This is a genomic window from Shewanella vaxholmensis (assembly GCF_031932135.1).
In the GTDB taxonomy this organism is placed as follows: Bacteria; Pseudomonadota; Gammaproteobacteria; order Enterobacterales; family Shewanellaceae; genus Shewanella; species Shewanella hafniensis.
Map to the genome: position 1 here is coordinate 1 of NZ_JAUOEV010000004.1, position 230,686 is coordinate 230,686.

Below are 230,686 nucleotides of genomic sequence, written 5' to 3' on the forward strand. Positions count from 1 at the left end.
GATAATACACCCCTTTCTTAACTGACTAAGATTACTTCAGGCTAGAAAGATACTTAGATAGTGCGTCGATATCGCTATCGCTTAGCTTTTTAGCCACATCTTGCATCATGCCGTTCAGGTCATTATGACGACCCGCTTCACGGAATTTTGTCAGTTGGATCTTGATGTAGTTGGCGTGTTGGCCAGCCAATGTTGGGAAGCCTGCAAGTTCAGCGCCTTTACCATCTGGGCCATGACATGCCATACAAGCGGTAATACCACGGGAAACATCACCACCTTTGTAAAGTTTAGCGCCTAACTCAGGGATATCTTTTGCTTCAGCCACTTGGATTGCTTGGCTAGAAAAATATGCAGTAATGTCGAGAATATCCTGATCGCTTAGAGGCATTGCCATGCCACTCATGATAGGATCCATACGACCGTCTTTACCGCCAGTTTGCGCTGCACTACGGAAATCATGTAGTTGCTTTTGGAGGTAAGTGGCGTGTTGGCCCGCAAGTTTAGGGTACATATCGATCATACTGTTACCGTCCATACCATGGCAGGCTGAACAGACAATGATTTTCGTTTTTCCCGCTTCAGCATTACCTTCAGCAATCGCAGGTGAAGATATGGCGGCAATTACAACAGACAGCGCAAGAGCTAGCTTTTTCATGGCGTTCCAACTTCTGGTTAAGATTATTATCCTGAGCTTACTAGGGTGACCCGCAAGCGTGGTAAAATATGATTAATGTGATCGGAGTAATATTTTACACGAAAACGTGGAAAAGTAAGTAATTCTTCATAAATTATGGTATTGCGTAGAAAAATTTCGGAGTAAATAGTGACTGAATCTCGTATAGATTTTCGTAGGGCAAAGTTTTTAATCAGTGCACCTGACATTGCACATTTGGATCAATATCTGCCCGGCGATGTTGGAGTTGAGATTGCATTTGCTGGCCGCTCTAATGCTGGAAAGTCTAGTGCACTCAATGCATTAACTGAGCAAAAAAGTTTAGCAAGAACCAGTAAAACCCCTGGCCGAACTCAATTAATTAACGTATTTGAGTTAGATGCTCAGCGTCGTTTAGTTGACTTACCTGGCTATGGTTTTGCACAAGTCCCGCTTGCGTTGAAAAATAAATGGCAGCAGGCATTAGGTGAATATTTGCAAAAACGCGCTTGTTTAAGTGGCGTGGTTGTCTTGATGGATATACGTCATCCACTAAAAGATCTCGATATGCAGATGATCGAGTGGGCGGTTGCCAGTGAAATCCCTGTGTTAGCTTTGCTGACGAAGTCAGACAAATTAGCTCAAAGCGCTAAGATGAAAACGGTAAATGAAGTGCGTCTGGCGTTGAGTGAGTTTGGTGACTGGGTACAAGTTGAGCCTTTCTCATCGCTTAAGGGAACCGGTAAGCCTAAAGTGTTGGCTATTCTAAATGAATGGTGTCATCCGCAATGGTTGACTGATGAGTTAGATGCGGCGAACAACGCCGAATAATATTGCCTGTTTTGGCATACATGGTCGAGTTTGACTGTGTATGCCACCCCTCTGTTTTTCCTGCAATGTTTACTTATCTTTCCCTCTTGTTAAGCTTTTATCCCTATTAACTTTTCGTCAATTTCAGGCAAAAAAATAGCCGATGACAGTGTCATCGGCCAAAAATATTAGCTCTTTTGGGGAGAAGCTAAATTCAACAAGACTCAAGCACCACCAAATTAGCTTCAATGGTTCTCAATGAAACTAGCATACAGCCAATTTACTTTTTATTAAAGTAAATACTCTAAAATTTACCTAAAGTCTGAAAAAAGAGCAAAAAAAAGCCTCAGCAAACAAGTTGCTGAGGCGCCAGAATTTGGCTCATCACTATAAGTGAAATAAAGGTCTGAAAGATAGAACATCTTAACCTCTGTACCCTACGCAGAGAATATTACTCCATTTATCTTTAAATGGAAAACAGTTTTTTCAAAAAAGAGGTAATTATGTGCGCTTGATCTCAGGTTGTGAGTGAAAAAGCATCTTAAATTGATCTTAAAATTTCATTAAAAATGCTTAATCGGCTGATTTAACGGGGTAATCCGAAATTTATATACAAAAGAGATCAATATTTGAGATTTAATGTTTTTACTCTAAATCCGGCTTAATGTTTTAGTGTACGCGTGAGAGAACAACCGTTATGACTACTTTTGAGCATATATAGCTGGCTTTAACGCCGTTTCGATTCGTGTAATCACACCCTTGAGTCTCCATCTGCTGCGGCAGTGTATCGATGAGCTCTACTGCTAAATGAATCAGGTAAAGATTGTTTGGTAGTGAGTTATGCATGTTGCTGCCGATGAAGTTGCATCGTACTTAATGCTCTAGTGTTTGTGGGGAAAGGAATGTTTAGTTGCGAGTCATGGTTTGTGTCGTCTGTTAAGTTGCGCTGCGCTTAACGAACTAGCGTGTTCGGAATACAAATTTTTTGGCTGTGAGTCATACATTATGCCGCCAGTTAAGTTGCGCCGAACTTGATGGTCTAATACGTGCGGAGTCGAGATTGCTTCGTTGAGAGTCATACATTGTGCTGTCTATGCAGTTTTTCTTAACTTAATGGTCTGATTTGTATTGTGAAAGGATAATTTGCGCACAGTAATAAAAGGACTCAGTTTTGATGTGCTTAGAGGTGATTAAGACGGGAGAGAGCTAACCCGAGCTCAAAATATTGAACTCAGGTTAGCTTTATTTACTTTAAATCATATTGATAGTGCTAGTTTTGATGTCACTAAGGTTAGTGGGCTTCATCCCAGTTATTACCAATGCCCGCTTCGGCAAGCAGCTCAACATCGAGATCGGCGGCTTGTGCCATCAAGGTGCAGATTGTCTTTTTAAGCGCTTCTGCTTTATCTGCATCGACTTCAAACACCAATTCATCGTGAACCTGCATGATCATAGTGATTTCGCCTTGGGTTTCTGTCTTGATCCACTGGGCAATATTGATCATTGCCTTTTTGATGATGTCGGCAGCCGTGCCTTGCATTGGCGCGTTAATCGCAGCACGTTCAGCACCTTGGCGGCGCATCGCATTACGATCACGGATTTCGGGCAAGTAGAGGCGACGACCAAACAGAGTCGATACATAACCTAAGTCGGCAGCTCCCGCACGTGTTTCTTCCATATAACGTAATACGCCAGGATAACGGGCAAAATAAGTGTCGATATAGGTTTGTGCTTCGTGGCGCGGGATATCGAGCTGACGTGCTAAGCCAAAGGCTGACATGCCGTAAATTAAGCCGAAGTTAACCGCTTTGGCGCGGCGACGCTGTTCTGTGGTCACGTCCTCAAAGTCAGTACCAAACACTTCGGCAGCCGTCGCTCTATGAATGTCTTTACCCTCGGCGAAAGCTTTGAGTAAGCCTGCATCTTGGGATAAATGCGCCATGATCCGCAGTTCGATTTGCGAGTAGTCGGCGGCTAAAATTTTACGACCTGCGGGGGCGATGAAGGCTTGGCGTATGCGACGGCCTTCCTCGGTGCGGATAGGAATATTTTGCAGGTTAGGCTCGCTCGATGATAAGCGCCCCGTTGCAGCATTAGCTTGATGATAGCTAGTGTGCACGCGACCCGTTTTAGCGTTGACCATTAGTGGCAGTTTATCTGTATAAGTGCTCTTTAATTTAGATAGGCTGCGATGTTCGAGGATCACCTTTGGCAGAGGGAAATCTAACGCCAATTCGACCAAGACTTCTTCCGCGGTTGATGGTGCACCCTTAGGGGTCTTTTTGGTGATCGGGTAACCGAGCTTTTCAAAAAACAATACTTGCAGTTGCTTAGGCGAACCAAGGTTAAATTTCTCACCGGCAATGTCGTAGGCTTTTTCTTCTAAGGTATCGATTTTACGCGCCAGCTCGTCGCTTTGCTGGCCGAGTAACATACTGTCGATTAATACCCCTTGGCGTTCAATATCTGACAATACTTGGATCAGCGGCAATTCGACTTCGGTAAACATAGCGGCAAGTTCGGCTTCTTTCTCAAGTCTTGGCCACAAATGTTGGTGTAAACGCAGTGTAATGTCGGCATCTTCGGCCGCATAAGGTGCCGCCGTCTCCAGTGGAATTTGGTTGAAGGTCAGATGTTTTGCACCTTTGCCAGCAATTTCTTCAAAACTGATATTTTTATGGCCTAAGTACTTGAGCGCTAAGCCATCCATATCATGGCGCGAAGCCACTGAGTTGAAGACATAGGATTCGAGCATAGTGTCGAAAGCGACGCCCTGCAGTTTGATGCCTGCATTGGCTAAGATACTGATGTCGTACTTAAGATTTTGACCGACTTTCTTAAGTTTTGGATCTTCAAGCAGTGGACGCAGTTTTTCTAGCGCGACGGTTTTATCGATTTGAGTCGGTGCGCCAACATAATCATGGGTCAAAGGCAGATAAGCGGCTTTTCCTGCCTCAACGGCGAAAGATATCCCGACTAATTCTGCCACCATGTAATCTAAGCTGGTGGTTTCAGTGTCTACCGCCATCAAGTCGGCTTGCTTAAGCTTAGCAATCCAAGCGTCTAATTCGGCTTCCGTGAGAATGCAGTCGTAGTGCGTTGCAATCGCTTCGACTGGAGTTGAGTCTTCCTGTGTCTCGGATGCCGCATCAATTGAAGTATTTGCAGTGATTTTATTATCTAAGACTTCGGCTAACCAACGCTTAAACTCCATCTCGCCGTAGCATTTGATCAGTTCATCTTTGTCCGCGGGCTTGATGGTGAGTTCGTGCCAGTCTTGCTCAAGTTCGACATCGGTTTTGATGGTGGCGAGTTCGTAAGAAAGCTTGAGCATGTCGGCATTTTCAATGATCTTCGCCGCCATGGTTTTAGAACCCCTAAAGCCGAGCTCGGCGACTTTTTCGGGTTCCGCTAATAAGTTACTCACGCTGCCGGCTCCTGTGAGCATAGCGAGCGCTGTTTTCTCACCAACGCCGGGCAAGCCGGGAATGTTATCGGCCTTGTCGCCCATCAGCGCGAGCAAATCTATGATACGGTCTGGACCAACACCAAATTTAATCGCGACTTCTTCTGGGCCCATTATGGTGTCAGTCATAGTGTTGATGAGCGTGACGTTCTCATCGACTAACTGCGCCATGTCTTTATCGCCAGTGCTGATAAGCACTGCACGGTTTTCTAAACTGGCTTGGCGAGCAATAGTGCCGATCACGTCATCGGCTTCGACGCCGGAAATCGAAATCAGTGGTAAACCCAGTGCGCGAATAATGCGGTGTAAAGGTTCGATTTGCGAACGTAGATCATCAGGCATTGGTGGGCGCTGTGCTTTGTACTCGCTGTACATGTCATTGCGGAAGGTTTTGCCCTTGGCATCGAACACGACTGCGATATGGCTTGGCTGATAGCGAGTCAGCAAGCTGCGTAACATATTCACTACGCCATAAACGGCACCGGTTGCTTCGCCCTTTGAGTTTGTCAGGTGAGGAGGCGCATAATAAGCGCGATATAAATAAGAAGATCCATCCACAAGCACAAGTGGGTTTTTAGCGACGGTTGGCATAAGTATTTTTCGTTTATCGATGACTTAGATGGCGCTAAGCATGCCACAGAAGCACTATTTCAGCCATGGCAAAATGACTCCCAGCCTGTGGATAAGTCTGTGAGTGAAAAAGTCAACTGAGAATAATGGCGATGACTACGGCTTAGTGCGATATTTTTAAGTTGTTGTTTTTTATATTTATAAAAGATTTGTGTGAGTTCAATACTGTTTCTTAAAAAATCTTCCAAATTTGTGGATTTTTTATTGACTCCGTAAAATACATCTAAGGATTGGCTTAATTTTCGGCACCCGTCAGATTCGACGAATTAAGTTAGCACGATTTTTAATCAGATCAACTAGTTTGTTTGTAGTTTGTTAAAACTTAATGACATAAGAAGGATATTTTTAATGAAAAAAGTCGCAGTGTTACTGAGTGGATGCGGTGTTTTCGATGGAACAGAGATCCATGAATCGGTTTTAACGCTTTTATGCTTATCCAAAGCGGGGGTTCACTACCAATGTTTTGCGCCTGATATCAAACAGATGCATGTGGTAGATCATTTCACTGGCGAGGTCGATGCTGCTGCAAGTCGTAATGTGCTGGTGGAGTCGGCGCGTATCGCCCGTGGCGAAGTTAAAGCGACCACAGAATTAGCTATCGCCGAATTTGATGCCTTGATCATTCCCGGTGGTTTTGGTGCGGCAAAAAATCTGTGTAATTTTGCGACGAACGGCAGCGAGTGTGAAGTGAACCCGCTGGTCACTGATTTTATTAATGAGTTCATCTTGGCGAAAAAGCCCGTTGGCTTTATCTGTATCGCCCCTATGATGATCCCGCGTTTATATCCCCATGGTGTAAAAGGCACTATCGGTAATGATAGCGATACTGCCGCGGCGTTTAATTTGATGGGTGGAGAGCATCAAGTCGCCACTGTGCATGAGATCGTCGTGGATGAAGCCAATCGGATTGTCAGCACTCCCGCTTATATGTTGGCTGGAAGTATTGCTGAAGCGCATTCAGGCATCGAGAAGCTGGTTGCTAAGGTACTGGAGATGACTGACGCGCGTTAGGTTTGTAGAAGTGTAAGAGCGCGTCATTGAACCAAGATAAATCCCATGCGTTCTTCTGGATTTATCTTGGTATAACGGGATTAGATTGAGCTTGAGGACTTGCGGCTATCGAATAAACCTTGGGCTAACCCTATGAGTAAGCCACCAATGTGGGCACCGTTCGCAACGGCAACCCCTAGAATATCCGTGAATCCCAATGCCAACCAAATCATCATAAAGGCCATATATGATGGCGGTAAGCCTATACCTGCCACAGGTTTACGTATCCCTATGATCCAAGTGTAGCCCACCACGGCATACACAACGCCGGATAGCCCGCCAAAGTTAGGTCCACCGACATAATATTGGATGACGTTTGGCAGTGTGCCCGCCACAAACAGCAAGATTAGCAATGGTGCTGTGCCGATTCGGGTTTCGATTTTACCGCCTAAATACCACCACCAGAGCAAGTTAAAGATGACGTGCATGGCTGAAAAATGCAGCAGGCTCGGAGTGAAAACGCGCCAGAATTGACTGAACTCTGAATTTGGTACCGCGCCAAAATAGGACAGTGCTGCGTAGGTTTGGTTGACGAACCCTAAGTTCATCGCCGCAAAAATGAGTACGCAAACCGCAAAAACGATCAACGTGACTGGGCCTGCGCCGGTAATGAATTGGGTAAACAACTGTAGCGAAGGGGCACCGTAATCTATCTTAGTTTGGGTATCGCCGTGTTCCCACGAGGCTTGCAGATATTTACTGTCGTAGGGATGAGCCATGAAATGGGCAAACTCTGTGCGCGCTTGCTCCAGATCTTTGTCATGGATGACGAGAATGGCGACACCTTGCTCCAGCGGCTCAATTTGGCAGTCAATGTGTTCACCTTTGAGGTAATCGACAAATGCCTGCGCGGCTCTACTGTTGGGGAGTCGGCCAATTTCTATCATGCATTTGCCTCATGCCAGGCGCTATAGCCGCCGTCTAGACTGTAAACGTCATCAAACCCTTGCTCGCATAAATACTGTGCCGCATTTTGGCTGCTCATACCGTGGTAACAAACCACCACTAGCGGGCTGTCCATATCGGCTTGGCTAATAAATTGCGCTAGGTTTTCGTTATTCAGGTTAGTTGCACCTGCAATATGGCCGTTGGTGAAGCTATTGCCATCGCGGATATCGACGATTTGCACTGGCTGTGCTTCGGTCATTTGCAGCAATTGATTAACGCTTAAGTGTTTAAAGGAAGACATAATAAAACCTGACAGAGCTAAGAGATGGAAATCAAGATGGGATAAGTGTGCAACAAGGGGCTGCGAGTGTACAGCCCCATCGATACCCAAGCTATCTGAAGATACGAATCCTGCATCTTCAGGTCGTTTGGGTATAAGTAATGCTCTGCAGGATTAATCCCAGCTGAGGATCACTTTACCCGATTGGCCCGAGCCCATAGCGTCGAAACCTTGTTGGAAATCATCAATCTTGAAGTGGTGAGTGATGATAGGCGAAATATCTAAGCCTGATTGGATAAGGCTCGCCATCTTGTACCAAGTTTCGAACATTTCGCGGCCGTAGATGCCTTTAATGACCAAACCTTTGAAGATCACTTTGCTCCAGTCAATCGCCATTTCGCCACCAGGAATACCCAGCATAGCGACTTTGCCGCCGTGGTTCATGGTATCTAACATGGCGTGGAAGGCTGATGGTACGCCAGACATTTCTAAACCGACGTCGAAACCTTCGGTCATGCCCAGTTCTTTCATCACGTCTTTCAGGCTTTCTTTAGACACGTTCACTGCGCGAGTCGCACCCATTTTTCGGGCCAGCTCTAAGCGGTATTCGTTAACGTCGGTGATCACCACATGGCGCGCACCTACGTGACGACATACTGCCGCAGCCATAATGCCGATTGGGCCTGCGCCTGTGATCAATACGTCTTCACCGACTAAATCGAAGGATAATGCTGTGTGTACAGCGTTACCAAATGGGTCGAAGATTGACGCTAAATCATCGCTGATGTCATCAGGGATTTTAAAGGCGTTAAAGGCGGGAATCACTAAATATTCCGCGAATGAACCTTCACGGTTTACACCGACACCTGAAGTGTTACGGCATAAATGGGTGCGGCCCGCGCGGCAGTTACGGCAGTGGCCGCAGGTGATATGGCCTTCGCCAGACACGCGGTCGCCAATCTTAAAACCACGCACTTCTTGGCCGATATCAACCACTTCGCCTACATATTCATGGCCAACAACCATAGGGACTGGAATGGTTTTTTGTGACCACTCGTCCCAGTTGTAGATGTGCATGTCGGTGCCACAAATCGCCGTTTTTTTAATTTTGATCAGCAGATCGTTGTGGCCCATTACTGGCTTAGGCGCATCGACTAACCAAATACCTTTTTCGGCTTTTAACTTGCTTAGTGCTTTCATTGTCTTAAGTCCTAAATAATGCCCATTTCTTTGGCAATACGGGTAAAGGCGGAGATCGCTTTGTCGAGTTGCTCACGGGTATGTGCCGCTGACATTTGCGTACGGATACGGGCTTGTCCCTTAGGAACTACTGGGAACGAGAAGCCAATAACATAAATATGTTCTGCTAATAAGCGGTTAGCAAAGTCGCCCGCCAGTTTCGCATCGCCAATCATCACAGGGATAATCGCGTGGTCGGCGCCGCCTAAGGTAAAGCCAGCTGCTGACATTTGCTCACGGAAATAACGGCTGTTTTCCCATACGGCTTCGCGCAGGGCTTGGCCTGATTTCAGCATTTCTAACACATGGATAGACGCAGTCACGATTGACGGCGCTAATGAGTTAGAGAACAGGTAAGGACGTGAACGCTGGCGTAACCAGTCGATGACTTCTTTTTTACCCGAAGTGAAACCGCCCGATGCGCCGCCTAGTGCTTTGCCTAAGGTGCCTGTGATGATGTCGACTCTGTCCATCACATTGCAATATTCGTGCGTGCCACGGCCGTTTGCGCCGATAAAGCCCACAGCGTGAGAGTCATCGACCATCACTAGTGCGCCGTATTTATCGGCTAAATCACATACGCCTTGCAGGTTAGCAATCACGCCGTCCATCGAGAATACGCCATCGGTGGCGATCAAGATGTTACGGGCGCCTGCTTCTTTCGCGGCGATCAGCTGAGTTTCTAAATCGGCCATGTCGTTGTTGGCATAGCGGAAACGCTTTGCTTTACATAAACGTACACCGTCGATGATAGAAGCATGGTTTAACGCATCAGAAATGATGGCGTCTTCTGCATCTAACAAGGTTTCGAATAGACCTGCGTTCGCATCAAAACATGAAGAGTACAGAATGGTGTCTTCAGTGCCGAGGAATTCGCTCAGGCTAGCTTCTAGCTTTTTATGTATGTCTTGGGTACCGCAAATAAAACGTACTGATGCCATACCAAAGCCGTGGCTGTCTAAACCCTGTTGGGCGGCTTTGATTAGCTCGGGGTGATTCGCTAGGCCTAGGTAATTATTCGCGCAAAAGTTAACAACTTCTTGGTGATTAACTTGAATGGCAGTCTGTTGTGGTGAGGCAATAACACGCTCGCTTTTATATAAGCCTTCGGCTTTGATGTCTGCAAGTTGTTGATTAATCTGTGCGTAGAATGAGGTAGAGGCCACCTGATATCTCCTTAGTTAACTTTATTCTGATTTTGGGAGTGGCGGCATTCTAACTCTAAACCTAATCGGCCTACAGCCTTTTTTTCATGCAGGTTCGCAAGATAAACGAGTTTAGGGCTAAAGTGGGTTTTACATTATAAAAACTAATGTGCAACATAAGTTTGCCACTGTTTGGCTGAGTCTTCTTTTAAGGGATGTAGAGCGAAAAACGGGCTCGCACTCAGTACTATAATTGCTTTGAGTTTAGCTCCGAATGCGAGTTCCCAACATAGGTGTTTGGGATGATGCTAGAGGGATTCTTGACTCGCTAGCGCGTGGTAATGTTGCTCTAGGCGAGTAAACGTTGCGACGGATGTCGGGGTTGCATAGGCTTTGAAAATCATCAGCACCCTTAATACGCCTTCATAAAGTGTCGCTTTAGTGATGGTCGATGTGCTGGATTGCGTGAGTTGGTAACCAATCCAAAAGCTGACGATCATCTTAATGGTATCCGCCAGTGGCGTGATTTTGTCAGCATCGACACACAGAAATCCATCTTGTGTGAGTTTATGCAGCACATGGCTTGAACGCGTTAAGACTTGCTGCTGTGCGTGCAAATAGCGTTTTTTTAGTTCTTCATCGCGGGCGAGAATATCCGCAAGATTGGCGTACATAAAACGGAATTGCCACAAGGTATAGAACATAGCATCGAAGTAGCCGATTAACAGTTCTACATCCACTTGCTTATCTTCATAGGGTTGGAAACCCGATTCGAGATGATTCTCATATAAGCTGAAAATACAGCGGATAATGTCTTCTTTATTGCGAAAATGGTAATAAAGATTCCCGGGACTCATATTTAAGTGAGCGGCAATGTGATTGGTGGTGATGTTTCTTTCGCCATGCTCGTTGAACAGTTCAAGACTGGCATAGATTATTTTGTCGCGGGTTTTCATAAGTTATCCAAATTGCTAGTGAACGCCACATCATAGATAGAGTTAACCAACGACCGCCATACTGCTGGTAAATTATCCCTAATTTGGTGCATATGCTAACATTGCCGCCATTCATCAGGCAAAACTCATAAGCACGTTTTTAATGAATCGTTTTCTCTATTCCACGATCTTATATTTATTATCCCCTTTGCTAATCGTCTATTTAGCATTTCGTGCTATCAAAAGTCCCGATTACCGTGGTCGTTGGGGGGAGCGTTTTGGATTAACCCAACTAAAATCGACGGATTTACTGATCCATTCTGTGTCTATGGGGGAAACGCTCGCGGCAATCCCCTTGATCCGTTTGATTATGCAATCACACCCTGAGCTAAGTATTACGGTTACCACAACCAGTCCAACAGGATCTGCGCAGGTGCGCAAAGCCTTTGGTGACTCAGTGCAACATTGTTATTTGCCCTTTGACTTACCTTGGTGCGTGCGGCGTTTCTTGCGCCAAGTCTCACCTAAATCTTGCATCATTATGGAAACCGAACTGTGGCCTAACTTGGTTGCTGTTGCTGCCAAACGCGGTGTGCGCTTGATGTTAGCGAATGCTCGCTTATCGGCCAAGTCGGCGGCGCAATATACTAAGCGCCCTAAACTCAGTCGACCTATGTTGCAACGACTCGATGTTATTGCGGTGCAGACTCAAGTAGAAGCGCAACGTTTTATCGAGTTAGGAGTATCGCCGGACAGAGTGACAGTATGCGGTAGCTTGAAATTTGATCTCAGTATTACGCCTGAGCGTTTAGCTAATGCCAAGCAGTTGCGTCAGGCTTGGGGGCGTGAAACCTCGCCGATTTGGGTTGCTGGCAGTGTGCATCCTGGAGAATTTGACGCCATGCTCGCCGCCCATAGGCAATTATTGGCTCTGTGGCCCGATGCCTTGCTGATTATTGCGCCGCGTCATCCTGAGCAGTTTTCTGCCATTGCTGAGGTTGTTGCCAGCCAAGGTTTTGAATTAATTCGTCGCAGCAGTAATCTTCCTGTGACGGCAACGACTCAAGTGCTGGTGGGCGATACCATGGGTGAACTTCTGACTTTTTACGGCGCGGCGGACCAAGCCTTTGTCGGTGGTACGCTGATCAATAATGGTGGCCATAATCCCTTGGAGCCAGTCGCTATGGGCGTGCCTGTTATGGTGGGGCCGAACCATTGGGACTTTGCCCAAATTACCCTGATGTTGGCGGATGCTGGTGGGTTAAGGGTTGTCACTTCGTCGGATGAACTGGCGGCTAACTTGATTGCCTATTTTGCGAAACCTGAATTGCGCCAGCTGGCAGCAAACGCGGGATTGGCAGTGGTTGAGGCAAATCGCGGTGCCTTGCAACGACAATTTCTTCTCGCGCAATCATTAATCAATTAATTCAACAAGATAATTTATTTAGTGGTTCAGGCGCTTTGCATCGCCGCTTGATAGCCCAGCAGCAGTGATGACCAGTTATCGGCAGTGAAGGCAAGACTTGGCAGTTTGCCTTGTTCTTTATTAAAGGAGCGTAACAGTCTGTCTAGATTCGATTGCTGCCATTGCGGGCTCGGTATTTTTAACTCACCGCGGTCGAAATCGATAAGATAAAAGCGCTCTGGCGTTATGGGTGCAGTTTGCGCAGGCTGAAACAGAATGTTTTTGGCATTGAGATCGGCGTGGTATACACCGCGCAGGTGGAATTGGGCGATAGTTGCTCCCAACGCCTGCCATTGCTCAGTGCTTATTATCCCTTTGCTGAGTTTAGCGACTAAATCTTCGGCGCCTTCGACCCGTTCGATAATGATATCGGCGCGGTAAAATAATCCATCGCGTACTATGTTGGCGGCAATCGGCTTAGGTACGGCAAAATTTTCGTGATACAAAATGTTTAATAAGCGTAACTCACCCATGGCGCGGGTATTTTCGAGGCCAGTATAAACGTAAGCGTCTTTGCTGAATTTCTCCATTAAGCCGCCACGCCAATAATGCCGCAATACCCAATGACTGTGCTCAAATGCCACAAACCAAGTGGTGTAGCGGCCTTTTGATGAACCGACGACAGCATTTTTAGCTCGCCAAAAATCCACCGAGAACCACGCGGGATCGATATCTGTTGGTGTATCTTGGCAAAGCGCCATGTGACCTTGGGCGGTTTTTATGAGCTGTATCTGAGCATTCATGGGAGATTTGTTGACTTAAGCGTGGCACCTAGGACCATTCTACATTAAGATCCTTAGCTTGCGCCAAATAACCTTAAGAGCTTTTAGCTTCAATCCCAATGAGTTTAAATCCCAATACCATGAATTCCCTTTGTTTGCTGCGCTTATCCGCTATCGGTGACGTCTGTCATGCCGTGGCTATGGTGCAGGCGATTCAGCGGCAATACCCCGAGCTCAAAATCACATGGGTGATCGGTAAACTCGAATATCAATTGTTGAAGCATTTACCTGGTATTGAGTTTGTTATTTTTGATAAATCTCAAGGATGGCGCAGCTATTTTAATTTGCGTAAGGCCTTAAAAGGCCGACGTTTTGACGTGCTGCTGCATATGCAGGTTGCGCTACGTGCAACCTTGGCTTCATTAGCCATTTCGGCAAAGGTGCGCATAGGTTTTGATCGTGCCCGCGCTAAAGAAGGCCAGTGGCTAGTGACGAATCGTAGGGTTGAGCCCTTGGCCAAGCCCCATGTGCTCGAAGGATTTATGGGCTTCGCTAAGGCGATTGGCGTCAAGGATCTCACTCCCCAATGGCATATTCCTGTACCCATTGCGGATACTGAATTTGCCCAGACGCAGATTAAAGATAATGAAAAAGTCTTTATCATTTGCGCTGCCGCGAGTAAGGCTGAACGTAACTGGTTGCCCGAGCGTTATGCTGCCGTCGCGAGTCATGCGATTGCTAAAGGGTTTAGAGTCATGCTGTGCGGTGGCCCAACTCAGCTTGAGAAGGATTTAGCCGAGCAAATCTTGCAGGCTTGCCCTTCTAAAATCGATAATTTAGTGGGCAAAACCAGTCTGACTCAACTCTTAGCGCTGCTAAAACGCGCCAGTTTAGTGTTAGCGCCAGATACCGGTCCTGCGCATATGGCGGTGACCCAAGGCACGCCAGTCATTGGTTTATATGCCCATTCCAATCCCGGGCGCACGGGTCCGTATTTATCGCAGCAATATGTGGCGAGCGCCTATGATGAGGCCATCAGGTTGCAGCATAGTGGACAAATTAAGTGGGGAACTCGCGCTAAAGGCGAGCATCTAATGTCATTGATTAGCGTTGAAGCCGTAATTGAGATGTTTGAGCTGGTGGTGAATGATAGTCATGTATCAAATGGAATTTGAGTGTATTAAAGGATATTTATGACAGTCAAAACGGCCACTAAATTTTTATTTATTCCCGTATCGTCGGCTGAGGGCATTGGCGAATACATGAGATCAATGATCATCGCCGATGAGGTTAAACGACTGTGGCCGAGCGCTGAGATTAAATTTATTTTGAGTCAACAGGCACCCTATGCGGCTCAATGCCCTTATCCGGCAGTGCTACTTGAAGATACGCCGACTAAACAAGTCAAAGCGGTGAATCAAATCATGTCTGATTACCTGCCCGATATAGTATTGTTCGATGCTTCTGGGCGTAAATCACAGTTAGTCCATGCCCATAAACTCGGCGCTAAGGTCATATTTCTCAGCCAGCACAAGCGTAAGCGTAGCCGTGGAATGAAAATTGGCCGCGCTTTAGTGACGGATTGTCATTGGGTCGTGCAACCAGAATTTGTGATCGGTCCTATTAGTTGGTTAGATCGCCTGAAGCTGAAACTCATTAATAAACCCGCGCCTTTGAATATAGGTCCAGTCTTTACCCAACCCGATGCAAGCACCCAAGCGGCATTATTAGCGCAATATCAGCTAACGCAAAATGAGTTTGTATTATTTAATGCGGGTTCTGGTGGACACAAGGTAAATGGCGAATTAGCCGCAGATATTTTTGCTCAGGCCGCTCATGAAAGCTATAAAGCATCTGGCATAACAAGTGTCATGGTTTTCGGCCCGAATTATCCTAAATTATTGCCTAATTTAGCTGGCATTATTTTGATCTCGCAACTTGATAATCAACAGTTTATAAATCTTCTCGCAGCCTCTATGGCTGCTGTATTGGGGGGGGGCGATACGCTTTTACAAGCGATTGCGCTGCACAAAGCAATATTAGCCGTACCCATTTCAAAAGATCAGTCCAATAGGATTGCTGCTTGCAAATTAAAACAGTTAGTTATGGCATGTACGGCTGAATCGAGCGAAATACAAGATGCGGTTAAAGCGCTAATAAAAAAAGTAGAAAACAATGATGGATATGAATTGCAATGTAAGGCCAGTGATTTAAATGGTTTAAATGTCGCAATTCGTGAGATTCACAATGTATATGATCGTTTAGGAGATAAATCATGCGGATAGCCATTGCCATTGATAGTTTAGCGGGTGGCGGAGCCGAAAAGGTCATGATTACCTTAGCCAAGCAATTTATTCGCTTAGGACATGAGCCGCATTTTTTAGTCATGGAAGATAATCGCTATTATGAAACCCCTGAGGACTTACCCGTTCATCAATGTTTTGCGCCTAAGGATAAAGATTTCGACCATTTTGGGCGATTGAATGCTTCGGTTCACAAACTCATCACAAAAATTGCGGAAATTGAATCTCAAGTGGGCAAGTTCGATTTGTTTTTATCTAACTTAGATAAAACCAATTTGATGATGACCAAAACAGGTGTTTCACCGCTTTATGTCATAGTCCATTCCTCTGTGGAAGAAGAGTTGAGCCGTCAGTTTAAACTCGGCCCCTTCGCCTATTTAAAAAAGCTGAGAGCCAAAAAAGCGCTCAATGGCCAGCATTTGATTACCGTCTCAAATGGCATAGCACAGGAGATTAAAGATCGAGGTCGTTTGCATCCAGCATCGATGCAGACTATCTATAATCCATTTGAGTTTAATGAAATCACATCTCAATCACAGCAAGACAATCCGCAAATTCCTCAGGGTGATTATCTTATTCATGTCGGTCGCTTTGCTAAGCAAAAACGCCATGATGTACTGTTTCAAGCCCTCAAGCTAACGCAAAATCAGCTTCCCGTGGTGCTCTTGTGCCACAACCACAAGAAAGCGATAAAAGCGGCGAAAAAGTTCGGTATTGAGAAACGCTTAATTATTCCCGGTTTTCAAAGCAATCCTTTCCCTTGGATTAAGCAGGCTAAGGCATTAGTGCTTAGTTCCGATTTTGAAGGTTTGCCGACAGTCTTGATTGAGTCATTAGCGTGTGGGACGCCTGTGGTGAGCACTGATTGCCCCCATGGACCTAGTGAGATTTTAACGGGGAATTTAGTGCCGTATCTTGTGCCGCGTCGTGATCCTGCTGCGCTAGCAAACATGATAGATGAGGTTGTTAGCCTGCCGCCATCTCTTGAACAGGTGGACATTTTGGCAAAAGTGGATGCTACGATAATAGCCGAGCAATATTTAGCGTTGGCAAAATAATTAAATTGTTTGAGTTGTTGGGGGAATACTTGTGGAAGAAGTCAAACAAGCCAAAAGACGTTACTTATTTTACATAGCGCAAAACTATTCCTATGCGATGTTAAGGCCGCTTCAACAAGCCATTTGGGCTAGAGGCGATGAGGTTTGCTGGTTTTTAGAGGGAAATGAAGTCGACGCTAAGTTTCTAAAGGCTGATGAGCCGCGTTTGTTGAGCGTTGATGCCGTTAAGGCGTGGAAACCCGATGCGGTATTTGTTCCTGGGAATGTTGTCCCTCGTTTTATTCCCGGGGTTAAAGTCGGGGTATTTCATGGCTTTAATGCGGGTAAAATGAACCATAAGGGTCGCGAAGATCACTTCGAAATCCGTGATTGCTTTGATTTGTATTGTACTCAAGGCCCGGCGACAACTTTACCTTTCCTTGAACTCGAGAAAAAGTTCGGCACTTTTACAGTGGCTGAGACGGGATGGCCTGCGCTCGACCCCCTGTTTATTGAGAATAAAGATAATCCCTATATCAAAGCGGATGACCCAAGACCTGTGGTACTCTTTTGCTCGACATTTTCACCTAGTTTGACCTGCGCACCTGTGGTATTTGAGCAGATCAAAATCCTGTCGCAAAAGGGCCAGTGGCGCTGGTTAGTACAATTCCATCCTAAGATGAAGCCAAGTATTGTTGAGCAATACAAGACTCTCGAAAATGAGAATCTCCAGTTTGTGGAAACCGATAACGTGATCCCGCTTCTGCAGGCGGGTGATGTGATGCTCTGCGATACTTCATCGATTTTATTGATGTTTTTAATGCAGCGTAAGCCAGTGGTGACCTTTAAAAATCAGTCACCTAAAGATCATTTAATCGATATCTGTCAGGTTGAGGATATTGAATCTGCATTAACGCGAGCACTGAGTCGTCCTGATGATTTGATGGCGCACATCCATGCTTATTGTAATCAAATTCACCCTACGGGGGATGGCCAATCTAGCCAGCGAGTTTTAGCCGCAACAGATGCTTTGATTGATAAAGGCACCGATTGGCTTAAGCCTAAACCATTGAACTTGCTACGCCATTTTAAGATGCGTCGCAAGCTAGGTTATTGGAAGTTTTTTAGTTAGCAGTCGTTACTTATGGGCCGATATTGAAATATCGGCCCATTTTGTTAGCCTTGCAGTTTCGTTTCTTCAACCAGTTTAAAGATGATTTCTTGCATATTTTTCTGGAAATCTTCAATACTGTGGTTTGCTTTGATGTAGTCAACTGCCTTAACCGCGAGTTCTTGTCTTAGTTGTTCGTTTTCCATCAGATGGCGTATACCATCGACAAATAAATCGACTTTATCAAAACCATCTCCGAGCACTGTACCTGTAAATACGCCAAATTGACTCGTCAGCTCGTCGGGGTCACGGCAACTGACGAGAAGGGTGCCATAAGATAACGCTTCTAAGAAAGAAATTGGTAGAGCTTCGTGAATTGAAGTGTTGACTAAAATTTTAGCATCTTTGATTAGCTGGTTTTTTCGATCGCCTTCTACATGCCCTACAAAATGTAGGTTGGGAATATTTAGGTAGTCATTCATGATGGACTGATTTTTCTTTGATTGCCTAAATGATTGACCTAGCATGAAAAATTCATATTCAGGCATCAGTTTAGCTATCTCGCAAAATAACCAACCACGTTTGACTGACTCAATTCGTCCCAGAAAGATAATGTGATTTTTCTTCGGGTGAGCTTCTACATCGAAACTGTGATCTATCTCAATAGGGTTGGGTAAATATTTGAGTTCAGTTTTATTATCGAGATTATAGAGATCTCTGGCTTTACGATCTAAAAAGCGTGCTTGAGAAATAAATGAGACTTTCCCTGCTGCCCAAAGGTCATGAACAAACTGATTAATATTACTGTCCCAATAACTTTTCTCTGGGAAAAGTTTGACGGTATTAATTTCATCCCATTCATAATCAGGTCTTGGATCTTGTACCCAAAATAGAATTTTTTTATCAATATTAGGGATAGTTTTAAGAATACGGTAGGAATGGGTTGTCATTTCTATTGACAAAAATATATCGTAATTTTTCTTTTTTAAAAATCTAATATTAATAAAATCCATAAACTTAGCTGCTAAACGATAAACTTTAATGCCATCGATCATATAGCGACGAGGTATTAATCTTTGCTTGCTGCAGTCTTTTTTTATGAGCACTTCTACTTCAATATTCTCATTGGGTAAGTGTTTGGCAATTAAGTAGCGCGCTAGAAAACCGTACCCACCGTACACTGTACCTGTACCCCCAAAGTACTCATCAACTAATAAAGCCACTTTAAACTTACTCATTACTACCCCAAAAAAATCATTTATTGCTAATTCTACTTAGGCAGAATTATTTGATGGGAGTATTTTGATATTTTTCAAATAGACTATCAATGAAATTATTTATTCATAAATACAGAATGGTTAACCTTATAATAAACTGTTTTATCGATGTTCAATAATAGTAATTATACAGGCTAAATGTATTGTATTTCTGTGTGTTATTACTCTTTGTTTGATGCATTTGTTAACGTCTTGTGTTTTTTAATCCAATTAAAACGAGCTTTCATGCTGTATCAGAGTGTAACAGGTGTTGGAGGTTAAGTAGAAACTCTACTTATATTCAATAGAGTTTCTACTTTTTACCGTATAAAGATATTTATTCGGCTAAGTTCAAATATTGCTTTGCAATATTTTGACTATCTACGGCTTTAAGAATCGCAAGGTCTTCAAGTGATGGGGGCGATGCTAGGCACTCTAGTGCCTTCTGTGCCAGCAGTGCTGGTTGACGAACTGGGACTAAGTATTTGGCTAAGTGCCCTGTAAGGATTTCATTTGGGCCGTGCGGGCAATCTGTGCTGACAACGGGCGTGCCGCAGGCTAATGATTCAATGACTACAGTGGGTAAGCCTTCAAAGTCGGAGCTCAGCAGCATCAATTCTGCGTTAGCAATCCAAGCATAGGGATTATGTTGAAAACCAGGTGTGATAATTCGGTGCTCTACGCCGTATTTTTTGGCTAATTTACGCGCCTTATTTGGCCGGTTACAGAGAAGAACTAGCTTAGGTGCTGTCGGCATATCCCTCAATGCTTTGAAGAGAATGTCATGGCGTTTTTGACGAGTCACTCTACCCACATGGATCATGTAAGGTTCGTTGGGAATTTCGGCAATGACTTCTTGAGTCTTATTTTTTATTTCGTCTAGGCGAAAAGGGTTGTAGATGGTTTGCACGCTCTGAGGTTTTAACCACGACGTGGCTCTTAGCTCGTCGGCAATACCATTTGAAACTGTGATGATTTTTTTGCCGATCAGAGCTTTGGCTTTTTTCCATCTGCGCCAGAAGTGCACTGGACCGCGTTTTAACTCCATCAATAATTCTTGCTTTAAGGCGCAATGACAGAAGTAGTAGCAAGGATCGAAATGACAGCCGGAAACAACAACGTCGCAGTCGGTTGAATTGCTTAAAAAGAGTGAAAATTTTCCCGTTTTTTCTGCTTCGTTCACTTTCGTTATGAGTTGTTGTCTTTGCTCCTGAAGCGAAGGTTTTTGGCCCGCTTCAAACAGATAATGAATGGTTACATTTTGTGGCGGCATAAAATCGCCTTCCTTGTGAAACACAAACAAATGCACATCTTGACCTGCTTCCTGTAACACTTCTGCCTGCGATAAGGCTATTTTTACCGTGCCGTTGGAGAAAAAATTATGGCAAAAAATCGCGATTTTCTTCATATATGCTCTTCTACGTGTCTTTAAACGTCGCGGTTGCAACCTAGCTTTGGCTCAGCGTAATAGCGTTGAATGGGTGAGCGACATCGTATTTGGTCGGTTTCAATTAAGTGAAACATTATATCAGTTTGCGCCTTTATAGGGGCTTACTCACTTGGATTCTTGCCTATTTCGATGCTTTTTGTGGCTATTTAAAGCCGATTTTGCTTCGATTATTCACTCGCTTGGCTAAAACGAGTAGACTGACGAGCAATGATTTTTGGTATCCATGTGAGTTGAGTCAGTAAAGTGCATACAAGAGCGATTTATCCAGGAACGTTTGATCCTATCACCAATGGTCATGCCGATTTAATCGAGCGTGCCGCTAAGTTATTCAAACATGTGATCATTGGCATTGCTGCTAATCCTTCTAAGCAGCCAAGATTCACCTTAGAAGAGCGGGTTGAACTGGTAAATCGTGTCACAGCTCATTTGGATAATGTTGAAGTGGTTGGATTTTCGGGTTTACTGGTGGATTTTGCCAAGGAGCAAAAGGCCAGTGTGCTGGTGCGTGGCTTGCGTGCGGTATCTGACTTTGAATATGAATTCCAGCTAGCGAATATGAATCGCCGATTGAGCCCAGATCTAGAAAGCGTGTTTTTAACGCCCGCTGAGGAAAACTCATTTATCTCTTCAACCTTAGTAAAGGAAGTCGCTTTGCATGGTGGCGATGTGAGTCAATTTGTTCACTCAGAAGTGGCTATGGCTCTTGCGGCTAAGCTCGTAAAAAACTAGATTTTGCCCACGGATCAATGGTTTTTACGTGGGGGTTTTGTGTTAACTTTGAGGCATTGTGGCCTCGCGATGATACTTAAAAGGATGTTATGAAGGCTTTTTTAATTCCCACTCTTGCCTCTGGGCTACTATTTTCTTCAATACTTACTGCCGCACCTTGGGTCGATGCCTCTGATATTTATCTTAGAACTGATATTCAAGCACTTGCCGATGCGGGTGTGATTACTGTGCCTGTGAATACCTATCCCTTAATGTGGGCCGGTATTGGTGCTGATCTAGCGAAGGTCGAGCCAGAAAAACTGAGCCCAAGTTTAGTTCAGTCTTTCGCAAGGGTTAATTTTTACTATAGTAGCGCAATTGGAAATCGTGGAAATACCAGCGTTAAAGTAACCGCCGGTACTGATGCCGCACGGTTTCAGCATTTTGGTTCAGACTACCGTGAGCAAGGTGAATTAAATATTTCCCATGAATACGTTGGAGAACGTTTTGCCTTTAAAGCTTCTGGAAGTGCCAATTATGATGCTACTGAAGACCAATTTCGTTTAGACGACTCTTATATATCAATGATTATTGATAACTGGATTATTACTGCAGGGACTCTTGAGCAGTGGTGGGGACCAGGGTTTGACTCTTCGTTGCATAAGTCGAATAACGCGAGGCCAATGCCTTCAGTGATGCTAAGTCGTAATAATGCGGCAGCGTTTGAAACGCCGTGGTTGTCTTGGATTGGCCCTTGGACCTTAACCGCCGGCTTTAGTCTATTTGAAAACAATCGGGCTGTTGCCAATGCAGCATTATGGAATTTTAGATCGAGTATTAGGCCAATAAAATCGGTTGAAATGGGTGTTTCTTGGACAACACAGTTCTGTGGTGAAGGACAGGATTGCGGTGTTAAAAGCTTTTTTAAAGCGATAACCGGTGGCACTGAATGTGCGGATGGAAGTGCAACATGCGATCCTGCGCTTAATACTAAAATTGGTAATCAATTGGCTGGGTTTGATATCCGATATGCGGATACTTGGTTTAAGGTGCCTGTCGGGCTTTATCTTGAACGAACCTGTGAGGATTCTAGCGGCTCTAACCCATGGGATTTAGCTGATTGTGCATACTTATTTGGCGCTGATACGCGTTTTGCATTTACAGATCAACAATATAAGTTGTTTTTTGAATATACAGATACTGTGGTTGCATGTGGTCTAGATCCTAATGAATTCAATTGTTTTTATGAGCATTCAACTTACTTGAGTGGTTCTCGATATTATAATCGAGCCCTAGGCTCAACTTATGATAGTGACGCTAAAGTATATGTCGTAGGTCTTGTGGGTCAGTTTAGTAACAGCCGTGGTTTTACTTCTTTATTGCGTTATGCCCAGCTGAATAAAGATGGCTCTAATAGAGTTAATAGTTGGGCGCCACAACCGCCGAAGGAAGATTTGTTGATGTTAGAGTTTTCTTACCGCATGCCACTGTGGCAAGGTATGTTAAATTTGGGCGGAACAGTATCGAGATCGGAATTTGATGTTCAAGAAAACGATACTAATGCCACGCTCTTTAGCAGTTTTGAGTATCGCTTCTAACATTCATGATTAAAGCAAAGGCCTGCATTCTTGCAGGCCTTTTTGTTTGGCTTTTGGACACAAAATTATTTGTTATAGAACTGGCGATACCAGTCCACAAATTGCATGACGCCAGTGTTGATATCCACCAGTGGCTTATAGCCAACGGCATCAAATAGGTCGTTTGTGTCGGCCCATGTCGAATGCACATCGCCCGGCTGCATCGGTAGCAGGTTCTTGTTCGCTTTAATGCCTAAGGCATCTTCTAGCGCTGTAATAAAGTCGAGTAACTGCACAGGGCTACCATTGCCAATATTAAAGACGCGATATGGCGCGCTGCTGGTGGCCGGCGTGCCAGCTTCTACTGTCCAGTCCGTATTTGGGCGAGGTGGTTTGGCTTGTACCCGAATGATTCCCTCAACAATATCATCAATATAGGTAAAGTCTCGACTGAGGTCGCCATGGTTATACACATCGATCACTTCACCTGCGAGTATGGCTTTGGTGAATTTAAATAAAGCCATATCGGGACGGCCCCAAGGGCCGTAGACGGTAAAAAAGCGCAGACCTGTCGTCGGTAATTGATATAAATGTGAGTAAGTGTGCGACATCAATTCATTGGCTTTCTTCGTGGCGGCATAGAGCGAAATGGGATGATCTATGCTGTCTTCAGTTGAGAAGGGCATTTTCTGATTTAACCCATATACAGACGAAGATGAAGCATACACGAGATGCTCAATCTTATGGCGACGGCAACCTTCTAAAATAGTGAGATGGCCAATTAAATTACTGTCGGCATAGGCTAATGGATTGTCGAGCGAGTAACGCACACCTGCTTGAGCCGCCAGATGGATAACACGTTGGAATGCATGCCGTGCAAAAAGCGCAGCAATACCTTCTCTGTCTGCAAGATCGAGTTGAATAAAATGGAAATTATCTAAAGTTTGTAAAAGGTCTAAACGTGCCAATTTGAGATTGACGTCGTAATAGTCATTGAGGTTATCAATGCCGATAACTTCATGGCTAAGCAAGCAAAGGCGTTCACTGACTTTGGCGCCGATAAAACCCGCAGCGCCTGTGACTAAGTATTTCATTTATGACCTTTATTTAAAGTGTATTAATCATGGTGAAATAGATCTCGGGTATAGACTTTATCCGCAACATTATTGAGTTCATCAACCATACGGTTGGAGACGATCACATCACACATTGACTTAAATTCAGTTAAGTCTCTCATCACGCGAGATTTGAAAAAGTAATCTTCTTTAAGTACAGGCTCAAACACGACGACTTCAATGCCTTTCGCTTTAATGCGCTTCATCACGCCTTGCACTGCTGAGGCGCGGAAATTGTCTGAATCGGCTTTCATGATCAAACGATAAATTCCTACACATTTTGGCTGCTTACGGATAATAGCGTCGGCGATAAAGTCTTTGCGTGTGGTGTTTGAGTCGACAATGGCACTGATTAAATTGTTTGGGACATCATTGTAGTTAGCCAGTAATTGCTTAGTGTCTTTCGGAAGACAGTACCCGCCATAGCCAAAAGAAGGATTGTTGTAATAATCACCAATACGCGGATCGAGGCTAACCCCCTCAATAATCTGGCGAGTATTTAATCCTCGACTCTCTGCATAGGTATCTAGCTCGTTAAAGTAGGCGACCCGCATGGCAAGAAATGTATTAGCAAATAACTTAATCGCTTCGGCTTCGGTGCTATCGGTCAGCAAAATAGGAATATCTTGCTTGATTGCCGCCTTAGCTAAAAGGTCAGCAAAGACTTGGGCACGCGCCGAGCGTTCACCGACTACAATCCGTGAGGGATAAAGGTTGTCATACAAGGCTTTACCTTCGCGTAAAAACTCTGGAGAAAAGAGTATGTTGTCGCTCTTAAACTTGTGCCTTAATGCTGCTGTATAACCGACGGGGACAGTCGATTTGATGATAATCGTCGTACCAGGATTAACAGCGAGTACATCACGAATGACGCTTTCAACCGAATGAGTATTAAAATAATTAGTCTGAGGATCGTAGTCTGTTGGAGTCGCAATAATCACAACGTCAGCCGATTGAAAGGCTACATTTTCCGTTGTCGCAGTTAAATTCAACGGTTTGTTTTGCAGATAGTCTTCGATTAATTCATCGACCACAGTGGATTTACGCTTGTTAACTTGCTTGACACGTTCAGGAACTAAATCAATTGCAGTGACTTGGTTTTGCTGCGCCAATAAGACGGCATTTGATAGGCCCACATAGCCCATCCCCACAACAACAATATCCATGGATTATTTTAAGGTTATGCGTTCTGCTTAATAAACTAACACTTATTTTATCGATAAATATGTCCATACTATGAAATCCACAGTTCCAAATTAAGTGCTGTTTCTTTATTGTTTGGCCAGTTTATAATTCTGAATTAGTGTTTTTTTGCCAATCATCCCTATTTTTCCAGATTTTAATTTTGCAATAATCATGTGATACCGTATTTGTGGTCATAAAGTTGTGGAGTGTTGAATTGATCTCTATTGTGATCCCCGCTAAAGATGAGGTGGGCAATATTGGCCCCCTGATCGAAGAGATATGCCAAGCCCTCCAAGGTTTGACTGAGTTTGAAATCCTTGTCGTCGATGATGGCAGTCAAGATGATACCTTTGGTGAAGTGATGCGTACCGCAGCTGAACAGCAATGTGATGCGAAAGCGATTCGCCATGAACGAAGCACGGGACAAAGTACTGCGATATCGACCGGCATTTTGCACGCACGCGGCAAATATATTGTGACCTTAGATGCCGATGGCCAGAATGATCCCGCCGATATTCCGGCCATGCTGGCCCAGTTGCCGCAGATCCATGCCGAGCATTTCTGTATTGCGGGGTACCGTAAAAATCGTAAAGACACCGCTTGGAAGCGATTCCAGTCCCGCTTTGCGAATAAGGTTCGCGATGCGTTTCTGCACGATGGCGTGCCTGATACGGGCTGTGGCCTAAAGTTATTTCCCCGTGAAACCTTCCTTCGTTTACCCTATTTCGACCATATGCACAGATACATTCCTGCCTTAGTGCGGCGTATGGGCGGGGAGATTTTTATTTCGATGGTGAATCATAGGGATCGTCAAGTGGGCATCTCTAAGTACACGGCTTGGAATCGTGTATGGGTTGGTATCGTCGACATCATGGGGGTGATCTGGCTTGGGCGGCGGGCGAAGATAGCCAAGGTTATTCGCAGTCAAGCAAGTTGGCGTGAGTGATAATGAAGCGATTCTATAATGCGGTGTTTATCGTTTTCATTCTGCTGGCGTTGATGTTTTCCGTCCAACAGGGGATGTTTGAGCATTTGACCGATAGCAACTGGGTCGCGCATTTTATTGCAGAACAAGGCTCGTTTGCACTCTTAGTATTGTTGGCTGTTGGTGCGCTATTTACCGCTGCTGGTGGCCCAAGACAAGTTATCGCTTTTGTCTTTGGTTTTGCCTTGGGTGGGATTTATGGGGGGCTATTTTCAACGCTAGCCGCCTTGGTCGGCTGCGTATTGGCTTTTTATGTAGCGAGATTAACTATCCGCAGCAGTTTACAGCGCCGCTTTGGTCGTAGGTTGCAAAAGTTTGAAGCTCTTATCAGCGACAAAACATGGTTGAAAGTGCTGATGATACGCTTACTGCCCGTCGGCAGTAATTTACTCACCAATCTGTTTGCTGGTGCAACTCATGTTCCTGCGCGTGGCTTTATGCTGGGCAGCGTATTAGGCTATTTACCGCAGATGTTGATTTTTAGCTTTGCGGGGGCGGGTATAGGTTTATCGGATCATCATCAGCTAGGGATCAGTATCGGATTATTTATCCTATCAAGCGTGATTGGCGCGTATTTGTACCGTTCCAGCCTGCGTAAACAGGTCGATGAATTGGAAACCGAAGCATAAGGATTCAGGATGGAAGCTCTTAGTCGCCGTTTCAATGGTCAGGATTACTACCAAGTACTCTGGCCTTTGCTCTTGATAAGCTTGCTGATTTTGCTGGTGGGGGTGGGATTTCGATCCCCTTGGCCTGCAGATGAGCCGCGGTTTGTGGAAGTTGCACGGGAAATGGTGTCTTCGGGACAATGGTTATTTCCTACCCGTGGTGGCGAGTACTACCCTGATAAACCGCCGGTATTCATGTGGGCTATCGCGCTATTTTACCAGATGACGGATTCTCTTAAGCTCGCTTTCCTCCTCCCTAACGCCTTGTGCGGACTTCTGACAGTGTTCCTGGTTTACGATCTTGGCGCCAGATTGTGGAATGTACGTGTTGGCCGCAATGCCGCCCTGTTACTGTTGATTGTGCCGCAGTTTTTAATGCAGGCTAAAAATGCCCAGATCGATGCTATGGTGATGTGTTGGATCACAGTGGGATGCTACGGCTTGATCCGCCACTTTTTGCTCGGTCCCCATTGGCGCTGGTATTTTGCTGGCTGGGCATTTATGGGGCTAGGGGTGATCACTAAGGGCGTCGGCTTTTTGCCTTTATTAATGCTGATCCCTATTGGTATTTATGCCGTTAAAGACAAAAGCCGTTTTCAAGGTCGTTTAACTTGGCTATGTCTTGCTGGGCCTTTGGCTATGCTTGCCGTGATTGCCTGCTGGTTGGTGCCCATGGTGCTGACAGTGCAAGCCCATGGCACGCCCGAACTTATTGCCTATCAAAATAATATCTTGTTTAAGCAAACTGGTGAGCGTTATGTCAACGCTTGGCATCATATTAAGCCTTGGTATTTCTTTGTCTTAAGTGTCATTCCGTGGATGTGGTTCCCTATTTCGCTGCTGGTGGTTGCTTACTGGAAACAATGGGTGCAGAAGGTGAGGGCCGATCCTACTATTGCAATTCTGTTGATTTGGGTGGCACTGGTAGTGCTGTTTTTCAGTATCAGTCCGGGTAAGCGTAATGTGTATATTCTGCCGGCTTTGCCTATGTTGGCGCTGGCGGCCTCAGCGGTGTTAACGGGTGTTGCGCCTAAAGTGTGGTTTGAAAAACTTGTCAGTGGATTACTGTGGTGTTTAGGTGGTGTGGTCTTGCTGGCGGGTGTGCTTGCGCTTATTCATCATCCCGCATTAGTCAAAGCCCTTGCCGACTATACCGATGATTTAACTGGTATTAGTTACCTATTTATCCTGCTTGGTCTGCTCTGGTTCCTGCTGCTTCGGCTCGCCAGTAAACAGTTTGCTCTCGTTAAGATGGGAATTGTCTCTGCCTTGGGCTGGGGGCTGATTAGTACTTGGGGGTATTCTATGCTCGATGAAATGCGCACTCCTAGAAGCTTGATGCTGCATACGGCAGAGGTAATTGGCGAGGACGCCGAGCTAGGCTTAGTGAACTTTAAAGAGCAGTTTATTTTGTTCTCTCCCATGAGTGTGACGCACTTTAGTTATCTTGCTTCAGTTGAGGAACAAGAGCGTAATGCATGGCAATGGATGCAGGAAAATAAACAGCGTTATTTATTAGTGCCGAGCGGGGCTGAGCTGAGCTGTTTCGATATCAAAGGCGGCAAGAGCATGGGAATGGCCCATCGTGATGAGTGGATTTTGTTATCGACCACTGAGCTTAAATCGCAGTGCGAAAAGCCCAAACGCGAATATCGTTACTTTACTGATCATCCGGGGCGCTGGTTAAAAGAGTAACCAATATAAAGAATAAAATGCCTGCAATTGCAGGCATTTTTACGGCAATTAGCGAGTGATAGTTAGCGTGTCTGGCAAATGCCACAGAATACTGTGGTGCGTTGGCCTAAACGGATTTCACTCAATAAGTTACCGCAGCTTGTGCAGGTTTCACCGCCGCGACCATAGACATGCAGTTTTTGGGCGAAGTAGCCCGGCTTGCCATCGGCATTGGTAAAGTCTTTCAACGTAGTGCCGCCTTGCTTAATGGCGTGGGCTAAGATTTGCTTCACTTCGGCAACTAAAACAGTCAAGCGCTCGATATCGATTTTACCTGCTTCGGCTTCTGGATGAATGCCCGCCGCAAACAGGGCTTCATTGGCGTAAATATTACCCACTCCCACCACGATATGATTATCCATCAGGCAGAGCTTGATGGCTTTTTTCTTGCCCGCTAAAGCTGCCGCTAATTGTGCGACATTAAAAGCCTGGGTCAGTGGCTCTGGTCCCAGTTTGGCGAGTAATGGATGGGCTTCTTCTGGGAGTTCACACCACAACCAAGCGCCGAAACGTCTGGGATCGTTAAAACGTAAAATGCGGCCGTTGGCGAGCACTAAGTCGATATGGTCATGCTTTTCCACTGTGGTATCGTGGGGCAAAATCCGTAAACTCCCCGACATGCCTAAATGCACTATGCTAGTGCCCGCATCAGTGTCGATTAACAGATACTTAGCACGGCGTCGCACTTGGCGTATGACTTGGCCGATAATTTGTTTGGCGATGTCAGGTACTGGCCAGCGCAGCGAACCATTGCGGATCACAAGATCAACCACGGTTTGCTCGACAAGGAAGGGTGCAATACCCTGACGGGTGACTTCAACTTCTGGTAATTCCGGCATGGATTCTTTCTTATCTTAAGTAAAATGGGGCGGCATTAAGCTGCGGGTTTCGCATCGAGGATCGGTTGCAGTTTAGCTCGTAAACTCGGAGGCACTAAATACCAATTGCCAGCGGGAGACTTTAAGGCACCTTCATTGGGGAAATAGATCCACAGCTGAGCATCGCGGATATCTGCAATCTGGATGACTAATTCTTGTGGATTATCTGTGGTTTCTGGTGCAGCCGTTAAGGGAGACACCCGTATGGTTTTCCACGCTTTAGCCCATTCATCACAGTTGAGGACTGTAGTGTCGCACTCCCATTGTGATGCTTGCTTGTGCAGCCACATCCCATTGAGTTGCAGCTGTGAAAGCGGCGCATTATCGTCAAATAGCAGCTGAGCATCACTCGGAACATTATTGGTCTTGTTATCCATAAAAGTCAGCACGGCGACCATAAAGACGCAGGCGACAATAATGACGTTATTCCATTGCTTACGAGTTAAGGCCATAGAAATGTGTGACGCTAAGTATGGGGTGATGCTTCGAGTTTATCACGGCAAAATTGAGATGCTAGCCCTTAAGCGATTGAGGGGTGATGCTTAACCGCCAGTGGCGTTCATAAAACGTAGGATTTGTACCTGATGATTGCCAAAGTCGTGCTGTTTAGGCTTGAGGTTAATGCCCGCGAGAATAGCGGCTTTAAGTCTCTCAATATCTGCGGGAAATTCCCTGACTATGCTTTTGAGATCAACGGCATGCTCATTGCCTAAACACAGCAATAATTGGCCTTCGACTGTGACGCGTACCCGATTGCATTCGTGGCAGAAGTTGTGACTGTGGGGTGAGATAAAACCGATATGGATTGGACTGTCGGCCATAGTGTAATACCGCGCTGGGCCACCAGTGCGTTTACTCGAGACCTGTAGCGGATAGCGATTTTCTATGATGGCTTTGACTTCATCACTGCTGCAATGACGGGCACGTTTACGCTCATCCATTTCGCCAAGTGGCATTTCTTCGATAAAGGCGATGTCTAAACGGCGACCACGGCAGAAATCAACTAAATCAATGACTTCATTATCGTTCTGCTGTTTTAAAATCACCGCGTTAATCTTGATACGTTCAAAGCCAGCCGCAATAGCCGCATCGATACCATCGATGACTCTGTCTAACTTGCCGTTACGGGTTAACTGGGTAAACAAGGTGGGGTTTAAGGTATCTAGGCTGATATTGAGGCGCTTTAATCCAGCTGTAAACATGGGCTTAGCGAATTTTGTCAGCCTTGAACCATTAGTGGTTATGGACAAATCCGTCAGCCCTGGTAGTTTACCAAGCAGGCTCACTAGCTGATCGCAATCGGTGCGAACTAAGGGCTCGCCGCCGGTCAGGCGAATTTTAGTCACACCAAGCTCGGTAAAAGCTTGGGCAATCCAAGCTAACTCTTCGAGGTGGAGTACGTGATCCTTTGGCAGAAAACAGGGATCTTCGGTCATGCAATAGACACAGCGAAAGTCGCAGCGGTCGGTGACCGAGAGCCGTAAATATTCGACCTTACGGCCAAAGGAATCCACCATTAGACTCATAAAAGCTCACTGGATCTTAAAGCAGATCCGCAAAGGGTTGAATAAACACAGTTTCGCCTGCATTCACGGCTTCTGCATCATCGCCTATGATGATGAGACAATTCCCTTTGACCATTGAACTTAACATCCCAGAACCTTGGTTGCCCGTGCTGCTCACGTGCAGGCGTCCATCTTTACCAAGCTGAAAAATTCCGCGAATAAATTCGGTGCGACCTTGGCGGCTTCGCAGTGTTTCATCACTAATTGCGGGGAATAGCTGTGCTTGCCAGTTCACTTCACCCGCCAATTTTCGCAAAGCGGGCTGCACAAATTGCAGGAAAGTAACCATTACCGCCACTGGGTTGCCCGGCAGCCCGAAGAATAAGCTATCACCGATTTTGCCAAAGGCGAGTGGTCGACCCGGACGCATGCTAATCCGCCAAAAATCGATTTTGCCTAAGCGGGCCAGTACGGTTTTAATGTAATCTGCATCACCGACTGACACGCCGCCAGAGCTAATGACGACATCGGCAAGGGTAGCGGCTTTAGCGAGCGTCGCTTCGAGCGCGGTTTCAGAATCTTCGATAATGCCTAAATCGATAACATCACAACCAAGACGTTTCGCCATCGCTTTGATGGTAAAGCGGTTTGAGTCATAGATGCAGTTGGCTTTGAGTGCTTCGCCAGGTTGGCTCACTTCATCGCCGGTGGAGAACACGGCAACGGTTGGGCGGCGATAAACATTCAAACGATTGAGCCCGAGTGAGGCCAGTAAACCTTGTTCGGCGGCGCTTAGGCGAGTGGCTTTGGCGAGGGCGACTTGGCCTTGGGCGATATCTTCCCCCGCGAGGCGAACGTGTTGACCCGCCAGAATACGGCCGTCGAAGTTAACATTGCCGTCGACTTCCTTGGCTAGTTCACGGGGCTGCACAGTATCGGCACCCACGGGCACAGTCGCGCCCGTCATGATTCGCACAGTTTCGCCGACGTTAAGCGTGCCCGAATATTGATGACCGGCAAGGACCTCACCCACCCGTTTTAAGGTAGTAGGCATGGGGTCTTGATAGACAAAGGCGTAGCCATCCATCGCCGAATTGGTTTGTTGCGGCACGTCGACGGGAGAAATACTGTCGCTGGCCAGTACGCGGTTATCTAAGGCGTCTAAGTCAATCTCTTCGACTTCTGCCACGGGGGATACATGGGATAAAATCTGCGCTAAACCTTGGCTGACGCTGAGGTTTTTGTTGTCGCCTATGGCGCAGGCATCTACGGCTGAAATCGGGTATTGGAGTGGTGCTTCCCAGTTTTGAGCATACTCAATGACAAAGTCGGCAATCTGGCTGACATTGTTGAGATCGAGTCGGCGCAGCTCATTTGGAAGTGCGTCGCTTGGCAACTGAGTATCATCGCAACAGGCGATGGCGAGGATATTTTCATCTTGGGTGTAGATAAAAGGTTTGCCGTGGGCGGCGCGGTGCAATTCAATTTTAGGTAAGGCGAGTTTTTTAAAGCCTTCGACGAGGACGATATCGACTTTGTCGGCTTCGATTTGCTTGAGCAAATGGACTAACTCAGGATCGCCATCGCGTGCATCTTCTGTCATCAGCGCCCAGCGCACATGGGAAGCGACCAGCATTTGCCGCGCACCGGCTTTACGCATTTCGTAACTGTCTTTGCCGGGAATATCCACGTCGAAATTGTGGTGCGCATGTTTGATCACGGCTAAGCGCAGGCCACGTTGATTTAATTCGGGGATCAATTGCTTGAGTAAGGTGGTTTTCCCCGTGCCACTGTAGGCACAAAATCCGAGAACGGGAATAGCGAGCGGATTGACGAAGGGGTTACTCATTTGCACCTCTAATTTGGGTTATTGGAGCCTTAGCTATTTGGTAATTTCCATGGCCAGTCGTTGTTTTTGTTCTGGCGTATTCACATTTACAAAGGCATTGGGCTGGTCGGCGAAAGACTCCACAACAAAGTGGTGCTTGGCATACCAAAAGTCCACTTTACGCTCACCCGCCTCAAGAAACGCTTTCATCGAGTCACGTAAGCTGGGCTTTAACAGTAAGACGACGGGTTGCTCATATTCACCGTCACTGGCGACGGCGATCTCTGCATCTTCAGCCTTAATAGCTGCCAGCATACGCGGCACAAGGTCGGTTGGCAGCAGTGGGCAGTCGCAGGGCACCACCAATAAGTAGTCTGCATCCGTTTGCCCCATTGCGGTGATCATTCCCGCCAAAGGGCCGAGGAAACCAGTATGTTCATCGCTTATCACTTTAAAACCGAACTCAGCATAACGTGTTTGGTTGCGATTTGCGTTGATCAGGATCTCCTTAACCTGAGGTTTTATTCTGTCTATTGTGTGCTTAATCATGGCTTCGCCGTTTAATTCGACGAGACCTTTATCGTCGCCGCCCATGCGACGCGCCATGCCACCGGCGAGAATAACGGCATCAATTTGCGATGACATATAAAGACTCCTGTGCTGGCAAAGATTCTGGGTGTTGATAAGAGGTCGTCACTCGTTCGCCTTCTATGTGCCACTGCTGTTCGCAGATGGAGGTTAACGCGCAATTCTGATGACTACTCAACAACATACCTGTGCCTTCGTGTTTGAGTTGTTGGATCATTTTTAATACTAGCTCTTGGGAATCCTTGTCCATATTGGAGGTTGGTTCGTCGAGCATTAACAGTTTAGGTTGTAGGATCCAAGCGCGCGCAATGGCGAGCCGCTGTCTTTCGCCGCCAGAGAGATTACTGGCTCTGGCGTGTAGCAGCGATCCTAGTTGTGCCATCTCAATCGCTTGGGTAATACGTTGTTTCGCCTTGGCTTTTGTTTCTGAACTGAAATTCAGCCCATAGGTGAGATTATATTCCACTGTGCCGTCGAACAAATAAGGATGTTGGTGCAAATAAACTGCTTTACCTAATAATGGATTGCGTCGCCACCAAGCATTTTGGGCAAAACCCACAGTCTCAATTTTGCCTTTCGTTGGCGCCATCAAGCCCGCAAGAATTTTCATCAAGGTCGATTTACCCGTGCCGTTGTCGCCTTGCAGATAAATCACATCCCCTTGGCAGAGCGCTAATGCGTCCGCTTTGAATAACAGGCGCGCACCAAAGGACATCTCTAAGTCACGGGCGATCAGTTTGACCTTAGTCATTGCTTAATGGCTCCTTGGCATGGCTTTGCCACGTAAACCACCGAGGGCAAAGTTGAGGATCAAGGCCAAGATTAGCAGCACTAGCCCGAGGGCGATAGCTTGGGCGAAGTCGCCTTTGCTGGTTTCGAGTGCGATAGCTGTGGGTATGTTACGGGTTACGTTTAAAATATTGCCGCCGACCATCATAGAACAACCCACTTCGGTCAGAATACGACTAAACGCCGCGACAATTGCCAGCAGTAAGGGCATACGTAGCTCGCGGCAGACTGTCCATACGGCGCGGCACCAAGAGGCACCTAAAGTGCGTGAGGTTTCCCATGCTCTACGGTCAACGCTAGTAAAGGCGGCTTGGCTCATCGCAATCAGTACGGGCGCGCAGATCAACATTTGCCCGAGGATCATGCCTTCTTGGGTGAATAACCATTTTAGATCGCCAAGAGGACCATTGCGGGTGAGCAGTAAATAGACCAGCAGACCGATAACCACAGTGGGGATAGATTGCAGAGTTTGCACTAAGTTCGTGACTATCCATTTACCGCGAAATGGCGCAAACGCTAGCACAAAGCCAAGTACCATAGATGGCACCAGCGTGATGAGCAGCGCCGCGAAAGAAACCGAAAACGAGATCGAAATGATGGACCAAACGTCTGGGTCTAAAGAAAACAGCAGGCTTAACGCCTGCTGTAACAGTGCTAGCCAGCCGTCGCTCATTCGCTATAAGTTGCCTTGAACAATTGCTCACCTTCAACTTTGAAGTTATTGATCATGCTTTGACCTTCTTTGCTGATCAACCAGTCGCTGAATGCTTTAGCGCCTTTGTGGTTTAGATCTGGGTACTTAGCAGAGTTGATCAGGATAACTTGGTATGGGTTGGCTAAGGTTTTGCCGCCATCGAAATCAACACCAAGATCTAGTTTAGTTTTGTAAGCTACAAAAGTACCACGGTCAGACAGAGTATAACCTTGCATTTCATTTGCCATTAGCAGGGTTTTGCCCATGCCTTGACCTACTGACGTGTAACCTTTGAAATCGGGTGTCACACTTGCCGCTTTCCATACTTCTAACTCTTTGATATGAGTGCCTGAATTGTCACCACGAGAGATAAAAGGTACGCCTGATTTGGCTATTTTAGCGAATGCTTCTTCGGCATTCTTGCTGTCACGGATTTTTGCTGGGTCATTTTTAGGGCCCAGTACCACGAAATCATTTTCCATGATGCCACGGGGCTCAACACCAAAACCGTCGGCGACGAATTTGGCTTCAGCACTTGGCGCATGAGTCATGACTAAATCCACGTCACCTTGTTCACCCAGTTTCAGGGCTTTACCTGTACCAGTGGCGATAACTTGAACCTTGTAGCCAGATTCACTTTCAAACTTAGGTAACAGTTCTTTTAATAGGCCTGAGTTTTCAGTGCTGGTGGTCGTGGCTAACTTGATAACTTCAGTCGAGTGAGCGGGTAAAACGGTGAACATACTGGCTGCAACAACCAGCCCTAGTAGTGACTTCATATGAGATTTCATGTTTAGCATGGGTACTCCTTGGCGAAAATAGGATTCCAACTCAAATGCCTACTGAGTGGAAGGTCTCGTAATGTAATACGTTCGGTTGAAAGCAAATTAGATGCCAAGCTGAGAATGCGGTCATTTTCTTCACAGCTTAACCTAATTTGTGAGCTTGATCCCAAGCTCAACAAATACTCTACAGACAAATTGTCTCAGCACCTACTTACTGTGGTTCATAGTGACCTATTCATCTATTTTCAGTGCTAGAATTGGTCGCAAATGAGTCAAAATGTCCAGAAGCAGACAATATGAGCCAGATAGATAATAACCTCAAGCCTCTTCCATCGGCAGTATCGGTACTGATTGTTGATGATGAACCCGGAATGCGCAGTTTTTTAAATAAGGCACTCTCGAAGAAATTCGCCTTAGTCGAAACAGCAGGCAGTATCGAAGATGCGGAGCAGCTACGTAGCCGCTGCCATTTCGATTTGCTGATCGTCGACATTCGACTGCCAGGCCGCTCAGGTATCGAATGGCATGAAGCGCTAGATGAGCAGGGTCGTCGTTCGGACATCATTTTTATGACCGGCTATGCTGACATGGAAGTGGCGATTACTGCGCTGCGCGCGGGTGCATCTGACTTCATCATGAAACCTTTCCACCTTGAGCAGATGATGACAGCGGTCGATCGTTGTATCGAACGCCGCCTGCTTAAACGTGAAAACTTGATGCTGCGCCGTGAGGTTTCAATCGGTTACTCATCGACCATTATTGGCAGCAGTGAGGCCATGAAGTCGGTGAAACATATTATCGAACGTGTGGCGCCGACCAATGCCGTGGTGTTGATCCAAGGTGAGTCGGGCACGGGTAAGGAATTAGTTGCACGGCAATTACATTTGCTCAGTGGACGTCAGGGACCTTTTGTCCCAGTCAACTGTGGCTCTATCGCTCCTGAATTGCTCGAAAGTGAACTGTTTGGTCATACCGCAGGTGCATTTACGGGTGCGAAAGGCAATCGTGAAGGTTTATTCAGTTTTGCCTCGGGCGGGACGATTTTCCTCGATGAAATTGGCGAAATGCCACTGAAAATGCAAACGGCATTGCTCAGAGTATTAGAGCAAAAAGCGATTCGCCCTGTGGGCAGCGAGAAAGAAGTGAACATAGATGTACGAGTGATCGCGGCCACCAACCGCACTTTGATTGATGAAGTGGATGCGGGTAATTTCCGCCGTGACTTATATTATCGACTGAACGTGCTCGATATTTTAATCCCGCCATTACGGGACAGACCCGAAGATGTGGTTGAGTTAACCCATCACTTTACCCGCCAACTCGCGGCTGAATTAGGGGTAAGAGAAGTCGTGTGGAGCCATGAGGACATGGTGAAGCTGCAACAACATGAGTGGCCGGGCAATATTCGTGAGCTGCGCAATATGATTGAGCGCTGTATTTTACTGGGCAAGCCACCTGCGGAATATTGGAAACAACAACTCAAGAGTGACTCTTCCTCGACATCGGGTTACCCATTGGATTGGCCATTAAAAGAAGTTGAAAAACACCATGTGACTAGCGTGGTGGATTTACATTCGGGCAATAAGTCTGCCGCGGCGAGGGATTTAGGTGTTTCGCGTAAGACCTTAGATCGCAAGTATAAAGAGTGGTTTGAGTTCAGCGGCGAACAGGAGTCATAGGGTGTCATTCTTCACTCACTTTTTTGGTGTCAGTTGGCAGCAAATGCAGGCCAAGGTGCGCTATCGCATATTAATCCTGACGTTATTGCCTATTCTACTGACACTGGTGAGTTTAGTGTTTATCACTATTTACTGGAATATCAGTTATACAGGTAAGCAGCTGTTTATGAAGGTTAAAGCTGACTTATCTGTTGCCGAGAATACCTTGCAGCAAGTGCAAGTACGCCAAGAAAAACAACTCGAACGTGTGGTGACGTCTTGGACGTTTCAAAATGATTTCAGGCCACTTTTCAGTGGTAAAGCATTAACTGGCGAAGTAGTACACAGAGCCAGTCTTGATGTATTTCTCCTCGAACAGAAAAAACAGCTTAACCTCGATTATTTGCGTCTCGTCACTGTTGCCGAAGCGGCCGCAGACCCAGATTTACGTCAGATCCTCCCAAAGATAAATGGTTTATTACCTTATTCCGGCTTGATGGTGCTACCGCCCGAGCGTTTAGCGCGCATAGACCCCGAATTGGCGATCACTGCGAGCATCCCGATTGTCGCGACCTTGCGGGCGCAGAGCCCGACTAAAACCGTTGAAGAACGCGGTTTATTAAGCCGTAGTCTGCTACCCGTGCCTGATATGCAAGGTAAAGTGGCTTGGTATCTGGATGGTGGCATTCTGTTTAATCGTGACACGCGGATTGTCGATCACATTCGTGATTTGGTGTATGACAAGGGCACCTTACCCGAGCGCTCCATCGGCACTGTGACCATCTTCTTAGACAACATACGTATTTCCACTAACGTGCCACTGCACTTTTATCCCACGGGCAGCGAGACGCAAGGTCGCGCGCTGGGCAGTTTAGTATCGGAGGAGGTTAAGGAAAAAGTGTTAACCCAAGGCGAGCAATGGGTCGACCGCGCTTTTGTGTTTAATGATTGGTTTATATCCGCTTACGCTCCCTTGGAAGATATTCGCGGCCAGCGTGTCGGCATGATCTATACGGGGTTTTCTGAATCGCCATTTATCCACAATTATTTACTCAATATCATAGAGCTGGGCACGATTCTCATGTTAGTGCTGTTAGTGTCAGGCTTGCTGGTTTATCGCGGCGCCTACAGCTTGTTGCAGCCGATTGAGCGTATCCACCACGTAGTGCAGGCGGTGCAGTCGGGACGTAATATTCGTATTGGCGCTTTAGGGTTAGATAGGGATAACGAGTTATCGAACTTGGCCGAGCAGTTCGACAGCATGCTCGATCTGCTGCAGCGCCGAAATGCCCAGATCCAAGCGGCGGCAGAGCAGCTTGAAATGAAGGTCGAAGAGCGTACCCGCAGCTTGCAGGACAAAACCTTAGAGTTGCAACGTAACGTGGCCTTACTGAATGAAACGCGCCAACAGCTCGTCACTAATGAGAAACTCACCGCACTCGGTGAATTAACCGCAGGTATTGCCCATGAAATCAATAATCCTACCGCCGTTATCCTCGGCAACATGGAGTTACTGCGCTATGAACTTGGCGATAATGCCGAAGTGGTAAAAGAAGAAATTGATCTCGTTATTCAGCAGGTTGGACGGATCAGTACTATTATCCGCAGTCTGCTGCAGTACAGTCGTCCGGGCGAATTTAACGCCCCGCTAGAAATGCATCCGATTACCCCCATTATTGAAGAAATGTTGGTGTTAGTGCGGCATTCGATTCAGAAACAAGAAGTGGTATTGATCACTGAGTTAAACGCCAGTTGTCCAGTGCAGGTCAATCGACCGCAGCTGCTGCAAGTCTTGATTAATCTGGTAGTAAACGCGGCGCATGCGATGGACGGTAAAGGACGTATCTGGGTGCGAACCTATGATTGGGTACAGCAAGATATGCCGATTGGCGTCAAAATCGAAGTGGAAGATGAAGGTTCTGGGATAGCACCAGAGCAGCTAGGGCGGATTTTCGACCCCTTTTACACCACGCGTAAGGATGGCACTGGTTTAGGGCTTTCGCTCAGTTACGGCATTATTAAGCGGATTGGTGGCACGATAGAAGTGAGCTCAACCTTAGGTAAAGGCACATTATTTACCATAGGCTTGTACCATGAGGCGAAGGAAGATCAGCAAAACAATCCCTACGAGGGCTTACATATTGCGGGCAACTACAGCGACATGTCTGCCGATTAGCTTACCGATGAGTTTTACCGAGTGAGATATGGCAGCTTCTTATATTCGATTGATTACCTGTCATTAAAATATGGCTGCAGTTGTTAGTTCTGCTTTATGTGGCTTTGCATCACCGAATTTTAGGCAAAAAAAAAGCCGGATGATGAATCCGGCCACAAAGAGTGTGTGTGAGCAATGTCGTGCTTGCAAACTCAGGAGCTCCGTAACAACGTCGATTACCAGTCATCGTTGTTAAAGATGAGTTTTGGAACGCACGCTAACGATAATCATTCTCAATCGTGTTTGCAAGCTATTTATTGAAAAAAGTGCACATCTTTACAAATATCGTTTCGCTCTTATCTATTAACTGTTTAGATCGACTTACGTAGATGCAGTTTATGATCGACTAAGCTTTTTGGATCGGCCTTGAGCTCGGTAATTAAATATTGATTACTGATCAACAAATTAAGCATCGCAGGGAAACGGTTCATCGTTTTCACCTGAATATGGTTATAGCCTTGACGGCGTGCCCAGGTTTCTTGATATTCGAGTAGACTCTGCGCTAAGCCTAAACGTCTAAAATCTGAGGCAACGCCACCTAACCAGCTATAAAAGATGGCATTTTCTTGCTCGTAACCCAGTTTAAACCCTGCCAATTCACCTTCCACATACGCGACTAAGATCAAACACTGCTTGCCCTGTAAGCGCTGATTTAACACTTCGCTGGTGAGGGGGCGATCGAGTTCAGGGATTTGTTGACTAAGTTGGATAAGCTGAGTGGTTAACTCGGGAGTCAAACCTGACTCTGCTTTTATTTCGATAGAATACATTGCTTGCTCTCATAAAAATCAGCCCCACTCGCGCGTTAACAGGAGCAGGGCTGAGCTATTAACTGGTCAAATTATAACAGGTCTGGCCAGTTGAGTTGATCAGGAAATTGATTCTTGCGGATTGGTGCGCAAAATCTTGTCTTGTAAGACTTTTAGCAAAACCCCGTAGGCAGGCAGGAAAAGACCTAAGCTCACGATCAGCTTAAAACCGTAATCGACAGTGGCGATTTCGGGCCAATTGGCCGCCATAAAACTATCGGAAGAGGCGTAAAAGGCGATGCTGAAAAACACTAAGGTATCGACCAAATTACCCACTAAGGTCGATGCCGCAGGCGCGACCCACCAAGAGCGGCTCATTCGCAGACGGGCAAAAACCTTAATATCCATTAACTGGCCAATCAAATAAGCGGCAAAGCTGGCGAAAGCGATTCGGAACACAAAGGTATTCCACTCTGCAAGTGAGTCAGCGCCTTGGAAGCTACCTTGATGGAACACAACTCCCATCACGTAGGAAATCATCAAAGCGGGAATCATAGCTTTGAGTATGATGCTTCGTGCGGCTTGTTGGCCAAAAATACGGACAGTGAGATCTGTGGCTAAGTACACGAATGGAAAGCTAAATGCGCCCCAAGTTGTGTGGTAACCAAATAGCTGAAATGGCAATTGTACTAAGTAGTTGCTGACGCAAATAATCAGTATGTGGAATCCTACTAATAGGAATAAGGCGCGGCGAAGCTGCGCTGTGGTTAACATTAACATATGTGGCCTTTTTAGTTGTGTAGGGCGGGGTGAGGGAACCCGCTAATTTTCAATTTATTATGTTTACGACAATATCACCGAACATTACCGATCGCAGCGAGGCGAAATCGGGTCGCCATTATAGTGGCCGAGTTTTAAGATGCAAGCCTGCTGTTTAAATGTACGCATAGAATGAAAACTCTTCTACACTTTGAGTACGTCGAAGGAGGATAACCATGAGACGATTCTTTGCTATTTTTTGCTTACTTTTAGCCATGTTACCTGTATCCATCTATGCCGCCCAGCCGATAGTTGTCAATGTGGCGACGGCTTCGTGGGAGGATTTTGCCAATCGTGATGAAACGGGTTACTACTTCGAGTTACTCCAACGGATTTTCCCCGAGCCAGAATGGCAACTCAAGGTGCAGTTTATGCCCTTTGCCCGCAGTTTATATCTTGTTGAGCACAATCGTACCGATATCACCCTCAGTGTTTATAAGGGAGATACTAAAAAGGCGCTGCTAACTGAGAATACGGTTGAAGTAGATTCTATCGATGTAGCGGTCACCCCCGAGTTAGCGGCGACTTGGACAGGACTTGAGAGTCTATCCCATAAGAGGGTTCAGGCCATGTTGGCCTATCGATACAACATGTTGACACCTGTACCTATGTACTACGAAGAAAGCAGCGATATGTTGACTATGCTCAATAGCTTAAACGCAGGACGCATAGATGCCGTGTTGGATTACAAGCCTAATTTGCTTATGTATGTGCCTAAGCTGAAGGCGCCACAAAATTTTGTGATTATTCAAGGTGTACTCAAGGCCGAAACCTATTTTGCCTTTGCAAACACTGAAAAAGGCCAGATGCTGAAACAACATTTTGACCTTGCACATAAGCGTTTAATCGATTCGGGAGAGCAGGACAGGCTTTACCTTGAAATACTTGAAAAAAGAAAGGCTGATGATGAATAGGCCTTAAATTTATTCGGTTTATTACATTTCGAACAGAATCGACATGATAGTCGCGAGTTTATTTTCAAGCTCTTGCCACTCAGCTTCGGGCTCTGAACCCGCAATAATTCCCGCCCCCGCAAATAGGTTAATCCGACCGGGTTCAATCAACGCACTGCGGATTGCCACTGAAAACTCACTCTCGTATTTATTGAAATAACCGCAGGCACCAGCGTACCAGCCACGAATATAACCTTCACGCTGACGAATAAAGTTCAATGCCGAATGCCGCGGTAAGCCACCCACTGCAGGGGTTGGATGCAGCGCTTGCAACAGTTGGAAATCATTCACGCCCGGTTTTAATTCGGCTCGAATTGCGCGATGTAAATGTTGAATATGATTCAGTTTAAAGATGGTCGCTAATTCATCGGCGCCAACATAATTACTCAGCGGTGTGAGCATGTTGACTATGTGGCTTCGAACGAGTTGGTTCTCAACGCTATTTTTATTGTCTTCTAGCAAGGCATTCGCCAGCGCAATATCTTCTTCTTGATTAAGGCCGCGTACTGTCGTACCTGCGAGTGCCTCAGTGAATAATTCCTGCTGACGGCGGCGGAATAAACGCTCTGGTGAGCAAGAGATAAAGGTGCGTTCTGGACTGAATTGGAAGCCAAATTGGAAGCTGTTGGGATTACGTCCCTGCCAGCATGCCAGTACCATCCAAGGATCGATAGGTTCGTTCACTTCAAGCTGAGTTAAACGGGATAACACCACTTTGGGCGTGTCTTGATTGAACTTAGGCTCGACTACTTGTTCAACTAAGGTTTTCCAGCGTTCAAAATTGGGCTTGTCACTGCGGCCAAGAGGAACGATTTTCTTCGGTGGTGAGAGTGGTTTAGCGGGCATCACAGCTTCGATGACGGCGATGGCCTTGTCGATTTCGCTATGGTGATCATTCTCGGCAAAATTAAGATTTACTAACAGACTAAACTTGCTACCGCTGCGTCTAAATTCAATGCGCGGCAGGATAAAACGACTATTACCGAACTCTGGCCAAGATTCTATGGTGCGATCGAAGGCAACGCCGCCGTAGTAACGAATATTTTGATTCGTCGATAAGGCTCGTTGTTCTTGGTAGGCCATGGCCAGTTGCTGATCGTTAACGCCGGTTTCAAATTTGAAGTCTTTACATACCCCAATCGCCGCGACTTCTTCGATTCTGTCACGCCCATGCCAGTAAATACGTGGAAATTGTGTCTGCGATGCCAACCATGAAATTAAAGGCATAGCGACAGTTGTAAGCGACAACTGCGCTATCGGTTCCGTCGGCGGAACTTGCTTTAATTGAATGAGTTTGTCGATGAGAGACTTAAGGTCTTCAGACAGGGCATGAGCGGGCAAATAGAACTCCAAAGTAAAGATAAGGGATAAAGGCGAAAGCTGAAGGTCACTCTGTCAGCATCAATGAATTCGACTCAGGTTAATGTACTCTTTTTCAAGTCATTTACCTTTAGTTGATTCAGGCTGTAAATAAGAATCTTTCGCTCAAATTAAAGGCCAAGGTCGAGAGTGTCAAGATGTAAGCCCCCAGCGTGTGACTTTCGCCATAGTCTCATTTTGCGCTGATAAAAAATGTGACTTGAGTGGGTCTTTTTGTCGGATAAGTCACCCTTGTTGGACATTTTGTCTCTTGGTTGCGATACGCGCTTTCCCTTTGTTTCAATTAGTCGATCTGGGTTGGTTTTTAAATGTTTTTCGGTTGAGACAGAATCATTGCGGTTCACAATAGCGGGCACATCTTACATTTTCGACGTGACAACAATAATATGATTACCACAAATACCCTCTTTAGAGTGTCCTCTTTAGCCTTAGCTATTGGTGTTAGTTTTACTGTTCAAGCTGATGATATCGCCCGTGATCCGCTACTCAATATCAATGAAGTGATCGTCGTGCATGGTGACGGCGGAGAAGCCAGTGAAATGGCGACGACCCATTGGAGCATCAGTGAGGAAGAGATCCGCGCAACCGGAGCGCAAACCCTAGACCAAGTCTTAAAGAATGTGCCGGGTGTGTACATTCGTGTTGGTGGCGACGGTACGCCAAGGGTTGATATTCGTGGTTTTAAAACTCGCCATGTGACCTTATTGGTCAATGGTGTGCCAATGAGCAGTGCCGATGATGGTCAGTTCGACCCGAGTATTATTCCCACAAGCCAAATTGCCTCGGTAGAAGTGTCTGTCGGCCCCACATCTGTGCTTTATGGCCCAAGTGGTGCGGGCGGCGTGATCAACATTATTACCATGCAGGGCAGCACGGCACCAGCTCTGGCTGGGCGTCTCGAAGCGGGTAAAGACAATACATTTAATGGTGATATCAGCGCCGCAGGTTCGGGTGAGGATTGGCAAGGCTTGGTCAGTATCAGTCGCCAGCAAACTGACGGCTTCCCTATGTCGAATGACTTTGAACCGACGCAATACCAAGACGGCGAATTGCGCGCGAATTCAGATAAAGAAGTCACTAACGTTTATGCCCAAGGCAGTTACTGGTTATCTGATAAAACGCAATTGATTGCCAATATGGCACTGCGCAGCGGAGAATGGGGAAAGCCCGCCCGTGAAGGCACTGGTAGCGGCAAGCTCAAATTTGAACGCACTGATGATTATGACGCCCATACTTTCCAACTGGGATTAGCACATCAGTTTGATGACACTTTCACCCTGCGTGGCTTTGGCTATCACAATCAAAGCGATACCTTAGAAGCCTCCTATGCCGATGAAACCTATCAGGCGGTGACGCTGTCGCAAGATGGACGTTCGGTTGTGCAAGGTGTCAATCTGCAGTTAATCACAGACTTGCATACCGCGGGTTTATTCACGACCTCAGTCATTGCCGAGAAACAAAGCTGGAAGTCAGTCGTTGATACTTATACGACTAATACAGGTAGCAATAATGGTGGCACTACCGGTTCTGGCGGCGGAACAGGCACAGGTGGTGGAACAGGCACAGGTGGTGGAACAGGTTCAGGCGGTGGAACAGGTTCAGGCGGTGGAACAGGTTCAGGCGGTGGAACAGGTTCAGGCGGTGGAACAGGTTCAGGCGGTGGAACAGGCACAGGCGGCGGAACAGGTTCAGGAGGTGGAACTGGCACAGGAGGTGGAACTGGTGGCGCCGAGAACTTAAATGATTCTGCCTGGTTATATACGGCCGCGGCTGAGTATCAGTATCAATCTGAGCTGCTGTACGGCTTTACCTTAGGTGGCGCTTATCATTCACTCGACACCACAGATAGCACCGATGGCAACTATTCGGCCATGGCCTCCAGTTATTGGCAGGCGGCACAGGATTCCCGCTTAAGCTTAAGTGTGGCACGTAAAGTGCGTTTCCCCTCAATGGTGAACCTGTATTCGCAACTCTCTGGCAATAGCGATTTAGAAGCCGAAGAGTCTAAACATGTGGAGTTAGGTTTAGAGCAGAATTTGCCGGCGAGTACCGATTTCGCACTTTATGGTTATTACACGGATGCAAAAAATTACATCGCCAAGGATGTCGATGGTTTTTACCAAAATATGGGGCGCTATAAGTTCAAAGGGGTGGATTTTCAAATCAATAACCATGCGATTGAGCACTTAGATCTGAGCTTCTCCTATAGCTTCCTCGATTCAGAGGAGATAGACGGCGACGATACCTTAGATGCCTTGCAATATCGTCCACGTCACCAGTTACGTTGGCAGATGAGTTACGAATTTCCCTTCGAGACTCAAGTTCACCTCAACGTGGAGCGTATTTTAGACCAAGTCTATGCGACACAGGTGAAGGTTGGCGGTCAGACCCAATATCAACAGCAGTCGTTAGACAACTACACCTTAGTGGACGTTAATCTGGTACAGCCATTAATTCGCGACAAGTTAGATGTTTACTTACGTGCGACTAACTTGCTGGATGAAAACTACTACCAGAGTGAAGCCCTGCCGCAGGCGGGACGACAGTTCTTCATCGGTGTGAACTGGCAGATCTAAGATGAAACTCCTAGCGCTCGAAGGCGTTAGCTTCAACTATGGTAGCCAGTTACCGACCGTATTGCAGGAGATAAACTTGGCCATTGGCACTGGCCAATGCCATTGCGTGAGCGGTCCTACGGGCTCAGGGAAATCGAGTCTGCTCAACCTGCTGGCGGGCGTATTAAATCGCCCGCATGAAGGCGACATCTGGCGTTACCCACAACTGGTTACGGGTCTGGTTATGCAAGACCCACAAACTCAACTCCTTCGGCAAACCGTTGGTGCTGAAGTGGCTTTCGCCTTAGAAAACCTCGGTATTCCCGCCGAAAAAATGTTGCCTAAAGTGCAATTGGCGCTACGGCGCGTGGGCTTGTATCTACGCCTCGATACTCAAGTCAGCACGCTTTCCCTCGGTCAAAAATATCGTTTAATGATTGCCGCCCAACTGGTGTGCGAGCCGCATTTACTGCTGCTCGATGAGCCTTGGGCGCAACTCGATGATCACGGCGTGAGTGAGCTGCTGGCCGTACTTCGCAATCTTATCCAAGATGGCATGGCGTTGGTGTTGGTTGAACATAACGCCTCGGCCTTTGCTGAGATCATTCAGCACTACTGGCAGCTAGAGGTCGGTAAGTTATCCGAAGGCATTTATACCGTGAACAATGCGCCGCAAGTTGAGGCGCCTGCGTGGCTAAATCAGCCTAAGTTTGAGCATTTGGGTAAAGTCTTAGTCAGCGCTGAAGCCTTTGAGTTTGGTTTCGATGCTTGTCCCACGTTATTTGCATGTCCGCACGGGTTCCAATTACAGGCGGGTGAGATAGTGACCTTAGTGGGGGATAACGGCTCAGGTAAAACGAGTCTGCTGAAAACCATAGCTGGCGTACTTAATTTTAGGCAGCGTATTCCGCTTAAAGTGCTCGGGAGAAGACCTAAGTTGGGGATTTATGGCGCTGAGTTGGGACTGCTGATGCAAAGGCCGAGTCGGCAATTATTCGAGACCAGCGTGCTCGCCGAAATGCAGTTTAGCCTTAGGCGTTTTGATCTCCCTAAAGAGCGTGCAGTACAGATGTTGGATGAATTGGATTTATTGAGCTTAGCTCAGTTGTCGCCCCACAAATTATCCTACGGCCAACAGCACTTGATTGCCTTAGCGTCACTCGCCTGTTTACGCCCTAAAGTGTTACTTTTGGACGATCCATTGGCGGGGATGGATAAGCATTACTACGGCAAAGTATGGTACTTGCTGAAGCGGTTAAGCTCGCAAGGTTGCGCTATTTTGCTCAGCAGTCACAGAAGCATTGAACACAGCGCTGTATCACGGCAATTGAGTTTGCGTAATGGTTTATTGGTGGAGGAATTGATTGAAACAGGAGAGCGTTATGTGGGCTAGTTGTCGGCGCCTACGCGCGCTGCGGCATTGGAGTTATGAGCGGCGGGAAACGGCACTTTGTGCGTTGTCGCTGCTATTGGTGTGCGTGCTCTCAGCCTGTGCTTTTGTATTGCCCGCTGCTTTACTCTTGCCATTAGCTGGGCTTAATGGGCTCCTTGTTATCCACGGTTTGCTGCGGCGCGGCAGTATTTGGGGCGTGCTAAAGCTAGGTTTAGTGCAATTGAGCATTACTTTGAGTCTGTATTTAATCCTCTATGGCGTTGAACATTTAGCCCAAGGCGCTGTGGTGGTTGCGCGTATTATTTTGGCGACCATTCCCGGTTGGTGGCTGTGTCTTACGGCTGCTCCCGAGCGGATTGGTGAAGTGTTAAGTGCGTTTTTACCGACCAAGTGGGCCTTTGTGGTCGCGGCATCCTTAAGTTTATTGCCCTATATGGCAGATGAGATCCGCGAGATATATCAGATCCAGTGTCTGCGCGGGGCACGCATTACACCTAAGGCGCTGCGTAACCCTAAAAATTGGTCCGAGTTGGTGTATTGCGTGTTGTTTCCCGTCTTAATCCAATTACTTAAATTATCTCGCCAGATGGCCGTTGCAGCGCAGAGCCGTCACTTTGGTTTAGCGCAACGGCCAACACATTGGCATTCACCGAGAGACAAAAATGACTAAAAAAATCCCGCTGAGTCTACAAGACTCCTTATTTGTCGGCTTTTGCGCCACCTTGCTGGTGGCATTAACGGGCATGTTAAGGCTGAAACTGGGCTTGTCTGGCCACAGCATGTTCCTGATGAGCTTCTTTTATTTGATCTGTTATGGCGTGTTAGGTCGTTTCGGCAGTATGACGGCATGCGGTGTTATCGCGGGCATAGTGGCTATGGCTTTAGGCGTAGGTAAAGGTGGGCCTATGATTTTACTGAAGTTTGCCTTGCCTGCCATAGCAATGGATCTCGTCGCCTTACTCTTGCCGCTCAGTATGAACTTGCATTGGCGCTGCGTGATATTAGGCATTGCAGGCTGTATCGCTTGGGCAGGTAAAGTAGCACTCACCAATGTGCTTGCGGGCATGGCGCTGGATGTCGTGTTGATTCAGTGGGGCTTGAGTGTATTAAAAGGTGGCTTTTTTGCCACTCTGGGCGCCTTGCTTGTACCGCCTGTGCTGACGCGATTAAAAGCCCACGACCTGTTACACCGTGACAAATTTTAAAAACCTTTTTAAAGCTTTAGGAAATGCAGATGAAAAATTGGCTGATTTGTATCGACGATACCGATGATATCGGCACTAAGGGCACGGGCGAAATTGCCGAGGAAATCGCCCATCTGCTCGCGAATATGTCGGGCGGCCATGCTTCCTTTGTGACGCGGCATCAATTGTTTGTGCACCCCGATATTCCTTATACCTCACATAACAGTGCCATGTGTTTTGCGCTACGCTCGCCACTGACGCAGGCTGAGATCCATCAACATGCCGTTGCGTATTTGGTCGCGGAATCGGCTCCTGCGGCAGACCCTGGCATCGCCATACTCGATGTTGACTCTCGCTATGATGCCGCATCTTTAATGGATTTTGGCCGCAGAGCCAAGGTTGAAGTGATCACTAAAGCGGCGGCCTATGCTTTGGCTGAACAACTTAACATTCAGCTGACCGAACATGGCGGCACAGGCCAAGGTGTGATTGGTGCGTTAGCGGGATTAGGGCTACGTTTGATGGGCAGCGACGGCCGGGTAAAAGGCCAGATTAAACTTGGCCAATTTGAGGATGTTTCACTCGAACTCAGCGTTGCCGATATCCTCGAACAAACTGGACTTGATGCAGTGATGAGCATGGACAAGTATCGACTTGCGCTTGATGAGCTAGTGCAACTGAAGGGCAAAGTGAAAGCTGTATATCTTGATCACCAGTTTGTATTGCTCGTTCACCAAGAGGCAGAGCAATGGCGCAATGCGGGCAAGCAAGCCCTGCAAGCCTACTAGAGCAAGTTTAGTTAAAGAGTTTAAAAGAGAGTGCTAAATGGATCTCAACTTGGTCGAACACGCATTTGAATTAAAGGATGACCGCTGGATTTTTAAGGCGGGAGTGGCTCAATATCCACAGGCGAGGCAAGTTGCCAAACTGTGCACGCGTTTTATCCCAGATGATGAAGACGAGCAGATCGACGATGAGCCCCGCTCCTGCTACAACTGCCAATATCGCCGCTGGATGGTCGCCGGTTTTGAATGCTTAGCCCTGAGGCATTTATTGAAAAAGTGAGAGTATGAAATGGGTCTTGCCTAAGCCTTGAGCCCTTATTCCATCGCATACTGTTTAAGGCATTTTGTTTACCAAGAAAGTCTATGGTGATTTTCTAATGCGCGGCTTAGAATGCCCCTCACGCCTGTTCTATAATAATCAAGAATAACAACAGAACATTTGAGCGTAGGTCGCTTTTATGTCGTATGGTTAAGTTGATATTTTATTCGGGCACATCATCCTTGGGGTTGTAGATATGAGTGAGTCGGCAGAATCAGTTGAGCTTATCAAATTACCTGTGTCGCAATTGACATTAGGTATGTTTGTCAGTGCCATAGACAAAAATGATAAAGGTCAACTTGCTATTGCAAATGCTGGACAAATTAAGCACAAGGATGCGATTTTAAAACTGGCCAAAAGCGGTATTAAATTTGTTTGGGTAGACGCCGAGCGTTCGGCAGAACATTGCGGTTTAAAGAAAAAAGCTACCAACGATAGTCAAACCGACAATCGAAAAGCGTCAGTGAGTCGTGATAAGCAACAAGCTCAAGCTAAGGTCATGCTGACCGAAGCGAAAGATCTTATTCGTAAAGTGTTATCCGAAACCTTCGAAGGCAAAGCCATCGAAGTTGCGCCCTTCGAAGCGTTAGCCGATACCATGATTGAGTCTGTCATGTTAGATGCTGATGCACTTAAATGTATGTCTGCTCTCCGTTCAAAAGATGCCTATCTACTCGAACATTCAGTGAATGTCGCCTTTCTGTTGGTAACCTTTGGCAAATACCTACAGCTGGATCGCGATATGCTGCGGCAAATGGCGGTCGGTGGGATTTTGCACGATATTGGCAAGATTAAAGTCGATAATAAAGTGCTGCACAAGCCGGGTAAACTGACACCAGAAGAGTTCGAACATATGAAGCTGCATCAAGTGTATGCGCTTGAAATTATGAACGAAACTACTGGTCTGTCGCAGATCAGTAAAGATATCTGCTTAATGCACCACGAGAAGTTAGATGGCCGTGGTTATCCAAGGGGTTTGAAAGGTGATGAAATCCCCCGCCATGGCCGTATGAGTTGTATCGTCGATATCTTCGATGCGTTAACCGCGACGCGCTGTTACAAAGAGGCCATGAGCCCTGCCGCAGCTTTTAAAATTTTACTCAGTCTGACGCCATTCCATTTGGATCAAGAATTGGTCTATGAGTTTATTCGTTGTATTGGTGTTTACCCTGTGGGTTCCTTAGTTGAATTATCGGACGGCCGAATTGGTATTGTTTGGGCCTCGAAGGACAGAGATGCACTGCATCCGATCGTAAAGTGCTTTTATTCTTTAAAAGTAAAACGTTACACAGATGTCGCTATGGTGGATTTATTAAAATCTGAGCTGTATATCGAGCGCGGCGTGTCACCGAGTTCATTGGATATCGATCCAACGCCTTTCTATTAATCCTCAAATCCTGTCTTTAATGCCGGTCATCTAAGTCGATGGCTGGTGCGAACGATTGCAGAGCCTGCGCTAAAAACCGTAAACTGAATGTCTTCTCCAGTCTGGCAATGCGATGAACAGTGCTATGAAATCTCTATTTCCTATTTTTATCATTCTCTTATCTCTGGCTTTATTAATCCCTGGGGTGACTCAACCTATTTTGAGTATTAGCGGCACTATCGATAAGGCCAAGCTGACCGAGCAGGGCATAGAGCAAGTTGCTCAACGTTTCGATGAAGACTCGGGGCGCGACAGCGCTCGCGGTATGCTGAGTATGGTTAGTGGTTTGCTGGGGCTCAATAGCCTTAAGGGCGAAGTCGAAGTGTTGCAGAAAACCCGCAGTATTTGGGGAACGGTAACCGAGCTTTATCACTCAGGAAATGGATTCGTCGCGGGATTAGTCATGTTATTCAGCGTGGTGGTGCCGGCCTTGAAGTTGAGTTTAATGCTGGTACAGCAATGTGTGAGTTCGATTGGTCTGAAACTGAGGATTAATGCCGTCGTCAATGCACTCGCTAAGTGGTCGATGGCCGATGTGTTTGTGGTGGCGCTGATCATCACCTTTATGGCGGGGAACGCCTCTGGTGGTATGGGGGAAATGCTAAAAACACAGGCGCAATTTGAAAATGGTTTTTACTTTTTTACCGCGTACTGCATTTTATCGATATTGAGTGGTTTTTTAGTGCGGCGTCCAACGCCAATTTTGTAGCGAGTTTATCAAGCATGCCGACCTTAGCGATAAGACCGGATGCCTAGATTTAACGCGGTTAATGGCGCAGCGAGTTAGGACAAAGTGCCATTTTGATAAATGGGCATAATCCAATAGCGACAGGGATTATGTTTGCAGACCAAAGCCAGTGCAGCGAGCAGCGCCGCTTGTTGCGCAGCGGGGTGCATGATTTCGAATTTACAAAACTCCCGATAACCTTCCACTTGTTCCTTGATATTAAAATGGCTGTGTTCACGGCTAAAACCACAAATATTCCCTAGGCTAAAACCCGACAGAAACTCCAACTCTATCAAGGTATCGACTATGTCGCCCTTAATATCATTTTGGGCGATCAGTACTAACAGTTGTTCTGTGCTCATTTACGTTTCTCCAGCCAAAAATACAGAATTGGCAGTAAATACAGTGTGGTAATGGTTGAAGTGAGCAGACCGCCAATCACCACAATCGCTAAAGGTTTTTGAATTTCAGCCCCAGGGCCCGAGGCAAACACTAGTGGCATAAGACCAAACATCGCCGTTGTCGCCGTCATCAAAATGGGACGTAAACGCCGCGCCGCACCTTGTTCCACCCGTTCGCGCAGGTTGCTGAACATGTGCTTGGTTTGTTCGTAATAGCTGACCATCACTACGCCATTGAGCACAGCGACGCCGAGCAGGGCGATAAAGCCAACCGAGGCGGGCACTGATAAATATTCCCCCGACAAATACAGGCTAACTATGCCGCCCATCATAGCGAAGGGAACGTTGGCGAGAATTAAGCCCGCTTTGGCAAGCGAGCCAAATGTGGTGAATAAAATCAGGGTGATCAGTGCGATAGCAATGGGGATCACTAGTAGTAAATTGCTGGTGGCCCGCTGTTGGTTTTCAAACTCGCCACCAAAACTCACGCTATAACCGCTCGGAAGTTTGATTTCCTGCGCGATTTTAGCGTTGAGCTCTTCTACAAAACTCACGATATCGCGACCTTGCACGTTGGTGGTTATCACTGAAAAGCGATTCCCTTGCTCACGCTCGATAAGGATGGGGCCTTGCTTATAGCTTAAGGTGGCGACATCACTTAGGCGTTTTAAGGAGTGATCTGGCATCACCAGTAACTGATTTTTAAGCTCATTAATGCTGCTTAAGTGGCTCTGATTGTTAGCAATCAGCACGGGTGTGCGCTTTTTACCCTGTAGCACTTCGGTCACGATTACGCCTTCGAGCTGGCTTTTCAGGTAGCGGGCAAACTCCATGGTGCTCATGCCAAAGCCTCGTGCTAGCTCGTTATCTAAGGTGAGGTTGATAAAAGGACTGCCTTCGAACATCGCCATTTTCACATCGACGCTGCCGCTGGTGGCATTTACCAGCTGTTGGATTTGGCTCGTGAGCTGACCTAAGGTGTCAATATCGTTACCAAAGACCTTGATCGCTACGTCGCCAATGCTGCCGGTGAGCATTTCCGATACACGCATTTGTATCGGTTGAGTGAAGTTAAAATTAACGCCGGGATAGTCCAATAACACAGTGCGGATCGCATCGATAAGCGCTTCTTTATTTGCAAAGCGCCATTCGCTGCGGGGCAGAAGTTCTAAGAATACATCGGTTTCATTGAGCCCCATGGGATCTAAGCCGATTTCATCCGCGCCAGTACGCGCCACCATTTGTTTGATTTCAGGAACTTTAGCCAGCAAGGTTTGCTGAATTTGCTTGTCGATGGCAATCGAAGCCTCGAGCGAAATCGACGGCGATTTCTCCAACTGCAGAATAATGTCGCCCTCATCTAAGGTCGGCATAAAGGTTTTTCCCACTAACCCGAACAGCCCTAGGCTGATGATAAGCAAGCTAAAGGCGATCACTATAAAGCGTTTTTGATGGCTAAACGTGCCCTTGAGACTGCCCAGATAAAGCTGTTTAAGCTTTTCAATCGCCTTAGGTTCCTTGGCGGCTTTTTCGTTGACGAGATAAGAAGCGATAACCGGAATAACAGTTAACGACAACACCAGCGCCGACAGCATGGCAAACACGATAGTGACCGCAACTGGGGTAAAGAGTTTACCTTCGAGCCCGCTCAAGGTCAGCAAGGGCGAGAACACTATCATGACGATCACTGTGCCCGACACCACGGGAATGGCAACGTCCTTGGTCGCGCGAAAAATCAAATGCAGCCGGGGTAATCTCTGCTTTGTGGCGATGAGATTCACCATGTTTTCGACTACGACCACAGATGAATCCACTAACATGCCGATGGCGATAACCAGCCCGCCTAGGCTCATTAAGTTCGCAGAAAGATTGAAGTAATCCATCATCAAAAACGTCATCAGCGCGGCGAGTGGCAGCGAGAGTGACACGACTAATGCGGCGCGCACGTTGCCTAAAAATAGCGCCAGCAAGATGATCACCAACACTACGGCTTCGAACAAGGCATTGGAGATGGTCTCAATCGCGGTATTGATCAGATTCGCGCGGTCATAAAAGGTGTTTATCTGGCTCCCTTCTGGCAAGGTTAGGCTGATTTGATCGAGTTTTTCTTTAATGTTTTTGACCACTTGTGCGGTATTGGCGTCTTTCAGGGCGATGATCAAGGCTTCGGCTGTTTCGTTGCCATCTTTAGTGACTGCGCCATAGCGGGCTAAGTGGCCAATTTGAATATCGGCTAAATCCTGCAGTCGATACACTCTGGCATCATCGGCCTTGATCACTAATTGTTTGAGTTCGTCGATATCATCGATGCGACCTTCGGCGCGCACTATGATGGTGTCTGTGCCAATGGTGAGCTTACCTGCACCTTCGTTGTGATTATTCTCAACGATCGCCTGTTGCAGTGCCGCAAAGCTCACGCCCGCAGCCGCCATGGCCGCAGGTTTAGGGGTCACACTAAAGCTTTTGGCATAACCACCGAGGATATTCACATCGGCGACACCCGCAACGGTGCGTAACAGTGGGCGGATTTCCCATTCGAGTAATTGACGTCTTTCCATCAGCGAAAGATTGGGATTTTCGAGTGAAAACATAAATATTTCGCTGAGCGGTGTACTCATTGGCGCTACGCCGCCCGTTACACCTTCAGGAAAACTGTCCCACACGGCGGCGATGCGCTCGCTCACCTGTTGGCGCGCCCAATAGATATCTGTGCCTTCGTCGAAATCGAGGGTTATATCGCTGATGGCGTATTTAGTTGTCGAGCGCAGAATCGATTGATGGGGAATGCCTAACAGTTCGGTTTCAATCGGCACGGTAATTTGCGCTTCGATTTCCTCCGGCGTCATGCCGGGTGCCTTGAGGATGATCTTCACTTGGGTGGGCGAAATATCGGGAAAGGCATCCAAGGGAATGGAAAACCAGGCTCGCGCTCCCGCTAACATAATAATCAGCGCCACAATCAGCACAAATAGGCGCTGCGTGAGCGAAAAGCGGATGACTGAGGTCAACATCTTATTCGCCTCCTAGGCCAAGCATTATGCCTTTAACTGCGGCAACCGACTGGGATAACACTTGGATTTGGCTCAGATCTTTATCGCTTTCAACGATATATTGCTCTGGGGTTGAACCGAGAATATCGATCGTAATCGAGGTGAGCGTGTCGGCGGTTTTAGTGAAGACTTGGCTGTCTTGCTCCCAACTAAAAACACTATTTTTAGGCAATAAATACACCGCCTTTTGATACTCGGGTATCACAGTGATTTGTTGTCCTAATAGTAAGTTACATTCCTGCGGCACGGGTGATGACCAAGCGGTCACGAAGGCACCTTCGGCGATGGCCGACATGGACTCAATGGCGATATGGCACTGATTGATGTTCACCGCCGAGAGCGAATGTGACTGACTCATAGGCACACTGACCTTGACGCGAATGCTGTCGCTGGGCACCAGTGAAAATAGCTGTGAACCCGCCATATAAGGTCCATTTACTTGGTTGAGTTTAACGATCCCCGCCACTGGCGTGCCCACCACTAGCGAGTCTGTGGTGGCATCTGTGCTTTTGACTATCTCCATAAAATGCTGCATGTGCTCGTATTCGAGGTGAGTGCTGAAGTAGTCTTGGCTGATCTCGCGCCACTTTTCGGCGCTGATACTGCCATTGTTTAATAAGGGTTTATTACGCTCATAACGGCTTTTTGCCAGTTGATATAAGCTGCCAGCGGCTTCGACTTGGGCAAGGTAGTGGAACACTTCTGGCCCTGTCAGTTTGACTATCGCTTGGCCTTTAGTGACGAGCTGGCCTTGGCCGACGAGGAAGCTGATCTGTTGGATATTCTCCGGCGTGCTGATCCAGTAATCATTACCGGGGAGGATTTCAACCTGTGCGGGCAACGGGCTGCCCTCATAACTGGCGACTTTCTGTGGTTGCACATAACTCAGGTCTAAATTACCGAGGGAACTAATTGTTAGGGATTCAGCCTGCGCTAACGTGGCTACACTGGCGGATAAACAGAAAAGGCATGCGCCGTACTTGGCCATCATAATGAAATTCCTAAGGCTTGCAGTTGTTGGGAGTGCAGTTGTTGCTGGGCGACTTGGTTCAGTGCCAAGCGGGATTCGGTATCGAGCGCATCCATATAGCGGCGCAGCCAGACTTCGTAGCTAACTTGATTTTGGTCTTTGACCTTGGCCAGCTCTTCAGTAATGGTGCGGCTAAGGTGTAAGGCTTGGGTTAGCAATGTCTGTTGGTCGAGTAAGTTTTGTTGCTGTTGCTCTAGCTTTTTAAGCTGAGTTTTTAGCTCGATATAAGTACGGTCGAGGTTGAGCGTGTGCTCGGTATTGGCTTGTTGCCATTGGGATAATTCGGTTTGCGATAGGGCAGAACCTAAAGTCAGTGGCACAGAAACGGCGATGCCAAGCTGTTGATCATCAACTTGGTTATCGGCGGTATTTTTAGCCGTGAGTGAGACTGTCCAAGGGTCTTTATCCCCCGCTTGCTGGCTCTGGATGATCAGTAGCTGTTGCTGCTTCTGTAGCCTCAATAATTGCCATAATGGATGCTGCGCGAGAATGTCATTGGGTTGGCTGCTGGCTGAAAGCGGCCGTGCCGTTTCGGCGATGTCCTGCGGTATTTGCTCTTGTCCTGTCAGCTGTTGATAGAGGGCAAGCGCCTCAGCCTGTTGCTGATTAAGATCGACCCGTTCCAGTGCAATATCCACCAGTTCGCGTTCTAACAAGAGTATGTGGGCAATCGGCAGTTCGCCCGCATCTGTGAGTTGCTTTTGCTGACTATGGAGTTTGTCGAGTAATTGGCTCTTGCGATCTAATTGGGCCAGTTTCACTGCAGCAAGACGATGTTCCCACAGGCTTTGTCGCAATAATCCCGATAAATACAGACCTTGCAGCGCGACTTGTTGCGCCTGAATGCCTTGGGTGAGTTGTTTAATCTGCTTGTCGCTGCTGTGCAAAGCAGGGGATTTTATTGGCAAATTGAGTGAGAGTTCCTGCTCGTAGCTGTTACCATTATCTAGGCTACCTAAGTGACTCAGGCTAATGCTCGGCAGGCCACTGAGCCAAGCTGAGCTGCTTAAGCTTATTTGTGATTGCGGTAACTGGCCGCCCGATTGAGATAGAGAATGTAATCTAGTTTGGCTGGTGGAGAGTGCTTGAGATAGCTCGGAATTCGCGGCGTGGCACAGAAAACTGCTGCTGACTAAGGTCGCCAACAGACATAACTTGATACAAGACGTACTGACAGACATAGGACGATTCTATGGTAATAAAGTGTGCTGTCAGTGTAGGGATTGGTGGGCGAAAGTCGTGGGGGACATGTATCATAAAACCGTCTATGGTACATATGTCCTATAAATTAATTGGTTGATTTTGCTTTTATTTAGGAGTTTTTCGATGAAGGATCTTGTCATTATTGGTCTGTTGGCCTTGATCATATGCTTTAAGCTTTTTGACATCTCATCCGACATTCAATTAGGCATTCCCCAATGGCATATTGCCCAGGAAGCCATGCTGTTAGTGCTCACTGTGATTGGTGCCATGTACTTAAGTTATGACCTTATTCGTCGCTCCCGCGAAGTGAAAGCGTTGGCTAAACGGTTGGAGCATGCGGATAAGAAAATCGACAATATGTCGACGCAAATGCGTTCTGCCAGACAAGAATACAGCCAAGCTGTATCGCAGCAATTCGAGACTTGGGGCTTTACTAAGAGTGAGCAGCAAGTGGCATTTTTATTACTTAAAGGCTTAAGTTTTAAAGAAATTGCCGAAGTTCGCCAGACTAAAGAAAAAACCGTCAGACAACAGGCATCGACCATTTATGGCAAAGCGGCTGTGGATGGACGCCACACTTTCTGTGCTTGGTTTATGGAAGACTTTATTCAAGAACATAATCAAGATCTTGCTGCGAATGAAGCGGCATCAAGTTCTAAGGCGGCTTAATCTGCGCTGGATTGGCTTAGCTGTTATAGCTATTTGTTATTGAAAATCGATATTTGCTGAGTTTTTAGTTCTAAACAATAATGAGCATCCCCTAAGTTTGCAGGAAGATGCAATTGAAAAACTGGCTGATTATCGTGTTTTGCCTGATTGCCTTGGTCGCTTCGACGCAAACCACAGGACTCGTGCGTTCACTTATCGAATTCTCCGCCTTTGTAGGCGTCCTCTGCTGGGCTTGGCGAATGAAGCCGACGGCAGAGTAGACAGGCTTTACGCAAAATCTTAGTTATTGAAAATAAAGAATATACACTAAAGATGTGATACCAATCGCTGCCCACAGCATGACCCCAAGCAACAAAGGTTTGGGGCCACTCGCCCGCATTTTCTGCACTGTAATTCCGGCACCAATCAAAAACAAACACAGGACTAATGCCCGTTTCGACATCATAAACAAGGTGTCATAAACAGCGTTAAACTGCGGTAACCAATGCGCCACAGCAATGGCTAAACAATAAAAACCGATAAAATACGGCAGGTTAAGTTTGCGCTTATCGCCACCAAACAGCATAGCGCTGACCAGTGCGATGGGGATAATCCACAGGGCGCGGGCGAGTTTTATGGTGGTGGCGGTTTTTAAGGCTTCATCGCCATAGGCAGAAGCCGCGCCGACAACCGATGAAGTATCGTGGATGGCGATGGCACTCCACACACCAAAATCGTATTGGCTCATATTGAGTAAGTGACCGAGTGCGGGGAATAAAAACAGCGCGACTGAATTGAGCACAAATACGCAGGCTAAAGCCGTGGCTGTTTGATCGTTACGCGCATTGATGGCCGGAGCCACAGCGGCAATGGCGCTGCCACCACAAATAGCAGTACCAGAAGCAATCAAATGACCCGTAACATGATCAAATTTCAGTGCGCGGGTGAGCACAAACCCTAAGCTGAGGGTGAAAAAGATTGAGCCAACTATCAAGCCGAAGTTGTGGGTGCTCGCCTCTATCGCCGCGTTTAAATTAATTCCAAACCCTAAGCCAATAATCGAATAAGACAGGAGTTTTTTGGTGAGCGCGGCAATATTCCATTGCACAGGTACCCAGCCAAGACTGGCTAAGGTAAAACCTAACACTAGCGCCATGGGCGACGAGATAAAAGGCGCGAGGCATAACAAGCCCGCACAGATGAAAACGATGCGATGAGTCTTATTATCTTGCTGTGATGTCGATGAAGAATTCATAACGCCTTAGGCTCGAGCGATTCGGTTTTATCGTTCCAACCATAGATCTTCACATTAAGCGACGGATACAAAATGGCGATCAATGGGGATTGATCATGGAGACAGATGCAAGGGGGCATTATAGCTGTGAGTATTATCCTCAATAAAATCAATTAAACTTAACTAGTTAATCAGTTTTATTGACTCTTAGAGGATTGTGCAAAGCAGGAGGGTAAATCGAAGAAGATGAACTGTGCTCTGTTCATCTTCTTAGCTGGATTATAAATGGCGAGGTTACAGAGCGTGAAATTATAAATTTACGATACTTTTCAAATTGTAATCGCTGCCATCCTTTGCGGTAAACAACTTATCTTGGGTATCGTTGGCGCTGGACATACCCGCATGTAACAGGCTGAGCCAATGACGCGATGCGGCTGAACGTGACTCTTGTGTTCCGACGACCATGTTTAATGACGTTTCGATTTGGATATCTTCCAGATTGGCAACGTCTCTCGCACCTATCATGCCATTGCGGTCGAAACTGAGTTCAACGTGGCAACCTAGGTCCTGCAACACTATGGCGCAAGGCGCATCTTTAGTGCCGTTAAAGGCCACAAACTGTTTTGGCTGACGTAAACCACTGTGGCTGCCGTCGGCAAAAAAGGCCAACAGGTGTTGATAGTAAACCACATAGCTGCTCACATCTTGGTGTGAACCAGAGTTGAGTGGAAAGAGGCGGTCGAGGAATTGTTTCGCATTGGCGATCTTCTCGTGCTCGGCGACATTCACTTGGGCCACGGCTAGCACTTCTTCTGCGATGAGGCTGTTTAGATTCGGTTGGATCTGGTTGCTCTTGATAATTGACATATTCATCGCTCGTTCCTCTCACTCTTTCAATTTAAAAATTCAGGGTTTTGATTTAACTTTTGGCTTATCAAAGTTTGTTTTCAACTTGGCTTGTCCGCTTTAAGTGCTTGCCCGCTTTAAGGGTTAGTGGTTAAGCATTTCTTGAATGGGCTGACTCCGCTGATTTGCTTGAGTCGTTTCTTGATTGCTTAATTTGTAGTCTAGTCTTTTTTTGACTACAATTTCACAATAAAAATTTTACACTGTGAATTTTACAAAATGCGCAATGACCAGAGCTTGATGAGAAAATCACACTTCCTAGGGACAAAAATACGTAACCTACGGAAACGTAATAACTTAACCATGGAAGATTTGTCGGCACGCTGCATTCGAGTCGACGCCGGAAGTGCGCCCTCTGTGTCATATTTGTCGATGATCGAGCGTGGAAAACGAGTGCCGAGTGCCGGAATGCTGGCTGTGATCGCCGCTGTTTTTCAAAAAGATGCCGACTGGTTCCTCGACGATGTGCCCGAAGAGAGCGCTATTACGCCAGATAAAGGCCGACGTGGTGGCATAAGCGGTATGGCGCTCGAACCCAGCTTTTTGTTTTCCAATGATATTTTGCAAATCGCGATACCAGAAATGCTGTCGCAGACGGGGATCTCAGGTCGGCAGTTTGCCCATTTATTGATCCGCGCCCATCAAGAACACCATCAAAATCATTTCCCCGATCTTGAACGTGCCGCCGAAGAAGTCGGTCTCAAGCGTATGCCCTTATCTCTGGACGATATGATGGATATTGCCAAGGGCATGGGATTAAAAATCAAATGGATAGATAGCACGCCGCAGGAAGTGATCGACGATATGGGCGTGAGTTCACGCCAGTTAGTCACCTCATTTTTCGAGCCGCCGAGCACGATTTATGTGAATAAAATTCTCAAAAATCGTCCTAATAGACTCAAATATGACTTAGCCGTGCACATAGGTCATTGTGTGCTGCACAACAAAGACGGCCTCAAGAGTGTGATGACCTCAGGCCGTAAAGAGGAAGTGGACGAAGAAGCCGGTATGCAGTCCAATACCTTGAACGCGCAGGATATTTTGCATGCGTGGCGTGACTTTGAATCGAGTTTTTTTGCCGGTGCGCTGCTGTGCCCTAAAGTGCCTTATCGCCAATTACTCGACCGCCACGGTTACGAGATTGAAGTACACAAGCAACTGCAAGTATCAGCCTCGGTTGCCATGCGGCGCATGACAGTGGTCTCTCCTTATCCCCATTGGCATTATTTCGACGCTTACGCACCGGGCAAGCTCAAGGCGGTTTATCGCGGTAACGGGATCCCACTGCCTTGGGGCAATATGCGGTTAGTGGAAGATCCCTGCCAGCATTGGGCCGTCTTTAGGATGATCAGCGAGCCAACGGTCGGTACTTCGGCACAGATTTCGATTTTAAACGTCGGCAATGAACCACGCATTTACTGCTGCGAGTCAATTAAAGTCGAAGATTCGGCGGGCAACCCGCATGTGCTCTGTGCCGGTATCGATTTAAATCCGGCGATTGAAGCACAAGGCAAAGATGCTCTCTCAATCGCCCACGATTTGAAAGATGCCTGTGTCGCCAGTGGCGGTTCAGTCACTATTCCAAAACACATTAAAAGTGATCTGGTCAGCGTCGCAAAAATCCTCAATATCAACTGGATAGAGCGTGGAATTAAAAACGACGCCCGCCTTATTTGCTCCCGCGGCGCCGTGTGTCCACGTCAACCGAGTTGCTATCAAGCGGGTAAATCACAGTGTGATGGAGTAGCGTAAAGGATGTCGCGGGAAGTTTTATAAAGGATTTAGTGAATGGTTGCTATTAAGCACTCTTATTTCACTGTTGCCATAAAAAAGCCCCAAAGTATTTTGCTTCAGGGCTTTCGATTTTTGTGTTCACGTATTGGGTCGTTAAGGTGGTAACTATTACGCCCGTACTTGGCCTGTACCTGAGACTAAATACTTCTCAGCGGTCAAGGATTCGAGTCCCATTGGGCCGTAAGCATGTAGCTTAGAGGTCGCGATGCCGATTTCGGCGCCAAGACCGAGTTCGCTGCCGTCGGAGAAGCGTGAAGAAGCATTGACCATCAGCACTGAGGCATCGACTGCACGTTGGAAGCGTGCGGCTGTGACTTCGTTTTCGGTGCAAATCACTTCGGTGTGCTGGCTACCAAAACGGGCAATGTGTTGGATTGCATGGTCGAAGTGATCGACTTGGCGAATGGCGATTTCGAGATCTAAATACTCTTGGCCGAAATCGTCTTCTTCCATATAAGTACAGTTTTCGAAGTAGCCACCGGATTGGGTACAAGCATTGATTTTAACCTTATGCTCGGCCAGCGCTTTGGCCACTTTAGGCAGGAATTGCGAAGCAATTTCTTGGTGCACTAATAGGGCTTCGAGGGCATTACAAACGCCTGTGCGCTGGGTTTTACCGTTAAGCAGTAAGTCCAAAGCAATATCCAGATCGGCATCTTTATCGACGTATAAATGACACACGCCTTTAAAATGCTGGATCACTGGGATTTTACTGTTGTCAGACACAAAGTTAATCAAGCCTTCGCCGCCACGGGGAATGATCACATCGATATAATCTCGTTGCTGCATCAGTTCCAACATCAGTGCACGGTCAGGATCGGGCACCACTGTGATTAACGCCTCGGGCAAGCCGTACTGTTTCAATACGCTTTGCAAAATGGTGGCGATAATTTTACTGGTGTGCAGCGCCTCTTTACCACCGCGCAAAATCACGGCATTGCCGGATTTAAAGCACAGGGCACCCGCATCGGCGGTAACATTCGGACGTGCTTCATAAATCATACAAACCACGCCTAATGGCACGCGCATCTTGCTGATGGATAAGCCGTTAGGTCGTTGACCAATATAGCGTTCGTTGCCAATCGGATCGGGCAAGGCAGCGATGGTTTCAATCCCTACTGCCATGGCTTCTACGCGTTCTGGTGTTAGCGTTAAGCGGTCGAGCATAGCAGGGGCAACGTTATCGGCTGTTGCTCTGTGTAGGTCAATCAAGTTAGCGCTTTGGATTTCGTAGGACTTTTCACGTAATGAACGCGCCATGTCGAGGAGTACAGTATTTTTAAGTTGTTCGTCAACTTGGGCGAGAATAAGAGCCGCTTTAGCAGCTTCTTGAGATAAGTTTTTGATTAAAGTCATATTTACTCCGCTTAGATGTTTACTCGCTCATATTTATTCGGCTGATGCTTATTCGAGAATGGCGATGTTTTTCTCGGAAATGATCGGTCCAGTCTTTTGCTGAAATTCACTGGCAAACTCGCGATCGTCTTGGTCCGTAATAAAGCTAAGTAAACAACTGCTGTAATTGGATTTGGCCTTGGCCAATTTAGTACCATCACCTTTGCGTACTAAAATGGTGTCACCGGCAGAAAAGTCCCCATTGATTGCAACGACATCGTCGCTGGTCAATTGCTCGCTATGGATATCGAGGGAGATATTAAAGTCATTTTCAACAATGACTTCGCCCTGAGCCTGCGAGGTATGTGTCATCCAGTGCAAGTGATCTTGCATTGGCTTTTCATCGGGGGTAAATAAGGTTCCTGGGTTTTGGCCCTTCAACAATTGGTTGAATGAGTCAGCATCAAAACCATTGATAATAAAGGTTTCGATCCCGTGGGAAATTGCCTTTTTGGCGGCTTGTATCTTAGTCCGCATACCACCAGTGCCTACGACACTGCTGGCGCCGCCTGCCATGGCGTAGATTTCGGCATTAATCTCGGTCACCTGCTTGATAAGCTGTGCATCGGGATTTTCATGGGGGTTTTGTGTGTAAAGCCCATTCACATCCGAACAGATAATCAGGGTATCGGCATCGGCCGCTGCGGCTACCATGGCCGAGAGATTATCGTTATCGCCAACTTTGAGCTTGTCGGCGGTCACGGCATCGTTCTCGTTGATGATAGGCAGTAGCCCATGTTCGAGTAGGCTGAAAATCGTATCTTTAATACTGATGTAACGATCTCGGTTGCGTAAATCACCGTGGGTTAACAGTAGCTGTGCGGTCGGGAAATCAAATAACTTGTTCCATGTGGCCATCATATCGGCCTGACCTGCTGCTGCCATGGCTTTCTTCACTGTGACGCTGGGTTTATCAACCTCGCCAAAGTGATGCCATCCTGCGGCGACTGAGCCCGAAGAGACCAAGACAACTTGGATCCCTTGGGCACGACAATAAGTAATAAATTGGGCAATGCCGAGTAAGTAGTGGCTGCTGCAACCTTGTTTGTGGGGTGCAATCAGGGCACTACCTACCTTAACGACAATGCGTTTCCAGGGTAAGTCAGTCATACCTGCGCGCCTCATCTGTCTTCGGCTAAAACACGGCCAGCCTTATGGAATAATTTAGTGGTTTTGGCACAGGGATCAGTATCGAGTAACGAGACTATCCAAATCACCACACTGCTCACGGCAAAGCCGGGGATCATTTCATACACCACTGTGGTTAAGGCTTGTCCATCTGCCAATACCGGGGCATAAATCCAAAACAACACTGTAGCAGCGCCTGACACTATGCCGGCAATCGCGGCTTTGTGGGTTAGGTTCGCTTTATACAAGCTAAACAAAACTAACGGACCAAATGCGGCACCGAACCCTGCCCATGCATTACTCACCAGTGATAGCACACTGCTAGAGCGGTCGAGCGCCAGTAGACTCGCGACAATTGCTACGCCTGCTACGCCAAAGCGTCCCATTTTCACCATGTCTTTCTCGGTAGATTCTTTTTTCGAAATAACGCGATAGATATCTTCCGTGAGTGAGCTTGATGACACTAATAGCTGCGATGAAATGGTGCTCATGATCGCGGCCAGAATGGCGGCCAGTAAGAAGCCACTAATGATCGGATGGAACAACAACTCAGAAAACACGATAAAGATGGTTTCAGGATCGGTCAGCTTCATACCAAATTTATTGGCGTAAGCGATACCGACAAGACCTGTTGCCAGTGCACCCACAATGGTCACTGTCATCCAGCCCATACCTATGTGTCTGGCGGTTTTAATGTCAGCTACTGAACGAATCGCCATAAAACGCACAATAATATGTGGTTGGCCAAAGTAACCGAGTCCCCAAGATAAGCTTGAGATAAGCCCTAACATAGTGACGTTTTGCATCGCATCGGTGAAGTGTGGAATCGACTGATACGCAAAGTTCAACATAGTGTCAGCACTGGTAAATTCTTGATATGCCACGACAGGAACTAAGACTAAGGCGACAAACATAATACAGCCTTGGACAAAGTCAGTGAGGCTCACTGCCAAGAATCCACCTAACAGGGTATAAGAAACCACAACCCCTAAAGTGACGACTAACCCTATGTCGTAGTTCAGGCCAAATGCTGACTCAAACAATTTACCGCCAGCCACTAAACCTGCTGAGGTATACAAGGTAAAGAAGATCACAATGATCACGGCCGAAATAATACGGATACTGCCGTTGGCATTGCCGAAGCGTTTAGCAAAAAACTCCGGGATAGTGAGGGCGTTGTCCGCCACCTCGGTATAAACCCTAAGTTTTGGTGCGACGACCAAGTAATTGATTAGAGCACCAATCAATAGCCCAAGTGCGATGTAAATGGTTTCGAAACCAACCAAAAACATTGCACCGGGAAGACCCATTAGCATCCAGCCACTCATGTCAGATGCACCCGCTGAAAGTGCGGTGACCTGTGGACTTACCTTACGGCCGCCAAGAATATAGCCTGACACATCGCTGGTGGATTTTTTGTAAGCGAATAAGCCAATGGCGAGCATAACGATAAAGTAGATAGCTAAGGAAATGTAAGCGAGGTAATTCATTGGTTATTTTTCTCCTAACGCTTTGTTATTTTGAATAATACTCGGTTTCAAAATGACAAAGAGATAGGTGCTTAATATTGCAAGTAAACACATAAACTGCATTGATTCCTTAGCGTGTAATCGGGTAAAGCTTGCTACTTGCGAGATGAGATTTTCCTCTGGTGGGTTCTCCGTAGACATAATTTCTCCTTGGTTGATAATTGAATTTATATCACCAATATAGTTAGTGATCTAACTATATTAAGGCATTTTATCGGCCAAATATCAAGCTTCTATTGGATTTAAATGGTTTTGGTGGCAGTAAAAGAGTGGCTTTTGGGGCGGAAAATAGTTTGAGAACTGACTATTTTTCTGAGGTGTTTTTCTGCTCGGCGATACTGTGGGCTGTGCGTTCGAAGGTTAAAGTTATGCGTTCAAACATCCCAGTAATCATAGTGAATTGTTCGTGGGGTAACGGACATTGGGCCAGCGCTTCTAATAATGCCTCGCTGCTGATTTTAAACTCTTCTGCGACTTGTCCGTGGGCGCAGGCGATAAATGCCTGACCTAAATTGTGTTGCCAGAGGTTGAGTGCATTTTCTAAGCCTAAGTTTAAGTGCGTATCTGAAATGCCCTGCAACATGCGCCGCATCCGAATCGACACATGGCCCAGATTAAGTGCAGTAAACACCAGATCGGTAAATACCCTCGAACTCTTGCCCGAGCCTTTTTCGTAACTGGCGATCCGCAGCAGTCGATCGCCCATGCGGGCGTTAAACCAAGGCTCAGGATCATCATGCTGCGCGATATGCACCAGATCTTTTTGGATGGATTGCAGCAGACGATATTGCATCAACCGCTGGCTGGGTTCGGTAATCAATTTAAACAACCAATACAGCACAGTAACGCCAACAAAAATCGCTAAGGCATTGCTGACGGTGTTTTCTATCGCAAATGAAATGGTGTTGCTGGGCTGCACTAACACAGCAAACGGCACGCAAATGCCGAGCCCATAGGGCAAGGTCGGTCGATTAGCCAAGGCGAGTAAGCCGATAAAAAACGGCCCAGCGAGCACTAAAACCAGGATTTCGAAATCGCCGCTACTCTGTGCCAGCAAAGGTAAAGCATAAAACACTGTGAGGGGTACCGCGATAGTGATGCCGACAAGAATGCGGCGCAAAATCGTGGTTAACATCGGCAGTGGTTGGCGTGCCATCATGATGGAAAAGACCACGGGCAGCAGGATCATCATGAGGACCGCGCTCGACCCTGTGCCAATCCACAATGAAGCCCCAATGACAAACACCGCCATGCTGCGCAGGCCCGTGGTAACGCCTATTAATGGATCTCGGTGAAACTCCATCGGCGGCGCGTTGAGCTGCACCGCAGAATGACTGGTTAGCACGTTGTAGCTCTTGAGCACCATGATCAGATCGGCGCTTAATTCCATCGCGACTTTGAGTAAGCGCGTCTCTAACGGCGCGCGGTCGCGGTATTGCATCAGATTTTGCTGGAGTTGATACCTCAAGGTGCGCGCCATTTTGTAGCATTCTTGGTAATCACTCGATTGCGCCATCAAGGTAAAACTACTGCGCATATTGGCTAAGGATTTAGCGAGTGGTTCGCTAACAAGATGGGAATGATTGCGTTGCAGCCGGCCAAATATTTGGATTGCCGCCAATAGCGAAAGGGTTTTATTGCAGAGAAAGTTCGCCGCATGGCTCTGCCCGCGTCCTTCGGGGCCTTCATAAATCACCGCACTGGAGTCGTCACTCAGCGCCGATACTGACTCCATAATCGTGTCGATATGTTCATGGCGACTCGCGTGTTTCCCCTGTAAATCGAGCTCTAATGCAAGATATTTAAGTGTATGATTAATGGTGTTTTTAGCATGCAATTGCAGACTATATTTTACCTTAGTCGGCCAAAGTAGCGAGCTGACCAAGACGGCGCAAATCGCCCCGACGACAATCTCGCTGATCCTCAACTGTGCCACATCGAATATTTTTGCACTATCGGCCGTGCTTGGGCTCGCCATCACAATGAGCACTATCAAGCAGGCGGTCATGCCCGCCATAGCAAAGGCATAGACAAAGTTTTGCTGGCGTACCATGGCGGACAACCCAGAATTTAGCCCTATCCAGCAGGCGAGTAATCCTAAGGCGAGTTCGGGATAGGGCGTAAACCAGTTGAGTATGGCAATCCCCGCGAGCGCGCCGACTAAGGTGCCGCCGATTTGGCATAAGCCCTTTTCGATCACGAGCCCGCTTTCAGGGCGGATTTGCAGAAATACCGCCGACACCAGCGCCCAATATGGCCGTTCTAGATTTAAGAACATGGCCACATATAAGGCGAGCGCCATCGAGATCACGCCTTTAATCGCGAAGATGAGGGTTCGTCGGTCTGGAAAGAATAAACTCTTAAGTAACAGCGTCATAATGACTATTTGTCAGTCTGTAGCTGGATGGAAACTGTCATGCCGACGCTCAGCTCTATGTCCTTAGGAATGCTATCTAGCTCAATATCGACCGGAATACGCTGCGACAACCTCACCCAATTAAAGGTTTGGCCGATTTGCGGCAATAACTGTCCATTAGTAGTGACATTAGTATTGGCGATTGCCTTGCCTATGCTGGTCACTTTGCCATGCAAGACATGGCCGCCACTCATCAGGCTGACATCGGCGTTTTGACCTATATGAACCAAGGGGATTTTGGTTTCTTCAAAATAGCCTGTGATATAGAGGGAATCTTGTTTGACCAGCGAAAATACTGAGTTGCCTTTGCTGACATAGTTGCCATTACGCAGGCTTAAATTGATCAGAGTGCCATTTTCGGGAGCGTGAATTTGCGTCCGCGCTAAGTCAATTTTGGCGGTATTTAACTGCGCCTGTGCGAGCTCATAACTGGTTCGTGCCAGTTCGGTATTGATAAAGGCTTCGTCGAAGGTTTCTTTGCTAACTAAGTTGTCATTGGTCAAACCGATACGACGTTTGTACTTATGTTTTGCCAGTTCCCATGCTAATTTTTGGCTTTCCGCTTTGGCATTCAATTCGGCAATCGTGGCCTTGTAGCGGGTATCGTCCACAGTGAACAACACCTCACCCTTATTGACGACTTGATTGTCTTTTACATTCAGTTGGTTCACCCAACCGGACACATCTGGCGCTATGGTAATGATTTCGGCGCGAACTCGGCCGTCGCGAGTCCAAGGAGAATAAAGGTAGTGTGACCATATCCAATGTCCCGCGATACCTGCAACCGCGACCACAATGAGGGTAAGGCTGATACGAAAGATTTTTCCCATGAACAATCAACTCCCAAGCAAGTAAATGACCAACGCCAGATAGCAGATAAACAGCCCAACTTCGAACCAAGCTTCGCGCCACAGCTTGTGATAGAGCCCAGTTTGATAGAGCACCAAGCGAGTGATGCAGGAAAGCAGAAAAGCTAAGGGGATAAAGATAATTAATGGACTAAATAACAAACCATCGAACGCGAGTTCTTTAAGCATTACGCTATTCATCCCGATTACAGTGGCGCAGCGATAACCGCGCTATGTGTTTAAAATGCAAAGTACTCAGTCGAGATTATAGGAAAGTCGCGTGAGAGTTAATGATTTTATGCTATCTGTGATCAATTAGGGCCAGCATTAGCTGGCCCTAAATATAATGAAATCAAAGCAAAAAATCGCTTTTACCTCATAGTAACACGATACTGCCACACGTTGAATCTGGAGGATTTCTGTAAAGCCTTTAATAACAAGGCGTGTGTGTATTTTCCAGAAAAATGAGTTTTGAATGTCATTTTTCCTAAAAATGTAGATATCAACATACCATTTTCCAGAGTGTTTATCATTAATCGAATCAGCGTTTAGTATCTTTATTCCACTCAACTTGCTTCCAACAACCGTTCTCTTTCCAAACTACTCCTTCGGCTCTTCGTCCGCAAAAATTATTATTGCTTCCATTAGGGTAAGCATTCCGTTCAGCAATCATCAGCCAAACTGGCTCAACTCCAAATTCTTCAGAATAATAGTTGAGAGCGCCTTCATCAATAATGACAGAAGTTTGTTCCTCGAAAGAACTAGTCGCTTGCACAACTATATTGCCAAGGTTATCTAACCATTGATGAGGGTTACTTTTAGACATAGAAATTTGAAGCTCATCAGCAAACCACTTTTGTGGCATATATAGGGAAAAACCATTAGGCAGAGATTTATCAAGGTGGCTCTCCCATAGGTAGTTAACTACAGGGATTGCAAATTCACATCCATCATCAAATGAGCGTTCTGTATATTTTTCAGATGACCAAGTCTCACGCCAATAAGCTTCACGTAAGTAAGGTCCATCAGTGAATTCTACAGGTCGGTAAGAGTAGCCATTTATGGACTGCTCTGACTCAATGAATTCTGAGAATTCTTTTACTTTTCCTTGCTTTATAAATATGCAGTAGAAGAATCTGAATTCTTCGCATCGCAACCCATGTTCACCAGAACAAGGCTCATCATACTTTTGTTTATCTAGGTTGAACTCATATAAAACCAGCCAGCTTTTACCTTCCTTATCTAACTTGACGAGCTTTTTCTCCATAAACAGAGTTGGATCTTCGTCAAAAGGCCACTGCTTCAACTGTTCTTCATTTACTTTTGAGAGTTTTATATTAGGCTCTGTCATCCAGTTATTAGAGTGAGTATTAGAAATTGTGGGTTGGTTCTCGCTTGGTAAAATTGTAGGTTCAATATTACGCCGAAAGTTCTGGTGGCTATAACGATAGATAGATGGTTTTTCTGGCCAATCTTGAAGATACCAGAAGTTATCAGACAAACGAGCTTGCAATTCATCCAGAGCAATACGTTGATATTTTTTGCCAATTCGTTCTAAGTTATTTTCATGTCTAGAATTACTCGAGCCATGTCCATCATTAGGAAACAGTTTAGAGCTCCAACCAAGTTCATATGCCCTCTTCGTGACCCAGAGTCGACACTGCTGTACATCAACTTTGTCAAATTCTTCATGGTTGTCATCACCAAAATACTCGTACTTTAACCTTGCTTGCTCCCCTTTGTTTAATAAGCTCTCTAAACGACAGAGGGTGTTATGTTTTTCGTCTTCAAACTTATTTTCTTCTTGTGAAATTTCAGCTTCGTTTTTATCTCTGATAGACGGCCAATAAGTTATCAGGTTAGCTGCTCTGGATGCTTTTTCGAACTCTTCTAGTGCTAGAACACGCTCGCTATAGGGGGTAATCACATCTTGAATAAAACGGTACTTAAGCTCTTTTTTTGATATTGGTACAGGCACATTAAGTGCTGTAGTTAAAAAGCTATCGACGCGATCTGGAATGCTATACTTCCCATAATCCCCGTACTCACTAGATGAGGAATAGAAGATTTCTTTCCCTCCGCACGCTTCAGCAAGGGCCTCGATTTTTTCCTCATTTAGGTCAAATTTAGGTACATCAGTTATAAATGGTATGTAGCAATTCTCTAAAATAATTTCATCCCATAGCACACCCTTTGCTGCGGCCAGTTCAATAATCCCCAATGAGTAGTCTCTGGTAAGCAAAGCTACAGGTGGCTTTTTCTCTGCAAAAATTTTTTTATAAGTGCTTTTTGAGAAGGCACTTAATCGTTCATTGCTCTGATCTATACAACACGTACCAAATGCAGCTGCATACAGCCGCTCAATAACATACGGATCGTTACAGTCATGTATTTTATCAAGTACAAAGTCATATGTTCCCAAATTTGATAGAAATAGTTTAGTTAATGCCTTTGTAGCTCGGTCTCGCAAAGTCATGTGTGACGATGACAACAACCACACCAATACAATAGATGCCAGCTCCATGTGCTTAACATCAGCAGTTTGCACAGATACTGATAATGCCCACGAAACTACTCGATCAATTTGGCTAAACTCTTCTCTTGAAGCCCAATTTATCCAGCGAGTCCAGTGATGATCTCTTTCTGGCATTGAGTACTGCACTAGATAAGCATGTAAATACAAAGCATTAAATGGATGCTCAATTGTCATTGAAACTTCCAGTAGAAGCCCCAGTGGTTCAACGTAATTATCGTCCAGCTTGTTAAATAGATCCCTTGTTGAATCTGAAAAAGCATCAGGGCTTCTCCATTTAAAACTCTCTTCAAACCCTTCTTGGAGTAGTTGTTCTTCTTGCCAGTGATGCTGCCAATTTGGCAATGTAGTAGCAAACTCGAGTTTTAATCTCTCTGGGTAGACTGTAGATAACGCGCTAACCAATCCAGCATATTCGTATCTAATACCATGCTCTAAGTTGCCACGGTCAAACAAAAAGTTAAGTGGACCATCATTATTGAAGGCTTTATTGGCTTGATCTTTAGTTAACTTTTCAACCAAAGCCGTTGCCATAAGGTGATCTTGAAATCTTTGAAACGCAAAGCGTATCAATTCAGGCTGGGTATTAAAGGGGTCTATTTCTTCTGAGTAAGGGGGGGGATCACGTCGAAACAAGCTTGCTTCTATCAGCACGTCCATCCATGTTTTGCCTTCTGGTGGAGTTCTCCCTTTAAAGCTTTTCTCTGCAAGTGTAGCAGCCTGTTCAAAGTCAACATAATCACATCCATCTGCAGCCATTTGATAAGCAATAAACCGAACACATTGCTTAATAGACGTTGAAGTTTCATTTGAACTCGGTATTGCATTTCCCATCCGCCAGCTTAGCGCATCTATGTAAAGAACCATTATTTTGGAGATACCTGCTAGGCCACGTGGGAACTCTTTTTCACCTTTCGCAAGCAAAGCTTCACTGGTACTTTTTAAAAAAAGAGGGTTACTAAACTCTGGCGACAGCCACGGTGTATTTGGTCGAGCTATTCCTTTGGTATCAAGGTATCTAATCGCCGCGAGCTCCAGTTCTTCAGATGTCGAAAATCCATCTATTCTAAATTTTGGTAACGTTGTCTTTAGAGATTCAGGGAGTGAGTATGGTAAATACTCTTCTCGGCATGAGAATACCGCTGCCAAATATGGATATTTTTTAATTTCATTAATAAACTCGGCTAGGTGCTGTCTCCAATATTGTGAACCTACACCTTCGTTAATTGCATCAAATAGTAGTAGAGTTCGTTCACTTATTCGCTCTCCTGCAGCGTTAAGCTGTCCAAGCACATCGTCAGCCGACCTTCCTTCTATCCCTAATATCGCTGCGAGTTGCGGCCAGAATACTGAATTTGAAAAGCTCTGACCTAGAACTAACACTGTTGGTAAGCCGTCTTTCACTCGCTGTTCCGCTATCTGTCCAAAAATATGAGATTTTCCAGCACCGGCTGGTCCATGAATCACGGCACATTGTTGTGCTTCAGCTTTAAGATTCGGATGGCGGAAAATGCCAATCAAGACGTTGCAAGCGGAAAAAACCTCACGGATGTTTCCTATAGTAGTTTCAAGTTTCTGACGATCGCTCTTATTCATTTCCTTTTGATCAATCGAACGATATAGGTTTCCAAGTGAAGAAGTACATGTAAGAAGAGAATTCAATGTCCTGACTATAGAGTTCGTCTCCCACTGTTGGCCAAAGCCACACTTAAATGTGCCATTAAGCTTTACCAGTTCACGCCATGATTTAGCTGCTTGCAACGTTAGCTCTGATTCTTGTGTAATTGATGAGAACACAATATTCGGAATGTTTGTTTTTTTGAGTTTATTAAAACCAAGTATTAACTGGTCAGTAATGCGAGGACCACGAGTAATAGTATCGAATAAGGCTTCAATCGTTACTTCAACGTGGTCATCAGGATTGTAACGATCGTCTAGTGTATGTTTAGCAATATCGACTTGATTTTGAAACCAAACATCGTTTAAAACAACTTGACCAAACCAATACTTGACCAAAGCAGCATTTTGTACTCTGAGTAACATGTCTATCAGATCGGTTTCTGACCAAAGTTTAAAACTAATTTCAATAGAACTTTCCGCTGCCCAGCCTTTCCATTTTTGCACTCGATCGTTCCATTTTTCCCATTGAGACTTTCCTTTTGTCCCTTTATCTGGAGTAAGATTTTTTGGTAATGCGAAAATATATTCTTGCAGTTCTGGATGTACTTTTAATGCTTGCTTTACAGATTCATCCATTTGCTGCCATTGGGCAGTATCTAGTGAAAGAAAAAACTTTGCCTGGTAACCTATTTTTTTCCCGTTATCGAGGAGCCATATTGCTTCGACTCCACCATCTCCGCCACAACCATCATTGGATTGATACTCTACCCCACCTTTTGGGCATTCACGTCTGGCGAGTACACAAACGAGATCTTCAAAAGACTCTCTTGGACCTTTGTTAAAGGCATTGATGGTAGAAAAATCGATCAAAGTTTTTGTTCCTATGGTTCAGTAGGGATGATCTCTAGTAGAGAGCTGATTTCCCTTGTTTACTGATTACGAAGCAGTAATTGTTGTAATTCATTGGCGATGAGGTCTATCGAAGCAATTACACCGTCCATCACAAAATCAAGTGCCTTTCCATATCCTATACTGAGGTTGGCGGTATCAAAACCAAGTTTTTGCAAGGTAGTTATACACTTCTCCATCGCATCGTGTGCATCTGCTATTCGAAGATCATTATTTAAAAATAGCGGTGCTAATTTAGCGTTTGACGCGTTCCAACCTTCGCTTTCTTGTTCGGAAGCGAAGTCATGAGCTGATTCAAGTTGGCTGTTTAAAGGTTCAAGTATGTTTAACAGAGATTGAATGAGCTTTAGGCTGCCAAGATCTTTTACTTTAGATTTAGGGCAGCCAGCTTTAACAAGGAGAGACTTAAGGTATCCATTTGGGATTTTCTGTAATAGTTCGTGCATGCTTTTACAGCGAGATAAAAACATTTGTTGAGTCATATCTAACGGTGCTACCTGGGCTAAACGGTTTAGCATTGGATATTTTAGCCATCCGTTTGCCTCAACTTCTCTACGACTAAATCCTGTTAATTCTTCTGCTGAATGAATCAATCCTATCGAATCTCCAAGTTGTGATAGGCCATCACCTAAATCTAGTAATGAATCCAGTAATCGTTGCACTTTGTTAGCGATATGTTCTTCATTAAAGTCAACGTGCTTTAAATCAGTAGGAGCAATTACATACGCGTGTGCATGAACAATTTCACGGTCTGGTTTAGGCTTATATAGTTCCCTCATTGGAATTCTTATTAGATTTCTGCCTACCCGTTGGCATTCAGTGAAGCTCCATTGTCCTTGATAAGAAGGGCTACAATCCCACTTTGCCCATACTTTTAAAGGAGTGGTATCGTAAAAGGTACTTTGTTCGTACTTTTCTAGAAATCGATCATCAAGATAAACAGGGTTATGTTGTACCAATGAGTTTGCTAGAGCATGAGTCATCGGTTGTTTTTCATCTGGCCAAACTAGGCCATCAGCATTTTGCTCTGCGCACAGTTCCGGCATTAACGCTTCTACTGATGCCCAAAGTTGTAAAAGAAGTCCATCGTTATGTTCGCTTATGTCCAGTTCATACCATTTTATACCTTCAGTTGGCTTGAGAACTATGTGTGATTCTCCATTCATTATTGCGCGAAGTTGATGAGTGTCATTTAGTTGTTTTTTATAATAAAAAACTCGAACTCCTCGAGCTCCTCGTAACCACAAATAGCGCCTTAGATATTCATTCGACATTCGCCAACATACGTTTTTTTTCAGTGAGTAGTAGTATTGAGTGGAAATTTCACCATCTGCCACATCAAATTCAGGCAGACCTAAGTCATCGTAAACTAAGCGTTGTTCATCATTGCCAACACAGCGTGGTGATAACCCAAGAGCCATCCAAACTTTTTCAGACAGACAGTATGAATAAAATGAGCTACTGCCCCACGCCGCAACAATGTAATCGTGACCTGATATTGAAGGAGTGAAATCTCTTATGCTGCCAACTTCTCCGTCGCATGGAACTGAATACTCAACAACACCGTGTCCTGCTTCCGTTAGAGTTTTTAACTGTTGATTATCAGTTACAACGGCCATTTGTAGATAAAGGTGCTCAGCATTTGGACCGTATTGATCGGTTTCTTGCATGGCGGCAACTTCTACTCTGATATTTGCAGATAATCCAACAGGAGTTAATAGTTCACGAAGCTTTGGAGGGAGTAACTCTTCAGGTACAGGAAATGCAGCGAGGTAATCAAATTTCATTTTATAAGCCTATTACTCATTTTTTACCTTATGGAATATAAACATCACGAGAAAATATTGTGATAGTTTTAGCTCCACGCGAGAGCGCCACATATAAATTATTTGCGTTCATTCCTGGAGCTTGCGCATCAAGAATCATGCAATGATCAGCTTCAAGGCCTTTGAGCAAAAGGGTTGAACCAATAGCTCTACTAGGTATTCGTTGATCTCCTTGCTGACGTAAGCGCTCTCTTACTGCTGACGCAGCTTCAAAGATACTTATTGTTGGAGAAGTTATTGAAAGAGATAAAGAGTCTTTTAAAGCGTTGTATGCGCCTTTACGGTAAACACAAGTACCAGGTTTTAACTCTAGATGCTGCAGTGCTGCTAAGATGTTTGAGCGAGAACTATCAATAACGACGTTGCAAAGTGCTTGCTCACTATTTGTTGCAGGAGTCCTATTTCGACCATTGAGAATACTGTCTACTCTTTGCGATGTGGTTGCCATTTCGACATTAGTCATCATAGTACTAGCAACTTGCAAAATAGAGTCTGAAAGAGCTACCCCTGTATTGTCATCAAATTGGCTTGCGGCACCAGTCACGCTTGCAAGTTGAACTGGCTCAACGACTTCAATTCGCGAATTACCTTGAGCATAACCATGCCTTGAACGTTCATCCATTGAGCTACCAATTACTAATAGAGAATCAGCTGGGTAGTGATTTAAAATAGAGTGTTGTGCATTATGTTGATTAGTTATGTCCGTTCGGACTACGTCTGTCAGTGGGTGCAATATTACATGAGCGGGACATGTTCTAAGGTCAACTCTTGCCCCTTGTTTTAGCGCCTCCCTTGTTTCAAGTAACCACCGTCCAAGCAATGGTGCTCCAGCATTGTTCCAACGCCATGGTGTATTTAATTCACCTATAAGTGGAAATTGCTGCAGAACTCCGCCGCCCCAATCAGGCATTGGACCTCCGAAGTTAAAAATACATTGCATAGGGTCGCCAAAAATAACTGTCGGGAGAACTTCTGAAAGTGAAGCAATTAGATTGTGTTGGTTAACGTCACAGTCTTGATATTCGTCAACAAGCAGCCGTGAATATGATGCTTGTATTATGTCACTAATACAGCCCATATTTAGCAATCTTAAAACAGCCTGCCTGATTTCTGGATAGAAAAAACGAGGTTTTTCCGGTGAAGAATGAACAGGACAGGTTATAGGAAAGCTATTCGCTATATGAAGGGCCCATCCATCAATGGTGGTAACAACATAGTGCGATGTCGGCACAGATAGCTTTCGAAGTTTTTTCTTTAGTGCAGAAACTCCTGCAGTGGTGTGTGTTAGCACCAATATAGGCTTGGTATTTTTCACGGATAATGTCTCCGTGATTAAATGGGTTTTTCCACAGCCAGCTGGAGCGACTATTGCACCTCGCTCGGTATCAAGAACTGCTTCTACTTTCATACATCAAGCGCCCATTGAAAAAGGCCATTTACAGGTGTTGTGAGAGCTTCAGTAAATTGTAGGTAATGAGGACAAATAATAAAACGCGCAATATTCTCAGCAGGTTCGATATCTTTATACCAACCTTTTTTATTTGCTGCCTTAGCGAGTACAATCCTATGTTCGTCTCTAAAACTGTCTCGACATAGTTCTAAAGTGAATCTGTTTTGTGAGTGAGCTTGAATGTGAGAGCGAACAGCATCTTCTCCTTTCCGTTCTATCGCTAAACTTAATAGAGCAGGTATAACTACTGCTGGGCATGCTAAAAAAATAGCATCTTCTGTGGCATTGTTATTACCCCACTCAAATATTGAAATCCCTAGAGCTTGGACTTCGCTTTGAGGAGCTACGTGTTGCACTGCCAAATCCGAGTCTTTAAATATTGAAGTTGGGTAGCCGAGTGATGCAAAAACTTTCGCTCTTGCGAACATACTTTCCCCACCACCATCCGCATAATGCACTCCATTTTCAACAATACTTCTATTGTTTGTATTTTGATTGAATAGTTCTATCCCTTTTACTAAACCAATTTCAGTCTTTCCTTCGCAAACGATTACAGCTTTACTTAAAAATGCCTCTGCGCAAACGCGAAGTGTAGCTTGTTGAGTAGGCTCACCTTCGAGGCTATAAATTTTGTGGAGTATATTATCGGGAGCAAATGCCTGCTCAGGAATAGAAGGTTTCCGAACAACATGCAACTGGTTAGCCTGTAATTCACGCAAGACGTACGGAGAATGAGTTGTAATAAAAACTTGCTGAGTTGGTTCCGTATCTTTAGAACCTAGCTCGTTAAGCAATCTAGTAATACGATATGGTTCAAGACCATATTCAGCTTCATCTACAATCAGAATACTAGAACAACTGGCAGCCTTTTGTAGACCGCTAATGAGAAGGCGTGAAGATCCAGTTCCTAATTGTCTTAGAGGTGTCCCATCACTATTGTGAAGGCTTATGGCACCATTGGACATGGATATTCCATTTACATCAAGAAGAGCACTAAGTTGCCCAACTGATACGCCAAGTCGATTGGCAATTTGCTGGACTTGAGTTAAAACCTCTGTGACCCCCTGTACTTGTTGTGCCGCAAAGGCTTCACGAGTTTGCCGTCCCAATTGAGCAAGAACTGAAGATACGTCTAACGTCTCTTCAGAAAGCTTGTTTAACACCGACCGATTTCCCCATGCAAGGTTTTGATGTGAGGTAGTGCCAAGTCGAACGGGCGACAATAGTTCTCTGTGCTTCCAAGGCAATCGACGTTCTAGACCATCAGCATCAGCACGATCAGAATATAATCGCCAATCAGGCGCTAAATTCGCATCTACATATAACATTATGGTAAGAACTGTTTCAGTTCCAACTGAGGGTTCGTCGGATATTTCCTTAGTTGTAGGATTGAATCCCCTAAAAAAAGAACCATAACGTTCAAAATTTTTTAACTCATCGTGAAGCTTACCAATGGTTACCGCGATAATTAATGGCGATGTTGTGTCTAGTTGATAGAAGTCGGCATCGTTGAATGAGTAAGAGCGTCTTGCACCTAGGGCCAAATCAATGGCATCTAAAATTGTCGACTTACCAGAATCCCCTGGTCCGATTAGGCAGTTAAGTCCAGGCTTTGGATTCCAAGATAGATTTTTAATTGATCTAAAGTTTTGTATCTCAATGTGACGTATAACCGACATGTCAAATCCCTTTGCTAGCAAGCATAAAATATTCGTTAAGATAGCACCTTAAGTTGGATGTCGGTATGCTTTGAGTCATATTTCAGTATCTATGTCGGAGAGTAACCATTACAACATTAATTGCTTGGATTGCTTGTGATGGAGCAAAGCAAACTGCGGTGTATTTGGCTAGTGATAGTCGCTTGAGTTGGGCTAAATTAGGATACTGGGATTTAGGCCGTAAAATTTTTCCGTCTGAAAAGTATGGCGATATTCTTGGTTTTTGCGGCGATGCGCTATTCTGTTCTCAGCAATTGAGCCAGATTATTACATACATTGACTCTTGCAGCTCTTTTGAGGAAATTACAGAACCAAATGAGCGTTCCGATCTGATTTTTGAATTAATTCAAAGTTCATTTGGACCCTATCCTAAAAGATTTGCTCTTAAAAGTTTCAGCATTGTGTATTTAACAAGGCGGAAAAAATATGATTTTTGTGCTTTTAATATCAAATGGTCATTAGCAAAAGGCTGGTCAAAAAGCGAGCTTTCAGTGGGGCATTCTTCATCGTTAATTGTATGGGATGGTACAGGCGGTAAGGGATACAAATCGCTACATGAAAATGAAGTACAACACTCAGATTTCGGAACAAATTCTCGGGGGTACTTTTATGCATTGCATCGTTTTATCAAAACCAATCAAGATCCTGCAACAGGTGGTCCACCGCAGCTTGCTTGTATTTATAATGTTGGATCAGCTGTTAAGTTAGGAACGATTTTTGATGAGGAAAGGTATATTTATGGCTTAAAAATACCAAATGGAGCTCATTTGAATAATGTTCGCTGGGTAAATGAGACATTGGAAAGTTGTGATGCTAACCAATTAAAAAGGCTTTATAACGCACAGCCACAACCTGTACCAAGAAAGCTCTCTGGTAAATAGCCTAAAAAAGCTACTTACCAGAGTAGGATTCGCACCTACGACCTCCCGCATTACGAAGCGGGCGCTCTAACTAACTGAGCTATCCGGGGACCATTACTGTAACCTAGACAACTTTTTATATGGTTATTCTATCCTTGTCAAAGGCTTATTAGTGAAATTTACTTTTCAGCTCTAAATTATTTCAGAATTAATCAGTGTGCTCTAGGTTTGCTAATTACTGATGAGCGTACATTTAGATAGTTCTAAAACACAAATTTTCAATATTTCGGTGACACCGTGACTTTAATATGTGTGGTTTTAGAATGGTGAGTTAAAAGTTGAGACAACTTTTTCTCTAAAACCACCTAAAAGCTCAAATGATAATGATGTTGGTGTACCTAAAAAATCCTGCGCTGAAAGCTCTACATAATACGATCGTGTCTGTTTATCGATAGACAGCCTGTCAATATTGAGAATATTGCTGTCAGTAGGTGGCTTCGTTTTCACTGTCACATCATGGTTTTCGAGTTGATCCTGCTTGAGCTTAATTTCTATTGGCTCGTTAAATAACACCGGTATGTCAGGTATTTCTTCTGCTATACGATTGGCAAATTCGACAAGTTTTTGCTCTGCAAAGGTGTATAGCCAAGCTTGCTGGTTAGCCGAATTATTTGTGCGTAAAATACGACCTAAAACCTGCCTAAAGTAAAGCTCGGTTTTAACTCTACTAAGGTGACAGCAGACCTGTAGACGAGGGATGTCAGTCCCCTCACTTATCATTCCTACACTGACGATCCAGTTAGTCGTACTATTTCTAAATTCATTTATCTTAAGTGAGGGGTCCTCTTCTTTGTAGGTAACTATCTGAGCTGTTTCACTAAACTCTGTTTTTAGCATATTAAAGATATATGCGGCGTGCGATATTGATGAAGCGACGATGAGTCCTGCAGCATTAGGATTGGACTGTTTTATCATTCCAAGTTTGTCCGTTGCTAGCGCTAAAGTATGTCGAATTGCTTCATGATTTTTGATGATCGACTGGTACGAAATCGATGAGCATTTAAATAAGTCATCTAAGCAACCGTATGTCTTTGTTTCGTTTTCTTCGTCAGTAACTAAAATTTTGTCATTATCAATAAGTACAATTTGGGGGCTACGACATACACCGTCGGCAACAGCTTCCTTCAGGCCATACACATAGTCACATTGAATTTGATTATCAGGGTCGGTATACCGAGATAAAACAATAGGTGCTTGGTCTGAACGCCAAGGCGTACCAGTTAATGCTAGCGTGTACTGCGCTTGATCTTGTATGTTGAGTAGAATCTCTTCCCCCCATGCGTTCGCATCTTCTAGAGAGCTCCCTGCGCAATGATGAATTTCATCAAAGATCACGAGCACTCGATTTCTTTTTAGCAGTTGCCAAAAGTCTTCTTTAAAGGCCAACATCCCTTGGTAAGTATAAGAGCAACCAACTGAACCTATCACACCATCAAACCGGCAGTTTAGACGACTTGAAAAGGTCTGTTTCATCCCTTGAGAAATATTCACTGACGGGGAAAAGCACAGTACAAAGTCGATTAAATCATCCTCAAATAGTTTCGCAGTAACTTCGGCTGCCATAATCGATTTTCCAGCCCCTGGTGTTGCTAAGCAAAGAAAGTGTCTATGTGCACAGTGAAAGTGTCTTAGAGCGCGTTTGACACACTCTGATTGCCATTGTCTAAGTTGCATTCGGTTACTTTTGCTGATGGGTGATAGCAGATTTAATCGCTTTGATTTGGCCAAGTAGTTTTGAGCTTGTTTCGCGAGCCTGCAAGTACTGGGATTCGAGGTGTGCTTTCATATCGGGAAAGGATTGATATAAGCGCATATACTCTTCGGACTCGCCGATGCTCGTAAATAAATCAATTTCGGATTGCTTGAGCCGCTCTTCTAATTGATGAATAGCATTACTTTTTTGCGTGTTTCTTGTTGGCGATTCTGTAATGGATGTAGATGCCTCTGATTTTTGCAGAATAAAATTTGTTTGAGAGAATTTTGCAGTCTTTTGGTAAGTTGTTTCCTTCGTCTGTTCATTCACATTTTTATCTAAGATACCCTTCTGCACGAGCCTGTGGACCTGACGATAAATGAAATTGTACGCATCACTAAGATTAGGAGCGCTAGTTGAAGCAGTGAGATAGGCGTCTCTCAGGCCCATTATTTGAAAATGGTTGAAGCTCTCGTCCTGGAGAATGTTATGCAATGTCGTGCATATTTTGATTGAAGCTTTAGGCATGACGTTCTCGCAGCAGGCTGTTTAGTGATTGCTCTAAGCGTTAGAAGAGCATTGTAAATGTATTGCGGATTATAATCCGTGGCTTTGTAGGCCGCAACTTTGGATAGTCTTTCTCTTTAACGAGATGAAAAATGAAAGACTTAGCGATCCAATTTGGGGCGAAACTGCGTGCAGAGCGTAAACGGCTTGGTATATCTCAAGATAAAATGGCGCTATTGGCCGAGATTGACCGCAGTTATGTGGGACGAATAGAGCGTGGCGAGGTAAACATCACGCTCGAAAAGGCTTATCAGTTGGCCGAAGTATTAGGGTGTGATATCAGAGTACTCTTGCCATAAGGGAAGCGCTAATTGATCTCAAATAGCATTTCTAGCGAGGTTTTTTGATTCTGCTCAGTTTACCCTTTGCAGTGTCCGCGAACTTCCGAGTTAGCACTCTAGGTTTATATTAGTCACCTTTTTTGTGCTTGTGTGGTTTTAGGTCGGAGTGTTCTTTCTTTTTTCCCTCGGTAACTCTTTGCCTTTTATCCGGCGTACCATCCTCGTTTGTTCTTTTAGGCCCTAGTTTGATTTGCATAGTTAACTCCTTGTAATTTAAAATTGTGCAAAATTTATTCGCCAATCTAAGTTAACAGTATGCATTTAACTGTCAAAGTCTTTAGGTGTTTGGTCATTACGATCGATCACAGAAAGTGACAGTTGAATTAACTCGTTTTTGCCCCATAACAAGTTTGAGATGCCAGACAACATACTTAGTTTTAGTAATGCTAAAGTGGGCAAAAATCAGTGGCGCTTCAGGCAGAGCTTATAGCAGCCAGATTGCCTGAAATATTACGGCCTAGTTGCGTTAAAGAGAGTTGATAGCCATCGAGTAATGACTTAGTCACAACCATCAGAGACATAAGAAGTTATTTGTGAATTGCGAACTAATAGATTGATGCAGTATGGTAATGTTACGCATGGTGTTGATCTAGTTTGTTCCTAGCGAAATTGATTAGATCAAACAGCACTATGCGTGTCTACATATTGATTGTATGAGAAATTATCTTGGGATTCCCTAGAGTTAAGTGTTAATTGTAAAGTAGGTCTTTTCGTAAGCTTTTGCTGGCGAACTTTTGCTCTTGTCTCAAATTAAGAATAACAGGGACGTTTAAATGAATGTAAGTGGTTTCATCGTTAATGAAGATTTGTGGCAAAGTCTGAGACACTGCCAGCAAGAAAGTATTCAAACGGCGTTAAGTTACTTAAAAAAGCCGTTAAATGAAAACGCAAACTCTTGCCTTATTAGCTTGCCAACGGGTGCAGGTAAATCGGGTGTAATTAGTATTGTCTCTCACAAAGCAACCCAAAAGCGGGTGCTGGTTTTATGTCATCGACGTGCTGTGTGTGATCAACTCTTTAAAGAAATAGATGGGAAGTTCTTTAGTGATCGTGTTGAAGGTGAGGTTATCAAGCGCAAAACTGTTTATAGTGATGTAAATGATACCTCTAAAAACGGCGTTTATGTTTCCACCTTCCAGAAACTACAAACTTTCGATAGTTCTCAGCTTGAGCGGTTAAAGCAAGATATTGATCTTATTATTATTGATGAGGGGCACGCTGAACCTTCTCCCGTATGGAGCACGTTGGTACGCGGTATTGATGCTCATAAAGTCGTTATAACTGCGACCCCGTACAGGAATGACTTGTATCAATTCGACGTTACCGAAGACGCTAGTTATATTTATACCTTTGAAAGAGCACTTGCAGATGGTGTTTTAAAAGAACCAACTTTTGAGTCAATTACGTTAGCTGAATTAAGCGGGAAAATCATAGACTTCTTAGAGGCTAATGATGGTACAAAGTGCATTATCAAATGTGAAAAGTTCGAAGATATTAAAAGCTATTACGATTTGCTAAACGATGACTTTTCAGTATTAGCAATACATGAACAATTTACTAAAGATGAACGAGATAATGTAAAAGTTTCCGTGCCAGCGAACCTTAAAGGTTCTGATTACCAAGTCATTATTCACCAGCGGAAACTAGATGAAGGGGTCGATATTCCAGAAGCGAAGTTATTGGTTTTAGCCTATGCAGTTAATAGTGGTCGGGAACTAGTTCAAACCATCGGAAGAGTAGTTCGTCTGTACGGTGATATTGAGCCTAAAATTTTGGAGATTGAAAACAATGCAAATAGCCAAATGTGGCAAAACTACAGAAAATTTGATCGTTCACTAGATAGTGCTGATTCAGTTAAAAGATTCATAGCATCACTAGACAGTAATAAGTTGATTGAGCGTTACTTAGACGCATTTCCTGATGTTAGTTATTACGGCAACCGCTTTGTTAGTAAGTTTGACCTTAATACGTTTGAACCTGAGCGCTCTCTTAATATCCCTACGGCATCAATTTGTTTTTTAAATCAGTCGCAGGGGTTCAGCATTCAGCTTTTATCAGACCATCTATACTGGTGGTGCAACAATGCTGGTGAACTCGCGAGAGTCTTTTCTACAGAATCTGGTATTCATGGTGTTATCTCAATCGCGTTCAATAAGTCTCGGTTTTTAACAGACCAGTTTTTCTTTGAGCCTTCATTAGAAATAACATTGTATAAACAGCTCTCGAATAACGTTGTTGCAATTTATGATAGCCGAGGACGCAGGTTTAATGGTGAGAAAGATTTGAAACTCGGCTCTGCTGTATCTCTCGATAAATTGCTTAAGGTAATGTCATTAGGTGAATCAGCCTCAACGAAAGAAGCGAGTAGTAAATCGATTAGTTCTGCTATAAAACGTCCTGAAAGCATTGCGGTAAAAGGACGAAACTTAGAACAAATGGCTGACATGCAAGCTAATGCTTCATATCGGTTAGCTACAATGCGTTGTGATACCTATGACCAACTCAATAAAAAGAATGGTAGTTATTATGTAGGTGCAGATTCTGGGCGAATCTCAGATCAAAAAGAGTCATCGTTTACTTTGGGTGATCTGAATGATTGGCTTACAAATATTGATAACGTCATATCTGCAAATATTAATATAAAGAACGCCTTAGTACATTCATATGCAAAGCCAATATCTGTTGATGAAAATTTTGAAGCTCACAGTTTGATTTTTGATTTAACAGAGTTTGAGTCTCCGATAAGTATTTTTATAGCAGGGGAACAATATACACTCGACAATTCGTTTTTGTATTTGATTTATGACAACGGCACTTTACTTGTTGATGGTGTTGAGGAAAGTAAAATCTTAGTCAACTTTAAGCAAGAAGAACCTTATCTAGAAATTTCACCAGAAGTGGAAATATTATATTCAATTGACGATGAGGAATGCCAAGACATAACTGACTTTCTTAACAAGCACCTACATAAAGCTCTGTTAGCCAATGGGATAAGTTATTCAAATTGTAAGTTCTATCAATTAACGCTTCCAGTGGCTGATAGTTTCGAATTAGGTGCTTCCAACCTTGCCAATGTTGTTATCGGGCTAGAGTCTCTTGTTGGCGCAAACTTAGATGAGAAAGGATATCAAAATGGTGCTCATCAGGTTGTCGATGGAGGCTTTAGCAGTGATTCGGTTTTCTATTTAGTGGATCAATTAAAAGCTAATGGCTTAGCCAACCCAACAAAAAGCGAACTAGGTCCATTTGCTCCCTACATACCTGATGCAGACTTGCTGATTAACACGGATATGGGGACCGAACCTGCTGACTTTATTGTATCGTCAAAAAACAAGTTAGCATTCGTTCATGTAAAATGTGGTAGTGCAATAAACCCGCGTTCATCAGCAGGAGCACTTGCTGAAGTAGGGTCTCAAGCCATAAAAAATATTGAAATGCTAATTAGTGGAAATATTGAACTGAAGCCTTCAAATTGGAATAGGCTTCATACGGCTTGGCCTGCTCCAGAGTCTGCTCAAAATATTGCTGAAAGAATTAGAGTTTTCCAAGGTGTTACTTTTACGGCTCAAAACAAGCAGGAAAGATTAGAAAAACTAAATGAGCTGTGGGATACCGTTGCAATGAGAAGACGCTCAACAGCAGTAAAAAAGGAAATTTGGATTGTTGCTGCCAATAGCTTTTCGGCTGCCCATTTTGAGCAACAATTAAAGTTAGGTTCAGGGGCAAATGGCGAAACCTTACAAGCTTTTCAATTATTAAATAGTTGGCTAGCGACTGCACATGATAATGATATTGAGCTGAAGGTTTTTGTTTCACCATAGTTTAAGGCAAGAGCTAAGGAATAAATGATGAGAGGTGGTCAAATTGCCTAGAGATTTTACAAAATATAATTTTAACGGGCAGACTCTTGGTAACGGGCGTTTGGTTTTAGCTGTAGTAAAAGAGTGAAATTGCACCCAAAGATAATCCACTTCACTCCCTGATTTGCATCGAGGACTGATCCGCATTTGGCGTTTTGAGATACGAGAAGTTATCTGAAACCTAGAAACAAGTCGGTGGTCGTAACTCACAATTGTCCCAACTCGTGTCAGGCCTATCAGTTCTGGCACGTTTATGCCCCGAAATGAGTTTGGGAAAGAGTTCGTCTTACCTAGTACTATCAAAATTTCCCATAGAAACCCTAATGTATAAGTAAAAGGCAAGACTACTAAAACAGATTTATTCACCAAATTACGGAAGACAGCAGCGTTTATACTTCTGACCACTACCACATGAACAAGGTTCATTTCTACCTATTTTTTTTAGTGTTATTTGTGGCTGTTTTCCAAAGGAAAGATTTTTTACGTCTCCTACATGATGCTCTGGGGAAATAGGTTTGAGATCCGCGACTAACTTTTCCATTTCATCGGATTGGCACCATTCACTTTCGTGGTAGGAAGAAAATCTGAACCTACCTTGAGTTGGACTAAAACAGCAACCGACCCAAGAATCGGCTTTGCAAGTGTATTTTCGTTTCTCGCAGTGCGTAACCAGTTTCTTGTAGGCGGTCTCATTGTCATCTTCATTACAATGGATAGTTAAACCAGTTTTTTCCTCTAACAAGGGAAGAGTTATATCGTGGTGACGATGATCCTTTTTGAATTGAACAATCATTTTTGAAATTGCTTCATTGAGTAGATTGATGCTATTACCACTCATTGATAGAAGGTGCAATCCCAGCTTCTGAAGCCCAAAATCTGTAGAATACTCAATATCATCGATTATTCTCCCTACATGAGTATTTTTATGAACGGTGAGAAAACCTTCTGGTGTCACCTCTCCCTCATAACCATCCCTTCTGGCTAACATGGCCAATTCAAGATCTGCCGAGATATCATCATCAAGCATAACTAGTGTCGGATTTTCCTCGAAATATAGGTTTTGCTTGATGTAGGTTGAAAGTATTACCAGCTCATGATTAGAAAGGATCGAATCACCATAGTCGCTTCGCTTAATAAGGTAGTCGAGAACCCAGAGAGAAGATGGCAACATCTCTGTAATCATATCTATTAGAAATACATCCATTACATAGGGATGTTTTATTACATCTGTTGTTTGATACTTTAGAAAGTGTCTGGCTTGAGCAGAAAGAGCGGGGAAGTGATCTGATACAATACAAACAGGAAATATCATCTTGAAGCTAGATCGAATATTAACTTCGATACCAGACTCATCTTTGAATACGTACCCATCTCCTTGCAACAGTTGGCTACACGAGTGTGCTTGGTCATAGGCATCTTGAATTGCTTTTTTAAAATCACCTTCAAGCTGCTTACTGTTCCCTCTACGAGCTTCAATAGTGAGCTTTTTAGACTTGGCTTGCACTACAATCGCGAAATCGCCAAATGTGACCAAAACGTCGATTTCACCAGCTTTGGCTTTACCATCGTATATGTCGATATTAGTTAAAACATTCTCTTCACCAAACACTAGTGCTAAACGCTCAGCGGTAAAATCCTCCGTAAAAGCGCCTCTATGTTTGCTTGCGGTAGCTTTGTAGGTATGATCTGCATTAAACCAAAAGAATGGGCTTTCATAGAGAGCTTCCCACAAGCTATATGCTTGAAAGCTTGCGAAGGTGTCTTCATCAATTTTAATTATTGGAAACGCATTTCTGTGGTTAAAATCATCGACGGATTTAAAGCAATCCATTCCTTCTTGAGGCTTAGCGGAGAAAGCAGCAATTACAGCCTCGACAATCTCTAGGCCTAAACCACTTCGCGTTACGACTTCGGATACATCGAAACAGAATATAGGTAGGTGGTATGGTAATGGCCAGCTTGTTGCTGTAGAAATAGATTGATTAGCTTTTTCTAATTGAATTTTCTCTATAGCGGAAATGACATCGGCTGCTTGTGAAACTTTAAAGCCCTTGTTTGCTTCAATCCAATCCTCATCAAGGGAATAACGACGCTTAGCTAAATCCCTATATTGATGCTTAAAAACTCCATCCCCACCGTAAAAGATAGCTTCTCGCATAAAGTGATTCTTATTGCCACTAGGGATTAGATCTCGCATGAATTTACCAAAGGTAGGCACATCACCATCTTTAGCATCAGATTGCGCAGACAAGGCAGCAACATCTAGTGGTGGATAAAAGCTATGGTGTAGTTCCTCAAGAAGCTGCCAAATATGTTCAGACCTTTCTTTTAATTCCTCTAGGCTCAATTGTTTATTGTTGAATCCGCTTTTACACGCAAGGCCTATGAGCGTCGAAAGTTCTGTTCTTGATAGTCGAGATCTTTCGAACTGCTGAGCAAGAGCTTCTTTGTCGAGCTTATCACCAGAAAAGTGTATAAAAGTGTCTTTCCAGCAAAAAAAAGCAACAACCTCCCAAAAACCATCATGGGTACTAAGCACCTCCAGTTCATCAAAAATTTCTTTTTCACTTCTCATTATATTCAGTGGTTTATGATAATTTAGATTCGAAATAACATAGTGATTATATTGCACACGATCAAGTGTTTATTATGTTTATGATAGTAAAGTTACTAGCTATTTACATGAATGGAGGAATGAATATGGGTCACAATTTTGAAGGTCAATATATTGATAGAAAATCAGGTAAAATTTATGAGGTTGAAGCTGATAAGAAAGAAGGGAGCGGCGTTATTGGAATTAGGTTTCATACATCGTGTGGACTAAGGGTTTCAGCTATTACTATGGAGGATGGCAGTGGTGGTATGATTTTAGAAGATCAAACACCATTAGTCCGGTTAATCTAAAGGATGCGCGTCAGAACTTTAGCACCAGACAGAGCTAAACTTACAAACAGAGCAACGCACTAACTACTAAGAAGTTATATTTAAAGGAGTTTTAAATGAATTTAGTTATACTCAAAAAAGAATTAAAAAAATGGATGCAGATCGATACATGGAATTCAGGCCACCCTCTGGATGAAGAGCGCTTTCATAAAAGCTTGAACCGAATTTTTCAGTCTTTAGGTACGTCAATTGACGGTTATCAATTTGAGGAAGTTATGACTGAATTAATCAATGAGCTTTACCCTAACTGGGACGAATCATTTAAAGATGAACTAGTTAACACTTATGCTTGTAAAGCAGACAGTATTTCCAGCTATTTACATGATATAAAATAAATGTAATTGATTAGCGCGGGTATCTAGTCTTTTGCTTCACACCACGCTGCTGTCTAAATTTGTTCAAAAAAGTGTTCAAGTGGTACTCAAAGAGTACCGCTTGTTTCATTTGAATTCATATTTGTGTGATTTGCAGTCGATTTGAATTGAGAGGTAATTTGAAGCTAACAAGAAATGATATACATGAGTATGTAGCATCTTTTGAAGCAAGGCATGATCCTTATGCTAGGTATGCTTCTTTTGATTATTGTTATAACTATTTTCATCCGAAAACAGGAAGTAACCTTCTAGCGGATATGGAGAAGAGCTGTCTTTCTCTTGGCTTTTACCTTTCAAGCTGGGGCATGTTTCGAGGTTCGAGTTTTATGCTCGCAAAAAGCTCGAAAAACTTTGAAGGTTTAATCGAGTATATTGCTTCACTAAAAGTTGATGCTTGGTCAATTGATGTTAGCAATTATACGAGTGAAAACTTAGATTTTTTGGTAGAGCAATATAATGAGATCCGTAGTCTAATAATCCCTGAAAACACGAGTCATTTAGTTCTAGTCACCAAGATTATGCTTGGAGTATTTGGTTCAGTTCCTGCCTATGACCGTTTTTTCAAAACAACATTTAGTGATATTTTTAAAGGTGAGTGCGGCTTTACTAGGTTTAACCATAGATCTTTAAGCTGCATAGGTCAGTTTTACCAACAAAACCAAAGTATTATCGACCAAATCTCTGAAAGTAGAGCGACTATCGACTTTTACACTGGGAATAGAACTGACAAGACATATACCAAAGCAAAGGTTGTTGATATGTATGGCTTTACTAAAGCACTACAGAGCACTTAACAAGCGTTTAAGACAGATTCTCAACGCTTCGTATTCTCGGGGGGCAATGGTTCAGGTTAGGTGGTAGCGTTGCTCATTACTCAACGTGGCGTTACCGTATATCCACTTTCCATACTTTCCCTAATGAGACTCATCACTTTAAGAGCTTTGACTCTAACCAATTTATGTCCCGTTTTTAGTTATGTTACCCAAAAGGCTATGTATGATTTAGTTCCGGCTAACCTTAGATGAGCAAGATCGTTTATGGTTTGTTTAACAAATTTTCGCAGATTTTCCCACTTATGGGGTATTTATATAAAGACGCTTAAGGTGGCGAGTAGGAGATAAAGGCATGGCTTAAATTTTTTATTCAGGCATCAACACGATTAAAATGTACAAACATTTTAATCGTGTCAGAAATACCTAGTGTCAAAATAGCTCAATGTTTGTGTGAAAAAACTCAAAGAAGAAAGAACGAAATTTAACGTATAAGCAACTGGTTTATATGATTAATAACTAATTGAAAACTATCGCTTTCTTCACTTAATATGACATCGATTGGCTTGGCGCTATTAAAGAGATGATTATGATTGACCATGTTCATAAACCCATAGATATTTTCAGGGTTGCTGAATAGTGAATTTAAACCAGCGTGAATATTCAGTATATAGCTGATTCTTCCAATTTGTTCTTGATTGAGACTCACTTGTTCAAAATCAAGGTCGTTATAGTTTTTAGGTAATGTGAGTAAAGCCTGAACTTGCTCCTGATTACAGCCCCATTCTTCCAAGATTTTCAATGAAGTTCTCATCCCAATCCGAGTAGCACTTGAACCCTTAAAATCAATTTCTTGCATATCAGATCCTCAGTTTTCATCCATCAACTTATTACTTCATAAAACTCGTATCTTCTGCCTAAACTAGTGTTAAGTCATCTATATTTTGGGGTTGGGATGCTTCCTTTTAATAAAAATTCAACTAAATGTGCCCTTAGCATTAGCCTGCTAATCGAAAGTCTAATATGTAGGTTCAGAGGAAGTTCAAGGGGTGAAGCTCCTTTTTTTCTGACGGCTTGAACATAAATCAAAATATGTTTATTGTATGTTTTACGAACGAATCGGTCGAGTTCACTATTTAACTTAACAATATTAGTTTTTAAGTAGGTAGCGGTATGAGTGAAGAGTATGACAAGTTAGCAAAGGAAAAAAAGAGAAGGCAATTGGCTTGGGAGAAACATGTACTAAGTGGAGCCGAGCCTTTATATTTCTTTCCCAAATCTAGTTCAAAAAGCCCTAGAAGGAGTAAAAATATATTAATCATGCCTAGCTGGATTATCGACAAAAAATGACGACCATCCTTAAAGAATAAATCATAAGGATTATCGTCATGTTTGTGTAGTGATTCGTACAGTTGAATTTGCTATTTAGGGTTGCAAAGGTAGTGCTAATCACTTTTATGTACTCATTTTACGATGATTTTTGCTTTAGCTGATATAGGTATTTTTATCTTCAGGCTGTTCCATGTTTTTTGGCCTATACGGGTTCTAGTCACTTTAATCCTGTTAACCTTGTTCGGTTTTATAGCCATATTTTTATCACATTAATGCAGCCACTGTGTATTAATGACTTGGCAGAGATAAGCTCCTCAGAGCTGAACAAGCTTATACCGACCCAATGAACATTAACGTGACCTTCGATAAAGAGAAGAACCAATGGTATTACATTGAGGTCGGTGAATAATTCTTGCTAGCTGCCATTCTACGCCTATAATTTCTGTATATAATCACAGTGGTTTATTGCTATGCGTGTTATCCCTATTCCTGCCCGTGCTGGCATTTCTAGTTTTGAGTCATTTTCCCAAACTAGCTAATGATAGATAAATCTTGTCAATTAATATGTGCAATTGAAAATCTATGTAGCGCATCGCTTCTGATGCATAGCGAAATGAACTCGTTTTCAAATTGTTTTCAATTCAAGTTAGAGTAAGCACATCTTCAATTATCAAGCTTATAAAGTACGGTCGAGCTGACTAAGGCTATATGTGAAGCCGAACCCAAGCTATTTCGTGAAGGTGAGCGCTATTACAATATAGGCGTAGGTTAGATTGATTTAGCGAGCGAGAAACATAGCCAATTAGACTTGTTCAATCCACCAATGGCAAAGTCAGCGCTAATGCTTACACTCGATCACATTAACCAATGCTTTGGCAGTGATACCCTGTTCACCGCTGCTCAAGGCATAGAGCATAAATGGGCAATGCGGCGAGATTTGTTGACACCTCAATATACGACTAAGTGGCTTAGTGTACCGCGCATAAAGTGCTAATGAGGTTATGCCCATCTTTATTCATTCACAAATGGGCGGCATTAGTCTATTTAATCGGTACGATGGTACTTCGTTTTAACTTAGAAAGCCTATCTTTAAGACTCGAGTTTTCAAACTCTAGTTCATCAATCTTAGCTAATGCCTGAACTAACTTGTCATTGAGATGATGTTGTGCTGCAGCAAAGCTGGCTAGTTGATCTCTTATCGCTTTGTACTTCTCTTTGTAGTTTTGCTTGATTCGCTTCTGTTCATTGAGCTTAAGCCGTACTGACTGAATTTCAGGTTGAACGTATTCTCCTCTTGCCTCGACTATATCAGCCTTGACCTGTTTGACTTTTTCAACGAACTCAGGATAGTAATAACCACTGCCATTACCCAGATTGGCTTCCTCTTCAACAGCTCTCACACTTAACTTTCGTGTAGCTGGAATTCGCTTAGGCTTGCCTTGCGCAATACGCTCTAATGCAGCCTCTAACACAAGCAGAGTATTTTCGCTCTTACTCATAGTTCAGTTACCTTTAATTCTGGTTCAAAAGGGGTAAAGGGCATATTAAAGTCGGTCATGACGTTTTCAGCTGCTCGAATTTGAGTAATGAAATGGCTTATCTCAGTAAGTGACATATCTTCTTCCTGATTCATATAGCAGACAAGGCTCTGGTGCTTTTTCTTCCACCACACTGCTTGGTCTTTATCGATAATACTGCCTTGTCCTTTGCAATCAACACAGAACTGGGGCATAACCACGCCTTCCATGTCACAGTCATAGCCATTCTTACAGTAGCTGTGTGCTGTTCCGTGTAATGTTAGAGTGCCTTTTTTTACTGCTGCGTAGATAGTTTCCCAGGAGCTATAAATGTGCGGCACATTTCCTCTCATCTTGACAATGGTTTTACCCATAGTGCCCGAGAGTGGATCGTCAGAGTGCCATTGCCTAAAGATTTTACTTGCAGTCATTTCCGCATTAATTGCATCGAGTGCTTGTTGTATTTCGCTATCAACGGTTAAATTTCTCATGCTAGCTAATTGCCCACCATTGGCATACCACTCAGTCATTGCTAAATACAAATGTTTAAACTGTTGTTTTAATCCCACAGTTGTAGTTAGTCGGTATTTAATTGCGTAAAATGCCAAAGAGCGTCGAAATTGGTGAGGAGATAGAAGCCAGGGCTGCCCTATGGTTACGAGATTCTGAATCTTAGCGAATGAGTTCGGATTCGACTCAAGGCACTCTTGGTAGTCTGCCTGCGAGACTAAAATATCAAACTGCCGACAGAAAATTCGTAATCGTAATTGCCATTTCCTAATCAAGACGGGTGGTCTTGAACGGGCTTTTTGAATGCACCAGAGAGTATTTGTATAACGACTGTCGGGATATTCGATTTGAGACCGCCATGTTCTTGTCAGTGTTGATACCAATTCAATTGCTTGTTTTGCGAACGGAGCCGTAACCCAGGTTTCTCGCTTTTCACCTAGCTTAAAAGTACTGGACTGAAGCAAATGGAAGTCTCGTCCGTTAACGCTATCTACGTAATAACTGTTAGGAGTTAGCTTTTCGAGTTCAGATTCGCGCATACCAGAAAAACCACCGCAAACAATAAAACAAGCGGTAATTAATTGCCCAATATAAGCACGGAAATCAATTACATTCTTAATTTTTACGTCTGTTATTTGATTTAAAAGAGGAGATATTATCTCTTTAGTCTGCAAAGGTTGATAAGCGCCAATTGTGCTTGCATATTTCTGGCTATCAGTGATGTTACCGCTAGCGTCTGTCCATAAAAATCTAGCCCCATTTTTGATTTTTAAATCAACAATATGCTTACCCTTTAAGTAGTTATCCTGCAGGCGAATCTCTATATCTGCAATGATATCTTTGTACTCAATTGCCCCCTGAATTAACTCAATAGCCTTTCCATAAATAGCATCACTTATTCGCTCTGGTATGACGAGTGTTTGCTGGGCCTCTTTTTTGCTTAAGGCCTTAGACAAAGCTATTACTTGTAGTTTTTCGGTAAAGCCAAATGAATATTCTAGCCAATGCTCAAGCATCATCGCACTATTCACTGCAATAAAGATGTTCTGTAAATTTCTTTGGCTTGAATCCTTTAATATTAAGAATTCCTTGAATGCTTCAAATGTCTTCTTATTTGATAAGTTCCTGAGCGAAAAATGTTTTTCTTCTTTTAGGAACCTGTAAACTATTCTCATACGTGAAACTTTACTCCACACAGTTGAAAATGTAGGGGCCTGACCTCTTCTGCTTCTATGAAAAAGCCAGCCATATGCCAGAAGCTTGAGCTCGATTTGTAATTCAACTGTGTCATTCCAATCTTGGAAATTAAAACTGGCTTTTCCTCTATAGTTTCTCGCATATGGGTTAAGGTCCCATTCATTATCGCTAAAACGCGCAGTGACATCTCCATTTTTGTCACGACAAATCACTACTTCATTGAGGCTATTCCAATTTTTTTGATGGAATAGTTCAATAACATCAACGCTCTCAAATTGGTATTCCTTTGGATAGTCTAGGGCATATAGATTTGGATTATGCATTTCTCTACTCCGTAGCCGATAATTTAGGGAGGATTACCGTGCCACTATCTTGCCAAAGGGGGTGCAACCCAATGTCATCAAGTTTTTCTTCAGCTTTTTTTAGAATGTCTTTTCGGATTTTTGGTAAGATACTTTCTCGAATGAATGAAACTACCATCTCAAAATTCTTGCGATAATGGTGAGTGCTTAAATGTTGGTATATTGACTCCTCAATACAAGTTTTAAATGATAATAAGCACCAAATATCATTGACTGATTGGACTATAACTTGATGCGGGCAACCAAAGCATTTTAATAGTTCTGCACAAGCGAGTTTCTCACCATCTTTTAATAAATTTCGCTGTTTGGCTTTTAGGCTATAACTATCTGATTTTTCATTAAAGGGATTAGTGCAACTTCCGCCATTTGGAGTTCGCGATATAAGGGGGAAGTGAGTTTTAAATTCTTCCTCAATAGTCAGTACATCTATTCCCACAGCCAATTGAGCCGAGTAAGCGCCTTGCTTAGTTTGCGCTTGCTCTTGTCTTATGAGCATCACATCTTGCATCATGGCATTATTATTGTGTTTATTGCCCTTGGAGTAATGTTTTCTGCGGATGTTAGGGGTATTACCTAGTGTTATATTATTCGCCAATTCGCCTTGGTATACCGTGGTTAACTGAGCACCAGTTTCCCGAAAACGGCTCACTACAGGGCGCAAGCGTCGGCCTGTTTGGTCGGTAAAGCAAAAGTTCTTCTCCAGCCATCCTCCATTGAATGCTTGAAGAGTGTATGGCTTAATAGGTTGCAACTTCTTATTGGAAATAATTTGAAACAACAATGCATCATCAGAATCATCTAATACCTTTGAAACTTCTAGTAATTTATCGAATAAAGCAAGGCAGTATTTGGGTATATCAATATAGTCATGTTCTCCTATCTCCACATGAACTATTTTGAAGCTTCTACGCTTAAATGCGGGCATTTGATACCATTGCTTGCTTACAGATGTAGACGTATTTCTAGGGCGCTTTAGCTTAAAAAGTGTACTTGTGTTTGAGTAGGTGTAGTAGCTGATTAAAAACAGAGCCGCGGACATCATTTTACTAATTACAGCATTAAGTTCATATCTTTGACCTTGCCACATAAATGTTGCCGTGGATGTTCTTTTGTGGGCATTAATATGCTTTTGAGGGTTTTCTAGGAACTGTTCTGCTGTTTGATTAAATAATTTGCGTAAAAACGGTAAAAGCTGCTTTAAATCGCTTCGACTGTAAGCCTCAAAAGGTTCGCTATCTCCTCTTCTCATTGTCGGAATTGTAAGCTGCCAATTGCTAGGATAATCAAGATAATCGCTAAATATCTTAACCATTTTCACGTATGTTTGTGTATAACAGGTAGCTTTAAGCAAGCCCAGTCGTACTTTTTCAAATAGATGCGCCATAAATGCTTGCAATGCTTGCAGTGAGAAAGCTTCAATGCCAGCCTTATCACACCATTTAAGGAATTCTAAAAGCTTCATGAAATACTTGCCGACCGTTGCATGCGAGGCGCCTTCTTCTATTTTATTTTGAAATTTCTCCTTGAATTGAATAATGGCCTCATCACGATTTGCTGACTCAACCGGTTTCCCTTCCAATATATGCTGAGTGCTTGGACATCCTTTATAGAACAGTCGATTCATGTCGCATCGGGTGATATAGTCATCATTCAATTGAATTAGCAGAGCTATATCCCAGCCATTTAAATAAGTGATATTATTCATCAGCACCTCCCAAGGCGTCGTGCATGATGGAATCCAATATGCCACATTTTATCTTAAAGACTTCTTTACGCTTTAGATAACGTATGTATTTCCAAGTGGTACTTTCATCTTTATGCCCCATCCATCCCATTATGAGCCCAATGCACTCTGTAGGGCTTAGCCCTGCATCCAATAGGTCACTCAATCGGTATGTACCGTAGGTTGCTCTGAGGTCGTGGAAGCGGTGAGTAAAAGAATCGTCCATCTTCTGTATTTCACTCCTCAATTCAACCCACCTAGATTCCGTGGATTTACTTGTGGCAGGATTTCCTTGCTGGCTAATGAATAACGGCTCAAAACGTTCAGAGTGCTTTAAAATCTCAACAGTTTTATGGTCTAGCACCTGTGAATCGTTGTAAAGCTGGTCAATCTTGGTCTGTAACTTGTTGGCTCGTTTAAGCCTGCGCTCAGACACTTGGTACTCACGCAAAGTTTCAAGTAAATCAATGGAGATTTCGACGCGTCTTCTTTTTCCGTACTTAGTCTGAACGCCTGTGACTTGAGGGCATAAAATCATTTCAAAACGATGTCGACTTTCTGCAACTGGTGTTGCAGCCTTTAACGCATGTAAAGTCAGTGTGCAGGCTTCTTCAATACGCAAACCACAATCAATAGAGAGAAGTATTTGTAGTCTTAATTCCTTTGAGGCTTTTGGGAGAAATGAAATCAATAGCTCCAGGGAGTCCCTGCTCAGTGGTGAAAGAGGTCGAATTCTGTTTGAGTCGCTATCTCTAGGAACTTTAATTCTAAGGTCACTGGTTTGGACTGAAAATGTTGGCCTAAGATGAGCCAGCATTCCTTGATTTTGTATCTGAATAAACTCTAGTTTGAACGGCGCTTCCTGTTCATTCTGAACTTTTAAATATCTTTCGTGTATGGTCCACATATAAAAGTTCTTAACGTGGTTCATGTATGCGTTTGCAGTGCTATGTGCCAACTCCCCAAGCTTGATTGATTTAAGTAAGTAAGAGCGAAATTGATAGGTGGGCTTAAGCCTTTTTATGGGAGGAAAGTAATTCCAATCTAATTTTTCATCCTCTAGAAATTGATAGTATTTGAGTAATGCTCGGCTACATGGACTGAGATCTTTCGCTTTCTTTATAGCTTTAAGATAAAAAAGATAGCTGTTGGGCTCGAGAAGAAAAATGCCGTGATGAGAAAAGAGGGTTGGTACGGGGCCGATATTATCATTAGAAGGTTGACAGCTGTAAGTGCCGCCATCATTACGCTTTAATTCTGTGCTCTTATAAACATCACTTGAGAGTATTATTTGTGCCATTAATCCACCTAGAAAGTAACACCACTTTCACTGATTATATAAAAGTGTAAGTGGTGTAGATTGTTTTTTCCAGATTTCTGAACGTGAGTAAGTTAAGTTTCTACACTAACCCTTCATAGTAACGAACTCTTCCGCGCCAGTTGGGTGGATAGCAACTACCGCATCAAAGTCGGCCTTAGTTGCGCCCATTTTCATGGCGACGCCGAAACCTTGAAGGATTTCGTCCATACCAAAACCAATACCATGAATACCGACGACTTTTTCGTCCTTGCCAGCGCAGACTAACTTCATCTTACAGGCTTGGCGATGGGCCGTAACGGCGGTGTACATTGAGGTAAACGTCGAGGTATACACTTTGACGTTATCATCGCCGTATTGAGTACGGGCTTCTGGTTCGGTCAAACCCATAGTGCCGATTGGTGGATGGCTGAACACGACGGTTGGGATCAGGCTGTAATCCATTTTGGCATCTGTCATGCCGTTAAATAAACGCTCGGATAACAAACGGCCCGCTTTAACCGCAACTGGGGTGAGCTCTACGCCGCCCGCCATAATGTCACCGACACAGTAAATTCCTTTGTGAGTCGTATTTTGTTGCTCGTCAGTGATGACATAGCCTTTGCTATCTACTTGCACTTCGGTGTTTTCTAAGCCGATATTGCCCGTCGCAGGTGAACGGCCAATTGCCCAAATCAAGCAATCGACTGTGATGCTTTCACCGTTTTCTAAGCTCAGTGTTAGGCTGTCATCGGCATTTTTAACCACGGCTTTTGGCACGCTATGGGTGTGCAATGTTGGGCCTTCGGTCGCCATGGCCTCAACGAGGGCGTCGACTAAGATGGGGTCAAAGTTACGTAGCGGCGCATGTTTACGCACTAATAAGTGAGTTTCACTGCCCAGAGCGTGTAACACGCCAGCGACTTCAACGGCGATATAGCCCGCGCCCACAACGGCAACGCGTTTTGGTTGCTCACGCAGGGCGAAGAAACCATCGGAGTCGATACCGTATTCGGTACCAGGAATATTCGGAATAGTCGGCGCGCCGCCAGTGGCGATAAGGATATGATCGGCGGTGTAATGTTCGCCATCCACTTCAATAGTGTTGCCATCGACAAAACGGCCGTAGCCATTTAACAGGGTCACTTTGTTGTTGGCAAAACCACGGCCGTAGGCATCATGAATACGGCCAATGTAGGCTTCGCGGTTCTCGACCAAGGTATTCCAATCGAATTTATTAACAGTGACGTCGAAACCATAATCTTTGGCGTAAAGGTTCATCGCTTCGGCAACATGGGCGCCATACCACATGACTTTTTTCGGCACACAGCCTACGTTTACACAGGTGCCACCTACGTGTTTGGCTTCGATGAGTAGAACCTTAGCGCCACGCATTGCTGCTCGGTTTGCTGAGGCGATACCGCCGCTGCCTGCGCCTAGGCAGATATAGTCAAAATGTTGAGCCATGAGTTTCTCCGTCTTACTTCAAGGATGAGATGCTTTACAGCAGAAGGTCATTGTAGGGGTGTTTGCGATAACAGACCAGCCCATTGCATGACTAACGCATGAGACCGTACTTTGACTGAAAAAGATCCCGAACTTTACACTTACCCGAACTGGGCATCAGCTGTTCATCGGGTGGGCGTCTAGCGGCGATATTGGCAATTAGAGTGATCGTTTTGAGCTGGACCTTCTGCGCCACATTTCAAACATTGCCATTCCTTTTGGCGGGCGCTGAGTTCGTCGGCTTGATGCGTAGCGGCATTATCTTGTTTGCCGCCGAGTTGCGCTTCTAACTGATCCATACGTTTATCGAGCCAGCGGCAGTTGGGATCATTGGCTACGTGTTCACGGCTGGCAAGTTGTTGCTTGCGGCTGAGTTTTTTACTCTTAGTGGCTTTGGTCGATTGCGTGGCTTTAGTTGATTTAGTGGTTTTGGATGACTCAGTCGGCGTGAGAGTGGGAGCCGAATACTCGAAACTGCTTTGCTCTTGGTCAGGTAGATTAATCGGTTTGCCCTCACTGTCGAGCAAGGTGCCTAGGGGCAAAGGCGCGGTTTGTGTCGATTGCGATAAGGACTCTAGACTCGGTTCAGATTCAGGCTCAAGTTCAAGTAATTGCTGTGCGTCAGCCGAGTGTATGACTGGGAGAAAAAACAGAAGTAAGGCAATAACGGCGGTGCGGATGAGATAAAAGTGCTGGGCTAACATTCCCTGTTCCTCGGCAAAATCGATATGAATGGTGAGTCGTTCCGTCGACGTTTTGAGTGTAGTTAGTGAGCGTTATTTTGCCAAATGGAGCGGGATAAATTGACAGAGGAAGGTTGTAATACGGCGCTACAAAACACTGAGCTAAAAACCACGGCGCTAAGAATGGAGTTAAAACGTCATCGCAAAGTGGATGCCGGCATAGGTCTCATCTTGCGAACTCATATCGCCATTCGCAGTCGCTTCTTGCTCAATATCTCCTTGGGCAATGCTGTGGCTGATGTGACCATCGATACTCATGTAGGATGACAGCTGATAACTGGCTTCGAGGCCAAATTGCAAGTTATTGCGGCCATCGTGTTCTTCTGTGCGGTATTTAAAATCAAACCCTTGAGTGATGTATGGCGTGAGGCTGAGCTGATCTGTGACATGCCAATAGCTGTGTAAACTCACTTCAACAAAGTAACCCGCAGCCTCGGTGGAATAGACATAACTTGCCGATGGTACTAGCCAAGGTTCAGCTGTGTAAGCGAGTTCGGCAAATAGCTCGTTATCGTGGCAACGGCTATTGCTGTAGCCTTCAATGCGTTGATAACCCACATTAGCCTCTAGGTTTTCGGCCACATCGAACCCATATTCAAGGCCGATATTCCACTCAGTGTAGGCTTGGCTATCACCGCGGCCAACTAAAGCGTAGGCGGTGATATTGTCTTGCTGGACTGCGGTATTCAGCCAATAGATGCCGCCATCTTGCAGATTATTGCGACCCTGTGAGACATATTTGCTGTCCCAACCTAAATCCAGCGTCACCGCCAAAGGTTCTGTTATCTGGCGGGCTAATATGGTGTTTGAAATACTATCGACTTGTTCTAGGCTCTCATTAGCAACTGCGTTGTGACTAAGGCAGTTGATCCCTAATGTGCAGAGGACGCTGGCGATAAGTTTCACTGAGTGTGTTGCCATATTTTTGCTGATTTTGGTCGAGGTACGTTAGTTATGCAGATAATACCTTGCTCACATACAAACATTAATGCGAATTGATTCGATTTGCGATCGAGGTTGCAACAATGCGTAGGTAAATAAAACGTAAATCCTAAATGCGAACTAGTTCACTTTTTTTCAAGGGAAATAGGGTTAAGTAAGGCGTTCGAAGGGGACAATCGGTTTTCTCGCCTTGATAAATAGGCCATTAGCCCTTATTTATAACAGATACAGATTGTTGAGGAGTCAATATGAGCAACCCTTTGCTTAGCGGCGCAAAATTACCGCTTTTTTCACAGATTAAACCGGAACATATTCAAGTCGCCGTTGAGCATGCCATTGCTCAGTGCCGCACTAAGATTGATGAAGTGCTGCAGAACCAAGGTCCTTTTACGTGGGACAACTTGGTCGCGCCATTAGAACAGGTTGACGATGAGCTAAGCCAAATTTGGTCGCCCGTTTCTCATATGAATTCAGTGACTAGCACAGATGAGTGGCGTGCCGCCCATGATGCTTGTTTACCTCTTTTATCGGAATACGGCACTTACGTTGGCCAACACCAAGGTTTGTATCAAGCCTATAAAGCGCTGCGAGCATCCAATGAATTTGCACAATTGAGCCAAGCGCAGCAGATGGTGATAGAGCACAGCCTGCGCGACTTTGAACTATCGGGTATTGGCTTAGATGACGCGCAAAAAGTGCGTTATGGCGAGATTGTAAAACGTCTTTCTGAACTCACCAGTGGTTTTTCTAATCAATTACTGGATGCGACGCAAGCTTGGACTAAGTTGATCACAGATGAAGCTGAGCTTGCTGGTTTGCCTGAGTCTGCCAAAGCCGCCGCTAAAGCGATGGCGCAGTCGCGTGAGCTAGAAGGTTGGTTATTTACCTTAGATTTTCCATCTTATCTACCCGTCATGACCTACAGCGAAAACCGCAGTCTTCGGGAAGAATGCTACCGTGCGTTTGTCACTCGCGCTTCAGATCAAGGTCCCAATGCCGGAGAGTTTGATAACAGCCCGCTGATGGACGAAATTCTTGCTTTGCGCCACGAACTCGCATTGTTACTCGGTTTTGACAGTTTTGCTGACAAATCCCTAGCGACGAAAATGGCTGAAACGCCGGCGCAGGTGATGGCATTTTTAAATGAATTAGCGCTGCGCTCAAAGGATCAAGCTAAGGCAGAACTGGCTGAGCTGAGAGCGTTTGCCGAGGCCGAATATGGCGTGACTGAAATGGCCTCTTGGGACTTAAGTTTCTATGCTGAGAAGTTGCAGCAGCATAAGTATGAGATTTCACAGGAAATCCTGCGTCCGTATTTCCCCGAAGATAAAGTGCTCTCGGGTTTGTTCTACACTGTATCGCGTTTGTTCGGCCTTAAAATCCTTGAGCAAAAGGATTTTGACCGTTGGCATAAAGACGTGCGTTTCTTCGATATTTTCGACGAAACTGACGAACACAGAGGCAGTTTCTACCTTGATTTATATGCCCGCACAGGTAAACGTGGTGGTGCTTGGATGGATGACTGCCGTGTGCGCCGTCAAACCGCCAATGGATTACAAAAGCCAGTGGCTTATTTGACCTGTAACTTTAATGGTCCGGTCGATGGCAAACCTGCGCTGTTTACCCATGATGAAGTGACAACCCTGTTCCACGAATTTGGCCATGGTATCCACCACATGCTGACCAAAATCGATGTTGCAGGCGTGTCGGGTATCAATGGTGTGCCTTGGGATGCGGTCGAGTTACCAAGTCAATTTATGGAAAACTGGTGTTGGCAGGAAGAAGCATTAGCCGAAATTTCTGGCCACTTCGAAACGGGCGAGCCATTACCTAAAGCCTTGTTAGATAAAATGCTGGCGGCGAAAAACTTCCAGTCTGGCATGATGATGCTGCGCCAACTCGAGTTCTCGTTGTTCGATTTTAGAATGCACCACGAATACGACCCAGCTAAAGGCGCGCGCATTCAAGAAACCTTAGACGAAGTGCGTCGTCAGGTGGCCGTATTAACACCGCCGGATTTTAACCGTTTCCAACATGGTTTTGCCCACATTTTTGCGGGCGGTTATGCTGCGGGTTATTACAGCTATAAATGGGCAGAAGTGCTGTCGGCGGATGCGTTTTCCCGCTTCGAAGAGGAAGGGATTTTCAACCCTGAAACGGGTCGTCGCTTCCTGCACAATATCCTCGAAATGGGTGGCTCAGCCGAACCTATGGACTTGTTCAAACAGTTTATGGGACGTGAGCCGAATATCGATGCCCTGTTAAGACATTCGGGCATTGCGGCATAAGCTAGATAAGCAATTGTTCACCTTGATAAATCAGCCCATTATAACGGGCTGATTTTCTCTGAGCATTTAGTTTTGCTAAACGATAAAAAGGCGTCATCTGACGCCTTTTTTGTGACATAGATCCCGCTTGCCCTGTGGTATGACCTCTGTTAGCCTGTGGCTCTTATTCCAAGGGCGACTCGTTATGAATCTGTATTTTCGTTTGTTTTGGTTGTTATTTTGGCGCACGCGTCACTGCCGTAAGATCGATTTTTTAGGGACAAGCCGTATCACGTATCGTGCTTTACCGAGTGATTGCGATATCAATTTCCATCTGACTAACTCCCGCTATCCCGCGTTTATGGATCTAGCGCGGACTTATATGTTGGCCGAGATGGGTCTGCTGAAACGTTTCTTAAAGTTGAAGTGGATGCCGATAGTTAACGCTGCCGAATTTACCTATATTCGCGATATCAAGCCGCTAAAAACCTTTGAAATTGAAACCAAAGTCGTCGGTTGGGATGAGAAATATTTCTATATTGAACAACGCTTTGTGAGCGAACGTGGCCTGCATTGTATCGTGCATGTGCGCGGCGTGTTCGTGTGCAAAGGTAAGCAAGTGCCGCTCGATTTTTTAGTGAAAGAGGCGGGTTATACCGATGCTGTACCTGAGTTGCCGCCCGAAGTCGTGAAGTGGAAAGCGTTTTTGCAGTTGAAGAAAGAACGCAATATGTGATCTTGTTGAGGCATGACTTACCCGCTAAGGTATGCCTCTTATTCCCGCCGTTTCCTCCATTTCAGCCAGCAACACCTCTTCTTGTACTAACATCCAAGCGCCACGCAATTGTGCCTGCTGCCAATAGCGCACGACCTCATCTAAATCCAACAGATTTAAGTGTTGAAAGCTATAACTTAAACAAGGGATTAGGGCGCAGTCGGCTAAGGTAAAACTGTCGCCGCAAACCCAATGGTGTTGCGTGAGTTGCGTGTCTAAGCGTTGAAATTGTACCAGTAGTTGTTTCTCTAATTGTTTGATTTCGAATTCATTACTGTCTTCTATATGCTTTAACTTTTCTAATTGAAATAATGGGTTATTAATATCATTGTCTATGATGCGATCGAACAAACGCACCTGTAAATTGCGTTGCGGTTCTTGGGGCAGCAACTGGGTACTGTTATTAAAATGCCTATCTAGGTATTCGATAATAATGCTGGACTCGGGGATCAACTGATCATCCTGGGTTTTGAGCAGGGGAACTCTCGCCTGCGGATAGGTTTGGTGAAATTCCTTGCGTGAAAAAGGGTCGCGCAGATCTATGATTCTGGGGTAGAAATTGGCCTGCTTTTCATAAAGTGCGATCAGCACCTTTTGTGAATAGCGTGATAAGGGGTGATAAAAAAGCTCCATAGGCACTAACTCCAAACCCTGAATTTTACTGACTTTACGCCTTAACTTTAGTCGTAATTAAGGTGCTTGCTGTAAGAGTTTTTCTAAAAAATGCAGGGATAAGCACAATTTTTAGCGGCAAAGCCAAATGATCCATCAAGGATAAAAATCGGTATTATTAACGACATATCAAAAGTGTCGGGATTTAATCATTTTAAAGGTAATAATATGAGCCAGTTAGAGCGTTTTTCATCTATTTATGCCAGAGCCAGTGCGCGCAAAGGCGGGGCTGCGGGACTCGAAGCCTTGTTGTCTGGCTGCCTGTCCGATGATGAAATTCGCCAGTATCGTGATGCTGAATTATTGTCAGCGATGAGCCGTCAGGTGTTTCAAAGTGGTTTTGTATGGCGGGTAGTTGTTAATAAATGGCCTGAATATGAGAAGTCATTCTTTGGGTTTGAACCGCATAAAGTCTTGATGTTATCTCCAGAGCAAATTCAAGCGCGGGCGAGTGATGCGACGCTGATCCGCCATTTAAAAAAGACCCAAGCCATTTATGATAATGCTTTAATGATCCACGATATTGCTCGCGAACATGGCAGCTTGGCGCAGCTGATCGCCGCTTGGCCGACGCAGGATATTATCGGTTTATGGGCACTGTTGAAGAAACGTGGTACTCGACTTGGCGGCAACACAGGTCCTTATTTTCTGCGCGGTATTGGTAAAGATACCTTTTTGTTAACCGATGATGTGCAAGGCTATTTTAAAGCGCACAAATTGGTAGATGCGGGTTTTACGTCGCAGACAGCGCTTAAACAAGTACAAGCTGTATTTAATCAGTGGCAACAGGAATCAGGGCGTTGTTTGGCCGACATCAGCCGTATTTTGGCCTGTAGTGTAGGGGATAATCGAATTTAGGATATTTAGATTTAGCACTTGTAAGCGCAACATAAAAAAGACCAGCCGCGGGGGCTGGTCAAGGCTCTATTTATCAAGCCACTGGAGTGCCGCAGGGAAGCAGCGGATGAGCGGGAAACGCGACTAACTAAACTTAAAAACTTTTGCTGATGCCAACCACAAATCTGTCATCGAAGATTTCAGTCTGAGTACCATAGACTTTATGGTCGGTATCGACTGTACTGCCGTGGTAACGGACATCAAAATTAAGCCCGTAGAACATTTTGCTTAGACCTAAGTTCCAGTGCCCCCAACCTTCGGCACCCTCACCGCTCAAGTCTTGATAACCGACAGAGCCTGAGATTTTCACGCCATTATCGAAGTTATAGCTTGGATGTAAGGCGTAGTTCACGCCGTGCCAGCCATCGACTCCAAACCAGTCATCGACTGTGGGCGTGACTTCTAATTGCAGGTTGGCACGGCCAAACTGTTTGCCGACTTTGAGCCAGAGTTCTGTGTAATTTGAATAGGATGCACCCGGGTAGAGGTATGAAAATAGCATTACATCATAGGTAAATCCTGAGTCGCCAAATTCACCAGCTTTGCCGATAAAAGGCGCGGTAACTATCTCTAAATTAGGATCGGCAAACTTGATGTTGGAGCTAAATACCCCTGCATACCAACCTTCATTATGATTCCAACTTAAGGTGCCTTGCACTACGGGGATATCACCATCTAAGGTTTCAGATTCACCGCGGAATACATAATCGGAGGCAAAGTTAACATTGGCATTAATCGTACCGCCTAAGAGCTGGTTGTCATCGGCCGCTTGGACAGTCATAGCAAGGGAAAGTAACGCCCCGCTAAGCAAAAATGTAGTGCGAGTCTTCATAATCATCATCTCAAAATTATTTCAAAATATTGGGAGTTGTTAGCGCACCATTATCGTAAAAATAAGTTGTGAATAGCCGTGATGCTTGGAATGAACCAATCACGAAAATATGTGAATGAATATGAACAAATGCGTTTTAAAGCGAGGAGTTTTTAGCTTTGTAAGCAATATTCGTCATTAAAGAAGTGTTATTTTTGGGAGTCTGAGTTTCATTTAATGGGGTATTAAACTGGATTTCGGGTTTGCTCCGCCTATGGGGAATCACTAAAATAACCCGCTCAGTATGATTTGAGACGGTTAATTTTATTGTTGTGGGTTTGACTTAAACCATTGGCACCGCATTTCGGCCATATTAAGCGGTTTGAGGTAACAAATTGCACATTAATCCGCTAAATGATGTTTTTTACGCGCTGGCAGTCTGAAGCCAATTCTTTGCTTACTCTCTTTCGGTATTATCAGTTTGAATAGGGTCGTTTTTAACGGCTAGATGCTGAGAGTGGCCTGAGTAAAAACAGCAGCGCTGTGTTTTCGTCTCTATGTACAAATTATTGCAACAAGTGGCGGTTAAGCTAACGCCGTTGAGCTGTGTGCCTTGGCCTGCGCTAAGTGTAGAATATGAACAGATTTGCAACATATTCAATATGGAGTAGGCTTATTGGGTGTTTTACGGCATATCCCTCTAACAATGTTGCTCAAAGTTAACGGGATTCTTAAATCGAATAACAATTCGATGAATATAGTAATGCCGAATGAGTGAAAATTTTCATTAGTTTACAATTTAGTTTCGTTATCTTCCTTGTTGATTCATATAGGCTATGAGATAAATAACGGATTTGATTTTAGTTACAATTACGGCTCGTGTCAGCGCAATAAGTGTACTGGTATGTGGGCAGTTAATATTTGAAGGAGTTCTCATGCGGCAGACAATTAAACTTGCCTCAGTTATAAGCGTGGCGTTATGGATGGCAGCTTGCAGCCCTCAAGAAGAGAAAGCTCAGGCGGGCGCTGGCCCACGTAGTATGGAAGTGGGAATCCTTAATGTTGTTGCCCAGCCACAAGTGATTCAGGTGGAATTACCTGGGCGCAGTAAAGCTTTCCTCGAGGCTGAAGTGCGTCCACAGGTTAACGGTATTATCACTAAGCGTAGTTTTGTTGAAGGCGGCAATGTGAAACAGGGTGAATCCTTGTATCAGATTGACTCTTCAACTTACAAAGCTGCGTTAGTCAGTGCCAATGCCGATTTAGCCAGAGCCAATGCGGGTTTAGCCTCAGCAAAAGCTAAGGCGGCACGTTATCAGCAACTGGTGAAAACCAACGCCATCAGTAAGCAAGAATTTGATGAAGCTGAAGCGGCTTACAAAGAAGCATTAGCGAATGTCACAGTGGCAGAAGCTGCGATCAACACAGCTAAAATCAACCTGCAATACACTGAAGTATTAGCGCCTATCTCTGGTCGTATCGGTAAATCGAGTGTGACTGCGGGTGCGTTAGTGACAGCGAACCAAAGCCAAACGCTGGCGACGATTCAACAACTTGATCCTATCAATGTGGATATCGCGCAATCGAGTGCGCAGTTGTTACGTCTTAAAGCTAAGTTGCAGCAAGGTAAGCTACAAGCTTCAGAAAATGCTGATGTGCAGTTGTTGCTCGAAGATGGCACTCAATACAGCCATCTAGGTAAGTTGCAGTTCGCCGAAGTGAGTGTGGACCCAAACACTGGTTCAGTCATTCTGCGCGCTGAATTCCCTAACCCTGAAGGTATCTTGTTACCTGGTATGTATGTTCGCGCTATGTTGAATGCGGGCACCGATCCACAGGCTATCTTGGTTCCACAAAAAGCCATCACGCGTAACTCTAAGGGTCAAGCAGTGGCTATGGTTGTAAATGACCAAGGTTTAGTCGAAGCGAAAACTGTGACGACCGCTGAAGTGATTGACAACCAATGGCGAGTCACTTCTGGTTTAGCTGTGGGCGATAAACTGATTGTGGAAGGATTGCAGAAAATTCGTCCAGGCGCTCCAGTAACCACCAAAGTTATTTCTGAAACGCAAGCACAATAGGGCATAGCTATGGCACGTTTTTTTATTGATCGCCCCATCTTTGCGTGGGTGATCGCCTTGATTATTATGCTGGCAGGGGTCCTCTCGATCCGCTCGCTGCCAGTGTCTCAATATCCTAACATTGCACCACCGACCGTGGTGATCAGTGCTAACTATCCTGGCGCTTCCGCTAAGATCGTTGAAGATTCTGTGACTCAGGTGATTGAGCAACGTATGACGGGTATCGATCACCTCCGTTATATCTCCTCAACCAGTGATAGTTTTGGTAATGCGTCTATTACCTTAACCTTCAACGCCGAAGCCGATCCGGATATTGCACAGGTTCAAGTTCAGAACAAATTACAGGGCGCTATGACCCTGTTACCGCAAGAAGTGCAGTCGCAAGGGGTTAACGTTAACAAGTCGAGTTCAGGCTTCTTAATGGTATTAGGCTTCGTATCGACCGACGGTTCGTTAGATAAGGGCGATATCGCCGACTATGTTGGTGCGAACATCCAAGATCCTATGAGCCGTGTTCCTGGTGTAGGTGAAATTCAGCTGTTCGGTGCCCAATATGCGATGCGTATATGGCTAGATCCGTTGAAGTTGACTCAATATAACTTAACTAGCTTAGATGTTATTGCGGCGATTCGTTCTCAAAACGCTCAAGTTTCCGCTGGACAGTTAGGTGGTGCGCCATCTGTGGCTGGCCAAGAGCTGAACGCGACTGTATCGGCGCAAAGCCGCTTACAAACGGCGGAAGAATTCCGCAAGATTATCCTTAAATCGGATATTTCAGGCGCAAATGTCTTCCTCGGTGATGTGGCGCGAGTTGAGTTAGGTTCTGAAAGTTATGCCGTGGTGTCACTGTATAATGGCCAACCTGCAACAGGGTTAGCGATTAAACTGGCAACGGGTGCTAACGCGCTGGATACAGCATCAGCAGTCCGTGAAAAAATCGATGAGATGAAGCCCTTCTTCCCGCAGGGATTAGAAGTTGTTTATCCATACGATACAACTCCTTTCGTTGAGCAATCTATCGAAGGTGTGGTGCATACCTTGCTTGAAGCTATCGTACTTGTGTTCGTTATCATGTACCTCTTCCTGCAAAACTTCCGTGCAACCTTGATCCCGACTATTGCAGTGCCTGTGGTATTGCTGGGTACCTTTGCGATTCTATCGATGGCAGGGTTCTCGATTAACACCCTAACCATGTTCGCTATGGTGCTCGCCATCGGTTTGCTGGTGGACGATGCGATTGTGGTGGTGGAAAACGTCGAGCGGGTGATGTCCGAAGAGGGCTTAAGTCCACTCGAAGCGACGCGTAAGTCGATGGACCAAATTACCGGTGCCTTAGTCGGTATTGGTCTGACCTTATCCGCTGTGTTTGTACCTATGGCATTTATGTCTGGTTCAACGGGCGTGATCTACCGTCAGTTCTCGATCACTATCGTCTCTGCGATGGCGCTGTCTGTACTGGTGGCGTTGATTTTAACGCCAGCACTGTGTGCGACTATGCTCAAGCCAGTCAAGAAGGGCCATGGTCACATAGAAACAGGCTTCTTCGGTTGGTTTAACCGTACTTTCGACAAGCTGACTAATCGTTATGAGTCGAGCGTGGCTGGTATCATCAAGCGCAGCTTCAGAGTCATGACGATTTACGTTGTGCTGGTCATTGCAGTGGGTTGGATCTTCATCCGTATGCCTACCGCCTTCTTGCCAGACGAAGACCAAGGTATTTTGTTTACCCAAGCTATTTTGCCGACTAACTCAACCCAAGAAAGCACCCTAAAAGTATTGGAGAAAGTTTCTGATCACTTTATGGCTGAAGAAGGCGTGAGATCGGTATTTAGCGTGGCGGGCTTCAGTTTTGCTGGTCAAGGGCAAAACATGGGTATCGCCTTCGTTGGCTTGAAGGATTGGTCTGAGCGTGAAGCGCCTGGCATGGACGTTAAGTCTATTGCGGGTCGTGCCATGGGTGTGTTCGGCCAGATGAAAGATGCCTTAGTCTTCGCCTTCGTGCCTCCTGCGGTTATCGAGTTGGGTACGGCGAACGGTTTCGACATGTACTTGCAGGATAAGAACAGCCAAGGTCACGAGAAGTTAGTGGCGGCACGTAACCAACTGCTGGGCATGGCGGCACAGAATCCAAATCTGGTGGGCGTGCGTCCTAACGGTCAAGAAGATGCGCCGATTTATCAATTACATGTAGATCACGCTAAGTTAAGCGCGTTAGGCATTGAAATCACCAATGTGAACAGTGTACTTGCAACGGCTTGGGGTGGTTCTTATGTTAACGACTTTATTGACCGCGGCCGCGTGAAGAAAGTGTATGTGCAAGGTGATGCCCAGTATCGTATGCAACCAGGAGACTTAGACTCTTGGTACGTGCGTAACAACAAGGGTGACATGGTGCCATTCTCTGCCTTTGCGACGGGTACATGGGAATTCGGTTCACCACGTCTAGAGCGCTTTAACGGCTTACCGTCGATGAACATTCAGGGTGCTACGGCTCCTGGGTTCAGTACCGGTGCGGCGATGGAAATCATGGAAGACCTTGCTAAGCAGCTTCCTCCTGGTTTTGGTGTTGAGTGGAACGGCTTATCGTACGAAGAGCGTTTATCGGGTAACCAAGCGCCTGCGCTGTATGCCCTGTCGATCTTAGTGGTGTTCCTCGTACTGGCGGCACTCTATGAGAGCTGGTCGGTGCCGTTTGCTGTTGTGCTGGTGGTGCCACTCGGGATCATCGGTGCCTTAGTTGCAATGAACGGTCGCGGCTTGCCAAACGACGTGTTCTTCCAAGTGGGGCTGTTAACCACAGTGGGCTTAGCAACCAAGAATGCCATCTTGATTGTGGAATTCGCGAAAGAGTTCTACGAGAAAGGTTCAGGCTTAGTCGAGGCGACCTTGCATGCGGTACGTGTGCGTTTGCGTCCTATTCTGATGACGTCTCTTGCCTTTGGTTTAGGTGTTGTGCCGTTAGCCATTAGCTCGGGTGTGGGTTCTGGTAGCCAAAACGCCATCGGTACTGCGGTACTTGGCGGTATGATGAGCTCGACTTTCCTAGGTATCTTCTTCGTACCATTATTCTTCGTGATAGTGGAGCGTATCTTCAGTAAGCGTGAGAAGAAAGGTAAGGAAGAGAAGCCAAGCTCAGCTGAGTAAGCTCAGTCGTTTCTAAACTAAAGCCCTGCAATTGCGGGGCTTTTTGTTATTTAAATGCTGTTAGTTATAAAGATGGATAGGCACTGTGCGCGAGTTCTGGCATATTGTGCTTAGGCCGTTAAGGGGACGAAACATGGATGATGCAGCATTGGAATTGCAAAAACTAGATGCGCTACTTGCTAAGGGTAAGTGGTACTTTATTTTGGTCTTTGGCGTACTTTACTGGGGTATGCTGACGTCCCTCGTGGTCGCCTTAATCCATTATTTTATCTTGGGCGATCCATTCTGGGCGGAACTGCAAAGGGCACTCTATATTTATCCCATTAGCGGCATTTTATTTGGTTGGTTTGCGTGGGTGCAGATTCATCGTAAGCGAGATAAACTGCGCGCTCAATAGCATCAATAGTTCTGGTTAAGCTGAGTATAGGGGTGACATGGTGTTTTCGTGGGGTAATCTTGCCGCTAAGCAACTTATCGTTGGGATGATATGCCATAGTATCGCGCTGGCGTTTTTGGCCTATGGCGTTTATGCGTTTTATTTAGAGTCGCTTGCAGTGCCCGAGTTAACCCGTTGTGTTGGCGCTGGCGTGTTATTTGTGGGAATGGGATTAGCACCGCAATTCTTTTTTATGCCAGTAAGCCAAATCGTGTCGCAAGCCAAAGACACGCCAGAAAAATCCACACTGCAAACCTATGTGTTTAATCTCGGTCTTTTTTTGATGATCTGCAGTCTGTTAATGGAATGGCTATACGACTAAATCTACGGGTTTTAGTAGATCAACCCGATAAAGCAAGGGCGTCGACTTGATCATCGACGCCCTTTTTATTGCGATTAAGGCGTGTAGTAAGTTGCAGCGCCCGGCCCGACGGGCAGACCAAAACCAAATACCCACAGGAAGAAGAACGCTGTCCAACCCACGAAAAACACCAGAGTGTACGGCAGCATAGTGGCGATCAGCGTGCCTATACCGAGGTTTTTCTGGTAACGACAGGCGACCGCTAATATCAAACCGAAGTAGCTCATCATAGGCGTGACTAAGTTAGTCACTGAGTCCCCAATACGGTATGCCGCTTGAATCGTTTCGGGCGCATAACCGACCAGCATCAGCATAGGCACAAAAATAGGAGCGGTAATGGCCCATTGCGCCGAGGCGCTGCCGAGCATCAAGTTGATAAAGCCGCAAAGCATAATAAAGAACAGGAACACAATAGGGCCAGTCAAGCCTATGGATTGCAGTCCATCGGCCCCTAACACTGCGAGTACCGCACCTAAATTACTCCAGTTGAAGAAGGCGACAAACTGCGCGGCGAAGAAGACGAGGACGATATACATGCCCATAGTGCTCATGCTGTGGGACATGGCATTGATGACATCTTTATCATTTTTGATGCTGCCCACGACTTTGCCGTAAATAAAGCCCGGTATGGCAAAACAAATAAAGATGAAGGCGACTATGCCCTTGAGGAACGGTGAACCTGAGATAAGTCCAGTTTCTGGATGACGCAGCGGCGCGCCTTCTGGTACGACTGAAAGCGCTAAAATAACGGCGAGCACTAGCATAGATAACCCAGCCCATTTTAAGCCACGCTTTTCAATCTCACTAACGCTCTCCATCGATTGCAGTACGGTTTCATCCGCATCATCACCTTGGTATTTGCCTAACTTGGGCTCGACGATTTTCTCGGTAACAAAGGCGCCAAGGAAAGTGATCACAAAGGTGGAGACAAACATGAAGTACCAGTTCACTTCTGGGCCGACGTTGTACTCAGGATCTATCATGCGCGCCGCAGCTTCGGTTATGCCAGATAATAAGGGATCGACAGTACCCAGTAACAAGTTAGCGCTATAGCCTCCTGAAACCCCTGCAAAAGCTGCCGCCAAACCCGCCAGTGGATGGCGACCAAGGGAGTGGAAAATCATCGCTGCCATAGGGATCAATACCACATAGCCAAGCTCGGCGGCCGTGTTGGACATAATGCCGGCAAAGACTATGGTCACAGTAACCAATCGCTTTGAGGCGCCCATGACTAAGGCGCGCATAGCGGCGGATAATAAGCCGGAACGTTCTGCAATCCCGACGCCGAGTAGTGCGACGAGCACAGTGCCAAGCGGCGTAAAGCCAGTAAAGTTAGTCACCAGATGCGAGACTATCATCCGCAAGCCTTCGGCGTTCATTAGGCTTACCACATGGATTAAACCATCGGCACTGCGGCCGTGGGAACCAATAGGTCTTGGGTCAACAACGGTCAGGCCAAAGTAACCCGCGATACCTGAAATGACGACCACAGCGACACAGAACAGCGCGAATAGGGTGATTGGGTGGGGGAGAAGATTACCTAAGCGTTCAACAATATTGAGAAAACGCACAAACCAACCACTGGCGCTGATATCGCCATGTTGTGGATCTGGCTCCGAGGCCTTTTTTGGGGGGATATCGCCGGAATTGAAACTCATCGTTCTTCCTTTATGTCGACCTTTGCGCAGCGCACTATCTTTTACCCTAGAACTGGCGCGAGGCGTTGCCGACGGCCGATGACGTGGCTGAGGGAGATTACTCTGGCTGCAAATACTCTGGGTGAAAGCTAAGGTAAAAGTTAAAAAATTAGCCGGAAAGTATGATTGTTAAGTTTTAATTGAAACTTAAATGTTGCGATGAGCGATATTGAAGCGGTTAGGAAAAAATAGGATAAAAAAATGGACTCTCGAGGAGTCCAGTATTCACGAGCAAAATTGGATGCTCTAATGTTGTGCCAATACACTATAGACCTTGTTTGCTGTATCGGAGCTGAATATCGTTAAATTTATATTTTAATTGCGCTTTTTAATGTGCCGGATCACAGTTTACCGCCTAAAGAGGCGAGTTTTGCTGGTGGTTGAAGCTCCAGATCACCACTTTCACCATTGCCAGCTCTGACCAGAGAATAATTTCATCGTCTTAACCTGTGCCATAGGTGAAATTTCCACTCATTTATGATTAGCTGTATCCTGTTAACAAGAATAAGAAACCTAAGGATGGAAGATGGAAAAATTGTTATTGGGATTAACGCTGATTTTTATCGTTACCTATCTTTGGTACGTCAGCCTAGTCAAAAAGCGCAATACTGCACTCGAGGCCCTGTCGGGTATCGATGTACAGCTAACCAAACGTGCCGATCTTGTGCCTAATATTCTAAAAATCGCCAAACGATTTATGGATCATGAAAAGTCGCTGCTCACAGAAATCACCGAATTACGCACTCAGCTCAGCAATAATTACAACAAGGCCGATCCGAGTGCCGTTAAAGAGCATTTAGTTCAGGCTGAGCGGTTGAACGACAAAATGGGTGCCTTAATGGTGAATGTGGAGAACTATCCCGAGCTCAAGTCCGACAACACTATGTTGCAGGCGATGCAGACCTATAACGAGGTCGAAGCGCATATCTCCGCTGCGAGGCGTTTCTATAACTCGGCAGTGTCAGAGCTTAATACTGCGGTCGAAATCTTCCCTGGCTCGATTATCGCTTCTATGGCGAGCATTAAAGTGATGCCATTCTATGAGGTGAGCGAAGCGGCAAAAGCGCCCGTAGATGCGGCCGAATACTTGTAAGCTTAGTTGTGCAGGGTGAGTGTTCACCCTGCAATACTATGATATCAATATGAATATTTTCACCTTTATTTTAGGTAGCCCGATTCGGACTTATCGGGGTCATGTTGGTTTGTCTGCGGATTTGGATGAACTTCCTCAACTCGAAGCGTATTACGAAGAACACCTAGCCCCCATTAGTCGTAAATATGAAACTAAGCGCGTGGCCTGTCTTAAGGCGGCGCGTAAACGTTTATATTTGAGTTTGATGATAGTACTTGGGCTGACCTTACTCACTGTGATTGGCTATTACAGCGGCGTTGCTTATTTCCCACCCTTACCCTTGCTTGCCTTAGTTGGGTTGAGCTGGTGGAGCTTTGCGCCGACTCGAGATTTTAAACATTTGGTTCAACGGGATATTTATCCACTGATGTTTAAATATTTCGGTGATGATTTTGTTTATAGCCGCGAAATGCGCCTCGATATGAATCGACTCGTTGCGGCTAAAGTATTGCCGCAATACGACAAAGTGAGCTTCGGTGACTATATTCAAGGCCGCTATAAAGGCGTTGAGCTAACTGTAAATGAACTCACCTTGACCAAAAATGTGCAAGTCGAAGAGCTGGATGCCAGCACCAATAGGCGCAGAACCGTTACCCGCACCGAAACCCAGTTTAGTGGCTTAGTGGTTGAGCTGAGTAGCCATAAAGCGTTTATCGGCCACACTGTGGTGCTGAGGGATCGCGGTGCTTTAGCGAATTTCTTGTCCGACAGCCATGCTGGACTAGTACGAGTCAAACTTGAAGATCCACAATTTGAAAAAGAGTTCGACGTGTTTTCAACGGATCAAGTGGAGTCTCGCTATTTGCTCAATACGGCATTTATGGAGCGCTTACAGGAACTTGCTAAGCATTTTGGCGGAAATATTCAATGCGCTTTCTTTCGCAATAAGTTGATTATGTTCCTACCAAATCGCAGAACGCGTTTTCAAATGCAGTCCATTTTTAATGGCGCGACCTTTTCAGCAGAATTTAGTCAGATAAACCGAGAGATGAAGCAACTCTTTGCTATTATTGAAGTACTTAAACTTAATCAGCACACGGGACTTTGATGTTGCTCACTCGCTCAGCACCGACTCGTACACAAATGGCAGCGGCCTTTTTATCGCCTCGCCGCCTTGCCGTGTTGGGTCTGTGTTTATGGCTGATATCGAGTCTGATGACGAGTATAAAAGCGGAGGAGGCGAGCGTTAAAGCTAAGCCGCGTATCGTTGCCAGATATTCAGAGAGCGGCATAGTCAGCCGTGAAGGCTTAGAAAAACTCAAGATTTATCAATACCAACAAGCCAATGGTGTCACTGTATTTACCGACAAAGCCCCTGCCAATAACCCATATCAAATTCTGTTGTATGACTGTTTCGCCTGTCGCCCCGACTCGACTATAGATTGGAATGGTATCCGTTTATTTACCGCCAATTACGATGCCCTGATCACCCGTGCTGCCCATAAACATCAACTCGACCCCGCCTTGATCCGCGCCGTGATCCACGCAGAATCAGCCTTCAATGCGCGTGCATTGTCGCGTACTGGCGCGATGGGATTAATGCAATTAATGCCTGAAACGGCCAAAGAAATGGGTGTAGCAAATGCGTTTTTACCCGAAGAAAATATCTTAGGTGGCAGTAAGTATCTGGCGCAAATGCTAAAACAGTTTAACGGGGATGTGGCCTTGGCTTGCGCGGCCTACAATGCGGGGCCGACAACTGTGGTGCAGTACAATGGCATTCCGCCCTATCCTGAAACCCAAGCTTATGTTGAGCGTGTTAAAATTCTATTGAAGCGTTATCGCGAGCAGAAGGGCGTTTAGCTGCGGACTTTGTGAACTTAAATCAAGCGGCGAAAACCTGAGATCATCGCCGCCATTTGAGTAGAAGGTTATTCGCCGACTTCCCATTTTACTGTGATATTACCGTCCGCTTGTCCGAGCGTCTTACCTAAGTAATCCATTAATTCGGTTGCGATTTCATCTAACTGCCAAGGCGGATTAATGATCCATAACCCTGCCGCTGTCATGCCAAACTCATCCGAATCGGGTTTAATCGCCTGCTCAATTCTCAGCTGACGTTTAATGCCACTGCTGGCGAGACGCGATAACATGCCTTCGGTCTGAGCGCGATTTACCACGGGATACCAGAGCATAAACACGCCCGTAGCAAAACGTTTATGCGCTTTGATCAGGGTTTCGGCTACATCTTGGTAATCGGTTTTCATCTCGTAGCTAGGATCGACAAGCACCAGAGCGCGGCGCTCTAAGGGTGGCACTGCGGCGATAAGGCCTTTTAAACCATCACCTTTGATTACTTTAACTTGTCTGTCTTCGCAAAAATAATCGTCCAGCAACACATAATCAGTGCTGTGCAGCTCGTGCAGTACCATGCGATCTTTAGGCCCTAATTCCATATCTATAATGGCGGGCGAACCTGGGTAGAAGTTGAGTTCGTCAGGATTTTCTTCATTAAAATGACGTACAGCGGCGACATAGTCCTGCAGCGATTGCGGCAGATCAGTTTTATCCCAAAGCTTAGCTACACCTTCGAGGTATTCACCGGTTTTTTGTGCAAATTCATCGCTTAAAGCATAACCACCCGCACCCGCATGGGTATCGATATACACGAGTGGTTTGTCTTTCTTGTGCATCAGCTGCAAGGTTTGAAGCAAGATGGCGTGTTTCAACACATCGGCATAATTGCCAGCGTGATAACCATGGCGGTAACTTAACATGGGGGATCCTAGTAATTTGCAAACAAAGCAAAGAGAGGCAAATGCCAGTCGCTAATTATACCTGCGATGCTTGTAGGCGTAAATTTAATGCCTCAGTTGGCGCTCTGTTTATTAGCAAACCAGTGTGTGGGGGTTTGCATTTGAAAGGTTTTCAGCCATAGATTCGCAGGTGCGGGTTTGCCAAATAGATAGCCTTGAAATTGTTCACATCCTAACGCTGTGAGTTGCAATAACTGGGCTTCGGTTTCGATACCTTCGGCAATGACGTTGAGTTTTAAGCTATTGGCTAACAGGATGGCGGCGTTAACAATTTGGGTATGGCGTTCACTAATGCCCATTTGACTGACAAAGCAGCGATCGATTTTTATCGTGTCGGCACTGATATCGATGAGTTGGCTTAATGACGCATGGCCAGTGCCAAAATCGTCAATGGCGATAGATACTCCCATGCGAGCTAAGGTGTTTAGGCGTTGGCCCGTTTCTTTATGGGTTGAAAATACTGAGGTTTCCGTGATTTCAATTTCTAATAATGGGATGAGTTCGGGGTGATTCATATAAGTTTGGATCAACACCTTAAAGAAGCGATCCGACAAAATATCTTGCCCAGATAAGTTGAAGGCTATCCTGACCAGAGGCACATTTTTCGGCCAAGAACGGATCAGTTGTAGTAATTGCCTGAAGACTTTTATCGCAAAAATCGCCTGTAATTGGGATGACTCTATGATGGGGATAAACGTGTTCGGCATGATCATAGTGCCGTCTTCATCGAACATTCTTGCCAGCGCTTCAAAGCTAATAATGTGGCCATCCGCCCTTACTTTAGGCTGTAGCCACATTTCCAGACGATTGTGTTTCAATGCGTCGCGAATTTTAGCTTTCTGCGATGAGGCTTCGAGAAGGTTATTAATCAAACCAATGTAATACACCATTACTGGGCTAGCTTGGGTGGTTTGTTTAATGGCAATTAAACATTGCTCAGCGGCTTGCTGCGGTGAGGCTTTATTACCTGAACTGCAACCGACTCGGCACTCGAGATGATATTCAATCTGTTGTTCATGTTTGAGCTGCAGGTTTGTTGGAATACGCTCGCGTAATTGTAGCGCGAGGTTTTCGGGGGAGATCAGCGGCAGGCTGGTAAACTCAAGCGCAAACGAGGCTCCCCTAAACCGGTATATTTTTGCGTGATGCCCAAAGCGATTTTTGAGTTCGGTCGCAAAGGCTTTTAGGATGGCATCCCCGACGCTGATACCGAATGCCGCATTGATTTGACTCAGATTATCAATTTTGACTAAGGCGACTGTCATATCCAAATGGATCGTACTTGGGGCTGGGTTATACCAGTGATTCTCGTTGGGTAATCCGGTCACTAAATCATAGAAATGTGTGCTGATATGGTGCTTTTTAAGTCGGCTTAGTTCAATCGCATGGTTTGCCTGTTCTGTGACATCGTGGCAGTGAAACAACAAAGTGTCATGGTGCTCTAATGAGGCTTTCTGCAGCAGATATTTAATACTGTTATTGTTCTTTAAATGGGTAGGAAACGCTGCTGCCAGTAAGTTTGTGCTGGTATCTTCAGTAAGTTCAAAAATGTCACATAGGCGAGTGCGGTTTAGCGTGACCTCTCCGGCGATTTCTTTGGCTGCATTATTCAGGTTGAGAATCACGCCTTCCTCATTACAGAAGAAGGAAGCGGTACCATTATTTTCAAAGATTTCAGCATATTGATCTAAGGTACGTTGCAGATCATTTTGATGCTGGATCATTTGCTGCGCATGGACTTTCTGGGTTTTTAGCAGGCGCATCGCTGACAAGGGAATGCAAATATTAAAAAAGACAAACAGTAAGCCATTCAGATAAGCGTGGGTCGCAGGCAGACTGATATCAATATCAATAATCGGGGGAATATTTTGGTTACGCAGCAGCAGTAAAAAAGGCAATACATTAAAAAACATCATGATAACGGCTACTTTTCTGCCAAATAGAAAAAGCGCCATTAAGGGCAAGGTATATAAGAAGGTAATCCCCGCCTGCGATAAGTTAAAGTCTGGGACAAACAAGAGTATAGAAATACAGGCGGCAATGACCATAGCCAGCAGGCTAATTGAGCTGGCGAGTAAATATTTGCGGGTAAACCATAAAGTTAAGAAGAGTACGGTTAAAAAACTGACCGTAATGCTGATAATGAAAGCGAGGTTTAACTGATACGCAATTAAAGAGCTATGCAGCACTATGCTAGCGGTCAACATCGCGCCACTGAGCAGAATAATCCGCAATAAGCTGGTTTTTAATATTGTTCTATCAGGATTTAAAAAGTCTTGATCCCTAATAAACAAAAAACCTTTCAGCCATTGAAGCAAAAAGAGTCCTTATCCCATACGGAAGTCACGCAGGTTGACTGGGGATATAACATATAACATAAATCACTTAATTGTTATACAAATAGATTACTATCTTTATAAATCAGTGGATTACAGTGTGATGCTTGTTTGAATCTTTAAGGGTGCACTGCGACAAATTGACTAAGATAGTGATGAGTTTGGTGATGCGATTTGCTGACTGGCATATTCACAAACCAGATTTTTAGGCATAATGGCCATCATTTTCGTTGGTTAGAAGACAGCCTGTGACCCCGATTTTTTTCAATCAGCAATACCCAACACTTGTGGATATTTGTGCACGTTGGCAACTCGTCTACGATGCGAATGCGACCTTCGAATTGCGTTTTGAATCAGATACTTTATCACTGCATAAACGCGATGAGCCTAAGCTCGATGGCATAGTGGTGGACTTTGTGACTGGCGCCGTCGCCCATAGACGTAAGTTTGGTGGTGGTCGTGGCCAATCCATCGCTAAAGCCGTGGGATTAAAGCAAGGGGTTACACCGAGTGTGGTTGATGGCACTGCGGGTTTAGGGCGTGATGCGTTTGTGCTCGCAAGCCTTGGTTGCACTGTAACTATGGTTGAACGTCATCCTGTGGTTGCGGCATTGCTTGAAGACGGCCTGCGCCGCGCCTATCAAGATGCTGAAATCGGCGATTGGATGCGTGAGCGGATGCGCCTGTTTCATGGTTCGAGCCTCGAAGCCCTATCGAAATTGGCACTAGAGGTGGATGTGGTGTACCTCGACCCTATGTATCCCCACCGCGATAAATCGGCCCTCGTTAAAAAGGAAATGCGTGTATTCCAATCTTTAGTTGGCGCCGATTTAGACGCCGATGGTTTGCTCGCCCCCGCCATGGCCCTAGCCAGTAAGCGTGTAGTGGTGAAGCGCCCCGATTATGCCGAAGACCTCGCTGGCGTTAAGCCCAGTATGATTATCGAAACGAAGAAAAACCGCTTCGATGTCTATATAAAATCGGCAATGAAATCATGACACTGAAATATTAGATCTATAGCCAACAAGTTTTCTACGTAATTCTTGGGCATTTCGAAGAGTTTGAGGCTTGATACTGTGGTTAGGGCATAATTCTTTTAGTAATTGTGTAATAAAGCGTGCATTATCAAAGCGTAACTCTTCAGAGTATTCCTTGCCAGTATAAGTGTTGTTTATCATTTCTCTGCCTCTAAGATAGGTGCATAAAAGATGGCAAAGCTGGTTAATTTGTTCGTCTGTTGCCTGAATTTCCTGTTGTTCTCTTGCTTGAATAAGAAGTTGAATAGGCGTTTCCCAATATTCTCTTGCTAAGTGATTTAATTCTTTCAAGTGAACTGAATTAGCATTTTTAAATATTAACCTATTACAAGAAATGGTTGAAATTGCACTATGGAGTGAGTGTTCTTCTGTAAATTTTATCTCTTCTAAAATATAAGCAATAAATTTTTCAAGTCCACTATTATCGTTAAAGTTAATCCACCATCGCATTGTAAGTGTCTGATTAAAAGCTCTAGTTGTAAGTGCTACTAAAATATCCTCTTTCGTTTGGAAAAGACTGTAAAACAAAGTTGTAGATATGCCTAGGCCTTTAGTGAAGTCTGAAATCTTTAAGGATATAACTCCTTTTTTTGCTATGATGGCCTCTGCTCTGTCCAAAATAACCTCCCGAATCTTTGCATGTTCTAGCTTGTCCATGCCATTAATACTCTATTATTAAATTTTTTTAATCATAATTGTTTATGTGTTTCTTTTCTTTTCTCGGTTTAAAAATTGTGATCGTTAGCTCGTTAAAATAAATTTTTATTTTATGATGATTTTGTTTCAAATTTTTAAACAAAAAAGATTATGTTATTTTTTGTGTGACCGACGTCAAAAAATAACCCTTTTCAAAATGAATAATTGTTTATGTCGAATAGGGGGTAACATGAAAAAAATATTATCTTGTTTATTACTTTTTCCAGCTTTGTTTTCAGCGTCTTCACAGTCAGCAATGTTAGCTGTCGAGGCTGGTGTAATGGATTGGCAATCCAAAGCATCTGATTATTTTGGTGAGGCCAAGGATAATAATCCATTTGTTAAGGTTAAAGGTTTTACAGCTAATGAATATGGCGATTTATATGGTCATGTGACATTTGAAGATCCTGATGACAATGCTATGTATGGGACTGAGATTAATTTAATCGGCCAAATTAATCTGGGAGATAGCGATTGGAATTTATATGGTCAAGTATTTGATAAAAGCAAACCTAAGTGGGGAGAAACAAACACTTTATTAGGTATTAGCTGGGATAAAGATATCGATGATTATTATCTACAGGTTGCTTTAGCCGGTCATTATGTCGATGCCACTTATCAAGCTTTTGATAAGGACTTTGAAGGTGGTTTTAATGGTGGTTATTTTTACGTAATGTTGAGTAAAAACCTCAATGTTTTCGATCAGAACTTTAAATTAAGTTGGTGGCAAGAACATTATTTTGCTCGTGATGATGAATACTTGATTATGGCCGGTGATGGTAAAGATTTTGGTTTTAACGGTCAGTTTTCTGTTAATTGGAGTTTTACTGAAAATTTGAGTTTAAATCTAAGTTATCGTTATGCAGAAAATAATTTAGGTAAACAAGGGTATCAAGACGCTATTTTTTATTCTGTGCAATACAAACTTTAATTCTATGGTGACAAATATGAAACTGAAAAAGTTATGTTATTTAATGCTGATGTCATCAGCAGTATCATTAGCGGGTGTTTCAACTCAGGCATTAGCTGGTGGCGATTTACCTGGAACAAGTTCAACTGCGGTTGTTCAAGGACAATTAGGCCATGTGTATGTAGACCCATACAAATTTAGTCCATTGGTTGCCGTTATTGATTTGGGTGGAAAATCAATTTCTGATGTAGCTGTTACTGTAAAAGGTAAGGGTAAAAAGGGAATTGATATTAAGTATCCCGTAGGGAAAGGTCAGCTTGATACGCATAATGGTATTCCTGTATTTGGTATGTATCAAGACCACCTTAACTTAGTTAAAGTCAGTTATATGATGGCTGGAAAACGTGTTAATGAAGAATATAAAATCCGCACGAGCGCGTTGCCACATTTACATATTGATGGTGCAGATCGTACTCAATATGAATATGAGCCATTAAAAGTTGCTATGGGTTTTGAAGACCGCTTCTACCTCGTAGATGGCCAAGTAATTCCACCGAATATTCGAGATCACTGGGACTGGATCCCAACACAAAATATCATCGATACCAATGGTGATGTACGTTGGCATATGAATAGTGATGTTATTTACGATCGTCCAGGTGGGTCTATGGGTTTCAAACAAACCCGCGATGGCAAATTGGTATTTGGTCAAGGGTTGATGTTTGAAATGAACCAAGGGTTCTTAACGCCTTACTATGCCAAGTATGACTTTATTGGTAAGCCAATTTTCAAACGTGAATTACCGCGTGGCTTCAATGGCTTCTCCCACGAAGTTACCGAAATGCCCAATGGCAATCTTTTATTGCGCGTTGGTAAACGTGACTATGTGACTCCCGAAGGGTTGAGGGTTGATACCGTTCGTGACCATGTGATTGAAGTGGATCAAAACGGTGATGTAGTTAAAGTTTGGGATTTTAACAAAATTCTTGATCCAATGCGCGACACCGTTCTGAAATCATTAGACATGGGGGCGGTTTGTCTAAACGTCGACATGTCTAAGAATGGTCAAACAATGACCTCCGAACAATTAGCAAATGAACCTTACGGTGATGTTGCTGGTGTTGGTACAGGTCGTAACTGGTTACACGTTAACTCCATCGGATACGATCCAGTTGACGATAGCATTATCATCAGTTCTCGACATCAATCTGCAGTAATCAAAATTGGCCGTGATGACCAAGTTAAGTGGATTTTAGGCACTCCAGAAGGTTGGAAAAAAGAGCTTGCCAGTAAGGTGCTAAAACCTGTCGATGCGAAAAACAATCCTCTGAAATGTGATGCCAAGGGTTGTGAAGGCGACTTTGACTGGACTTGGACACAACACACGGCATGGCCTGTTGTTGACCGTGGCACAGTAACAGTGTTCGACAACGGTGATGGTCGTGGTTTAGAACAGCCTGCAATGCCATCAATGAAGTATTCTCGTGGTGTTGAATACAAAGTTGATATGAAGAAGATGACCGTTCAACAAACGTGGGAATACGGTAAAGACCGCGGTTATGAATGGTATAGCCCAATCACGTCTATTACTGAATGGCAACCCGATCATAAGACCATGTTTATGGCATCAGCTTCAGCAGGTTTATTGGAGGGGGATAAGGCTCCTGAACATTGGATTACCGAAGTGGATCCTAAAACCAATGAAATCAAAGTTGAAATTAAAGTGAAAACCCTGACAAAGCACGAGCCTGGTTATCGTTCAACCGTTGTTCACCCTGAGAAAATGTTTAACCGTTAATCTTATTAAGGACGGTGGCGTAGAGCCACCGTTTAACTGGAGTTTATTATGTTGAAGAAAAGTCTTGTTGTCTTAGGCGCTATGTTATTATCCTGCTCAGTTTCTGCGGCTAAATTTAGCGAAGGTGAACATTATCAGTTGTTAGGCGATGCCAGCTTTAATGCACCAAACCAAGTGGTAAAGGTGTATTCCGTAAACTGCCCATTCTGCTACAAATACGATAAATCAGTGACACCTGGCATGGTTAATAACCTGCCTAAAGGTGTCACTTTTGATGCTTACCATATCACGACTAAACCGCCATTTGGTGCTGAGAAAGCGCTAGTACTTGCCTATGCAAAAACTCAATCAGAAGAAGCATATAAAGCCGCTAAAATGGCTTTTTATAAGCACTATCACGATGACAAAATCCATTTTACTACGGCAGATGAAGCAATTGATTTCGGCTTAAAGGCTGCCAACTTAGATAAAGCTGCCTTCGATACTGCGAAAAACTCACCAGAAGTGAAAGCATTACTAACCAAGTGGGATCAAGGCGTTGCTGTGGCTAAAATCCAAGGTATTCCAGCCATTGTGGTTAATGGTAAGTATCTCATCAATACAAAGTCTATTCGTAGTATGCAAATGCTTGATGAATTAGTTGCTGAGTTAGTGGCGAAATAAGGAGGAATTAATGACGGTATTTAATTCACTCATTAAAGATTTCACACAAGCTCCAGTTCCTACGTTAGCTCGTTGGCAGGAAGGTCGAGTGTTGTGGGCAGTGATGCTTTTCGCTGCAGTATTTCTACTTTTGTCAGCTATGGGATATTTTCAGGTCTTTCTCGGCATGGCTCCCTGTGAATTATGCGTTTATATCCGATTCAGCCAATGTTGTATTGTAATTGCTGGCGCGATTATCTTAATCAACCCTAGAAACCATATTCTGAAAGCGATCGGTGTTGTGCTAGCGGTGTATGCGGTCGCTCAAGGTATGGATTGGTCTATTAAGCTCATGCATATTCATGATGCCGCACATCTGGTTGTAGATGAGTCAATGGACTTTTTTGCTGAAGCTGGCTCTGCAGCAGGCTCTGCTTGCTCTACTGAACCGCGATTCCCGCTTGGTTTACCATTAGATAAATGGTTGCCTTTCGAGTTTGCGCCAACAGGGGGATGTGGTGAGGATGATTGGTCATTATTAGGGATGAATATGGCGCACTATTGCATTATTGCTTATACCGTATTTGCTATCGGTTTGACGGCTGCAATTGTTGGTTGGCTTGCCGTATTACTTGGTCATAAATCTGCGAAAAGTCGTATTTAGCTTTATTGAGGCAATTCTGCCCAGTTAGCTTACTACGACTATATAGTTGTGCTTAATAAAAAAGCGCTAACCTAGGTTAGCGCTTTTGTTTTTGAATAAAGGTTATGTTTATCGCACTAAGGTAAACAGTGGGGTTTGACTGACCGCTTGAAAATCCAGCGCCATGGTTACACTGAGTGCTGTGATGGTAATAATTGAAAACCCAAACACTTGGCGAGCCCAGCGTTGCATGTCGACGCCGTGGCGATAACCTTTTAATGCCATGGCAAGCCACCACAGGCTGGTGGCACAGGTGACCGCCATAAAGGCGATACCTGTGTAACCCGCGAGTGGCAACAGTGCACTGACTAAGGCGAACACGGCAATATAAAGCACGATATGCAGTTTTGCTTTGGTCATGCCTTCTGCCACTGGCAGCACAGGAATATTGGCGGCCGCATAGTCATTAAAACGGAAAATCGCGATGGCGTAAGAATGTGGCATCTGCCATAGACTGAACATCAACAGCAAAATAGCTGCACCTATGTCCATTTGCCCTGTCACGCTGCAATAGCCAACCACGGGCGGTACTGCGCCCGAGAAGCTGCCAACCAAAGTGCCATACACAGAGTTACGTTTCATGTAGAGGCTATAAACCCCCACATAGACTATGTAACCAATAACGGCAAATAGCAGGGCTAATGCATTGGTAAACAAGGCTAAGATGCTAAAGCCCAACACGCCTAAGGCGAGTCCAAACGCGAGTACGTTACCCACGGCAATTTCGCCCGTGACGGTCACGCGTTTGCTGGTTCGCTGCATCTTGGCGTCGATATCACGGTCAATACAGTTATTGATTGCGCAACCCGAGGCTACGACCAAGGACAATCCCACTAAGCTCGCCAGCATCAAGACCAGATTTACGTCGCCTTTGGCGGCTAATAAAAAACCGCCAGCAACGGAAATCAGATTCCCGAAAATGATGCCAGGCTTAGTAACCTGCACATACCCTTTGAAGCGTGCTTTCCATTGCGGTGACATAAATCTGTCTTGTATTTGCATAGACTGTTTCTCGTTACATCATCAAAGCGTTGGCTTCGAGTATGATCCACACCGACAAGCCTACTACCATGACAATAATCAGGGCGGTAAACAGGAAGGAGAAGGTGTTCACTTTGCCTTCTTTCGAGAAATCTAAGTGCAAGAAGTACTTAAGATGTACCACTATCTGCACTATCGCCATTACTAGCACTAAGCTAAGGGTGGTCGCTTTCTCGAAGTGATGGGTCATTACCGCCCAAAACGGAATGGCGGTTAATACCACTGACAGCACAAAGCCCATTAGATATGACTTAATGCTCGCGGCCAGATCGTCAGTGCCATGGCTAGGCTTATCAGTATGACTATGTGCGCTCATTAAAGTGCTCCCAATAAATACACGACCGTGAATACACAAATCCACACTATGTCGAGGAAATGCCAGAACAAGCTTAAGCAGCTCAGGCGGGTGATGCTGCGATTACCTAAACCAGTTTTCGCCACTTCAATCATCATTATCGCCATCCAAATCAGACCTGCGGTCACGTGCAAGCCGTGCATACCGACCAGGGTGAAGAAGGACGACAGGAAAGCGCTACGCTGTGGGCCATTGCCGTGTTCAATCAGGTGATGGAATTCATAGACTTCCATCCCGATAAACACACAACCGAGGGCGAAGGTGACGAGTAACCAAGCCAAGGTCGCGGCTTTGTTGTGGCGCTTAGCAAAAATCAACGCCATGCCATAGGTAATACTACTAACGAGCAGGGCGGCAGTTTCAATCAGCACAAAGTCCAATTCGAAAATGTCTTTACCCGAAACGCCACCGTCCGTGTTCATGTAGAGCACGGCATAGGTTGCGAAAACCGAGGCAAACAAAATGCAGTCGGTCATCAGGTAAATCCAAAAACCAAACAGAGTGTTGCCACTGGTGTCATGGTGTTCGTGGTGATCTTCTGCGTGAGCTACTTCTAAATCTGCTGGGATTGCAATACTCATATCAGCCCCTTACTACATTGTTTAAGTGGGCATTTTCAATGCGAGCCACTTCATCGGGTTGCACGTAATAGTCGACGTCATTGTTATAAGCACGGAACAGGAACACCACGAAAGCGCCCACTAAGCCCACAATGGCTAACCACAGGATGTGCCAAATAGCGGCAAAACCAGCGGCAGTGATCCCCAGCGCCATTAAGATACCGCTTGGGGTATTTTTCGGCATATGGATAGCTTGGTAGTGTTTTTGACGTTGATAAGCCACGCCTTTTTCTTTCGCATCGGTAAAAGCATCGATATCAGCAACCTGTGGCAGCTTAGCGAAGTTATAGAACTGTGGTGGAGAAGCGGTTGACCACTCTAAAGTATGACCATTCCATGGATCGCCCGTGGTGTCGCGGTTTTGGTCGCGGTCACGGATACTCACATACAGTTGGATAAACTGCAGAATGATACCGACCATGATGATACAAGCACCCACGGCGGCTAAGTAGATCCACACGTTCCACGCTGGGTTATCAATGTGGTTGATACGGCGCGTCATACCCATAAAGCCCAGTACGTACAGCGGCATAAAGGCTACGTAGAAACCGATTTGCCAGCACCAGAATGACGCTTTACCTAAACGCTCATTCAAGTGGAAACCTGTCGCTTTAGGGAACCAGTAAGCAAAGCCTGCTAAGTAACCAAATACCGCACCACCAATAATAGTGTTATGGAAATGCGCGATTAAAAACAAACTGTTATGTAGGACGTAGTCGGCACCCGGTAAGGCTAATAACACACCTGTCATACCGCCTATGGTGAAAGTCACCATAAAGCCTAGTGTCCACAACACAGGTACCGTTAAACGTAGGCGGCCACGGTAGATAGTGAACAACCAGTTAAACAGTTTTACCCCGGTTGGAACCGCAATCACCATAGTCATCACCCCGAAGAAGGCGTTGACGTTGGCACTTGAGCCCATGGTGAAGAAGTGGTGTAACCAAACGATGAAACCTAGAATTGAAATCGCACCACTCGCCCACACCATAGAGGTGTAACCGAACAGACGTTTAGAGGTAAAGGTTGAGATCACATCGGAGAAAATACCAAAAGCAGGCAAAATCAGGATGTAAACTTCAGGATGTCCCCACGCCCAAAACAGGTTGATATACATCATGGCGTTACCGCCACCGTCATTGGTGAAGAAGTGGAAGTCCATGTAACGGTCGAGTGTCAGCAGGGCTAACACAGCGGTTAAGATTGGGAATGACGCGACGATCAATATGTTCGCCCACGTACAAGTCCAAGTGAAGATTGGCATTTGCATCAGCTTCATGCCTGGGGCACGCATCTTCAGTACGGTGGCGATAAAGTTCACCCCGGTTAAGGTCGTCCCTATGCCCGAAATCTGCAGTGCCCAGATATAGTAATCGACCCCAACCCCCGGACTGTAAGCCAGCTCTGAGAGGGGTGGATACGCCACCCAACCTGTTTTAGCAAATTCACCTAAACCCAATGAAATATTGATCAACACAGCGCCAGAGGCGGTAAGCCAGAAGCTGAGGTTGTTCAAGAATGGGAAGGCAACGTCGCGAGCACCAATTTGCAGCGGCAACACTAAGTTCATCAGACCTATCATAAATGGCATCGCCATAAAGATAATCATGATCACGCCGTGGGCGGTGAAGATTTGGTCGTAATGTTCAGGCGGCAGATAACCTGCGGCGCCGTTGGTGGCGAGTGCTTGCTGGGTACGCATCATAATGGCATCGGAGAAGCCACGAATGAGCATCACCAAAGCTAACACTATGTACATGATACCGAGGCGTTTATGGTCAACTGAGGTTAACCAGTCGTTCCAAAGTACGCTCCATTTTTTGTGTTTAGTGATCAAGGCTGCGATATACAAACCTACCACTGCGACGACCGCTAAGGTCACCATGATGATAGGCTCGTGATACGGAATCGCATCTAAGCTTAATTTACCGAGAAATGACATGATTACTCCGCCTCCACTTGTTGAGTGGATGAGTGCTCTAAGGATAAAGGTTCTGTGGATGAGTCCTGTGTTGATGACGGTACAGAAGGTGTTGAGCTATCCATGTCGGCCATGTTCTGTGTATTTTCCATCGCGTGCTCGCCTGCCATATGTGCCATGTCGTGCATACCTTTCATGTCTGCCATGTCAGATGTGTGCTCAGTGCCCATAGGTTCCATGCCTGCGTGCATGTCCATTCCTTCGTGACCTTTCATGCCGTCATGTGAGTCCATGTGCATGTATTGCATCACGATTTGGTCAAACATCCCTTTGCTCACTGAGCCAAAGTATTCAACCGGATTGTATTCACTCGGTTTAGCCAGTGTGGCGTAGGCCGCTGAGTCCAATGTCTTGCCCTGTTGTTTTAACTTGGCAACCCATGCCTCGAAGTCGGCAGGTGTCTGAGTGGCAATCGCTTTAAACTTCATGCCCGCAAATCCGGCGCCGCTGTAGTTAGCCGAGATACCGTCGAAGGTGCCTGGCTCGTTAGCGATTAAATGCAATTTAGTGGTCATGCCCGCCATAGAATAAATCTGGCTGCCTAACTGAGGGATGAAGAAGGAGTTCATCGCAGTGTCAGAGGTAATCTTAAAGTTCACTGGCACATTGGCAGGGAACGCCAACTCATTGACCGATGCCACGCCTTGTTCTGGGTAAATGAATAACCATTTCCAGTCCAGCGACACCACTTCAACCGTGACGGGTTTAGCTTCGTGATCTAAAGGTTTGTATGGATCAAGATCATGGGTCGAACCCCAAGTGATCACACCGAGCACTATTACGATCACAATCGGCACTATCCACACTACGGTTTCAATCGCTGTTGAGTGTGCCCATTTAGGCGCATAGATTTCCTGATCACGGCCATCGCGATATTTCCACGCGAAGTACAATGTCATGGCAATCACAGGGATAACAACAATGAGCATGAGTAGGGTGGCGACGATAATCAGGTGTTTTTCATCGATACCGATTTGGCCCTTAGGGTCCAACACACCGCCATCACAACCCGCGAGCATGAATGCTACTGCCGCGATTGCCGCTTTACTTAATTTTCGAATTAACAAAGGAAGATTCCTCTAACCCTAAGGTTTACAACTCTGCCAAGCGTGAACCGGCAGTCGCACTAAGCGGCGTTATCTGAGCGCAAATCCTGAGACCCAAGAGGCATGACACAAAATGTGCCGCCATCCCGACGAAATCGAAGATCCGCTTTCAGCGCTTAATGCTTAATTTGAATTTAAAAACAGAGTGTTAAAATGGCGGAGCGCGACAACCGTGGGCGGTATGTTCGAGGGATTTTAGCCTTGGGGGTGCTAAAAAAAGTGAAGCGTTAGTTAAATCGAGATGATTGAAAAATTTGAAGCAGCAGTCGATTAAATGCCATAACTGCAGAATAACGAGGGGGTTGAGCAATAATAGACTGAGCAGACTGGCGCCGATAAACTCGACTAAAAAGCCATTGCTGAGGCTGATTAATTCACTAATATCGATACAACCGCCGATCAACACGGATAAAACGTCAGCAATAGGCAGCACAAACAATAACCCGAAAAACAGGGTTAGATTTGTCATGCTAAAGGTTGAAAGCCGAATAGTTAGGTTCAATCTTTCAGCAATGAATTGGCTAAGAGCTAATTTCAATTAACGGGTCCGGTTGAACGGGAAAGGGAGTCAGTTGGCAGAACAAAAAATATTCAGCATGCAACTTTTTTATGCGGCAGGAGGATACCAAGAAGCGGCTATTGAATGAAAGCGGATCCCCGCGGTAAAAGGGCTTAAGCGTTAAAAAAACCTTAATTAAAACCAAATAAAATCAATAAATTTACAAAATTAACCGAAATTTAACTGATTTGATTCTCATAAAATAAAAATGTGTGAGGCGCTTCATTTATTCGTTTTGGCTAAAGTTGATGTGTTGGCGACGGTATGGCGTGGATTAATGCCATCATAAGCATGTGGGTTTTAGCCAACAGTCGCTTTTATCGCATACGAATGACACTGCTGTTTACCCTTGCTCGCCGAACATTTTTGCATGCTGATTTTTGATGCGAGTTAAGTTTGGTTAAGCGGATTTGAGATGGGCATCTCAAATAAAAACATCAAGTTAAAACAATTATTGTGTCAGTCATTTACGCTATTTACATTAGGTAAAACGATTATTAGACTGTGATTTTATCACTGCCCAGATATCTACTTGAGATTGCGTTAACGAGTAGGGCATTATGATTCTGAATATTGTAACTATGGCAGTTTAAAGGATTACACATAAAGTCAATTACCCCATACCTTAAGGTAAACATTTTCATCGCCTTAGCTTACATCATTGTAGGTAAATTAGGCTTGATGATTGCGTTGCCACCAGGATATTCAGCTGCCATTTGGCCTGCCGCAGGGATTGCCATTGCTGCCTGTATCCTGTGGAAAGAGTATGTCCCTTGGGTTGGCGTGTTTATTGGTTCCCTGCTGATCAACATCAATATTGGCGGGCATATCCATTGGGGCTGGTTACCCTTTGCTATCTCGATTGGGTCTTGCATACAGGCTGTGCTTTCTGCCCATGTTCTTGGGCGAGTCGATCATTTATTCACCTTAGATAATCCTAATACCGTCATTAAATCCTGCTTGAGCTTAGCCTTAACTTGTATTGTGGCGACCGTTTTTGGCAACAGTGCCTTAGTGATCAACGGTACGATTCCACCATCTGATTTATTGGGGAGTTTAATAAATTGGTGGACGGGGGATTTGCTCGGCGCCGTGATCTTTATTCCTTTGACTATGTTGTTATTTGATAAGCGAGCTATCTGGCGTGCTCGCCGCATTCAGACGGGTGTTCCCCTGCTGGTGGGCTTTTTATTCTGCGTGGGGATTTATTACTACTCGGATATGAACCAGCGCCAACAGTTGCAGGATAAGTTTCAGATCCAATCCAATGCAGTGATTAGCAATATTGAAAGTTTTCAAGAGGCTAACCTGCAGCAAATCGTCGCCCTAGCGAGCTTATTCGATAATAGCGAGCAGGTTTCTGAGGATGAGTTTGTGCAGTTTGGCAAACGTAACATGCTGCAGCAAGATGGCTTTAGAGCTTGGTCTTGGTCGCCGTTAGTGGCGGCTGCCGATCTGCCCAGTTTTGAGGCATCGACCCGCTCAGCCATTGGCGGCCCTTATAAAGTCACGCGGCCTCAAGGCTGGCAAACTAATACCGATGGCTGGTTAGTGCCTGTGATGTACATTCAGCCACTCATAGGTAATGAAGCGGCATTGGGATTAGATCTCAATAGTGAACCAATACGAGCCGCTGCCATTGCTAAAGTGCGCGCGACCTTAGTGCCTGTGATGACGGCGAAGATCCAATTAGCACAAGATCCCAATGGCCCAGGTGGCACCTTACTTCTAGCGCCCTCGTTCGATCGGCTGGGTAAAATCTCAGGATTTTGTTCAGCTGTGATTGATTTGCAAAGCATTATTAATGATGTTGAGAGCGTAAAGGGATTGCAGTGGAAACTCTCCGACATGAGTGCGGGCGGTGCATTGCTTTATAGCAATACCCAGAAGTCGTTTCCCGCGTTTAGCAGCAAGTTATTTAGCGATAAAACCGGCCAGTATTTTCAAGCAAACCTGATGCTAGCGGATCGGCATTGGCACATAGTGATTTATCAATCCTATGCTGTGCTGATGGGCGATACTTTTAGCTTATCGCTACTTATGCTGCTCCTCGCCTTTATCACCTGTGCTGTTGTGGGTGGTATGACGCTGGTTTCCTCCGGCGAGCGCCAACGTATTGCCGAGAAAGTGACTGAAAAAACCATGGCCTTGTCGAAGGAAATTGCCCGCCGTCAGGCTTTTCAGGCCACCTTGGTACAAAGCGAGCAAAGATATCGTAACTTGTTTGATAAGGCGCCTGTAGGGCATGTGCTTAAACGTTTAGATGATGGTCAGTTTGTGGCGATTAACCCCGCATTCGAAGCCATGACGGGTTACTCACTCGATGAGTTAAATCAGCTCGACCCTTGGGATCTCACGCCAAAGCGTTATCAATTAAGTGAAACTGAGCAATTAGAGCGCCTAAAGCAAACGCGTCGTTATGGCCCCTATCAGAAGCATTATGTTCATAAGAATGGCCAGTTAGTGGCAGTGCGCCTTAATGGTGCGTTAGTCACAGGTGCCGATGGTGAACAGCTTATTCTCTTTATCGTTGAAGATATTACCGAGCAGGAGCGCACCGTTGCGCGGGTAAATCTATTGGCGCAGGTGTTCCAGCAGAGTGGTGAAGGCATCACTATCATGGATGCCAACGACATTATTGTGGATGTGAATAGTGCGTTTTCTCAGATAACCGGTTATTCCCGAGAAGAAATCATTGGTAAAAACTGCCGCTTTTTAGAGGCCGAGCGTACCGACAAAGGTATCGATCCTCAAGTGCGTGCTGCCCTAGAACAAACAGGTTTCTGGCAAGGTGAAGTTTGGGACAGGCATAAGCATGGTTACGATTTCCCTAAATGGTTGATGATGTCTGTGGTGCGCGATGACGCAGGTGCGGTGAGCCATTACATCGGCAGCTTTACCGATATCAGCGAGCGTAAAGTCAGTGAGGAACGGATTCATTTCCTCGCCCACCATGATTCTTTGACGCTACTGCCTAATCGACTCAGCTTGCAGTCGCGCCTCGAAGTGGTATTCAGGGAGGCGCTGGCATCCGACAGCCAAATTGCTGTGATGTTTATTGACATGGACCACTTTAAAAATATCAACGACACCTTGGGCCATCATGTGGGCGATCAACTGTTGTTAGAAGTTGCGCGTCGTTTGAAAAACATCGTTGGTGATACTGACACTGTGGCGCGTCTGGGTGGCGATGAGTTTGTGGTTGCCTTATCTGATACGAACCATGATGAGGTGGCCAGTTTAGCCGAGGCGCTGCGCAGTGGTTTGAGTCAAACCTATATCATTAATAATCAAGCATTACATTCATCGCCGAGTATAGGCATCAGTTTGTTCCCGACCGATGGCGACAGTGTTGAAGCCTTGATGAAAAACGCCGATATGGCCATGTACCGCGCCAAGGCTGCGGGGCGCAATAACTATCAATTCTTTACTGCGGCGATGAATACCTTGATCACTGAGCGCCAGCAAATTGAAACTGGCCTCAGGCAAGTGCTCGCTAACGATGAATTACGACTACATTATCAGCCACAAATTGATATCCGTACTGGGCAAGTGGTCAGTGTCGAAGCCTTAGTGCGCTGGCAACATCCCGAATTTGGCATGGTAGCGCCAGACCGCTTTATCCCCATTGCTGAAGAGATCGACATGATCATTCCTATCGGCCAATGGGTGTTAGAAACCGCGATGGCGCAGCTTGCCGCTTGGCGCGCTGCGGGTGCGACCGAGCTGCGAATGGCGGTGAATCTGTCGGCACATCAACTCCGCAAAGATAGCATTGTCGCCGATATCACCAATGTGCTTTTAAAGCATAAGTTAGGCAAAGGTGCATTGGAGCTCGAAATCACCGAGAGTGTGGCAATGCAATATCCTGAGCAGAATGCGCGCCTGTTAGCGGAATTGCGCCAGCATGGTATCGAACTTGCGATTGATGATTTCGGTACGGGTTATTCCTCGTTATCCTATTTGAAACTCTTGCCCTTAGACAGATTGAAGCTCGACCGCTCTTTTGTGAAGGATATTGAGAGCGACCCGAACGATGCTGCTATCAGTGCTGCGACCATTTCTATGTCCCATGAGTTGGGGTTAACTGTGGTGGCCGAAGGGGTTGAAAACGAGGCGCAATTGGTATTATTGTCGAGCATGGGGTGCGACTTAGTGCAAGGGTTTTACTTTAGTAAACCCTTAGCGGCAGAAGAGTGTTTCCGCTTTATCCAGCGTAATTTATAACGGCAGAGTATTGTTGTTTTTCTAATGCTGGCGCAGAGTTGGACTATACTTGAGTTCGCATTATGTATGCGTTAATCGAAATACTAAGGATGGTTTTATGCAAGTCATCTTCACCAAAGGAACCCAGCGTTATGGTCAGTTGCGCTGCGTGCGCATGGACGGTAGTGCGACCCAAACCCAAATGCCAGAACAGGGCATTGCTCCCCACGATATGATTCATTATGTGGTTGAAAAACGTCTGCATATTCAAGGGGCTTTCTTTTCGCAGGTCAGAGCTGGCGCCGATATCAGCTTTACCTTAGAGCATAATGAAACCTCTCGCGCCATCGCTGATAAAACGGAGGTGTGGCAAACCGAATCCATAGTTGAGACCTTGCAGTCGCTACTCTGGTCGGGCGAAACGCCAACCTATGACGGCTTTATTTATCTGTTAGAACAAGCCTGTAACAGCCGCGACCTAGCCGTTCCAACCGTCAGCCAATCGGACTTTGAACATATTCTTAATGAGATTATGGATCTGAGTATCGAATGGCAGGGCATGGGTGAAGGTCAGTCCCTGACCTTAAAGTTTTAAGCGGCTTAAAAATAAGTCATTTAACAACTAATTAAAACACAAAGAGCGCAGTTAACTGCGCTCTTTGTGTTACTGCGGCCATAGTGGGATTATTCCCTATGACGGCGTTCTTGGCTTTGAGTTGAGCGGCCTTGGTTATGTTCTACCGAGCGAGCGGTTTGCGCATTTTGGCGTGGCTCACTTTGTCTCACTCTTACGTCTTCGCGTTGTCTCGGCGCCGCTTGCCTTGGTTGTTCAATACGTTGCGGTTCTGCGCGTCTTATCTCAGGTCGTGGCGTTTCAACTCTTGGGGTCGCAGTCCTTGGATTTTCTTGCCTTTGTGGCTGCGTCCTTTGTTGATCGACATTACGCGGCTGCGATTCACGATTTTGGTATTGCCTTTGCTGCGGCTCCCTCGATGGTATTGGCTTTGACTGCACGGGTCTCGATTGCATGTCATTACGATCCTTGTGAGTCGGCGTTTGTACCATAGCCGCGGTGCGACGTTCCTTTAACTCGGCCTGCGTTTTTTGATAACTCGGTGCGCGGTTATCACGTTCACGGCTGGCGTTGTGATAGTCCTTATTGTCACGACTCTTATAACCCTGATTACTCATATTACCCTGATTGCTATGGGTATCTTGGCGTTCTTTTGACTTCGAATATTGGCTATTGAAGTGTTGCTTGCTGCCGCTAGAGTATGAATCTCTACCGCGATACTTATTTTCGTTGTAATAGCGTTGCTTCACGACGGGGTTGTGGTAACTCACGCCGCGTCTATGTTCGGGTTTATGTTTCCAAGGCTGGGCACCATAGCTGACAGTGTATCTTTCACGTGGACGATAGCGGTGTGAATGGCGATAGTCGATCACGACCACTTTATGGTTGTGCCAGTGGAATGAACTGAAGAAGTAATTAAAGGAAATATGGATGCCAGGTGACCAGTAGAAATGATTATGGCTTGGACGATAGGGATAGCCAGCATAGCCGCCAAATTCCCAATAAACCGGTGGATAAGCCACACCCCAGCGCCATGTGCCATAAACCACACGCGGATCGTAATAGGGCACGTAGACGATTTCTCGCTTAACGGGTTCTATGATGATCTGATTGTTGGCGCGGGTGATCGCCATGTTATCCATGTCTGCTAAGCTGTTCGCTTTATCAGCCTGCTGCCTTAGGGATTGAATGCTGTTCATCACTTGGCCTTCATCTTCTAAGAAGGCTTCACCGAGTCTTTGAGTCCAGTCGAGATCTTCACTCATTTTTTGCAGCAGCGTCGGAAAGGCCAGTAAAGCTTTGACGCTCGGGTCCCAATCTTGATCTTCGGCCTTCGACATCAGTTGATCGACCGATGATTTGGGGCGCTGGGTTAACCAACGTTGTGCCTGCACGATTTCGAGTGGATAAGTTGAGGCAATAAGTATGTGGGTCAATAAGCTATCGGGATACAGGGCAATAGGCGCCAGCATTTGTTCGAGTTCGGCTTGGCTTGCCGCAGCGCTCGAGCCTTGGCTCACAGATACGCCCGCAGCTTGGGCTGTGGTAGTGAAAGGCAAGGCCACTAATGCCGCCGTTAACACTAGCCAATTCCATCGATGTTGTCTGTTCATGGTTTGCTCCAATAATCCTGTTCGAGGATGTTATGGGCATCATAGGTGTTTGAATATGAACATAAGCTGAAAGCATTTTGCGGTTAAAAAGTAATTTTTAACCGCAATTTAGGTGGGAATTTAAATCTATGGTATTGAAACTAAATCATTAAATTGAGTGCATAAAGCTGATGCTGAACTTGGCGCCGCCCAAGGTTTCTGAACGTGAGACTGAAATTCTGCCGTTATAGCTGTCGACTAAATCGCGCACGATCGCAAGCCCAATACCATTACCCTGAAGATAGGAATCGGCGCGAATACCGCGTTCAAAGATTTGATTTTGCAGTGCTTCACTGATCCCTAGCCCATCATCTTCGATGCAGATCAGCAATTGATAGGCATCGCCGGTCACGGTTAATTTAACTGTGGACTTTGCCGCTTTGCAGGCGTTGTCGAGCACGTTACCGAGAATTTCCGTGAGATCCGCTTCATCACCTTTGAATACTGCTGCTTCTGCCATCTCGCCGCTGAGATTGATTTGCGGCTCACGATAAATCTTAGCTAAGGTGCGTAATAACTTAGCGGCGACGTCATCGACGCGAATCCCTAAATGCCACGAGGCTGCCGCTGCCGTTTGGGCGCGTTTCAGCTGGTGGCCAATAATGCGGCTGATCACCGACACTTGCTCGCTGGAGGCTTCGCTTAAGTCGGCCTGACTCTTGATCACCGCCAGCGGTGTTTTGAGGCTGTGGGCAAGATCGGCCAAGGCATTACGATAGCGTTTGCGCTGGGTTTGTTCGGTATTGAGCAAAATATTGAGTTGCCGCGCAACCGCTTGTAGTTCAGTGGGGTACTGACTACTTAGCTGCATAGACTTACCTTGCTCGACGGAATGTAATTCTTGGGTAAAGCGTGCCAATGGCCGCAGCGTCCATACTAGCCAGCTCAGTTGGAACACCAGCATGACGAACATGAGGATCAGCAGCCAAGTCCAAAGCTGTTGGTTAAATTGATCGATTTGCTGCTGAAATTCGCGCTCGTCCTTAATGATGTGAATCGTCACGGGCACGTTTTGATTTTGACTGGCAAAACTGACGCTAAAGCTATAAATCAAATGGGGTTGTTCGGCGAGCTCGATTTGCTCAAAGGCACTTTGACCCGTTGCTGGGATGGTAAAATGCGGCGGTGGCACCATGCCCATAAAAGATTGCGAGTGCCACACGATCGTTTGTTTGCCGCTGGCATCTTCAGTGGTCGTAATGGCATACAGCCCTGATTGAATGAGGTTAAAACGATTTTCGAGTACTAATTCTGGGATAGAGATTTGTTTATTCTCGACTTCAGTCACCGCGAGTATCGAATAGACATAGGCGCTGAGTTCATTTTTGGTCGCGCTTTTAACTTGTTCGGTAAAGGCATCGTTTAAGGCAACGCCGATCAAAGGTAATAACACTAAGATAAACAATAGCGCGCTAATCACTAAGCGCGCTTTAAGGGAGTTCAATACTTGCCACACAATGGCACGTTTACTCATCGGCAGTGGGCTCGGGCGTTAACGCTTTTAGGCGATAACCTTGGCCGCGCAGGGTTTCAATCAGGTTATATTGATTATCAGGATCGAGTTTTTTACGTAACCGGCGAATAAAAACTTCGATGACGTTTGAATCTAAATCAAAATCCTGATCGTAGATGTGCTCCGTCAATACGGTTTTAGATTTCACTTCGCCCTGATGCAGCATAAAAAATTCGAATAACTTGTATTCAGAGCCGCTGAGGTTAACCAGTTCTTCACCCTTACGCACTTCTAAGCTGCTGGTATTCAAGCTAAATGGGCCGTTATAAATTAAAGGGCTGGCTTTGCCGGCAGAGCGACGGATCAGGGCTTTGAGCCGCGCGACCAGTTCTTGGGGATGAAAAGGTTTCGTCAGGTAGTCGTCGGCACCGGCGTCGAGTCCTTCTACTTTATCTTGCCAACTGTCCCTCGCGGTTAAAATCAGGATTGGGAAGTCGCGTTCCTGTTCGCGTACGCTACGGATAAGCGCGATACCATCGAGTTTAGGCAAACCGACATCGATGATCGCCGCATCATAGTTGTATTCGAGTGCTTGAAATAAGCCTTCTTCACCATCGCTCGCCACATCGATACTGTAATGGGCGTCGAGCAGATGTTGTTTTAAGTTCGCTTGCAGTTCTAAATCATCTTCAACCAATAACAATCGCATAGTTAGTTCCTCGACACTCGGCCAGATGCGGCATCCACTGAGACAGAAAACACTTGGCCGTCATTATTGAGGAGCTTAACCCGATACCCTGAGCCGCTGGATTGCACGCTCAGTACCTTGCCTTGATATTGGCGTTGCACCATAGCCACAGCTTGATCTGGGCTATTGACCGCCAGACGGCGTTGCTCATTCTTCGCATTTTGGCTGCGAGACTGAGTGCGATCATCCTGTCTATCATTGCCTGCCATGCTGCCAAAGGAGGCGAATAAGCAAGCGACTAGGGCCAATGTCAAACCAAGTTTCATATCTGGTACCCGCAATGTTCGGTGATCTTAAGTTAATGAATGAGATGGATAACTTATCGAGTCGACTAAGAATACCTCATCACCTTAACAAACACATAGAGATCAGCCAATTGGTTGGCACAATTCCATCAAAATTAACTTTGGTAGTCATTTTGTTATGCGTGACAGAACTGAAGCTCTGTCAGCGAGTCTATTCCTATGCTCGCATTCAATATGCCCTAGTGTCGGCTAATCCAGATGAACTAAGGCTGAACGTATTTTTACGTTAAAAAACACTAAATGTTGATGTTCAGCTTATGTTCACCTTCATTGCACTTTAATGGCTCCAATTTGAACGGGTTATCCATGGGGTATTCAAGATGAACACACTCAATAAACAAGGTATGGCAGCCACAGTTAACGGTCATTTCATTAAAGCGACGGCCATTGCCGCGCTGTTTTTAGCGTCCTCCGCTGTTAGCGCTCAGCCCCGCGAACTAGAGTCATCGCAAAGCTTAACGCCATTTACTGCGGCCAGTGTCGGCATTGCCAAAAAAGCCGAAAACAGCGAGCAAGCGGCCGAGCAGGAACAGCAAGCTTTAGCCCTGTTACAACAAGCGGCGCCAGCAAAAAATGTCACTGAAGCTGCCGCTGCGGCCGTTAAATCCTTGGCGCCCGTATTATCGGCCAAATCGCCGACGGCAAACCGCGTGCAACTAATGGGCGCCTCGCCGATGACGCGTGAGCAAGTCACTGCGAAACATGCGAGCCAAGGCATACCGAGTTCGAGCGCGACCAGTGAAGATCCCTACCGCGCCCCTGTGTATCACAGCTTTTCGATTTTTGATGCCAGCAGCCGTTTGTTCGAAGACTTTGACTACGATGGATTTTATCAAACTTTTAGTGTGACCTTCGACGTCGATGTAAACGGCGCCTATCTTAATGATAGAGCCGACTTATTTGCTGAGCTGTATCTCAGTCGTAATGGCGGCCCTTGGGTGCATTACTACACCACAGACGTGTTTACTATTTATGGCGATTCAACACAGGACGACTATGAAGTGCTGACTACGCTCTACACGGGTTATGCGACGGATCACTATGATGTGTTGATTGATGTGTATGAAGTGGGTTACAGCGACATTGTCGCGACCATCAGTGCCGATGAAACCGATAGTTTGTATGCCTTGCCGTTGGAAAGTAGCGACCGAGACCGAGAACCTGAAGTTATAGTTGTCGAAGAAAGTGGTGGTAGTTTATCGGTATTGGGTCTGTTATTCCTCGGTTTGTGTGCCGGGCTGCGGATGAATCGCACTCGCGCCTAATCACCCTTATTTCTCTCTGTGTTTATCTCAGGTAAATAGGGCTAGTATGGACAGGTTAATTTAACTCAATGGAGATAAACATGATTGCTCAAGGTCAAACATTACCAGCCGCCACATTAAGCCAACTGACGAAAGATGGCATGGTTAATCACCAAGTTACTGAACTGTTTGCTGGTAAAAAAGTGGTATTGTTTGCTGTACCCGGTGCTTTTACTCCGACCTGTTCTGAAGCGCATTTACCTGGTTATGTGGTATTAGCCGATCAATTTAAAGCGAAAGGCGTGGATTTGATTGCCTGTGTATCAGTGAATGATGCCTTCGTGATGAAAGCCTGGGGCGAAGCGCAAAATGCTTCTGAATTGATGATGTTAGCCGATGGCGATGCTAGCTTTACTAAAGCGTTAGGCTTAGAAATGGATACAGCTGGTTTTGGTGGCGTGCGTTCACAACGTTACGCCATGATCATAGATAACGGCGTAGTGACTCTGCTGAATGTTGAAGAGCCAAAGGCTTTTGAAGCCAGTAAAGCTGAAGTTGTTTTGGCTGCTATCTAAGCGTATTTAAGACATGAAGTTTGGATGTGACCAAAGCCAGCCATTCATTGGCTGGCTTTAACTAAATCAATTTATTGTACGATTTGAATGTTGTCTGCATCTATGGTCACTTCAGACCAATTTTTATCCACTTCACCACGAATAATGACCTGAGTCTCAGGTGTTACTGTGTTGCCGCGCCATAAATCATCATCAATTTCGACCTTAATATCACCCGTAGCGTCACGGAAAATATAATCATCGTGTCCAATGAAAGAAATGATATGGCCCGTTAACTCAATTTGGGCGTCATCACTGGCATTGAGCGCGCTCACCACATCATGAATCACTTGTCTTACGCTCGGCCCTTGGAAGCCACCCTGTATTTGAGGTTCACCCGTTGTAGGTTGAAAGCCTGCTTGGCTGGCTATAGTCGTGAATGAAAGTGCCATTGCGAAAACGGTAAGAGTCATTTTATTCATCTGTTTGTCCTTTCTATGGTTTTATGTAACTCAGCCTCAATGGCTATTACAGTGTTGCGAGCATAGTGCCAAGACAAGCGTGAAGCGGTTGTGAAGATTGGTTTTGCAACTCAGAATTTGCTAAAACGAGGTCATTTATTCAAGCTAACTTCAGCTAATGGGTATTATCTATAAACTGAACATAAGCCTGATAGCTAGCACCATCGTTTTGGGTTGAAAATGCCCAGCCCATTCGCTCGCAAATACGTTCAATAATAATTAATCCGCAGCCATAGCCTGAAGTATCAGTACTTTGAGTGCTTAGTGGATTCAGTATCCATAATTGGTTGCTTTGCATCGTAATTTCAATGTTTCCGGCACTGTAATTGAAAGCATTTTTAATTAAATTACCTATCACTATGTCAATAAAGCTCAGTGGCGCCTTGATGCTCAAGCAATCTTTAAGCGTTAAGCTGTAGGTGATTTCTTGCTTGGCAAAATGCTGCGCCATTTCAGCTAAAATGTGTTCAAGGCGTGGTGCTAAATCAATTTGGCTGTAGTGCTGGGATTCAATGTCTTCTTTTCCGAGAAGTAAAAAGGCCTCGGTGAGCGTTTTCATTTGATGCCCTGCGTAATCAATACGTGTAATGGCTTTTTTGACCATTAATTGTTGAGCCTCGGTTGTCGCATTGGGGATTTTTTTGAGCAATTCTACCGAACCTTGGATCACCATAATGGGCGTGCGTAGCTCATGGGAGGCAAAACGGCTAAATTCTTGTTCCCGAGTGAAGTAGGCGGCAATTTTAGCTTTGTTGCTTAATAGGGTTTGCTCAATCTGGCGGGTTTCACGGTATGAAGTACTCGGTGTTGATGTCGGTCTTTTGGGTGATAGTTGATTGATTTTATTTTCAATCTCAGCGAGTGGACTGGATAGCAGACGTACAAAATACAATCCATACGCCATGATAAACAGGAGCAAACCGATCCCCATAATAGAGATCAAAATGTGCATTCTATCTTCATAGCTATCAAGGAAATCGTCCGCGTCATCCTTATAAACCACATACAACAGCCCTTGCCCAGAAGGATGAGCGGATATCAAAAAGTGTTTATCTTCACCACCCAGTTGATGTTCGTAAAATCCGGTATTTTGATAAGGTTGCAGCCAAGCTGGTACAAACTCTTTGCTCCAATATGTTTTCAATTCATTGATATCGGGGAGCTGTGCTTTATCACCAAACCTTTGATAATTCTTTAGATATTCGCGAGTCTCTGTGGCCAGCGTTTGCTCGAGGCTAATCTTCTCAATTTGTTCTTCGGCGATATAAATGAGGCTCCAAAAAATGGCAAACATCAAGCTAGTTAATACTAAAAAAGTGAGGCGGATTTTTTTATATAAACTCGGAAAATGCTCAGGGGATAAGTCGGTAACCTTGGCCATGGATAGTCTCTAATTTTGAGTCTGAAAAACCTTTATCGAGTGCACTGCGTAAGCTGTATATGTGGCTGCGAAGTGAATCACTCGAAGGAGCATCATCTCCCCATACTGTATCTACCAATTGCTCTTTACTCACGATAGCGGGCGCATGTTTTAGTAACAGTGAAAGAATGGTGCGCTGAATTTTACTGAGCTTAATTTCTTTACCAGCACGGGTAACTTGATGGGTTTGCAAATTTAAACTGATATCACTGAAGCGCAAAATACCCACATCTAAACGTGGGCCACGATTATGCAGTGAATGTAGTCGTAAGCATAATTCTTCCATCGCGAAAGGTTTATTTAAAAAATCATCCCCACCTGATGTAAAAGAATCAATTTTATCCTGCAAACTATCTTTGGCGGTTAAAAATATAATCGGTGTATTACAATAAATTTCTTCACGCAGTTTTTTAACCGTATTAATACCGTCTAATTTGGGCATCATAATATCCATTATGATGACATCGTAATGGTTTTGTTGAATTAAATTGATTGCACTTTCCCCGTGATATGCACAGTCGGCAATAATACCTTCTAGGGTTAAATAATCCATGATTGTTTCAATAACATCATGATTATCATCAACAATTAATACTTTCATAGGTTAATTCATTTCTTCACATTTGCTTGACGATCTTCATACTAAGATGCCCAGCACTGATTTAACAAGACATAATAGGGAAGAAAATGAATAAACTCTTAGTCTGTATTACGGCCATTTTGCTGGCAGGTTGCGGTGGTAATGATTCATCAACAGATACCTCTAAACCCGATCCTATCGTTCCACAACCTACGTTACCCGCAAAAATTAACGGTACAGTAACAAATATTGCTTCTGACAATAATTCGATTACGGTCAACGGATATAACGTAAATATCGCTAATGCTAAGATTCACTATGGTCAACAGCCGTTAGAGGTAAATGCCATTCAAATGGGGATGAGGGTCAAAATTGATAATGAAGGCCAACAGGCTAAAAATGTCATATTAGATCCAAGCCTCGTGGGTGAAGTCAGTTCCGTTAATCAAAATACTATTGCCGTTAATGGGATTAATTTAGTCGTTAAACCAGCGGACGCTACCCAGTATAAAGTAGGCGATTGGGTGGCGGTAAATGGTTACCCAACGGTAATGGGAGAATGGCAGGTTAATTCTATAAACCTTATCCCCAATTTTGCGTTTGCTGAAATCGAGGGACGTGTCTCTGGATTAAATAAGACTGCGCAACAATTCAATATCGGTTCGGCAGTGATTAATTATGCCAACGCACGTTTAGAAGGCAGCTTACAGGAAGGCTCATGGGTCGAAGTGGAAGGCCAGCAAAGTGGTGCTTCATTTTTGGCCTCTGAAGTCGAGGTGGAAGATACGGCGTCTTTTAACGATATGGAGCTAGAAGGGACTATTACTTGGGTCAACCAAGATAAAACGCAGTTTGAGCTTAATGCCCGTACTCGACTCTATGTCACTACAAATACTCAATTTGAAGATGGCAAGCAAGCTAACTTGGTTGAAGGCAAGCTAGTCGATGTAGATATTCAATCTATGCCGCAGGGTTTATGGGCCAGAGAAGTTGAATTTGAAACATCACATGATAATGGTGGAATACCTCCAACCTTAGGTAAAAAGTTCGAGCTAGAAGGTCTGGCGACACTGACCACCAATAATCAGCTACAAATTAATGGATTTACATTTGATATTGATGCCAGAACTCAATTCGATGACGGTTTAACCTTAGCGACACTTGACCAAAAATGGATTCAAATAGAAGGTGTTGAACTCGCAGACAACCAGTGGTTAGTGAAAGAAGTTGATCTTGAAGTGCGAAGCAATGAGCTTGATTTGTCGGGTTTTGTGATGCAAAAGACCTTGTGGGGCTATCAAACGACTGATACTTCATTAACGCCATTTGAAGGCAAATGGGTTGATGTCGAATGTCAGTTCGATGGTTCTAATATCTATAATTGTCGAATCGACGATTAAACACAAATAGAGAAATTAAGTGAATAAATGTGCGGTTTTAGGCCGCACGGTTTATTTGGCTTTGCCCAATCCCCAAGCTGGTTTCAATATCTTCTACACTCTGCTGCACTTCTTGGGCAATGACTTCACTCTGTTGTGAACTGGTTTGCGCCTGTTCTTTTAAGCTATCCATAGTGCGCACAAATTGATCGAGATAATCGACTTGCTCCTTGGCATTGAGCGAACCTTGTTTAGCGGTATTGGCCATGTCGCTCGCTTGATTTTGCACCGTTTGTGCCACTTGCCATAGGCTTTGAGCGCGCAGTTTTTGACTGCTGGTGGCCTGTGCTATGCCATCGACACTCTCACTGAGGGCATGATTCGATTGGGTCAGTTGCTGCAGAATCTTCACGATTTCGTTTAAGGACACTTGGGTGCGCTGACTTAAATTTCGCACTTCATCGGCAACCACGGCAAAGCCGCGACCTTGCTCTCCCGCCCGCGCAGCTTCAATGGCGGCATTGAGGGCGAGTAAGTTAGTTTGTTCGGCGATATTGCCAATCACATCAATGATTTTCGACACATCCGTCACTGAGTTATTCAGGCTTTCAAGGGAAGCATGGCAAAGACCTACGGCGGTTTGTGTCTGCTCGGTTGCACTCAGCACTGCCTCTGCTTCGGTTTGGCTCGACTGCATTTGGCGCATGGTTTCGGCGGCGCTGTCTTCTACGAGTGCCGAAGTGTGGCTCACCTCATTGGCGAGGCTGCGGATATGTTCGGTCTGTGTTTGCGTATCGGCCACAATCGTCTGAGTGTGCTCTGTGTGCTGCGATAGCTGAGTAATGCGCGCAACCAGTTGGCTTAATGATTGAGAAACCTTAGTGATTTGTTGGCGCTGTGCCTCGTCTTCCTGTTCAAACCTTTGCAGCAACTGGTTGAAATGACCTGCGATTTGGCCCGTCTCGCAGCGCCGATTAATGTCTAAACGCTCGCGGCTGTTTGATTCGCTTAATTTCATAAAGGCTTGGTTGAGACGTTTTAACGGTTTGACGACGCGGTTTTGCTGCAGGATTAAATAACCAATCGAAAACAAGGCCATGATGGAAACCATAGTGTAGAGGATCAGTTGTAGCTCATATTTCAGCTGTTGATTCTTTGCTGCTTGAGCCTCACCTAAGCCAATAAGCTGTTGTTCCACATTGCTAATCGCTTGAATGAGTTGATCTTGCATCTCTTGGTTGGCTTGCAGCAATTGGTGGGTATTAGCGACTTCTTTATTGTATCGATTGGCGAGACTCAGCAGTTCACTGCGGTCACTTTCGCCGACTTCAATCTGTTCTGGTTCGCTGGCACCGAGTGCAAATTCATCTGCTTCTTGCTGTTCATATACGCCGATTAACGGCAGTGCGCTGAGGGAGTCGTGCCACGTATTTAGCTCTTTGCTGGTGCTGTCTAAAATACCCTTGAGCTGCTGATTTTTACCGATCAGATAACCATCGGTCAGTTGGGAAAGTTGGTAGACGATAGAAGGTAAATTGCGGCTCAATTGCAGATATTGTTCGGCGACCGCCGCATTTGTGGCTAAGCCTTTATCGGCATAACTGCCCAGACGACGGTTATAGTCGAGCATTTCAGATTCGGCGTGGGCGAGCAGTTGCCTAGGGTTGCCAGCGAGTTTACCCGCGGCGCGGTACTTGGTATCTAAATCTTGAATGAAGTTGCTTAGGCTGGCTTGCAAGTCATTGTCGGTAGCGCCCATGGCTGCGAGGTTAAGCTGCGTGAGCTGGTTCTTAATGGCGCTGAGTTTGGTTTTCGCTTGTTCAAGTTGGCTAGCGTTGCCACTGGCTAAATAGCCATCGAGATCGCGGCGTACACCGACGAGAAAATCCTGCTGAATAGCTTGTAATGTAAGTGTTTGCTGCTCAATTTGTTGCCGCTGATCACTGCTCCACAGCACTACGGCTGCTAGCAATCCCGCGAGCAATAACAACAGGGCAGAAGCAGAAAGCGACAGCGTTGAAATTTTCATTTTGCAATCTTCATAATGGTCAGAGCCAGTAACTGTGCTGAGTTTATGAATTTAAGGTGACATTAATATGACAAGTGCTCACTTGGATGTCAGCGTTGTCATTTGATTTGCAAATATGTGATCTCGCGTTATTCCAGCGGCAGCCACACTTGGGCTTTTAAACCGCCTTCGGCGCGGTTGGAGAGGGTAATTTGCCCTTGGTGTCTGTCGATAATCCGTTTGATAATGGCGAGGCCTAGGCCCGAACCAACACTACCACGGGCGATATCACCTTGGGTAAAGGGTTGAAATAGTTTGGTGATTTGTGACTCGTCGATCCCAGGGCCGTTATCTTCAACGCTAAAACCGATACGTTTACCATCGAACTGTGAGCTAATGCGGATCCAGCCTGAACCATAGCGAAAGGCATTTTCGACTAAATTACTCAGTACCCGTTTAATGGCAATCGCTTGGAATTGGGCTTCTGGGCAGTCAGTTAACACCACTTCAATTTCACCAGCGCGATTGGCTTCTGCTTGAGCGATATCTTGAATGAGTTTATTGATTTGGCCTAGCTCACGGCTGGTTTCCTGATCTTGGCGAATATACGCAATAAACTGGCTGATGATGGCGTCCATATCTTCGATATCATTGACTATGCCATCTTTAAGATATTGATCTTCCTCAACCATCATCTCAGAGGCGAGGCGAATACGGGTGAGCGGTGTGCGCAAGTCGTGGGAGATCCCCGCCATCAATAGCGCTCTGTCCTGCTCCAGTTGTTTCATGCTGTGCGCCATCTGGTTGAAGGCGTTAGTCACTTCGACAATTTCACTCGAACCATTAAGCGGCAAGGGATCGGGGAATTCACCGCGGGAAACGGCAATCGCGGCTTTTTGTAGTCGCCTAAGTGGACGGTTTTGTTGGCGGGCAAACCACCACCCCCCAGCGACGCTGAGGGCGCCTATGACCATTAAATAGAGGGTGAGCGGCGAAAGGTCTGAAACATTCTGGCCGATAAGTGGCACTTTTATCCAAATCGAGGGCGCCTGTGGCGGACGGATCCAAATCTGTAATACGCTGCCGTGGGTGACGCGCACTTCGGCGTCGCCGCCGAGATATTCCGACATCTGCGCCGACCAGAAACCATAGTAAGTCGCTTGCTCAATACCAGCTTCGCGCGCTTGCTGTTGATTGTAGATCTTCATGCCATCGTCGTGGACTTTGGCATTGAGGGCATCGACTATGGTTAAGTGTTCGCGGCCAATATCTATGCCATCGACAAACAGCAATTTGACTTGGCGAGCGATTAATTGATTGATTTGTTGGTAGCTTGGCTTAAGCACATAGACGGCAACTGTGACGTAAGACACCAGCTGATTGATCAGTAATAGACAACCAATCAGCATCACGGTTTGGCTAAACGCGCTGCGAGGCATAAACCGCCACCAAAACTTAGCTTTCATCGGGGGCTCAATAACTGCAGCAGATTAAGATGGCAATGCGGCTCATCGACGCGCGGCGCCATCGGGCACAAACACATAACCTAATCCCCACACAGTTTGAATGTAACGCGGATTCGCAGGATCTTTTTCGATTAAACGCCGCAAACGTGACACTTGCACGTCGATGGAGCGTTCTAGCGCCGAATAATCGCGGCCACGGGCGAGGTTCATCAACTTATCCCGAGACAAGGGCTCGCGTGGATGGGTAACGAGCACTTTAAGCACGGCAAACTCACCGCTGGTGAGCGCAATAGATTCGTCGCCGTGGTACATCTCACGAGTGGCTAAATCCAGCGAAAACTCACCGAAGCTGATCTGCGCTTCCTGCTGGGCGGGCGCACCGGGCACATCTTGGGTTTGGCGACGCATCACGGCTTTGATCCGTGCGAGTAATTCCCGTGGATTGAAAGGTTTTGGCAGATAATCGTCGGCGCCTAACTCTAGGCCAATAATACGGTCGACTTCATCGCCCTTGGCCGTCAGCATCACGATCGGAATAGGATTACCTTGCTGGCGCAAACGGCGACAGATAGACAGGCCATCTTCACCGGGCAGCATCAAGTCGAGCACGAGTAGATGGAAGTTTTCGCGTTCTAATAGGCGGTCCATCTGCTCGGCATTGGCCGCGCTGCGCACCTGATAACCTTGCTCCATCAGGTAACGCTCGAGTAACGCTCGCAGGCGCATATCATCATCGACGACGAGGATTTTCGAGGTTTCTTGTCCCATGGGATGTCCTTTAATTGCTCAGATTGGTGCTTATTCTACTGACGAGAAACAGTTAAGATTAACCAACTGGCTGAAATTGAAAACGAATCTGCCTAATATAGCCGCATTCAACCTAGGCGACTAGCTCACCTTAGTGGCTTGAATGAGATAAATGCTGACATTGATTGCCCAATGTTAATACTAAGCAAATGAAATTGCATGGGAATACTCGCGTTTATTCACGCTAAGGGTGAAATTGTAACTAAATTGGCATCAGCAAAAGCGGTGAATTCAAAGCCATTATGCACAGAGATGATTTAGTGAGTTAACTTTAGCGTCTAGTCTGAGTATCATCAGTCCAATATATTATCCCGCATCAATTGTGGTCGTTTAATCCAACGATTGAGTAATGAGTATGAAAGCGCATTTGATCACCCGACAGGGTTGGCAAACTTTAGATAAAGAATTGAAGTATTTGTGGAAAGAATATCGGCCGCAAATCACCCTTAAAGTCCAAGAAGCGGCGGCGCAAGGCGACCGTAGTGAGAACGCTGATTACACCTACAACAAGCGTTTGTTAAGACAAATTGATGGCCGAGTCAGGTACTTAGTTAAGCGGCTGGAAGAGTTAAAAATCGTCGATTACTCACCGCAGCAGGAAGGTAAAATATTCTTCGGCGCTTGGTTCGAGCTCGAAAATGAAGCGGGTGATCGCGTGCGTTACCGGATCGTCGGTAAAGATGAACTCGATACCAAATTGGGCTACATCACCATCGACTCGCCCATGGCGCGTGCCTTAATCGGCAAGCAAGTGGACGATGAGGTGGTAGTGCAAACGCCATCGGGTCCAAAAGAGTGGTATATCAATCAGATCCGTTACACTCCTTTTGAAACCACTCTCGCCAGCGAGGCAGATTAGCGACAGGGTTGCCGCCGTGACAACTGCTGCGGTCGCCATGGCATGACGGGGAAAGATCAAAGACTCTGATTTGACCTAGGTTTTAGCATGAAACATACGGGGCGCCTGTGGTATCTTTGGCGCAATAACGACTTACTTTACAGTTAGGCACGACACTTTATTTATGCAAACTAATGCACATAACATCGCTCAGATTATCGCTCAAGAACTGAATGTTCGTGAGCAACAAGTTGCCGCAACCATCACTCTGCTTGACGATGGTGCGACAGTTCCCTTCGTTGCCCGTTATCGTAAAGAAGCCACGGGCGGATTAGACGATACGCAACTGCGTACCTTGTACACACGTTTAGGTTACCTGCGTGAGCTGAACGACAGACGCCAAGTGATTCTGTCTAGCATCCAAGCTCAGGGTAAGTTAACGCCAGAATTACAAAGGGCTATTGACGACGCAGACAGCAAGACACGTCTCGAAGATTTGTATCTGCCATTCAAACCTAAGCGCCGCACTAAGGGCCAAATCGCTATCGAAGCTGGGCTTGAGCCATTAGCAGATGCCTTACTGGCTGATCGTAGCGCCGATGTCGAAGCCAAAGTGGCGGGTTATATCAATAGCGACGCGGGTTTTGTCGATGTGAAAGCTGTGCTTGAAGGCGCGCGTTATATCTTGATGGAGCGCTACGCCGAAGACGCGGAATTACTGCGTAAAGTGCGTGAACATTTAAGCCAAAACAGTGTGTTAGAAAGCCGCTTAATTGCAGGTAAAGAGAAAGAAGGCGCGAAATTCCGTGATTATTTCGAGCATACCGAACAGTTAGCTAAGCTCCCTTCTCACCGTGCGCTGGCGATGCTGCGTGGCCGTAACGAAGGTTTTTTATCCCTATCTATGAATGCCGATCCTGCTGCTGAGGCCGGTCAAGGTAGTTACTGCGAAGTAATTATCTGCGATCATTTAGGGCTGAAATTGGGTGATAGCAGCGTCGACCAGTGGTTGAAAACCGTGGTGACGGCGACATGGCGCATTAAGATTGCGCTACAGATGGAAACAGAGTTTATTTCGCAAATGCGCGAACGCGCCGAAGCCGAAGCGATAAAAGTTTTCGCCCGTAACTTAGGTGACTTATTGATGGCCGCTCCAGCGGGCGCGAAAGCCACCATGGGACTCGATCCAGGTTTACGTACTGGCGTGAAAGTGGCGGTGGTCGATAACACGGGTAAGATGTTGTGCCATGCGACGATTTTCCCGCATGCACCGCAAAATCTGTGGGAAAAGTCGATTCGTACTCTGGCGAACTTAGTCAAAATGCATAAGGTTGAATTGATTGCGATTGGTAACGGCACGGCATCACGGGAAACCGACAAGCTGGCCGCTGAGCTGATTGCCGCCGTGAAAGATACCCATCCAGAGTTGACTAAAGTGATGGTCAGCGAAGCGGGCGCGTCTGTGTATTCGGCATCGGAATTGGCGGCGCTAGAGTTTCCTGATCTCGATGTCTCGATTCGTGGTGCTGTGTCTATCGCGCGTCGTTTGCAAGATCCGTTAGCCGAACTGGTGAAAATTGAGCCTAAGTCTATCGGTGTGGGCCAATACCAACACGACGTGAGCCAAAGCCAATTATCGGGTTCGCTGGAAGCCGTGGTGGAAGACTGTGTAAACGGCGTGGGTGTGGATCTCAACATGGCCTCTGCGCCTTTGTTGTCGCAAGTGGCCGGTTTAAACAAGACGTTAGCGAAAAACGTGGTCGATTATCGCGATGCCAATGGTCAGTTTAAGAATCGTAAAGAGTTACTGAAAGTGCCACGTTTAGGGCCTAAAGCCTATGAGCAAGCAGCGGGTTTTTTGCGTATTCGTGAAGGTGACAACCCACTCGATGCCTCGTCAGTGCATCCTGAGGCTTACTCGTTAGTGGAAACTATCGCTAAGACTAAGCAAGTGGAGCTGGCGAGCCTGATGGGTAACTCAGATCTACTGCGTAGCATCAAACCTGAAGAGTTTATTACGGCGGAGTTTGGTTTACCAACTGTGACGGATATTTTAGCCGAGCTGGATAAGCCGGGACGCGATCCCCGTGGTGAGTTCAAAACCGCCAAGTTTAAAGATGGTGTGGAAGAACTTAAACATTTGAAACCAGAAATGGTGCTCGAAGGCGTGGTGACCAACGTGACCAACTTTGGTGCCTTCGTTGATATTGGCGTGCATCAAGATGGACTGGTGCATATCTCTTCTCTGACCGACAAGTTTATCAGCGATCCCCACACAATCGTGAAGGCGGGTGATGTGGTTAAAGTCAAAGTGATGGAAGTGGACGTTGAGCGTCGCCGTATCGGTTTGAGCATGCGTTTGGATGAAGCTATCGATCAAAGTAAATCGCAGCAAAGACCACATAATCCTGCCAGAACTCATAATGGTAAGGCACCACAGTCGACGAAACCTGCTGCGCGTCCTACGCAAAAGCAAGCACCTAAAGCACCTGCGAACGCGGCCATGGGCAATGCCTTTGCCGATGCCTTCGCTAAGCTGAAAAAGTAAGCGTTAACCGTTAAGACTCGGACTTAAGCCATGTCCGAGTCGACTTTTTTACATGTTACTCACAAAATTGTTGCATCAATGTCGTCTTAGGGAATATAAAGTCGGCATTTAATGCAACGTTAAGCAAAATCGGTTGTCATAGCACAGCTTATTCACCGATTTTTTTCAAATTGACACTCCAACGCTGAGTGGCTCTTTATACGTTTTGGGGTAACACATGCAATCTGGTTTATCACCTCGCGGGCATCACAATGCCCATGGGCCTTTCCGCGCCATCTTTATTTTCTCACTATTAGTGCTTTTTATTGCCACCGCGAGCCGTATCGCTTTAGGGCTTTGGCAAGCCGATCGCGTGGCCGCTGTTGATGGTTGGTCGCATCTATTAATCCAAGGTTTGCGTGTCGATATCGCTACCCTGTGTTGGTTATGGGGTATTGCCGCCCTAGGAACCGCATTATTTTCGGGTGATCATTTTATTGGCCGTCTGTGGCAGCCGATTCTACGTGTGTGGTTAACCGTCGGTCTGTGGATCATGTTGTTTTTAGAAGCATCGACCCCTGCATTTATCGAAGAATACGGTATTCGCCCGAATCGTTTGTATGTGGAATATTTGATCTACCCAAAAGAAGTGCTTTCTATGCTGTGGGCGGGTCGTAAACTTGAGCTGATTTTCTCCGTGTTATTAACTATAGGTACACTATGGGGCGGTTGGATATTAAGCGGTAAGCTCACTAAAAATTTACGCTTTCCACGCTGGTATTGGCGTCCAGTATTAGCATTAATTGTTATCGCTATCACGATATTAGGTGCCCGTTCAACCTTAGGTCATAGACCACTTAACCCTGCTCTAGTGGCCTTTGCCGATGATCCATTAGTTAACTCGTTAGTTATCAATTCAGCCTATTCATTAGTGTTTGCCATCAAGCAAATGGGCAGTGAAGAAGATGCTTCTAAAGTGTATGGTAAGTTAGATAATGCTGAGATTATTGCGACCATAAGACAGGAAAGTGGTCGTCCTGACAGTGCATTTACCTCTACGGATATCCCATCGCTAAGCTTTAACCAAGCCAGTTATACCGGAAAGCCAAAGAACTTAGTGATCTTACTGCAAGAGAGTTTAGGCGCACGTTTTGTGAGCAGTTTAGGCGGTTTACCCCTGACTCCGAATATCGATGCTTTATCCAAAGAAGGTTGGTATTTCGATAACTTGTACGCTACTGGTACTCGTTCAGTGCGCGGAATCGAAGCCGTGACAACAGGCTTTACCCCGACTCCAGCCCGTGCTGTGGTGAAACTGGGTAAGAGCCAAGTTGGTTTTTTTAGCATAGCTGAACTGCTTAAAAATCATGGTTATACCACGCAGTTTATCTATGGTGGTGAGAGCCATTTCGACAATATGCGTAGTTTCTTTTTGGGCAACGGCTTTAGTGACATCATAGATCAGAAAGATTATAAATCTCCGGCCTTTGTGGGCTCGTGGGGCGCCTCTGATGAAGACTTAATGCGCAAGGCGAATAGTGAGTTTGAGCGTCTGCACAGCGAAGGTAAGCCTTTCTTTAGTTTAGTGTTTAGCTCGAGCAACCACGATCCATTCGAATTCCCAGATGATCGTATCGAGCTGTACGAGCAACCTAAGCAAACCCGTAATAATGCGGCGAAATATGCCGACTATGCGATTGGTGAGTTTTTCAAACTGGCGAAAAACGCGGACTATTGGAAAGACACGATTTTTATCGTGGTTGCCGACCATGACAGTCGAGTGGGTGGCGCGGATCTGGTGCCAGTGTCACGTTTTCGGATTCCGGGTTTAATCCTTGGGGATAATTTAGCGCCAAAACGCGATCATCGCATTGTGAGCCAAATTGATTTACCGCCAACACTGTTATCATTGATTGGTATTTCAGACTCTTATCCTATGTTGGGCCGAGATTTGACTCAGGTCAGCGATGATTGGCCGGGGCGCGCGTTAATGCAATACGATAAAAACTTTGCCCTGATGGAAGGTAAAGATGTAGTGATCCTGCAGCCAGAAAAAGCGGCTCAAGGTTTCGAATATAACGAAAAAACTGAGCAGTTAACGCCTTATGCGCCAGCTGCGGCAGCGCTAGAGAAGAAAGCCTTAAGTTGGGCATTGTGGGGCAGTTTGGCCTACCAGCAAGAGCTGTATCGTTTGCCTAAATAAGCGTTAAACAGCATAAAAAATGCCGCTATTTTTAGCGGCATTTTTGTTTATCATTCAGGTTAATTTTGTGCGCAAATGGATTAATACGATTGGAATAGGTTAAATCCACGTCGACATAATAGATTCTTGTTCTGGTTGAGTCTGTTGTTGATAGAACTGACCAATGCGTTGCCCAAGTTGTTGATAAAATTGAGTCGATTCACCTTGAAGCGATAGCCTTGACGTACTGCTGGTATTCGCTTTGGCGTTACTGCTGGCATAATTTGCTGCACCTTGACTGACCTTTAAGCGGATATCCTTGCGTTGCAACGCCGCTTGACCGCGTGCAGCAACTTTAAGCGTCTTAGGTAACACCCGCTCGGCCACCACAAGGGGGGCTTTTTTCTCTTGCTGTTGTTGGCTTTGTTGCTGCGAGGATTGCTGTTGCTGCTGTTTTTCTTGAACTTGTTGCTGATTATTCTCGAGCGTTTTGGTTTGTTGCTGAGTTTGATCTGCTGTGCGTTCATTCTGCGGATTAAAGGCGCGTTCTTCATGGCCTTTAGTGGCAGCTTGTGGGGGAATGACCACAGGTTTCAGTTGGTTGTCGACCCGAGCCGAGTCCGTCGCGACATTACTGGTCGCTAGTGGGACTTGGGGGTAGTTACTGACAACTAACATGGAAAATTCCTTGGCACATTAATGGTTAAATACTAGTCATTAATCGCTCAAAGATAAAGCGTTAACGTGTCTGTAACGCTAACCAAGGCATAAATACCTGCAAAAACTCCTGTTGATGGGAAATAAACGGCGCGTGAGAAGCTTTGGCGAGCATCACATCTTCACTTTGAGCTGTGATGGGCATTTTAGGTGGTACGCGTTTGGGCACTAGCCCGTCGAGTCGGCCCCAGATCCTTAGCCAAGGTTGTTGCAACTCTATCAGTTGCTGCCTTAAGTCGACGTCGGTTAGCATATTTAGGCCTTGAGTTAAGGCTCTGGTATTGGGTAAAGGACGTGCGAGGACAAGATCGCGCAGTCGTTTGATATCTTCCTTGGCGGTTTCGCTACCCATGGCTTGAATCGCCAGAAATCTCTCTATAGTTTTAGGTAAATTTTGGCCGAGTTGTTCTCTAAATTGATTAAGGACTTGTGGCGGAATGCCCGGCCATGCTTCGTCTTCCCTTGCCATAAAGCAAGGGGATGAGGCAATAGTAATCAAGCCTTTGATTTTTTGTGGATAACTTAACGCTGCCTGAGTCGCAACTAGCCCACCGAGTGACCAGCCGGCCCAAATAGCGTGTTCAGGCAATGCAGCGACTAAGGTATCGACCCAGGTTGATAGGCCACCTTCAACCATTTGGCTATGGCCGAAGCCCGGCAAGTCTACATAGTGCACCCTATACTGAGACAGTGACTCATGTAATGGCGTAAACACAGCGCTATTCACTCCCCAACCGTGAAGCATCACCAGATCTGGCCCTTGGCCGCTGATTTCAATATGCAAATTTGCTTGGTTTGTGGATGTCACTTGGCTCACTTGAGTGCCTCAAAAATGGATTAGGTGAATGTATGCCGTACTTTGTCAAAAGGATTTGGCCGCAATCTGCTTTGCGGATAATGCGTTTAGGCTATCAACTCGGTACAAGGTGGTTGGCGGGCAGTTTACCTAACCGTTGCCTGCTGTGCCACCAATCCATATCACTTCCCGAGACTGGCATTTGCGCCGTTTGTCTTCAATCTGGCTTATATCATGGGCCTATTTGCTTAGGTTGCGGTAAGTCGATGCAAATAGAAGTCGATTATTGCGGTGAATGCCAAAAGCGCCAGCCACGTAAAGTCATTGCGCCTTGTAGTTATCATCAAGGTTTGGGTGCTTGGGTTGGTGCGATTAAATATCAAGGTCAACTTGCCGCTTTGCCCGTGCTTTGTAGCGCCTTAGTGGCACGCATTAAGGTATTAGAACAGCAAGGATTAATCTCGCTGCCTCAAGCGATAATGCCAGTCCCATTGCATCCCAAACGCTTACAACAACGGGGATTTAATCAGGCGTGGTTAATTGCTCATGAGCTTTCACAGCTCTTACAACTGCCATTAGTGAGCGAGGGATTAACGCGCCAGCAAGACACTCGGCCGCAGGCCGGACTTTCGGGTGCACAGCGACGACGCAACTTACACGGGGCCTTTATGTTAGCGGATGATTTTGCGTTCCAGCGGATTGCACTGGTGGATGATGTGGTCACGACAGGCACCACAGTCTCTGAAATTGCCCGCTTATTCGAAGCGCGATACGTACATGTGCAGGTATGGTGTTTGGCAAGGGCTGAGGCGCCAGGCTTGTTGGATGATATTTAAAAACGGTTAAAAGCATTGCTCCATTATATCTTTGTGTATGTCAAAATCATGTCAAAAATACTGAGTAAAAAAGAATAAGTTTTACTTTTGCGACAAGATGTAAGTATCTGTATCAATGGGTTTTGTTTATTTTTTGTATTGAGATACCTTCCTATATTATTTCGTTTGGAGGGTATTTATGGACGCTAAACTGGCGCGATCAAATGCAGATACGGCATCAACGCTGAAGGACGTTATTCAGGCGATAAACTACTCTTTAAAGCTACATGGTTTTTGTGGTTTCTGGTTTCAAGGAGTTCCACATTGTGCGTATGAAAATTATCACTTTCCAAAAGATACCAATCTGTTCTCTCCTACGGCACTAAGAAAACCTATCGCCAGCATAGCTTCTTCCCCTGTTATGGCTGAATTACAGCGTTTTTATTTAAATCAGATAGCCTCCCATGATTTCAATTTTGGTTTTTCATTGGATACTTCAAAATCTTATATGTATAGATTCACGAGTGAAAAAAATGATAAGACCAGCCTACTGTTTAGTAAGCATAATATTCAAAGTGTTTTGAGCTGGCCCATCTCTTGCCACTCTAATCGTCATTGGGCTGGCCGCTTCATACTACTCAGCCATCTTAGTGCCTCGGAGGTGGTGTTAGAGGGATTGGCAGACACTTTAAAGGAAGCCCAAAACAAGCTGTTTGAATGTAATAAACAATTGTTCAATCCATTTCTACAAAGCTCGCTACTTAAAGATAATGCGAGAGATATCCTGCTCATGGTCGCAAACGGCCTTCAGAATGACGAAATTTCAACTCAGCTCCCGATAAGTGTCAGAGGAGTTGAATATCATATGGAAGCTATGCGCAAGAAATTTGGGGCTACAAATAGAGCAAACTTAATCCATTTAGCCCATCAATATGAGTTGATCTAAATATGTTGATATTACTGGTTGAAGATAATCGACTTCTCTCTAACAACATCATTCAATATCTTGAATTGAGTGGCATAGAGTGCGATTACGCTTTCAACCTAGCTCAGGCTGATATGCTCATTAGTCAGCAGCAATTTGACGCTATTATTCTCGACCTAAATTTGCCTGATGGTGATGGGATTGAAGCATGTGAACGCTGGAAAGCACAGTGCATTACTTCGCCCATAATAATGTTAACCGCACGTAGTAGTCTGAATGAGCGCTTGAATGGGTTTGCTGTTGGCGCGGATGATTATTTAGTAAAACCATTTGCAATGGAGGAACTCGTCGCGCGATTGAAGGTGGTTGCTCAGCGTCGTCCGGCGCCTCAAAGGCTAGTCATTGGGGAGCTAGAAATTGATTTTGGAAACCATAGGGTATATCGCCAAGGACAGCTTCTTGCTTTACCTAAAACAGGCTGGCAGATCCTTGTTTTATTAGCTCGGCGTAGCCCAGAAACAGTGAGTAGAGAAGAGATTGAGCGAACGATTTGGCCCAATAGTGCTCCTGATAGTGATAGTTTACGCAGCCATATTCATCTGTTACGAAGGGTGATAGATCGACCCTTTGAACGACAAATATTGCATACGATTCGTGGAGTCGGTCTAAGCCTTAGGGATGATATCAATGCAAGCTCCTAAGCTTAGCCTCAAGCGGAGCTACCAAGTATGGGGTGTTATTTTTCTATTAATAACATTAGGTATTAATAGCTTTATACCACTGTGCATGATGTGTGCAGGTATGATTTCTATGCATGAGGTCACCATACATAATGCAGGGCAAGCTGCTGAGTCATTACTGACTATGGCGGAACATGCTCAACCGCAAAAACAATTACTTAATCAGCCGATTCTAAAAACTGATAACTTAACCGTCTATCTTAATTGGTCAGATATCCCTCCGCTGATTCGACAATTAAGTAATGATGAAGTCTTAACTGATGCGAATACAATTCTGTATGAGCATGCAGAAGGTCCCTTTGTTGATGCTTTGAGTGTGTACTACACACAGAGTGGCCAGCCACTCTATGTTTGGCTGCAGTACAGCGTTACCCATGACTTGCAATTTGCACCTAAAAACATGACTGCAATCTTGCTTCTAGTATTGATAACCTTCTGTGCAAGCGCAGGCCTTGCGTTTTATATGCAAAGTAAAGTGATTACACCTGTCCATCAAATTAGCCATGCGATTAAGCAGCATGATTGGGAGGGAGGAGGGAAACTTAGCTTACCGAAACAAGAATATGCTGAATTAAAGGCTATTGTTGATGCTTTAGATAACTCAATTTTACAACTTCAAGAGGCTCAGCAGCGGGAGCTAAATTTTCTGCGATTTGCTAGCCATGAATTACGTACGCCTGTTGCAATATGCCAGTCTTCATTCGAAATCCTCGCTTTACAACAAGGTGAACTCACTGGAGCGACTTTGTATGCTTCTCAAGCGACTGGACAAATGAAGTCTCTTATTGAAACACTGCTATGGTTAACAAATAAAGAGTGCTCCAGCCTAGAAAAAGAAAACGTAGCTCTGTCACCTTTACTTCTCAGTATTATCGAGGAGCAGCAACAAGTACATGGTCATGAACAAAAAATACAGTTATTAGCTGATGATACTTGTTTGCTAGTTCAGCTCCAGCCTTTAAAAATAATAATAAGTAATTTATTAAGGAATAGTATTGAACATGGTGGAGTCGATATTAATATTACTCAAGAAGGTCATTGTGTTGAAATTATTAATTCCTACAATAGTAACGGTCATAATGGATTCGGTTTAGGATTACTGTTGGTTAAACGGCTGGCAGATCAACTCGATTGGTTTTTTACAACATCATCAAAAAATGGCATGTTTATAGCAAAATTAATTATAACTAAATGACTTAAATATATTTCATCGATGTTTACTACATTTAACCACACACTTTTTAAATCTAACAGCGCCTTTGGGTCTAGATCACATAGCCTTCATGTTAGCTATAGTAAATTAATCCAATAAAGTTTATCAGGCATGGATAGTATTCTTTTTTTAAAAGAACATTGTCTCAAATAATATATGGATATGTGAGAGGTTTTATGTGTAACAAGAGTGTTATAACAGCTTTGTTTGGCGCGATTTTTGTCAGTGGTTCAGTATATGCTGATGTGAATAAGACTAGCGTAGATTTAGGTTATAAATTCTACACAAACGACACGAAAAATGATAACCCAGGCGTTTTTAATCAACCTTTTGTTAAGTTAAATCATCTGGGAATTGCAGATTGGGGATCCTATTTTGCTAATGTTAAGTTAGAAAATCCTGCCGAACTCGCTGAAAATCAAAGAAACATAGATGGCAAAACTACAATTAAATCGTTAATGATAATAGAAAATAGGCTAGGAGACTCTCAGTTTAATTTTTGGACGCAAAACTTTGTATCAGCGAGTGAAACTTTAGTTGAGGATAATCTTTATTTTGGTCTTACCCATAATGCTAAATTCAAAGACTTATCATTAAATTATGGTGTTGGTTTGAACTATACATTTGGACATTTTTCACCTACATCAGCGAAGTTTAACGATTTATCAGGCTACGCTGTCGTACTGAATGCAAAGTATCCATTTGACTTTTTGGGTTTTAACCACAGTTTAAGCTTAAATTATGAGGCTCAAATCGATAGGGATGAAGTACATCAAGAGCTTTTTTCATACAACAGTTACGGCCACCAAATCATAACAACTATACAAACAAAACTAACAGATTCGATATATTCTAAGTTGCATCTAACTCATTATGATAGTTGGGGCTCGCAATATAACGATGGGCTTGAGTATGGTATATCGATTGGTTATCAATTTTAACTATTAATCAGAGGGTCTGATGTTTTTCAAATATACGGCCTCATCTCTATTAGTGATCATTTCAAATATTCAATCTCTTTATAAAAGTTGATAAGGGAAGCAATAATGCATTATAAAAAATCCATGATAGGTCTTACTGTAACTGCGATAGCTATTATTGCTGGCTGCCAAGTTACGCATCAAATAATAAAAAGCCAAGGTACTGCTCAAGGTAAGCATGGCGAAGTGCAGGTCGAAACAACATTCAAAGACGGGCATATTGTTGCGATTGATGTACTTAAGCAAAAGGAAAATAAAGTCCTTGCAGGTGCCGTATTTAAAGATGTGAAACAGGCAATTATTGATAACAACTCTATCGAGGTTGATGGTATCACTGGTGCAACAGTGACGTCTAAAGCGCTAAAAGAAGCCGTGGGCAAGAGTATTGAAGCCGCAGGGGTAACACTAGTTGCTGTCGCTTCAGCTAAAAAAAGTGAAGCATTAACTCCTGCAGAATATACCTATGATGTCGTGGTCATTGGCTCGGGTGGTGCAGGTTTTAGTGCAGGCTTAGAGGCAATGGCTGCAGGTCGAACAGCTGTTATTATTGAAAAGATGCCAATTATTGGTGGTAACTCATTGATCTCTGGTGCAGAGATGAATGTGGCTGGTAGTTGGGTGCAAAAAAATATGGGAGTAACTGATAGTAAAGACCTGTTTATTAGCGATACGTTAAAAGGTGGAGATTTCAAAGGCGATCCTGAAATGGTTAAGACCATGGTCGATAATGCTGTAGAGGCTGCAGAGTGGTTAAGGGATTACGTCAAAGTAGAATTTTATCCAGATCAGTTATTTCAGTTTGGTGGACATAGCGTTAAACGGGCCTTAATCCCTAAAGGTCACACTGGCGCTGAGGTGATCAGTAAGTTTTCTATTAAAGCCGAAGAAGTGGGCTTACCAATTCATACAAATACAAAGGCTGAAAAGTTAATCCAAGATCAAACAGGTCGAATTGTTGGTGTAGAAGCGACTCATAATGGAAAAACGATCACTTACCATGCAAAACGTGGTGTTGTGATTGCTACGGGTGGATTCTCATCTAACATGAAAATGCGCAAAAAATACAACCCAGAGTTAGATGAACGTTATGGTAGCACTGGCCATTCAGGTGGTACTGGTGACGGTATTGTGATGGCAGAAAAAATACATGCAGCAGCTAAAAATATGGGATATATCCAGTCATATCCTATTTGTAGCCCAACCTCTGGTGCTATTGCCTTGATTGCAGACTCTCGCTTCTTTGGTGCAGTGTTAATCAACCAGAAGGGCGAGCGCTTTGTTGAGGAATTAGAGCGCCGCGATGTTATCTCACAAGCTATTTTAGCCCAACCTGGCCGTTATACTTATGTGTTATGGAACCAAGCTATTGAAGATGTTGCCCATACCGTTGCTATGCACCAAGGAGAGCTAAAAGAGTTCACTAAAGATGGTCTGATGCATAAAGTTGATACATTGGAAGATGCGGCGAAGGTTTTCGATATTCCAGTGGAAAAACTAGCATCGACTATCAAAGATGTTAATCATTATGCTGCTACAGGTAAGGATGAGGCTTTTAATCATCGCTCAGGATTGGTTGATTTAAGTAAAGGACCTTATTGGATTTTAAAGGCTACACCTTCCGTGCATCATACAATGGGTGGACTAGTGGTTGATACTCATACTCGTGTATTGGATGAGCAAGGCAATGCTATTCCGGGCTTGTTTGCCGCGGGTGAAGTGACAGGCTTAACACATGGTACCAATCGTCTCGGTGGTAACGCCTACACTGATATTATTGTTTTTGGGCGCATAGCAGGGCAAGCTGCGGCTAAATAACTTGTGTTTTATGTCTAACTTAAGCGACTCAATTGGGTTGCTTAAGTTTGTAAAGAATGATTGTTTATTCGTGCATAATACGGTGTTTACAGTCTTATTTATGATGAGTAAATCGTGATCGCTATGGCAAAAATCCACAAACTTGCTACCCAAGGGACTACAAAGCCAAGGTGAGTCGGAGTATCATACGGCTAATTCTTACTAAAACACTCAGGTATCCCCTGACGGAGCAGGTTTTCATGATTACCATTTCCGATGCGGCTCAAGCCCATTTTGTTAAGTTGTTAGCAGATCAACCTGAAGGCACTCATATTCGCGTATTTGTGATCAGTCCAGGAACCTCGCAAGCCGAGTGTGGTGTGTCTTATTGTCCACCGGATGCAGTAGAAAGTGATGATATTGAAATCGAGTTCACTGGCTTCAATGCTATGGTCGATGAGAAGAGTGCACCTTTCCTTGAGGATGCCACTATCGATTTTGTGACTGACCAATTAGGTTCACAACTCACGCTCAAAGCGCCTAATGCAAAAATGCGTAAAGTGTCTGGCGATGCTCCTTTAGTCGAGCGTATCGAATACGTGATCCAATCTGAAATCAACCCTCAGTTAGCCGGCCATGGTGGTAATATCATGCTGGTTGAAATTACCAAAGAAGGTGTAGCTGTACTGCAGTTCGGCGGTGGTTGTAACGGTTGTTCTCAAGTTGATATCACTCTAAAGGATGGTATCGAAAAACAATTGTTAGACATGTTCCCAGGTGAGTTGACTGGCGTACGTGACGTGACAGATCACCAACATGGTGAGCATTCTTACGCTTAATCTTGTTGGTTGAGCTGAATAAAAAACGCGACCTTAGAGTCGCGTTTTTTATATTTGGCATTCGCTTAAAGTGCTGCTGTTCAGTTATAACTTTGGGTTGAGATTATCAGCTAAGAACTTATCTAAAGCTTTAAACGTCGCGAGTCTGTTGTCGTTATTGCTCAGGTAATGATCGCCATTTTCCAGCTCAATATACTCCACCGGTTTTTTCAGTGATTTGAGTTCGTCATACATTTCTCGGCTATGTTGAACCTTCACCACTCTGTCCTTATCACCATGTAGCAGCAATACTGGGATGTTAATTTTATCGGCTTTACTGATCGGGGAGCGGTCATAGAGCGCATCAAAGTCATCCCCTATTTGCTCTTTAACCACTTTGTAGTTAGTAAATCTTCGGCTCGATTTCACTAGATAGGCCACATCGGTAACGCCCGCCACACTCACGGCGCAGCGGTAGAGATCGGGAGTCATGGCAGCCCCCATTAAGGCCGCGTAACCACCATAGCTAGCCCCGACAATACAAATACGTTTAGGATCGCTAATCCCTTGATCTATTAAGTAGCGAGTTCCGTCTTCGACGTCATTTTGCATTTCGAGTCCCCAGCTTTTTAGGCCAGCTTTCATAAACTCATAGCCGTAACCTGCCGAGCCCCTGAAGTTCATCCGAAATACCGCATAACCACGATTTGCGAAGAACTGTGCCCAGTAGTCGAAGTCGTTGCTGTCGTAACTGATGGGGCCGCCATGGGGGAAGATTATCGTCGGCAGTTGCTTGGCTTCAAGCCCTTTTGGCACGGTTAGGTAAGCATCGATTTTGAGCTTATCCCTTGCCTCATAAGTTAAATATTGGGTATCGGCGAGGAGTTCACTCTTGAGCCTGCCATATCGGTTAGCGATGGGATAAAGCGTTTTTTCGTCCCTATCGCCAAAATAGTAAGTACCGGGCTCGGTCGAGCTAGTGGAATACACTATATAACGGCGTTCATCTGCACTGAACTGAGTGATGTAGTTGTGTGCATTGGGTAACACGGCTTTTAGGCCATTTTGTAGGCTCACATATTCTTTTTCCCAAAAGGTGTATTCTTCGCCGTCACCCTCACTGATACCAATGACTTTTTTCTTCAGTTTCGAATAGAGTAAATTACCTTCAACGTCAGTATCTTCATTGGCGTAGACTAATTCTTTTGTGAGCTTAGGATCGGTCAGATTGACTTTAAATATGGCTTCGAAACCTTGGTGATAGGCGCGAACGTAAAGAATATTGGGGTCAACATCGAAACCTAAGGGCCAAACACTGTCTTCTGAAAAGGCTTTAAAGGTCCAAAGTAAGCGTGAATCACTCTTCTGTTCTGGCTGTTCATAAATACGGTACTCAGTCTCATCGTTATAGATAGAAATACGGACCTTGTGTTGTCTGTCGGTAATCCAACTGATGATCTTCTTTTTAGCATTTTGGCTGTAACTGGACTTACCCTGCGCTAAATTGACTTTTAGTACGCTATCTTCGCCTACGTTTTCGCCCATTCCGTCTAATGACAGTAAAATATTGTCGGGATCATCTGGCATAAGATCGATAATTTGCCCCTGATGTTGCGGGATCCAATTGAGACGATCTAAGACACTGCGGGGAATGACACTTGAGGTCTTTTTTGTGGTCAAATCATACTTAACAAGGCGGGTTTCGGTTGTCGGTGTACCGTAACGGTTAGCCGGAAACTTAGCACTGATCAATAAGATATTATCGTTTGCCCACTGCAGAGACAGGATGACAAATTTTTGATTATCCGTGTGCAGCGGAATGCTTTTTTCGCCTGTTTCTATATCTTGGATACTAACGACAGTTCCTTTGAGTTTGGCTTGGTCGACGCGTACAACCGATGCGAGTTTTTTGCCGTTAGGCGAGAGTTGCACAGAGCTCACATCTGGGATGCTGGCAAAGGCTTCAACGGGTAATTGTGGCGCTGTGTCGGCAACGGCATGGTTGCATAGCCATAGGAAAAGCAGCGGTAAAATCCTTTTCATTATAGAATCACATCTTTGTTACAATTGTAAAATCAACATCATAGTGATTTTGAGATTTGTAAACTACTGTCTTTACAGATTTATTTATTCAAAAAGTCTTTGCTGAAATAATAATGCCCCGCAAGCGTCAGGCTTCTGGCGATCATAAAGACACTCATGGCGGCCCAAAGGGCGTGGTTACCTTGCTCAGGCACTAATAGTTGCTGCAGCAAATACCAGGTCGGGAAAAATGCACCGAAGGTGGCGAGTATCATGCTATTGCGCATCACTTTGCCTTTAGCGGCACCTATGTAAACCCCGTCGAATAAATACGAGCTAAAAGACCATAAAGGCAAAAATATCAGCCAGATAAGATAGGTCTGTGCTGTGGCTCTGACCTCATTAATGCTGGTCAATAACGCGATAATGTTGCTACCAAAAAGACTGAATACAGCGCAGAACCCTAACGCAGTAATGGCCGACCAGCTCCAGGCTAAGATCACTGCTTCCCGTAATTGCTCCGCCTGTTTTTGGCCATAGGCTCGGCCGACTTCTGCCTCGGCATAATAGGCAATGCCATCGAGTGCATAGGAGATTAACAGCAGTAAATTCAGTAACACGGCATTGGCGGCAACGGTATTATCACCCAGACCCGCACCATGAAAAGTCATAAAGGCAAAGGCCGCTTGCAGGCAGAGGCTGCGGATAAAAATATCTGTGTTGAGCCTCAGTAATTTGCCGTACCCTGTCAGGGTGACATGGGGTAATAGCTGGGATAAGTGAAAATCGGCTTCGCGCTTGAGTTGCTGTAACACCATAGTGAGTGCGACTGAGAAAGCGGTGATATCGGCAAAGACTGAGGCGAGGGCGGCGCCTTTAACGCCCCAGCCTAAGCCGAGGACAAACACCACATCGAGAATAATATTGGCAAGGTTGGCTAATATCAGCTGCCACATGGCGGCTTTAGGTTGCTGACGTCCCAATAGCCAGCCAAGCATTACTAGGTTGAGTAGAGCGAAGGGCGTTGACCAAATTCGTACCTGAAAATACTCGCGGCAATAGCGCTCGACTTCGCTACTCGCTTCGGATAATCCTAGCGCTAAATTTAATATCGGGACTTGCAGCGCGATAACGCCAGCGCCCAATAACACAGCTAGCATAGCGCCTTGGACTAAGAGTTTATGCTGGGCGTGAAGATCATTTGCACCATAGGTCTGCGCGACTAAACCTGTGGTCGCCATACGCAAAAATCCCAATAACCAAATGATTAATGTGATAATCGTTGACCCGACAGCGACTCCCCCTAAATAATAGGCTTCACTCAGATGACCTATGACAGCCGTATCGACTAAGCCCAAAAGTGGGATAGTGATATTGGAGAGTATCATCGGCAGGGCAAGCGCCAGTAATTGACGATTTTTCGCGCCGTTGAGCATCAGGTCGAGCCAAGTTGATTTAGCTGTATTCATTAATTTCAGAGGTGTTCACATTATGGTTAAACGTGTGCTGTTGGCACTCATAGGGCTAATGACGTTTTCTGCCCATGCCGTGGTCATTCTGCAATATCACCATGTATCAGAGACCACTCCGGCGGCCACAAGCGTGACGCCCGCGCAATTTCGTGAGCAAATGCAGTTTCTAGCCGATGACGGCTTTAAGGTGATCCCGCTTTCTCAGGTAGTTGAAGCGATAAAGCAAAAACAAGATTTACCGGCGAAAACAGTCGCGATTACCTTCGACGATGGTTATCGCAGCATAGCCACTACGGCGCATCCTATCCTAAAGGAATTTGGATTTCCCTACACCTTGTTTGTGGCAATTGAGCCGATTAAACAAAAGTTTACCGAGATGATGACTTGGGATGAGCTGATAACGCTATCCAAGGAAGGCGCCGATATTGCTAACCACAGTTGGGCGCACGAACATTTGATCCGCGCCTTAGAAAATGAATCACAGGCGCAGTGGCTAGCGAGGGTAAAGGCCAATGTTTTAGACACAGAAAAAGCCATTTTGGATGCCACAGGTCACAATTTCAAAATGCTGGCTTATCCCTACGGTGAGTACAATCAAGCCTTGCAGGATATGTTAACTGAGAACGGCTTTGTCGCCTTGGGGCAACAATCGGGTGCCGCTGGGCCCTATTCGCCATTAACGGCGCTGCCGCGTTTCCCTGTTGCAGGACAATATGCTGATTTAAAAAGCCTTAAGGCCAAGCTATACAGTTTAAATATGCCTGTGATTGCGCAGAGTCCTAGTGATCCTGAGTTAAAGGGCGGCCATTGGCGCCCAGAGCTTAAAGTCACCCTAGATATGAGCGATATCTCGGCTAAGCAAGTGATGTGTTATATCCAAGGTCAAGGTTCAAAACAGCCGACTTGGTTGAGTGAGAACGAGTTTAGTGTTCAAGCGGATTTAGCCTTACCTGCGGGGCGTTCGCGTTACAACTGCACTGCGCCGAGTAAGGCGCGCAATGGCTACTATTGGTTTTCTCAGCCTTGGGTGAGGCCAAAGGATGATGGTTCTTGGGTCAAAGAGTGATCAACGTCTAGGTTTGTATTGCGCCACTATTTTTCTAAAATCGCTAATCATTTCATCATTTAACACCTGCGGCGGTTTGCCTAATGCGGCCGTAGGTTTAAACACTGCGACTCGCGTTCCCTGCGGTGACACCAGTACATAACCCGCACTATGGTCGACTTGGTAGTTTTCCCCTTCACCGACCATGGCATAGGTCAGCCCTAAGCTGCGGGTGAGCGGGAAGATTTGTGTCTGCTCGCCCGTGACCGCTTTAAATTCTGGATTGAAAAAATTAACATAGGTCAGGAGTTTATCCGGTGTGTCCCGTTTGGGGTCGACGGATAGAAACACCACCTGCAATGGCGCAATTTTGTTTAGATCGGGATAAGCCGCCGCGAGTTTATTTAAGGTCGTAGGACAAACGTCGGGGCAAAAGGTAAAACCGATAAAGAATAAGCTCCATTTCCCCTGCAAGCTGGCGTTGGTAAAAGCCTGCTGATGTTGATCAACCAATTCAAAGGGCGCTAATTCATAGGCCTGCGGAAACAAAAAACCACTCTCTAGCTCGATAGGTTTCGGGGGATTAAATTTCACCGCAAATAGACCGCCAAGGCCGATCAATAATATGGCGATGACTAAAATTCTTTTCTGCATTATTGGCTCCATAACGACAGGTTAGCGCGACAAACGAGTTGCATACACTAGTTCCACAAATAGTGGTCGAGCAGTAATGCCATAAATAACAACATCAAATGATAGATAGAGAAGCGGAACACTTGCATCGCCAAGCCATCATGATCCCGATATTTAAGTTGCCATGCTTTATAAATAAATCCGGTGCTGAGCAAACTAGAGCAGACGAAATATACAGGCCCACACATGCCAACCAGCACAGGTAATAGGCAAGCAATCGCCAGCAATACTGTGTAAAGCAGAATACAGGTTTTAGTAAACTCGACACCGTGGGTAACCGGCAGCATGGGAATATCCACTTTGGCATATTCGGCGCGTCTGTGAATGGCCAGAGCCCAAAAATGTGGCGGCGTCCATGTAAAAATGATGATCACTAACAACAGCGCATGGCCGTGAAATTCGTTCGTCACTGCAGTCCATCCCAGCAAGGGTGGCATAGCTCCCGCAAGGCCTCCAATCACAATGTTTTGTGATGTTGCGCGCTTCAAATAGGCCGTATAAACCAAGGCATAACCAATCAAGCTGGCAAAGGTGAGCCAAGCTGTGAGTGGATTTACTAAGGAATATAAGACGATAAAGCCAAGACTACCTAAGCTAGCGGCGAAAATTAACGCGCGGGTTGCCGAAATACGCCCTTTGGGTAGTGGGCGATTGTAGGTGCGTGCCATTAAGCCATCAATACGGCGATCGATCAGATGATTTAACGCTGCCGCCGAACCCGCCATCATGGCAATGCCCAGCATGCCTGCGAGTAAAGGTTGAACGGGCACAGCATGGGGCACAGCCAGACACATGCCGACTAAGACAGTGAGCAGCATGAGTGCGACCACTTTAGGTTTAGTCATTTCAAAATAGGCGCGCCATGTCACGCTGAACGTGGGTAGGCTACTGGTGATTGAGAGTGGTTTTGCCATCTTGGAGCCCTCGCTTAGGCTTTGCGCCATAAGAAATAGTTGATTGCGACTAAGGTCAGCAGCAGTAGTGCCGCCCCGCCGTTGTGAGACACGGCAATACCCAGTGGTAAATGCATTACTACGTTAGAAATACCTAAGCTCACTTGTAGGATCACTAACCCTGCCAATAAGAGGCTTAAGGCCCTCATTCCTGCCGCGCCAACAAATAATCGATAGGCGAGCACGAGTAATAAACTCGCGGTAACAATAGCGCCAATTCGGTGGGCGATATGGATAGTCATACGGGCTGGGTAATCGAGCACTCCAAATTCGAAACTAGGGTGTTGGCCTTGGAATGGTGAAAAGGCCTCCGCTATTGCCAAGTTATCCACCCAGTTGCCTTCGCAAATGGGTAAAGCGGTGCAGGCTAGCGCCGCATAGTTAGATGAGGTCCAAGCGCCCAGCATAATCTGACCCACAAGCACGAACAGGCTCACCAGTGCCAGCGGTGCCAGATTGCGGGCATAGGTTTCGCTATTAAAGATCCGCCGCGGCCGCGTTCGTAGATAGAGGAGTAACAACAGTGAAATTAGGCTGAAACCACCAATAAGATGCGACATCACCACTATGGGCATGAGTTTCATCGTCACTGTCCACATGCCGAGTGCGGCTTGAAAGAGGATCAGCAGCACTATGATGAGCGGTAACTTTTTCGGTGCTTCTGGCGTTTTCAGGCACAAAACTAAGATTAACAACACCAGTAAGCCAAGTCCGCCTGCGATATATCTGTGGATCATCTCCAGCCAGGCTTTCTCTGGGTGGATATCGTGATCGGGATAGATGGTTTGGGCATGGGCGATTTCATTGTCTTGGGTAGGCACCTTGATATGGCCGTAGCAACCCGGCCAATCGGGGCAGCCTAGACCTGCATCCGATAGGCGAGTGTAAGCACCCATTAAAATCACTAATAGGGTAAAGACTAAGGTTAAGCGTAGAACCCAAGTTAGCTGCATCAATCTACCCTCGACAGTTTTAACAACTTACGCAGATCCGCAATCAAGGCTTTGCCTTGAGCTAAATGCGCTTCTCTACCCTGCACTTGGGGATAGCGCAGCACTAAGCTGCCTAAGGGATCGACTATGATCAACTGCTGTTCATCTAGCCAGTGGCTTAAGCCAGCATTGGCGGGACGAGTGTTGAAGTTAAAGGCGCTTAAAGCATTAAGATCGCTGTCGGGATGAGTGAGAATGAGTGGTTCGACTCGCGCCTGATCTGGCCCTAGCGCAGTGTGGCTTTGGCGTAAAATATACAGGCGTTCGCGGCAAGCATCGTCGCATTGGGCGGGCAGTAAATATAGCAGTTGCCATTCTTTGGGATTGGGGTTTTCAACCCCAAGGCTGGCATAACTGGTCTCAGGATTGATCAGCTCGCCATGATTAGTGGCGCCGCCGTGGTATAAATTCAGGCTCAGCACTAGCTTGGCTATCACCACGGGCGCGATAAACGCCAGCAACAATAAGCCCAATGCCTTGTGTTTCGATTTATTCTGGGAGTTCATGCTTGCTCCTCTCATTCAAATTATCCCTAATTTATTGTTTTATATTTATTTAGTTTTATTAGTGTCTTGCTAAGTATGGTACGAATTTCCTTATTTGCTCCTTGAGTTTGCGACTGTTTGGGCGCTATGGCGTTTTACATATTTAATCCCTTGCCACAGCATTAGCCCTGCAAATACGGCTGCCATCGAAAACCACTGCAACGCATAACCCCAATGTTTTTGCGCCGACAGTGGGAAAGGTTGCCAAGGATGGGGCAATGTGAGGGAAGGTAATTGCTCTGGTTGCAACACGACAGGTAACACTGGGTGCCCTAATACCTTAGCCATTTCGGGCATATTTAAATTTTGAAAGCGAATACTTGTCCCTGTTTCTGCCATTAAAGCTTGGCTCAAGGGATTGATTTGCTTTTGATAAAGCCTGCCTTCGATATTTAATGCCCCGCTTAGGGGAGTGATGTGGGGTAACACATCCCGATGGGATCCAGCGGCAACAAAGCCTAACTCGACCAGCAACCAAGGTGTTCCAGCTTCCACTTGCAGGGGCTGAAAGGCTAAATAGCCCACTTGGCCCTGATAAATTTGATTATCCAGTAGCCAGATTTGCGAGCTCGTGGGTGTGGCGTGCACTTGAAGTCGATAACCTGTCACCCCTTCTTTATCGATTTTGAGTTGGAGCTGCTCAAAACTTAATGGTAGCAAGGATTGTCTTGCCTCCATTTGGGCTAACAGCCTAGTTTTTTCTTCGCCGCGGGCTAATTGCCATAGACCCAACTTGACCAAAATCCCGAATACAGCCACAGTCAGTATCAGCAAAAAAACCGTTAATTTATTCAGCAGGACATAAGGATATTGCATGAATACCCTGTTTATTTTTAAGTTGGCCTTAGTTCTGCTGTTGCTGTTTATCATTTTTAATTTAGGTAGTGCCTTGTTTATTATGGTGAAAGGCGACAACAAAATGCCTATGAGCCGCTATCTTGGTCGCCGGGTGCTCTTCTCTGCGCTCGTTATCCTGCTATTGCTGGTGGCATTAGGGACTGGATTAATCAGCCCCAATCCCACGCCTTACTAGCGCCTTAGAGTACGTAGACGAAAATAAACAAACACAGCCAGACCACGTCCACAAAGTGCCAATACCAACTGCCCGCTTGGAAGGCGAAATGCTTATCTGCGCTAAAGTGCCCCTTCAACACTCTGAAAAACAACACTAATAAGAATACCGTTCCTAGGGTCACGTGCATGCCGTGAAAACCCGTTAGCAGGAAGAAGGTATTGCCATAAATCCCAGAGGTTAAGGTGAGTCCCATTTCCTGATAGGCGTGGATATACTCTTCGGCCTGTAAGGCAAGGAATCCCATACCTAAGAGTATGGTGATCCCGAGCCACAGCGTAATGGCAGAACGCTTGCCTTTCTCTAAGCTGACATGGGCAAAATGTAAGGTGACAGAAGAGGTTAGCAGCACAATAGTGTTGATTAATGGCAGACCAGTCCATGGCATAGCCTCGGTTTTTGTCCCATCAGGTGTGGTGATCAATGGCCAAACGGCTTCGAACTGTGGCCAGAGCACTTCGTGGGTCATGGCATTATTCGAGGCGCCGCCAAGCCAAGGCACCGCGACCATGCGGGCGTAGAATAATGCCCCGAAAAATGCCGCGAAAAACATCACTTCGGAGAAAATAAACCAACTCATGCCTTGGCGAAAGGATCTATCCATTTGATGGGAATAGAGTCCTGTCATGGATTCGTTGATCACGGTTCTAAACCAACCCACTAGCATAAAGAGGATTACGGCGATGCCAGCGAGCAGTATATAGCCGCCACCGGAGGCACCCGATTTGAGTTGTTGTACAAAGCTTCCTGCACCAAAGGCGATTAAAAACAGCCCTATAGCACCAATGATGGGCCAAGCGCTTTGGGCGGGGACATAGTAAGGTTCATGTTTTGTAGTCATTTTGCAGCTCCTTGCTCTAGGGCAGACGCTAACTGCTTGTCGGTAATGTCGTAGAGGGTGTAAGAGAGGGTCAGAGTGTGGATGGACTCAGGTAACTGAGGATCCACAAAGAAAATGAGTGGCAACTCTGCGCTGGTCGAAGCCGCTAAGTGCTGTTGATTAAAGCAAAAACATTCAGTTTTATTAAAATAGGCAGCACCTTGGCCTGGGGATACCGAAGGTATCGCCTGACCGATTATGGCTCTGTCCGAGAGATTGCGTGCCAAAAAAGCCGTGTGGATAAGTTCGCCGGGGTGGACTTCGAGCCGCTTGGTTTGCGGCTCAAATTTCCACGGCATACCCGTTTGCACTTGGGAGATAAATTCCACAGTAACAACCCGGCTAGTATCAACAGTAATAGCTTGATAATTGCTGGCGGTGTTGGAGGTTTTACCGTTAATCCCAAGCTGCTCACATAGCACATCGTATAGCGGCACCAGCGCAAACCCAAAGCCAAACATACCGATACAACCCATGACTAATAGGCTGATGAGTTTACGATTTGACTTAGGTTTTTCTGGCTGGCTATGGTTGGTCATTTCATTTCACCTCGGGTGGTGTCGTGAAGGAGTGGTAGGGTGCTGGGCTTGGCAATGTCCACTCTAAACCCTCACTGCCTTCCCAAGGTTTAGCGGGGGCTTTTTCGCCGCCACGGATGCACTTGATCACTAGTACTAAGAAAATCAATTGCGATAAACCGAAGGCAAACCCACCAATAGAGACGATTTGATTAATATCGGCAAATTGAATCGAGTAGTCGGGAATACGCCTTGGCATACCCGCCAGCCCAAGGAAATGCATTGGGAAAAACAGTACGTTGACCGAAATCACCGAACACCAGAAGTGCCATTGTCCCAGTCGTTCGTTGTACATATGCCCCGTCCACTTAGGTAGCCAGTAATAGGCCGCCGCCATGATGGAGAAAATCGCCCCAGTTACGAGCACATAATGGAAATGCGCCACCACAAAATAGGTGTCGTGGTATTGGAAGTCGGCGGGCGTAATGGCGAGCATTAACCCCGAAAAACCGCCAATGGTGAAGAGTATGATAAAGGCCACGGCGAACAACATAGGGGTTTCGAAGCTGAGCGAGCCGCGCCACATAGTCGCCACCCAGTTAAATACTTTCACCCCCGTTGGCACCGCAATCAACATAGTGCAATACATGAAAAACAGCTCGGCAAACACTGGCATACCTGTAGTGAACATATGATGTGCCCACACGAGGAACGACAGAATTGCAATACTCGCAGTTGCATAAACCATTGATGCATAGCCAAATAAGGGTTTGCGACTGAAGGCGGGCACTATGGCTGAGATGATACCAAAGGACGGCAAGATCATGATGTAAACTTCGGGGTGGCCGAAGAACCAGAAGATATGCTGGAACATCACAGGATCGCCACCCCCCGCGGCGTCGAAGAAGCTAGTGCCGAAAAACTTATCGGTCAGCACCATAGTTACAGCGCCCGCAAGTACGGGCATCACAGCGATCAGCAGGAATGCAGTGATAAGCCAAGTCCACACAAACAGCGGCAACTTCATCCATGTCATGCCGGGCGCACGTAAATTCACTATGGTTACAATCACGTTGATTGCGCCCATGATCGAACTTATCCCCATGATATGAATAGAGAACACGAAGAGTGCCGTGCTGTCAGGACTATAAGTGGTAGACAGTGGCGCGTAGAAGGTCCAACCAAAGTTAGGTCCGCCGCCTTCCATAAACAGCGAACTGAGTAGGATGGTAAAGGCGAAGGGTAAGATCCAAAAACTCCAGTTATTCATCCGTGGCAGCGCCATATCGGGCGCACCAATCATCATAGGGATCAGCCAGTTTGCTAGCCCAGTAAAGGCGGGCATTACCGCGCCGAATACCATGATCAGCCCATGGACTGTGGTCATTTGGTTAAAGAAGTTGGGCTCGACCAATTGTAATCCGGGCTGAAACAGTTCAGCGCGGATCACCATGGCCATAGCGCCACCGGTTAAAAACATAATGAAGCTGAACCATAAATACAAAGTACCAATGTCTTTATGGTTGGTGGTTAGCACCCAGCGCATGATGCCCTTTGGCGCACCATGATGATGGTCATCATGGGCTGCGGTTTGATCTTGAGTCGTTGTGCTCATCATAATCCCCTACTGTCCATGGCTTGCGATATCAGCAGGTTGCACTGTATCGCCGGTATTGTTGCCCCAAGCATTGCGCTCATAGGTAATGACTGCTGCGAGTTGCTGTGGGCTGAGTTGTTTGCCAAATGCTTGCATAGCCGTGCCTGTTTTGCCGTGCATCACAATATCGAGATGATTGGCGACGGGCCCAGTGGCGATAGCACTGCCAGCGAGGGCGGGGAAGGCGGGTGGTATGCCAGCTCCCGTCAACTGATGGCAGGCCGCACAAGTGGTGGTGTAGACAGTTTCACCTTCGGCCATCAGTGCCTCATGGGTGAGAGTGGGGAGGCTCGCCGGATCCACTATGGTTGCGGAGTCGACAACTGCTGCGGGCTCAGTTGTAGGTGCGGGAGTTGGGGTCGTATTGGCTGGTGCGGTAGCAGGTGCCTGTGTGCCTGCACTACCGTTCATGTGCTCGTTGACGTCTTTGGCCTGTACAGCATCGCCAGTATTATTGCCCCAAGCATTACGCTCATAGGTAATCACAGCGGCAATTTCTTGTGCAGTCAATTGCTTACTAAAGGCTTGCATAGCCGTACCCGTTTTACCGTTGAGCACAATTTCAAGGTGGCCGCTGAGCGGTCCCGTTGCTATCGGACTGCCTTTGAGGTGTGGGAATACGCCTTGTAACCCCTCGCCATTGGGCTGGTGGCAGGCTGCGCAGTGCCCGAGGTAAACTTGCTCACCTTGGGTCATCAGATCATCTTTGCTAAGGGTCTGTGATAAAGCGGCTTGAGCGGCTTCTGCCGCCGCGCCTGCGGCTTGTTTCTGCTCCGTCACCCAAGCTTCAAACTCGGCTTCGGGTATGGCTTGCACTACGATCGGCATAAAACCATGGTCTTTACCGCAAAGTTCGGCGCATTGACCACGGTAAATACCGGGTTTGTCGATGCGAGTCCAAGCCTCATTGATAAATCCTGGGTTGGCATCTTTCTTCACGGCAAAAGCAGGTACCCACCATGAATGGATGACATCTTCAGAGGTCATCAAAAAGCGGATTTTGCGATTTATCGGCAGAACGAGCGGCTTATCGACCTCCAATAGGTAGTGTTCACCCTTGGTTTCGGTACCGTCGATTTGTGCTCTAGGGGTTGCGAGTATGCTGTAAAAATCAATGTCTTGATCGAAATAGCTGTAATGCCATTTCCATTGGGAACCCGTGACTTTAACGGTCAGATCGGCGTCGCTGGGATCTTCCATCGCAATTAAGGTTTTTGTCGCAGGAATCGCCATTAAGATCAAAATGATAAATGGCAGAATCGTCCAAGCGATTTCAACTTTAGTGCTTTCGTGAAAGTGGGACGCGACAGCGCCTTTGGATTTTCTGTGGTTGATCATGGCGTAAATCATCACGCCAAAGACCACAAGGCCAATGGCGCAGCAGATATACAAGATGGTCATGTGCAAGTGATAAACCTTGCCACTGATCTCGGTTACGCCAGGGGTCATGTTGAACCGCATGTCCGCGGCGGCCAACGGTGGTGCGAATAACACCACGAGTAAACAATACAACAATTGCTTCACAAGACTTCTCCTCTGCCAATTGCGAATAGCAACTACAAAGAAGAGCAACACAGTAAGTCTCAACTCTATGCAAACTCTTCAGTTCCCAAAAAAGCTTTTTTGACTTCAACGTGCGTTGGCGGCTGTTACTTTTAATTAAGTATTATTACTGCTGGTATTAGCCACGCTGGCACATACGACTGAAATAAATCTGTTCTCTATTTTTAGTGGCATTTTGAACTCGATTACGGCTCGATTTATTTGCCACGGGCGGCGATATATCATCGCCGACTAAACCAACCATACTTGCTGTTTAAATATTGATCAAGATCACTTATTTATCTAATTGTCTGAAAAATTGCCAAAAAAAAGCCTCACATTCATAGGCGAGGCGGCTTTCAAGGTAAAAAATTAAATGAATATTTAATGTACAGCACTAAAAAAAGATTGTTGGCCGAAGAGGCTACCTTGCTCAATGCGTACGTCGCCATGTAAGTGACTGTTTACGTCTTCTAGCACTATGCCCATGGCGCGGGCACTTTTAGCGACAATTTGCAGGCGACGATTATCGCGTGCATCCAATGATTGGGTCCAGGTAATAACCGCACTGGACGTACCACTTGTTAAGGCTTTTTCCATTGCCCACAGGGTTTCCACTTCATCTTTCGCGTGCACCAGCAAGACTCTGTCCATACGCACGCCTGCATTGGCGAGCATTTGTTTGTAGCCAATACTCGGTGGGTTGATGAGCACTAACCAACGGCCCTGTTGGCTTAACTGGGCGAGTTGCGCACTCAGATGGATTAATTCTTGGCGACCTTGAGTCTTAGTTGGCATGCAGGCGATAGGTGCATGGTGCCAGTCATAGTCGGCATCACGTACTTCATCGAGCCACAAGCCCGGGTGGCGGGGTGCATTGCCAAGTAATTTGTTCATAGCCAATCTCCATTACGGATCACACCGACGGCGAGTCCTTCAATTGTTAAACTTTGATAGCCTAAATCCACTTTAATCGGGGAATAGTCTTCATTTTCGGCGTGTAGATAGACCACATTACCTTTTTTTTCGAAACGTTTAACAGTGACATCGTCGTCGACTCTAGCGACAACCACTTGACCATTTCTAGCTTGTTGTACTTTATGAACTGCCAGCAAATCTCCCTCGAGAATGCCGATATTCTTCATGCTGTCGCCTTTAACCCGCAGTAAAAAATCGGCGGCGGGATGAAACATGCTTGGGTCGACTTGGTAGTACTGTTCAACATGTTCTTGGGCGAGAATAGGTTCGCCAGCAGCTACTTGACCGATAAGCGGTAAACCTGTTTCAGTTACTTCTTCGACTTCCGCAGTCAGACGAATGCCCCGCGATGTGCCTGGCATGATCTCAATGCAGCCCTTTTTCGCCAACGCTTTAAGATGCTCTTCAGCCGCATTGGCGCTCTTAAAACCTAAACGGGTCGCGATTTCTGCCCGAGTGGGTGGCATGCCAGTATCGGCAATATTTCGTTTAATTAGCTCTAAAATTTCAGCTTGGCGTGGCGTCAAAGGTCTCATGGTGTTTCCTGTTTTTCTATACAGTTACTGTTAGTATATACAGTATTATTTGCAGCGCAAGTATTAACCACTTTTTAGCTATGTTGGAGAGAATTAGCGAATATTACCCATAGTCTGGTATTCTACCGGGCTAGTAAACGTACTTAATTGCATAAGAATAATGCCTAAACACGACTCTCTTTGGTTGAAATCATTACGCTGGATCCAAAAACACTTAGTGCACACTATTGTTGTGCCTCAGGATCCCTTTGCCGATCTGAATCTGGATGCCTCCAGACCCCTTGCTTATGTGATGAAAACGGAATCGCTGAGTGACATCGCTGCCCTGAGCGAAATTACGGCTAAGTTAGGACTGCCGAGCCCCTATGAGCCTTTAGTGGCAAATGGTGTGATTGCGCCTCGGGTTGTCTGCCTTCAAGGGCGTAAGCCGCTGTTTGGTGAGCGTGCCGGTAACGAGCCTTTTCTCGAATGCTTTATGCGTTTGTTGGCCGTGCATAAGGAACGCCCTGAATTAGACATTCAACTGGTGCCCGTGAGCCTGTATTGGGGCCGCACACCAGGTAAAGAAGACGACACTATGAAGGCGGCTGTGTTTGAGCGGGAAAACCCGACTTGGCTGCGTAAGTGTTTGATGATTCTGTTCTTAGGTCGACATAACTTCGTGCAGTTTTCGAATGCGGTGTCCCTGCGTTATATGGCCGACGAGCATGGCACCGACATGGGTATCGCCCATAAGTTAGCGCGGGTCGCGCGGGTGCATTTCCGTCGTCAACGCAAGGTGATGACAGGGCCTGTGCTGCCAAACCGCCAAGCATTGTTTCATTCGTTGCTCAAATCTGAATCGTTGCGTAAAGCGATTCAAGAAGAAGCTGCCAACAAAAAGATTTCAGAGACCCAAGCGCGCGAGACAGCCATTGAATATCTCGATGAAATCGCTGCAGATTACTCAGATAGTTTAGTGCGTATTGCCGAGCGTTTCTTAACTTGGTTATGGAACAAGCTTTACAGCGGGATCAATATCAAGGGTGCCGAGCAAGTTCGCCAGTTGCACCACGATGGTCACGAGATTGTTTATGTGCCTTGCCATCGCAGTCACATGGATTACCTGCTGTTATCGTATATTTTGTATTATCAAGGCATGGTTCCGCCGCACATTGCAGCCGGTATTAACCTCAACTTCTGGCCCGCTGGACCTATGTTCCGTCGCGGTGGTGCCTTCTTTATCCGCCGTAGTTTTAATGGCAACAAGCTGTATACCGCAGTATTCCGTGAGTATTTAGATCAACTGTTTGCTAAAGGTTATTCGGTGGAATACTTCTCCGAAGGCGGCCGCTCACGTACGGGTCGTCTATTGGCGCCAAAAACCGGCATGATCGCTATGACGATGAACAGCGTGCTGCGCGGTATCGAGCGTCCAGTCACGCTAGTGCCTGTGTATTTAGGCTATGACCATGTGATGGAAGTAGCGACTTACCATAAAGAGTTAAGTGGTAAGAAAAAGAAAAAAGAATCTGTGTGGCAGGTGTTTGGTGCGATTCGCAAACTTGGTAATTTCGGCCAAGGGTATGTGAACTTTGGCGAGCCGATTACTCTGCAAAACTTCTTAAATGAGCGCGCGCCAAACTGGCGTACTGAGTTGGCCGATGATCCTGAGCAAAAACCAAGCTGGTTAACGCCAGCGGTAAACGTGCTGGCGAATCGAGTGATGACGAATATTAACGATGCGGCGGCGGCGAGTTCGGTGACCTTGACGAGTTTAGTGTTGCTGGCGACAGATCAAAATGCCTTAGAACGCAGTCTGTTAGAGCGTCAGCTTGATCTGTATCTGACCCTACTCAAAAAAGTGCCTTACACTACTTATACTTCGGTTGCCGAAGGTGATGGTAAGCATTTAGTGCAGCAAGGTTTAGAGCTGAACAAGTTTGTTGTGTGTGCCGATCCTTTAGGTGAAATCGTGTCTATCGAAGCGAGTCAGGCAGTGTCTATGACTTACTATCGTAACAATATCATTCACTTATTTATTGTGCCGTCATTAATTGCGAGCTGCTTAACGCATAATGAGCAGATCCCGCGTCAGCATGTTGTGTCAATCGTTGCCGATTTTTATCCACTGCTGAAAGCCGAACTCTTCATGGGCATTAAAGATGTACCTGCCTATGTCAATCAAGTGCTGGATTTCTTCATTGAACAAGGGTTAGTGGTTGAGACTGATACCTTAACTGTCGTGCCTGAACACACTAGCCAACTATTATTGTTAGCCAGTTCAGTGAGCGAGACTCTGCAACGCTATGCCATTATTTTCAATCTGTTAGCGAACAGACCTAAGATGGAGCGCTCAGAACTTGAGTCTGAGAGTCATCTACTCGCCCAGCGTTTAGGCGCTTTGCATGGCATTACCGCGCCTGAGTTCTACGATAAGAAACTTTACGGCACCTTGAGCGTTAAGCTCAAAGAATTGGGCTATCTGGCGGATAACCAAGATAAGTCCAATATCAATCGCATACGAGATCAAGCCAATAGCTTATTACGTCCGTCAGTGAAACAAACGATAGTGGCGAGTGTCACCGCGGAGCACACAGTTTAATGGCAAATCATATGAATGCGGCTAAGCATAAGCCCGCAGGTAAGTCCTTGCTCGGCGGCGCCATGATTATTGCTGGCACGACCGTAGGTGCTGGGATGTTTTCTCTGCCTGTGGTCGGTGCAGGTATGTGGTTTGGCTATTCGATTTTAATGTTATTAGGCATTTGGTTTTGCATGTTGATGTCGGGCTTATTGCTACTCGAAACCAATTTGCATTTCGAACCCGGTGCTAGCTTCGATACTTTAAGCAAGCAAACCTTAGGGCAGTTTTGGCGGATAGTGAACGGTGTCTCTATCGCTTTCGTGCTGTATATTTTGACTTATGCCTATATCAGCGGCGGTGGTTCGATTGTAAACCACAGCTTGCAGGGCATGGGAATTGAGTTACCGCAAAGTGTGGCAGGGCTGGTATTTGCCATAGTATTGGCGAGCATAGTGTTGATCAGCACTAAGGCCGTGGATCGCATTACCACGATTATGCTCGGCGGTATGATCATTACCTTCTTCCTTGCTATCGGCAATTTACTGATCGAAATCGATGTGACTAAGTTGCTCGAACCCGATGGTAATAATAGCTTTTCACCTTATCTGTGGGCGGCGCTACCCTTTGGTCTTGCCAGCTTTGGCTACCATGGTAACGTTCCCAGCTTAGTGAAGTATTACGGCAAAGATTCCACCACCATTATCAAGGCGATTTTCGTCGGCACCTTTATCGCACTGGTGATTTATGCTTGTTGGTTAGTGGCGACTATGGGCAATATTCCCCGCAGCCAGTTTATCGATATTATTGCCCAAGGCGGCAATATGGGGGTCTTGGTGGGCGCTTTGTCTGAAGTGATGGCGAGTAGCTGGTTGAACAGTATGTTAACGCTGTTTGCTAACTTGGCCGTGGCTTCATCTTTCTTAGGGGTGACCTTAGGTTTGTTTGATTATCTCGCCGACTTGTTTGGTTTTGACGATTCGCGCTCGGGCCGGATGAAAACCGCGTTAGTGACCTTTGTGCCGCCGACGATTTTAGGATTACTGTTCCCCGACGGCTTTTTAGTGGCGATTGGCTTTGCGGCATTAGCGGCGACAGTGTGGGCAGTAATCGTCCCGGCGCTGATGGCCTATAAATCACGGCAGTTATTCCCCGAGAGTACAGGTTTTAGAGTGATAGGCGGTACGCCGCTGATTATTCTTGTGGTGTTATTTGGCATAGTCACGGGTGCTTGTCATCTGCTCGCGATGGCAAATTTACTGCCGCAATATTCCTAATTTGTTTCGATGATTTAAGCCCTCTGCGTGAGGGCTTTTTTGTATTTAGCGATTGAGTTTTAATCCTGCAGATCTTTTTTATCTCGACACTGGACAGAAGCCCGAACTCAGGCTTAACTCGAATGATTGTAAAAACGAAGGAGCCAATGATGAAAATTACTCAGTACGCACAAGGACATGCATGTTGGGTTGAACTCGCAAGCCACGATTGGCAAGCTGCTAAGGCATTCTACCAAGTGTTATTTGGTTGGGACTCAGTTGACATGCCAATCCCAGAAGGTCATTTTTCGCTATTCAATTTAGCGGGGGATGATTTAGGTGCCATGTACCAAATCCCCGAGTCAGAGTCGCAGATCCCTAGCCATTGGCGAGTCTACTTTGCCGTTGATGATATGGATGCCAGCATTGCAGCGATTCAAGATGCGGGTGGCCAAGTGCACATGGGGCCGCATATTGTTGCTGACGCGGGCGTGATGGCGCAGGTGAGCGATCCACAAGGCGCACGTTTTGCGCTGTGGCAAGCGAAGAATCATATCGGTGCTCGCCGTCAGGGCGAACTCAATACCCTTTGCTGGGTTGAGCTGGCTTGCAGAGAGCCGCGCGCTGAAGAAGCCTTTTACTGCAAAATATTCCCTTGGACTAACTCGCCCAGCGACATGCCGGACATCGAATACTCTGAGTGGCAAGTTGATGGTCAATCCATCGGCGGCATGATGACCATCATACCCGAATGGGGCGATATATCTCCCCATTGGCTGCTTTATTTTGCAGTAGCCGATTGCGATGCATTTGCAGAAAAAGCCCAAGCGTTAGGCGCGCAAGTGTGCATTCCGCCCAGTGATATCCCCGATGTGGGTCGATTCTCTGTGATAGCCGACGCCCAAGGTGCCACCTTTGCGGTAATCAAGCTTAATCAGGTGTGACAGCTATATTTAGGACGAGTCACATTTAAGATTAAAAACGGCGACACTTAGTCGCCATTTTTATTCGTCTAACCATTTGTTTAATTAGCATTATCAATCATGATTGTCTCAGGGCAGGAGCCTCTGCCTGCCTTGTTAGCTTTGGCGAGTAGGCTAGGCAAGGAGTCTGAGGCTTTAATGACCTCGGGCAAATTAATGCGGATTTCACTCAGTAATCCCTTGCCACATTCTAGACTCATTTTAGTGTGAGCGCCTTGACCGAAGCTGATATCAAAACTTTGGTTTAACTCACTTTTACTGACACTCTTACCTATGTTGTCATTAATAAATTTTTGTACCCATGCCGAGGCATTGACCGCTTGGGTCAGCTGGGTTGCCAATAAAAAGTACTCGTTAGGGTCTTGGCTACGGCAAGTGCCGTGTTTCCACCATTCGTGGCGTTCTAAACAGGTGCCATATTGGGCGCTTGGCATGACTTCTTCTAAATTTTTGCGCACCGATGGGTTAAGTTCAAGCTCAGGATAAGTACAGAAATCATTTGGTTGCAGTTTGACTGTGCTGCAATAGCCATAACGTGTGCCGCATTGTTGTTTATTCGGCCACAGTCCGTGCAGGCTGAAGTGTTGCCACTGGCTCGATTCTGGCGTTTGGCTGAGGGCGCGGCATTCGGCTTTGCGGCGGCCATAGAGTTCGCAGAAGGTGCTTTGCCAGCTTAATGCCAGCACGTTGGCGTCAAATTCACCGCCGATTCGGCATTGATCTCCTTGACGTTTTTCTGGTGTGCCATGCTCTTTAAGGCCGTCTCGGCTTTTGGCTTTGATATCCGATGCTGTAGTGGTTTGCGCGGGTTCTACCGCTGTTGCAGGTGTCGATACATTACTGCCTGCAACATTGGAAAGATACTGACCACAAGCGCCACTAATCCACCGCATGGGAGACTTCACTGCGTTGGTGCGCACTCGCAGCCAATCAGGTTTTGCGCTGTTGCCGAGGATTTCGAGTACTGGGTAGCGCTCACCAATATTGCTCTGCCATTGATCTGGATTCGTCTGCTTATTTTTCGATTGAAATAGCTCACAGCGTTTATCGGCAACGAACTCACCGGTCGCGGGCGCGGCAAAGGCAGGTGCTGCTGAAATGATTAACGCAGCGCATAAACCGAACGCCGCAAATAATGCACGCGATGGGCTTTTAAAGGAAAGTGCTTGCGGCCATATCCGGCTGATGGTCAAACAAAATGGCTTAATCATGTGATGGAATCCTTTCTTCTCTAGCAATTAATCAGAGCAAGGCTAAACGGATGCTTGCTGGCAAACCATTTTGCAGGTAATTCAACGAATTCGCTAATGAGATTTGGTTTAGTGGCAGTGGGATTGTTAGCGTGTTTGATTGGATTCAGTACAGTTTTGAAAGCAGTGGAAGTGCTGGGGATATCTAGTTTACTGCTTTTTATATTTGCAATGAGTTAGCTATTTAGTTAAGGTCAGATGATGAAAAAATATTCTATGTCTTTAATATCATACACTTTCGTAACTACTTGGTGGCGCTCATTCCTATAGAGCGGCGCTAGGATTCTTATATTCAAAAGCTGCCGGAAGGCAACTAGTGAATATCCATTATTGTGTCTCCGGTTGGTCAATTTATCGGAGATATAACATGCAAATTAGTTCATCAAAACCGCTTTTATCCTCAAATACTCAAGAGAAAGTGCTTACCGGTGATAGGGCGACAGGGCCTTTACATCTGGGTCATTATGTTGGCTCGCTCAAGCAAAGAGTCGAGTTACAACACAGGTTTGACCAAACTATCCTTGTCGCCGATATGCAAGGCCTAACGGACAATGGGCATAACCCTCAGAAAGTGGCATCGAATATTTTAAATGTTGTAGCTGATTATCTCGCTATCGGAATTGACCCCAGTAAAACCACTATATGTTTACAGTCAGCTATTCCAGCACTGGCTGAGCTGACTATGTACTATGCGAATTTAGTTTCTATTGCCAGACTGGAACGAAATCCGACCGTTAAAAGTGAGATAAACAGTAAAGATTTTGGTCGGGCCATTCCTGCAGGTTTTTTGACCTATCCCATTAGTCAGGCCGCTGATATTACCGCTTTTCGTGCGACGCTTATTCCTGTGGGAGATGATCAGTTGCCTATGTTGGAGCAGACGAATGAAATCGTTAGGAAGCTTAATTCGATAGCACAGGATGAGGTGCTACTGGAGTGTAAGCCGTTATTGAGTAATGTATCACGCTTACCCAGTGTTGATGGCAAAGGTAAAATGTCTAAGTCTATGGGTAATACCATAATGTTAGGGTCAAGTGCGCAAGATATTTCAAAGGCAGTTAAGGCTATGTATACCGATCCCCTGCATTTGAATGTGAATGATGCGGGACGGGTCGAAGGCAATGTCGTTTTTACTTATCTCGATGCTTTTCACCCTGACATAGAATATGTGGCTAAGCTCAAATCGCATTACCAAAAAGGCGGCTTAGGTGATGGTAAGACTAAAGCTATTTTAGAGGAGTGCTTACAAGAGTTGCTTGCGCCAATTCGTGAGCGCCGGGCTTTACTCTTATCTGATAAAGCTCAGTTAGTGTCGATACTCAAAGTTGGGACGGAACAAGCCCGTGAAGAGTCGGATGCTGTATTACGACGAGTTAAAGCTGCGTTCGGCCTAAATTTATTTTGATGCAGCACTATTTTGCTGAAGAAGGCTCGGGTGAATTTTATAGATCTGAGCAGTGCTAAATAATAAAACCCCTAGAGTTTTGAGGACGCTAGGGGTTTTATTTCAAATATCTAAGCGTCTTTGTTTAATTTACGCGAGTAAATCAGTAGATAGAGTGCGGGCAGGACAAACAGCGACAGTATGGGCGCTGTGACCATGCCGCCGACCATAGGTGCAGCGATTTTTTGCATCACATCGTTACCCGAACCCGCGCCCCACATTATGGGCAGTAGGCCGAAGAAGATGGTCGCCACTGTCATCGCTTTGGGGCGGATCCGCATAACGGCGCCTTCAATCAAGGCTTCTTTCAAGTCATTGACGCTGTGGTAATTATCTTTTTCTTGCCTGTGTTTGATGGCGTTATTGAGATACACCAACATCACCACCCCAAACTCGGCTGCGACACCCGCTAAGGCAATCATACCGACGGCGACGGCCACTGAGATGTTGTAATCCAGTAGATATAACAACCAAGTACTGCCGACCAACGCGAAAGGTAAACTGAGCATAATAATGCTGGCCTGAATGGTGGAGCCGAAGGTCATCATCAGCAAGATGAAGATGACGGCTAATGCCATAGGGATCACTTGCTTAAGTTTTGCATCTACCCGCTGCATATATTCGTACTGACCCGCAAAGCTATAGCTGTAACGGGGTGGGACGACGAGTTCGGCATCTAAGGCAGTTTTCGCGGTGGCGATATACTCACCGATAGAGGTGCCTTCGATATCGATAAACACCCAAGAGATTAAGCGACCATTCTCGCTCTTTAACATAGGCGCACCATCGTTGATTTCGATGTCGGCCAAGTTACGTAGCGGCAGATAATGCCCTGACTTAGTGATCACGGGCAGCTCGCGCAGTTTCTCAATATTGTCGCGCAGCTCACGGGGATAACGCAGGTTGATAGGATAGCGTTCGGCGCCTTGCACCGACTCGCCAATGTCCATACCGCCGATGGCGTAACGCACCACATCTTGAATATCCTGCAACGTCATACCGTAACGTGCGGCTACATCCAGTTTCGGACTGATATCGATATAACGCCCGCCGCCACTTCGCTCAGCATAAGCCGACTTAGTGTGCGGCACTTTGCTTAAGATAGCTTCAATCTTAGTGCCTAAACTTTGTAACTCGTTAACATCAGCACCGGTGATTTTTATGCCAACAGGGGTCTTGATCCCCGTCGAGAGCATGTCGATACGGGTTTTGATAGGTTGTACCCAAGCATTGGTGAGCCCCGGGACTTTTACGGTTTGTTGTAGCTGGGCAATGATGCCGTCCAGCGTCATGCCTTCACGCCATTCTTCATGGGGTTTAAGCATGATAGTGGTTTCAAGCATGGTCAGCGGCGCGGGATCGGTCGCGGTTTCGGCGCGGCCTACTTTGCCAAACACGCGGGCTACTTCGGGCACGGTTTTGATTAAGCGGTCGGTTTGCTGCAACACTTCAGCGGCCTTACTGGCACTGATGCCGGGCAATGCCGTTGGCATGTAGAGTAAATCGCCTTCTTCGAGTGCGGGCATAAACTCGCTGCCCATGCGGGTCATAGGATACCAAGCGCTGGCCAGCGCGACTAAAGCTAACATCAGGGTGACTTTAGGGAATTTCAGTACCAGTTTGAGTGACGGTTGGTAAAGCGCGATCAAGAAACGGCTGATGGGATTACTGCGTTCGCTGGGGATTTTGCCGCGAATAAAGTAACCCATCAAAATCGGTACTAAGGTGATTGATAAAAAGGCCGCCGCTGCCATGGCGAAGGTTTTAGTGTAGGCCAGTGGCGCGAATAATCGACCTTCCTGCGCCTCGAGTGCAAACACAGGTACAAAGCTTAAGGTGATAATAATTAATGAGAAAAATAGTGCAGGGCCGACTTCAATCGAGGCCTCGGTGACGATGCGCCAATGCTCTTTTGTATCGGGTTCGCGCTCATGTTCCGCTTTAAAATGCTCTAAATGCTTGTGCAAGTTTTCGATCATCACAATCGCGCCATCCACCACAGCGCCGATAGCAATGGCGATACCGCCAAGGCTCATGATATTGGCGTTTACACCCATCTTATTCATCACGATAAAGGCGATAAGGATGGATAGCGGCAGGGTGATCACGGCCACGAGTGTCGAGCGCGCATGCAGTAAAAACAGCAAGCAGACTAAGCCGACCACCAACATTTCTTCGACGACCTTGCTAAATAGGTTGTCGACGGACTTAAGAATCAAGTGAGATCTGTCATAGGTGGGGATAATCTCCACCCCATCGGGTAAACCTGCCTTGAGTTCTTCGAGTTTTGCTTTCACCGCATCAATTGTCGCTAGGGCGTTTTCGCCGTAACGCATCACCACAATGCCGCCAACGACTTCGCCTTCGCCGTCGAGTTCGGCAATGCCGCGGCGAGAGGCTGGGCCTTTACGCACAGTGGCAACATCTTTGAGGGTTAAACCTGTGCCAGAAGGGCTAGTGATGCCAAGGGGGATTTCACGGAAATCCTCTAGCGTCTGGCGATAGCCTTTGGCGCGCACCATGTATTCAGCTTCGGCCATCTCGATCACTGAGCCGCCCGCTTCGCTGTTGGCTTTGTCTATGGCTTGTTTAATGGTGGCGATATCGAGCTTGTAGATCGCCATTTTATCGGGCTCGAGCACTATCTGATAGGTTTGCTCCATGCCGCCGACAGTGGCGACTTCAGACACGCCCGCTACGCTTTGCAGCTCTAGCTTGAGATACCAATCCTGCAGACTCTTGAGTTGCGATAAATCTAAATTGCCGGAGCGATCGACTAGCGCATATTCAAACACCCAACCGACGCCAGATGCATCGGGGCCGAGGGAAGGTTGCACATTTTGCGGTAAACGGCTGCTGATCTGACTCAGGTATTCAAGCACCCTTGAGCGTGCCCAGTAGATGTCGGTACCATCTTCAAAAATTACATACACGTAAGAGTCGCCGAACATGGAATAACCACGCACGGTTTTAGCACCAGGTACGGCTAACATGGCGGTCGACAAGGGATAAGTTACTTGTTCTTCAACCAATTTTGGCGCTTGACCCGGATAAGGGGTTTTAATGATCACTTGCACATCGGATAAATCCGGCAGCGCATCGAGCGGCGTTTTTCGCAGCTCCTGTACGCCCCAAACAGTGATCATGATGGCGATAATCAACACCATAAATCGCTGCCTGATGGACGCCTCGATAATATATTTCAACATAACGCGCTCCTAGTGCTGATGACCGCTGCTTAAACGCATTAAACTGCCCTTGAGGCTAGCCTCGGAGTCGAGTAAGAATTGCCCCGAAATCACCACTCGTTCACCTTCATTCAGGCCTGAAATAATCTCGGCCTTACCTTGGCTCATCATGCCGACGGTTACGGCCTTGGCGGTAAAACTGTCGTCGGTTTGCTTGACGATCACGCGGTTTTCTTTACCCGTTTGAATTAAAGCTTCCTGCGGGATCACTAGCACATCTTTATTCGGGCCACCGAATAGTGAGACTTTGGCGAGGGTTTTAGGTCTTAAATCTACCTCGGTATTGTTGAGCACTACTCGTACTCGCAGGCTGCGAGTGACTGGATCAAGCTCAGGGTAGATATAATCGATCGTGCCTTCGATGCCGCTGATATTCATGGCTGGAACGGCAATTTCGGCCTTCTGACCTTTGGCAATCCAGCTTTGCTCGTTCTCAAAGACGTCGGCAATCACCCAAACTTTGGAGAGATCCACTAGGGACATGACTTCGGTCGAAGGCTGAATGTACATGCCATCACGAATGTCGAGGGCTTTCACTATGCCGTCTTCTTTGGCGTAGAAAGGTACTCGATATTGGGTTTGATGTGACTCTGCTAATTGTTTGATTTGCCTGTCGTTAAAACCGAGGAAAGATAAGCGTAAGCCCGCATTGCGCACCAAATCTTTGTAGCGGCCTTGGCCGTTTGCTTTGGCGGTGTCCATCGCAAGCAAGTAGTCATCTTGGGCGTTGATTAAATCGGGGGAATAGATCTCGTAGATCAGTTGATCTTTCTTAACGGTATCACCCACGGATTTGATCATCAGTTTTTCAATCCAGCCAGTAACGCGGGCATGGATATGGGTGATTTGGCTTTCGTCATAGTCGATTTGACCGACGGTTTCGACAAATTTCCACAGTGTGTCGCGTTCAACCTTGGCCACCTTTAACGCCAACGCTTGCTGCATGCTGCCGGATACATTGATGTTGATTTCTTGGGTATTACCGCCCGTTTCGACCTTTTCTAAGTTCATACTGCAGATAGGGCAAGTGCCGGGTACATCACTGATAATGTGGGCATGCATAGGGCAAACGTACTTGATTGTTGTCACATGATTTTGGGCTTTAACTAAACTGTCGGCCTTAGGTGTTGGGGTATCGAATACCTGACTCGCAGCTTTGGCGGCAGAGGTTTGCCCATGCTCAGAGGCTTGATGATCTGCGGCTTGATGCTGTGCATGCTTGGCCGTAGGGTTCGCGGCATCAAGTTTCTCAACCAAAAACATATTGCACTTAGGGCAGCGACCGGGCTCATGGCTGATCACTTCGGGATGCATAGGACAGGTGTAGGTTTTCACTTGATTTAACGGATTATTCTTTGGCGCAGTTGCAGAATTTACTGCCGCTTCGGTCGCAACGGGTTCTTGTGTGTTCGCTAACTGGGCATGGCTCAACCAAGGCGTACTGATGAGTAAGCTACTCAAGATCAGTACGGCCTTAGGGGCCTGCTTTTTTACTGTATTAAATTGGTTCATATGCCTCATCTCCAGCCTAGCTTAGTGGTGTTCGTGCGCGTTGTGCATCGTACCTTCAGCTGTTTTTCCTTCCGTCGCCTTTGGCTCTAAATCCATGCCACATTTAGGGCAAGTATCGCCTTTAGTGCCTGTCACTTCGGGGTGCATAGGGCAAACATAGGTTTGTGCTTGTTGCTGTGGATTTGCATTGTCGTGTTGATGCTCGTGCGGCGTAGCCATGGCAAACACGCTAGTGCTGGTCAGCAAGAATGCGATTAAGGCGAGATTAGTTAGTGTTTTCATATTATTCACTCCATCGGATTAACGGCCGAATATGAGCGCATAAACGTCTGTGAGCACGGCAGATCAAAGCGGTTCGCTTCGATAGACGGATTAATGCCGCAACTTGGCATTCGGCACAGTTATCAACGTTTTGCTAGACTCGGGTGCACGATTTAATGATAAGGCACCACAATAAACGGCTAATTTGGGTGTTAGCTTAGGGCTAACTGGATTGTCGTTTTAGCTTGGCTTCTTTAAGGGCGATTTGCCCATTAAGCGCAAAGTAGGCCTAGGCTATCGGTGGTTTAAAGGCCGAAGACAAAGAGATCGAGTGGAAATGAGGCATAGGAGTGGCCATTGCAGTATCGCTCATGCTCACACTTGGCCAGAGGTGTGGGCTGAATAGAGTGCCAGCGACTGAAATCGTCAAACAATGACCACAATCATTTGAACATGATATGGTGCCATCACAGCAATGCTGTTTCGCGCCGGGAAGCATTTTATCGTTGCAGCAATCCGCGTTGGCCATTGAATGTGAGTCAGAAGGGTTCTCAGTGTTCATCTGCATCATGGCAGCATGGTGCATTTGGGAGGAAGCTTCATGATTCATCGCACTCATATCCATAGTGTGTGGCACCATGGCGTGACCATTAGACACAACACTTTGCCCGACGAGTGCGAGTAAAGTGAACATGACTAAAAAGTAACGACCGAGTGTGTGATGCATAAGTATTCCAAATGATGAACGGCTCGAGTCTAGCATAGAGGCATTATGCTGTAATGATTTAACTCACATTTCAGCACATGCCTCAAATTAAATATTTAACTCGTCTAAATTAGAAAGCGGGATTGCTGACTAACATTTTCGCCATCAGTTGGCTGTGGCTTTGCAGTGGATATTCGCCCGCTTTGTCACCATTAATACTGAGTTGAATCGTTGGATATTTAATAAATTGGCGCGCTTCAGTTTCAGTCATTATGTTTGGCGGCGTGATTTGGTAACTGTCACTTGCCTTTACATCCAACACTAAGTAAAGCGGTTCTGATTTAACCCAGTTGCCATTATCATCGGCGCGATAATCAAATATATCCTGATATTTTAGCTCGATCAGTACTTTTCCCGCGGTGAGTTGAATAGGTTTAAAGGGTGTCGCTGGTTCACCATTGATACTGATAACACTGAGCGCCTCTGTACTTTTTAAGCTGGCGGCTGTCACTGTGGTGCTACTTAATAAGGCACCGATAACGAAAGTAAGGCCTAGTAAGCTTTTGTTCAATAAAGTGGTTTTCATAATAAACTCCAAAAATTCTCTGTACCTAGTTGCAGTGCGAATATGCAGCGGCGCAAGCTAAGGTGTTTAGTCGGTTTTACGTTGTAAAAAACGAGTGACGTTTACAGTGAATAGGAGTTAGGAGGCGGTGTGGTGAGCCCGAGGTCGGCAGTTTGCATCGCCCAGCCTTGGATGGCAATACGCTTGCTTGCTGGGTTGGCGAAGGCCAGTTCTAGCACTGCAGGCTCAAGGTAAAGTGATGATAGGCAATGGGTTTGACAATGATTTGTCATACTATCTTGGCAGTGTTGCAAGCAATCGGATGCAGCACAATCTGGCATGGTGCAGTTCATTTCTGCATCCATCATCAGCATGATTTGACTGCTGTGGCCATTGGTGTTGGCTGAAGTTGGCATAGCACTCACCATCGCCGATTGGGCGATTAGCGAAAATAACACTGCTATGGTGATCCAAAATTTAGCCATGATAACTCGGAAAATTGATTGCTTACCCTTAGAGACCTTAGCTAACCCGATAAAGTTTCATATCGCGTTCAATTTTTAATTTCTAATGATTTATTTCCTGGCCACTTCTAATAATTAAACAAAACGTCGTTTAGATCACATTTCTATTTTCTAGAAATGATTTGATAGTTATTGATTCTCAAAGGGGAAATTCCATCGCGATAATCGCTAACTTGCGATTATGGGGTGATTGCATTAGCTTTAGTTAAAGTGCATTGCAGCTCAGCTAGCGGTTTTTACCAAATGTCGTCCTAATAGTTAGAGCTAAGTCTCATTTTGCGCTTTTAAGGTTAATTTAATCGGCAAATTTCGGCTTAAAATCAAATTTCTAATAAATGAAAGAACATAAACTAGTCTTATAAAAACTAATTTTGACAATTTTTGGAGATAGAGTGATGAACTGGCGTGCACTATTTAAACCTAGCGCAAAATATTCAATCCTGGCGCTACTGGTCGTCGGTATTGTTATCGGTGTTGTGGGCTATTTCGCAACCCAAACAACCTTACATGCAACCAGCCAAGACGCATTCTGTATGAGCTGCCACAGCCAACATTCATTGAAAGATGAAGTGATGGCGTCTGCCCACGGTAATAACCGTGTGGGTATCGTGGTTCAGTGTCAGCAGTGTCACATCGCACAGGAACCATTCCAATACCTGAAGAAAAAGATCATCGTTTCTAAGGACGTTATTGGTTTCTTAACTATCGATGGCTTTAACACGCAAGCATGGTTAGATGAAAACCGTAAAGAACAAGCTGAGTTAGCGCGTGATTACCTACGTGCAATCGATTCTTCAACCTGTCAAAACTGTCACAACCGTATTTATGAAAACCAATCAGAAAATATGAGCAAAATGGCAGTGAGAATGCACAGCAATAACTTCAAGAAAGCCCCTGAAGACAGAAAAACCTGTATCGACTGTCACAAAGGCGTCGCTCACCCTTACCCTAAAGGATAAGGTTTAACGATTAACTTGCGTTATCGTTAGTCATTAAAAAGCCCTCTGTTGAGGGCTTTTTGCTGTCTGAATGCCTGATGGTGTCTAAATGTTAGGTTAACTCGCAGGAGTCATCACTTTTTGTCGATAAGCTAACAGGCTAAAAATACCGAAGATAAATACGTGCAGATAATCAAGCTTTGTTAATGGCAGTAAGGTCTTAAATAGCATGTGGAAAATGGCCACTTGGAAGCAGTGCATCATGCAGGTTATGCCAAACAGGATATTCAAAATAATTGCCACATTACCTTCAAATGGCATAACCAAGTTGTAGGCCATCATCAACCAAGCGATGAGGGTAATGGCTTTGCCTAGGTTAATCAGCAAGGGCATGGCTTTCATCTTCGATAGGCTCGGCAGTGTTGTCGGCTTGATATTGATATAAGCGGTAACTCACTTGCCCCGCATTCTTTTCTTTCAAGGCGTGCCAGCAAGATGGAATGGCCAGTTGGGTTAATTCAGATTCGATCTCGACATAAATCAGCGCGCCATTATTGAGCCAAGCTTGAGTATCGAGCAGTTGAATGGTTTTTTCTGCCAATCCCTTGCGAAAGGGAGGGTCGATAAATACCACATCAAAACCTTGCTCGCAGCCCCTTTGCAACACCAATAAGGTATCGGCGTTGAGCACTTCGGCCTTGTCGCATTTAAGGGTTTGCAGATTTTCTTTTAATTGCATGGCTGCGCCACGTTGCAACTCGATAATCTTAGCAAAACTGGCATAGCGAGATAGGGCTTCGAGGGCTAAAGCGCCGCTGCCGCCGAAACAGTCGAGCACTCGCGCATTAACTAAGTCATTGGCAAGCCAGTTAAACAGGGTTTCGCGCACTCTGTCTGTTGTCGGGCGTAAACCTTCGAGATCTTGAATAGGTAAACGACGCGAACGCCATTGGCCCGCGATGATCCGCACTTGACCGCTACCGGGTTTATTTTTGGCTGTTGGACTTTTGGTCACATTATTTTTGACCGTTCGATTCTTAACCAAAGTGCCCCCGTGATTTTGCCTGAAGAAAGAAAGTGGTAGACTATGCCACCTTAATAAAGGCCACTATTTTATATCAAAGTCTCACTAAAAGGTGAGAAGGCTGAGTGAGCTTAGCTAATTGCCGACTTTTTGGGCGTAATTGCCGAGGCAATCTGGTATAACATCAGGGTCTTATTCAAAATTCAACACTGAAGTAGAGCGCTGGAATCACACATGGCAAAGAAAGGTTTTTTCTCCTGGTTTCGTAAAGATAAGTCACAAGATGAGGTCGTCGCTGAAACTCCAGTTGTTACTCCAACACAAGACACTGAAGCAGCAGAGCGTTTAGAACAGGAACGCGCAGAGGCGCAACGTTTAGCTGCTGAGGCAGAGGCTCAAGCGGCCGCAGAACAGTTAGCTGCCGAGCAGGCGCAAGCCGAGCGTATTGTCCAAGAACAAGCTGCAATCGAAGCTCAGCGTTTAGCCGAACAACAAGCCGAAGCGGCGCGTCTGGCGGCGGCTCAGTTAGAAGCGGAACAACTTGCGAAAGTTCAAGCCGAGCGTATTGCTCAAGAACAAGCGCAAATTGAAGCCCAGCGTTTAGCTGAACAACAGGCCGAAGCGGCACGACTGGCGGCAGCTCAGTTAGAAGCTGAACAACTTGCTGCAAATAACTTAGCCGCTGAAAAAGCCGCTGCAGAGCAATTAGCCCAAACGCAAGCTAAGGCTGAAGCCGAGCGTATTGCTCAAGAGCAAGCACAAATCGAAGCTCAACGTTTAGCAGAACAACAAGCCGAAGCGGCACGACTGGCGGCAGTTCAGTTAGAAGCTGAACAACTTGCTGCAAATAACTTAGCCGCTGAAAAAGCCGCTGCAGAGCAATTAGCCCAAGCGCAAGCCAAGGCTGAAGCCGAGCGAATTGACTACGAACAAGCACAAATCGAAGCTCAACGTTTAGCCGAGCAACAAGCCGAAGCGGCACGACTGGCGGCAGCTCAGTTAGAAGCTGAACGTGCTCGTGTTGCCGCCGAACAAGCTGCCGCTGAAGCGTTAGCTGCGGAGCAACTCGCTGCTGAAGCATTAGCACGTGAGCAAGCAGAAGCGTTAGCGCAACAACAGGCCGAAGCTACGCAAACCGCTGGGCCCGTTACTGAATTACAACCAGAGCCGCAGGCGAGACCCGTTAAAGAAGGGCTATTTGCTCGTCTGAAACGCGGCTTGATGCGTACTAGCGAGAATATTGGCAGTGGTTTTATTGGTCTATTTCGCGGCAAGAAAATCGATGATGATCTGTTTGAAGAACTCGAAGAACAGTTATTAATCGCCGACGTTGGCGTCGAAACAACCACGCGTTTGATCAAGAATTTGACCGAGCAAGCATCGCGTAAGCAATTGAAAGATGCTGAAGCTTTATATGACTTGCTACGGGAAGAAATGCAGAAGACGCTCGATCCTGTCGCTATTCCGTTAGTGCCAGACAATGCAAATGGCCCATTTGTGATCTTAATGGTCGGCGTTAATGGCGTGGGTAAAACCACCACTATTGGCAAATTAGCCAAACAATATCAGAGCCAAGGTAAGTCGGTGATGTTAGCCGCGGGCGATACCTTCCGTGCAGCTGCGGTAGAACAGTTACAGGTTTGGGGTCAACGTAATGATATTACTGTGATTGCCCAACATACGGGTGCCGATAGTGCCTCTGTGTTGTTTGATGCTTTGCAAGCGGCCAAGGCCCGTAAAGTGGATGTGTTGATCGCCGACACTGCGGGTCGCCTGCAAAACAAAGCGCACTTGATGGAAGAATTGAAGAAAGTGGTGCGAGTGATGAAAAAGCTCGACCCTGATACGCCACATGAGGTCATGCTGACACTAGATGCGAGCACGGGACAAAATGCGATTAGCCAAGCGCAATTATTCCAAGAAGCCGTAGGTGTAACGGGTATTACCATCAGCAAGTTAGACGGAACGGCTAAGGGCGGCGTGGTCTTTGCGATTGCCGACAAGTTTAATATTCCGATCCGTTACATAGGCGTGGGTGAGCAAATTGATGATTTGCGTACTTTTAATTCGAAAGAATTTATCGATGCCTTGTTCACTCAAGAAAAAGCGGATAGCTAATTTATGATTGATTTTCAGCAGGTCAGTAAGATTTATCCTGGCGGCCAAATGGCGCTGGAAGATGTGAATTTTCATCTACAACAAGGTGAAATGGCATTTTTAACCGGCCACTCAGGTGCGGGTAAAAGTACGCTGTTGAAATTAATCACGGTTATCGAGCGGGCGACGACCGGTCGTGTCGCCATCAATGGCCACGACATCGCCAAAGTGAGCCCTAAACATGTGCCTTATTTGCGTCGCAATATCGGCATGATTTTCCAAAACCATCACTTATTGATGGACAGAAGCGTGTTCGACAATGTGGCCTTGCCGCTGGTGATTGAAGGTTTCTCCCACGGTGAAATCCGTAAGCGAGTGGCCGGCGCCCTCGACATGGTGGGTTTATATGGCAAAGAACGCCATAACCCGATTATGTTGTCTGGCGGTGAACAGCAACGCGTCGGCATTGCCCGCGCAATTGTGAACAAGCCGCCCTTACTGCTCGCCGATGAACCAACGGGTAACTTAGATCCTAAATTATCGATGGATATTTTGCGTCTGTTTGAAACCTTCAACGATGCAGGAACCAGCGTGTTAATCGCTACTCATGATTTAGGCTTAATCGCGCGGATGAAATATCGCACTTTCACCCTCAAACAGGGTCGTATGCTGGGCGCACAGGAGTTGCATCCTAGCGTGCATACGCGTGCGCCGACGAATAGAGGTGAAGGGCAATGAGCGACAGCGCTAAATTAACCCGCAGTAAGTTACCTCTGTCTGGGCGGATTGTGATGTTCTTTATTCGCCACGTACAGCAAGCGATGGCGAGTATGGGAGAACTCTGGCGCAACCCAGTGTCTTCCGTGATGACGATGGCGGTATTAGGTGTGAGCCTGAGTTTGCCTGCGGCATTGCAAGTGTTAGTTAAAAACGCTGAGACCATTACCAGCTCGTGGAACAGCGCTGCGGAGATCTCTTTGTTTATCGAAGACAATCGCAGCGAGCAAACCATTCAGAGCCTGCTGACACGGATTCGGACTTATTCCGAAGTGGATAAAGTGCAGTACATAGATAAAAACCAAGCCCTAGAAGAGTTTCAACGCTTATCTGGTTTTGGTGAGGCCTTGGCCTATTTAGATAAAAACCCTTTGCCAGCGGTCATTACCGTTACGCCTACACCGCGTTACTCAACGCCAGTGGGCGCCCGTGAACTGTTAACTAAGCTAGAGCGCGAGCCTGAGATTAGCTTTGGCCGTTTAGATATCGAATGGCTAGAGCGGTTACAGGCGGTAGTGCGTCTTCTTGAACGCACTGTGATGGCGATTGCCGCATTACTCGTGCTGGCTGTGGTCTTAGTGATAGGCAATACGATTCGCTTAGCGATTATGAATCGACGCAGCGAAATCGAAGTGATGAAGCTGGTTGGGGCAACCGAAGCCTTTATTCAGCGTCCATTCCTCTACACTGGGATTTGGTACGGGGTGATTGGCGGCATATTGGCTTGGCTGATCATTAACTTATTAGTGTGGTATCTCGATTCGGCTCTTGCCGAGCTGTTGGGCTTATATGGCAGTCAGCTCGAGATGAAATCGCTCACTTTTACTGAACTGCTGCAATTGGTTGGACTGGCGTCATTTTTAGGTTGGTTAGGTTCGTATTTGTCTGTACGCCAGCATTTACGGTCGATTGAACCTTCATAATAATCAGTCGATTAAACTAAAAAAAGTGATGAAAAAAATGCTGAGGAATGAACTTTTGTTCACTTGCAATGTCTACTTCAGCGAGGTAAAAAGGGTATCCGCAAACGAGCTGAGGTTGACATACTCTGTCAATTAGCCGATAGTTCGTGAGCTTATTCTTAGGGTATTTTGTTATTGAACCTTAGAATGCACTCGTAAGTAGTCTGATAAATGTAGGAGAGCGAATGACCTTTCAAACGCAATCAATGGCACTGACAGTCCCACAGGGCGCCAGTAGTCTAGAAGCTTATATCCATTCAGTGACTAGCATCAGCATGCTGGACGCTGAGGCTGAGTATGAGTTGGCCAAGCGTTTACAGGAAACTGGTGATCTACAAGCTGCGAAGCAACTGATTATGTCGCACTTACGTTTTGTAGTGCACGTTGCTAAAGGCTATTCAGGCTATGGTTTGCCACAGGCAGACCTGATCCAAGAAGGCAACATAGGCTTGATGAAAGCGGTTAAACGCTTCGATCCCGATGTTGGCGTGCGTCTAGTGTCTTTTGCTGTGCACTGGATCAAAGCTGAAATTCATGAATATGTGCTTAAAAACTGGCGCATAGTTAAAGTCGCTACCACTAAAGCGCAACGTAAGTTGTTCTTTAACATCCGTAAAGCGAAAAAACGCTTAGGTTGGTTTAGCGATGCAGAAGTCACTATGGTGGCTGAAAATTTAGGTGTATCTAAGGCCGATGTGACCGAAATGGAATCACGTATGGCTGCGCAAGATCCGGCATTTGATTTAACCAATGATCAAGACGAGGAGCATGATTTTGCTCCAGTCCATTATTTGGAAGATCATTCATCGGATTTAGCGGAAAACATTGAAAACGATAATTGGGAATCGAATGCCCAAGGTCGTTTATTATCGGCCATCAAAACCTTAGACGAACGCAGCCAGCATATTCTGCGCGCCCGTTGGTTAGATGACGATAAAACCACACTGCAAGAACTTGCAGAGACTTATCAAGTGTCGGCTGAACGTATTCGCCAACTTGAGAAAAATGCCATGAACAAGCTGAAAGCTTGCATGGAAGCCTAAGTCGCATCACGTTTAAGGTGACAGTGATTTAGCCATAAAAAAACCTGCTACGGCAGGTTTTTTTATGGGTGAAATTTGGCTTGATGACGTTGATGATAAATCAGTGTTTAACAAGATTAGCTATCAAGGCTTTTCTATTTACTTTCAGCCCTGCCTGCTCATGATTTTCTGGCCATACATAATACTGTCTTGGGCGTTTGAAGCGGGCGATTTTGTCGGCGAGGAACAATTCGAGTTCATTGGCAATCGACTCTGTGAGATGAGTTAAACTGCCGCGAATGATGGCGGCAGGGAGATTGCCAAATTGTACATCTGGTATGGCGAAAACGATTGCATCGTCTATTTGTGGGTGCAGTTTAAGCGCGGCTTCGATTTCTTCTGGCTGGATGTTTTCGCCGCCGCAGATAAACATATTATCGACGCGGCCATGAATGCGCAGATTACCATTTTCGTCCCATTCGCCCATGTCTTTGGTGTAAAACCAGCCGTCTTGTTCAACGCACTTTTGTATTCCATCCGCGGTGAGATAGCCCATAAACAGGCATGCGCCGCGCACCAAAATCACACCATCTTCGATTTTAAGCTCACGCTTGGGGAGTAATTTGCCACTGCTGCCGTCGCTAAAAGCGTGACCTGTGGTGATCTGCGAGCCCATTTCTGTCATGCCGTAACTCGTGTAACTGGCGATATTGCGTAGCTTAAGCTCGGCGAGTAAGTCTATCGAGACTGCGCCGCCACCCAGTAATAAGCCTTTGATGCTTTCAAGTTTGCTGCTTGTGTCGGCTAATAACTTGCTCAGTTGTGCTGGCACCAAAGAGAGGTGGGTCAGCTTATCTTGGTCAATTTGCTGACTAAGACTTAGCGCTTGGTCTGGCATAACAACAGTGGCACCGACTAAGGCACAGCGGTTCAATATCGCTAGACCGCCAATATGGAATAATGGCAAGGAGAGCAGCCAAGCACCACCTTGTTCGAGCGGGATTAAGCTGCGGGCCCCTTCGGCATTGGCAATATGGTTGGCTAAGCAATGGACCGCCGCTTTTGGAAAACCGCTAGAACCCGACGTTAAAATCACATTGGCAGGGCGGGTAATATCGACAGGCTGAGCTAGCTCGTTGCTGAGGCGATTAAAATCTAAGGCTAATTGGCTGCAATTCTGCAGATCAGAAATCTCAGCACGCCAAACATAGCGGATCTGATGTTCATCGATTAAACCTTGGATCTGCGCGAGAGGAAAACGAGGTGAGATAGGAAAAAAGATCGCCCCGATATCGATGCAGGCCCAATAGAGGCAAATCATCTCGAGATTATTCAATGAAATGCAGGCGAGTGGCTCACCCTCTGCGATGCCTGCTGCTCTTAGCTGCTGAGCCAGTGCGATAACGCGTTGACTAAGCTCAGAGTAACGAATGTCTTGTCCCGCCAACTTGATGGCCGTCTGCTGTGGAAACGCCAGCGCGGCTTGGTGCACGGGTGACAATGCTAGCGACTGTGATAGGCGGTTGTCAGGCAACTAGTTTTCCTCACGCTTGGCTGCACCCAAATCACTTTGCTGCGTTGAATCAATGGCGTGTTGTGCAACGGGCTCAAGTTGCGCCAGTGAGAGGCAGTGTTTTTTACCCGATGACACGACTAAATCTTGGCTAAAGGCGCTGAGGGTATCGAGTCCTGGGATTTCATCGGGCGTGAGAATCGCGGCTAAATGGGCCAGATCGCTAATGCCTAAACTGCTTTCAAGACTCGAACTGATAATGCAACGCACGCCATAGCTTTGCGCCGTCTCGATTAAGTTAGCTAGCTTTTCAATACTGCCGAGCAGCATAGGTTTGATGACAAGCGCAGTCAGTCCATTTTGCATTGCAAACTGATAATCGGGATCGTTAAGCGATTCATCGAGGGCGTAGGGCATGCCAATCGCTTGATAAAATTCCAGATTATCCTGTGGATTCTGGCAAGGTTCCTCTATGTATTCGATGGTGTCTAGGGGCAAACAAGCGGCAAATTCGATGGCTTGTTCCAGTGTAAACCCTCGGTTTGCGTCTAAACGTAGCTTGAGATCGGGGCGGGTGCGTAAAATGCCATAAATCAGGCTCAGTTCGTCTTCGATTGAGGTCTGCGCGACTTTAACTTTCACCGACTGAACATGCATGCCGAGCGCCGCAACTTTGTTATCGAGCAAGTCTTTGCCCGCATCCGTTGGATGATAAATCAAAGGGACTGTGGCAGTTTGTGGGCGGATAGCATCGAGCTTACCCATTAACTTGGCATGCAACAGACTTAAACCAAAGGCCAAGGAAGGGTAAGGACTTTGCTCGGCGTAATCCAGCAGGGTATCGATATGCAGACCGCAGAGTAGGGGTAATAACTCAGTTAACGCCGTTTGCACTTGAGCCAGTGTTTCGCGGCTAAATCCCACTAAGACTTGTTCATCGATATCTATGCCAGAGAGTGGGGCGATTTCAACTTCGACTTGTCTGTATTCGCCACCAACATTAGCGCTGGCGCAGGCTTGCAATACTAATCCAGCCCTGTGGTCGATGCGTTGCTTGCCTACGGGCAATAATACATCGAGCGGTAGCCGATATTGATACAGGTTAAGCGAAGTTAAGATCATATATTTCCTACATTTTAATTCTGTTATTTACCCAAGCAGCTTAACTATTTTTGTGATTAATGCCTCGGGAGCTGCTTGGTGTATGTTGTGTCCGGCGTCGCTAATACTGTGGACTAGAATAGGTGCGTGTAATTGCCACTCTTGGGCGAGGGCGTGAAACTTGGCATCTTGGCTGCCCGCAAAGAAATGGCATTCACAGGCAAGCTGCGAAGGCACATCCCACATCGATGCTTGGCGCGCAAGTGAAGTGGCTAAGAATATCTCTTTAAGCAGCTGCTTAGGATGCCGATCTAAGACGGCAGATCTCTGCTCAATTAAGGCTTTACGTTTGGTCGCAGTCATGTCGGCAAACACGGGCTGCTGATACCACAAGTTTAAAAAATCTTTGCTAGCCAGATGCAATAAACGCTCGGCCCACTGGGCATCATTCTTGGTTCTGGTCGTTTTTTCTTGCGGGTCTGCGAGCCCCGGATGGCAAGACTCGAGGTTCAAACTTAGCAAGCGCTGCGGATAGGCTTTTGCAAGGTGCAAGGCAATTCGCCCGCCTAAGGAATAACCGTAGAGATGAAACGGTTCGGGACTTGGATTAAGGCTATCGAGCCGCGCTATTATGTTTTCGACGCAAAAGTCGAAATCGAGTTTAGCTTCAGTCGACCCTTCAGCTTGATTATCTCCATGGCCCGGCAGATCTAAGCAAATACAATGGAAGTGCTGGCTTAGCGCAGGCATGAACGGCAACCAGTCGGCCTTAGTACCCAAAAAGCCATGCAGTAGCACTAAGGTCGGTAGTGAAGGATCGCCGTAACGGGCCATGGTTGGCATTAGCTTTGTTTCACCCAAAGGTTGAGCGCGGCGATTTGGTCGCTGGCTTGGTTTTGGCTCACATTGACTTCAATGATCGAAGCCCCCTGAAAATCCAGCGCTTCATTATAACTATCTTGAAAATCGGCTAAATTATCCACTTGATTATAGGGCAAATTAAACATGGCTGCGGCGTAGCCAAATTCTAAGCCGTGGCTGAGTCGATAATAATCACTGCGGACTTGTTCATTGGGAACCGGTAATAAGTTAAAAATATTGCCACCATCGTTATTGAGGATCACGATCACCAGCGGGCTGCTTAAGCCTTTGGCGATGGCCAGCGAGTTAAGATCGTGCAATTGCGATAAATCACCGATGATCAAACTGGTGGGTTTGCCTTCGTGGGCCGCAATGCCGCAAGCGGTGGCGAGCAAGCCGTCAATACCAGAGGCGCCACGGTTGGTATAAGTGGTCGCTGTGCAGCAACTGACAGGGGCGTACATGTCGTACAAGCGTACAGGCAGGCTGTTGCCGATAAAAAGCTGCTGTTCTAAGGGACGAGTGTTGGCGATAGCGCGTATCACCTGCGCTTCACCAAATTCCCCTTGATCTATATTGCGCACAAATAAGTTATGCAATTCATCGTTATAGGTGATTAAGGTATTCGCCCAGTTTGCCGAGGATGAACGATACCAGTTCAAGGCCGCAAACTGCTCTGCATTGGCATGCCAAATGTGCTTCGCATTGTGGCTCGGGTCAAGCCTGTCTTGTTCTGGTAACACCTGCCAATAGCTATGCCAATTTTGCTCGGCGAGATAGCCTATCACCCGTTTTGATAATAAACGGCCGCCAAATACGAGTACGCGATCCGCTTCCTGTAATAGATTGCGTGCCCTTGGATGTTGCAGCAGTTGGTCGATGTTGCCTATTGCCGCGGGATGTTGGCGCAGTTGCGACTGGGCATCGGTAAGCAAAGGCCAGCCAATTTTTTGCGATAACGCGATAAGCTGCTGTGGATCTTGCTCAGGCGTGAGAGTGCCGACAACGATCACGCCTTTACCGTGGACGAACCGCATGATGGCATCGTCACTGGGGCTGCTCAGTTGTTTGCACTTACCATATTGGGTATATGGGCGGGCGAGCTGCAGCCAAGTTTGCAATGGTTTGAGGTAGGGTGATTCGGCATCGAGAATCGCGCCACCGAGTTCACTCGGATACAAGGGCTCACGGTACATGCAGTTGATGTGCACCGGACGAGTTTGATTCGCCACTGCTTCATCCACTGTGGTGAGCAATGCCTGCGGTGCGATATGCATGTCCGGCGTTGGCAAATTAACTTGGGTGGCGTAATTCGCAAAAATCCCCGGTTGGACTATGGCTTGATTGGCACCGCAGCCGAGTAATTCCGGCGGACGATCGCCGCTTAAGACGATCAAAGGCACATGGGTTAGCCAAGCTTCAACAATCGCAGGATACAAGTTGGCGACGGCGGTGCCCGAGGTGGTGATGATAGCGACCGGTGCGCGGCTGGCTTTTGCCAGACCTAAGGCCATAAAGCCGAGTCCACGTTCGTCAAAATGCAGGTGACGCTGGAGTTTAGTTTGCTGGGCGGCGGCGAGGGTTAACGGCGTCGAGCGCGAGCCCGGTGCCATACACACATGTTGCACACCAAGACGTGCTAACTCCTCAAGAATAAGTGCGCCCCAAATAAGATTAAGAGTGGCTGTATTTTCGGTCCGCATAGCTGAATCTATTAGGATAAAGATGGGCTTAGTGTAACGTGTTTATGCTCCAAGATGTATGCTTGGCTTAACAATTCTCGGCGGGTTTGTGTGGGAGCTGAGGTGGAGCCTAAGCTAAGGCAGGGGATGCCTATCACCTCTGTACAGTGGCTAATCTAAGCGTTGCGTAAGCGGCTTTGGGCTAAATAATATGGTCAACAATCTTTTTAATTTGCCCACTTAGCCACACTAAATCATCACTCACTTTGCTTGGCTGATTTTTTTGCACTAAGAAAATGGTTGGCGCTTCAGTATGAGCATATAAACGTTCGGCTTCGTGTTGTGACAGTTGGCATGTGTGCAGCTCAGCCACATCACTCACCATCTCGTAAACCACGCGGTAGGGTAATAACGACAGCGCCTGACTTTCACCTAGGTATTCAAACAAACTTGAAATACTGGTAATGGTAATTTCAGTATTGAGTTTAATGTTGCTCTTCAGGCAAAACTCTTGGTAAGGACTGAGCTTAGAGCTGGGATTACCGAGGTCGGTATTGACGTAGGGATATTCTGCAATCGTCTCTAAAGTAATTTCTCGTTTGAAAATAGGATGATTACGGCTCGCAATAAGGTAAACCTTATCCATGCGTTGCAAAGTGGTCGTCAGGAGTTTATCACCAAAGGCGGCCACATCTGCCGTACTTTTATTACAGCAAATGCCCAGTGTAGTATCGCCGTTAACAATATCTTGGGTCGTGTGCATAGACCAAGGCGTGATATTAATGTGCATCAGCTTCTGTTCATCTTTAATGGCTTGCATTAATGCTTTCGGAAAAGCGTAAGCAATTAAGCCGGGAGCTGCAATTTCTATATGCGTCTTTACTAAGTTAGCATTTGCGGCTCTGGCCTTATGAAACTTATCAGTACATTCAATGGCTTCTTTCGCGATTGGATATAAATGGGTCGCAAACTCATTAGGGAATAGTCCGTATTTACGACGAATGAAAAGTTCATCACCAAAAATTTCCCGTAGATTTTTAAGGCTACGACTTATTTTAGGAGCCGGAATATCAAGGGCCTTAGATACATAAGTTGCAGACTTGTTCTCATATAATGAAACGAGTATTTTCAAACTCAGAATATCCAGGCCATCCATGTTACTAATGTGCATTTTTTATATCCCTCTTATCGAGCAAATACTTTAAAGAACGATTAATTATGGCGTCATTAAATAAATTTAATGTGAAACATATCTCAACTTCAAAACTATAATATCGCAGTCTGCTAGTGTCGTTTTTAGATTTAATGTTTTTTATATTTAAAAATGTGATAAAGATAAATTTGGAATTTTAAAAGGTGAAATTCATTTAATTGAATTTCACATTGGCGATTATCAATTATCTATTTTTACATTCAAGATTTGCGCTAAATGGTAATGAGATCGAATTCTTAACTTGTTGTTTATTATTAAATTGCCATTGTTAAATGTGATCTTGGTCAAAAAAAATAAAACGCTTCACGTTAATACTAAAGTTGCGTTAAAAGAGATAACAAAAAATAAATAGGTTATTGGAGGCGTTATGAATACTTCAGTCATTCTCAGCTATGCGTTTATGTATTTCGTGCTGTTTGTAGCAGTGCCATTTGTTTTTGTCATGTTCGTCATGACCTGCATTAAGTTTTTTAAAGCGGGCCCAGATGAGGCAGAACATCATGAAATGAAACTTAAACCAGTACTGTTCGATAAACAAAGTTTTAACTTTTTTAAATCTTTAAAAACCGTAGTGGAAGGCAAATACGATGTTTGTTGTAATGTCCCGCTAGACACTGTATTTGAAATGGACCAGCATGATGCTGATTTAAATCACGAGTGCCGACTAGACTATGTGTTAATAGATCATGACTCATCTGAAGTGAAAATGGTGATCAGTGATTTTGGTAAAGAACACAACTCGCCAATGAAAAAGCTGTTTAGTAAGTTCAATATCAACTTTATTGAAATGAACCAACATAAACAGTGGGATACACAAAGCCTAAAGCAAGCGTTAGCCGTCTGATCCGACCGTCGGGTTCGGGTAACTCCGAACCCTGACACTCCTCTTCTTCCTTCCCCAAATAAATGTGAGGACTCCCTATGTCCAAAAGACAATGGCTGTGGTCGATTCGCTTGGGTGCAATTGCATTGCTTTTAAGCTTTGGTGCGACAAGTGCCGAGTCGGCCCTTCAAATTAACAGTGACATGAGTTGTATGAAGTGTCACAAACGTAACGGTCAAATGTTAGGGCATCACGGCCAAGATGCGATGAAAATGACCTGTTCAACCTGTCATGGCGAAAAAGGCGACCACCCTAAAAAGCCGAATGATATCGTGGTGTTTGGTCTGAAAGATGGCTCGGAGCTTGATACTCAGCTCGCCGTTTGTCACAAGTGCCATACACAGCGAAAACTGGGTGAAACCGAGTGGACGCATAATGTGCATGCACAAAAAGTGCCCTGTGCCGCCTGTCATAAATTACATAGCCCAACCGAACCTATGGCGGATATGACGCCAAAAGTTCGCAGTGAGCTGTGCCGCAATTGCCATAGTGGCCAGTAGGGGTAGGTTATGGAAAATTCAAAAAGAAGATTTCTAAAAGGCACATGTGCCTTATTTGCTGGCGCTACGGGCGCATCACTGCTCGCCACAGTGAATGCATCTGATAGTGTTAAAGCAGAGTCAGATATTAAATATGCGATGATTCATGATGAAGCTAAGTGTATTGGTTGCCGCGCATGTGAAGTGGCATGTCGTGAAACCAATCAAGTGCCAGAAGGGGTTTCACGGGTCAGGATTGAGCAAACTGGACCGTTCGGTGAGTATCCGAATGAGTATTATCACTTTAGCCGTGTTTCTTGCCAGCATTGTGAAGATGCACCTTGTGTCAACGTCTGCCCAACGGGGGCTGCCTTTATTGATAAAGAAACCGGCATAGTGTCAGTCAATGCGTGGAAATGTGTCGGCTGCCAATATTGTATTGCGGCTTGCCCTTACAAAATTCGTTTTATTAATCCAGTCACCCACGCGGCGGATAAGTGTGATTTCTGCCGTGAGACGAATCTTGCGCAAGGTAAACAGCCTGCCTGCGTTGAGGCTTGTCCAACTAAGGCGTTAGTGTTCGGTAATTTAAAAGATCCGACGTCCGAGTTAGTACAAGTGCTGCGTGCTAATCCAACTCAACGCGCGAAAGTCGCCCTCGGAACGCGACCTAAGTTGTTCCGTATCCTGGCAAAATCCGGGGAGGTGATACTATGAGTGCCCTACATTTTGATACCTTAGTCTGGCATTGGCCGATTGCAATTTACCTGTTTTTAGCGGGTGTATCAGCAGGGGCTATGTTCTTTGCCGTACTGTTGAAACATTTTGTTTTGAAGCAAAACGCCTATCAGTCTGGTTTTATACGTGCCGCCTGTATTGTCGCCCCAGTCGCCGTAATGGCGGGCTTAGGCATATTGGTCGCAGATTTAACTAAACCCCTCGATTTCTGGAAGATTTTGGTGTTCTACAATCCTAAATCTGTGATGTCGATGGGCGTACTGATTCTGCTGATTTACCAAGTGTTTATGTTTATGTGGATTGGGTTAACTTTCCGCAAACCTGTCGATGCTTGGTGTGAATCGCGTTTCCCTATCGTCCTTAAGCTGACGGCTTTGCTAGCTCGGTTTGAGGCGACGATCACGGGATTACTGGTGATTCTATCCTTAGCATTGGGCGCGTATACCGGCTTCTTGTTATCGGCGTTACCTGGTTATCCCATGCTGAAAAATCCTGTGCTGCCTTTACTGTTCTTGGCATCTGGGCTGTCTTCCGGCGCGGCATCTTCTTTACTCGGTGGCGTGTTGATGAATGGCAAACCGAATGACAAAGAGGTGCACTTTATCCACAAGGTTGAAATTCCACTAATTTTAGTCGAAATCGTGCTGATTTTTACCTTCTTTATGGGCTTAGTACTAACAGGTGGACAGAGTAAAATTGCCGCCTTTAATGCTTTAGGTTATGGCTTCTGGGGCTGGATTTTCTGGGTAGGGATTATCGGACTCGGTTTATCAGGCCCGTTAGCGATGAACCTGTTTATGACTACGACGTCGAAACGCAAATGGGCTTATGTAGCAGGGACGGCTTGCTTGAGCTTAATCGGGGTGTTATTGCTACGTAACTTCATACTGTACACAGGACAAATGACGATCGCTTAAGGTGCGAACGCTTCATTCAAGACGAACAAGATGATAATAATCAAGGAAATCGACGGATCGCGGAAACAATGTCAAAGGAAAACATTGTAGATGAGGCCCTTGCGGCGCTGGCTGAGCTCTCAAGGGGTAAGTCTAGTCGCGGTTGGTTGTGTAACAGGGAGGTCGCTGGGCAAGGATGCCATATTTTACACTTCAATATTTTGCCCTGCCTCCAAATGGGCCTCGCCACCTCTATTCCTTAGGGTGGCGTTTCTTGCTTTAGGGCCACTCGATTTAAGTTACTCGCCTAAATTATTAATCCACTCACTCATCACTACATGGGTTTTGATCTTGATGATATCTGTGTGAGTGTCGATATATTCACGGATCTCATGCAGGCGGCGCATTGAGGGTGCATGCACGTACACGAGTAAATCCATATCACCGGAAATACCACGGCAAGTGATCACTTCGGGGATCGCTTGGAATACGTGTACTACGTCGGCGCAACGTGGACATTGATGCTGGATTTCGAAATAAGCCGACACCCCTTCTTTTTGCGACTCACTCAAGAGCACTTGATAGCCACGGATCACCCCAGTCTGTTCGAGTTTTTTAATCCGCTCGGCTACCGCGCTGCGGGAAAGGTTCACTTGTTCGGCAATATTCGACACGCTCTGGCGTGCATCCTGACGCAAACTATGAATGATGGCGGTATCGAATTTATCCAAGGGTGACTCCAGTGAAAATGGCTATATTGGATCTGTGTGCAATTTTGGCATTGGTTTGAATGGCAACAGAATTGACTGAGTATTTGAGCTTATAATTTCACCACACCTTAAGCTGGCCGTCATTTTGATGGAAATAACGCTATTTGCCGTGATTTTGCCGGTATTGGACGTAGAGAACACTGAAATTAACGGCAGATTGTGGGGCAAAATCTCACTATACTGACAGCTCAAATACCACAGAATATTAACAGATGAATTCAAATAGCGGAACTATAGGTCGTTGGCAAGGTGCGGGTCTAATGGCGACCACTTTGCTCGGTACTGGGGTGTTTATTTTGCCTCAGATGACAATTGAAAAAGCGCAATCTGGCGCGCTAGTCGCATGGATATTGCTCACCTTAGCCATTATTCCTGTGGCGCTGGTCTTTGGTCGTTTAGCGAGTGTATTTCCCCATGCCGCTGGCCCCGCTTACTTTGTCGAAAAAGCCTTTGGTCGCACCGCTGGTCGAACAATTGGACTTATCTTTTTACTGGTTGTGCCCATGGGCGCCCCCGCCGCGATTTTGATGACCTTTCAGTTTGTGAATGCCTTAATGCCGATATCGGGTTGGTCCAAGGTCGGTGTTGAAGTATTAGTGATTTTTGGCCTGTTCCTGATTAATTTAAGGGGCATTCAAGTGTCGGCCAAGCTGCAATTTGGCTTAACGCTGTGCATAGTGGCCGTCGTTGTCCTCTTATTTGGCGCAAGCAGTTTTCAGCCCGGGCACCTGACAACACTCGCCAGCCATGGTATGCCTGAAATGCCAACCGTGATGATTGCCGCTGGCATCGCTTTTTGGAGTTTCTTGGGTATAGAAGCGATGACCCATCTGGCCGATGATTTTCGTCGTCCGCAGCAGGATATGATCCCCGCTATGATGATGGGTACTGTGCTGGTGGGCGTCATTTATGTGGCTTGTACACTATTGCTACTGTTAGTGCCGACGGATAAAAGCGTCGCTATGATCGGCGTGTTTGATCAGTTGCTTGGTGGTTACGGCGCGCAAGTGATTGGCGTGTTGGGGATTGCAAGTGGATTGGCAACCGTGAACGTGTATTCGGCCAGTGCGGCACGTTTAGTGTGGAGCTTTAGTTGTGAAGGCATTTTGCCGCGCTTTTTTGCGGTGAAGAATGCCCACGGCGTACCTATTCGCGCGCTGGCTGCACTGTTATCTGTGATGGCGAGCGTGATAGTGCTGACTTATCTTACTGGACAAGAGTTAGAACACCTTATTGCATGGAGCAACGGCGTATTTGTAGTGATCTATTTGATGGCAATGTTAGCGGCCGCGAAGTTATTACCGCGCCATAATTGGCCGCTGGTGGCGCTGGGTTGTGCATTTTGCTTGGCGTTAGGTTTTGCCTTAGGTGCGAGCATGTCCTATGTATTGGTACTGATATTAGTGGTGGCGCCATTTCTGTGGTGGCAAAAGACCCATATCAGCCGCAAACAAGGTTTAGCGATTCCTGAGTAATCCTGAAAAAAGTTCAATCAAAAAGCCCTGAACTCTTTTAATTCGAAAGAGATTGCAGGGCTTTTTTGTGCGTTTTGATTCGTCTGCGGATTAAATTTTTTGATCTAATTTAAAGTCTAACTGCACTTGCTGATTGAGTTGCGCAACGGCTTTGCCTGCATCAAATTTCGGTTTGTACTTCCAATTCTGCACCGCTGATAACGCCGCCTTATCGAAAACACGCTTAGGGTTCGCATCCAATACCCGCACATTACTCACAGTGCCGTCGGCCGTAATATCAAACCCCACAACCACATAACCTTCTTTACCACTTTGCGCCGCATCTATGGGATAACGAGGCGACACTTGCACAACTGGCAGAGCTTCGGCTGTCATCGCAGATTGTGTATAGAGGGTGGTTTGCGTTGGCATTTCGGGCATGAATGTCTCAGGAGTAAAAGTTAACGACTCGCTGTTTTCACCGGGGACACTCACACGCTCCCGCGCAGGAATGGGCTTTGGTGGTTCGGGCTTAGTTTTTTCTTTTGGCGGTATCGGCGTGCGTTCTGCCATCAGTATATTGATTTGCGGCGCATCCGAGGCTTGTCCTGCGACAGTTTGTGGATTGTTGATGAGCTGCGCCATAAAGACGAACAGCCCTAAGGTGATTAAAGCACTAGCTAAGATAAGACCAGTGCGGCTAACGAGTGCGTTTTGGCTCATATTGCTTCCTTACAGTGAGTTAATGGCCTTTTATCAATATCACTCTTTACTGAATTTTTGAAATATTTATTTACAATTTAACTAAGATTGCGCCTTTAGCGTTAAGGGTTCAACTCCGCTTTAGCTTAACGTCAGCCTGCGTAGCGCTTTGTTGATCTCGGAGCAGGATAGAATCGCGTGTGATTAAATTAAGTTAAATCGAGAGGTAAACCTTAAGTCTGATGACCACCATGCTTTGTTGCCGAAGGACCGCACATTACTGATATTTAATGTATCTCGGTGAGCGAGGCGATAACTTGTGTTCTATATTTTGATCATTCATATAGAAGGAGCATAAAAATGGATTCAGCTGCGTTACTCAATCGAGTGGATGAATTACCCAGGTTACCCAAGGCGATCAGTGAGCTATTAGACGCAGTCAATGACGACAATGCGACAGTAAAAAGTATTGCCACTAAGGTTGCACACGATCCCTTAATCAGCGCTAGGGTATTACGCCTTGCTAACTGTGCTCACTACGGACGCAGTCGAGAGGTGGGCACGATCGACGAAGCCGTGGTGCGTCTTGGGATGCAAACCCTGCGTACCTTAGTGCTTGCATCGGCTGTAATTGGCGCGGTTCCTAAGTGTGAAGGAATCGACTTAGCCCAATTTTGGGGACAAACCTTTGAGATTGCCCTTTATAGCCAAGAAATGGCGAAACGTTGTGGTGCTATGCCTGAAGAAGCATTTACCTGCGGTATCTTGCATCGAATTGGCGACTTACTCATTGCGGCCGTGTCACCTGAAGATGCGGCGAAAATAGCTGAAGCTGTGGCTCAGGGTAAAGATAAGCATGAGTTTGAACGTGAGTTGCTTGGATATGACTCACCCGATATTGGCGCACTGCTGGCTAAAAATTGGAAATTCACCACAGCGCTGGTAGAAGGTATTTTATATCAAGATCACCCTAAGGATTCGGACCCATTTTCAAAACTTGCCGCATTATTATGCCTATCTTACAAAGTGTTGGATGAGTGGGACACGATTGAGGATGATGAGAAAACCAGTTGGTTATCTCAGTTAGCCACCAAGAAAGGATTAAGGATGGAGATGGGGGGATTGCGGACTAAGTTGACTGAGTTACGCGGCTCAGGGTTCGAAATCGGTAGAGCCTTAGCTTAGGGTTTAAGTGAGTTGGGTTTAAGTCAATCGCGCGGCAGGACAAATCATTTTTAGTCAAAGGCGATATCAATAGAGTCTTGAGACTATAGCGTGAATGTGAAACGAGATAGCGTTTTGCATTCACGCTTTTTTATGCGACGGATTAATCGATTGGTACTTTGATTTAACCGTGGAATTACTGAGGCGCTTGATCAGTATGTCGATTGGCGGCGATGGCAAGATTGCGCATTTGAATTAACTCACTGTGTTTGAGGTACAGCAAATCAGCGGTGCGACGAATGATTTGGTCTTCATATTGGGATAACTGTCCATCGGCATAGGCCAGTTGCCACATCGCGAGCAATAATTGCTGCTTTTGCGCTAGGCTAAATTCAGCGTTAATGGCTGAGGTAAATTCAAACAGTGAGGTCGCGCTACCTTGCACGTTTTTAGCCTCATTAATCAGTGATTTAGCGTCAGCTTCTGACATTGATAGCGTCTCTGTCAGTAGCTTAGGCAATAAGGCTTCTTCCTCAGCCGTTAAGGTATCATCGGCAAACACCACTTCAAGCAACATGCTCGCTGCGGCGAGTTTAAGTTGATGCGCCTTGTCTTCAGGGGAGACTGCTTGCGTATGTGCTTCAAAGAATCGTCTTAACTTCGCAATCATATTTGGCGGTTCTCATGTTGGGGGGAATATAAGGTAGAGTCGATTGAGGGGCGAAAGTTCACCCTAAGCACTGAGTTGCTTAGGGTGAGATAAAACGGGATTACAGTAGCGAGTTCAGACCTTTCATCAGTAAGTCAGAGGTGCCTTCAGTGCCATTGGTTTCTAAGTAAGACTTAGCTATGTTGATCATTGGCATCGCCAGATCTTTAGAAATACCCAATTTTTCAAAGGCGTCTAACACCATAGCACTGCCTTGCAGTGATGAGCCTAAATTACCCGCCTTGGATAACAAGCCAGAAACGCCTGATGTTGAGTCCAATTTAGGTGCTGCCGCTAACAAGCTATCGGCATTAGGAATGCTGGCAGCCAGTTTTGAATAGTCGGTTGTCCCTAGGCTTGATTGCGCTAAGCCTAATAAACTGCCTAAGCCACCTTCGGCTTGAGTTTGGTTTAAACCTAATTGTGACATGACGCTGCCAACCAAATCATTTGACTGAGTTGCTGTCGCCGTCGTGGCCGCTTTTTCAGTTTTGGCTTGAGTTCCGGCCAAGTTATCTAACCATCCTGCACTGGCTGGCGCCGCTAAAATACAAGTGCCGAGGAAGATCGAGAGGGTAAGAGTGTGTTTCATATGGAAGCGTCCTTTGATGGTTTGCGCATGTGTTCGCGGGACAGTTTAGCGGGTTTGCAACTTTTGTTGCAGTAGTTTTCTGTGATTTACGATTCACACTGGTGATTTCTGCTGTGCATTGCTTCGGGATTTTCGGTATCCTTAGCGCAATTCTAAGTGTTAATTCATTTCAATTATTTGGAAAGTCGCATGTCACTGTCCGCAATTTTGTCAGAAGCCTATAACTTCTTCCGTAATCATCTGGCGCAACTCGCTATGCTGACGATTCCATTACTTTTGATCCAAGTAGGGATCCAGTTGTGGCTTGGCGTAGAGATGAGTAAAGTCGATCTTGAAAATCCACAGTTTGGCGCACCACACATGGTCGCCATGATGCTGTTACTGCTCACCTTTTCGGTATTAATCGCCGCCCTGACACTGTTTTTAGAACTGCGTTCTCAAGGGCATAGTCCTTCTGCCGGCATGGTGCTGAAGGCCAGTTTACCTTTCGTTCCACCACTATTATTAGCTGGGGTGTTTTCTGGTTTAGCGATTTTAGCGCCAGTGATGCTGTTTGCTGCCTTTGGTCCTGTGTGGCTGGTGGGGTTGGTTATTAGCTTTTATCTCTTCGCCCGTTTGGCCTATGTGAACTTTATGGTCGTGGTTGAGCGTTTAACACCGCTGGAAGCCATCAAGGGCAGTTTTAGCTTTAGTGGCCCTATCGTGTTGAAAACTATTGCACTATTAATGCTATATCTGCCTCTTTCTGTGGTGGGTAATCTGCTGTCAGGTGCCGCCGCTATGGGCGGATTACCGCTGCAAATGCTATCGGATACCTTTATGTCTTTCATTGGTTTATTCGTTAACGTGGCTTTGTTCCGTTTATATATGGTGTCGAAAAAACCAAGCGTCGAGTAATGTAAACTCAATTCAGCCTGAAGGAATCACTCATGGGGACGAAAACAGTCATTAAGGATAGTGAGTTTATCCAAGATTTTTCGGCTTCCTTGAGTGATGACTATCTCAAAGCGAAAAGCTATGTGCAGGATGTGCCGACTCAGTCGCTACTGCACATTCGCAGCTTTACCCACAAGCTTACTGAGTTACTGGGACAAGATAAGCAAATCGCGTTCTCGAGTCCGAATCTATACGACAGGATCGAGCAACTAAATCAGCAGCGTGTTATTGATGTTAAGACGACCCGCGCCCTGCATCGATTGCGGGCCGACGGTAACCGCGGCGCCCATCCTGAAAAATATCACCTGACTCAAGCGCAATTGCTCGCGCTGGCGCAAAAATCTATTAAAGATGTTTTGGCGCTAGTCGAGCACTTGTATCCCAAGGTTAAAGGCCAAGTCGCACCTGATTATCGTTATGAAGCGTCTGATGCCATGACCGCGAAGGATTTATGCTACCGCGCTGTAATGGAAGATGACGCCGAAGCCCAGTATCTAGTGGGAATATCCTTTAAGACCAAGGCCCTGATACTGAAAGAGCAAGAGCTGCAACAAGATCAAGAGTTTGCCACTTCAGCTGAAGCCACATCTAATCCAGAATCTTCTGGCGTTTCACCTCTTACTTCCCATATTAGCGCCGCTGACAGTTTTGCCCGTGCCGCCTATTGGTTTGCCCTTGCGGCGCCTCGGCATATGGAAGCGTTACATGAGCACGGTGTGGCCTTGATCCACGGTTATCAAGGTGTGCCAGAGGTGGCGAAAGGTGAGCAGCTTATTGCGACGGCGGCCGAGGCGGGTGTCGTTAATGCGATGGCGTTATTGGGATATTTTTATCTTGTCGGCAGTGAGTCGTTTCAACCCGATAGCAAGTTAGCGCAGCAATACTTACAGCGCGCAGCGGAGGGTGAGCAAACCGAAGCGATGGCGAACTTGGGGGTGCTGCATTATCAGCAAAAAAATATAACCCAAGCCTATCATTTTATAAGTAAAGCCGCACAAGCGGGTTATCCCCACGCCCAGTATCATTTGGCATTAATGCTCGCCAATGGTGAGGGTTGTACTCGAGATATGATTGCCAGCGAGTATTGGATGGCAGAAGCTGCCGAGCAAGGGCAACTCGATGCTATGCTGACGCGGGCACAGCATATGCTCAATGACGATAATGCCTTTGGGAGTGATTTGACTCAGGCTGAGGATTATCTGCGTCAAGTGATCAAATATGGTCACAGTGTGCCTGCGATGATCGAGCTGAGTATGGCATTGGCCGACGGTATGTTAGGGCGAGTTGATGTTGTGGGAGCCGCCGCTTTGCTGAAGCTGGCGCGACAACATGCCAATAAAAAAGAGGCTGATATTATCGAGCCTCTTTGGCGTTCTCTTGCATTACAGATTGAAAATGTACTTAAAGTCACTCAAGATCCCGCGGAAATTCATAGCCTTAATCGCGCACAGACATTACTCGCTTAAGGGGAGTATGCTATCGCTGCTAGTGTTCATCCTCTTTATGCTCAAAAGTTCGCCCTTGATAGCGCGTTGCATTCGTTTCCCTAACAATTGTCTCTGAACCATAAACTTGGCTCTGTGGCTCTTCTGCAGCATGGGCATGTTGCTTGGCGTTTGCCTGTGCTTGATTAAATTTAGCCAACTGACGTGCTATGTAAAAACGGCTAAACAGGACTAAACAACCGAGCGCAATAGCGCCAAATAAAAGCACGAAGGGCAATAAAAATAGCGATAAACAGATCAGACTAACGCTAAGCGCCATGGCTAACCAAGCCCGTGGGCCAGAAATTCGGGTCTGCAGCGGGCTCTGTTGGAACTGGTGATAAATCATAAGAACTCCTCGATAGGCAGTGGACATTTAGTGTGCAATAGCGAGTGTGTCTAGGTCACGTTAATCTTGATTAATTTACTTTATTTTACCTCTGATGCTATTGAGCTGTTACGTATCATCTTGAGATGTGATCTCAAGGTCGCCCATGTTGTTCATCGAATAACAGTCGGTTAATTATATGTTTTAACAAGAATCTTTTTGATGTAAATCTGAGCAACTTCTTTGCGAACTGTACAGAGTATGAGAAAATTCAGTTCAGATTAAGCTGCAGTTTTAACTCAGTTAGCCGCCTTATTACATTGGATGTAAATGTTTGTTCAACTCGCTCAGACACCCTCTTATTTCACTGCTTTGTTAATAAATTAGACGCCAACATGAACTCATATTCGCTCAAGCAAAAAATTCTGTTCTCCGTCGTGGTAGCCCTTTCACTAGTGATTGGTTTGTTGTCATGGCAAAGTTATTCCAGCCAAAAGTCCCAGCTGTTACAAAACAGCCTAGAACAAGTGCAACGCTTAGGTGAGCAGCAGGCAGAGCGTATTCAAGAATGGTTGGCTGGCCGCCAAGATATTATGGGGGCACTGGCGAGTAAAGTTGAGGGTGATAGCCTAAATACATTACAACAAGCACAAGCGTCGGGCCGTTTCCAGTTAACTTATTTTGGGAGCCAAGCGGGGCAAATGCTGGATTCTGATCCGAGTATAGACCGAACGGGCTATGATCCCCGTAGCCGCCCTTGGTATCAACAAGCCACCAGTGAGCGCGGTCTTATTTTGACAAAACCATACGTGGATGTGGCATATAACATTCTGGTTGTGACTATGGCGCAGCCTACCGCGCAAGGTGTTGTCGGTGGTGACTTATCTATCGCCAGCCTAGTGGACGGTGTTAATCGGATGAAGTTACCGGCCAACGGTTATGCCATCATGATGCACAAAGACGGCACGGTTATCGCTTATAAAGATCAAGCTAAGACGATGAAACCTATAGGTGATATCGACAATGAGCTGAATCGTAACTTGCCTGAACAGAGTCGTGCATCTGGTACTCTGTTACCTATGTATTTTGAAAATGAAGGACGCGACAAGTTAGTTTGGAGCGTTGATATTCCTAATACAGATTGGGAATTAGTGTTAGTGCTTGATAAGGAAACGCTAGAAGCGCCACTCACGAGCCTGTTACTTACTCAGCTGGGGCTATCGGCACTCGTATTGCTCTTGAGTGTGTTAGCGATTTCTTGGTTAGTTGGCATGTTACTGGGCCCGTTGAGCCGAGTATCGCAGGCACTGGCGCGTATCGCCGATGGTAACGGTGATTTAACTCAGCGTATTTCTGTCGATACTCAAGATGAAGTGGGCGTACTTGCCGACAGCTTTAACCGTTTTGTCGGTAGTCAACATCAGTTGATCAGTCATATCCGTCAGTTAGCGAATGAATTAGATGCTGATGCTGAACGTAGTCTTACCACCACGCAAACCTCGGTGGCTGAACTGCAACGTCAGCAACAGGAAGTGGCTATGGTCGCGACCGCAGTAACTGAAATGGCGAGTGCGACCAATGAGATTGCGGCCAATGCTGAAAACACGGCGACGGCCGCTCAACAATCTGCAGCCAGCAGTTTACAGGGTAAAGAGTTAGTCAATAAAACCCGTAACTCGATTAATTCGTTGGCCGATGAAGTCACTCAAGCGACCGATGTCATTGGGGATTTGAGCCGTCATGCTCAATCAATTTCAAGCATTCTAGCAACGATTCAAGGGATTGCAGAGCAAACCAACTTATTAGCGCTTAACGCGGCTATTGAAGCGGCGCGTGCTGGTGAGCAGGGCCGTGGTTTTGCCGTGGTCGCGGATGAAGTGCGCGTGCTATCGCGCCGTACTCAAGATTCGACTCAAGAAGTGCATACCACGATTGAAACACTGCAACGCACAACCGCCAGAGCCGTCAGCTTGATGGAAAGCAGCCAAGCATTAGCGGGTCACAGTGTTGAAGATGCGAATGCAGCGGCAAAAGCCCTTGAAGAGATTACACAAGCGGTCAACGTGATTTCAGATATGGCAGGCCAAATTGCGACTGCAGCGGAAGAGCAGACTCAAGTGACGGGTGAAATCACCCAAAATACGGTTGCGATTAAAGATGTGACCGATGAGATTACCGCCTCGGCCATGGCTGATTTGGCACAGGCGCGAGACTTAAAAGCCCGCGCTAACGATCTTAATGCACAGGTCGCGACCTTTATTCTGTAGCCACTATTTGTAGCGCTTTACTTTGATAAGAGCCCGATAACGCCTTTGCTTTATCGGGCTTTTTATTAGTGGAGATTTGGTATTAAAGCATTTCTGCGGGAGTAAATAGCTTAGCGACACTCTGACAAATCGTTTCTCTAATCCATTTATGCCCTTGATCTTCATCATTTCTTTGATGCCATAACAACACATAGGCCATGGGCATAAATTCGAAGGGTAAGGGCAGTAGTTTAAGCGGATAGAGCTGGCAGGCGTGCCTTGCAAAGCTTGAGGGCAGAGTGAAGATTAAATCGCTGTGGGCGCACACACTGGCGGCACCGTAAAAGTCGGGTACTGTCGTACTGATCCGGCGTCGATGGCCGAGATCGGCAAGAAAGTAATCCAGTGCCCACCAATCGCTGCCTTCACAGCGAACCTGCACATGGGCCATGTCGAGGTAGAGTGGGAGATTCCATTGGCCTGAAGTGAGCGCCGCCATCAGCGGGTGGTCTTCACGGACTAAACACACTTGTTGATCGGTAAACAGTGTTTGATAGGCAATCCCTTCGGGCAGGCGATCCACCTGAAAATCGGACAATGGATGCAAGTCCCGCCCTGAAATACCAAAGTCAATTTGCCCTTGTTGTAAATCCTGCATCGATTTTTCGGTCCAGACATAGGAGTCAAGTTTGACGTTGGGCGCCGTGGTCAGCATAGGGCCAATAAAATACGGGATTAAGGTTTCATAGGCGCTTTCCACCATGGCAAAGGAGAATTGTCGATTGCTACTGGCGGGATTGAAGGTCGGAGGCTGGGTGAGTTGATATAAGTCTTGCAAAATATTCGGCAGTTTTTGCCCAAGAATTAGGGCGTGCGCCGTCGGTTTTAAGCCGTGGGCCGTGCGCTGAAATAGGGGATCATCTAAGGTTTCTCTGAGCCGATTTAAGCTCTTACTGAGGGCTGACTGGCTTATATGTAATCGGCTGGCGGCGCGAGTCACGCTTTGCTCTTCTAGCAGAACTTTGAGTATGACCAGCAAGTTAAGATCGATTCTGGCTAAGTTGTCGATATTCACAGATATTCCTCAGAGGAAATTTACTTTGGAAATTATACCATTTCTGTTCATACCTTGAGTTAATTAAAATAGCGCCCACTGAAATACCTTTTACTGATCAACTGAGATTATTTATGCGGCGCAATCTATTACCTATCCTGATGTCTATGGTGCTTCTCAGCCCATTAGCAATTGATATTTACTTACCTTCAATGCCAACTATGGCGGCAGAATTCGCCGTATCTGCCAGTGATGTGCAATCTACGATCGTATTATTTTTATTCGCCATGGGCTTAGGCCAAGTGTTGATCGGGCCATTAGCCGACCGTTATGGCCGCCGTCCTGTGGCAATCTTTGGGGTCTTACTCTACGGTGCGAGCAGCCTTTTAGCCGCTGCGGCTATCGAGTTCCATTGGTTACAGATTGCCCGTTTGCTGCAAGGTTTGGCTGCCTGTTCGACTTCTATTGTGGTGTTCAGCGCCGTACGTGACTGCTACGATCAAAAGGAAGGCGCTAAGATTTACAGTTACTTAAATGGCGCTATTTGCGTTATTCCCGCATTAGCACCGACCTTAGGCGGCTTATTAGCAATGCAATTTGGTTGGCGCTCAACCTTCGTCTTCATGACGTTATATGCCATGTTGATGATGCTTGTTGTCGGTTATCGCTTACCTGAGACTCGACCTGCCAATACGGTCACCACTGGCCCACTTTACCGTTGGGGTCGATATAAGCCTGTACTGGGTAACGCTCATTTTTTGTTTTATGCCTTTGCTTGTATGTCAGCGATGGCCGCGATTTTGTGTTACGTGTCGTATGCGCCAGTATGGTTGATTGGGCATTTAGGGCTTTCTGAGCTCATGTTTAGTGGCCTATTCGGTTTCAATGCCGTGTTTAATATCGTGGCCTGTTTTACTGCACCCCTGATCATTCGCAAACTCGGTAATCGTCCTACAACGATTTTGGCCCTGTCCATACTCGTTTTGTCTGCAGCACTCACTGTGGCTGGTCAGCAATTCGGTCCGAGTACTGGAATGATGGCAGCGTTTGCCTTTATGTTGCCTATGTTGATGTTAGGTGTTGGATTTTCCTTCTTACTCGGTCCAGCGACCAGTATGGCTCTGTCGGCCTTTGGTGAACGAGCTGGAACTGCCGCGGCTATGTTAGGTTTTATTCAGATGAGCGGTGCGTCCGTGCTTGCTGGACTCGTACAACAAACGAGTTTAACCGCCCCTTATGCAGTGGCCTTAGTGATGGGCGTATTTCCTCTCGGTTTATTATTGATGATGGCGCTGAGTCGATTTGACCACTGGCATCAAGAGCAGTTAGCTGGCGAGCATTAGTTCGCAGCACAGGTTAATTACAAAGTCGTTAATCACAGAGTACACCCTTTACCCACAGTTTGTTTGACCGCGATCTGTGGGTATTTTTTATTGTGCCTAATACCCCTTTATCCTTTGGTATACTCGTAAAATAACTTACTCAAACCGAGGGTAAAGCTTGTCCCGTCACTATTGTGCTATTTGTCGTTATCCCCAGAATGCTTGTCTGTGTGCGAGTGTTCAGCCTATCTCTCCAATGACTCAGTTGGTGGTTTTACAGCACCCGAGTGAAGTCGAACATAAAAAAAATAGTGTGCGGGTATTGAGTCTTGTTGTTGCTGAAACGCAAGTTTATGTGGGCGAAAGCGAGGCCGACTTCAATGGTTTACGGGAACATTTAGCGGCGTGTAATAAGCCGATTTATCTCGTCTATCCCTCTGAGCAAAGTGTGAGTGTTGAACAGCAGCCTATCAATCCAGATTGTGTATTGCTCTTACTCGATGGTACTTGGCGCAAGGCGTTTAAGATGTTGCAGCTGAATCCTTGGTTAACCCAGTATCCTGCGGTGCATTTGGCTGAAGGTTATGAGTCGCGCTACCGGATCCGTAAGTCGAGTCGTAGCGACAGTTTATCGACCTTAGAAGCTTGTGCTTATATGCTAAGCGCCCTTAATCCTCGGCTTGATGTTCAGCCCTTAATGACGGCATTTGATGCTATGGTTGAACTGCGGATTAAGGCGATGCCGAGCACTGTGCAGGCTCGTTATCAGAACTCAAACAAACCTAACTGCGAGACTAAGTGAATGTTTTGACATTATTTAGCCTTAGAGGTTTTAGGTCTGAATTAATGCCTTTAAGTTATTGAGTTTTGATACTGCGTACGAATTAAATTAGTCAAAATCTTATTCAGATCACGCTAACTTAGTGTGAAATACGGTTTAATAATAAGGATTCATTTGCGCAGCAAATGATGAGATAGCTTTGCCAGCCAATTGCTTTGCAGGGGAGTGATTCCATTGTTAATCACAATTAGTTAATGGCGTGCTGGCAGGGCTATCGAGCTTTAAGCTTTGTATTTTTCCGCAATGATATCGCAGCAATATTTCTGCTTAGCCTCTAATTTTAATCAAAGCTCATCCGATAAAACAGTTGTATATATGTTCATTGTTCGGAGCAAATGATGAGATGGCTTTGCCAGACAATAACTGGCTTTGCAGGGGAGTGATTCCATTGTTAATCACAATTAGTTGATGGCGTGCTGGCAGGGCTATCGAGCTTTAAGCTATATGTTTTTCCGTAAGAAAGGTTTGGGTGAAGTTATCGACTGAACTTGGGTAGCCAAAAAGAAATCCTTGGGCAAAACCTTGGCCCATGTCTGTCATTATGTCTCTTTGTTGTTGAGTCTCTATGCCTTCGGCGACGAAGTGAATATCCAGTGCCTGTGCGAGCTGCACTATGGCATTGCAGAGCTTTTGTCCTGACACTTCGTTTAAACGCAAGGCAAACTCGGCATCAATTTTTACACTGTCTATGGGCAAAGTGCCTAAGCGACTGAGTGAAGATAACCCAGTCCCAAAATCATCAATAGCAATGCTGACACCTAAAGCTTTGATGCGATTGAGTGTGAGTCGTGCTTGCTCAGGTTGGCGTAGCAGTGCCGATTCGGTGATTTCTAAAATCAGTGCCTCAGCTGGTAAATTAGCCATTTCCAATGCATTAATCACTTGGTCGATAAAATCTAAGTGTTCCAATTGCAGTGGCGACACATTGACTGAAATTCTAAAGTCTGCCTGATTATGTGCCCGCCATTGTGCCGCTTGCACGCAAGCCTGTTCCAATACCCATTGACCAATACTGACAATTAACCCTGTCTCTTCCAGCAATGGCACAAAATCGGCGGCGTCATAATACTCGGTAGGTGATTTTTGCCAGCGCAGTAGGGCTTCAGCAGCTATCGTTTGATTTGTGTGTAAATCCACAATGGCCTGATAGGCGAGAGTGAATTGTTTTAAGCTGTGCGCATGTCTTAGGCTATTGATTAACTGCAGCTTTAATTCTGCTGCCTGGCTCATAGCCTTATCGTAAAATACAAGGTGCGGTAAGCTCTTTTTAGCACAGTACATAGCCGTATCTGCAAGACTTATCAGCTGTCCCGCCTTATCACTGTGGGTTGGAAATAGTGCAATGCCGATACTCGTGCCTAGGAAAAACTTTTGTCCTTCAATTTCAAAGGGGCTCTCAAATAAGCTGAGTATCTGTTCTGCAAACAGTTGGATTTCATCCTTGCAGCTACAGTCTTGTAGCACTAAGGTAAACTCATCTCCACCCATCCTGGCTATGTCAGCTTTTTCGATACAACCGGCTTCGAGTCTGGCCGCGACGAGTTGTAATACTCTATCGCCCATGGAGTGGCCGAAGCTGTCATTGATATTTTTAAACCCATTGAGATCTAAAAACATTAGCGCACCGAGGGCAAGGGGATCGGTTTTAAGTTTCTCGAGGGCAGTATTGAGGATCTGCTTAAGGTGGAATCGGTTAGGCAATCCAGTCAAGGTATCGTACATAGCACGGGTCGTCAGTTGAGTTTCGAGCAGCTTTTTCGTGCTAATATCACTGAAAATATTCACATTATAGTGAGCGCCATCTTCGGTAATGATTTTACGGCTACTCTGCCAAGCAGGAAACGCGCTGCCATCAGATCGCCTTTTTAAGGTTTCCCCCTGCCAAGTCCCTCTTTGTCTTAGGGCGATTTGGCACTCGGTTTCTTCCTCAGAGCCAAGGTTTTTCGCCTCTAAAAATGCAGGCGTTTTACTGATAAGCTGCTCGGCGCTATACCCGTAAATGCGACTCATAGCTTTATTGACGGCCAAAATTCTATTATCAGCATCTGTGATGTACACAGCTTCGGCACTTTCCTCGAGCGTCGTCGACAAAATCTCTTTGGGAATATGGGCAAAGCCATCGGAAATGGTTGCACGTATTCGATTGCGACGATTAAGGGCTTGCAATTCTACGAGCACAACGGGCTGTTGCTGTAGATCACAGCGATAAAGGTTTACTCGAGTTGGTAGTTCATTGCCGAGTTGGCTCAAGTGTAGCCAGTTGAATTCAACGTGATGTCCCGCAATGGCTTCAAGGATCATTTCCCTCGCATATTCAACACTATTGCGGCCGGATGATTGAATTCTCGGAGAAAAGTCATAGGGAGTCGCATTCACAAAGGCGTCATACTCAGTCTCAAAATAACCGAGGGTCGCTTGATTAGCGCTAATAAAGCTGAAGCCTTGAATTAAGGCTAGGGGAGTTTTGTGGGGATGTGCTTGCCAGAGCGACAGCTTTTCTTGCAGTACTGGATCATCCGTACTGAGTTTATTAAGTAAGTGTTGCCATCTGATCATCTAGGATACTCCCTTGTGACGCATATAAGGTCACATCCTATTTGTTGGACTCCGTTGATACGAAGCGCGCCAATAGTACATCATTCTAATGAGCTTAAAAATAAACCTAATGGTTGTTTCACTCAAATAGAAACTCAAAAAGTGTAGCTTAAGACTTGTATTTAAGCATATTTTTTAAGAACACCTGCTGCATATTTCAAACTTTGGCAGATTTTATGCTATGTTTTTCGCATCGTGTTTGAGTTGGCTGTTATCGTTCATCCATCCGATGACCAAATAAAGGGGGCAGGAAATGGCGCATTTATCTAAGGTGCTCATCTCTAAAATGTTGATGTCGTTCATACTGATTTCCAGCATTCATCTTGCTGTGGCTAATGCCACCGATGCGCCAAAGCCAAAATTAACCCTAGAGCAAAGAGCTGATAAGGCCCGTATAGACTCCCAGCGATTAGAGCAGGCCCAATTAGAGAAGGCGCGCCAAGCCGCCAAGGAGACAGCAGAGCGAGAAGATAAAATCAAACAGCAGTCCCAAACCCATGATTGGGAGGCTCAGCAAAAACTCAAGGCACAGAAACAGTTCGACGAGAGGGAAAGTCGCGAGCAAAAATATTTACGGGAAGCAAAAGAAGCCGCAGCAAAAGAGCGTAAAATCCCAAAGCCTTAAGCGGGCCATCGACACAGTCGATTTCAGCTAGGCAGTGCTAGCCTTATTTGTTGGCATTGCGACTACTCTCATTAATTGCACCTTACTATCCCTAGGAATTGTTGTTGAATATCTGCCCCTTATGCCACGGCACAGAATTACTCGCTTATCATCAGGATAAAAAGCGCGACTATCGCCAATGCCAAACCTGCCAACTGGTTAGCGTGCCAGCCCAGTTTTATCTCTCGGCCGAGGCCGAAAAAGCCGAGTACGATAAGCACGAGAATCATGCCAATGATCTTGGCTATCAAACCTTTTTAAATCGCACACTTGAGCCACTACTTAGCCGTGTTAGCACTTCGGCCCAAGGGCTCGATTTTGGCTGCGGCGAAGGCAAAGCCTTGAGCTTGATGGCAAAGGCGCGGGGTTATCAAATCGATAATTACGACCTTTATTACGCTAATAACCCCGCAACCTTAGTCCGCCAATACGATTTTATTACCTTAACTGAAGTCATAGAGCATGTGAGCGATGCCGCAGGTTTGCTTGCCCAACTCGATAGCCTATTAAAACCCAAGGGCATTTTGGCAGTGATGACCAAGCGGGTACAAAATCAAACCGCATTTGCCAGTTGGCACTATAAAAATGATCCAACTCATATCAATTTTTACGCCGAAGCGACCTTCGAATGGCTCGCCCAGCATTATGGCTGGCGATTAGAAATCATCGATAAGGACGTAGTGTTCTTATATAAAGAGATGCATAAAGTTGAGAAAAGTAATGCAACACCATAATTTATGTGTCTAATTCGATTACATAAGTTACATAAGTTACATAAGTTACATAAGTGTATATGCGAGCGGTATAAAACCAAAGGATTAACACTGCTGCTAAGTGTCAGGATGAAGGAGTCAATACAATGGACGTTAAGACCTATCTACAGGCATTGAGCGCGCTCTACGCCAATGTGAATCAAACATTCGCATTGAATAATGGCTTATCCAACTCAGCCTTAGATGAAGCTGAAAAACAATTAGGTTTTACACTTGCTCCCCCGCTCAGGGAGCTTTGGGGATATGCCAATGGTGGCAACGAGTGGAGCACGGTATTTGCCCGAAAAGATTACTTTTGCCGATATGATTTTTTGTCATTAGCTTCGTCACTTAAATATCGTGACCGAATGCAAAAACAGGCTCAGCACTATGTGGGTTACCACGAGCCAGAAGTTCGAGATCCTAAAATCCAATCCGGATGGTATCAAGAAGGTTGGTTGCCCTTCGCTCAATTTGGGGGCGGCACATTACTCTTGATTGCGGATCATTCACCCTCAGCACTAGGCCAAATGGGGCAAGTGATCGCATACACCCATGATCCCGATATGATGGACTTTATTTGTCCAAACCTAAGCCAATTTTTTGAACAATCCTTAGCGCAAATCAGTTTATATCCAGATGAATTAATTGAGGACTAAGGATAACGAAAATGAACGCCCACTACTCGATAAGCCTAGTAAACCTATGATTACATTTTGAACTTCAGGGCAATATGAAGTGAGGTATGATGTGAAAAGCTACCCTAAAAAAGACAGAGACCAAGCACTAAACGCATTGCAGAGATTGGCAGAAAATGATGAGCAGTTAACTGAGCCTCAAGTCGCCAAACTCGCTATCCTACAGCAGGGTGTAAAAGAGAGTCGTCATCTCGCCGCTAACGAATGGATTAATCGCATCAGCTACATAGAAAATGATTTAACCCAATTAGCCATAATCCAACGGGTGGCCTTTAATCACTTCGATGAGTTTATAAACTGCCTGACATTAGCGGGGCGCTTTGGTTGTTTAACGCGATTAGTGCGGGGTGGGGATTATTCGGGGACGGATAGCCTACATCTTTGGCCCTTATTGGCGGCGCTAGCCATACATGATTTACCCGCTATTACAGCCTATAAACAGCGATTTGTGCCGCCTTTTTTAACGGGGCATAAGGTGACACTCTTGGCCTGCAATGCCGTATATGCCATTTTAGGTGCCACAGCCGTGACAGATAAGTTACGCCATCAACTTACAAACCTAAAAGACTCGAAATACAGCATGGCGATGCTGCGCAGCCTAGCCGCCATAATCAATCAGGATATGACCTCGTTTATCGACAATATCGCCATTATGGTCAAGTCTAATCGCCTGCAGCAGGAGCTCTCGCCACTGGAAAAATGTTACTGCGTTAACGCCCATGGTTTAGTCAATCTGTGGCGGTTCCATACGGCCAATGCGCCACTACCCCCACTTGATTTTCCCTTACCATGGCAGCATGAATTACACGGATTTTTTACCACAGGTCACGAGTCCATTGGGATATCTTTCGATCCTTTAGCTGAGCGAGAGTTAAATGATCTGCCAATTGATTCAAATACGCTGGCGCTAATCCATTCATTAACAGCACATTCTCACAGAAATGGCCACGAATAACCCAAACAAAATTAACCAGTTAAAATGAGATTGTGATTTAGTTTCTATTTAAGGAGGATCGTTCTG

The 230,686-nt window shown here is 45.7% G+C and carries 198 protein-coding genes, 1 tRNA gene and 2 pseudogenes; 89 read left to right on the plus strand and 112 right to left on the minus strand.

The window, feature by feature from the left end; all coding sequences use genetic code 11:
- Positions 1-31: 31 nt before the first annotated feature.
- Positions 32-655, minus strand: coding sequence for a c-type cytochrome (locus tag Q4Q46_RS05080; protein WP_106648819.1), 624 nt, complete (start codon positions 653-655; stop codon positions 32-34).
- A 168-nt stretch (positions 656-823) separates the two neighbouring features.
- Between Q4Q46_RS05080 and yihA the strand changes: the two genes are divergently transcribed.
- Positions 824-1,483 carry a ribosome biogenesis GTP-binding protein YihA/YsxC gene (yihA, locus tag Q4Q46_RS05085; protein WP_006079362.1) on the plus strand — a complete coding sequence of 220 codons (660 nt, stop codon included), beginning with the start codon at positions 824-826 and terminating at the stop codon, positions 1,481-1,483.
- Between the two features lie 1,270 nt (positions 1,484-2,753).
- On the opposite strand, the gene polA is transcribed toward yihA, so the two are convergent.
- Complete coding sequence (gene polA / locus Q4Q46_RS05090) at positions 2,754-5,519, minus strand: DNA polymerase I (RefSeq protein WP_311905387.1); 2,766 nt, start codon at positions 5,517-5,519, stop codon at positions 2,754-2,756.
- Positions 5,520-5,906: 387 nt separating this feature from the next.
- Between polA and elbB the strand changes: the two genes are divergently transcribed.
- Complete coding sequence (gene elbB / locus Q4Q46_RS05095) at positions 5,907-6,569, plus strand: isoprenoid biosynthesis glyoxalase ElbB (protein WP_311905388.1); 663 nt, start codon at positions 5,907-5,909, stop codon at positions 6,567-6,569.
- Positions 6,570-6,649: 80 nt separating this feature from the next.
- On the opposite strand, the gene glpG is transcribed toward elbB, so the two are convergent.
- The 5 genes from glpG to Q4Q46_RS05120 form a co-directional block, all read right to left on the minus strand.
- Positions 6,650-7,495 (minus strand): rhomboid family intramembrane serine protease GlpG, encoded by an 846-nt coding sequence (gene glpG, locus Q4Q46_RS05100; RefSeq protein ID WP_311905389.1) that lies wholly within the window; start codon positions 7,493-7,495, stop codon positions 6,650-6,652.
- A complete protein-coding gene (gene glpE / locus Q4Q46_RS05105; RefSeq protein WP_006084745.1) occupies positions 7,492-7,797 on the minus strand; it encodes a thiosulfate sulfurtransferase GlpE in 306 nt (101 codons plus the stop codon). Before glpE ends, glpG begins: the two co-directional genes overlap by 4 nt.
- 153 nt (positions 7,798-7,950) lie before the next feature.
- Entirely contained in the window at positions 7,951-8,976 is a 1,026-nt protein-coding gene (tdh, locus tag Q4Q46_RS05110; RefSeq protein WP_006079369.1) for an L-threonine 3-dehydrogenase, read from the minus strand.
- Positions 8,977-8,987: 11 nt separating this feature from the next.
- Positions 8,988-10,181 (minus strand): glycine C-acetyltransferase, encoded by a 1,194-nt coding sequence (locus Q4Q46_RS05115; protein WP_311905390.1) that lies wholly within the window; start codon positions 10,179-10,181, stop codon positions 8,988-8,990.
- Positions 10,182-10,468: 287 nt separating this feature from the next.
- A complete protein-coding gene (locus tag Q4Q46_RS05120; protein WP_113940155.1) occupies positions 10,469-11,116 on the minus strand; it encodes a TetR/AcrR family transcriptional regulator in 648 nt (215 codons plus the stop codon).
- 142 nt (positions 11,117-11,258) lie between these two features.
- On the opposite strand from Q4Q46_RS05120, the gene waaA reads away from it, so the two are divergent.
- A complete protein-coding gene (gene waaA / locus Q4Q46_RS05125; protein WP_311905391.1) occupies positions 11,259-12,521 on the plus strand; it encodes a lipid IV(A) 3-deoxy-D-manno-octulosonic acid transferase in 1,263 nt (420 codons plus the stop codon).
- Between the two features lie 26 nt (positions 12,522-12,547).
- On the opposite strand, the gene Q4Q46_RS05130 is transcribed toward waaA, so the two are convergent.
- Positions 12,548-13,303 (minus strand): 3-deoxy-D-manno-octulosonic acid kinase, encoded by a 756-nt coding sequence (locus Q4Q46_RS05130; RefSeq protein ID WP_311905392.1) that lies wholly within the window; start codon positions 13,301-13,303, stop codon positions 12,548-12,550.
- Positions 13,304-13,401: 98 nt separating this feature from the next.
- Between Q4Q46_RS05130 and Q4Q46_RS05135 the strand changes: the two genes are divergently transcribed.
- The 4 genes from Q4Q46_RS05135 to Q4Q46_RS05150 are packed head-to-tail and all read left to right on the plus strand — an operon-like array spanning position 13,402 to position 17,754.
- Positions 13,402-14,457 (plus strand): glycosyltransferase family 9 protein, encoded by a 1,056-nt coding sequence (locus tag Q4Q46_RS05135; RefSeq protein WP_311905393.1) that lies wholly within the window; start codon positions 13,402-13,404, stop codon positions 14,455-14,457.
- A gap of 18 nt (positions 14,458-14,475) precedes the next feature.
- On the plus strand, positions 14,476-15,567 hold the full coding sequence (locus Q4Q46_RS05140; RefSeq protein WP_371824913.1) for a hypothetical protein: 1,092 nt from the start codon (positions 14,476-14,478) through the stop codon (positions 15,565-15,567).
- Entirely contained in the window at positions 15,558-16,643 is a 1,086-nt protein-coding gene (locus tag Q4Q46_RS05145) for a glycosyltransferase (RefSeq protein WP_311905395.1), read from the plus strand. The genes Q4Q46_RS05140 and Q4Q46_RS05145 overlap by 10 nt, the downstream gene beginning before the upstream one ends.
- A 31-nt stretch (positions 16,644-16,674) precedes the next feature.
- Positions 16,675-17,754 carry a CDP-glycerol glycerophosphotransferase family protein gene (locus Q4Q46_RS05150; protein WP_311905396.1) on the plus strand — a complete coding sequence of 360 codons (1,080 nt, stop codon included), beginning with the start codon at positions 16,675-16,677 and terminating at the stop codon, positions 17,752-17,754.
- A 44-nt stretch (positions 17,755-17,798) separates the two neighbouring features.
- On the opposite strand, the gene Q4Q46_RS05155 is transcribed toward Q4Q46_RS05150, so the two are convergent.
- Positions 17,799-18,971: a glycosyltransferase family 4 protein gene (locus Q4Q46_RS05155; RefSeq protein WP_311905397.1), complete on the minus strand. Its 1,173-nt coding sequence runs from the start codon at positions 18,969-18,971 to the stop codon at positions 17,799-17,801.
- 355 nt (positions 18,972-19,326) lie between these two features.
- Positions 19,327-20,397: a glycosyltransferase gene (locus Q4Q46_RS05160; protein WP_311905398.1), complete on the minus strand. Its 1,071-nt coding sequence runs from the start codon at positions 20,395-20,397 to the stop codon at positions 19,327-19,329.
- A gap of 285 nt (positions 20,398-20,682) precedes the next feature.
- Between Q4Q46_RS05160 and coaD the strand changes: the two genes are divergently transcribed.
- Together coaD and Q4Q46_RS05170 are read left to right on the plus strand one after the other, a co-directional pair.
- Entirely contained in the window at positions 20,683-21,168 is a 486-nt protein-coding gene (gene coaD / locus Q4Q46_RS05165) for a pantetheine-phosphate adenylyltransferase (RefSeq protein ID WP_226060126.1), read from the plus strand.
- 89 nt (positions 21,169-21,257) lie between these two features.
- Positions 21,258-22,745, plus strand: a complete 1,488-nt coding sequence (locus tag Q4Q46_RS05170) for a capsule assembly Wzi family protein (RefSeq protein ID WP_311905399.1) — start codon at positions 21,258-21,260, stop codon at positions 22,743-22,745.
- A gap of 65 nt (positions 22,746-22,810) precedes the next feature.
- On the opposite strand, the gene Q4Q46_RS05175 is transcribed toward Q4Q46_RS05170, so the two are convergent.
- Positions 22,811-23,818 carry an NAD-dependent epimerase gene (locus tag Q4Q46_RS05175; RefSeq protein WP_311905400.1) on the minus strand — a complete coding sequence of 336 codons (1,008 nt, stop codon included), beginning with the start codon at positions 23,816-23,818 and terminating at the stop codon, positions 22,811-22,813.
- 23 nt (positions 23,819-23,841) lie between these two features.
- On the minus strand, positions 23,842-25,005 hold the full coding sequence (locus Q4Q46_RS05180) for a nucleotide sugar dehydrogenase (RefSeq protein ID WP_311905401.1): 1,164 nt from the start codon (positions 25,003-25,005) through the stop codon (positions 23,842-23,844).
- 233 nt (positions 25,006-25,238) lie between these two features.
- On the opposite strand from Q4Q46_RS05180, the gene Q4Q46_RS05185 reads away from it, so the two are divergent.
- From Q4Q46_RS05185 to Q4Q46_RS05195, 3 genes are read left to right on the plus strand one after another with little or no spacing between them, the layout of a single operon-like run.
- Positions 25,239-25,970, plus strand: a complete 732-nt coding sequence (locus Q4Q46_RS05185; protein ID WP_311905402.1) for a glycosyltransferase family 2 protein — start codon at positions 25,239-25,241, stop codon at positions 25,968-25,970.
- A gap of 2 nt (positions 25,971-25,972) precedes the next feature.
- Positions 25,973-26,638, plus strand: a complete 666-nt coding sequence (locus Q4Q46_RS05190; protein WP_311905403.1) for a TVP38/TMEM64 family protein — start codon at positions 25,973-25,975, stop codon at positions 26,636-26,638.
- Positions 26,639-26,647: 9 nt separating this feature from the next.
- Positions 26,648-28,372: a glycosyltransferase family 39 protein gene (locus tag Q4Q46_RS05195; protein ID WP_311905404.1), complete on the plus strand. Its 1,725-nt coding sequence runs from the start codon at positions 26,648-26,650 to the stop codon at positions 28,370-28,372.
- Between the two features lie 62 nt (positions 28,373-28,434).
- Here Q4Q46_RS05195 and mutM read toward each other — a convergent pair whose 3' ends face one another.
- The 8 genes from mutM to Q4Q46_RS05235 form a co-directional block, all read right to left on the minus strand.
- On the minus strand, positions 28,435-29,250 hold the full coding sequence (gene mutM, locus Q4Q46_RS05200; protein WP_311905405.1) for a bifunctional DNA-formamidopyrimidine glycosylase/DNA-(apurinic or apyrimidinic site) lyase: 816 nt from the start codon (positions 29,248-29,250) through the stop codon (positions 28,435-28,437).
- 35 nt (positions 29,251-29,285) lie between these two features.
- A complete protein-coding gene (locus Q4Q46_RS05205; RefSeq protein WP_311905406.1) occupies positions 29,286-29,741 on the minus strand; it encodes a hypothetical protein in 456 nt (151 codons plus the stop codon).
- Positions 29,742-29,831: 90 nt separating this feature from the next.
- Positions 29,832-30,815 (minus strand): GTP 3',8-cyclase MoaA, encoded by a 984-nt coding sequence (moaA, locus tag Q4Q46_RS05210; RefSeq protein ID WP_311905407.1) that lies wholly within the window; start codon positions 30,813-30,815, stop codon positions 29,832-29,834.
- 16 nt (positions 30,816-30,831) lie between these two features.
- A complete protein-coding gene (locus tag Q4Q46_RS05215) occupies positions 30,832-32,643 on the minus strand; it encodes a bifunctional molybdopterin-guanine dinucleotide biosynthesis adaptor protein MobB/molybdopterin molybdotransferase MoeA (RefSeq protein ID WP_311905408.1) in 1,812 nt (603 codons plus the stop codon).
- A gap of 33 nt (positions 32,644-32,676) precedes the next feature.
- Positions 32,677-33,267 (minus strand): molybdenum cofactor guanylyltransferase MobA, encoded by a 591-nt coding sequence (gene mobA, locus Q4Q46_RS05220; RefSeq protein ID WP_071940244.1) that lies wholly within the window; start codon positions 33,265-33,267, stop codon positions 32,677-32,679.
- Positions 33,251-33,961, minus strand: a complete 711-nt coding sequence (locus tag Q4Q46_RS05225) for an ABC transporter ATP-binding protein (RefSeq protein WP_115335872.1) — start codon at positions 33,959-33,961, stop codon at positions 33,251-33,253. The genes mobA and Q4Q46_RS05225 overlap by 17 nt, the downstream gene beginning before the upstream one ends.
- Before the next feature lie 3 nt (positions 33,962-33,964).
- Positions 33,965-34,672 (minus strand): ABC transporter permease, encoded by a 708-nt coding sequence (locus tag Q4Q46_RS05230; RefSeq protein ID WP_006079398.1) that lies wholly within the window; start codon positions 34,670-34,672, stop codon positions 33,965-33,967.
- The gene (locus Q4Q46_RS05235) at positions 34,669-35,493 is read right to left on the minus strand and encodes an ABC transporter substrate-binding protein (RefSeq protein ID WP_311905409.1); all 825 of its coding nucleotides are present in this window, start codon (positions 35,491-35,493) and stop codon (positions 34,669-34,671) included. The genes Q4Q46_RS05230 and Q4Q46_RS05235 overlap by 4 nt, the downstream gene beginning before the upstream one ends.
- 281 nt (positions 35,494-35,774) lie before the next feature.
- On the opposite strand from Q4Q46_RS05235, the gene Q4Q46_RS05240 reads away from it, so the two are divergent.
- Positions 35,775-37,157 (plus strand): sigma-54-dependent transcriptional regulator, encoded by a 1,383-nt coding sequence (locus Q4Q46_RS05240; protein WP_220591535.1) that lies wholly within the window; start codon positions 35,775-35,777, stop codon positions 37,155-37,157.
- A gap of 1 nt (position 37,158) precedes the next feature.
- On the plus strand, positions 37,159-39,312 hold the full coding sequence (locus Q4Q46_RS05245; RefSeq protein ID WP_311905410.1) for a sensor histidine kinase: 2,154 nt from the start codon (positions 37,159-37,161) through the stop codon (positions 39,310-39,312).
- 350 nt (positions 39,313-39,662) lie between these two features.
- On the opposite strand, the gene Q4Q46_RS05250 is transcribed toward Q4Q46_RS05245, so the two are convergent.
- A complete protein-coding gene (locus Q4Q46_RS05250) occupies positions 39,663-40,121 on the minus strand; it encodes a GNAT family N-acetyltransferase (RefSeq protein ID WP_311905411.1) in 459 nt (152 codons plus the stop codon).
- A 99-nt stretch (positions 40,122-40,220) separates the two neighbouring features.
- On the minus strand, positions 40,221-40,880 hold the full coding sequence (locus tag Q4Q46_RS05255) for a 7-cyano-7-deazaguanine/7-aminomethyl-7-deazaguanine transporter (protein ID WP_106648874.1): 660 nt from the start codon (positions 40,878-40,880) through the stop codon (positions 40,221-40,223).
- 215 nt (positions 40,881-41,095) lie between these two features.
- Between Q4Q46_RS05255 and Q4Q46_RS05260 the strand changes: the two genes are divergently transcribed.
- Positions 41,096-41,833, plus strand: a complete 738-nt coding sequence (locus Q4Q46_RS05260; RefSeq protein WP_012197877.1) for a substrate-binding periplasmic protein — start codon at positions 41,096-41,098, stop codon at positions 41,831-41,833.
- Between the two features lie 21 nt (positions 41,834-41,854).
- Here the strand turns inward: Q4Q46_RS05260 and Q4Q46_RS05265 are convergent, their stop codons facing one another.
- A complete protein-coding gene (locus Q4Q46_RS05265; RefSeq protein WP_259523837.1) occupies positions 41,855-43,213 on the minus strand; it encodes an isochorismate synthase in 1,359 nt (452 codons plus the stop codon).
- 425 nt (positions 43,214-43,638) lie between these two features.
- Between Q4Q46_RS05265 and Q4Q46_RS05270 the strand changes: the two genes are divergently transcribed.
- The 8 genes from Q4Q46_RS05270 to Q4Q46_RS05305 all read left to right on the plus strand — a co-directional run bounded on the left by Q4Q46_RS05270 (position 43,639) and on the right by Q4Q46_RS05305 (position 51,623).
- A complete protein-coding gene (locus Q4Q46_RS05270; RefSeq protein WP_311905412.1) occupies positions 43,639-45,828 on the plus strand; it encodes a TonB-dependent receptor plug domain-containing protein in 2,190 nt (729 codons plus the stop codon).
- A gap of 1 nt (position 45,829) precedes the next feature.
- Positions 45,830-47,200 (plus strand): ATP-binding cassette domain-containing protein, encoded by a 1,371-nt coding sequence (locus Q4Q46_RS05275; RefSeq protein ID WP_311905413.1) that lies wholly within the window; start codon positions 45,830-45,832, stop codon positions 47,198-47,200.
- Complete coding sequence (locus Q4Q46_RS05280) at positions 47,190-47,870, plus strand: CbiQ family ECF transporter T component (protein WP_006084716.1); 681 nt, start codon at positions 47,190-47,192, stop codon at positions 47,868-47,870. Before Q4Q46_RS05275 ends, Q4Q46_RS05280 begins: the two co-directional genes overlap by 11 nt.
- On the plus strand, positions 47,863-48,405 hold the full coding sequence (locus Q4Q46_RS05285; RefSeq protein WP_012090637.1) for a hypothetical protein: 543 nt from the start codon (positions 47,863-47,865) through the stop codon (positions 48,403-48,405). Before Q4Q46_RS05280 ends, Q4Q46_RS05285 begins: the two co-directional genes overlap by 8 nt.
- 29 nt (positions 48,406-48,434) lie before the next feature.
- Entirely contained in the window at positions 48,435-49,172 is a 738-nt protein-coding gene (locus Q4Q46_RS05290) for a DNA-binding protein (protein ID WP_311905414.1), read from the plus strand.
- Between the two features lie 37 nt (positions 49,173-49,209).
- A complete protein-coding gene (locus Q4Q46_RS05295; protein ID WP_259521303.1) occupies positions 49,210-49,449 on the plus strand; it encodes a hypothetical protein in 240 nt (79 codons plus the stop codon).
- A 235-nt stretch (positions 49,450-49,684) separates the two neighbouring features.
- Positions 49,685-50,875, plus strand: a complete 1,191-nt coding sequence (locus Q4Q46_RS05300) for an HD-GYP domain-containing protein (protein ID WP_311905415.1) — start codon at positions 49,685-49,687, stop codon at positions 50,873-50,875.
- Between the two features lie 112 nt (positions 50,876-50,987).
- A complete protein-coding gene (locus Q4Q46_RS05305; RefSeq protein ID WP_311891632.1) occupies positions 50,988-51,623 on the plus strand; it encodes a paraquat-inducible protein A in 636 nt (211 codons plus the stop codon).
- Between the two features lie 74 nt (positions 51,624-51,697).
- On the opposite strand, the gene Q4Q46_RS05310 is transcribed toward Q4Q46_RS05305, so the two are convergent.
- Genes Q4Q46_RS05310 through Q4Q46_RS05325 form a run of 4 tightly spaced genes read right to left on the minus strand, consistent with a single transcriptional unit; the run spans position 51,698 to position 57,303 of the window.
- A complete protein-coding gene (locus tag Q4Q46_RS05310) occupies positions 51,698-52,003 on the minus strand; it encodes a DUF3240 family protein (protein WP_226060142.1) in 306 nt (101 codons plus the stop codon).
- Positions 52,000-55,053 (minus strand): efflux RND transporter permease subunit, encoded by a 3,054-nt coding sequence (locus Q4Q46_RS05315; RefSeq protein ID WP_311905416.1) that lies wholly within the window; start codon positions 55,051-55,053, stop codon positions 52,000-52,002. The genes Q4Q46_RS05310 and Q4Q46_RS05315 overlap by 4 nt, the downstream gene beginning before the upstream one ends.
- 1 nt (position 55,054) lies before the next feature.
- The gene (locus Q4Q46_RS05320) at positions 55,055-56,083 is read right to left on the minus strand and encodes an efflux RND transporter periplasmic adaptor subunit (RefSeq protein ID WP_242326148.1); all 1,029 of its coding nucleotides are present in this window, start codon (positions 56,081-56,083) and stop codon (positions 55,055-55,057) included.
- Positions 56,080-57,303 carry a metal transporter gene (locus tag Q4Q46_RS05325; RefSeq protein ID WP_311905417.1) on the minus strand — a complete coding sequence of 408 codons (1,224 nt, stop codon included), beginning with the start codon at positions 57,301-57,303 and terminating at the stop codon, positions 56,080-56,082. Before Q4Q46_RS05325 ends, Q4Q46_RS05320 begins: the two co-directional genes overlap by 4 nt.
- Positions 57,304-57,448: 145 nt before the next feature.
- On the opposite strand from Q4Q46_RS05325, the gene Q4Q46_RS05330 reads away from it, so the two are divergent.
- Positions 57,449-57,994: a helix-turn-helix transcriptional regulator gene (locus Q4Q46_RS05330; protein WP_006079428.1), complete on the plus strand. Its 546-nt coding sequence runs from the start codon at positions 57,449-57,451 to the stop codon at positions 57,992-57,994.
- Positions 57,995-58,107: 113 nt separating this feature from the next.
- On the plus strand, positions 58,108-58,254 hold the full coding sequence (locus Q4Q46_RS05335) for a hypothetical protein (protein WP_086014207.1): 147 nt from the start codon (positions 58,108-58,110) through the stop codon (positions 58,252-58,254).
- A gap of 23 nt (positions 58,255-58,277) precedes the next feature.
- Here the strand turns inward: Q4Q46_RS05335 and Q4Q46_RS05340 are convergent, their stop codons facing one another.
- Together Q4Q46_RS05340 and Q4Q46_RS05345 are read right to left on the minus strand one after the other, a co-directional pair.
- Complete coding sequence (locus tag Q4Q46_RS05340; RefSeq protein WP_006084708.1) at positions 58,278-59,228, minus strand: YeiH family protein; 951 nt, start codon at positions 59,226-59,228, stop codon at positions 58,278-58,280.
- A 288-nt stretch (positions 59,229-59,516) separates the two neighbouring features.
- A complete protein-coding gene (locus Q4Q46_RS05345; protein ID WP_006084707.1) occupies positions 59,517-60,080 on the minus strand; it encodes an aldolase/citrate lyase/malate synthase family protein in 564 nt (187 codons plus the stop codon).
- Between the two features lie 252 nt (positions 60,081-60,332).
- Here Q4Q46_RS05345 and Q4Q46_RS05350 point away from each other — a divergent pair, with 252 nt between their 5' ends.
- The gene (locus Q4Q46_RS05350) at positions 60,333-61,865 is read left to right on the plus strand and encodes a DUF3612 domain-containing protein (protein WP_012588922.1); all 1,533 of its coding nucleotides are present in this window, start codon (positions 60,333-60,335) and stop codon (positions 61,863-61,865) included.
- A 150-nt stretch (positions 61,866-62,015) separates the two neighbouring features.
- Here Q4Q46_RS05350 and Q4Q46_RS05355 read toward each other — a convergent pair whose 3' ends face one another.
- From Q4Q46_RS05355 to Q4Q46_RS05405, 11 genes are all read right to left on the minus strand, one after another.
- Complete coding sequence (locus Q4Q46_RS05355; RefSeq protein WP_311905418.1) at positions 62,016-63,263, minus strand: glutamate-5-semialdehyde dehydrogenase; 1,248 nt, start codon at positions 63,261-63,263, stop codon at positions 62,016-62,018.
- 48 nt (positions 63,264-63,311) lie between these two features.
- The gene (gene proB, locus Q4Q46_RS05360) at positions 63,312-64,412 is read right to left on the minus strand and encodes a glutamate 5-kinase (protein ID WP_311905419.1); all 1,101 of its coding nucleotides are present in this window, start codon (positions 64,410-64,412) and stop codon (positions 63,312-63,314) included.
- Between the two features lie 11 nt (positions 64,413-64,423).
- Complete coding sequence (putP, locus tag Q4Q46_RS05365; protein ID WP_259510933.1) at positions 64,424-65,920, minus strand: sodium/proline symporter PutP; 1,497 nt, start codon at positions 65,918-65,920, stop codon at positions 64,424-64,426.
- Between the two features lie 3 nt (positions 65,921-65,923).
- The gene (locus Q4Q46_RS05370; protein ID WP_006079436.1) at positions 65,924-66,100 is read right to left on the minus strand and encodes a hypothetical protein; all 177 of its coding nucleotides are present in this window, start codon (positions 66,098-66,100) and stop codon (positions 65,924-65,926) included.
- A gap of 163 nt (positions 66,101-66,263) precedes the next feature.
- The gene (locus Q4Q46_RS05375; protein ID WP_311905420.1) at positions 66,264-68,336 is read right to left on the minus strand and encodes an FUSC family protein; all 2,073 of its coding nucleotides are present in this window, start codon (positions 68,334-68,336) and stop codon (positions 66,264-66,266) included.
- Between the two features lie 5 nt (positions 68,337-68,341).
- Positions 68,342-69,205 carry an efflux RND transporter periplasmic adaptor subunit gene (locus Q4Q46_RS05380; protein ID WP_311905421.1) on the minus strand — a complete coding sequence of 288 codons (864 nt, stop codon included), beginning with the start codon at positions 69,203-69,205 and terminating at the stop codon, positions 68,342-68,344.
- 6 nt (positions 69,206-69,211) lie between these two features.
- A complete protein-coding gene (locus tag Q4Q46_RS05385) occupies positions 69,212-69,412 on the minus strand; it encodes a DUF1656 domain-containing protein (protein WP_006079439.1) in 201 nt (66 codons plus the stop codon).
- A 352-nt stretch (positions 69,413-69,764) separates the two neighbouring features.
- Positions 69,765-74,246, minus strand: a complete 4,482-nt coding sequence (locus Q4Q46_RS05390) for an NACHT domain-containing protein (protein WP_311905422.1) — start codon at positions 74,244-74,246, stop codon at positions 69,765-69,767.
- A 59-nt stretch (positions 74,247-74,305) separates the two neighbouring features.
- Positions 74,306-76,072 carry a hypothetical protein gene (locus Q4Q46_RS05395; RefSeq protein ID WP_311905423.1) on the minus strand — a complete coding sequence of 589 codons (1,767 nt, stop codon included), beginning with the start codon at positions 76,070-76,072 and terminating at the stop codon, positions 74,306-74,308.
- Positions 76,073-76,100: 28 nt separating this feature from the next.
- Positions 76,101-77,519, minus strand: a complete 1,419-nt coding sequence (locus tag Q4Q46_RS05400) for a UvrD-helicase domain-containing protein (protein ID WP_311905424.1) — start codon at positions 77,517-77,519, stop codon at positions 76,101-76,103.
- On the minus strand, positions 77,516-79,240 hold the full coding sequence (locus tag Q4Q46_RS05405) for an ATP-dependent nuclease (RefSeq protein WP_311905425.1): 1,725 nt from the start codon (positions 79,238-79,240) through the stop codon (positions 77,516-77,518). The genes Q4Q46_RS05400 and Q4Q46_RS05405 overlap by 4 nt, the downstream gene beginning before the upstream one ends.
- Positions 79,241-79,422: 182 nt before the next feature.
- Here Q4Q46_RS05405 and Q4Q46_RS05410 point away from each other — a divergent pair, with 182 nt between their 5' ends.
- Positions 79,423-80,160, plus strand: a complete 738-nt coding sequence (locus tag Q4Q46_RS05410) for a hypothetical protein (RefSeq protein WP_311905426.1) — start codon at positions 79,423-79,425, stop codon at positions 80,158-80,160.
- 14 nt (positions 80,161-80,174) lie between these two features.
- On the opposite strand, the gene Q4Q46_RS05415 is transcribed toward Q4Q46_RS05410, so the two are convergent.
- From Q4Q46_RS05415 to Q4Q46_RS05425, 3 genes are all read right to left on the minus strand, one after another.
- Positions 80,175-80,249 (minus strand) — tRNA-Thr (locus tag Q4Q46_RS05415).
- A 208-nt stretch (positions 80,250-80,457) separates the two neighbouring features.
- Entirely contained in the window at positions 80,458-81,873 is a 1,416-nt protein-coding gene (locus tag Q4Q46_RS05420) for a DEAD/DEAH box helicase (protein WP_311905427.1), read from the minus strand.
- 4 nt (positions 81,874-81,877) lie between these two features.
- Positions 81,878-82,420, minus strand: a complete 543-nt coding sequence (locus Q4Q46_RS05425) for a VspR family transcription factor (protein ID WP_311905428.1) — start codon at positions 82,418-82,420, stop codon at positions 81,878-81,880.
- 131 nt (positions 82,421-82,551) lie between these two features.
- On the opposite strand from Q4Q46_RS05425, the gene Q4Q46_RS05430 reads away from it, so the two are divergent.
- On the plus strand, positions 82,552-82,758 hold the full coding sequence (locus tag Q4Q46_RS05430; RefSeq protein WP_131525628.1) for a helix-turn-helix domain-containing protein: 207 nt from the start codon (positions 82,552-82,554) through the stop codon (positions 82,756-82,758).
- Between the two features lie 109 nt (positions 82,759-82,867).
- Here the strand turns inward: Q4Q46_RS05430 and Q4Q46_RS05435 are convergent, their stop codons facing one another.
- Positions 82,868-82,996 carry a hypothetical protein gene (locus tag Q4Q46_RS05435; RefSeq protein WP_311905429.1) on the minus strand — a complete coding sequence of 43 codons (129 nt, stop codon included), beginning with the start codon at positions 82,994-82,996 and terminating at the stop codon, positions 82,868-82,870.
- Positions 82,997-83,231: 235 nt separating this feature from the next.
- Positions 83,232-83,380, minus strand: a pseudogene (locus tag Q4Q46_RS05440) (IS4 family transposase); the annotation flags it as partial.
- Between the two features lie 193 nt (positions 83,381-83,573).
- Between Q4Q46_RS05440 and Q4Q46_RS05445 the strand changes: the two are divergent.
- Positions 83,574-86,621 (plus strand): DEAD/DEAH box helicase, encoded by a 3,048-nt coding sequence (locus Q4Q46_RS05445; protein WP_311905430.1) that lies wholly within the window; start codon positions 83,574-83,576, stop codon positions 86,619-86,621.
- A gap of 409 nt (positions 86,622-87,030) precedes the next feature.
- On the opposite strand, the gene Q4Q46_RS05450 is transcribed toward Q4Q46_RS05445, so the two are convergent.
- On the minus strand, positions 87,031-89,235 hold the full coding sequence (locus Q4Q46_RS05450) for an SEC-C metal-binding domain-containing protein (protein ID WP_311905431.1): 2,205 nt from the start codon (positions 89,233-89,235) through the stop codon (positions 87,031-87,033).
- Between the two features lie 125 nt (positions 89,236-89,360).
- On the opposite strand from Q4Q46_RS05450, the gene Q4Q46_RS05455 reads away from it, so the two are divergent.
- The 3 genes from Q4Q46_RS05455 to Q4Q46_RS05465 all read left to right on the plus strand — a co-directional run bounded on the left by Q4Q46_RS05455 (position 89,361) and on the right by Q4Q46_RS05465 (position 90,771).
- The gene (locus Q4Q46_RS05455; RefSeq protein ID WP_311905432.1) at positions 89,361-89,564 is read left to right on the plus strand and encodes a hypothetical protein; all 204 of its coding nucleotides are present in this window, start codon (positions 89,361-89,363) and stop codon (positions 89,562-89,564) included.
- A 95-nt stretch (positions 89,565-89,659) separates the two neighbouring features.
- A complete protein-coding gene (locus Q4Q46_RS05460) occupies positions 89,660-89,938 on the plus strand; it encodes a hypothetical protein (protein ID WP_311905433.1) in 279 nt (92 codons plus the stop codon).
- 158 nt (positions 89,939-90,096) lie between these two features.
- The gene (locus tag Q4Q46_RS05465; protein WP_219255669.1) at positions 90,097-90,771 is read left to right on the plus strand and encodes a hypothetical protein; all 675 of its coding nucleotides are present in this window, start codon (positions 90,097-90,099) and stop codon (positions 90,769-90,771) included.
- A 460-nt stretch (positions 90,772-91,231) separates the two neighbouring features.
- Here Q4Q46_RS05465 and Q4Q46_RS05470 read toward each other — a convergent pair whose 3' ends face one another.
- Positions 91,232-91,606: a hypothetical protein gene (locus Q4Q46_RS05470; protein ID WP_311905434.1), complete on the minus strand. Its 375-nt coding sequence runs from the start codon at positions 91,604-91,606 to the stop codon at positions 91,232-91,234.
- 1,158 nt (positions 91,607-92,764) lie between these two features.
- On the opposite strand from Q4Q46_RS05470, the pseudogene Q4Q46_RS05475 reads away from it, so the two are divergent.
- A pseudogene (locus Q4Q46_RS05475) lies at positions 92,765-93,073 on the plus strand (DUF4113 domain-containing protein); the annotation flags it as partial.
- 46 nt (positions 93,074-93,119) lie between these two features.
- Here Q4Q46_RS05475 and Q4Q46_RS05480 read toward each other — a convergent pair.
- The 7 genes from Q4Q46_RS05480 to Q4Q46_RS05510 all read right to left on the minus strand — a co-directional run bounded on the left by Q4Q46_RS05480 (position 93,120) and on the right by Q4Q46_RS05510 (position 101,855).
- Complete coding sequence (locus Q4Q46_RS05480) at positions 93,120-93,578, minus strand: hypothetical protein (protein ID WP_311905435.1); 459 nt, start codon at positions 93,576-93,578, stop codon at positions 93,120-93,122.
- Positions 93,575-95,626 (minus strand): hypothetical protein, encoded by a 2,052-nt coding sequence (locus Q4Q46_RS05485; RefSeq protein ID WP_311905436.1) that lies wholly within the window; start codon positions 95,624-95,626, stop codon positions 93,575-93,577. The genes Q4Q46_RS05480 and Q4Q46_RS05485 overlap by 4 nt, the downstream gene beginning before the upstream one ends.
- 4 nt (positions 95,627-95,630) lie before the next feature.
- Positions 95,631-97,370, minus strand: a complete 1,740-nt coding sequence (locus Q4Q46_RS05490) for a hypothetical protein (protein ID WP_311905437.1) — start codon at positions 97,368-97,370, stop codon at positions 95,631-95,633.
- Positions 97,363-98,688 (minus strand): site-specific integrase, encoded by a 1,326-nt coding sequence (locus Q4Q46_RS05495; RefSeq protein ID WP_311905438.1) that lies wholly within the window; start codon positions 98,686-98,688, stop codon positions 97,363-97,365. The genes Q4Q46_RS05490 and Q4Q46_RS05495 overlap by 8 nt, the downstream gene beginning before the upstream one ends.
- 105 nt (positions 98,689-98,793) lie before the next feature.
- Positions 98,794-100,152, minus strand: a complete 1,359-nt coding sequence (gorA, locus tag Q4Q46_RS05500; protein ID WP_311905439.1) for a glutathione-disulfide reductase — start codon at positions 100,150-100,152, stop codon at positions 98,794-98,796.
- Positions 100,153-100,331: 179 nt separating this feature from the next.
- Entirely contained in the window at positions 100,332-100,895 is a 564-nt protein-coding gene (locus Q4Q46_RS05505) for a hypothetical protein (RefSeq protein WP_311905440.1), read from the minus strand.
- A 168-nt stretch (positions 100,896-101,063) separates the two neighbouring features.
- Positions 101,064-101,855 (minus strand): hypothetical protein, encoded by a 792-nt coding sequence (locus Q4Q46_RS05510; RefSeq protein ID WP_311905441.1) that lies wholly within the window; start codon positions 101,853-101,855, stop codon positions 101,064-101,066.
- 269 nt (positions 101,856-102,124) lie between these two features.
- On the opposite strand from Q4Q46_RS05510, the gene prlC reads away from it, so the two are divergent.
- Together prlC and Q4Q46_RS05520 are read left to right on the plus strand one after the other, a co-directional pair.
- Positions 102,125-104,164, plus strand: a complete 2,040-nt coding sequence (gene prlC, locus Q4Q46_RS05515; RefSeq protein ID WP_105250706.1) for an oligopeptidase A — start codon at positions 102,125-102,127, stop codon at positions 104,162-104,164.
- Between the two features lie 184 nt (positions 104,165-104,348).
- Positions 104,349-104,879: a thioesterase family protein gene (locus tag Q4Q46_RS05520; RefSeq protein ID WP_311905442.1), complete on the plus strand. Its 531-nt coding sequence runs from the start codon at positions 104,349-104,351 to the stop codon at positions 104,877-104,879.
- Positions 104,880-104,903: 24 nt separating this feature from the next.
- Here Q4Q46_RS05520 and Q4Q46_RS05525 read toward each other — a convergent pair whose 3' ends face one another.
- Positions 104,904-105,551, minus strand: coding sequence for a glutathione S-transferase family protein (locus Q4Q46_RS05525; protein ID WP_311905443.1), 648 nt, complete (start codon positions 105,549-105,551; stop codon positions 104,904-104,906).
- A 207-nt stretch (positions 105,552-105,758) separates the two neighbouring features.
- On the opposite strand from Q4Q46_RS05525, the gene Q4Q46_RS05530 reads away from it, so the two are divergent.
- Positions 105,759-106,448: a DNA-3-methyladenine glycosylase I gene (locus Q4Q46_RS05530; RefSeq protein ID WP_311905444.1), complete on the plus strand. Its 690-nt coding sequence runs from the start codon at positions 105,759-105,761 to the stop codon at positions 106,446-106,448.
- A 133-nt stretch (positions 106,449-106,581) separates the two neighbouring features.
- Here the strand turns inward: Q4Q46_RS05530 and Q4Q46_RS05535 are convergent, their stop codons facing one another.
- On the minus strand, positions 106,582-107,328 hold the full coding sequence (locus tag Q4Q46_RS05535) for a TorF family putative porin (RefSeq protein WP_106648956.1): 747 nt from the start codon (positions 107,326-107,328) through the stop codon (positions 106,582-106,584).
- A gap of 905 nt (positions 107,329-108,233) precedes the next feature.
- Here Q4Q46_RS05535 and Q4Q46_RS05540 point away from each other — a divergent pair.
- The 4 genes from Q4Q46_RS05540 to Q4Q46_RS05555 all read left to right on the plus strand — a co-directional run bounded on the left by Q4Q46_RS05540 (position 108,234) and on the right by Q4Q46_RS05555 (position 113,281).
- Positions 108,234-109,379, plus strand: a complete 1,146-nt coding sequence (locus Q4Q46_RS05540; RefSeq protein WP_311905445.1) for an efflux RND transporter periplasmic adaptor subunit — start codon at positions 108,234-108,236, stop codon at positions 109,377-109,379.
- Between the two features lie 9 nt (positions 109,380-109,388).
- Positions 109,389-112,523: an efflux RND transporter permease subunit gene (locus tag Q4Q46_RS05545; RefSeq protein ID WP_311905446.1), complete on the plus strand. Its 3,135-nt coding sequence runs from the start codon at positions 109,389-109,391 to the stop codon at positions 112,521-112,523.
- Between the two features lie 133 nt (positions 112,524-112,656).
- Positions 112,657-112,920: a hypothetical protein gene (locus Q4Q46_RS05550; RefSeq protein WP_063882126.1), complete on the plus strand. Its 264-nt coding sequence runs from the start codon at positions 112,657-112,659 to the stop codon at positions 112,918-112,920.
- A 37-nt stretch (positions 112,921-112,957) separates the two neighbouring features.
- Positions 112,958-113,281, plus strand: a complete 324-nt coding sequence (locus Q4Q46_RS05555; RefSeq protein ID WP_063882129.1) for a hypothetical protein — start codon at positions 112,958-112,960, stop codon at positions 113,279-113,281.
- Between the two features lie 74 nt (positions 113,282-113,355).
- On the opposite strand, the gene Q4Q46_RS05560 is transcribed toward Q4Q46_RS05555, so the two are convergent.
- Positions 113,356-114,978 carry an AbgT family transporter gene (locus tag Q4Q46_RS05560; RefSeq protein ID WP_311905447.1) on the minus strand — a complete coding sequence of 541 codons (1,623 nt, stop codon included), beginning with the start codon at positions 114,976-114,978 and terminating at the stop codon, positions 113,356-113,358.
- A gap of 565 nt (positions 114,979-115,543) precedes the next feature.
- Between Q4Q46_RS05560 and Q4Q46_RS05565 the strand changes: the two genes are divergently transcribed.
- The 3 genes from Q4Q46_RS05565 to Q4Q46_RS05575 are packed head-to-tail and all read left to right on the plus strand — an operon-like array spanning position 115,544 to position 117,952.
- Positions 115,544-116,110, plus strand: a complete 567-nt coding sequence (locus Q4Q46_RS05565) for a LemA family protein (protein WP_012197838.1) — start codon at positions 115,544-115,546, stop codon at positions 116,108-116,110.
- 49 nt (positions 116,111-116,159) lie between these two features.
- Positions 116,160-117,197, plus strand: a complete 1,038-nt coding sequence (locus Q4Q46_RS05570) for a DUF3137 domain-containing protein (RefSeq protein ID WP_311905448.1) — start codon at positions 116,160-116,162, stop codon at positions 117,195-117,197.
- Entirely contained in the window at positions 117,197-117,952 is a 756-nt protein-coding gene (locus tag Q4Q46_RS05575) for a lytic transglycosylase domain-containing protein (protein WP_259582098.1), read from the plus strand. Before Q4Q46_RS05570 ends, Q4Q46_RS05575 begins: the two co-directional genes overlap by 1 nt.
- 68 nt (positions 117,953-118,020) lie before the next feature.
- Here Q4Q46_RS05575 and Q4Q46_RS05580 read toward each other — a convergent pair whose 3' ends face one another.
- Both Q4Q46_RS05580 and Q4Q46_RS05585 read right to left on the minus strand, forming a co-directional pair.
- Positions 118,021-118,866, minus strand: coding sequence for a 23S rRNA (adenine(2030)-N(6))-methyltransferase RlmJ (locus tag Q4Q46_RS05580; RefSeq protein WP_006079458.1), 846 nt, complete (start codon positions 118,864-118,866; stop codon positions 118,021-118,023).
- Between the two features lie 92 nt (positions 118,867-118,958).
- Positions 118,959-121,223, minus strand: coding sequence for a GGDEF domain-containing phosphodiesterase (locus Q4Q46_RS05585; protein ID WP_311905449.1), 2,265 nt, complete (start codon positions 121,221-121,223; stop codon positions 118,959-118,961).
- Between the two features lie 266 nt (positions 121,224-121,489).
- Between Q4Q46_RS05585 and Q4Q46_RS05590 the strand changes: the two genes are divergently transcribed.
- On the plus strand, positions 121,490-122,239 hold the full coding sequence (locus tag Q4Q46_RS05590) for a class I SAM-dependent methyltransferase (protein ID WP_311905450.1): 750 nt from the start codon (positions 121,490-121,492) through the stop codon (positions 122,237-122,239).
- Here the strand turns inward: Q4Q46_RS05590 and Q4Q46_RS05595 are convergent.
- A complete protein-coding gene (locus Q4Q46_RS05595) occupies positions 122,234-122,935 on the minus strand; it encodes a TetR/AcrR family transcriptional regulator (RefSeq protein WP_311905451.1) in 702 nt (233 codons plus the stop codon). The genes Q4Q46_RS05590 and Q4Q46_RS05595 overlap by 6 nt on opposite strands.
- A gap of 229 nt (positions 122,936-123,164) precedes the next feature.
- Between Q4Q46_RS05595 and Q4Q46_RS05600 the strand changes: the two genes are divergently transcribed.
- The 4 genes from Q4Q46_RS05600 to Q4Q46_RS05615 are packed head-to-tail and all read left to right on the plus strand — an operon-like array spanning position 123,165 to position 126,988.
- Positions 123,165-123,905, plus strand: coding sequence for an outer membrane protein OmpK (locus Q4Q46_RS05600; RefSeq protein ID WP_311905452.1), 741 nt, complete (start codon positions 123,165-123,167; stop codon positions 123,903-123,905).
- Positions 123,906-123,921: 16 nt separating this feature from the next.
- Complete coding sequence (locus Q4Q46_RS05605; RefSeq protein WP_311905453.1) at positions 123,922-125,682, plus strand: aryl-sulfate sulfotransferase; 1,761 nt, start codon at positions 123,922-123,924, stop codon at positions 125,680-125,682.
- A gap of 48 nt (positions 125,683-125,730) precedes the next feature.
- On the plus strand, positions 125,731-126,345 hold the full coding sequence (locus Q4Q46_RS05610) for a thiol:disulfide interchange protein DsbA/DsbL (RefSeq protein ID WP_311905454.1): 615 nt from the start codon (positions 125,731-125,733) through the stop codon (positions 126,343-126,345).
- Between the two features lie 10 nt (positions 126,346-126,355).
- Positions 126,356-126,988: a disulfide bond formation protein B gene (locus Q4Q46_RS05615; RefSeq protein ID WP_311905455.1), complete on the plus strand. Its 633-nt coding sequence runs from the start codon at positions 126,356-126,358 to the stop codon at positions 126,986-126,988.
- A 108-nt stretch (positions 126,989-127,096) separates the two neighbouring features.
- On the opposite strand, the gene cyoE (Q4Q46_RS05620) is transcribed toward Q4Q46_RS05615, so the two are convergent.
- The 6 genes from cyoE (Q4Q46_RS05620) to Q4Q46_RS05645 form a co-directional block, all read right to left on the minus strand.
- On the minus strand, positions 127,097-128,029 hold the full coding sequence (cyoE, locus tag Q4Q46_RS05620) for a heme o synthase (protein WP_311905456.1): 933 nt from the start codon (positions 128,027-128,029) through the stop codon (positions 127,097-127,099).
- Between the two features lie 13 nt (positions 128,030-128,042).
- Positions 128,043-128,384 carry a cytochrome o ubiquinol oxidase subunit IV gene (gene cyoD / locus Q4Q46_RS05625; protein WP_011787512.1) on the minus strand — a complete coding sequence of 114 codons (342 nt, stop codon included), beginning with the start codon at positions 128,382-128,384 and terminating at the stop codon, positions 128,043-128,045.
- On the minus strand, positions 128,384-129,004 hold the full coding sequence (cyoC, locus tag Q4Q46_RS05630) for a cytochrome o ubiquinol oxidase subunit III (protein WP_006079490.1): 621 nt from the start codon (positions 129,002-129,004) through the stop codon (positions 128,384-128,386). The genes cyoD and cyoC overlap by 1 nt, the downstream gene beginning before the upstream one ends.
- Before the next feature lies 1 nt (position 129,005).
- Positions 129,006-130,985 (minus strand): cytochrome o ubiquinol oxidase subunit I, encoded by a 1,980-nt coding sequence (cyoB, locus tag Q4Q46_RS05635; protein WP_006079491.1) that lies wholly within the window; start codon positions 130,983-130,985, stop codon positions 129,006-129,008.
- A gap of 2 nt (positions 130,986-130,987) precedes the next feature.
- The gene (cyoA, locus tag Q4Q46_RS05640; RefSeq protein WP_311905457.1) at positions 130,988-132,091 is read right to left on the minus strand and encodes a ubiquinol oxidase subunit II; all 1,104 of its coding nucleotides are present in this window, start codon (positions 132,089-132,091) and stop codon (positions 130,988-130,990) included.
- 187 nt (positions 132,092-132,278) lie between these two features.
- The gene (locus Q4Q46_RS05645) at positions 132,279-132,668 is read right to left on the minus strand and encodes a hypothetical protein (protein ID WP_311905458.1); all 390 of its coding nucleotides are present in this window, start codon (positions 132,666-132,668) and stop codon (positions 132,279-132,281) included.
- A gap of 624 nt (positions 132,669-133,292) precedes the next feature.
- On the opposite strand from Q4Q46_RS05645, the gene Q4Q46_RS05650 reads away from it, so the two are divergent.
- Positions 133,293-136,916 (plus strand): bifunctional diguanylate cyclase/phosphodiesterase, encoded by a 3,624-nt coding sequence (locus tag Q4Q46_RS05650; RefSeq protein WP_311905527.1) that lies wholly within the window; start codon positions 133,293-133,295, stop codon positions 136,914-136,916.
- A 97-nt stretch (positions 136,917-137,013) separates the two neighbouring features.
- Positions 137,014-137,490, plus strand: coding sequence for a cytoplasmic protein (locus Q4Q46_RS05655; RefSeq protein ID WP_311905459.1), 477 nt, complete (start codon positions 137,014-137,016; stop codon positions 137,488-137,490).
- Between the two features lie 89 nt (positions 137,491-137,579).
- On the opposite strand, the gene Q4Q46_RS05660 is transcribed toward Q4Q46_RS05655, so the two are convergent.
- From Q4Q46_RS05660 to Q4Q46_RS05675, 4 genes are all read right to left on the minus strand, one after another.
- Complete coding sequence (locus Q4Q46_RS05660) at positions 137,580-139,082, minus strand: DUF3300 domain-containing protein (RefSeq protein ID WP_311905460.1); 1,503 nt, start codon at positions 139,080-139,082, stop codon at positions 137,580-137,582.
- A 148-nt stretch (positions 139,083-139,230) separates the two neighbouring features.
- Positions 139,231-140,595, minus strand: coding sequence for an ATP-binding protein (locus Q4Q46_RS05665; protein ID WP_311905461.1), 1,365 nt, complete (start codon positions 140,593-140,595; stop codon positions 139,231-139,233).
- The gene (locus Q4Q46_RS05670) at positions 140,588-141,283 is read right to left on the minus strand and encodes a response regulator transcription factor (RefSeq protein WP_006079500.1); all 696 of its coding nucleotides are present in this window, start codon (positions 141,281-141,283) and stop codon (positions 140,588-140,590) included. Before Q4Q46_RS05670 ends, Q4Q46_RS05665 begins: the two co-directional genes overlap by 8 nt.
- 2 nt (positions 141,284-141,285) lie before the next feature.
- Positions 141,286-141,588: a PepSY domain-containing protein gene (locus Q4Q46_RS05675; RefSeq protein ID WP_311905462.1), complete on the minus strand. Its 303-nt coding sequence runs from the start codon at positions 141,586-141,588 to the stop codon at positions 141,286-141,288.
- Positions 141,589-141,947: 359 nt separating this feature from the next.
- On the opposite strand from Q4Q46_RS05675, the gene Q4Q46_RS05680 reads away from it, so the two are divergent.
- Complete coding sequence (locus Q4Q46_RS05680; protein ID WP_311905463.1) at positions 141,948-142,892, plus strand: choice-of-anchor H family protein; 945 nt, start codon at positions 141,948-141,950, stop codon at positions 142,890-142,892.
- Positions 142,893-142,972: 80 nt separating this feature from the next.
- Positions 142,973-143,446, plus strand: coding sequence for a peroxiredoxin (locus tag Q4Q46_RS05685; protein ID WP_311905464.1), 474 nt, complete (start codon positions 142,973-142,975; stop codon positions 143,444-143,446).
- Between the two features lie 71 nt (positions 143,447-143,517).
- Here Q4Q46_RS05685 and Q4Q46_RS05690 read toward each other — a convergent pair whose 3' ends face one another.
- The 3 genes from Q4Q46_RS05690 to Q4Q46_RS05700 form a co-directional block, all read right to left on the minus strand.
- Positions 143,518-143,907, minus strand: coding sequence for a YgiW/YdeI family stress tolerance OB fold protein (locus Q4Q46_RS05690; protein WP_311905465.1), 390 nt, complete (start codon positions 143,905-143,907; stop codon positions 143,518-143,520).
- A gap of 154 nt (positions 143,908-144,061) precedes the next feature.
- Positions 144,062-145,327: a sensor histidine kinase gene (locus tag Q4Q46_RS05695; RefSeq protein ID WP_311905466.1), complete on the minus strand. Its 1,266-nt coding sequence runs from the start codon at positions 145,325-145,327 to the stop codon at positions 144,062-144,064.
- Positions 145,299-145,967, minus strand: a complete 669-nt coding sequence (locus tag Q4Q46_RS05700) for a response regulator transcription factor (RefSeq protein ID WP_131525518.1) — start codon at positions 145,965-145,967, stop codon at positions 145,299-145,301. Before Q4Q46_RS05700 ends, Q4Q46_RS05695 begins: the two co-directional genes overlap by 29 nt.
- Before the next feature lie 86 nt (positions 145,968-146,053).
- On the opposite strand from Q4Q46_RS05700, the gene Q4Q46_RS05705 reads away from it, so the two are divergent.
- Positions 146,054-147,346, plus strand: a complete 1,293-nt coding sequence (locus Q4Q46_RS05705) for a DUF5666 domain-containing protein (protein ID WP_311905467.1) — start codon at positions 146,054-146,056, stop codon at positions 147,344-147,346.
- A 37-nt stretch (positions 147,347-147,383) separates the two neighbouring features.
- On the opposite strand, the gene Q4Q46_RS05710 is transcribed toward Q4Q46_RS05705, so the two are convergent.
- The 3 genes from Q4Q46_RS05710 to ompR all read right to left on the minus strand — a co-directional run bounded on the left by Q4Q46_RS05710 (position 147,384) and on the right by ompR (position 151,567).
- Positions 147,384-149,354, minus strand: coding sequence for a methyl-accepting chemotaxis protein (locus Q4Q46_RS05710; RefSeq protein ID WP_311905468.1), 1,971 nt, complete (start codon positions 149,352-149,354; stop codon positions 147,384-147,386).
- A 128-nt stretch (positions 149,355-149,482) separates the two neighbouring features.
- On the minus strand, positions 149,483-150,799 hold the full coding sequence (envZ, locus tag Q4Q46_RS05715) for a two-component system sensor histidine kinase EnvZ (protein WP_311905469.1): 1,317 nt from the start codon (positions 150,797-150,799) through the stop codon (positions 149,483-149,485).
- A gap of 42 nt (positions 150,800-150,841) precedes the next feature.
- Entirely contained in the window at positions 150,842-151,567 is a 726-nt protein-coding gene (ompR, locus tag Q4Q46_RS05720; protein ID WP_006079507.1) for an osmolarity response regulator transcription factor OmpR, read from the minus strand.
- A gap of 394 nt (positions 151,568-151,961) precedes the next feature.
- Here ompR and greB point away from each other — a divergent pair, with 394 nt between their 5' ends.
- The 3 genes from greB to Q4Q46_RS05735 all read left to right on the plus strand — a co-directional run bounded on the left by greB (position 151,962) and on the right by Q4Q46_RS05735 (position 157,174).
- On the plus strand, positions 151,962-152,465 hold the full coding sequence (greB, locus tag Q4Q46_RS05725; RefSeq protein WP_006079584.1) for a transcription elongation factor GreB: 504 nt from the start codon (positions 151,962-151,964) through the stop codon (positions 152,463-152,465).
- 163 nt (positions 152,466-152,628) lie between these two features.
- Complete coding sequence (locus tag Q4Q46_RS05730; protein WP_311905470.1) at positions 152,629-154,992, plus strand: Tex family protein; 2,364 nt, start codon at positions 152,629-152,631, stop codon at positions 154,990-154,992.
- 217 nt (positions 154,993-155,209) lie between these two features.
- Entirely contained in the window at positions 155,210-157,174 is a 1,965-nt protein-coding gene (locus Q4Q46_RS05735) for an LTA synthase family protein (protein ID WP_311905471.1), read from the plus strand.
- A 99-nt stretch (positions 157,175-157,273) separates the two neighbouring features.
- Here Q4Q46_RS05735 and Q4Q46_RS05740 read toward each other — a convergent pair whose 3' ends face one another.
- Both Q4Q46_RS05740 and bioH read right to left on the minus strand, forming a co-directional pair.
- Positions 157,274-157,831 carry a hypothetical protein gene (locus Q4Q46_RS05740; protein ID WP_311905472.1) on the minus strand — a complete coding sequence of 186 codons (558 nt, stop codon included), beginning with the start codon at positions 157,829-157,831 and terminating at the stop codon, positions 157,274-157,276.
- 61 nt (positions 157,832-157,892) lie between these two features.
- Complete coding sequence (bioH, locus tag Q4Q46_RS05745) at positions 157,893-158,687, minus strand: pimeloyl-ACP methyl ester esterase BioH (RefSeq protein WP_311905473.1); 795 nt, start codon at positions 158,685-158,687, stop codon at positions 157,893-157,895.
- A 32-nt stretch (positions 158,688-158,719) separates the two neighbouring features.
- On the opposite strand from bioH, the gene Q4Q46_RS05750 reads away from it, so the two are divergent.
- From Q4Q46_RS05750 to nfuA, 7 genes are all read left to right on the plus strand, one after another.
- On the plus strand, positions 158,720-159,502 hold the full coding sequence (locus Q4Q46_RS05750) for a ComFC family protein (protein WP_311905474.1): 783 nt from the start codon (positions 158,720-158,722) through the stop codon (positions 159,500-159,502).
- A 178-nt stretch (positions 159,503-159,680) separates the two neighbouring features.
- Positions 159,681-160,427, plus strand: coding sequence for a helix-turn-helix transcriptional regulator (locus Q4Q46_RS05755; RefSeq protein ID WP_311905475.1), 747 nt, complete (start codon positions 159,681-159,683; stop codon positions 160,425-160,427).
- Positions 160,428-160,429: 2 nt separating this feature from the next.
- On the plus strand, positions 160,430-161,107 hold the full coding sequence (locus tag Q4Q46_RS05760) for a response regulator transcription factor (RefSeq protein WP_006084628.1): 678 nt from the start codon (positions 160,430-160,432) through the stop codon (positions 161,105-161,107).
- A complete protein-coding gene (locus Q4Q46_RS05765) occupies positions 161,094-162,341 on the plus strand; it encodes a sensor histidine kinase (RefSeq protein WP_311905476.1) in 1,248 nt (415 codons plus the stop codon). The genes Q4Q46_RS05760 and Q4Q46_RS05765 overlap by 14 nt, the downstream gene beginning before the upstream one ends.
- A gap of 194 nt (positions 162,342-162,535) precedes the next feature.
- Complete coding sequence (locus Q4Q46_RS05770; protein ID WP_311905477.1) at positions 162,536-163,300, plus strand: outer membrane protein OmpK; 765 nt, start codon at positions 162,536-162,538, stop codon at positions 163,298-163,300.
- Positions 163,301-163,405: 105 nt separating this feature from the next.
- On the plus strand, positions 163,406-165,154 hold the full coding sequence (urdA, locus tag Q4Q46_RS05775; protein ID WP_311905478.1) for a urocanate reductase: 1,749 nt from the start codon (positions 163,406-163,408) through the stop codon (positions 165,152-165,154).
- A 239-nt stretch (positions 165,155-165,393) separates the two neighbouring features.
- Positions 165,394-165,972, plus strand: a complete 579-nt coding sequence (gene nfuA / locus Q4Q46_RS05780; protein ID WP_006079591.1) for a Fe-S biogenesis protein NfuA — start codon at positions 165,394-165,396, stop codon at positions 165,970-165,972.
- An 84-nt stretch (positions 165,973-166,056) separates the two neighbouring features.
- Here nfuA and Q4Q46_RS05785 read toward each other — a convergent pair whose 3' ends face one another.
- Together Q4Q46_RS05785 and Q4Q46_RS05790 are read right to left on the minus strand one after the other, a co-directional pair.
- Positions 166,057-167,994 (minus strand): alpha/beta hydrolase family protein, encoded by a 1,938-nt coding sequence (locus tag Q4Q46_RS05785; RefSeq protein ID WP_311905479.1) that lies wholly within the window; start codon positions 167,992-167,994, stop codon positions 166,057-166,059.
- An 80-nt stretch (positions 167,995-168,074) separates the two neighbouring features.
- Positions 168,075-169,442, minus strand: coding sequence for an MATE family efflux transporter (locus Q4Q46_RS05790; protein WP_311905480.1), 1,368 nt, complete (start codon positions 169,440-169,442; stop codon positions 168,075-168,077).
- Between the two features lie 22 nt (positions 169,443-169,464).
- Between Q4Q46_RS05790 and Q4Q46_RS05795 the strand changes: the two genes are divergently transcribed.
- Complete coding sequence (locus Q4Q46_RS05795) at positions 169,465-170,511, plus strand: polysaccharide deacetylase family protein (protein WP_006084622.1); 1,047 nt, start codon at positions 169,465-169,467, stop codon at positions 170,509-170,511.
- On the opposite strand, the gene Q4Q46_RS05800 is transcribed toward Q4Q46_RS05795, so the two are convergent.
- From Q4Q46_RS05800 to Q4Q46_RS05820, 5 genes are all read right to left on the minus strand, one after another.
- Positions 170,512-171,144 (minus strand): SCO family protein, encoded by a 633-nt coding sequence (locus Q4Q46_RS05800; protein ID WP_311905481.1) that lies wholly within the window; start codon positions 171,142-171,144, stop codon positions 170,512-170,514.
- Between the two features lie 47 nt (positions 171,145-171,191).
- The gene (cyoE, locus tag Q4Q46_RS05805; RefSeq protein WP_006079596.1) at positions 171,192-172,097 is read right to left on the minus strand and encodes a heme o synthase; all 906 of its coding nucleotides are present in this window, start codon (positions 172,095-172,097) and stop codon (positions 171,192-171,194) included.
- Between the two features lie 14 nt (positions 172,098-172,111).
- Positions 172,112-173,089, minus strand: coding sequence for a COX15/CtaA family protein (locus Q4Q46_RS05810; RefSeq protein ID WP_311905482.1), 978 nt, complete (start codon positions 173,087-173,089; stop codon positions 172,112-172,114).
- Positions 173,089-173,634 (minus strand): redox-active disulfide-containing membrane protein, encoded by a 546-nt coding sequence (locus tag Q4Q46_RS05815; RefSeq protein ID WP_263204143.1) that lies wholly within the window; start codon positions 173,632-173,634, stop codon positions 173,089-173,091. Before Q4Q46_RS05815 ends, Q4Q46_RS05810 begins: the two co-directional genes overlap by 1 nt.
- Before the next feature lie 90 nt (positions 173,635-173,724).
- Positions 173,725-174,489: an SURF1 family protein gene (locus tag Q4Q46_RS05820; RefSeq protein WP_311905483.1), complete on the minus strand. Its 765-nt coding sequence runs from the start codon at positions 174,487-174,489 to the stop codon at positions 173,725-173,727.
- Between Q4Q46_RS05820 and Q4Q46_RS05825 the strand changes: the two genes are divergently transcribed.
- Positions 174,488-174,706 carry a DUF2909 family protein gene (locus tag Q4Q46_RS05825; RefSeq protein WP_311905484.1) on the plus strand — a complete coding sequence of 73 codons (219 nt, stop codon included), beginning with the start codon at positions 174,488-174,490 and terminating at the stop codon, positions 174,704-174,706. The two genes, Q4Q46_RS05820 and Q4Q46_RS05825, sit on opposite strands and share 2 nt — an antisense overlap.
- A gap of 4 nt (positions 174,707-174,710) precedes the next feature.
- Here Q4Q46_RS05825 and Q4Q46_RS05830 read toward each other — a convergent pair whose 3' ends face one another.
- The 6 genes from Q4Q46_RS05830 to lexA form a co-directional block, all read right to left on the minus strand.
- The gene (locus Q4Q46_RS05830; RefSeq protein WP_253989502.1) at positions 174,711-175,586 is read right to left on the minus strand and encodes a cytochrome c oxidase subunit 3; all 876 of its coding nucleotides are present in this window, start codon (positions 175,584-175,586) and stop codon (positions 174,711-174,713) included.
- Positions 175,583-176,164 carry a cytochrome c oxidase assembly protein gene (locus Q4Q46_RS05835; RefSeq protein ID WP_311905485.1) on the minus strand — a complete coding sequence of 194 codons (582 nt, stop codon included), beginning with the start codon at positions 176,162-176,164 and terminating at the stop codon, positions 175,583-175,585. The genes Q4Q46_RS05830 and Q4Q46_RS05835 overlap by 4 nt, the downstream gene beginning before the upstream one ends.
- Position 176,165: 1 nt before the next feature.
- A complete protein-coding gene (gene ctaD, locus Q4Q46_RS05840) occupies positions 176,166-177,758 on the minus strand; it encodes a cytochrome c oxidase subunit I (RefSeq protein ID WP_261272343.1) in 1,593 nt (530 codons plus the stop codon).
- Between the two features lie 9 nt (positions 177,759-177,767).
- Positions 177,768-179,324, minus strand: coding sequence for a cytochrome c oxidase subunit II (gene coxB, locus Q4Q46_RS05845; RefSeq protein ID WP_107402923.1), 1,557 nt, complete (start codon positions 179,322-179,324; stop codon positions 177,768-177,770).
- A gap of 402 nt (positions 179,325-179,726) precedes the next feature.
- On the minus strand, positions 179,727-180,239 hold the full coding sequence (locus Q4Q46_RS05850) for a cell division inhibitor SulA (protein WP_006079607.1): 513 nt from the start codon (positions 180,237-180,239) through the stop codon (positions 179,727-179,729).
- The gene (lexA, locus tag Q4Q46_RS05855; protein WP_006084613.1) at positions 180,236-180,856 is read right to left on the minus strand and encodes a transcriptional repressor LexA; all 621 of its coding nucleotides are present in this window, start codon (positions 180,854-180,856) and stop codon (positions 180,236-180,238) included. Before lexA ends, Q4Q46_RS05850 begins: the two co-directional genes overlap by 4 nt.
- Before the next feature lie 160 nt (positions 180,857-181,016).
- On the opposite strand from lexA, the gene plsB reads away from it, so the two are divergent.
- The 3 genes from plsB (at position 181,017) to Q4Q46_RS05870 (ending at position 185,619) form a co-directional block, all read left to right on the plus strand.
- Positions 181,017-183,440, plus strand: a complete 2,424-nt coding sequence (gene plsB / locus Q4Q46_RS05860) for a glycerol-3-phosphate 1-O-acyltransferase PlsB (RefSeq protein WP_063882464.1) — start codon at positions 181,017-181,019, stop codon at positions 183,438-183,440.
- A complete protein-coding gene (mtr, locus tag Q4Q46_RS05865) occupies positions 183,440-184,696 on the plus strand; it encodes a tryptophan permease (RefSeq protein ID WP_012588833.1) in 1,257 nt (418 codons plus the stop codon). Before plsB ends, mtr begins: the two co-directional genes overlap by 1 nt.
- A gap of 149 nt (positions 184,697-184,845) precedes the next feature.
- On the plus strand, positions 184,846-185,619 hold the full coding sequence (locus tag Q4Q46_RS05870; protein WP_311905528.1) for a VOC family protein: 774 nt from the start codon (positions 184,846-184,848) through the stop codon (positions 185,617-185,619).
- 80 nt (positions 185,620-185,699) lie between these two features.
- Here the strand turns inward: Q4Q46_RS05870 and Q4Q46_RS05875 are convergent, their stop codons facing one another.
- Positions 185,700-186,869, minus strand: coding sequence for a ribonuclease T2 family protein (locus tag Q4Q46_RS05875; RefSeq protein ID WP_259527559.1), 1,170 nt, complete (start codon positions 186,867-186,869; stop codon positions 185,700-185,702).
- A gap of 406 nt (positions 186,870-187,275) precedes the next feature.
- Here Q4Q46_RS05875 and trpS point away from each other — a divergent pair, with 406 nt between their 5' ends.
- Complete coding sequence (gene trpS, locus Q4Q46_RS05880; RefSeq protein WP_311905486.1) at positions 187,276-188,313, plus strand: tryptophan--tRNA ligase; 1,038 nt, start codon at positions 187,276-187,278, stop codon at positions 188,311-188,313.
- Positions 188,314-188,423: 110 nt separating this feature from the next.
- Here trpS and Q4Q46_RS05885 read toward each other — a convergent pair whose 3' ends face one another.
- From Q4Q46_RS05885 to Q4Q46_RS05910, 6 genes are all read right to left on the minus strand, one after another.
- On the minus strand, positions 188,424-191,561 hold the full coding sequence (locus tag Q4Q46_RS05885; protein WP_311905487.1) for an efflux RND transporter permease subunit: 3,138 nt from the start codon (positions 191,559-191,561) through the stop codon (positions 188,424-188,426).
- A 9-nt stretch (positions 191,562-191,570) separates the two neighbouring features.
- Positions 191,571-193,112, minus strand: a complete 1,542-nt coding sequence (locus tag Q4Q46_RS05890) for an efflux RND transporter periplasmic adaptor subunit (RefSeq protein WP_311905488.1) — start codon at positions 193,110-193,112, stop codon at positions 191,571-191,573.
- Positions 193,113-193,133: 21 nt separating this feature from the next.
- Positions 193,134-193,394, minus strand: a complete 261-nt coding sequence (locus tag Q4Q46_RS05895) for a heavy metal-binding domain-containing protein (protein WP_311905489.1) — start codon at positions 193,392-193,394, stop codon at positions 193,134-193,136.
- 268 nt (positions 193,395-193,662) lie between these two features.
- A complete protein-coding gene (locus Q4Q46_RS05900; RefSeq protein WP_311905490.1) occupies positions 193,663-194,100 on the minus strand; it encodes a hypothetical protein in 438 nt (145 codons plus the stop codon).
- A 109-nt stretch (positions 194,101-194,209) separates the two neighbouring features.
- On the minus strand, positions 194,210-194,665 hold the full coding sequence (locus Q4Q46_RS05905; protein ID WP_311905491.1) for a DUF2057 family protein: 456 nt from the start codon (positions 194,663-194,665) through the stop codon (positions 194,210-194,212).
- A 101-nt stretch (positions 194,666-194,766) separates the two neighbouring features.
- On the minus strand, positions 194,767-195,129 hold the full coding sequence (locus tag Q4Q46_RS05910) for a hypothetical protein (protein WP_311905492.1): 363 nt from the start codon (positions 195,127-195,129) through the stop codon (positions 194,767-194,769).
- 434 nt (positions 195,130-195,563) lie between these two features.
- On the opposite strand from Q4Q46_RS05910, the gene Q4Q46_RS05915 reads away from it, so the two are divergent.
- On the plus strand, positions 195,564-196,127 hold the full coding sequence (locus Q4Q46_RS05915; protein WP_006079625.1) for a NapC/NirT family cytochrome c: 564 nt from the start codon (positions 195,564-195,566) through the stop codon (positions 196,125-196,127).
- A 96-nt stretch (positions 196,128-196,223) separates the two neighbouring features.
- On the opposite strand, the gene Q4Q46_RS05920 is transcribed toward Q4Q46_RS05915, so the two are convergent.
- Positions 196,224-196,508, minus strand: a complete 285-nt coding sequence (locus Q4Q46_RS05920; protein WP_012090541.1) for a DUF1145 domain-containing protein — start codon at positions 196,506-196,508, stop codon at positions 196,224-196,226.
- Positions 196,483-197,151 (minus strand): 16S rRNA (guanine(966)-N(2))-methyltransferase RsmD, encoded by a 669-nt coding sequence (gene rsmD, locus Q4Q46_RS05925; protein WP_311905493.1) that lies wholly within the window; start codon positions 197,149-197,151, stop codon positions 196,483-196,485. Before rsmD ends, Q4Q46_RS05920 begins: the two co-directional genes overlap by 26 nt.
- 213 nt (positions 197,152-197,364) lie before the next feature.
- On the opposite strand from rsmD, the gene ftsY reads away from it, so the two are divergent.
- The 4 genes from ftsY (at position 197,365) to rpoH (ending at position 202,009) form a co-directional block, all read left to right on the plus strand.
- Positions 197,365-199,248, plus strand: coding sequence for a signal recognition particle-docking protein FtsY (gene ftsY, locus Q4Q46_RS05930; RefSeq protein WP_081248408.1), 1,884 nt, complete (start codon positions 197,365-197,367; stop codon positions 199,246-199,248).
- 3 nt (positions 199,249-199,251) lie between these two features.
- Positions 199,252-199,965, plus strand: coding sequence for a cell division ATP-binding protein FtsE (ftsE, locus tag Q4Q46_RS05935; protein WP_006079632.1), 714 nt, complete (start codon positions 199,252-199,254; stop codon positions 199,963-199,965).
- A complete protein-coding gene (gene ftsX / locus Q4Q46_RS05940) occupies positions 199,962-200,927 on the plus strand; it encodes a permease-like cell division protein FtsX (protein WP_006079633.1) in 966 nt (321 codons plus the stop codon). The genes ftsE and ftsX overlap by 4 nt, the downstream gene beginning before the upstream one ends.
- 224 nt (positions 200,928-201,151) lie before the next feature.
- The gene (rpoH, locus tag Q4Q46_RS05945; protein ID WP_006079635.1) at positions 201,152-202,009 is read left to right on the plus strand and encodes an RNA polymerase sigma factor RpoH; all 858 of its coding nucleotides are present in this window, start codon (positions 201,152-201,154) and stop codon (positions 202,007-202,009) included.
- A 100-nt stretch (positions 202,010-202,109) separates the two neighbouring features.
- Here rpoH and menE read toward each other — a convergent pair whose 3' ends face one another.
- The 5 genes from menE to Q4Q46_RS05970 form a co-directional block, all read right to left on the minus strand.
- Positions 202,110-203,522 (minus strand): o-succinylbenzoate--CoA ligase, encoded by a 1,413-nt coding sequence (gene menE / locus Q4Q46_RS05950; RefSeq protein ID WP_311905494.1) that lies wholly within the window; start codon positions 203,520-203,522, stop codon positions 202,110-202,112.
- Positions 203,523-204,623, minus strand: a complete 1,101-nt coding sequence (gene menC / locus Q4Q46_RS05955; RefSeq protein ID WP_311905495.1) for an o-succinylbenzoate synthase — start codon at positions 204,621-204,623, stop codon at positions 203,523-203,525. It abuts the gene before it with no gap.
- A 27-nt stretch (positions 204,624-204,650) separates the two neighbouring features.
- Positions 204,651-205,445 carry a 2-succinyl-6-hydroxy-2,4-cyclohexadiene-1-carboxylate synthase gene (gene menH, locus Q4Q46_RS05960; RefSeq protein ID WP_311905496.1) on the minus strand — a complete coding sequence of 265 codons (795 nt, stop codon included), beginning with the start codon at positions 205,443-205,445 and terminating at the stop codon, positions 204,651-204,653.
- Positions 205,445-207,166 (minus strand): 2-succinyl-5-enolpyruvyl-6-hydroxy-3-cyclohexene-1-carboxylic-acid synthase, encoded by a 1,722-nt coding sequence (gene menD / locus Q4Q46_RS05965; RefSeq protein WP_311905497.1) that lies wholly within the window; start codon positions 207,164-207,166, stop codon positions 205,445-205,447. Before menD ends, menH begins: the two co-directional genes overlap by 1 nt.
- 181 nt (positions 207,167-207,347) lie before the next feature.
- On the minus strand, positions 207,348-208,316 hold the full coding sequence (locus tag Q4Q46_RS05970; RefSeq protein ID WP_220591423.1) for a LysR family transcriptional regulator: 969 nt from the start codon (positions 208,314-208,316) through the stop codon (positions 207,348-207,350).
- 409 nt (positions 208,317-208,725) lie between these two features.
- On the opposite strand from Q4Q46_RS05970, the gene Q4Q46_RS05975 reads away from it, so the two are divergent.
- The 4 genes from Q4Q46_RS05975 to nrfD all read left to right on the plus strand — a co-directional run bounded on the left by Q4Q46_RS05975 (position 208,726) and on the right by nrfD (position 211,375).
- Positions 208,726-209,202: a DUF2726 domain-containing protein gene (locus Q4Q46_RS05975; protein ID WP_006079641.1), complete on the plus strand. Its 477-nt coding sequence runs from the start codon at positions 208,726-208,728 to the stop codon at positions 209,200-209,202.
- A gap of 77 nt (positions 209,203-209,279) precedes the next feature.
- Positions 209,280-209,741 carry a nitrite reductase gene (locus tag Q4Q46_RS05980; protein WP_107402906.1) on the plus strand — a complete coding sequence of 154 codons (462 nt, stop codon included), beginning with the start codon at positions 209,280-209,282 and terminating at the stop codon, positions 209,739-209,741.
- A gap of 9 nt (positions 209,742-209,750) precedes the next feature.
- Positions 209,751-210,437, plus strand: coding sequence for a 4Fe-4S dicluster domain-containing protein (locus Q4Q46_RS05985; RefSeq protein ID WP_220591421.1), 687 nt, complete (start codon positions 209,751-209,753; stop codon positions 210,435-210,437).
- The gene (nrfD, locus tag Q4Q46_RS05990) at positions 210,434-211,375 is read left to right on the plus strand and encodes a cytochrome c nitrite reductase subunit NrfD (protein WP_311905498.1); all 942 of its coding nucleotides are present in this window, start codon (positions 210,434-210,436) and stop codon (positions 211,373-211,375) included. Before Q4Q46_RS05985 ends, nrfD begins: the two co-directional genes overlap by 4 nt.
- A gap of 278 nt (positions 211,376-211,653) precedes the next feature.
- On the opposite strand, the gene Q4Q46_RS05995 is transcribed toward nrfD, so the two are convergent.
- Positions 211,654-212,085, minus strand: coding sequence for an Lrp/AsnC family transcriptional regulator (locus tag Q4Q46_RS05995; protein WP_006079646.1), 432 nt, complete (start codon positions 212,083-212,085; stop codon positions 211,654-211,656).
- A 251-nt stretch (positions 212,086-212,336) separates the two neighbouring features.
- On the opposite strand from Q4Q46_RS05995, the gene yjeH reads away from it, so the two are divergent.
- A complete protein-coding gene (gene yjeH / locus Q4Q46_RS06000; protein ID WP_006079647.1) occupies positions 212,337-213,599 on the plus strand; it encodes an L-methionine/branched-chain amino acid transporter in 1,263 nt (420 codons plus the stop codon).
- Between the two features lie 90 nt (positions 213,600-213,689).
- Here the strand turns inward: yjeH and Q4Q46_RS06005 are convergent, their stop codons facing one another.
- The gene (locus Q4Q46_RS06005) at positions 213,690-214,301 is read right to left on the minus strand and encodes an energy transducer TonB (RefSeq protein WP_259483594.1); all 612 of its coding nucleotides are present in this window, start codon (positions 214,299-214,301) and stop codon (positions 213,690-213,692) included.
- A gap of 339 nt (positions 214,302-214,640) precedes the next feature.
- Between Q4Q46_RS06005 and Q4Q46_RS06010 the strand changes: the two genes are divergently transcribed.
- Positions 214,641-215,465 (plus strand): HDOD domain-containing protein, encoded by an 825-nt coding sequence (locus Q4Q46_RS06010; protein WP_220591419.1) that lies wholly within the window; start codon positions 214,641-214,643, stop codon positions 215,463-215,465.
- 175 nt (positions 215,466-215,640) lie between these two features.
- Here the strand turns inward: Q4Q46_RS06010 and Q4Q46_RS06015 are convergent, their stop codons facing one another.
- Positions 215,641-216,114, minus strand: coding sequence for a tellurite resistance TerB family protein (locus Q4Q46_RS06015; RefSeq protein WP_311905499.1), 474 nt, complete (start codon positions 216,112-216,114; stop codon positions 215,641-215,643).
- 100 nt (positions 216,115-216,214) lie between these two features.
- On the minus strand, positions 216,215-216,745 hold the full coding sequence (locus tag Q4Q46_RS06020; protein ID WP_006079651.1) for a DUF2780 domain-containing protein: 531 nt from the start codon (positions 216,743-216,745) through the stop codon (positions 216,215-216,217).
- A gap of 189 nt (positions 216,746-216,934) precedes the next feature.
- Between Q4Q46_RS06020 and Q4Q46_RS06025 the strand changes: the two genes are divergently transcribed.
- Entirely contained in the window at positions 216,935-217,642 is a 708-nt protein-coding gene (locus Q4Q46_RS06025; protein WP_106649058.1) for a hypothetical protein, read from the plus strand.
- 32 nt (positions 217,643-217,674) lie between these two features.
- Positions 217,675-219,147, plus strand: a complete 1,473-nt coding sequence (locus tag Q4Q46_RS06030) for a DUF4145 domain-containing protein (protein ID WP_311905500.1) — start codon at positions 217,675-217,677, stop codon at positions 219,145-219,147.
- 19 nt (positions 219,148-219,166) lie between these two features.
- Here the strand turns inward: Q4Q46_RS06030 and Q4Q46_RS06035 are convergent, their stop codons facing one another.
- Positions 219,167-219,514, minus strand: a complete 348-nt coding sequence (locus Q4Q46_RS06035; protein ID WP_311905501.1) for a hypothetical protein — start codon at positions 219,512-219,514, stop codon at positions 219,167-219,169.
- 374 nt (positions 219,515-219,888) lie between these two features.
- On the opposite strand from Q4Q46_RS06035, the gene Q4Q46_RS06040 reads away from it, so the two are divergent.
- A complete protein-coding gene (locus tag Q4Q46_RS06040; RefSeq protein WP_311905502.1) occupies positions 219,889-221,760 on the plus strand; it encodes a methyl-accepting chemotaxis protein in 1,872 nt (623 codons plus the stop codon).
- An 82-nt stretch (positions 221,761-221,842) separates the two neighbouring features.
- Here Q4Q46_RS06040 and Q4Q46_RS06045 read toward each other — a convergent pair whose 3' ends face one another.
- On the minus strand, positions 221,843-222,814 hold the full coding sequence (locus tag Q4Q46_RS06045; RefSeq protein ID WP_259521218.1) for a LysR family transcriptional regulator: 972 nt from the start codon (positions 222,812-222,814) through the stop codon (positions 221,843-221,845).
- 113 nt (positions 222,815-222,927) lie between these two features.
- Between Q4Q46_RS06045 and Q4Q46_RS06050 the strand changes: the two genes are divergently transcribed.
- Both Q4Q46_RS06050 and Q4Q46_RS06055 read left to right on the plus strand, forming a co-directional pair.
- Positions 222,928-224,136 (plus strand): multidrug effflux MFS transporter, encoded by a 1,209-nt coding sequence (locus Q4Q46_RS06050; protein ID WP_311905503.1) that lies wholly within the window; start codon positions 222,928-222,930, stop codon positions 224,134-224,136.
- Positions 224,137-224,293: 157 nt separating this feature from the next.
- The gene (locus Q4Q46_RS06055) at positions 224,294-224,917 is read left to right on the plus strand and encodes a tRNA-uridine aminocarboxypropyltransferase (protein WP_259570004.1); all 624 of its coding nucleotides are present in this window, start codon (positions 224,294-224,296) and stop codon (positions 224,915-224,917) included.
- 474 nt (positions 224,918-225,391) lie between these two features.
- On the opposite strand, the gene Q4Q46_RS06060 is transcribed toward Q4Q46_RS06055, so the two are convergent.
- Positions 225,392-227,512 (minus strand): putative bifunctional diguanylate cyclase/phosphodiesterase, encoded by a 2,121-nt coding sequence (locus tag Q4Q46_RS06060; protein ID WP_311905504.1) that lies wholly within the window; start codon positions 227,510-227,512, stop codon positions 225,392-225,394.
- A gap of 292 nt (positions 227,513-227,804) precedes the next feature.
- Here Q4Q46_RS06060 and Q4Q46_RS06065 point away from each other — a divergent pair, with 292 nt between their 5' ends.
- The 4 genes from Q4Q46_RS06065 to Q4Q46_RS06080 all read left to right on the plus strand — a co-directional run bounded on the left by Q4Q46_RS06065 (position 227,805) and on the right by Q4Q46_RS06080 (position 230,620).
- Positions 227,805-228,176, plus strand: coding sequence for a hypothetical protein (locus Q4Q46_RS06065; RefSeq protein ID WP_311905505.1), 372 nt, complete (start codon positions 227,805-227,807; stop codon positions 228,174-228,176).
- A gap of 104 nt (positions 228,177-228,280) precedes the next feature.
- Positions 228,281-228,949 carry a methyltransferase domain-containing protein gene (locus tag Q4Q46_RS06070; protein ID WP_311905506.1) on the plus strand — a complete coding sequence of 223 codons (669 nt, stop codon included), beginning with the start codon at positions 228,281-228,283 and terminating at the stop codon, positions 228,947-228,949.
- Between the two features lie 125 nt (positions 228,950-229,074).
- Positions 229,075-229,626 (plus strand): SMI1/KNR4 family protein, encoded by a 552-nt coding sequence (locus Q4Q46_RS06075; protein ID WP_311905507.1) that lies wholly within the window; start codon positions 229,075-229,077, stop codon positions 229,624-229,626.
- 91 nt (positions 229,627-229,717) lie between these two features.
- A complete protein-coding gene (locus tag Q4Q46_RS06080; RefSeq protein WP_311905508.1) occupies positions 229,718-230,620 on the plus strand; it encodes a hypothetical protein in 903 nt (300 codons plus the stop codon).
- Positions 230,621-230,686: the final 66 nt, after the last annotated feature.

Bases quoted from the DNA above. Each gene is read 5' to 3' on its own strand.
- Q4Q46_RS06040 (WP_311905502.1), top strand. From the start codon at position 219,889: ATGAACTCATATTCGCTCAAGCAAAAAATTCTGTTCTCCGTCGTGGTA.
- Q4Q46_RS05875 (WP_259527559.1), bottom strand. From the start codon at position 186,869: ATGATTAAGCCATTTTGTTTGACCATCAGCCGGATATGGCCGCAAGCA.
- elbB (WP_311905388.1), top strand. From the start codon at position 5,907: ATGAAAAAAGTCGCAGTGTTACTGAGTGGATGCGGTGTTTTCGATGGA.
- prlC (WP_105250706.1), top strand. From the start codon at position 102,125: ATGAGCAACCCTTTGCTTAGCGGCGCAAAATTACCGCTTTTTTCACAG.
- Q4Q46_RS05870 (WP_311905528.1), top strand. From the start codon at position 184,846: ATGAAAATTACTCAGTACGCACAAGGACATGCATGTTGGGTTGAACTC.
- yjeH (WP_006079647.1), top strand. From the start codon at position 212,337: ATGAATTCAAATAGCGGAACTATAGGTCGTTGGCAAGGTGCGGGTCTA.
- Q4Q46_RS05520 (WP_311905442.1), top strand. From the start codon at position 104,349: ATGAATCTGTATTTTCGTTTGTTTTGGTTGTTATTTTGGCGCACGCGT.
- Q4Q46_RS05685 (WP_311905464.1), top strand. From the start codon at position 142,973: ATGATTGCTCAAGGTCAAACATTACCAGCCGCCACATTAAGCCAACTG.
- Q4Q46_RS06030 (WP_311905500.1), top strand. From the start codon at position 217,675: ATGGGGACGAAAACAGTCATTAAGGATAGTGAGTTTATCCAAGATTTT.
- Q4Q46_RS05330 (WP_006079428.1), top strand. From the start codon at position 57,449: ATGAAGGATCTTGTCATTATTGGTCTGTTGGCCTTGATCATATGCTTT.
- mobA (WP_071940244.1), bottom strand. From the start codon at position 33,267: ATGTCATCGCAAATTGATGCCGTTATTCTCGCCGGTGGCATGGCGCGT.
- Q4Q46_RS06015 (WP_311905499.1), bottom strand. From the start codon at position 216,114: ATGATTGCGAAGTTAAGACGATTCTTTGAAGCACATACGCAAGCAGTC.
- Q4Q46_RS05355 (WP_311905418.1), bottom strand. From the start codon at position 63,263: ATGACTTTAATCAAAAACTTATCTCAAGAAGCTGCTAAAGCGGCTCTT.
- Q4Q46_RS05540 (WP_311905445.1), top strand. From the start codon at position 108,234: ATGCGGCAGACAATTAAACTTGCCTCAGTTATAAGCGTGGCGTTATGG.
- Q4Q46_RS05490 (WP_311905437.1), bottom strand. From the start codon at position 97,370: ATGAATAATATCACTTATTTAAATGGCTGGGATATAGCTCTGCTAATT.
- Q4Q46_RS05340 (WP_006084708.1), bottom strand. From the start codon at position 59,228: ATGAATTCTTCATCGACATCACAGCAAGATAATAAGACTCATCGCATC.
- Q4Q46_RS05215 (WP_311905408.1), bottom strand. From the start codon at position 32,643: ATGAGTAACCCCTTCGTCAATCCGCTCGCTATTCCCGTTCTCGGATTT.
- Q4Q46_RS06050 (WP_311905503.1), top strand. From the start codon at position 222,928: ATGCGGCGCAATCTATTACCTATCCTGATGTCTATGGTGCTTCTCAGC.
- Q4Q46_RS06035 (WP_311905501.1), bottom strand. From the start codon at position 219,514: ATGATTTATCACCAGTTCCAACAGAGCCCGCTGCAGACCCGAATTTCT.
- cyoB (WP_006079491.1), bottom strand. From the start codon at position 130,985: ATGTCATTTCTCGGTAAATTAAGCTTAGATGCGATTCCGTATCACGAG.
- Q4Q46_RS05260 (WP_012197877.1), top strand. From the start codon at position 41,096: ATGAGACGATTCTTTGCTATTTTTTGCTTACTTTTAGCCATGTTACCT.
- polA (WP_311905387.1), bottom strand. From the start codon at position 5,519: ATGCCAACCGTCGCTAAAAACCCACTTGTGCTTGTGGATGGATCTTCT.
- Q4Q46_RS05370 (WP_006079436.1), bottom strand. From the start codon at position 66,100: ATGTCTACGGAGAACCCACCAGAGGAAAATCTCATCTCGCAAGTAGCA.
- Q4Q46_RS05395 (WP_311905423.1), bottom strand. From the start codon at position 76,072: ATGAAATTTGATTACCTCGCTGCATTTCCTGTACCTGAAGAGTTACTC.
- Q4Q46_RS05160 (WP_311905398.1), bottom strand. From the start codon at position 20,397: ATGAAGAAAATCGCGATTTTTTGCCATAATTTTTTCTCCAACGGCACG.
- Q4Q46_RS05985 (WP_220591421.1), top strand. From the start codon at position 209,751: ATGGAAAATTCAAAAAGAAGATTTCTAAAAGGCACATGTGCCTTATTT.
- Q4Q46_RS05755 (WP_311905475.1), top strand. From the start codon at position 159,681: ATGGACGCTAAACTGGCGCGATCAAATGCAGATACGGCATCAACGCTG.
- Q4Q46_RS05155 (WP_311905397.1), bottom strand. From the start codon at position 18,971: ATGAGTAAGTTTAAAGTGGCTTTATTAGTTGATGAGTACTTTGGGGGT.
- Q4Q46_RS06005 (WP_259483594.1), bottom strand. From the start codon at position 214,301: ATGAGCCAAAACGCACTCGTTAGCCGCACTGGTCTTATCTTAGCTAGT.
- Q4Q46_RS06010 (WP_220591419.1), top strand. From the start codon at position 214,641: ATGGATTCAGCTGCGTTACTCAATCGAGTGGATGAATTACCCAGGTTA.
- trpS (WP_311905486.1), top strand. From the start codon at position 187,276: ATGCAAATTAGTTCATCAAAACCGCTTTTATCCTCAAATACTCAAGAG.
- Q4Q46_RS05885 (WP_311905487.1), bottom strand. From the start codon at position 191,561: ATGTTGAAATATATTATCGAGGCGTCCATCAGGCAGCGATTTATGGTG.
- Q4Q46_RS05175 (WP_311905400.1), bottom strand. From the start codon at position 23,818: ATGAAATACTTAGTCACAGGCGCTGCGGGTTTTATCGGCGCCAAAGTC.
- Q4Q46_RS05525 (WP_311905443.1), bottom strand. From the start codon at position 105,551: ATGGAGCTTTTTTATCACCCCTTATCACGCTATTCACAAAAGGTGCTG.
- Q4Q46_RS05310 (WP_226060142.1), bottom strand. From the start codon at position 52,003: ATGAGCACAGAACAACTGTTAGTACTGATCGCCCAAAATGATATTAAG.
- Q4Q46_RS05145 (WP_311905395.1), top strand. From the start codon at position 15,558: ATGCGGATAGCCATTGCCATTGATAGTTTAGCGGGTGGCGGAGCCGAA.
- Q4Q46_RS05425 (WP_311905428.1), bottom strand. From the start codon at position 82,420: ATGCCTAAAGCTTCAATCAAAATATGCACGACATTGCATAACATTCTC.
- Q4Q46_RS05615 (WP_311905455.1), top strand. From the start codon at position 126,356: ATGACGGTATTTAATTCACTCATTAAAGATTTCACACAAGCTCCAGTT.
- ftsY (WP_081248408.1), top strand. From the start codon at position 197,365: ATGGCAAAGAAAGGTTTTTTCTCCTGGTTTCGTAAAGATAAGTCACAA.
- Q4Q46_RS05660 (WP_311905460.1), bottom strand. From the start codon at position 139,082: ATGAACAGACAACATCGATGGAATTGGCTAGTGTTAACGGCGGCATTA.
- Q4Q46_RS05920 (WP_012090541.1), bottom strand. From the start codon at position 196,508: ATGAAAGCCATGCCCTTGCTGATTAACCTAGGCAAAGCCATTACCCTC.
- glpE (WP_006084745.1), bottom strand. From the start codon at position 7,797: ATGTCTTCCTTTAAACACTTAAGCGTTAATCAATTGCTGCAAATGACC.
- plsB (WP_063882464.1), top strand. From the start codon at position 181,017: ATGCCTAAACACGACTCTCTTTGGTTGAAATCATTACGCTGGATCCAA.
- Q4Q46_RS05400 (WP_311905424.1), bottom strand. From the start codon at position 77,519: ATGAAAGTAGAAGCAGTTCTTGATACCGAGCGAGGTGCAATAGTCGCT.
- Q4Q46_RS05320 (WP_242326148.1), bottom strand. From the start codon at position 56,083: ATGATGGCCAAGTACGGCGCATGCCTTTTCTGTTTATCCGCCAGTGTA.
- Q4Q46_RS05900 (WP_311905490.1), bottom strand. From the start codon at position 194,100: ATGCATCACACACTCGGTCGTTACTTTTTAGTCATGTTCACTTTACTC.
- Q4Q46_RS05485 (WP_311905436.1), bottom strand. From the start codon at position 95,626: ATGCATAATCCAAATCTATATGCCCTAGACTATCCAAAGGAATACCAA.
- waaA (WP_311905391.1), top strand. From the start codon at position 11,259: ATGAATCGTTTTCTCTATTCCACGATCTTATATTTATTATCCCCTTTG.
- Q4Q46_RS05455 (WP_311905432.1), top strand. From the start codon at position 89,361: ATGGGTCACAATTTTGAAGGTCAATATATTGATAGAAAATCAGGTAAA.
- Q4Q46_RS05680 (WP_311905463.1), top strand. From the start codon at position 141,948: ATGAACACACTCAATAAACAAGGTATGGCAGCCACAGTTAACGGTCAT.
- Q4Q46_RS05600 (WP_311905452.1), top strand. From the start codon at position 123,165: ATGAAAAAAATATTATCTTGTTTATTACTTTTTCCAGCTTTGTTTTCA.
- cyoD (WP_011787512.1), bottom strand. From the start codon at position 128,384: ATGAGCGCACATAGTCATACTGATAAGCCTAGCCATGGCACTGACGAT.
- nrfD (WP_311905498.1), top strand. From the start codon at position 210,434: ATGAGTGCCCTACATTTTGATACCTTAGTCTGGCATTGGCCGATTGCA.
- Q4Q46_RS05770 (WP_311905477.1), top strand. From the start codon at position 162,536: ATGTGTAACAAGAGTGTTATAACAGCTTTGTTTGGCGCGATTTTTGTC.
- Q4Q46_RS05495 (WP_311905438.1), bottom strand. From the start codon at position 98,688: ATGGCACAAATAATACTCTCAAGTGATGTTTATAAGAGCACAGAATTA.
- Q4Q46_RS05250 (WP_311905411.1), bottom strand. From the start codon at position 40,121: ATGTATTCTATCGAAATAAAAGCAGAGTCAGGTTTGACTCCCGAGTTA.
- Q4Q46_RS05350 (WP_012588922.1), top strand. From the start codon at position 60,333: ATGCGCAATGACCAGAGCTTGATGAGAAAATCACACTTCCTAGGGACA.
- Q4Q46_RS05800 (WP_311905481.1), bottom strand. From the start codon at position 171,144: ATGCAGAAAAGAATTTTAGTCATCGCCATATTATTGATCGGCCTTGGC.
- Q4Q46_RS05560 (WP_311905447.1), bottom strand. From the start codon at position 114,978: ATGAGTTTCAATTCCGGCGATATCCCCCCAAAAAAGGCCTCGGAGCCA.
- Q4Q46_RS05380 (WP_311905421.1), bottom strand. From the start codon at position 69,205: ATGGGAAAAATCTTTCGTATCAGCCTTACCCTCATTGTGGTCGCGGTT.
- Q4Q46_RS05890 (WP_311905488.1), bottom strand. From the start codon at position 193,112: ATGAACCAATTTAATACAGTAAAAAAGCAGGCCCCTAAGGCCGTACTG.
- ctaD (WP_261272343.1), bottom strand. From the start codon at position 177,758: ATGAGCACAACGACTCAAGATCAAACCGCAGCCCATGATGACCATCAT.
- Q4Q46_RS05345 (WP_006084707.1), bottom strand. From the start codon at position 60,080: ATGAATATGTCAATTATCAAGAGCAACCAGATCCAACCGAATCTAAAC.
- Q4Q46_RS05980 (WP_107402906.1), top strand. From the start codon at position 209,280: ATGTCCAAAAGACAATGGCTGTGGTCGATTCGCTTGGGTGCAATTGCA.
- moaA (WP_311905407.1), bottom strand. From the start codon at position 30,815: ATGAGTCTAATGGTGGATTCCTTTGGCCGTAAGGTCGAATATTTACGG.
- Q4Q46_RS05450 (WP_311905431.1), bottom strand. From the start codon at position 89,235: ATGAGAAGTGAAAAAGAAATTTTTGATGAACTGGAGGTGCTTAGTACC.
- Q4Q46_RS05435 (WP_311905429.1), bottom strand. From the start codon at position 82,996: ATGCAAATCAAACTAGGGCCTAAAAGAACAAACGAGGATGGTACGCCG.
- Q4Q46_RS05765 (WP_311905476.1), top strand. From the start codon at position 161,094: ATGCAAGCTCCTAAGCTTAGCCTCAAGCGGAGCTACCAAGTATGGGGT.
- Q4Q46_RS05405 (WP_311905425.1), bottom strand. From the start codon at position 79,240: ATGTCGGTTATACGTCACATTGAGATACAAAACTTTAGATCAATTAAA.
- glpG (WP_311905389.1), bottom strand. From the start codon at position 7,495: ATGATAGAAATTGGCCGACTCCCCAACAGTAGAGCCGCGCAGGCATTT.
- Q4Q46_RS05970 (WP_220591423.1), bottom strand. From the start codon at position 208,316: ATGCACATTAGTAACATGGATGGCCTGGATATTCTGAGTTTGAAAATA.
- Q4Q46_RS05470 (WP_311905434.1), bottom strand. From the start codon at position 91,606: ATGCAAGAAATTGATTTTAAGGGTTCAAGTGCTACTCGGATTGGGATG.
- Q4Q46_RS05565 (WP_012197838.1), top strand. From the start codon at position 115,544: ATGGAAAAATTGTTATTGGGATTAACGCTGATTTTTATCGTTACCTAT.
- gorA (WP_311905439.1), bottom strand. From the start codon at position 100,152: ATGGCTCAACATTTTGACTATATCTGCCTAGGCGCAGGCAGCGGCGGT.
- Q4Q46_RS05445 (WP_311905430.1), top strand. From the start codon at position 83,574: ATGAATGTAAGTGGTTTCATCGTTAATGAAGATTTGTGGCAAAGTCTG.
- Q4Q46_RS05555 (WP_063882129.1), top strand. From the start codon at position 112,958: ATGGTGTTTTCGTGGGGTAATCTTGCCGCTAAGCAACTTATCGTTGGG.
- Q4Q46_RS05170 (WP_311905399.1), top strand. From the start codon at position 21,258: ATGAAGGCTTTTTTAATTCCCACTCTTGCCTCTGGGCTACTATTTTCT.
- Q4Q46_RS05505 (WP_311905440.1), bottom strand. From the start codon at position 100,895: ATGTTAGCCCAGCACTTTTATCTCATCCGCACCGCCGTTATTGCCTTA.
- cyoE (WP_311905456.1), bottom strand. From the start codon at position 128,029: ATGCAAATACAAGACAGATTTATGTCACCGCAATGGAAAGCACGCTTC.
- cyoC (WP_006079490.1), bottom strand. From the start codon at position 129,004: ATGAGTATTGCAATCCCAGCAGATTTAGAAGTAGCTCACGCAGAAGAT.
- Q4Q46_RS05815 (WP_263204143.1), bottom strand. From the start codon at position 173,634: ATGAACTCCCAGAATAAATCGAAACACAAGGCATTGGGCTTATTGTTG.
- Q4Q46_RS06060 (WP_311905504.1), bottom strand. From the start codon at position 227,512: ATGATCAGATGGCAACACTTACTTAATAAACTCAGTACGGATGATCCA.
- Q4Q46_RS05790 (WP_311905480.1), bottom strand. From the start codon at position 169,442: ATGAATACAGCTAAATCAACTTGGCTCGACCTGATGCTCAACGGCGCG.
- Q4Q46_RS05190 (WP_311905403.1), top strand. From the start codon at position 25,973: ATGAAGCGATTCTATAATGCGGTGTTTATCGTTTTCATTCTGCTGGCG.
- Q4Q46_RS05195 (WP_311905404.1), top strand. From the start codon at position 26,648: ATGGAAGCTCTTAGTCGCCGTTTCAATGGTCAGGATTACTACCAAGTA.
- Q4Q46_RS05760 (WP_006084628.1), top strand. From the start codon at position 160,430: ATGTTGATATTACTGGTTGAAGATAATCGACTTCTCTCTAACAACATC.
- rpoH (WP_006079635.1), top strand. From the start codon at position 201,152: ATGACCTTTCAAACGCAATCAATGGCACTGACAGTCCCACAGGGCGCC.
- Q4Q46_RS05570 (WP_311905448.1), top strand. From the start codon at position 116,160: ATGAATATTTTCACCTTTATTTTAGGTAGCCCGATTCGGACTTATCGG.
- Q4Q46_RS05610 (WP_311905454.1), top strand. From the start codon at position 125,731: ATGTTGAAGAAAAGTCTTGTTGTCTTAGGCGCTATGTTATTATCCTGC.
- Q4Q46_RS05430 (WP_131525628.1), top strand. From the start codon at position 82,552: ATGAAAGACTTAGCGATCCAATTTGGGGCGAAACTGCGTGCAGAGCGT.
- envZ (WP_311905469.1), bottom strand. From the start codon at position 150,799: ATGAAAGCTAAGTTTTGGTGGCGGTTTATGCCTCGCAGCGCGTTTAGC.
- Q4Q46_RS05910 (WP_311905492.1), bottom strand. From the start codon at position 195,129: ATGGCTAAATTTTGGATCACCATAGCAGTGTTATTTTCGCTAATCGCC.
- Q4Q46_RS05575 (WP_259582098.1), top strand. From the start codon at position 117,197: ATGTTGCTCACTCGCTCAGCACCGACTCGTACACAAATGGCAGCGGCC.
- mtr (WP_012588833.1), top strand. From the start codon at position 183,440: ATGGCAAATCATATGAATGCGGCTAAGCATAAGCCCGCAGGTAAGTCC.
- mutM (WP_311905405.1), bottom strand. From the start codon at position 29,250: ATGCCGGAATTACCAGAAGTTGAAGTCACCCGTCAGGGTATTGCACCC.
- Q4Q46_RS05255 (WP_106648874.1), bottom strand. From the start codon at position 40,880: ATGTTAATGTTAACCACAGCGCAGCTTCGCCGCGCCTTATTCCTATTA.
- Q4Q46_RS05605 (WP_311905453.1), top strand. From the start codon at position 123,922: ATGAAACTGAAAAAGTTATGTTATTTAATGCTGATGTCATCAGCAGTA.
- Q4Q46_RS05690 (WP_311905465.1), bottom strand. From the start codon at position 143,907: ATGAATAAAATGACTCTTACCGTTTTCGCAATGGCACTTTCATTCACG.
- Q4Q46_RS05240 (WP_220591535.1), top strand. From the start codon at position 35,775: ATGAGCCAGATAGATAATAACCTCAAGCCTCTTCCATCGGCAGTATCG.
- menD (WP_311905497.1), bottom strand. From the start codon at position 207,166: ATGCGGACCGAAAATACAGCCACTCTTAATCTTATTTGGGGCGCACTT.
- greB (WP_006079584.1), top strand. From the start codon at position 151,962: ATGAAAGCGCATTTGATCACCCGACAGGGTTGGCAAACTTTAGATAAA.
- Q4Q46_RS05595 (WP_311905451.1), bottom strand. From the start codon at position 122,935: ATGGACAAGCTAGAACATGCAAAGATTCGGGAGGTTATTTTGGACAGA.
- Q4Q46_RS05740 (WP_311905472.1), bottom strand. From the start codon at position 157,831: ATGTTAGTTGTCAGTAACTACCCCCAAGTCCCACTAGCGACCAGTAAT.
- Q4Q46_RS05835 (WP_311905485.1), bottom strand. From the start codon at position 176,164: ATGACCAACCATAGCCAGCCAGAAAAACCTAAGTCAAATCGTAAACTC.
- nfuA (WP_006079591.1), top strand. From the start codon at position 165,394: ATGATTACCATTTCCGATGCGGCTCAAGCCCATTTTGTTAAGTTGTTA.
- Q4Q46_RS05135 (WP_311905393.1), top strand. From the start codon at position 13,402: ATGAGTTTAAATCCCAATACCATGAATTCCCTTTGTTTGCTGCGCTTA.
- Q4Q46_RS05750 (WP_311905474.1), top strand. From the start codon at position 158,720: ATGCCGTACTTTGTCAAAAGGATTTGGCCGCAATCTGCTTTGCGGATA.
- Q4Q46_RS05905 (WP_311905491.1), bottom strand. From the start codon at position 194,665: ATGAAAACCACTTTATTGAACAAAAGCTTACTAGGCCTTACTTTCGTT.
- Q4Q46_RS06025 (WP_106649058.1), top strand. From the start codon at position 216,935: ATGTCACTGTCCGCAATTTTGTCAGAAGCCTATAACTTCTTCCGTAAT.
- Q4Q46_RS06065 (WP_311905505.1), top strand. From the start codon at position 227,805: ATGGCGCATTTATCTAAGGTGCTCATCTCTAAAATGTTGATGTCGTTC.
- ftsX (WP_006079633.1), top strand. From the start codon at position 199,962: ATGAGCGACAGCGCTAAATTAACCCGCAGTAAGTTACCTCTGTCTGGG.
- Q4Q46_RS05480 (WP_311905435.1), bottom strand. From the start codon at position 93,578: ATGAGTAAGAGCGAAAATACTCTGCTTGTGTTAGAGGCTGCATTAGAG.
- Q4Q46_RS05550 (WP_063882126.1), top strand. From the start codon at position 112,657: ATGGATGATGCAGCATTGGAATTGCAAAAACTAGATGCGCTACTTGCT.
- Q4Q46_RS05915 (WP_006079625.1), top strand. From the start codon at position 195,564: ATGAACTGGCGTGCACTATTTAAACCTAGCGCAAAATATTCAATCCTG.
- ompR (WP_006079507.1), bottom strand. From the start codon at position 151,567: ATGGGACAAGAAACCTCGAAAATCCTCGTCGTCGATGATGATATGCGC.
- Q4Q46_RS05670 (WP_006079500.1), bottom strand. From the start codon at position 141,283: ATGCGATTGTTATTGGTTGAAGATGATTTAGAACTGCAAGCGAACTTA.
- Q4Q46_RS05695 (WP_311905466.1), bottom strand. From the start codon at position 145,327: ATGGCCAAGGTTACCGACTTATCCCCTGAGCATTTTCCGAGTTTATAT.
- Q4Q46_RS05535 (WP_106648956.1), bottom strand. From the start codon at position 107,328: ATGATGATTATGAAGACTCGCACTACATTTTTGCTTAGCGGGGCGTTA.
- Q4Q46_RS05735 (WP_311905471.1), top strand. From the start codon at position 155,210: ATGCAATCTGGTTTATCACCTCGCGGGCATCACAATGCCCATGGGCCT.
- tdh (WP_006079369.1), bottom strand. From the start codon at position 8,976: ATGAAAGCACTAAGCAAGTTAAAAGCCGAAAAAGGTATTTGGTTAGTC.
- Q4Q46_RS05235 (WP_311905409.1), bottom strand. From the start codon at position 35,493: ATGCTAAACATGAAATCTCATATGAAGTCACTACTAGGGCTGGTTGTT.
- Q4Q46_RS05730 (WP_311905470.1), top strand. From the start codon at position 152,629: ATGCAAACTAATGCACATAACATCGCTCAGATTATCGCTCAAGAACTG.
- Q4Q46_RS05205 (WP_311905406.1), bottom strand. From the start codon at position 29,741: ATGGCCTTAACTCGTAAGCAATGGAATAACGTCATTATTGTCGCCTGC.
- Q4Q46_RS05655 (WP_311905459.1), top strand. From the start codon at position 137,014: ATGCAAGTCATCTTCACCAAAGGAACCCAGCGTTATGGTCAGTTGCGC.
- Q4Q46_RS05810 (WP_311905482.1), bottom strand. From the start codon at position 173,089: ATGCAGCTAACTTGGGTTCTACGCTTAACCTTAGTCTTTACCCTATTA.
- Q4Q46_RS05975 (WP_006079641.1), top strand. From the start codon at position 208,726: ATGAATACTTCAGTCATTCTCAGCTATGCGTTTATGTATTTCGTGCTG.
- Q4Q46_RS05300 (WP_311905415.1), top strand. From the start codon at position 49,685: ATGAGTGAGTCGGCAGAATCAGTTGAGCTTATCAAATTACCTGTGTCG.
- Q4Q46_RS05375 (WP_311905420.1), bottom strand. From the start codon at position 68,336: ATGACGCTGTTACTTAAGAGTTTATTCTTTCCAGACCGACGAACCCTC.
- lexA (WP_006084613.1), bottom strand. From the start codon at position 180,856: ATGAGACCTTTGACGCCACGCCAAGCTGAAATTTTAGAGCTAATTAAA.
- Q4Q46_RS05315 (WP_311905416.1), bottom strand. From the start codon at position 55,053: ATGTTGACCTCAGTCATCCGCTTTTCGCTCACGCAGCGCCTATTTGTG.
- urdA (WP_311905478.1), top strand. From the start codon at position 163,406: ATGCATTATAAAAAATCCATGATAGGTCTTACTGTAACTGCGATAGCT.
- Q4Q46_RS05545 (WP_311905446.1), top strand. From the start codon at position 109,389: ATGGCACGTTTTTTTATTGATCGCCCCATCTTTGCGTGGGTGATCGCC.
- Q4Q46_RS05285 (WP_012090637.1), top strand. From the start codon at position 47,863: ATGACTAAAAAAATCCCGCTGAGTCTACAAGACTCCTTATTTGTCGGC.
- Q4Q46_RS05785 (WP_311905479.1), bottom strand. From the start codon at position 167,994: ATGAAAAGGATTTTACCGCTGCTTTTCCTATGGCTATGCAACCATGCC.
- Q4Q46_RS05275 (WP_311905413.1), top strand. From the start codon at position 45,830: ATGAAACTCCTAGCGCTCGAAGGCGTTAGCTTCAACTATGGTAGCCAG.
- Q4Q46_RS05580 (WP_006079458.1), bottom strand. From the start codon at position 118,866: ATGTTAAGTTACCGCCATGGTTATCACGCTGGCAATTATGCCGATGTG.
- proB (WP_311905419.1), bottom strand. From the start codon at position 64,412: ATGACTGACTTACCCTGGAAACGCATTGTCGTTAAGGTAGGTAGTGCC.
- Q4Q46_RS05510 (WP_311905441.1), bottom strand. From the start codon at position 101,855: ATGGCAACACACTCAGTGAAACTTATCGCCAGCGTCCTCTGCACATTA.
- Q4Q46_RS05130 (WP_311905392.1), bottom strand. From the start codon at position 13,303: ATGAATGCTCAGATACAGCTCATAAAAACCGCCCAAGGTCACATGGCG.
- Q4Q46_RS05895 (WP_311905489.1), bottom strand. From the start codon at position 193,394: ATGAAAACACTAACTAATCTCGCCTTAATCGCATTCTTGCTGACCAGC.
- Q4Q46_RS05850 (WP_006079607.1), bottom strand. From the start codon at position 180,239: ATGAACAAATTACTTGGCAATGCACCCCGCCACCCGGGCTTGTGGCTC.
- cyoE (WP_006079596.1), bottom strand. From the start codon at position 172,097: ATGGCAAAACCACTCTCAATCACCAGTAGCCTACCCACGTTCAGCGTG.
- Q4Q46_RS05385 (WP_006079439.1), bottom strand. From the start codon at position 69,412: ATGCTTAAAGAACTCGCGTTCGATGGTTTGTTATTTAGTCCATTAATT.
- menC (WP_311905495.1), bottom strand. From the start codon at position 204,623: ATGATCTTAACTTCGCTTAACCTGTATCAATATCGGCTACCGCTCGAT.
- Q4Q46_RS05460 (WP_311905433.1), top strand. From the start codon at position 89,660: ATGAATTTAGTTATACTCAAAAAAGAATTAAAAAAATGGATGCAGATC.
- Q4Q46_RS05140 (WP_371824913.1), top strand. From the start codon at position 14,476: ATGACAGTCAAAACGGCCACTAAATTTTTATTTATTCCCGTATCGTCG.
- Q4Q46_RS05820 (WP_311905483.1), bottom strand. From the start codon at position 174,489: ATGCAATATCCTTATGTCCTGCTGAATAAATTAACGGTTTTTTTGCTG.
- Q4Q46_RS05305 (WP_311891632.1), top strand. From the start codon at position 50,988: ATGAACAGTGCTATGAAATCTCTATTTCCTATTTTTATCATTCTCTTA.
- Q4Q46_RS05080 (WP_106648819.1), bottom strand. From the start codon at position 655: ATGAAAAAGCTAGCTCTTGCGCTGTCTGTTGTAATTGCCGCCATATCT.
- Q4Q46_RS05530 (WP_311905444.1), top strand. From the start codon at position 105,759: ATGAGCCAGTTAGAGCGTTTTTCATCTATTTATGCCAGAGCCAGTGCG.
- Q4Q46_RS05295 (WP_259521303.1), top strand. From the start codon at position 49,210: ATGGATCTCAACTTGGTCGAACACGCATTTGAATTAAAGGATGACCGC.
- Q4Q46_RS05420 (WP_311905427.1), bottom strand. From the start codon at position 81,873: ATGCAACTTAGACAATGGCAATCAGAGTGTGTCAAACGCGCTCTAAGA.
- Q4Q46_RS05270 (WP_311905412.1), top strand. From the start codon at position 43,639: ATGATTACCACAAATACCCTCTTTAGAGTGTCCTCTTTAGCCTTAGCT.
- Q4Q46_RS05665 (WP_311905461.1), bottom strand. From the start codon at position 140,595: ATGAGTAAACGTGCCATTGTGTGGCAAGTATTGAACTCCCTTAAAGCG.
- Q4Q46_RS06075 (WP_311905507.1), top strand. From the start codon at position 229,075: ATGGACGTTAAGACCTATCTACAGGCATTGAGCGCGCTCTACGCCAAT.
- Q4Q46_RS05795 (WP_006084622.1), top strand. From the start codon at position 169,465: ATGGTTAAACGTGTGCTGTTGGCACTCATAGGGCTAATGACGTTTTCT.
- Q4Q46_RS05325 (WP_311905417.1), bottom strand. From the start codon at position 57,303: ATGTCTGTCAGTACGTCTTGTATCAAGTTATGTCTGTTGGCGACCTTA.
- Q4Q46_RS05290 (WP_311905414.1), top strand. From the start codon at position 48,435: ATGAAAAATTGGCTGATTTGTATCGACGATACCGATGATATCGGCACT.
- putP (WP_259510933.1), bottom strand. From the start codon at position 65,920: ATGAATTACCTCGCTTACATTTCCTTAGCTATCTACTTTATCGTTATG.
- ftsE (WP_006079632.1), top strand. From the start codon at position 199,252: ATGATTGATTTTCAGCAGGTCAGTAAGATTTATCCTGGCGGCCAAATG.
- Q4Q46_RS05230 (WP_006079398.1), bottom strand. From the start codon at position 34,672: ATGAGCGACGGCTGGCTAGCACTGTTACAGCAGGCGTTAAGCCTGCTG.
- Q4Q46_RS05700 (WP_131525518.1), bottom strand. From the start codon at position 145,967: ATGAAAGTATTAATTGTTGATGATAATCATGATGTTATTGAAACAATC.
- Q4Q46_RS05120 (WP_113940155.1), bottom strand. From the start codon at position 11,116: ATGAAAACCCGCGACAAAATAATCTATGCCAGTCTTGAACTGTTCAAC.
- Q4Q46_RS06020 (WP_006079651.1), bottom strand. From the start codon at position 216,745: ATGAAACACACTCTTACCCTCTCGATCTTCCTCGGCACTTGTATTTTA.
- Q4Q46_RS05280 (WP_006084716.1), top strand. From the start codon at position 47,190: ATGTGGGCTAGTTGTCGGCGCCTACGCGCGCTGCGGCATTGGAGTTAT.
- Q4Q46_RS05675 (WP_311905462.1), bottom strand. From the start codon at position 141,588: ATGAAACTTGGTTTGACATTGGCCCTAGTCGCTTGCTTATTCGCCTCC.
- Q4Q46_RS05705 (WP_311905467.1), top strand. From the start codon at position 146,054: ATGAATAAACTCTTAGTCTGTATTACGGCCATTTTGCTGGCAGGTTGC.
- Q4Q46_RS05825 (WP_311905484.1), top strand. From the start codon at position 174,488: ATGAATACCCTGTTTATTTTTAAGTTGGCCTTAGTTCTGCTGTTGCTG.
- Q4Q46_RS05830 (WP_253989502.1), bottom strand. From the start codon at position 175,586: ATGACTACAAAACATGAACCTTACTATGTCCCCGCCCAAAGCGCTTGG.
- Q4Q46_RS05710 (WP_311905468.1), bottom strand. From the start codon at position 149,354: ATGAAAATTTCAACGCTGTCGCTTTCTGCTTCTGCCCTGTTGTTATTG.
- Q4Q46_RS05225 (WP_115335872.1), bottom strand. From the start codon at position 33,961: ATGACTAAGGTCAAACTGATCGCCCGTGACTTAGAGATGTCCTTTGGT.
- Q4Q46_RS05180 (WP_311905401.1), bottom strand. From the start codon at position 25,005: ATGGATATTGTTGTTGTGGGGATGGGCTATGTGGGCCTATCAAATGCC.
- menH (WP_311905496.1), bottom strand. From the start codon at position 205,445: ATGCCAACCATGGCCCGTTACGGCGATCCTTCACTACCGACCTTAGTG.